Source organism: Stenotrophomonas acidaminiphila, assembly GCF_014109845.1.
Lineage (GTDB): Bacteria > Pseudomonadota > Gammaproteobacteria > Xanthomonadales > Xanthomonadaceae > Stenotrophomonas > Stenotrophomonas acidaminiphila.
In genome coordinates this window covers 226,380-454,647 of record NZ_CP043567.1, presented here as the reverse complement: position 1 = coordinate 454,647, position 228,268 = coordinate 226,380, and the positions used below count along the sequence as shown (strand labels likewise).

Annotated in this window: 196 protein-coding genes, 1 tRNA gene, 3 pseudogenes and 2 riboswitches (1 of these 202 running past the window's edge); of the genes and pseudogenes, 92 read left to right on the top strand and 108 right to left on the bottom strand. The window is 68.6% G+C overall.

Translation table 11 applies throughout. The features are described from left to right. Nucleotides 1–80 precede the first annotated feature (80 nt). Nucleotides 81–1,049 carry a LysR family transcriptional regulator gene (locus tag F0P95_RS02270; RefSeq protein ID WP_182335534.1) on the bottom strand — a complete coding sequence of 323 codons (969 nt, stop codon included), beginning with the start codon at nt 1,047–1,049 and terminating at the stop codon, nt 81–83. Between the two features lie 108 nt (nt 1,050–1,157). Here F0P95_RS02270 and aceB point away from each other — a divergent pair, with 108 nt between their 5' ends. The 4 genes from aceB to F0P95_RS02250 all read left to right on the top strand — a co-directional run bounded on the left by aceB (nt 1,158) and on the right by F0P95_RS02250 (nt 8,078). After that, nucleotides 1,158–2,798 (top strand): malate synthase A, encoded by a 1,641-nt coding sequence (gene aceB, locus F0P95_RS02265; protein ID WP_182335533.1) that lies wholly within the window; start codon nt 1,158–1,160, stop codon nt 2,796–2,798. A 54-nt stretch (nt 2,799–2,852) separates the two neighbouring features. Next, entirely contained in the window at nt 2,853–4,184 is a 1,332-nt protein-coding gene (gene aceA / locus F0P95_RS02260; RefSeq protein ID WP_182335532.1) for an isocitrate lyase, read from the top strand. A 182-nt stretch (nt 4,185–4,366) separates the two neighbouring features. Further along, nucleotides 4,367–5,413, top strand: a complete 1,047-nt coding sequence (locus F0P95_RS02255) for a GGDEF domain-containing protein (RefSeq protein ID WP_182335531.1) — start codon at nt 4,367–4,369, stop codon at nt 5,411–5,413. A 28-nt stretch (nt 5,414–5,441) separates the two neighbouring features. Then, complete coding sequence (locus F0P95_RS02250; RefSeq protein WP_182336688.1) at nt 5,442–8,078, top strand: putative peptide modification system cyclase; 2,637 nt, start codon at nt 5,442–5,444, stop codon at nt 8,076–8,078. Here the strand turns inward: F0P95_RS02250 and F0P95_RS02245 are convergent. Beyond that, nucleotides 8,018–8,374, bottom strand: coding sequence for an NHLP-related RiPP peptide (locus F0P95_RS02245; protein WP_232528738.1), 357 nt, complete (start codon nt 8,372–8,374; stop codon nt 8,018–8,020). The two genes, F0P95_RS02250 and F0P95_RS02245, sit on opposite strands and share 61 nt — an antisense overlap. A 105-nt stretch (nt 8,375–8,479) precedes the next feature. On the opposite strand from F0P95_RS02245, the gene F0P95_RS02240 reads away from it, so the two are divergent. Beyond that, nucleotides 8,480–9,652: a putative peptide maturation dehydrogenase gene (locus F0P95_RS02240; RefSeq protein WP_182335530.1), complete on the top strand. Its 1,173-nt coding sequence runs from the start codon at nt 8,480–8,482 to the stop codon at nt 9,650–9,652. A gap of 120 nt (nt 9,653–9,772) precedes the next feature. On the opposite strand, the gene F0P95_RS02235 is transcribed toward F0P95_RS02240, so the two are convergent. The 3 genes from F0P95_RS02235 to F0P95_RS02225 all read right to left on the bottom strand — a co-directional run bounded on the left by F0P95_RS02235 (nt 9,773) and on the right by F0P95_RS02225 (nt 15,040). Further along, complete coding sequence (locus F0P95_RS02235) at nt 9,773–11,752, bottom strand: acetyl/propionyl/methylcrotonyl-CoA carboxylase subunit alpha (RefSeq protein ID WP_182335529.1); 1,980 nt, start codon at nt 11,750–11,752, stop codon at nt 9,773–9,775. A 354-nt stretch (nt 11,753–12,106) separates the two neighbouring features. Further along, nucleotides 12,107–13,717, bottom strand: a complete 1,611-nt coding sequence (locus F0P95_RS02230) for a carboxyl transferase domain-containing protein (protein WP_182335528.1) — start codon at nt 13,715–13,717, stop codon at nt 12,107–12,109. Between the two features lie 159 nt (nt 13,718–13,876). Further along, the gene (locus F0P95_RS02225) at nt 13,877–15,040 is read right to left on the bottom strand and encodes an isovaleryl-CoA dehydrogenase (RefSeq protein WP_182335527.1); all 1,164 of its coding nucleotides are present in this window, start codon (nt 15,038–15,040) and stop codon (nt 13,877–13,879) included. A gap of 145 nt (nt 15,041–15,185) precedes the next feature. On the opposite strand from F0P95_RS02225, the gene F0P95_RS02220 reads away from it, so the two are divergent. The 3 genes from F0P95_RS02220 (at nt 15,186) to F0P95_RS02210 (ending at nt 18,238) form a co-directional block, all read left to right on the top strand. Then, nucleotides 15,186–15,812: a TetR/AcrR family transcriptional regulator gene (locus F0P95_RS02220; protein ID WP_054668152.1), complete on the top strand. Its 627-nt coding sequence runs from the start codon at nt 15,186–15,188 to the stop codon at nt 15,810–15,812. A 101-nt stretch (nt 15,813–15,913) separates the two neighbouring features. Next, nucleotides 15,914–16,435, top strand: coding sequence for a c-type cytochrome (locus tag F0P95_RS02215; RefSeq protein ID WP_054668150.1), 522 nt, complete (start codon nt 15,914–15,916; stop codon nt 16,433–16,435). A 75-nt stretch (nt 16,436–16,510) separates the two neighbouring features. Beyond that, nucleotides 16,511–18,238 (top strand): ExeM/NucH family extracellular endonuclease, encoded by a 1,728-nt coding sequence (locus F0P95_RS02210; RefSeq protein WP_182335526.1) that lies wholly within the window; start codon nt 16,511–16,513, stop codon nt 18,236–18,238. Nucleotides 18,239–18,285: 47 nt separating this feature from the next. Here F0P95_RS02210 and F0P95_RS02205 read toward each other — a convergent pair whose 3' ends face one another. Both F0P95_RS02205 and F0P95_RS02200 read right to left on the bottom strand, forming a co-directional pair. Continuing rightward, nucleotides 18,286–18,657: a MerC family mercury resistance protein gene (locus tag F0P95_RS02205; protein WP_182335525.1), complete on the bottom strand. Its 372-nt coding sequence runs from the start codon at nt 18,655–18,657 to the stop codon at nt 18,286–18,288. A gap of 81 nt (nt 18,658–18,738) precedes the next feature. Then, entirely contained in the window at nt 18,739–19,602 is an 864-nt protein-coding gene (locus F0P95_RS02200) for an EamA family transporter (RefSeq protein WP_182335524.1), read from the bottom strand. Between the two features lie 62 nt (nt 19,603–19,664). Between F0P95_RS02200 and F0P95_RS02195 the strand changes: the two genes are divergently transcribed. From F0P95_RS02195 to F0P95_RS02185, 3 genes are all read left to right on the top strand, one after another. After that, nucleotides 19,665–20,336, top strand: a complete 672-nt coding sequence (locus F0P95_RS02195; protein ID WP_182335523.1) for an alpha/beta hydrolase — start codon at nt 19,665–19,667, stop codon at nt 20,334–20,336. Between the two features lie 2 nt (nt 20,337–20,338). Next, nucleotides 20,339–21,433 (top strand): cell division protein ZapE, encoded by a 1,095-nt coding sequence (gene zapE, locus F0P95_RS02190; RefSeq protein ID WP_182335522.1) that lies wholly within the window; start codon nt 20,339–20,341, stop codon nt 21,431–21,433. A 129-nt stretch (nt 21,434–21,562) separates the two neighbouring features. After that, nucleotides 21,563–23,041 (top strand): VWA domain-containing protein, encoded by a 1,479-nt coding sequence (locus F0P95_RS02185; RefSeq protein WP_182335521.1) that lies wholly within the window; start codon nt 21,563–21,565, stop codon nt 23,039–23,041. Nucleotides 23,042–23,096: 55 nt separating this feature from the next. On the opposite strand, the gene F0P95_RS02180 is transcribed toward F0P95_RS02185, so the two are convergent. Continuing rightward, on the bottom strand, nt 23,097–23,924 hold the full coding sequence (locus tag F0P95_RS02180; RefSeq protein WP_182335520.1) for a DUF2884 family protein: 828 nt from the start codon (nt 23,922–23,924) through the stop codon (nt 23,097–23,099). Between the two features lie 281 nt (nt 23,925–24,205). Beyond that, a riboswitch (cobalamin riboswitch) is annotated at nt 24,206–24,430 on the top strand. A 263-nt stretch (nt 24,431–24,693) separates the two neighbouring features. Between F0P95_RS02180 and F0P95_RS02175 the strand changes: the two genes are divergently transcribed. From F0P95_RS02175 to purU, 6 genes are all read left to right on the top strand, one after another. Further along, entirely contained in the window at nt 24,694–27,003 is a 2,310-nt protein-coding gene (locus tag F0P95_RS02175) for a ribonucleoside-diphosphate reductase subunit alpha (protein WP_425515924.1), read from the top strand. A 146-nt stretch (nt 27,004–27,149) separates the two neighbouring features. Continuing rightward, nucleotides 27,150–28,169 carry a ribonucleotide-diphosphate reductase subunit beta gene (locus F0P95_RS02170; protein ID WP_054668133.1) on the top strand — a complete coding sequence of 340 codons (1,020 nt, stop codon included), beginning with the start codon at nt 27,150–27,152 and terminating at the stop codon, nt 28,167–28,169. Between the two features lie 101 nt (nt 28,170–28,270). Beyond that, nucleotides 28,271–28,675 (top strand): acyl-CoA thioesterase, encoded by a 405-nt coding sequence (locus tag F0P95_RS02165; protein WP_054668132.1) that lies wholly within the window; start codon nt 28,271–28,273, stop codon nt 28,673–28,675. A 15-nt stretch (nt 28,676–28,690) separates the two neighbouring features. After that, the gene (locus F0P95_RS02160; RefSeq protein WP_182335518.1) at nt 28,691–29,566 is read left to right on the top strand and encodes an NAD-dependent protein deacetylase; all 876 of its coding nucleotides are present in this window, start codon (nt 28,691–28,693) and stop codon (nt 29,564–29,566) included. A gap of 74 nt (nt 29,567–29,640) precedes the next feature. Next, nucleotides 29,641–30,735: an NADH:flavin oxidoreductase/NADH oxidase gene (locus F0P95_RS02155; RefSeq protein WP_232528737.1), complete on the top strand. Its 1,095-nt coding sequence runs from the start codon at nt 29,641–29,643 to the stop codon at nt 30,733–30,735. 125 nt (nt 30,736–30,860) lie between these two features. After that, nucleotides 30,861–31,712, top strand: coding sequence for a formyltetrahydrofolate deformylase (purU, locus tag F0P95_RS02150; protein ID WP_182335516.1), 852 nt, complete (start codon nt 30,861–30,863; stop codon nt 31,710–31,712). 9 nt (nt 31,713–31,721) lie between these two features. On the opposite strand, the gene pncA is transcribed toward purU, so the two are convergent. Continuing rightward, nucleotides 31,722–32,345 (bottom strand): bifunctional nicotinamidase/pyrazinamidase, encoded by a 624-nt coding sequence (pncA, locus tag F0P95_RS02145; RefSeq protein WP_182335515.1) that lies wholly within the window; start codon nt 32,343–32,345, stop codon nt 31,722–31,724. 137 nt (nt 32,346–32,482) lie between these two features. On the opposite strand from pncA, the gene F0P95_RS02140 reads away from it, so the two are divergent. From F0P95_RS02140 to F0P95_RS02130, 3 genes are all read left to right on the top strand, one after another. Beyond that, complete coding sequence (locus F0P95_RS02140; RefSeq protein WP_182335514.1) at nt 32,483–33,175, top strand: MgtC/SapB family protein; 693 nt, start codon at nt 32,483–32,485, stop codon at nt 33,173–33,175. A gap of 262 nt (nt 33,176–33,437) precedes the next feature. Further along, the gene (locus tag F0P95_RS02135) at nt 33,438–34,697 is read left to right on the top strand and encodes a CsgG/HfaB family protein (protein ID WP_182335513.1); all 1,260 of its coding nucleotides are present in this window, start codon (nt 33,438–33,440) and stop codon (nt 34,695–34,697) included. A gap of 488 nt (nt 34,698–35,185) precedes the next feature. Next, nucleotides 35,186–35,476, top strand: a complete 291-nt coding sequence (locus F0P95_RS02130; RefSeq protein WP_182335512.1) for a DUF6916 family protein — start codon at nt 35,186–35,188, stop codon at nt 35,474–35,476. Nucleotides 35,477–35,536: 60 nt separating this feature from the next. Here the strand turns inward: F0P95_RS02130 and F0P95_RS02125 are convergent, their stop codons facing one another. The 4 genes from F0P95_RS02125 to F0P95_RS02110 all read right to left on the bottom strand — a co-directional run bounded on the left by F0P95_RS02125 (nt 35,537) and on the right by F0P95_RS02110 (nt 37,886). After that, the gene (locus F0P95_RS02125) at nt 35,537–36,043 is read right to left on the bottom strand and encodes a GNAT family N-acetyltransferase (RefSeq protein ID WP_182335511.1); all 507 of its coding nucleotides are present in this window, start codon (nt 36,041–36,043) and stop codon (nt 35,537–35,539) included. 58 nt (nt 36,044–36,101) lie between these two features. Continuing rightward, nucleotides 36,102–36,641: a phage tail protein gene (locus tag F0P95_RS02120; protein WP_182335510.1), complete on the bottom strand. Its 540-nt coding sequence runs from the start codon at nt 36,639–36,641 to the stop codon at nt 36,102–36,104. Nucleotides 36,642–36,725: 84 nt separating this feature from the next. Further along, nucleotides 36,726–37,262, bottom strand: a complete 537-nt coding sequence (locus tag F0P95_RS02115) for a phage tail protein (RefSeq protein ID WP_182335509.1) — start codon at nt 37,260–37,262, stop codon at nt 36,726–36,728. Between the two features lie 78 nt (nt 37,263–37,340). Continuing rightward, the gene (locus F0P95_RS02110) at nt 37,341–37,886 is read right to left on the bottom strand and encodes a phage tail protein (RefSeq protein ID WP_182335508.1); all 546 of its coding nucleotides are present in this window, start codon (nt 37,884–37,886) and stop codon (nt 37,341–37,343) included. A gap of 316 nt (nt 37,887–38,202) precedes the next feature. Here F0P95_RS02110 and F0P95_RS02105 point away from each other — a divergent pair, with 316 nt between their 5' ends. After that, entirely contained in the window at nt 38,203–44,607 is a 6,405-nt protein-coding gene (locus F0P95_RS02105) for a putative Ig domain-containing protein (protein WP_182335507.1), read from the top strand. 289 nt (nt 44,608–44,896) lie between these two features. Further along, entirely contained in the window at nt 44,897–45,640 is a 744-nt protein-coding gene (locus tag F0P95_RS02100; protein ID WP_182335506.1) for a hypothetical protein, read from the top strand. Nucleotides 45,641–46,399: 759 nt separating this feature from the next. On the opposite strand, the gene metE is transcribed toward F0P95_RS02100, so the two are convergent. Next, the gene (gene metE, locus F0P95_RS02095; RefSeq protein ID WP_182335505.1) at nt 46,400–48,688 is read right to left on the bottom strand and encodes a 5-methyltetrahydropteroyltriglutamate--homocysteine S-methyltransferase; all 2,289 of its coding nucleotides are present in this window, start codon (nt 48,686–48,688) and stop codon (nt 46,400–46,402) included. Between the two features lie 207 nt (nt 48,689–48,895). Further along, nucleotides 48,896–49,134: riboswitch (cobalamin riboswitch) on the bottom strand. Nucleotides 49,135–49,201: 67 nt separating this feature from the next. Beyond that, complete coding sequence (locus F0P95_RS02090; protein ID WP_182335504.1) at nt 49,202–49,534, bottom strand: SMR family transporter; 333 nt, start codon at nt 49,532–49,534, stop codon at nt 49,202–49,204. A gap of 160 nt (nt 49,535–49,694) precedes the next feature. Between F0P95_RS02090 and dusA the strand changes: the two genes are divergently transcribed. The 4 genes from dusA (at nt 49,695) to F0P95_RS02070 (ending at nt 53,462) form a co-directional block, all read left to right on the top strand. Continuing rightward, a complete protein-coding gene (dusA, locus tag F0P95_RS02085) occupies nt 49,695–50,699 on the top strand; it encodes a tRNA dihydrouridine(20/20a) synthase DusA (RefSeq protein ID WP_269150861.1) in 1,005 nt (334 codons plus the stop codon). A 187-nt stretch (nt 50,700–50,886) separates the two neighbouring features. Beyond that, on the top strand, nt 50,887–51,258 hold the full coding sequence (locus F0P95_RS17720; protein WP_331252900.1) for a PepSY domain-containing protein: 372 nt from the start codon (nt 50,887–50,889) through the stop codon (nt 51,256–51,258). 71 nt (nt 51,259–51,329) lie between these two features. After that, the gene (locus tag F0P95_RS02075) at nt 51,330–52,013 is read left to right on the top strand and encodes a response regulator transcription factor (RefSeq protein ID WP_004136763.1); all 684 of its coding nucleotides are present in this window, start codon (nt 51,330–51,332) and stop codon (nt 52,011–52,013) included. A gap of 21 nt (nt 52,014–52,034) precedes the next feature. Next, a complete protein-coding gene (locus F0P95_RS02070; RefSeq protein WP_056932586.1) occupies nt 52,035–53,462 on the top strand; it encodes an ATP-binding protein in 1,428 nt (475 codons plus the stop codon). A gap of 88 nt (nt 53,463–53,550) precedes the next feature. Here the strand turns inward: F0P95_RS02070 and F0P95_RS02065 are convergent, their stop codons facing one another. After that, nucleotides 53,551–54,354 carry a M90 family metallopeptidase gene (locus F0P95_RS02065; RefSeq protein WP_054668100.1) on the bottom strand — a complete coding sequence of 268 codons (804 nt, stop codon included), beginning with the start codon at nt 54,352–54,354 and terminating at the stop codon, nt 53,551–53,553. Then, the gene (locus F0P95_RS02060) at nt 54,321–54,608 is read right to left on the bottom strand and encodes a hypothetical protein (protein WP_225546648.1); all 288 of its coding nucleotides are present in this window, start codon (nt 54,606–54,608) and stop codon (nt 54,321–54,323) included. The genes F0P95_RS02065 and F0P95_RS02060 overlap by 34 nt, the downstream gene beginning before the upstream one ends. A gap of 128 nt (nt 54,609–54,736) precedes the next feature. Between F0P95_RS02060 and birA the strand changes: the two genes are divergently transcribed. From birA to F0P95_RS02040, 4 genes are all read left to right on the top strand, one after another. Further along, entirely contained in the window at nt 54,737–55,702 is a 966-nt protein-coding gene (gene birA / locus F0P95_RS02055) for a bifunctional biotin--[acetyl-CoA-carboxylase] ligase/biotin operon repressor BirA (RefSeq protein WP_182335503.1), read from the top strand. Further along, nucleotides 55,699–56,436, top strand: a complete 738-nt coding sequence (locus tag F0P95_RS02050; RefSeq protein WP_182335502.1) for a type III pantothenate kinase — start codon at nt 55,699–55,701, stop codon at nt 56,434–56,436. Before birA ends, F0P95_RS02050 begins: the two co-directional genes overlap by 4 nt. A 9-nt stretch (nt 56,437–56,445) precedes the next feature. Next, on the top strand, nt 56,446–57,210 hold the full coding sequence (locus tag F0P95_RS02045; protein WP_182335501.1) for an SPOR domain-containing protein: 765 nt from the start codon (nt 56,446–56,448) through the stop codon (nt 57,208–57,210). 42 nt (nt 57,211–57,252) lie between these two features. Further along, a tRNA-Thr gene (locus F0P95_RS02040) sits at nt 57,253–57,328 on the top strand. Nucleotides 57,329–58,135: 807 nt separating this feature from the next. Here F0P95_RS02040 and F0P95_RS02035 read toward each other — a convergent pair. The 13 genes and pseudogenes from F0P95_RS02035 to F0P95_RS01975 all read right to left on the bottom strand — a co-directional run bounded on the left by F0P95_RS02035 (nt 58,136) and on the right by F0P95_RS01975 (nt 78,378). Beyond that, a complete protein-coding gene (locus F0P95_RS02035; protein ID WP_182335500.1) occupies nt 58,136–58,675 on the bottom strand; it encodes a hypothetical protein in 540 nt (179 codons plus the stop codon). A 144-nt stretch (nt 58,676–58,819) separates the two neighbouring features. Beyond that, on the bottom strand, nt 58,820–59,317 hold the full coding sequence (locus F0P95_RS02030) for an ATP-grasp domain-containing protein (protein ID WP_182335499.1): 498 nt from the start codon (nt 59,315–59,317) through the stop codon (nt 58,820–58,822). Next, nucleotides 59,314–60,210 (bottom strand): annotated as a pseudogene (locus F0P95_RS02025) (IS3 family transposase); the annotation flags it as partial. The gene F0P95_RS02030 and the pseudogene F0P95_RS02025, both read right to left, overlap by 4 nt. 287 nt (nt 60,211–60,497) lie before the next feature. Next, entirely contained in the window at nt 60,498–64,151 is a 3,654-nt protein-coding gene (locus tag F0P95_RS02020) for an autotransporter family protein (RefSeq protein ID WP_182335498.1), read from the bottom strand. Between the two features lie 258 nt (nt 64,152–64,409). Then, nucleotides 64,410–65,051, bottom strand: coding sequence for a response regulator (locus tag F0P95_RS02015; protein ID WP_182335497.1), 642 nt, complete (start codon nt 65,049–65,051; stop codon nt 64,410–64,412). After that, nucleotides 65,048–68,278: a hybrid sensor histidine kinase/response regulator gene (locus F0P95_RS02010; RefSeq protein WP_182335496.1), complete on the bottom strand. Its 3,231-nt coding sequence runs from the start codon at nt 68,276–68,278 to the stop codon at nt 65,048–65,050. Before F0P95_RS02010 ends, F0P95_RS02015 begins: the two co-directional genes overlap by 4 nt. Nucleotides 68,279–68,397: 119 nt before the next feature. Then, nucleotides 68,398–69,618: an EAL domain-containing response regulator gene (locus F0P95_RS02005; protein ID WP_182335495.1), complete on the bottom strand. Its 1,221-nt coding sequence runs from the start codon at nt 69,616–69,618 to the stop codon at nt 68,398–68,400. Then, complete coding sequence (locus tag F0P95_RS02000; RefSeq protein ID WP_232528736.1) at nt 69,615–72,119, bottom strand: response regulator; 2,505 nt, start codon at nt 72,117–72,119, stop codon at nt 69,615–69,617. Before F0P95_RS02000 ends, F0P95_RS02005 begins: the two co-directional genes overlap by 4 nt. Before the next feature lie 621 nt (nt 72,120–72,740). Next, nucleotides 72,741–73,739 carry an alpha/beta hydrolase family protein gene (locus F0P95_RS01995; RefSeq protein WP_182335493.1) on the bottom strand — a complete coding sequence of 333 codons (999 nt, stop codon included), beginning with the start codon at nt 73,737–73,739 and terminating at the stop codon, nt 72,741–72,743. 58 nt (nt 73,740–73,797) lie between these two features. Continuing rightward, nucleotides 73,798–74,019: a helix-turn-helix domain-containing protein gene (locus F0P95_RS01990; protein WP_056932395.1), complete on the bottom strand. Its 222-nt coding sequence runs from the start codon at nt 74,017–74,019 to the stop codon at nt 73,798–73,800. Nucleotide 74,020: 1 nt separating this feature from the next. Then, complete coding sequence (locus tag F0P95_RS01985; RefSeq protein WP_182335492.1) at nt 74,021–74,533, bottom strand: DUF2975 domain-containing protein; 513 nt, start codon at nt 74,531–74,533, stop codon at nt 74,021–74,023. 531 nt (nt 74,534–75,064) lie between these two features. Then, nucleotides 75,065–76,183: a PepSY-associated TM helix domain-containing protein gene (locus F0P95_RS01980; RefSeq protein ID WP_182335491.1), complete on the bottom strand. Its 1,119-nt coding sequence runs from the start codon at nt 76,181–76,183 to the stop codon at nt 75,065–75,067. 41 nt (nt 76,184–76,224) lie between these two features. Further along, the gene (locus F0P95_RS01975) at nt 76,225–78,378 is read right to left on the bottom strand and encodes a TonB-dependent siderophore receptor (RefSeq protein WP_182335490.1); all 2,154 of its coding nucleotides are present in this window, start codon (nt 78,376–78,378) and stop codon (nt 76,225–76,227) included. Nucleotides 78,379–79,476: 1,098 nt separating this feature from the next. Between F0P95_RS01975 and F0P95_RS01970 the strand changes: the two genes are divergently transcribed. From F0P95_RS01970 to F0P95_RS01960, 3 genes are all read left to right on the top strand, one after another. Beyond that, nucleotides 79,477–80,850: a putative bifunctional diguanylate cyclase/phosphodiesterase gene (locus tag F0P95_RS01970; RefSeq protein WP_198422015.1), complete on the top strand. Its 1,374-nt coding sequence runs from the start codon at nt 79,477–79,479 to the stop codon at nt 80,848–80,850. Nucleotides 80,851–81,151: 301 nt separating this feature from the next. Continuing rightward, a complete protein-coding gene (locus F0P95_RS01965) occupies nt 81,152–82,318 on the top strand; it encodes a hypothetical protein (RefSeq protein ID WP_182335489.1) in 1,167 nt (388 codons plus the stop codon). 560 nt (nt 82,319–82,878) lie between these two features. Continuing rightward, on the top strand, nt 82,879–83,439 hold the full coding sequence (locus F0P95_RS01960) for a cytochrome b (RefSeq protein ID WP_182335488.1): 561 nt from the start codon (nt 82,879–82,881) through the stop codon (nt 83,437–83,439). A 246-nt stretch (nt 83,440–83,685) separates the two neighbouring features. On the opposite strand, the gene F0P95_RS01955 is transcribed toward F0P95_RS01960, so the two are convergent. From F0P95_RS01955 to hemN, 10 genes are all read right to left on the bottom strand, one after another. Beyond that, nucleotides 83,686–84,282 carry an SCO family protein gene (locus tag F0P95_RS01955; protein ID WP_182335487.1) on the bottom strand — a complete coding sequence of 199 codons (597 nt, stop codon included), beginning with the start codon at nt 84,280–84,282 and terminating at the stop codon, nt 83,686–83,688. Beyond that, a complete protein-coding gene (locus F0P95_RS01950) occupies nt 84,279–85,046 on the bottom strand; it encodes a formylglycine-generating enzyme family protein (RefSeq protein WP_182335486.1) in 768 nt (255 codons plus the stop codon). The genes F0P95_RS01955 and F0P95_RS01950 overlap by 4 nt, the downstream gene beginning before the upstream one ends. A 14-nt stretch (nt 85,047–85,060) precedes the next feature. Next, nucleotides 85,061–86,134, bottom strand: a complete 1,074-nt coding sequence (gene nirK, locus F0P95_RS01945) for a copper-containing nitrite reductase (protein WP_182335485.1) — start codon at nt 86,132–86,134, stop codon at nt 85,061–85,063. Nucleotides 86,135–86,319: 185 nt separating this feature from the next. Further along, entirely contained in the window at nt 86,320–87,546 is a 1,227-nt protein-coding gene (locus F0P95_RS01940; protein WP_182335484.1) for a hypothetical protein, read from the bottom strand. After that, a complete protein-coding gene (locus F0P95_RS01935; RefSeq protein WP_182335483.1) occupies nt 87,543–87,794 on the bottom strand; it encodes a DUF2249 domain-containing protein in 252 nt (83 codons plus the stop codon). The genes F0P95_RS01940 and F0P95_RS01935 overlap by 4 nt, the downstream gene beginning before the upstream one ends. Nucleotides 87,795–87,799: 5 nt before the next feature. Beyond that, a complete protein-coding gene (locus F0P95_RS01930) occupies nt 87,800–88,201 on the bottom strand; it encodes a SirB2 family protein (RefSeq protein WP_182335482.1) in 402 nt (133 codons plus the stop codon). Nucleotides 88,202–88,206: 5 nt separating this feature from the next. After that, a complete protein-coding gene (locus tag F0P95_RS01925; protein ID WP_182335481.1) occupies nt 88,207–89,436 on the bottom strand; it encodes an NnrS family protein in 1,230 nt (409 codons plus the stop codon). Nucleotides 89,437–89,761: 325 nt separating this feature from the next. Beyond that, nucleotides 89,762–92,038: a nitric-oxide reductase large subunit gene (locus F0P95_RS01920; protein WP_182335480.1), complete on the bottom strand. Its 2,277-nt coding sequence runs from the start codon at nt 92,036–92,038 to the stop codon at nt 89,762–89,764. 988 nt (nt 92,039–93,026) lie between these two features. Then, nucleotides 93,027–93,782 (bottom strand): helix-turn-helix domain-containing protein, encoded by a 756-nt coding sequence (locus tag F0P95_RS01915; RefSeq protein ID WP_056932454.1) that lies wholly within the window; start codon nt 93,780–93,782, stop codon nt 93,027–93,029. A 19-nt stretch (nt 93,783–93,801) separates the two neighbouring features. Next, nucleotides 93,802–95,199 (bottom strand): oxygen-independent coproporphyrinogen III oxidase, encoded by a 1,398-nt coding sequence (gene hemN, locus F0P95_RS01910; RefSeq protein WP_182335479.1) that lies wholly within the window; start codon nt 95,197–95,199, stop codon nt 93,802–93,804. Between the two features lie 215 nt (nt 95,200–95,414). Here hemN and rocF point away from each other — a divergent pair, with 215 nt between their 5' ends. The 4 genes from rocF (at nt 95,415) to F0P95_RS01890 (ending at nt 97,231) form a co-directional block, all read left to right on the top strand. Beyond that, the gene (gene rocF, locus F0P95_RS01905; RefSeq protein WP_182335478.1) at nt 95,415–96,335 is read left to right on the top strand and encodes an arginase; all 921 of its coding nucleotides are present in this window, start codon (nt 95,415–95,417) and stop codon (nt 96,333–96,335) included. Nucleotides 96,336–96,462: 127 nt separating this feature from the next. After that, nucleotides 96,463–96,615: an entericidin A/B family lipoprotein gene (locus F0P95_RS01900; RefSeq protein WP_182335477.1), complete on the top strand. Its 153-nt coding sequence runs from the start codon at nt 96,463–96,465 to the stop codon at nt 96,613–96,615. A 67-nt stretch (nt 96,616–96,682) separates the two neighbouring features. Continuing rightward, nucleotides 96,683–96,817: an entericidin A/B family lipoprotein gene (locus F0P95_RS01895; RefSeq protein ID WP_056932450.1), complete on the top strand. Its 135-nt coding sequence runs from the start codon at nt 96,683–96,685 to the stop codon at nt 96,815–96,817. 192 nt (nt 96,818–97,009) lie between these two features. Then, a complete protein-coding gene (locus F0P95_RS01890; protein WP_182335476.1) occupies nt 97,010–97,231 on the top strand; it encodes a CsbD family protein in 222 nt (73 codons plus the stop codon). 72 nt (nt 97,232–97,303) lie between these two features. Here F0P95_RS01890 and F0P95_RS01885 read toward each other — a convergent pair whose 3' ends face one another. Continuing rightward, the gene (locus tag F0P95_RS01885; RefSeq protein WP_182335475.1) at nt 97,304–98,086 is read right to left on the bottom strand and encodes a hypothetical protein; all 783 of its coding nucleotides are present in this window, start codon (nt 98,084–98,086) and stop codon (nt 97,304–97,306) included. A gap of 109 nt (nt 98,087–98,195) precedes the next feature. On the opposite strand from F0P95_RS01885, the gene F0P95_RS01880 reads away from it, so the two are divergent. The 6 genes from F0P95_RS01880 to rarD all read left to right on the top strand — a co-directional run bounded on the left by F0P95_RS01880 (nt 98,196) and on the right by rarD (nt 104,874). Next, nucleotides 98,196–99,488: a tryptophan--tRNA ligase gene (locus F0P95_RS01880; protein ID WP_182335474.1), complete on the top strand. Its 1,293-nt coding sequence runs from the start codon at nt 98,196–98,198 to the stop codon at nt 99,486–99,488. Nucleotides 99,489–99,555: 67 nt separating this feature from the next. Beyond that, nucleotides 99,556–99,855, top strand: coding sequence for a hypothetical protein (locus F0P95_RS01875; protein ID WP_182335473.1), 300 nt, complete (start codon nt 99,556–99,558; stop codon nt 99,853–99,855). Nucleotides 99,856–99,975: 120 nt separating this feature from the next. Further along, nucleotides 99,976–100,974 (top strand): MBL fold metallo-hydrolase, encoded by a 999-nt coding sequence (locus F0P95_RS01870; protein WP_182335472.1) that lies wholly within the window; start codon nt 99,976–99,978, stop codon nt 100,972–100,974. 84 nt (nt 100,975–101,058) lie between these two features. Continuing rightward, nucleotides 101,059–102,711, top strand: coding sequence for a M28 family metallopeptidase (locus F0P95_RS01865; protein ID WP_182336681.1), 1,653 nt, complete (start codon nt 101,059–101,061; stop codon nt 102,709–102,711). Nucleotides 102,712–103,066: 355 nt separating this feature from the next. Beyond that, on the top strand, nt 103,067–103,966 hold the full coding sequence (yedA, locus tag F0P95_RS01860; RefSeq protein WP_182335471.1) for a drug/metabolite exporter YedA: 900 nt from the start codon (nt 103,067–103,069) through the stop codon (nt 103,964–103,966). Continuing rightward, complete coding sequence (gene rarD, locus F0P95_RS01855) at nt 103,963–104,874, top strand: EamA family transporter RarD (RefSeq protein WP_182335470.1); 912 nt, start codon at nt 103,963–103,965, stop codon at nt 104,872–104,874. The genes yedA and rarD overlap by 4 nt, the downstream gene beginning before the upstream one ends. Before the next feature lie 44 nt (nt 104,875–104,918). Here the strand turns inward: rarD and F0P95_RS01850 are convergent, their stop codons facing one another. The 6 genes from F0P95_RS01850 to F0P95_RS01825 form a co-directional block, all read right to left on the bottom strand. Next, complete coding sequence (locus F0P95_RS01850) at nt 104,919–106,040, bottom strand: alpha/beta fold hydrolase (RefSeq protein ID WP_182335469.1); 1,122 nt, start codon at nt 106,038–106,040, stop codon at nt 104,919–104,921. Between the two features lie 176 nt (nt 106,041–106,216). Then, nucleotides 106,217–109,072, bottom strand: coding sequence for a TonB-dependent receptor (locus tag F0P95_RS01845; protein WP_182335468.1), 2,856 nt, complete (start codon nt 109,070–109,072; stop codon nt 106,217–106,219). Nucleotides 109,073–109,309: 237 nt separating this feature from the next. Next, the gene (locus tag F0P95_RS01840) at nt 109,310–110,791 is read right to left on the bottom strand and encodes an ABC transporter permease (protein WP_232528735.1); all 1,482 of its coding nucleotides are present in this window, start codon (nt 110,789–110,791) and stop codon (nt 109,310–109,312) included. A gap of 10 nt (nt 110,792–110,801) precedes the next feature. Next, on the bottom strand, nt 110,802–111,962 hold the full coding sequence (locus tag F0P95_RS01835; RefSeq protein WP_182335467.1) for an ABC transporter permease: 1,161 nt from the start codon (nt 111,960–111,962) through the stop codon (nt 110,802–110,804). 82 nt (nt 111,963–112,044) lie between these two features. Next, nucleotides 112,045–112,731, bottom strand: coding sequence for an ABC transporter ATP-binding protein (locus F0P95_RS01830; RefSeq protein ID WP_104939792.1), 687 nt, complete (start codon nt 112,729–112,731; stop codon nt 112,045–112,047). 989 nt (nt 112,732–113,720) lie between these two features. Then, entirely contained in the window at nt 113,721–114,971 is a 1,251-nt protein-coding gene (locus tag F0P95_RS01825) for an efflux RND transporter periplasmic adaptor subunit (RefSeq protein WP_182335466.1), read from the bottom strand. Nucleotides 114,972–115,174: 203 nt separating this feature from the next. Here F0P95_RS01825 and F0P95_RS01820 point away from each other — a divergent pair, with 203 nt between their 5' ends. From F0P95_RS01820 to F0P95_RS01805, 4 genes are read left to right on the top strand one after another with little or no spacing between them, the layout of a single operon-like run. Next, on the top strand, nt 115,175–116,101 hold the full coding sequence (locus F0P95_RS01820; protein WP_182335465.1) for an ABC transporter ATP-binding protein: 927 nt from the start codon (nt 115,175–115,177) through the stop codon (nt 116,099–116,101). After that, on the top strand, nt 116,101–116,889 hold the full coding sequence (locus F0P95_RS01815) for an ABC transporter permease (RefSeq protein ID WP_232528734.1): 789 nt from the start codon (nt 116,101–116,103) through the stop codon (nt 116,887–116,889). Before F0P95_RS01820 ends, F0P95_RS01815 begins: the two co-directional genes overlap by 1 nt. 36 nt (nt 116,890–116,925) lie before the next feature. After that, nucleotides 116,926–118,116: a sensor histidine kinase gene (locus tag F0P95_RS01810; protein ID WP_232528733.1), complete on the top strand. Its 1,191-nt coding sequence runs from the start codon at nt 116,926–116,928 to the stop codon at nt 118,114–118,116. Then, nucleotides 118,113–118,715 carry a response regulator transcription factor gene (locus tag F0P95_RS01805; protein ID WP_054667956.1) on the top strand — a complete coding sequence of 201 codons (603 nt, stop codon included), beginning with the start codon at nt 118,113–118,115 and terminating at the stop codon, nt 118,713–118,715. The genes F0P95_RS01810 and F0P95_RS01805 overlap by 4 nt, the downstream gene beginning before the upstream one ends. Nucleotides 118,716–118,731: 16 nt before the next feature. Here F0P95_RS01805 and F0P95_RS01800 read toward each other — a convergent pair whose 3' ends face one another. The 9 genes from F0P95_RS01800 to F0P95_RS01760 all read right to left on the bottom strand — a co-directional run bounded on the left by F0P95_RS01800 (nt 118,732) and on the right by F0P95_RS01760 (nt 126,622). Further along, nucleotides 118,732–119,268, bottom strand: coding sequence for a cytochrome b (locus F0P95_RS01800; protein ID WP_182335464.1), 537 nt, complete (start codon nt 119,266–119,268; stop codon nt 118,732–118,734). After that, nucleotides 119,265–120,371: a catalase family peroxidase gene (locus tag F0P95_RS01795; RefSeq protein ID WP_182335463.1), complete on the bottom strand. Its 1,107-nt coding sequence runs from the start codon at nt 120,369–120,371 to the stop codon at nt 119,265–119,267. Before F0P95_RS01795 ends, F0P95_RS01800 begins: the two co-directional genes overlap by 4 nt. A 141-nt stretch (nt 120,372–120,512) precedes the next feature. Beyond that, nucleotides 120,513–121,880, bottom strand: coding sequence for a leucyl aminopeptidase family protein (locus tag F0P95_RS01790; RefSeq protein WP_182335462.1), 1,368 nt, complete (start codon nt 121,878–121,880; stop codon nt 120,513–120,515). 13 nt (nt 121,881–121,893) lie between these two features. Next, nucleotides 121,894–122,622 (bottom strand): HAD family hydrolase, encoded by a 729-nt coding sequence (locus F0P95_RS01785; protein ID WP_182335461.1) that lies wholly within the window; start codon nt 122,620–122,622, stop codon nt 121,894–121,896. A 38-nt stretch (nt 122,623–122,660) separates the two neighbouring features. Beyond that, nucleotides 122,661–123,755: an AI-2E family transporter gene (locus F0P95_RS01780; RefSeq protein WP_182335460.1), complete on the bottom strand. Its 1,095-nt coding sequence runs from the start codon at nt 123,753–123,755 to the stop codon at nt 122,661–122,663. 46 nt (nt 123,756–123,801) lie between these two features. Then, nucleotides 123,802–124,239: a protein sip-5 gene (locus F0P95_RS01775; protein WP_182335459.1), complete on the bottom strand. Its 438-nt coding sequence runs from the start codon at nt 124,237–124,239 to the stop codon at nt 123,802–123,804. Then, nucleotides 124,236–124,733 (bottom strand): phage holin family protein, encoded by a 498-nt coding sequence (locus tag F0P95_RS01770; protein WP_182335458.1) that lies wholly within the window; start codon nt 124,731–124,733, stop codon nt 124,236–124,238. The genes F0P95_RS01775 and F0P95_RS01770 overlap by 4 nt, the downstream gene beginning before the upstream one ends. 7 nt (nt 124,734–124,740) lie before the next feature. Next, nucleotides 124,741–125,100: a hypothetical protein gene (locus F0P95_RS01765; protein WP_054667940.1), complete on the bottom strand. Its 360-nt coding sequence runs from the start codon at nt 125,098–125,100 to the stop codon at nt 124,741–124,743. 97 nt (nt 125,101–125,197) lie between these two features. After that, nucleotides 125,198–126,622 (bottom strand): Do family serine endopeptidase, encoded by a 1,425-nt coding sequence (locus tag F0P95_RS01760; protein ID WP_182335457.1) that lies wholly within the window; start codon nt 126,620–126,622, stop codon nt 125,198–125,200. A 462-nt stretch (nt 126,623–127,084) separates the two neighbouring features. Between F0P95_RS01760 and F0P95_RS01755 the strand changes: the two genes are divergently transcribed. The 12 genes and pseudogenes from F0P95_RS01755 to F0P95_RS17645 all read left to right on the top strand — a co-directional run bounded on the left by F0P95_RS01755 (nt 127,085) and on the right by F0P95_RS17645 (nt 137,828). After that, the gene (locus tag F0P95_RS01755) at nt 127,085–129,238 is read left to right on the top strand and encodes an adenosylcobalamin-dependent ribonucleoside-diphosphate reductase (protein ID WP_054667936.1); all 2,154 of its coding nucleotides are present in this window, start codon (nt 127,085–127,087) and stop codon (nt 129,236–129,238) included. A 141-nt stretch (nt 129,239–129,379) separates the two neighbouring features. Beyond that, nucleotides 129,380–130,099, top strand: a complete 720-nt coding sequence (locus F0P95_RS01750; protein WP_182335456.1) for a hypothetical protein — start codon at nt 129,380–129,382, stop codon at nt 130,097–130,099. Nucleotides 130,100–130,175: 76 nt separating this feature from the next. Continuing rightward, nucleotides 130,176–130,941, top strand: a pseudogene (locus F0P95_RS01745) (TSCPD domain-containing protein). Nucleotides 130,942–131,105: 164 nt separating this feature from the next. After that, nucleotides 131,106–131,822 (top strand): DUF429 domain-containing protein, encoded by a 717-nt coding sequence (locus tag F0P95_RS01740; RefSeq protein ID WP_182335455.1) that lies wholly within the window; start codon nt 131,106–131,108, stop codon nt 131,820–131,822. Between the two features lie 179 nt (nt 131,823–132,001). After that, entirely contained in the window at nt 132,002–132,712 is a 711-nt protein-coding gene (locus F0P95_RS01735; RefSeq protein WP_182335454.1) for a hypothetical protein, read from the top strand. Between the two features lie 83 nt (nt 132,713–132,795). Beyond that, nucleotides 132,796–133,920 carry an alpha/beta fold hydrolase gene (locus F0P95_RS01730; RefSeq protein WP_232528732.1) on the top strand — a complete coding sequence of 375 codons (1,125 nt, stop codon included), beginning with the start codon at nt 132,796–132,798 and terminating at the stop codon, nt 133,918–133,920. Between the two features lie 81 nt (nt 133,921–134,001). Next, nucleotides 134,002–134,475: a hypothetical protein gene (locus tag F0P95_RS01725; protein ID WP_182335453.1), complete on the top strand. Its 474-nt coding sequence runs from the start codon at nt 134,002–134,004 to the stop codon at nt 134,473–134,475. A 239-nt stretch (nt 134,476–134,714) separates the two neighbouring features. Beyond that, nucleotides 134,715–134,987, top strand: a complete 273-nt coding sequence (locus F0P95_RS01720; protein ID WP_054667926.1) for a hypothetical protein — start codon at nt 134,715–134,717, stop codon at nt 134,985–134,987. A gap of 34 nt (nt 134,988–135,021) precedes the next feature. Next, nucleotides 135,022–135,591 carry a DinB family protein gene (locus tag F0P95_RS01715; protein WP_182335452.1) on the top strand — a complete coding sequence of 190 codons (570 nt, stop codon included), beginning with the start codon at nt 135,022–135,024 and terminating at the stop codon, nt 135,589–135,591. 45 nt (nt 135,592–135,636) lie between these two features. Beyond that, nucleotides 135,637–136,929 carry an adenosylmethionine--8-amino-7-oxononanoate transaminase gene (gene bioA / locus F0P95_RS01710; protein ID WP_182335451.1) on the top strand — a complete coding sequence of 431 codons (1,293 nt, stop codon included), beginning with the start codon at nt 135,637–135,639 and terminating at the stop codon, nt 136,927–136,929. Then, complete coding sequence (gene bioD / locus F0P95_RS01705; protein WP_182335450.1) at nt 136,926–137,576, top strand: dethiobiotin synthase; 651 nt, start codon at nt 136,926–136,928, stop codon at nt 137,574–137,576. Before bioA ends, bioD begins: the two co-directional genes overlap by 4 nt. A gap of 123 nt (nt 137,577–137,699) precedes the next feature. After that, nucleotides 137,700–137,828 (top strand): hypothetical protein, encoded by a 129-nt coding sequence (locus tag F0P95_RS17645; protein WP_256363880.1) that lies wholly within the window; start codon nt 137,700–137,702, stop codon nt 137,826–137,828. 76 nt (nt 137,829–137,904) lie between these two features. Here F0P95_RS17645 and F0P95_RS01700 read toward each other — a convergent pair whose 3' ends face one another. Continuing rightward, nucleotides 137,905–138,294, bottom strand: coding sequence for a DUF6165 family protein (locus F0P95_RS01700; protein ID WP_182336671.1), 390 nt, complete (start codon nt 138,292–138,294; stop codon nt 137,905–137,907). A gap of 146 nt (nt 138,295–138,440) precedes the next feature. Between F0P95_RS01700 and F0P95_RS01695 the strand changes: the two genes are divergently transcribed. Beyond that, the gene (locus F0P95_RS01695; protein ID WP_182335449.1) at nt 138,441–138,872 is read left to right on the top strand and encodes a hypothetical protein; all 432 of its coding nucleotides are present in this window, start codon (nt 138,441–138,443) and stop codon (nt 138,870–138,872) included. Nucleotides 138,873–138,896: 24 nt separating this feature from the next. Here F0P95_RS01695 and F0P95_RS01690 read toward each other — a convergent pair whose 3' ends face one another. Continuing rightward, a complete protein-coding gene (locus F0P95_RS01690) occupies nt 138,897–139,097 on the bottom strand; it encodes a heavy-metal-associated domain-containing protein (RefSeq protein ID WP_182335448.1) in 201 nt (66 codons plus the stop codon). A gap of 145 nt (nt 139,098–139,242) precedes the next feature. Here F0P95_RS01690 and F0P95_RS01685 point away from each other — a divergent pair, with 145 nt between their 5' ends. The 3 genes from F0P95_RS01685 (at nt 139,243) to F0P95_RS01675 (ending at nt 142,942) form a co-directional block, all read left to right on the top strand. Beyond that, the gene (locus F0P95_RS01685) at nt 139,243–141,717 is read left to right on the top strand and encodes a heavy metal translocating P-type ATPase (protein WP_182335447.1); all 2,475 of its coding nucleotides are present in this window, start codon (nt 139,243–139,245) and stop codon (nt 141,715–141,717) included. A gap of 40 nt (nt 141,718–141,757) precedes the next feature. After that, a complete protein-coding gene (gene cueR, locus F0P95_RS01680; RefSeq protein ID WP_182335446.1) occupies nt 141,758–142,228 on the top strand; it encodes a Cu(I)-responsive transcriptional regulator in 471 nt (156 codons plus the stop codon). 138 nt (nt 142,229–142,366) lie between these two features. After that, the gene (locus F0P95_RS01675; protein ID WP_182335445.1) at nt 142,367–142,942 is read left to right on the top strand and encodes an OmpO family porin; all 576 of its coding nucleotides are present in this window, start codon (nt 142,367–142,369) and stop codon (nt 142,940–142,942) included. Nucleotides 142,943–143,030: 88 nt separating this feature from the next. Here F0P95_RS01675 and F0P95_RS01670 read toward each other — a convergent pair whose 3' ends face one another. Next, nucleotides 143,031–143,501 carry a YehS family protein gene (locus F0P95_RS01670; RefSeq protein ID WP_054667913.1) on the bottom strand — a complete coding sequence of 157 codons (471 nt, stop codon included), beginning with the start codon at nt 143,499–143,501 and terminating at the stop codon, nt 143,031–143,033. A gap of 238 nt (nt 143,502–143,739) precedes the next feature. Between F0P95_RS01670 and F0P95_RS01665 the strand changes: the two genes are divergently transcribed. Beyond that, a complete protein-coding gene (locus F0P95_RS01665; RefSeq protein ID WP_054667911.1) occupies nt 143,740–144,063 on the top strand; it encodes a DUF6122 family protein in 324 nt (107 codons plus the stop codon). Between the two features lie 34 nt (nt 144,064–144,097). Here F0P95_RS01665 and F0P95_RS01660 read toward each other — a convergent pair whose 3' ends face one another. From F0P95_RS01660 to F0P95_RS01650, 3 genes are all read right to left on the bottom strand, one after another. Then, nucleotides 144,098–144,532 (bottom strand): hypothetical protein, encoded by a 435-nt coding sequence (locus tag F0P95_RS01660; protein ID WP_182335444.1) that lies wholly within the window; start codon nt 144,530–144,532, stop codon nt 144,098–144,100. Between the two features lie 98 nt (nt 144,533–144,630). Next, nucleotides 144,631–145,842, bottom strand: a complete 1,212-nt coding sequence (locus tag F0P95_RS01655) for an NAD(P)/FAD-dependent oxidoreductase (protein ID WP_182335443.1) — start codon at nt 145,840–145,842, stop codon at nt 144,631–144,633. Nucleotides 145,843–145,866: 24 nt separating this feature from the next. After that, complete coding sequence (locus F0P95_RS01650) at nt 145,867–146,358, bottom strand: lipocalin family protein (RefSeq protein WP_182335442.1); 492 nt, start codon at nt 146,356–146,358, stop codon at nt 145,867–145,869. 131 nt (nt 146,359–146,489) lie between these two features. Here F0P95_RS01650 and F0P95_RS01645 point away from each other — a divergent pair, with 131 nt between their 5' ends. Next, entirely contained in the window at nt 146,490–146,738 is a 249-nt protein-coding gene (locus F0P95_RS01645; RefSeq protein ID WP_182335441.1) for a hypothetical protein, read from the top strand. Nucleotides 146,739–146,844: 106 nt separating this feature from the next. Beyond that, the gene (locus F0P95_RS01640) at nt 146,845–149,292 is read left to right on the top strand and encodes a DUF3772 domain-containing protein (protein WP_232528731.1); all 2,448 of its coding nucleotides are present in this window, start codon (nt 146,845–146,847) and stop codon (nt 149,290–149,292) included. Nucleotides 149,293–149,365: 73 nt separating this feature from the next. On the opposite strand, the gene F0P95_RS01635 is transcribed toward F0P95_RS01640, so the two are convergent. After that, complete coding sequence (locus F0P95_RS01635; RefSeq protein ID WP_182336667.1) at nt 149,366–151,468, bottom strand: phosphoglycerol transferase I; 2,103 nt, start codon at nt 151,466–151,468, stop codon at nt 149,366–149,368. Between the two features lie 327 nt (nt 151,469–151,795). Next, nucleotides 151,796–153,692, bottom strand: a pseudogene (locus F0P95_RS01630) (ABC1 kinase family protein). Between F0P95_RS01630 and F0P95_RS01625 the strand changes: the two are divergent. Further along, on the top strand, nt 153,628–154,536 hold the full coding sequence (locus F0P95_RS01625) for a DUF808 domain-containing protein (protein ID WP_182335440.1): 909 nt from the start codon (nt 153,628–153,630) through the stop codon (nt 154,534–154,536). The pseudogene F0P95_RS01630 and the gene F0P95_RS01625 overlap by 65 nt on opposite strands. Nucleotides 154,537–154,592: 56 nt before the next feature. On the opposite strand, the gene F0P95_RS01620 is transcribed toward F0P95_RS01625, so the two are convergent. Then, nucleotides 154,593–154,991 carry a helix-turn-helix transcriptional regulator gene (locus tag F0P95_RS01620; RefSeq protein WP_232528730.1) on the bottom strand — a complete coding sequence of 133 codons (399 nt, stop codon included), beginning with the start codon at nt 154,989–154,991 and terminating at the stop codon, nt 154,593–154,595. A 59-nt stretch (nt 154,992–155,050) separates the two neighbouring features. On the opposite strand from F0P95_RS01620, the gene F0P95_RS01615 reads away from it, so the two are divergent. The 6 genes from F0P95_RS01615 to F0P95_RS01590 all read left to right on the top strand — a co-directional run bounded on the left by F0P95_RS01615 (nt 155,051) and on the right by F0P95_RS01590 (nt 163,402). Next, nucleotides 155,051–155,191 carry a hypothetical protein gene (locus F0P95_RS01615; RefSeq protein WP_182335439.1) on the top strand — a complete coding sequence of 47 codons (141 nt, stop codon included), beginning with the start codon at nt 155,051–155,053 and terminating at the stop codon, nt 155,189–155,191. Nucleotides 155,192–155,244: 53 nt separating this feature from the next. Next, entirely contained in the window at nt 155,245–156,510 is a 1,266-nt protein-coding gene (locus tag F0P95_RS01610) for an HlyD family secretion protein (RefSeq protein WP_182335438.1), read from the top strand. Nucleotides 156,511–156,727: 217 nt separating this feature from the next. Beyond that, the gene (locus F0P95_RS01605; protein ID WP_182335437.1) at nt 156,728–157,084 is read left to right on the top strand and encodes a hypothetical protein; all 357 of its coding nucleotides are present in this window, start codon (nt 156,728–156,730) and stop codon (nt 157,082–157,084) included. A gap of 52 nt (nt 157,085–157,136) precedes the next feature. Continuing rightward, on the top strand, nt 157,137–158,264 hold the full coding sequence (locus F0P95_RS01600; protein WP_182335436.1) for a hypothetical protein: 1,128 nt from the start codon (nt 157,137–157,139) through the stop codon (nt 158,262–158,264). Nucleotides 158,265–158,284: 20 nt separating this feature from the next. Further along, complete coding sequence (locus F0P95_RS01595) at nt 158,285–160,390, top strand: peptidase domain-containing ABC transporter (RefSeq protein WP_182335435.1); 2,106 nt, start codon at nt 158,285–158,287, stop codon at nt 160,388–160,390. A 294-nt stretch (nt 160,391–160,684) separates the two neighbouring features. Next, on the top strand, nt 160,685–163,402 hold the full coding sequence (locus F0P95_RS01590) for a M16 family metallopeptidase (RefSeq protein ID WP_232528728.1): 2,718 nt from the start codon (nt 160,685–160,687) through the stop codon (nt 163,400–163,402). Nucleotides 163,403–163,487: 85 nt separating this feature from the next. Here F0P95_RS01590 and F0P95_RS01585 read toward each other — a convergent pair whose 3' ends face one another. After that, the gene (locus F0P95_RS01585) at nt 163,488–165,044 is read right to left on the bottom strand and encodes a GGDEF domain-containing protein (RefSeq protein WP_182335433.1); all 1,557 of its coding nucleotides are present in this window, start codon (nt 165,042–165,044) and stop codon (nt 163,488–163,490) included. 112 nt (nt 165,045–165,156) lie between these two features. Between F0P95_RS01585 and F0P95_RS01580 the strand changes: the two genes are divergently transcribed. Further along, nucleotides 165,157–165,789 (top strand): Rossmann-fold NAD(P)-binding domain-containing protein, encoded by a 633-nt coding sequence (locus F0P95_RS01580; protein ID WP_182335432.1) that lies wholly within the window; start codon nt 165,157–165,159, stop codon nt 165,787–165,789. 26 nt (nt 165,790–165,815) lie between these two features. On the opposite strand, the gene F0P95_RS01575 is transcribed toward F0P95_RS01580, so the two are convergent. The 8 genes from F0P95_RS01575 to pdhA form a co-directional block, all read right to left on the bottom strand. Then, the gene (locus F0P95_RS01575; protein WP_182335431.1) at nt 165,816–166,574 is read right to left on the bottom strand and encodes an SDR family NAD(P)-dependent oxidoreductase; all 759 of its coding nucleotides are present in this window, start codon (nt 166,572–166,574) and stop codon (nt 165,816–165,818) included. A gap of 52 nt (nt 166,575–166,626) precedes the next feature. After that, nucleotides 166,627–167,013, bottom strand: coding sequence for a VOC family protein (locus tag F0P95_RS01570; RefSeq protein WP_182335430.1), 387 nt, complete (start codon nt 167,011–167,013; stop codon nt 166,627–166,629). A 30-nt stretch (nt 167,014–167,043) separates the two neighbouring features. After that, nucleotides 167,044–167,676 (bottom strand): DUF998 domain-containing protein, encoded by a 633-nt coding sequence (locus F0P95_RS01565; protein WP_182335429.1) that lies wholly within the window; start codon nt 167,674–167,676, stop codon nt 167,044–167,046. Nucleotides 167,677–167,707: 31 nt separating this feature from the next. Beyond that, on the bottom strand, nt 167,708–168,046 hold the full coding sequence (locus F0P95_RS01560) for a hypothetical protein (RefSeq protein ID WP_182335428.1): 339 nt from the start codon (nt 168,044–168,046) through the stop codon (nt 167,708–167,710). 131 nt (nt 168,047–168,177) lie between these two features. Then, nucleotides 168,178–169,530, bottom strand: coding sequence for a dihydrolipoamide acetyltransferase family protein (locus tag F0P95_RS01555; RefSeq protein ID WP_182335427.1), 1,353 nt, complete (start codon nt 169,528–169,530; stop codon nt 168,178–168,180). A gap of 1 nt (nt 169,531) precedes the next feature. Further along, nucleotides 169,532–169,882 (bottom strand): SH3 domain-containing protein, encoded by a 351-nt coding sequence (locus F0P95_RS01550; RefSeq protein WP_182335426.1) that lies wholly within the window; start codon nt 169,880–169,882, stop codon nt 169,532–169,534. 1 nt (nt 169,883) lies between these two features. Next, a complete protein-coding gene (locus F0P95_RS01545) occupies nt 169,884–170,870 on the bottom strand; it encodes an alpha-ketoacid dehydrogenase subunit beta (protein WP_152985139.1) in 987 nt (328 codons plus the stop codon). An 82-nt stretch (nt 170,871–170,952) separates the two neighbouring features. Continuing rightward, nucleotides 170,953–172,041 carry a pyruvate dehydrogenase (acetyl-transferring) E1 component subunit alpha gene (gene pdhA, locus F0P95_RS01540; RefSeq protein ID WP_054667881.1) on the bottom strand — a complete coding sequence of 363 codons (1,089 nt, stop codon included), beginning with the start codon at nt 172,039–172,041 and terminating at the stop codon, nt 170,953–170,955. A gap of 277 nt (nt 172,042–172,318) precedes the next feature. Here pdhA and F0P95_RS01535 point away from each other — a divergent pair, with 277 nt between their 5' ends. The 4 genes from F0P95_RS01535 (at nt 172,319) to F0P95_RS01520 (ending at nt 176,738) form a co-directional block, all read left to right on the top strand. After that, a complete protein-coding gene (locus F0P95_RS01535) occupies nt 172,319–173,200 on the top strand; it encodes a tryptophan 2,3-dioxygenase (protein ID WP_182335424.1) in 882 nt (293 codons plus the stop codon). A gap of 199 nt (nt 173,201–173,399) precedes the next feature. Then, a complete protein-coding gene (locus F0P95_RS01530; protein WP_056932828.1) occupies nt 173,400–174,890 on the top strand; it encodes a peptide MFS transporter in 1,491 nt (496 codons plus the stop codon). 10 nt (nt 174,891–174,900) lie between these two features. Then, a complete protein-coding gene (locus F0P95_RS01525) occupies nt 174,901–175,497 on the top strand; it encodes a thioredoxin family protein (RefSeq protein ID WP_182335423.1) in 597 nt (198 codons plus the stop codon). Between the two features lie 119 nt (nt 175,498–175,616). Then, nucleotides 175,617–176,738: a hypothetical protein gene (locus tag F0P95_RS01520; protein ID WP_182335422.1), complete on the top strand. Its 1,122-nt coding sequence runs from the start codon at nt 175,617–175,619 to the stop codon at nt 176,736–176,738. Between the two features lie 22 nt (nt 176,739–176,760). Here the strand turns inward: F0P95_RS01520 and F0P95_RS01515 are convergent, their stop codons facing one another. Further along, nucleotides 176,761–177,255, bottom strand: coding sequence for a MarR family winged helix-turn-helix transcriptional regulator (locus F0P95_RS01515; protein ID WP_182335421.1), 495 nt, complete (start codon nt 177,253–177,255; stop codon nt 176,761–176,763). A 126-nt stretch (nt 177,256–177,381) separates the two neighbouring features. Between F0P95_RS01515 and hppD the strand changes: the two genes are divergently transcribed. Both hppD and hmgA read left to right on the top strand, forming a co-directional pair. Beyond that, complete coding sequence (gene hppD, locus F0P95_RS01510) at nt 177,382–178,497, top strand: 4-hydroxyphenylpyruvate dioxygenase (protein WP_182335420.1); 1,116 nt, start codon at nt 177,382–177,384, stop codon at nt 178,495–178,497. A gap of 68 nt (nt 178,498–178,565) precedes the next feature. Then, nucleotides 178,566–179,864, top strand: a complete 1,299-nt coding sequence (gene hmgA / locus F0P95_RS01505; protein WP_182335419.1) for a homogentisate 1,2-dioxygenase — start codon at nt 178,566–178,568, stop codon at nt 179,862–179,864. Nucleotide 179,865: 1 nt separating this feature from the next. Here hmgA and F0P95_RS01500 read toward each other — a convergent pair whose 3' ends face one another. The 7 genes from F0P95_RS01500 to F0P95_RS01470 form a co-directional block, all read right to left on the bottom strand. Next, nucleotides 179,866–180,384, bottom strand: coding sequence for a hypothetical protein (locus F0P95_RS01500; RefSeq protein WP_182335418.1), 519 nt, complete (start codon nt 180,382–180,384; stop codon nt 179,866–179,868). A gap of 101 nt (nt 180,385–180,485) precedes the next feature. Further along, on the bottom strand, nt 180,486–180,857 hold the full coding sequence (locus F0P95_RS01495) for a Na+/H+ antiporter subunit G (RefSeq protein WP_182335417.1): 372 nt from the start codon (nt 180,855–180,857) through the stop codon (nt 180,486–180,488). After that, on the bottom strand, nt 180,854–181,096 hold the full coding sequence (locus F0P95_RS01490; protein WP_267914007.1) for a K+/H+ antiporter subunit F: 243 nt from the start codon (nt 181,094–181,096) through the stop codon (nt 180,854–180,856). Before F0P95_RS01490 ends, F0P95_RS01495 begins: the two co-directional genes overlap by 4 nt. Before the next feature lie 38 nt (nt 181,097–181,134). Then, a complete protein-coding gene (locus tag F0P95_RS01485; protein ID WP_054667862.1) occupies nt 181,135–181,641 on the bottom strand; it encodes a Na+/H+ antiporter subunit E in 507 nt (168 codons plus the stop codon). Next, a complete protein-coding gene (locus tag F0P95_RS01480; protein WP_182335416.1) occupies nt 181,638–183,182 on the bottom strand; it encodes a monovalent cation/H+ antiporter subunit D in 1,545 nt (514 codons plus the stop codon). The genes F0P95_RS01485 and F0P95_RS01480 overlap by 4 nt, the downstream gene beginning before the upstream one ends. Further along, a complete protein-coding gene (locus F0P95_RS01475) occupies nt 183,179–183,553 on the bottom strand; it encodes a Na+/H+ antiporter subunit C (protein ID WP_182335415.1) in 375 nt (124 codons plus the stop codon). Before F0P95_RS01475 ends, F0P95_RS01480 begins: the two co-directional genes overlap by 4 nt. Next, nucleotides 183,553–186,381, bottom strand: coding sequence for a monovalent cation/H+ antiporter subunit A (locus tag F0P95_RS01470; protein WP_182335414.1), 2,829 nt, complete (start codon nt 186,379–186,381; stop codon nt 183,553–183,555). Before F0P95_RS01470 ends, F0P95_RS01475 begins: the two co-directional genes overlap by 1 nt. A 245-nt stretch (nt 186,382–186,626) precedes the next feature. Between F0P95_RS01470 and F0P95_RS01465 the strand changes: the two genes are divergently transcribed. Continuing rightward, nucleotides 186,627–187,514, top strand: coding sequence for an NAD-dependent epimerase/dehydratase family protein (locus F0P95_RS01465; protein WP_182335413.1), 888 nt, complete (start codon nt 186,627–186,629; stop codon nt 187,512–187,514). Between the two features lie 48 nt (nt 187,515–187,562). Here F0P95_RS01465 and F0P95_RS01460 read toward each other — a convergent pair whose 3' ends face one another. Together F0P95_RS01460 and F0P95_RS01455 are read right to left on the bottom strand one after the other, a co-directional pair. Continuing rightward, nucleotides 187,563–188,042, bottom strand: coding sequence for an Mpo1 family 2-hydroxy fatty acid dioxygenase (locus F0P95_RS01460; protein ID WP_182335412.1), 480 nt, complete (start codon nt 188,040–188,042; stop codon nt 187,563–187,565). 56 nt (nt 188,043–188,098) lie between these two features. Beyond that, entirely contained in the window at nt 188,099–189,025 is a 927-nt protein-coding gene (locus F0P95_RS01455) for a phosphoribosylaminoimidazolesuccinocarboxamide synthase (protein WP_182335411.1), read from the bottom strand. A gap of 144 nt (nt 189,026–189,169) precedes the next feature. Here F0P95_RS01455 and F0P95_RS01450 point away from each other — a divergent pair, with 144 nt between their 5' ends. From F0P95_RS01450 to F0P95_RS01400, 11 genes are all read left to right on the top strand, one after another. Next, entirely contained in the window at nt 189,170–189,499 is a 330-nt protein-coding gene (locus F0P95_RS01450) for a J domain-containing protein (RefSeq protein ID WP_182335410.1), read from the top strand. An 11-nt stretch (nt 189,500–189,510) separates the two neighbouring features. After that, nucleotides 189,511–190,185, top strand: coding sequence for a ribulose-phosphate 3-epimerase (rpe, locus tag F0P95_RS01445; protein WP_054667849.1), 675 nt, complete (start codon nt 189,511–189,513; stop codon nt 190,183–190,185). A gap of 2 nt (nt 190,186–190,187) precedes the next feature. Continuing rightward, nucleotides 190,188–190,673 carry a GNAT family N-acetyltransferase gene (locus tag F0P95_RS01440; RefSeq protein WP_054667848.1) on the top strand — a complete coding sequence of 162 codons (486 nt, stop codon included), beginning with the start codon at nt 190,188–190,190 and terminating at the stop codon, nt 190,671–190,673. A 327-nt stretch (nt 190,674–191,000) separates the two neighbouring features. Further along, complete coding sequence (locus F0P95_RS01435; RefSeq protein ID WP_182335409.1) at nt 191,001–191,240, top strand: hypothetical protein; 240 nt, start codon at nt 191,001–191,003, stop codon at nt 191,238–191,240. 87 nt (nt 191,241–191,327) lie between these two features. Further along, complete coding sequence (locus tag F0P95_RS01430; protein ID WP_182335408.1) at nt 191,328–191,603, top strand: hypothetical protein; 276 nt, start codon at nt 191,328–191,330, stop codon at nt 191,601–191,603. Nucleotides 191,604–191,660: 57 nt separating this feature from the next. After that, a complete protein-coding gene (locus F0P95_RS01425) occupies nt 191,661–192,341 on the top strand; it encodes a winged helix-turn-helix domain-containing protein (protein WP_182335407.1) in 681 nt (226 codons plus the stop codon). Next, entirely contained in the window at nt 192,341–193,732 is a 1,392-nt protein-coding gene (locus F0P95_RS01420; RefSeq protein ID WP_182335406.1) for a sensor histidine kinase, read from the top strand. The genes F0P95_RS01425 and F0P95_RS01420 overlap by 1 nt, the downstream gene beginning before the upstream one ends. A 227-nt stretch (nt 193,733–193,959) precedes the next feature. Continuing rightward, on the top strand, nt 193,960–195,450 hold the full coding sequence (trpE, locus tag F0P95_RS01415) for an anthranilate synthase component I (RefSeq protein WP_182335405.1): 1,491 nt from the start codon (nt 193,960–193,962) through the stop codon (nt 195,448–195,450). 64 nt (nt 195,451–195,514) lie between these two features. Beyond that, the gene (locus F0P95_RS01410; RefSeq protein ID WP_182335404.1) at nt 195,515–196,309 is read left to right on the top strand and encodes an SIMPL domain-containing protein; all 795 of its coding nucleotides are present in this window, start codon (nt 195,515–195,517) and stop codon (nt 196,307–196,309) included. A gap of 180 nt (nt 196,310–196,489) precedes the next feature. Continuing rightward, nucleotides 196,490–197,761, top strand: coding sequence for a tyrosine-type recombinase/integrase (locus tag F0P95_RS01405; RefSeq protein ID WP_182335403.1), 1,272 nt, complete (start codon nt 196,490–196,492; stop codon nt 197,759–197,761). Between the two features lie 399 nt (nt 197,762–198,160). Further along, the gene (locus F0P95_RS01400; RefSeq protein WP_232528727.1) at nt 198,161–199,348 is read left to right on the top strand and encodes a hypothetical protein; all 1,188 of its coding nucleotides are present in this window, start codon (nt 198,161–198,163) and stop codon (nt 199,346–199,348) included. A 35-nt stretch (nt 199,349–199,383) separates the two neighbouring features. Here the strand turns inward: F0P95_RS01400 and F0P95_RS01395 are convergent, their stop codons facing one another. From F0P95_RS01395 to F0P95_RS17775, 24 genes are all read right to left on the bottom strand, one after another. After that, a complete protein-coding gene (locus F0P95_RS01395; protein WP_162797638.1) occupies nt 199,384–200,487 on the bottom strand; it encodes an acetate/propionate family kinase in 1,104 nt (367 codons plus the stop codon). Nucleotides 200,488–200,506: 19 nt separating this feature from the next. Then, complete coding sequence (locus F0P95_RS01390; protein WP_182335402.1) at nt 200,507–202,582, bottom strand: heavy metal translocating P-type ATPase; 2,076 nt, start codon at nt 202,580–202,582, stop codon at nt 200,507–200,509. 115 nt (nt 202,583–202,697) lie between these two features. Beyond that, entirely contained in the window at nt 202,698–204,308 is a 1,611-nt protein-coding gene (locus F0P95_RS01385) for an ABC1 kinase family protein (RefSeq protein WP_232528726.1), read from the bottom strand. Beyond that, on the bottom strand, nt 204,305–206,767 hold the full coding sequence (locus tag F0P95_RS01380) for a phosphoketolase family protein (protein ID WP_232528725.1): 2,463 nt from the start codon (nt 206,765–206,767) through the stop codon (nt 204,305–204,307). The genes F0P95_RS01385 and F0P95_RS01380 overlap by 4 nt, the downstream gene beginning before the upstream one ends. Further along, nucleotides 206,764–207,678 (bottom strand): ribose-phosphate diphosphokinase, encoded by a 915-nt coding sequence (locus F0P95_RS01375; protein WP_182335401.1) that lies wholly within the window; start codon nt 207,676–207,678, stop codon nt 206,764–206,766. Before F0P95_RS01375 ends, F0P95_RS01380 begins: the two co-directional genes overlap by 4 nt. After that, nucleotides 207,675–209,192, bottom strand: coding sequence for a thymidine phosphorylase family protein (locus F0P95_RS01370; protein ID WP_182335400.1), 1,518 nt, complete (start codon nt 209,190–209,192; stop codon nt 207,675–207,677). Before F0P95_RS01370 ends, F0P95_RS01375 begins: the two co-directional genes overlap by 4 nt. Then, the gene (locus tag F0P95_RS01365) at nt 209,189–210,574 is read right to left on the bottom strand and encodes an MBL fold metallo-hydrolase RNA specificity domain-containing protein (protein WP_162375437.1); all 1,386 of its coding nucleotides are present in this window, start codon (nt 210,572–210,574) and stop codon (nt 209,189–209,191) included. Before F0P95_RS01365 ends, F0P95_RS01370 begins: the two co-directional genes overlap by 4 nt. Before the next feature lie 81 nt (nt 210,575–210,655). Beyond that, the gene (locus F0P95_RS01360; protein WP_024867875.1) at nt 210,656–211,075 is read right to left on the bottom strand and encodes a hypothetical protein; all 420 of its coding nucleotides are present in this window, start codon (nt 211,073–211,075) and stop codon (nt 210,656–210,658) included. A gap of 80 nt (nt 211,076–211,155) precedes the next feature. Further along, a complete protein-coding gene (locus tag F0P95_RS01355) occupies nt 211,156–211,821 on the bottom strand; it encodes a methyltransferase family protein (RefSeq protein ID WP_024889943.1) in 666 nt (221 codons plus the stop codon). Next, nucleotides 211,808–212,137, bottom strand: coding sequence for a DUF2933 domain-containing protein (locus F0P95_RS17640; protein ID WP_081759952.1), 330 nt, complete (start codon nt 212,135–212,137; stop codon nt 211,808–211,810). Before F0P95_RS17640 ends, F0P95_RS01355 begins: the two co-directional genes overlap by 14 nt. Beyond that, on the bottom strand, nt 212,134–212,646 hold the full coding sequence (locus F0P95_RS01345) for a MerR family transcriptional regulator (RefSeq protein ID WP_198422014.1): 513 nt from the start codon (nt 212,644–212,646) through the stop codon (nt 212,134–212,136). Before F0P95_RS01345 ends, F0P95_RS17640 begins: the two co-directional genes overlap by 4 nt. A 172-nt stretch (nt 212,647–212,818) precedes the next feature. Beyond that, nucleotides 212,819–215,968, bottom strand: a complete 3,150-nt coding sequence (locus tag F0P95_RS01340; RefSeq protein ID WP_182335399.1) for an efflux RND transporter permease subunit — start codon at nt 215,966–215,968, stop codon at nt 212,819–212,821. A gap of 1 nt (nt 215,969) precedes the next feature. Further along, nucleotides 215,970–217,463, bottom strand: a complete 1,494-nt coding sequence (locus F0P95_RS01335) for an efflux RND transporter periplasmic adaptor subunit (RefSeq protein WP_055765270.1) — start codon at nt 217,461–217,463, stop codon at nt 215,970–215,972. Further along, on the bottom strand, nt 217,460–218,782 hold the full coding sequence (locus tag F0P95_RS01330; RefSeq protein ID WP_232528724.1) for a TolC family protein: 1,323 nt from the start codon (nt 218,780–218,782) through the stop codon (nt 217,460–217,462). The genes F0P95_RS01335 and F0P95_RS01330 overlap by 4 nt, the downstream gene beginning before the upstream one ends. 127 nt (nt 218,783–218,909) lie before the next feature. Continuing rightward, nucleotides 218,910–219,332 (bottom strand): hypothetical protein, encoded by a 423-nt coding sequence (locus F0P95_RS01325; protein WP_182335398.1) that lies wholly within the window; start codon nt 219,330–219,332, stop codon nt 218,910–218,912. Between the two features lie 44 nt (nt 219,333–219,376). Continuing rightward, nucleotides 219,377–221,710 carry a heavy metal translocating P-type ATPase gene (locus F0P95_RS01320; RefSeq protein WP_198422035.1) on the bottom strand — a complete coding sequence of 778 codons (2,334 nt, stop codon included), beginning with the start codon at nt 221,708–221,710 and terminating at the stop codon, nt 219,377–219,379. Between the two features lie 470 nt (nt 221,711–222,180). After that, the gene (gene tatA, locus F0P95_RS01315) at nt 222,181–222,405 is read right to left on the bottom strand and encodes a Sec-independent protein translocase subunit TatA (RefSeq protein ID WP_046272500.1); all 225 of its coding nucleotides are present in this window, start codon (nt 222,403–222,405) and stop codon (nt 222,181–222,183) included. Between the two features lie 108 nt (nt 222,406–222,513). After that, complete coding sequence (gene copD, locus F0P95_RS01310; RefSeq protein ID WP_099475655.1) at nt 222,514–223,443, bottom strand: copper homeostasis membrane protein CopD; 930 nt, start codon at nt 223,441–223,443, stop codon at nt 222,514–222,516. Between the two features lie 10 nt (nt 223,444–223,453). Further along, entirely contained in the window at nt 223,454–223,837 is a 384-nt protein-coding gene (gene copC, locus F0P95_RS01305) for a copper homeostasis periplasmic binding protein CopC (protein WP_099475654.1), read from the bottom strand. A 153-nt stretch (nt 223,838–223,990) separates the two neighbouring features. Beyond that, the gene (locus F0P95_RS01300; protein ID WP_232528986.1) at nt 223,991–224,515 is read right to left on the bottom strand and encodes a DUF411 domain-containing protein; all 525 of its coding nucleotides are present in this window, start codon (nt 224,513–224,515) and stop codon (nt 223,991–223,993) included. Between the two features lie 12 nt (nt 224,516–224,527). Next, nucleotides 224,528–225,037 (bottom strand): YybH family protein, encoded by a 510-nt coding sequence (locus F0P95_RS01295; RefSeq protein WP_182335396.1) that lies wholly within the window; start codon nt 225,035–225,037, stop codon nt 224,528–224,530. Between the two features lie 84 nt (nt 225,038–225,121). After that, nucleotides 225,122–226,294 (bottom strand): copper resistance protein B, encoded by a 1,173-nt coding sequence (locus tag F0P95_RS01290; RefSeq protein WP_232528723.1) that lies wholly within the window; start codon nt 226,292–226,294, stop codon nt 225,122–225,124. Next, nucleotides 226,291–228,144 carry a copper resistance system multicopper oxidase gene (locus tag F0P95_RS01285; RefSeq protein ID WP_182335395.1) on the bottom strand — a complete coding sequence of 618 codons (1,854 nt, stop codon included), beginning with the start codon at nt 228,142–228,144 and terminating at the stop codon, nt 226,291–226,293. The genes F0P95_RS01290 and F0P95_RS01285 overlap by 4 nt, the downstream gene beginning before the upstream one ends. A 102-nt stretch (nt 228,145–228,246) precedes the next feature. Next, nucleotides 228,247–228,268 carry the final stretch of a CopL family metal-binding regulatory protein gene (locus F0P95_RS17775; RefSeq protein ID WP_182335394.1) on the bottom strand. The gene runs 383 nt beyond the window's last position, so the window shows 22 of its 405 coding nt (coding positions 384–405); its start codon lies beyond the right edge, outside the window; its stop codon occupies nt 228,247–228,249.

Here is a 228,268-nt window from a genome sequence, read left to right as displayed (position 1 = left end):
CCGCGCTGGCGGGTGCGGCAACGCTAGCGCGGAACCGGGCGCGCTGCGTTAAGCCCGGCGCCGCGGGCCCGGCGCCGCCTTCACCGCTCCGAATGCCCGGTGTCGTCGTACTGCCGGGGAGCGAACAGGTCGGGCCGGATCAGCGCGATGAAGGCGCGCGCCTGCGGCGACAGCACCTTGCCGCGGCGCACCGTCACCCCGTAGCTGCGGGTGGGGAAGTAGCGCGCCATCGGGCGGATCGCCAGCCGCTCGCGGTCGGCATCGTTGAGGCACAGCGCGGTCACGATGGAGATGCCCATGCCCATTGCCACGTACTGCTTGATCACCTCCCAGCCGCCGACTTCCAGCGCCACGGTGTAGGGCACGCGGTGGCGCTGGAACACCAGGTCGACCAGTCGCCAGGTGATCTGCCGCTTCGGCGGCAGGATCAGCGGGAAGGCGGAGAGGTCGTCCAGGGTGAGTTCGCGCTTGCCGGCCAGCGGGTGCCCGCGCGGGGTGATCAGCACCTGCTCGAAATCGTAGACCGGCGCGTAGCTCAGGTCGCCCGGTACATCCAGCATCGAGCCCACGGCAAGGTCGGCGGCGTCGCCACGCAGCAGTTCGGTGCCGTCGGCGCTGATCGCGTCCTGCAATACCAGCCGCACGTCGGGGTGGCGCTGGCGGAACGCTTCGACGATCTTCGGCAGCAGGTACAGGATCGTCGAGGTATTGGCGGCCACGGTCAGCTCGCCTGCGTCCAGTCCGCGGACCTTGTCGCGGAAGCTGGCTTCCAGCCCGTCCAGGCTCTCCACCAGCGGCTGCGCCATCTCGTACAGCAACTGGCCCTCGCGGCTGGGCACCAGGCGCCTGCCGCTGCGTTCGAACAGCACCACCCCCAGCTCCCGTTCCAGCGCCTGCAGCTGCAGGCTCACCGCCGGCTGGCTGACGAACAGCGCCTCCGAGGCACGCGACACCGAGCCCAGGCGGACCGTCTGGCAGAACGCGCGCAGCGGCTTGAGCCGGTCGGACTTGTAGGAAAAACGCGGATTTACGGGCTTCTTCGTCGCCATCCAGCCTGATTATTAGCACAACTTATGTTGGGTATTGCAAAAACTGTTTTGATAAATAAGTGAACCCGGCGGCACGGTGGAGTCCCCCGACACACGCAGGGTTCCGCCATGTCCGCCGTCGCCTCCTCCGTTCCGTCCACGCCCACCCGCCCGACCCCGGGCATCACCGTGGCCGCCCGGCTCGCCGGCCAGGCGGAGCTGCTGCCGGCCGGCGCGCTGGCGCTGCTGGTGTCGCTGCACCGGGCGGTGGAGCCGGAGCGGCAGGCGCGGCTGGCCGCGCGGGGCGGGCGCCAGGCCTTCTTCGACCAGGGGGGGCTGCCGGACTTCCGCACCGACACCGCGCACATCCGCCAGGGCGACTGGACGGTGGCGCCGATCCCGGCCGCCCTGCAGGACCGCCGCGTCGAGATCACCGGCCCGACCGACCCGAAGATGGTCATCAACGCGCTGAACTCCGGTGCGCGGGTGTTCATGGCCGATTTCGAGGATTCGACCTCGCCGACCTGGCGCAACCTGCTGGCCGGCCAGCAGGCGCTGATCGGTGCGGTGCGCGGCGATCTGGAGTACACCTCGCCGGCGGCGGCCGATGGCGCGCCCGGCAAGCACTACACGCTGCGGCCGTTCGCCGAGCAGGCGGTGCTGATCGTGCGCCCGCGTGGCTGGCACCTGGACGAGAAGCACGTGCTGGTCGACGGCCAGCCGATCGCCGGCGGCCTGTTCGACGCGGCGCTGTTCGCCTTCCACAACGCCCGCGCGCTGATGCGCCGGGACCGCGGCCCGTATTTCTACCTGCCCAAGCTGCAGTCGATGGAAGAGGCGGCACTGTGGGAAACCGCGCTGGCGCACATCGAGGGCATGCTCGGCCTGCCGCACGGGCAGATCAAGGTCACCGTGCTGATCGAGACGCTGCCGGCGGTGTTCGAGATGGACGAGATCCTGCATGCGCTGCGCGGGCGCATCGTCGGCCTGAACTGCGGCCGCTGGGACTACATCTTCTCCTACCTGAAGACCTTCCGCCGGCATGCCGACAAGGTGCTGCCCGAGCGTGGCCAGGTGACCATGACCCAGCCGTTCCTGAAGGCGTATTCGGAGCTGCTGATCCAGACCTGCCACCGCCGCGGCGCGCATGCGATGGGCGGCATGGCCGCGCAGATCCCGATCAACCACGACCCGGCCGCCAACGAGCAGGCCATGGCGCGGGTGCGTGCGGACAAGCTGCGCGAGGTCAGCGCCGGCCACGACGGCACCTGGGTGGCGCACCCGGCGTTGATCCCGGTGGCGCGCGCGATCTTCGACGAGCACATGCCGGGCCCCAACCAGCACCACGTGCTGCGCCGCGACGTGCACGTCACCCGCGATGACCTGGTGGCCCCCTGCGCCGGCACCATCACCCGCGCCGGCTTCGACAACAGCGTGGAGGTGTGCGTGCGCTACATGGCCGCGTGGCTGGACGGCAACGGCTGCGTCCCGATCCACAACCTGATGGAGGACGCGGCCACCGCCGAGATCAGCCGCAGCCAGATCTGGCAGTGGCTGCATGCCGGCAACCAGCACCTGGACGACGGCACCGCCATCGACGGCGCGCTGCTCGACGCCACCCTGCGCGCGCTGCCGGCACGCCTGGGCGACACCGCCGCACTGCCCGGCGGCGACCGCATCGCCCAGGCCATCGAACTGCTCGGCGCGCTCAGCCACGCCGACGAACTGGCCGAGTTCCTGACCCTGCCGGCGTACCGGCAGATCGACTGAGCCCTGCCACCGGCCACCCCCTTACTGCACGCCCCGCCCCCAAGGAGTTCCACCATGAGCACCTACACGCAACAGATCGACGCCCTGCAGCACGACTGGGACAGCAACCCGCGCTGGGCCGGCATCCGCCGCCCGTACAGCGCCGCCGACGTGGTGCGCCTGCGCGGCACCGTGCAGCCCGAGCACACCCTGGCCCGGCGCGGCGCCGAGCGGCTGTGGAAGCTGCTCAACGGCGAGGCCAGGAAGGGCTACGTCAACGCCTTCGGCGCGATCAGCGCCGGCCAGGCGATGCAGCAGGCCAAGGCCGGGCTGGAGGCGGTGTACCTGTCCGGCTGGCAGGTGGCCGCCGACGGCAATACCTCCGAGACCATGTACCCGGACCAGTCGCTGTACGCCTACGACTCGGTGCCGACCATGGTCCGCCGCATCAACAACACCTTCCAGCGCGCCGACGAGATCCAGTGGAAGAACATCGTCGACGGCAAGCTGAAGGCCGAGGAGGCCATCGACTTCTTCCTGCCGGTCGTGGCCGACGGCGAGGCCGGCTTCGGCGGCGTGCTCAACGCCTACGAGTTGATGAAGAACATGATCGTCGCCGGTGCCGCGGGCGTGCACTTCGAGGACCAGCTGGCGGCGGTGAAGAAGTGCGGCCACATGGGCGGCAAGGTGCTGGTGCCGACCCAGGAGGCGATCCAGAAGCTGGTGGCCGCGCGCCTGGCCGCCGACGTGCTGGGGGTGCCGACGATCATCCTGGCGCGGACCGACGCCGAGGCCGCCAACCTGCTGACCAGCGACTTCGACCCCAATGACGCGCCCTTCGTCACCGGCGAGCGCACCGCCGAGGGCTTCTACCGGGTGCGCAACGGGCTGGAGCAGTCGATCAGCCGCGGCGTGGCCTACGCACCCTATGCCGACCTGGTGTGGTGCGAAACTGGTACCCCGGACCTGGGATTCGCCCGCGAGTTCGCCCAGGCGGTGCACGCGGCCAGCCCGGGCAAGCTGCTGTCCTACAACTGCTCGCCGTCGTTCAACTGGAAGAAGAACCTGGACGACCGCACCATCGCCCGCTTCCAGGACGAGTTGTCCGCACTGGGCTACAAGTACCAGTTCATCACCCTGGCCGGCATCCACATCAACTGGTTCAACACCTTCAAGTTCGCCCACGACTACGCCCGTGGCGAGGGCATGCGCCACTACGTGGAGCAGGTCCAGGAGCCGGAGTTCGCCGCGCGCGGGCAGGGCTACACCTTCGTTTCCCACCAGCAGGAGGTGGGGGCGGGCTACTTCGACGATGTGACCACGGTGATCCAGGGCGGCGCCTCCAGCGTCACCGCGCTGACCGGCTCCACCGAGGAGGCGCAGTTCGAGGCCGGCAAGGCCGCCTGAAGCCCGCGTTTCGATACTTTTCCCATCGCATGGGTATGGTGCAGAAGGGCGGCCGCGACGGCCGCCCTTCCTTATACATGGCTGAATGCGGCTGTCGCCGGATGCGGCATGCTCCGCGCTTTGCGCCAGTGCTATTCTTCCGCGCTAGCCCCCGGGGACGAAGGGGCGGTGGGGCTGAGGGAATGACCAGCGAAAGTGCTGCAATCATGGCCGAAGAGCGCGAACCGGGTGTCGCCCACATGGCGATGGCCGAGATCGTGCATCCTGTCCTGTCGCCCGACGAATTCGCGCTGTTCTCGCGGTTCGCGCGGCAGCGCCAGGTCGCGGCCGGCGAGGTGCTGTTCCGCCGGGGGGATTCGGGCGACGCCATGTTCGTCATCGTCAGCGGCATCGTCGATCTCAACTTCGGCGAGGACCTGGTGGTCAAGTACCTGGGCCCGGGGGAGTTCTTCGGCGAACTCGGCCTGCTGATCGGCGACCACCGCCGCGGCGCCGATGCCCGTGCCTCGACCGAACTGTCCCTGCTCGAACTCGGGCACCCCGATTTCCAGAAGCTGGTGGACCACGATCCGGGCCGGGTCGCCTTTTTCCTGCGCCGCACGATCATGCGCGTGGTCTCCAACGAACAGATGCTGATCCGGCAGCTGCGGCGCCGCAACCACGACCTGGAAGCGGCGCTGGACAATCTCTACACCACCACGCACCAGCTCAGCCATACCGAGGAACTGGTGCGGACCGACGAATTGACCGGCCTGCACAACCGCCGCGGCCTGACCCTCTACCTGCAGGAATGCCGGCAGCCGTCGCGGAACCCGCCGCAGGGACTGCTGCTGATCGACTGCGACCGCTTCAAGCGCATCAACGACGAGCACGGCCACCTGGTCGGCGACCGCGTGCTGCAGGCGGTCGCCAACATCCTGCGTTCGGTGGTGCAGCCGGGCGGGCTGGCCTGCCGGCTGGGCGGCGACGAGTTCTGCCTGCTGGTGCAGGAGGCCGATACCGAGATGCTCGAGCACGTGGCCGGCTTCATCCTGCATGCCGTGCATGGCCTGCTGGAACGCTCGCAGCCGGTGCCGCGTGTCTGCCCGGTGAGCATCGGCGTCTGCCTGCTCGACCCGTCGCGCGACTGGAACGACTGGTACGCCCATGCCGACAGCGCCCTGTACGAGGCCAAGCGGCGTGGCGGCAACCGGCTGCAATGGCCGGTGGACTGGTTGGGCACCGGCTGACATGCAGCAGGTGCCCACCACGCCGGACATGGATGCAACGGCGGGTGCCCCGGCCCCCCGCCTGCATACGCTGCTGCTGACCGACCTGTGCGACTCGGTCGCGCTGGTGGAGCGGCTGGGCGACACCGCGGCCGCGGAACTGTTCCAGGAACACGACCGGCTGGTACTGCGCCTGCAGCAGCAGTGGAAGGGGCGCATGATCGACCGTTCCGACGGCCTGCTGCTGCTGTTCGAGCGGCCGGTCAACGGGCTGGGGTTCGCCCTGGACTACCGGCAGGGCCTGGAGCAGCTGGGCCAGTTGCGCGGCATCGGCCTGCAGGCGCGTACCGGCATGCATGTCGGCGAGGTGCTGACCTGGCACAACAGCGCCGAGGCGGTGCAGGCCGGCGCCAAGCCGCTGGAGGTCGAGGGCCTGGCCAAGCCGCTGGCCGCGCGGTTGATGGCGCTGGCCCGGCCCGGGCAGATCCTGCTGTCGGCGGTGGCCGAGTCGCTGGCGCACCGTTCCGCCCGCGAGCTGGGTGCGCGCAGCGAGCACCTGCTGTGGAGATCGCACGGGCGCTGGCACTTCAAGGGCGTGCCGACCACGCAGGAAGTGTTCGAGGTCGGCGAGCCTGGGTTCGCCCCGCTGCGCATGCCACGCAGCACGCCCAAGGCCTGGCGCGACCTGCCGCTGTGGCGGCGCCCGATGGCGCTGGTTGCCGAAGCGACATTGCTGGTGGCGCTGGGGCTCGGGGCCTGGTTCATCGCGCGGCCGGAGCCGGCCATCGCCTTCGCCGAGCGCGACTGGGTGGTGATGGGCGACCTGCGCAACCTGACCGGCAATGCACTGCTGGACGATTCGGTGATGCAGGCCCTGCGTGTCAGCCTGGAGCAGTCGCGGCATGTCAACGTGCTGAGCGACATGAAGACGCGCGACACGCTGTCGCGCATGCGCCGTGATCCCGCGGTATCCCGCCTGGACCGCACCTTGGCATCGGAAGTGGCGCTGCGCGACGGCGCACGCCTGGTCATACTGCCTGCGGTCTCCGAGGTGGGGGGCAAGCTGCGCCTGAGCATGGAGATCGTCGACCCGCATACCCAGATCACGATCCGTTCGGATTTCGTCGATGGCCGCGGCCTGGAATCCCTGCTGGCCTCGGTCGACGCCATCGCCTTGCGCCTGCGCGGCCATCTGGGTGAAACCAGTGCGTCGGTCAAGGCCGCGTCCCAGCCATTGCCATCGGTTACGACCTCCAACCTCCACGCCCTGCGCGCCTATGCGCTTGGATTGCAGGCCACTCGTCAGGGAAAGTGGCAGCAGGCGATGCAGATGTATGGCGAGGCAACAACGCTGGATCCCGAATTCGCGCTTGGCTACCTTGGCGCGGCGCGTGTCATGGTGGCGCGTTCGGAGCGACCGGCGGCCATGCCTTTCCTCGACCGCGCATTGGCACTGAGGCACCGCCTGCCCGATCGCGAGCGCCTTTACCTGGACGCCTGGGAGGCCGAGCTGCGGGCGCCGGCGCAGGCATTGGAGAAATGGCAGCTCATGGCAGGCCTCTATCCCGACGACTTTGCCGGCCAGGCCAACTCTGCCTGGCACCTGTTTTCGGCCAATCGGATGGATGAGGCATTGCCCTACGCGCAGGCCGCCGACGTACCGCAGGATCCGTTGCGACCGCTGGCGGCTGATTTCCTGGCGCGAATCCTGCTGGCCAAGGGAGCGACGGAGCCAGCGTTGAAGCGGCTGCGCGAAATCGGGAATGAGACCCAGGCAGGCCAGGGGCGGCGGATCGCCAACGTGCTGGCGGTGCTTGAGCGGCCGGCAGAAGCCATGGCCGCGCTGGAAGCCATCAAACCCAGCGGCTACGCGGGCACCGACCTGGTGCCGATGATCGATCGGGTGTCGCTGGCGCTTGACCAGGGTAAATGGGCGCAGGCCAGGGCGGCGGCGGATGGTGCACTGGAGACCAGCGCCACGCAGGAAGCGTTCTTGAACCTGCAGTTCCGCTTCATCTCGGGCGTGGTGGCGCAGATGACCGGTGTGTCCTTGCCGAGATCACGCCGTGCGGCCACCGCCCAGGCCTTGGTGGGCGCGATAGCCGATCCTGCCTGGGACCCTTCCAATCGCATGGACCTGACGTCGATGCTGTTGGCCAATGCCTGGCTGGCACAGCGTGATGGTGATTCCAGCCTGGCGGCCGATGTCCTGAGGCAGGTCGATGCATTGCCGGACAAGGGGAGGCTCGGGGCAACCACGGCCGCGTTGCAGCGAATCGTGCAGGCCGGTCAACTGGCTGCCAACGGGCGTCACGACGAGGCCAGCAGGTTGCTATCGCCCCGTGCCGACGATCTCTACCAGTCGCGGGTCGCACTGTACCGCGTGCTGGCCGCCTCGGGCCGCCATGCCGAAGCCGAAACGCAGGCGCGCTGGCTGTTGCAGCGGCGCGGTCTGGCCTATGTCGAAGCCAATGCGTCGCAGGCGCTGCAGCCCTTGAACGTCGCTGACTCACGGCTAGCGCGGCTGTGGCTTGCCGAGTCGTTGGCGGCACAGGGAAAGAACAGCCAGGCCACTGCCGAAATCCAGGTTTTCCTGCGGCAGTGGCCTGCCTCGGTACTGTCTCCTCAGTTGCTGTCCAGGGCCGAAGCGATCCTTTCGGCTTCGAAGCAGAAGATCACAGCGTGATTGCCCGCGCGCGTGAGGTGGGCCTGCAATTCGGTGCGGGCAGCGGCAATCTCTTCCTTGCTGGCCAGCTGGGTAGTGGTCATGCAATAGAACGGATCGCCCACGGCAGGCGCCACGGGCGCCAGTGCCTGCGCCGCGTCCACGCCAAGATCGGCCAGTGCCTGGATGGGATTGGCGTGGAAAAGCGCGCGGAATCCATCGTCGCTGGACAGCTTCTCCAGCAGCGTGTCCGCCATCACCTCATCGAGGCCTGGATGGCCAGCCGCAGCGTCGTCATTGTTGGAGCCGTTGCTCATTGTTCCCCCTGTCCGGTTGGGGGGCGCCAGAGGCGCTTGACCGGCTTCTCGAGATTGTATGGATATGCAGCGCCCCCCCCCCCGCGCGGCATGAGGATCATACCCATGAACGTGCGTCGCTGTGCATGTGTTTTCTTTGAATCACGGGAGACCGCGAGCTTTGATCTGGCCGGGCTGCTCGCTGGCGGCGTGGGGGTTGCACGTACCCGTCGCTGGCTCGCACTGGCACCGCACCTTGAGCAGGAAATCGAGGTGTCGGAGGCAGAGATGGCATGGCTGGGGCGTTTCAGTCCGCAGCTGTGGAGCGTGGCCGATGCCATGCCGGAGGACATCCTGTCGCGCCTGCTGGAAACGGGGCTGCTGGTTTCCGATGACCCCCGCTTTGCATCGCAATGCGCGGCCGATGAACGCCACCGCGCATTGAACTGGTGGCCACTGGCCGCGGTCGTGCACAAGGCCAGTTGCTGGAGTGGCGTGGACAGCGTGGCCTCGATGCAGCGACTGGGCATGGATACGGTCGCCGGCCTGCTGCGCACCTGCGGCACACCGCCGCCTGCGGTGGCCGAGCGCGACGGCTGTGGCCCGGACATTCCGCTGCAGCGGGCTCCCGCCGATAGCCTGGACACGCTGCTCGAGAGGCGTACCACCTGCCGCAACTTCGATCCTGAGCGGGGGCTGGAGCAGGCGCTGTTCGCGCGGATGCTGGACCGGGTCTTCGCCGCGCAGGGAAGCGTGATTGCGGGAGAGGGCATCGAATTTCTGAAAAAACACACCCCTTCGGGAGGTGGGTTGCATGCAACCGAGGCCTATCTACTGGTGCAACGGGTCCAGGGGGTGCCCCCGGGCCTGTACCACTACCGCCCACACGAGCATGCCCTGCGTCCGCTGCCCGCCCCGGCCATGCCGCTGGATGACCTGGCACGCAGGGCACTGGCCGGGCAGTGGTGGTTTGCCCAGGCTCCGGTGCTGGTGATCTACGCGCCTCGCGTGGCGCGCAGTTACTGGAAGTACCGCGACCATCCCAAGGCTTATCGCGCGCTGCTGATGGATGTTGGCCATCTCTCGCAGACGCTGTGCTTGAGCGCCACTGACCTGGGCCTGGGAGCGTTCGTGACCGCGGCGATCAACGAAGGTGAGTTGGAACGCGCCTTCGGCCTGGCCCCCCTGTGCGACGGACCGGTCGCGGTGGGGGGATTCGGTTGGCGTGCCGCGCGACAGGAAATCGCCGAGTTCGATCCCGTGGGCAAGGTGTGGGGATGCGCGGGTTTGGAGCCGTGAGGCGCAATTGGAATGGATCAGCTACGCACCGGGCATGAGGTGCGTGGTCGCAACGGTCATGGGGGCGTTCCCGGTTTCAATGGCGTCGCAGTCTCATCGTCCCCGGGGTTGCGGGATGGATCAATCTCCCGCGCCCGCCTCGAAATCCACCAGCACCGCGCCGTCGCCCACCTGGTCGCCACCGCGCACGCGGTAGCCGTTGACCACGCCGTCGGCCGGTGCCTGCAGGGTGTGCTCCATCTTCATCGCTTCCATCACCAGCAGCGGGGTACCGCGGGCGACCCTGCTGCCCGGCTCGACCAGCAGGGCGATGACCCGGCCGGGCATCGGCGCCAGCAGGCTGCCGCCATGGTCGCTGCCGCCGTCGGCCTCGGCGACGGGGTCGTGCAGGGTGAAGCGGTGCTGGCTCCCGTCGGCGAAGACATGCAGCACATTGCCATCGCGCACCACGTCGCCACGGTATAGCCGGTCGTCGATCTGCACGGCATAGCCGTCCGCGTGCACCCGCCCGCGCAGCCGCAGCGGGTCGCCGTCGCCATCCACCTGCCAGCCGTCCGCGTGGCGCCGTACCCGCAGCGTGCGTTGTTGCTGCTGGTGTTCCAGTGTCACCGCGCGCGTGGCGGGACCAGCCGCGCGCCAGCCATCGGCGATGGCCCAGGGCGAGGCGTCGGCCGGCACTGTGGCGCCATCGTCGATGGCGAGCACCGCGGCCAGCGCCCAGTCGGCCGCGCTCGCGGGATGGTGGCGCACGTCCAGTGCGTCGTGCTCGCGCTCGATCAGCGCGGTGTCGAGATCGGCCTGGCGGAACGAACCGGTCGCCACCAGCCGGTGCAGGAAGCCGGCATTGGTGGTGACGCCGACCGCCCGGCACTGCGCCAGCGCCTGCCGCATGCGCCGCAGCGCGCTGTCGCGGTCCACGTCATGCACGATCAGCTTGGCGATCATCGGGTCGTAATACGGGGTGATGGCATCGCCCTGTTCGACGCCGGCATCCACCCGCACGTGGGCATCGGGCCGCGGCAGGCGCAGGTGGCGCAGGGTGCCGGTGGAGGGCAGGAACCCACGGTCGGCATCCTCGGCGTACAGCCGCGCCTCGATGGCGTGGCCGTGGATGGCCAGCTGCGCCTGGGTCTTCGGCAACGGCTGCCCGGCGGCGACGCGCAGCTGCCACTCCACCAGGTCGGTACCGGTGATCAGCTCGGTCACCGGGTGCTCGACCTGCAGGCGGGTGTTCATTTCCATGAACCAGAATTCGCCCGAAGGCGAGGCGATGAATTCCACCGTGCCGGCGCCGACGTAGCCGACCGCGCGCGCCGCGTCGGTGGCGGCCTTGCCCATCGCCGCGCGGCGTTCGGGCGTCATGCCCGGCGCCGGGGCTTCTTCCAGCACCTTCTGGTGGCGGCGCTGCACCGAGCAGTCGCGCTCGAACAGATGCACCACGTTGCCGTGGCCGTCGCCGAACACCTGGATCTCGATATGCCGCGGCCGCTCGATGTACTTCTCCACCAGCACGTGCGCATTGCCGAACGCCGACTGCGCCTCGCGCTGGCAACTGGCCAGGGCGGCGTCGAAATCCGCGCTGGCCTCGACCCTGCGCATGCCCTTGCCGCCGCCGCCGGCGCTGGCCTTGATCAGCACCGGATAGCCGATCGCGTCGGCCTGCGCGCGCAGGAAGGCCGGCTCCTGGCGCTCGCCGTGGTAGCCGGGAGTCAGCGGCACGCCGGCCTGCTGCATCAGCGCCTTGGCCGCGCTCTTGTCGCCCATCGCGTCGATGGCGCTGGCCGGCGGGCCGATGAACACCACGCCGGCGTCGGCGCAGGCGCGGGCGAAACCGGCGTTCTCGGACAGGAAGCCGTAGCCGGGGTGGATCGCCTGCGCGCCGCTGCGGCGCGCGGCATCGAGGATGGCCGCACCGCGCAGGTAGCTGTCCGCCGCCGGCGCCGGGCCGATGTGGATGGCCTCGTCGGCCAGCCGTACATGCCGTGCGTCGCGGTCGGCGTCCGAGTACACCGCCACGGTGGCGATGCCCAGTCGGCGACAGGTGGCGATGACGCGGCAGGCGATTTCGCCGCGGTTGGCGATCAGGATCTTGTCGAACATGGCGTATTCCATGACGTGCTGCGCGGTGGCAGCTTGAAGTATTGAAGAGCTTTCACTCCCCTGCCGGGGAGCGAGCTACTTTTCTTTGCCCGTGCAAAGAAAAGGTAGCCAAAAGAAAGCACGCCCTGCCTCCGCGCCCAACGCGCTGCGCGCGCCGGGTCCACTCCGCCGCCGGGATTTTTCGACACGACATCCGTGTCGTGTCGAAAAACGACGTGCATCCATGCACGTCGCCCTCCGGGTCCTCTCCGTCGGCTGCGTCGCTGCGGAAGGGAACCCGGGAAAGCGAAGGCAACCGCAAGAGCCAGGGCACAAGCGCAGGCTTCCGGCTCGATGCGTGTCATGCCGACGGCCTCACATCCGGAACACGCCGAAGCGCGTGTCCTGCGCCGGCGCATTGAGGCTCGCGGCCAGCGCCAGGCCCAGGACGCGGCGGGTGTCGGCGGGGTCGATCACGCCGTCGTCCCACAGTCGCGCGCTAGCGTAGTAGGGGTGGCCCTGGCGCTCGAACTGCTCGCGGATCGGCGCCTTGAACGCCTCCTCCTCGTCGGCCGGCCACTGCCCGCCTTTGCCCTCGATGCCGTCGCGCTTGACCGTGGCCAGCACGCTGGCGGCCTGTTCGCCGCCCATCACCCCGATGCGTGCATTCGGCCACATCCACAGGAAATGCGGCGAATAGGCGCGGCCGCACATGCCGTAGTTGCCGGCGCCGAACGAGCCGCCGATCACCACCGTGTACTTGGGCACGCGCGCGTTGGCCACCGCCATCACCAGCTTGGCGCCGTCCTTGGCGATGCCGCCGTGTTCGTACTTGCGGCCGACCATGAAGCCGGTGATGTTCTGCAGGAACAGCAGCGGGATGCCGCGCTGGCAGCACAGTTCGATGAAGTGCGCGCCCTTGAGCGCCGATTCGGAGAACAGGATGCCGTTGTTGGCGATGATGCCGACGGGATGGCCATGCACATGGGCGAAGCCGGTGACCAGGGTGTTGCCGTAGCGCGGCTTGAACTCGTCGAAGCGCGAGCCGTCGACGATGCGCATGATCACTTCGCGCACGTCGTAGGGCTTGCGCGTGTCGCCGGGGATCACGCCATACAGTTCGTACGCATCGAACAGCGGCGCCTCGCCGGGCTGCAGCGCGACGCGCGGCTCCGGCCTGCGCCAGTTGAGGCTGGCGATGATGGCGCGCACCCGCGCCAGCGCCTGCAGGTCGTTGTCGGCCATGTGGTCGGCGACGCCGGAAATGCGCGTGTGCACGTCGGCACCGCCCAGTTCCTCGGCGCTGACCACTTCGCCGGTCGCGGCCTTCACCAGCGGCGGGCCCCCGAGGAAGATGGTGCCCTGTTCGCGGACGATGACCGTCTCGTCGCTCATCGCCGGCACGTAGGCGCCGCCGGCGGTGCAGCTGCCCATCACGCAGGCGATCTGCGGAATGCCCTGCGCGGACAGGTTGGCCTGGTTGTAGAAGATGCGGCCGAAATGGTCGCGGTCGGGGAATACCTCGTCCTGCAGCGGCAGGAACGCACCGCCCGAGTCGACCAGGTAGATGCACGGCAGGCGGTTTTGCTGTGCGATCTCCTGCGCGCGCAGGTGTTTCTTGACCGTCACCGGGTAGTAGGTGCCGCCCTTGACCGTGGCGTCGTTGGCGACGATCAGGCATTCCACGCCGGAGACGCGGCCGATGCCGGCGACCATGCCGGCGCCCGGCACCGGGTCGTCGTACATGCCGTGCGCGGCCAGCGGTGCGATCTCGAGGAACGCGCTGCCGGGATCGAGCAGCGCGTCGATGCGCTCGCGCACCAGCAGCTTGCCGCGCGCGGTGTGCTTGGCCCGCGCCGCATCGCTGCCGCCGCGCGCGGTGCGCTCCAGGGTCGCGCGCAGGTCGTCGACCAGCGCCTGCATCGCCGCGCGGTTGGCCTCGAATGTCTCGCTGCCGGGCTGCAGCTGGGTTTTCAGTACGCTCATGGCGGTGGTTCCTGCGGTTGCCTGGGTGCCGTCGGTGGAGGGGGGCCGAAGGGCGGACGCGGGGCGCGTGGGGTCCATGATGCGGGAACCCCGCCGATGCCGGTGCCCTTCACCTGCCGGCGCCCTCCAAGGAGAGGCCCGGCGGTTGCCGGGCCTGGATCACGCGGTGCGCTGGAACAGCTCGCGCCCGATCAGCATGCGCCGGATCTCCGACGTGCCGGCGCCGATCTCGTACAGCTTGGCGTCGCGCCACAGGCGGCCCGCCGGGTACTCGTTGATGTAGCCGTTGCCGCCGAGGATCTGGATCGCCTCGCCGGCGGCCCAGGTGGCCTTCTCGGCCGAATACAGGATCGCGCCGGCCGCGTCCTGGCGGGTGGTGCGGCCCTGGTCGCAGGCCCTGGCCACCGCATACACATACGCGCGGCACGCGTTGAGGCCCACGTACATGTCCGCGAGCTTGGCCTGGATCAGCTGGAAGGTGCCGATCGCTTCGCCGAACTGCTTGCGCTCGTGCACGTACGGCAGCACCACGTCCAGCGCCGCGGCCATCAACCCGAGCGGACCGCCGGACAGCACCACGCGCTCGTAGTCCAGGCCGGACATCAGCACCTTGACGCCACCGCCGACCTCGCCGAGCACGTTCTCCACCGGCACCTCGCAGTCCTGGAACACCAGTTCGCAGGTGTTGGAGGCGCGCATGCCCAGCTTGTCCAGCTTCTGCGCGGTGGAAAACCCCTGCATGCCCTTCTCGACGATGAAGGCGGTGATGCCGCGCGAGCCGGCGTCCGGGTCGGTCTTGGCGTAGACCACCAGCACGTCGGCGTCCGGGCCGTTGGTGATCCACATCTTGTTGCCGTTGAGCAGGTAGTGGTCGCCGCGCCGCTCCGCGCGCAGCTTCATCGACACCACGTCCGAGCCGGCGCCCGGTTCGCTCATCGCCAGCGCGCCGACGTGTTCGCCGCTGCACAGCCTGGGCAGGTACTTGCGCTTCTGCGCCTCGCTGGCGTTCTTGCGCAGTTGGTTCAGGCACAGGTTCGAATGCGCGCCGTAGGACAGGCCGATGCCGCCGGAGGCGCGCGAGATTTCCTCCATCGCCACCACGTGGGCGAGATACCCCATGCCGCTGCCGCCGTATTCTTCCTCCACGGTCATGCCGAGCAGGCCCTGTTCGCCCAGCTGGCGCCAGAGCGCGTTGGGGAACTGGTTGCCGGCGTCGGCACCGGCGGCCAGCGGCGCGATGTGCGCGGCCGCGAACTGGGCCACGCTCCCGCGCAGCATGTCGATCTCTTCGCCGAGATCGAAGGAAAGGGTGGGGACGTGCATGGGGGCGGCTCCGGTACGGCAGGACGGGTGGGCGCTCCGGGAGGGGGATGACGGACTGGCCGTCAGCACGGGCGTTCGCGCGCAGCCTAGCGGGTCTCCATGAAAAAGTGAATACAAATTCAAAAATTGAATCTAGAATCAATCCATGGCCTACAAACGTTCGGAACTGATGGAAAAGCGCCTCGCCGGCAACCGCGAGGCGATCCTGGCCGCGGCCCGCCGGCTGGTCGCCGCGGGCGGGTACCGCAACGCGCCGATCACCGCGGTGGCGGCCGAGGCCGGGGTATCCACCGGCCTGATCTACCGCCATTTCCCGTCCAAGGCCGACCTGTTCGTGGAAGTGCTCACCGCCGCGGTCGAGCATGAGCTGGACATCCTCTCGGCGATCGCCGACGGGCCGCAGCCGGCGGCCGTGCGCCTGCAGCAGGCGGTGGCCTCCTTCGTGCGCCGCGCGCTGGCCGGGCCGGCACTGGCCTATGCCTTCATCGCCGAACCGGTGGATCCGGAGGTCGAGGCCGAGCGCATCCGCTGCCGCCGCCTGTTCGGCGACGTGTTCAAGCGCATCCTCGGCGACGGCGTCCGCAGCGGCGAGTTCCCGGCGCAGGACCTGGACGTGGGCGCGGCCTGCATCGTCGGTGCGTTCACCGAGGCGCTGGTCGGCCCGACCGCGCCCAGCCGCGACGGCCTGCGCGGCGGCGAGCCGCTGGTCGAGGCGATCGGCGCACTGTGCCTGCGCGCGGCCGGCGCCGGCATGGCCGCGCACGGGGGATGAGGCCGCCGCCCGGCCGCTGCCCGTTGCCGGTGGGTGGGGGCGCTGGTCTATACTCCGCCGGTAGCTGTGGTCCACCGACTACTTGCCAGGGGTGTTGATACGTGCGGAATTACGACCTGCAGTTCCTGAAACGCTTCTCCATCGTGATCGCCATCTTGGCTGTCGTCACGGTCGGGCTGATCATCTTCGCGTCGTTCCTGCAGCGCGCGATTCCCACCGAAGCCTCCCCGCAGGCGGTCGCGCGCGTCGAGCAGCGCATCGCCCCGGCCGGTGCGGTCTACGCGGGCAGCACCGGCGCCGCGGCGCAGGCTGCGGCGGCGGAAGCCGCGGCTGCCCAGGCTGCGGCCGCAGGCGGCGCCTACGGCGGCACCCTGGACGGCAAGGTGATCTTCGACAAGCTGTGCACCGCTTGCCACCTGACCGGCGTGGGCATGGCACCGACCCTGGACCACGCGCATTGGGACAAGCGCATCGCCCAGGGCACCGAGACGCTCTACAAGCACGCCATCGAGGGCTACACCGGCCCGGACGGCGGGGTGATGCCGCCCAAGGGCGGCAATGCCGGCCTGAGCGACGAGCAGATCCACGCCACCGTCGACTGGATGCTGGCAAACCTGAAATAAAACGTGCCCATCATGGACACGCGGCGCCGCCCTCCCGGGCGGCGCTTTGCTTTCCGCCGTTCTGGAGTCCACCCCATGCGCCACCTACCCTCGCTGCTTGCCCTCTCGCTGTCCGTCGCCCTTGCGCCGCAGGCGGTCGCCAGGCCGCCGGCCGTCCTCGCCATCGGCCAGGTGCAGGGCAGTGGCCCGCGCAGCCCGCTGGAAGGGCGCCAGGTCACCATCGAGGGATTCGTCAGCGCCGACCTGCGCGCCGGCCTCGGCGGTGTCTTCCTGCAGGATGCGGGAGATCGCGATGCGGCCACGTCCGATGCGCTGTTCGTGCAGCTGGACCCGGCGCGCGCGCTGCCCGCGGGGCAGTGGCTGCGCGTCACCGGCACGGTGCAGGAACTGGCGGCCGGCAAGGGCGGCCAGACCCTGACCGCGCTGCAGGCCGAAACGGTGGCAGCGGCCCGCGCCCGCCCCGCCCCCGGGATCACCATGCTGGAGGCCGTGCCCGCCAGCTGGGAAGCGCTGGAAGGGATGAAGGTGCGCATCGCCGCACCGCTGACGCTGGCCGGGCAGGACCAGCTGGCGCGTCACGGCGAGCTGACCGTCTCCTTCGACGGGCGGCTGTGGCAGCCGACCGAGCTGGCCGCTGCCGGCACCGCGGAGAACGCGGCGCTGGTGGCCGACAACGCGCGCCGCCGCCTGCGCCTGGACGATGGCAGCAGCCAGCGCGACCCGGGCCACGTGTCCTACCTGCCCGAGGCCGCGCAGCTGCGCACCGGCATGGTGTTCCGCGGCGTCGAGGGCGTGGTCGACCAGCGCTACGACGGCGACTACCGGCTGCAGCTGACCGCCGCGCTGCCGGTACCGGCGATCGAGCGGCCGCAGCCGCCGGCGGTGGCCGGGGCGCTGCGCATCGCCGCGTTCAACCTGGAGAACTATTTCAACGGCGATGGCCACGGTGGTGGCTTCCCGACCCTGCGTGGCGCCAAGACGTTCGCGCAGTTCCAGGCGCAGCAGGCCAAGCTGGTCGCCACCATCCGCGGCCTCGACGCCGACGTGGCCGCGCTGATGGAGCTGGAGAACGACGGCTACGGCCCGGACTCGGCGATCGCCGGGCTGGTGCGCGCGCTCAACGAAGGGCAGGGCAGGGACCGCCAGTGGGCGTTCGTCGACGCCGGCAAGGGGCCGGGCGACAACCCCATCCGGGTTGGCATCATCTACCGCGCCGCACGGGTGGCGCCGGTGGGCAGGCCGGCGGTGCTGGAGCGCGAGCCGTTCGGCGAGCGCAGCCGGGTACCGCTGGCGCAGGCCTTCCGCATGGGCCGCACGGGCCGGCCGTTCGTGGTGGTGGCCAACCACTTCAAGTCCAAGGGCTGCAGCGAGGCCAGCGGCGCCGACGCCGACCAGAACGACGGCCAGGGCTGCTGGACCGCCACCCGGGTGGCATCGGCGCGGCTGCTGCACCAGTGGCTGCAGCGCGACCCGACCGGCAGTGGCAGTGCCGATGCGGTGCTGCTGGGCGACTTCAACGCCTATGCGATGGAAGACCCGATCCGCCAGCTGCAGGCAGATGGCTGGCGCGACGCGTTCAAGGTGGCCGGCGTGTCCCGGCCCTACAGCTACGTCTACAACGGCTTGACCGGGCGCCTGGACCACGCGCTGCTCAACCCGGGCATGGCGGCGCGGTTGAAGGGCGCGGCCGAATGGCACATCAATGCCGATGAAGCCGACGACGCCGGCTACCAGGGGCGCAACGAGCCCGGCCCGTGGCGCAGCTCGGACCACGACCCGTTGCTGCTGGGTTTCGATCCCTGAGCCCGGGCGAAGAGGTGCCGGCGCCGTGCTCCTGACGCCGGCGACCCCTAGTGCGCGTGCCGCCGCGCCGCGTTCCACAGATGGGTGCTGGCCAGTGCCAGGCTGCCGGCGACGGTAAGCGGCGTTTCGGCCCGCTCGCCCAGGCCGCCGGACGCACCGGCCAGCAGCAGCGCCAGCCCGGTGCCCGCCAGCAGCCACAGCGCGGCGGGCAGCGGGCGATGCCGATGCGCGCGCCACAGCGCGTAGCTGGTCAGTGGCACGGCGATCAGCACGAACACCCCGTGTACCCATTCGGCCTCGCTCCAGGTGCCGAACAGCGGCAGCAGTGCGGCCAGCAGTGGCAGCGCCAGGCAGTGCAGCAGGCACAGGCCGGACAGGGCGATGGCGGAGACATCGAACAGGGCAGCTGCATTTTTCATCGGGTCGGCTCCATTTTGTTATAAAGTAACATTAAAGGAGGTGTAGATCACCCCGTTGGGCAAGGAAGCCGTGCTGGAACTTCAGCCCTGCGCGCCGCGCGCGATCAGGGCGATCGCCACCACCGCCAGGCCCAGGCCCACGCGGTTCCAGGCGCTGGTCTTCTCGCCGAAGGCCAGCACGCCGACCAGCGCGCCCAGGCACACCACGCCGATGTTCATGCCGGCGAAGATGGTGGCCGGGCTGTGCGGCAACGCCTGGTGCGCGCGCACGTAGAACAGGATGTTGCCGAAGTTGATGGCGCCCAGCAGCAGGCCGAAGCCAAGGTTGCGCGCCTGCAGCCGCTGGCGGCCGCGGTAGTGGCGCAGCAGCTGCCAGGCCAGCATCAGCACGAAGGCGATGGCGAAGCTGGCCAGCAGCGCGGCGGTGGCCGGGGTGCCGGCCAGCGCCACCTGCTTGAGCAGGATGTCGATCAGCGCGAAGCCGGCCCACACCGCCAGCAGCCAGCGCCAGCTCGACGCCGTGCCGGCGCCGCGCGCGCCGCTGCGCGCACTGACGCCGACGATGGCCAGCAGGCCCAGCCCCAGCCCGGCCAGTTTCCAGCCATTGGCGTGCTCGCCGAACAGCACGAACGCCGCGCCCAGCGACAGCAGCAGCGACAGCCGCTGCGCCACGTCGCTGCGCACGATGCCGGCTTCGCGCACGGCGCGCGCCAGTACCAGGAAGATGCCCGGCAGGGCCAGCGCCAGGCCGAGCAGTGCCGGCCACGGCGCATGTCCGTCGCGCAGCGACTGCAGCGAGGGCCTGAGCAGCAGCAGCGACAGCACGCTGGCGGCCAGGTAGTTCCAGGTCACGGCCTGGGCGATGTCGATGCCGCGCCGCGGCGCCAGCTTCAGCAGGACCGAGACCAGCACGCTGCAGATCACGCTCAGGATCAGGAAGTGCATCGCATTCGTTGCCGTGCGGAGGTGGCGGTGAAGCCGGTGGATGGGGCCGCTATTATGGCGGCATGAGCAATCCTTCCTTTCCCCGCGAACCGGCGGTGCTGATGCTCGATGGCCCCTGCGGGCCGCTCGAGGTCGCGGTCGATCCGCCCGAGGCCGATGTCGCCGCGCGGCCGGTCGTCGCCGTCATCTGCCATCCGCTGTCCACCGAAGGCGGCAGCATGCACAACAAGGTGGTGACGATGGCCGCGCGCGCGCTGCGCGAGCTGGGCGTCACCACCGTGCGCTTCAATTTCCGCAGTGTCGGCGCTTCCGCCGGCAGCTACGACAACGGCGAGGGCGAGCAGGACGACCTGCGCGCGGTGGTGGCATGGGTGCGCGCCCAGCGCCCGGACTGCGCGCTGTGGCTGGCCGGTTTCAGCTTCGGCGCCTACGTATCGCTGCGCGCCAGTGGCGCGCTGGCGCCGCAGGCGCTGATCTCGATCGCGCCGCCGGTCGGCCGCCGCACCTGGGACTTCGACGCGCTGCAGCCGCCGGCGCAGTGGCTGGTGGTGCAGGGCGACGCCGACGAAGTGGTCGACGCGCAGGCCGTCTATGCGTGGCTGGAGACGCTGGCCGACCCGCCGCAGCTGGTGCGCATGCCCGACACCAGCCATTTCTTCCATCGCAAGCTGATCGACCTGCGCGGCGCGATCCAGCACGAAGTGCGGCGCTGGCTGCCCGACGGCAGTTGCTGAGCATGGATGCGACGACCCCCTCGCAGCGCTACGCCGCCGGCGTGGCCCGTGGCGACTGGCGCGACGATCCGGCCCAGCATGCGGCGCTGGCCGAGCTCGACCGCATCCACGAGGCCATCGTCGATTCGGCGCAGGACGGCTGGCTCGACCGGCTGTCGGCCTTCTGGAAGAAGCCCGGGCCGGTCAAGGGCCTGTATTTCTGGGGCGGCGTCGGCCGCGGCAAGACGTTCCTGGTCGACCTGTTCTACGACGGCCTGCCGATCGAGCAGAAATACCGCACCCACTTCCACCGCTTCATGCGCGGCATCCACGAGCGGCTGCGCGAACACCAGGGCCAGAGCGACCCGCTGGCGAAGATCGCCCAGGAATGGCGCAGCAGGCTGCGGGTGCTGGTGCTGGACGAGTTCTTCGTCACCGACATCGGCGACGCGATGCTGCTGGCGCGCCTGCTCGAACGGCTGTTCGCCGAAGGCGTGACCCTGGTGACCACCTCCAACACCGCGGTGGAGAACCTGTACCTCAACGGCCTGCAGCGCGACAGCTTCCTGCCGGCCATCGCCCTGCTGCAGAAGTACTGCGTGGAGCTGTACGCCGAAGGCACCGAGGACTACCGCATGCGCGCGCTGACCCGCTCGCCGGTGTACCGGGCGCCGCTGGAAGGCGACAGCGACGCCTGGCTGGAGCGGCGCTGGAAGGAGCTGAGCGGCGGCCAGGACGCGCGCGCCGGCAACATCCAGATCGAGGGCCGCAAGATTCCGGTGCGCGGGCGTGGCAAGAGCATCGTCTGGTTCGATTTCGCAGCGCTGTGCGAAGGCCCGCGCGGTCCCTCGGACTACATCGAGATTGCGCGCGAGTTCAATACCGTGCTGCTGGGCGGCATCCCGCACTTCGACCGCCTGAACGAGGATGCCGCGCGGCGCTTCGTCAACCTGATCGACGAGCTCTACGACCGCCAGGTCAACCTGGTGTGCACCGCGCAGGACCCGCCGCCGCTGCTCTACTCCGGCACCCGCCTGGCCGGCGCGTTCGAGCGCACCGCCAGCCGCCTGATCGAGATGCAGAGCGCCGAGTACCTGGGAACCGCCCACCGCCTGTAGCCCGCTGGTCGCGTGCCGGGGCCGCCCCCCGGCCGCGGCGTGCGCCGCCAACCCCGTTCTTTGCCACCATCCGTTCTGTTCCGTGCCTGCCGCCGCGGCGGCCCACCCCGCAAGCAACGGAGTACGCAGATGAAGCACGCAAGCATGGCCTTCCGGCGCCCGCCGGTACGTTCGATGGCGTTCGCGTTGACGCTGCTGGCCGGCCTGCCGGCGCTCGCCGGCGAGCCGCGGTGGCCGCAACCGGCGCCCGCACCCGCCGTGCAGACGGACATGCAGGCGCCCGTGCCCACGCGCCGGCGCCAGACCACCGCGGATTTCCGCGCGCCGGCAGCCAGCGTGTGCAGCGACATGCCGCGGATGCGCGAGGTGCCGGACCCGGACCCGCAGCCACCGGAGCGGGTGCGCGAGATCCCCACCCTGGTCGGCAAGGTTCCGCATCGCAGGGAGTTGCGCGAGATGGCGCCACCGCCGCCTCCACCGGCACCGATGATCACTGGTGGCGCGGTGGCGGCGAGGGCATCGGAGGTGCGGGACGCGCCCGCTGCGTCGCCGCCGCCGGCGGTGCGGCGCCCGGCCACGCCGGTGACCGCCGGCGTGGTCGATGACAACGCCGATTTCGGCGGCTTCCGGCAGTTCCTGCAGCGCCACCCCGAGGCGGCGCGGCTGGGGCGCGACGTGTCGGTGCGCCAGCGGCTGCGGGTGGTCGATGCGCAGGGCAGGCCGGTACCCGATGCCGAAGTCGCGGTCTCCGCGGCCAATGGCGCGCGCATGTGGGCGCGCACCGATGCCGGCGGCCAGGCCTGGCTGCACCTGAATGCCTTCGACGACCGCGATTCGGCCAGCTACCGGGTCGACGTGCGCAGTGCCGGGCAGCAGGCGCAGACGCAGTTGCGGCGCGGGCAGAAGGACGCGCTGGAAGTCCGCCTGCCCGCCGCCGCGGCGAGCCCGCGCGCGCGCCTGGACCTGGTGTTCATGGTTGATGCCACCGGCTCGATGGGCGACGAGATCGACAAGCTGCGCGCCTCGCTGCGCGACATCGTGCGCGGCATCGAGCAGCTGCCGTCGCGCCCGGACGTCTGCCTCGGCCTGGTCACCTATCGCGACCGCGGCGACGCGTATTTCGTGCGCAGCTGGGACCTCACCGGCAATGTTGCCGCGTTCCAGCAGGTGCTCGACGGGGTGCGTGCCGGCGGTGGCGGCGACATGCCCGAGGCGATGAACGAAGCCTTCGCGCATGCGGTGCAGGCGCTGGACTGGCGCGGACCGGCCACCACGCGGCTGCTGGTGTCGCTGGCCGACGCGCCGCCGCACATGGACTATCCGCCGCCGCACTACGACCAGACCATGCTCGCGGCGCTGGGCAAGGGCATCAAGGTGTTCAGCGTGGCCGCGTCGGGACAGGACACCACCGGCGAGATCGTGCAGCGGCAGATCGCCCAGTACACCGGCGGGCGCTTCATCTTCCTCACCTACAAGGATGCGTCCGATCCGGGTAGCGGGCCGGGGCGCGAGACCGTGCACGACGTCGCCGGCTATTCGGTGGATACGCTGGACGCGCTGGTGCTGCGGCTGGTGCGCGAGGAACTGGCGCAGCTGCCCGGGGGATGAGCACCGGTTCCGGCGAGCGGCCCGTCGCCGCCCCGGGCCCGGCGCGGCGCGTGGATCAGGGGTGTCCGGGCAGGGCGATGCGGTTGTCCGGGCCCTGTTCCTTCGCCACCGGCGTCGCTGGCGGCGCCTGGCCGTTGTCGCCGCTGACGCTCATCATCCGCAGCGGCTGGCCGTCGTAGCGGAACTCCAGCGCCGACTGCAGCCGGTCCAGCGCCAGGACCTGGGTGCACAGGGACTGCGCATGCTGTTCCAGGGCGCGTGCACGCGCTTCGATCTTCGGCTCGAGTTCGGCTTCGATCTTCTCGGTGCGTTTCTCGAAGCGTTCCTCGCCGCCGGTGAGCAGGGTCCACAGCAGGCCGCGGGCGATGGAGCCCTTGAGCGATTCGGCCGCGTCCTGCACGCGCTGGTCGAAGCCCTCGCCGAACAGGTCCTGCTCCCAGCGTCCGCGGCCGATGGTCGAGGCGACGAAGCGCTCGGCGTCCCTGCGCAGCGCGCGCACCTTGCGCGAATCGAAATTGCCGGTCAGCGAGCCGTAGACGACGTCCAGCACATCGAAGCTGATCCCCACCGATTCATTGGCGATCCCGGTGACCGCCGGCATCAGCTGGCGCACCCCGGCCTCGAGCACGCGCAGGCGCTGCGCGTCGTCGGCGCTGACCGCCTGCATGCGCCCGTCGATGCTCAGCTGGCCGTCGTGGAACACGATCTCGCGCGGCGTGGCGTCGTGCTGGCGCAGCCAGATGCCGCCGCCATCGACCAGCACGTCGTAGTCGGTGCTGACCCCGCACTGGGTGGAGGACAGCGTTGGTGACTTCATCGTGCCGGCCTGCGCGGCCAGGGGCGGCAGGGCGAGCAGGGCGGCAGTGAGGGCCAGGCGGCGCATGCGCGGAATCCATTCGGAGGACCCACAGGATCGCCGGCCGTGCCGGATCGGGCCTCCGCCGGAAGTCATGGCGACGCATCGGGCATTGGATCGCATCGGGCATTGGATTATGAATGCGTGCGGCGTTTTCCTACCCGCCAACCAGTCTCCCAAGGCTTGACTGCGCAGCCTCGATAGGCTGGTCGCGGTGGCCCCGCCGGGCACCGGCGACGGGATCGCTTGTGCCGCAAGGGAAATGCGATCACCCACAAGATTTGGCGTTGACCGGGCCGTTTACCCCCACTATCTTGTGCCCCGTCGGTTCTGGCGGGTTGCTCCCCGCCGGATTGAAAGGGAAGCCGGTGACGCCTTCGATGGCCAGTCCGGCACTGCCCCGCAGCGGTAATTGGGAACGAACCCGCCACCAAGCACTGAGGCCCGATGCCTTGGGAAGCGGCGGAAGTAGGAGGAGGCCCCCGCCTCCGCGCCCATGAGTCCGAAGACCTGCCGACAGCCGCGCGAAGCACAGCGCGCGGTGCCGGCTGCGGAGTCTTCGAGGGGAAGACGGCTGGCGACGCGGCAGCGCCGGTGGCGACCTCGGGTCGTGCCCGTCGCGGATGCTGCGACGCCGTCCTTCCATGCTTGTCGCCCGCCACCGGCCCTGGTTCCTGCGAGGGCAGGCGCCGCGTGCACCACGCCATGAGGACGCATTGCCGTGACCGCCACCGATACCGCCGTTGTCCCGACCGAGACCGGCTTCGAACTGACCCCGCCGCCGACCGCCACCGCCATGAGCGTGACCAAGCGCAATGGCGGCACCGAGCCGGTGGACCTGAACAAGATCGTCCGCGCCATCCAGCGTTGCTGCGACGGCCTGCATGCGGTCGATCCGATGCGCGTGGCCACCCGCACCATCTCCGGGCTGTACAACGGCGCCACCACCCAGGAGCTGGACGAACTGTCGATCCGGACCGCAGCGCTGCTGATCGGCGAGGAGCCCGAGTACGGCCGCCTGGCCGCGCGCCTGCTGGCCAATTTCATCGGCAAGGAAGTGTCCGGCCAGGAGATCCACGCGTTCTCGCAGTCGGTCGGCCGCGGCCACGAAGTGGGCCTGATCAACGAGCGCCTGCTCAACTTCGTCCAGGTCAACGCGCGCAAGCTCAACGATGCGGTCAACCCCGACTACGACCTCAACTTCGACTACTTCGGCCTGCGCACGCTGTACGACCGCTACCTGCTGCGCCACCCGCACACCCGCAAGGTGATCGAAACCCCGCAGCAGTTCTTCCTGCGCATCGCCAGCGCGCTGTCCGAGGACGTACCCGAGGCGCTGGCGCTGTACCAGCGGCTGGGCAACCTGGACTACCTGCCGTCCAGCCCGACCCTGTTCAACGCCGGCACCAGCCACGAGCAGCTGTCGTCGTGCTTCCTGCTGGATTCGCCGCAGGATTCGCTCGAGTCGATCTACGCCCGTTACGGCGACATCGCGCAGCTGTCCAAGTTCAGCGGTGGCATCGGCGTGAGCTACACCCGGGTGCGTTCGCGCGGCTCGCTGATCCGATCCACCAACGGCCACTCCAACGGCATCGTGCCGTGGCTGAAGACGCTCGACTCCTCGGTCGCGGCGGTCAACCAGGGCGGCAAGCGCAAGGGTGCGGCCTGCGTCTACCTGGAGACCTGGCATGCCGACATCGAGGACTTCCTGGAACTGCGCGACAACGCCGGCGACGATGCCCGCCGTACCCACAACCTCAACCTCGCCAACTGGGTGCCGGACCTGTTCATGCAGCGGGTGGAGGCCGACCAGCCATGGTCGCTGTTCGATCCGCGCGTGGTGCCGGAGTTCACCGACCTGTACGGCGAGGCGTTCGAGCGCGCCTACCTGCAGGCCGAGGCCCAGGGCAAGGCGGTCAAGGCGGTGCCGGCGCGCAAGCTGTACGCGCGCATGATGCGCACCCTGGCCGAGACCGGCAACGGCTGGATGACGTTCAAGGACAAGTGCAACAAGGCCAGCAACCAGACCCTGCGCGCCGGCAACGTCATCCACCTGTCCAACCTGTGCACCGAGATCCTCGAGATCACCTCGGCCGAGGAGACGGCGGTGTGCAACCTGGGCTCGATCAACCTCGGCAACCACCTGGATGCGCACGGCGATTTCGATTTCGACAAGCTCGCCGAGACCGTGCGCCTGGCCGTGCGCCAGCTCGACCGGGTGATCGACCTGAACTTCTACCCGATCGAGACCGCGCGCCGCGGCAACCTGCGCTGGCGCCCGGTCGGCCTGGGCTGCATGGGCCTGCAGGACGTGTTCTTCCGCAAGCGCCTGCCGTTCGACTCGGACGCCGCGCGCGCGCTGTCTGCGAAGATCGCCGAGGCGATCTACTACCACGCGCTGGAAACCTCGTGCGAGCTGGCGCAGGAACGCGGCCGGCATCCCTCGTTCGCCGATACCCGCGCCGCCAGCGGCGAACTGCAGTTCGACGCGTGGGGCGTGGTGCCGGCCGATGGCGCGCGCTGGGAAGCGCTGCGCGGGCGCATCGTCCAGCACGGCCTGCGCAACTCGCTGATGATCGCCATCGCCCCGACCGCGACCATCGCCTCGATCGCCGGCTGCTACGAATGCGTGGAACCGCAGGTGTCCAACCTGTTCAAGCGCGAGACCCTGTCCGGCGACTTCCTGCAGGTCAACCGCTACCTGGTCGGCGAGCTCAAGCAGCTGGGGCTGTGGACGCCGGAGATGCGCGACGCGATCAAGCTCGCCGACGGCTCGATCCAGAACCTGCCGCAGATTCCCGAGGCGCTGCGCACCGTGTACCGCACCGCGTGGGAACTGCCGATGCGCTCGCTGATCGACATGGCCGCCGACCGCGGCGCGTTCATCGACCAGTCCGCCTCGCTCAACCTGTTCATGGAGAGCCCGAACATCGGCGCGATGTCGTCCATGTACATGTACGCCTGGAAGAAGGGCGTCAAGACCACCTACTACCTGCGCTCGCGCCCGGCCACCCGGATCGCCAAGACCACGGTCAGCAGCTACACCCCGGCCGAGGCCGTCGCCTGCTCGCTGGAGAACCCGGAAGCCTGCGAGGCCTGCCAGTAACCGCCCGCGCCCCGCCCCCGCCAGGGCAGGGGCCGCGACGGGGCAGGGCGAAGTCGGCTTCGCCACCCCGCCCAATTCCCGCCCGGCGCCATGCGCCGCCACCTCCCGGGGCATCTGTTCCCCGGGGGCCAGAAATGGAGTCAACCATGTCCGCACAACCCCGCCAGATGCTGCTCGACCCGGGCTTCGAACTGACCCTGCGCCCGATGCGCTACCCGCAGTTCTATGACATGTACCGCGACGCGATCAAGAACAGCTGGACGGTGGACGAGATCAACTTCCAGATCGACATCACCGACCTGCACCACAAGATGACGCCGGCCGACCGTCACCTGATCCACCGCCTGGTCGCCTTTTTCGCCACCGGCGATTCCATCGTTTCCAACAACCTGGTGCTGAACCTGTACCAGCACCTCAACGCGCCGGAAGCGCGCATGTACCTGTCGCGCCAGCTGTATGAGGAAGCGCTGCACGTGCAGTTCTACCTGACCCTGCTGGACAACTACCTGCCCGACCCGGAGGAGCGCTTCAGGGCCTTCGCCGCGGTGGAGAACATCGCCTCGATCAAGAAGAAGGCCGATTTCTGCTTCAAGTGGATCGACTCGATCCAGGGGCTCAAGCGCATCGAGAGCCGCGAGCAGCGGCGCCAGTTCCTGCTCAACCAGATCTGCTTCGCCGCCTGCATCGAGGGCCTGTTCTTCTTCGCCGCCTTCGCCTACGTGTACTACTTCCGTTCGCGCGGACTGCTGCCGGGCCTGGCCTCGGGCACCAACTGGGTGTTCCGCGACGAGAGCTGCCACATGGAGTTCGCCTTCGAGTGCGTGCGCACCATCCGCGCCGAGGAGCCGGAGCTGTTCGATGCGGCGATGGAGCGGCAGGTCTACGAGATGCTGGCCGAGGCCATCGAGTGCGAGGTGCAGTTCGCCGAGGACGTGCTGTCCGGCGGCGTGGCCGGCATCTCCACCCGCGACATGCGCCAGTACCTGCAGCACTGCGCCGACAACCACTTCGTCAAGCTGGGCATGGCCAGGCAGTACAACGTGCGCAACCCGCTGCCGTTCATGGAGCTGCAGGACGTGCAGGAGCTGACCAATTTCTTCGAGCGCCGGGTCTCGGCCTACCAGGTCGGCGTGCAGGGCGAGGTCGCCTTCGACATGAACTTCTGAGCCCGTCCGCCGGCGCGGGGATGGCGTGGCGCAGGCGTCACGCCGCCCGCGCCCGGCGCTGCGTATCATCCGCTCCTGCCCCCACTGCCGCGACCGTCGCCATGAATGCCCTGCCCCCCGTCGTCCCGCCCACCGAAGTACGCATGGTGGAAATCGTCTTCCCCAACCACACCAACCACCTGGGCACCCTGTTCGGTGGCCAGGCGATGGCGTGGATGGACAAGGCGGCGTTCCTGGCCGCCGCGCGCTACTCGCGGCGCACCGTGGTCACCGCGCATTCGGACCAGGTGGACTTCAAGCTGCCGATCCGCATCGGCGAGATGGTCGAGACCGTCGGCCGCGTGGTCGAGGTCGGGCGCAGCTCGATGACGGTGCAGGTCGAACTGATCGCCGAGGACCTGCACAGCGGCGAGCGCAAGCTGTGCACACGCGGCCACTTCGTGATGGTGGCGCTGGATGCCGACGGCCGCCCGACCTCGGTGCCGCCGCTGCCGCCGCAGGCCTGAGCCGGGGCGCGGGCCATGGCGGTACGACCGGACGACGCGGGCCTCCACGCCCATGCGGCACCGGACGCGCGGCTGGCGGCGTTCATCGCCGGCCACCGCCGCCTGCTGCTGCTGACCGGCGCCGGCTGCAGCACCGATTCGGGCATCCCCGATTACCGCGACGCCGACGGCCAGTGGAAACGCACCCCGCCGGTGGACTACCGCGCGTTCATGGCCGATGCCGCGGTGCGCCGGCGCTACTGGGCGCGCAGCCTGGTCGGCTGGGCGCACATCGGCCGTGCCCGGCCCAACGCCACCCATCATGCGCTGGCCGCGCTGGAGGCGGCCGGCCGGGTCGAGCTGCTGTTGACCCAGAACGTGGATGGCCTGCACCAGCGCGCCGGCAGCCGCCAGGTGATCGACCTGCATGGCCGCCTGGACGCGGTGCGCTGCATGGACTGTGGCGCGCACTCCCCGCGCGAGGCGCTGCAGCAGCGCATGTTCGACGCCAACCCGGGGTGGGCGGCGCTGCAGGCGGTCCAGGCCCCCGATGGCGATGCCGACCTGGAGCGCGACTTCAGCCGGTTCGTGGTGCCCGGCTGCACGGCCTGCGGTGGCCTGCTCAAGCCGGACGTGGTGTTCTTCGGCGAGAACGTGCCGCGCGAACGCGTGGCCAGCGTGCATGCACATCTCGAGCGCGCCGACGCGGTGCTGGTGGTGGGCTCGTCGCTGATGGTCTATTCCGGCTTCCGTTTCGTCGATGCCGCGGCCCGGGCCGGCCTGCCGGTGGCGGCGGTCAACCTTGGCCGTACCCGTGCCGATGCCCTGTTGTCGCTGAAGATCGAACAGCCCTGCGCGCAGGCGCTGGGGTTCCTGCTCGACGACGCATGGGCGGCGGCCAAGACGCAGTGATCCACCACGCCGGTTGAATCGCCCCGCCGCGCGGGAGTGCAATGGGCACCCCCCACAAAGCGGATCACCCCCCCGTGAGCCATCTGTTCTCGCCGCTGTCGCTCGGCCCGTTGTCCCTGTCCAACCGCATCGTCATCGCGCCGATGTGCCAGTACTCGGCCGATGACGGCCGTGCGTCCGACTGGCATGCCCAGCACCTGGGCACGCTGTCGCAGTCCGGCGCCGGCCTGCTGATCCTGGAGGCCACCGCGGTGGAACCCCGGGGCCGCATCAGCTGGGCCGACCTAGGGCTGTGGGACGACGCCACCGAAGCGGCGCTGGGCGGGGTGCTGGCCTCGGTACGGCGCTGGTCGAAGATGCCCATCGGCATCCAGCTGGCGCACGCCGGGCGCAAGGCGTCCACCGCGCGGCCCTGGGACGGTGGTGGCGCCATCGCGCCCGGCCAGGCGCATGGCTGGCAGGTGCTGGCGCCGTCGGCGCTGCCGTTCAACGCCGGCGATCCGGTCCCGCAGGCGCTGGACGCGGCCGGCATCGACGCGGTGGTGGAGGCGTTCGCCGCGGCCGCGCGGCGCGCGGCACGGCTGGGCCTGGAGCTGATCGAAATCCATGCCGCGCATGGCTACCTGCTGCATCAGTTCCTGTCGCCGCTGAGCAACCGCCGCGACGACGACTACGGCGGCTCGCTGGACAACCGCATGCGCCTGCTGCTGCGGGTGTTCGATGCGGTACGTGCCGCGGCACCGGCCCATGTCGCGGTGGGCGTGCGGATCTCCGCGACCGACTGGGTGGAGGGCGGCTGGGACGTGGCGCAGAGCATCGCGCTGGCCGGCGTGCTGGAGGCGCGCGGCAGCGATTTCATCCACGTTTCCAGCGGTGGACTGGACCCGCGCCAGCAGATTCCGGTGGGGCCGGGCTACCAGGTGCCGCTGGCCAGCGCGATCAAGGCGCAGGTCGCCACGCCGGTGATCGCGGTGGGGCTGATCACCGAGCCGCGGCAGGCCGAAGCGATCCTGGCCGCGGGCCAGGCCGATGCCATCGGCATCGCCCGCGGCATCCTCTACGACCCGCGCTGGCCCTGGCATGCGGCCGCCGAACTCGGCGCACGGGTGCAGGCCGCGCCGCAGTACCTGCGCTGCCAGCCGCACGGGCTGCGCGACCTGTTCGGCTGATCGCGGCACCGGCGGCGCTCGCGTCGCCGGTGACTGCAGGGCAGGCGTCGCCGCGGCCGCCGCAGCGACCTGCGAGGGCAGTAAAGGTTTCCCCGGAAAATGTCGTCCGTCGCTAGACTCCGTCGATGCGACCCGATTACATCCTCACCCTTTCCTGCCCGGACCGTACCGGCATCGTCTACCGCGTTTCCGGCCTGTTGTTCGAGGCCGGCTGCAACATCCTCGACGCCCAGCAGTTCGGCGACGAGGAAAGCGGCCGCTTCTTCCTGCGGGTGCACTTCGACATGGCCGCGGCCGGCGAGGCGGCGGGGCTGCGCGCGCGCCTGGGGCAACTGGGCGCGGAATACGCGATGGACTGGCAACTGCACGACGCGCGCCGCCGCGCGCGGCTGCTGGTGCTGGTCAGCAAGCAGGGGCATTGCCTGAACGACCTGCTGTTCCGCGCGCACAGCGGCCACCTGCGGGTGGACATCGCCGCGGTGGCTTCCAACCACCCGGACTTCGCCACGCTGGCCGGTTCCTACGGCGTGCCGTTCCACCACCTGCCGGTGGATGCGGCCAACCGCGCGCAGCAGGAACGGCAACTGCTCGACCTGGTCGAGCGCGAGCGCATCGACCTGGTGGTGCTGGCGCGCTACATGCAGATCCTCTCGCCGCAGCTGTGCCAGGCCCTGGCCGGCCGCGCGATCAACATCCACCACAGCTTCCTGCCCAGCTTCAAGGGCGCCCAGCCGTACCACCAGGCGCACGCGCGCGGGGTCAAGATCATCGGCGCCACCGCGCACTACGTCACCAGCGACCTGGACGAAGGCCCGATCATCGAGCAGGACGTGGCCCGCGTGGACCATGCCATGACGCCACGCGACCTGGTGCGGCTGGGCAGCGACACCGAATCGCTGGTGCTGGCCCGCGCCGTGCGCCGCCACGTCGAGCACCGCATCGTGCTCAACGGCCACCGCACCGTGGTGTTCCGCTGAGCGGCGGCATCACGCCGCGATGTCGATCCCGCCTTCGATCAGCGCGATGCGGGTGGCTTCGTCGCCATCGGGCGATACCGGCCGCGTCAGCTCCCACAGCACGCGCACGTGGAATCCGCTGATCGCCGCGTCCTGCGCGCTCCACAGCACGCAGTAGTCGCGTGCCAGCCCGCATACGTGCACCTCGGTGATGCCGCGTTCGTGCAGCCAGCCGGCCAGGCCGGTGGCCGGGCGGTCGCCCCGGGGGCCATGGTTCTCGCGGAACGCGCTGTACGAATCGACCTGGCGATCGGTGCCCTTGCGCAGGATCAGGTCGGCGTTGTTCCAGTCCACCTGCGGGTGCAGCGCCGCGCCCGCGGAACCCTGCACACAGTGGTCGGGCCACAGCGTCTGCGCATGCCCGTGCAGCCGGATCGACTCGAACGGCCTGCGGCCGCCATGCTGGCTTGCGAACGAGGCATGGTCGGCCGGGTGCCAGTCCTGGGTGGCCACGACGGTGGCGTAGTGGCGCCGCGCCAGCAGCGCGGCGATGCCCGGCACGATGGCGTCGCCCTGGTGGCAGGGCAGCGCACCGCCGGGCATGAAGTCGGGTTGCAGGTCGATCACCAGCAGGGCGGTGTCATTGCCGTACATCGCAGGTTCCGGTGCGGGGAACCCTGGAGTGTAACGCCGCAATGGGCGGTGCCGGTCCGCGGCGTCCACCGCGCGGCGTGCGCACCGGCCTACACTGCGGCGTCGGCAGGTGGCCGGCAGGCGATCGGGAGGCGGCGATGATCCAGTGGTGGGAACTCGGCCTGCGGCTGTTGCTGGCCGCTCTGCTCGGCGCGGTGATCGGCATCAACCGCGGGCGCCTGGAATGGGCGGCGGGGTTGCGCACGCACATGCTCGTCTGCGTGGGTTCGGCGCTGGCGGTGATCGTGTCCACGTTCGGCTTCTTCGACGTACTGGGGCGACCGGGCATCCAGCTCGATCCGTCGCGCATCGCCGCGCAGGTGGTCAGTGGCGTGGGTTTCCTCGGCGCCGGCACCATCCTGTTCCTGCAGCGCGAGCAGGTGATCCGCGGGCTGACCACCGCGGCCGGGCTGTGGGCGGTGGCGTCGGTCGGCCTGGCCGCGGGCGCCGGCCTGTACGCGGCGGCGCTCATGGCGACGCTGCTGATGTGGGCGATCCTGGCGCTGCTCAAGCCGCTGGAACAACGCTACCTGCACCGTCGCGCGCACAGTGGCCGGCTGCGCCTGCGCGTTGCCCTGGGTACGCCACTGGCACGTGTCGAGAATGCCGCCAACGATGCGGGCCTGCCGGTCAGGCGCATCACCCTGCGTCCGCGCGAGCAGGACGACGACATCGTCGACATCGATTGCGACCCGCCCCTGCCGCGCGCGCAGATGCTGGCCAAGGCCGAGCAGCTGGGCCGCGTCGAAGGCGTGGTGTCGGTGGAACTGCCCGGGCTGGCCGAGGGCTGACCAGCAGGGCGGGTGGCGGGCCTTCGCGGGCCGTTGTCCCGGCCGATGGTGGAGTCGTGCGGCAACCGGCCGCAGCTTCGATCGTGACCCCGCGTGGGCTTCCGGTCATGGCCCGGGGTAGGGGAAATCCCTTCTTCACACAATCATCACAAACATATATGGTGCGCGGTCGCCCGGCCACGGGCATGGGCGTGCGGCGTGCGCCGCGCAGGCCGGATGGTGTGCATCTATGCCCCAGGAAAGGGGCGATCTGGAGATGGTGATGATTGAAGTTCCTGTCCGGTCCCGCGCTCTGCTCGCGGCCATCCTTGGCATCGTTCTGGGCGCGACCAGCTTTGCCAGCCAGGCGGCGATCTCGAAGATCATTCCCGGGGCGCGCCTGATCTCCGCCGCCCTGGGTTCGAAGAAGTGTCCGGAAAGTGCCGGCTCCCTGCGCATCGTCGAGCCCGACGATGGCATGGGTGCATGGGCATCGTATGGCCTGCCCGCACCGACGCGCATGCTGCGCGTGCTGGTGAACGACTCCCGCTGCTTTTCCGTCCTGGACCGGGGCGTCGGTTTTGCCGCCGCGCAGGCCGAACGCGCGCTGGCCCAGGCCGGTCACCTGCAGGACGACCAGAACATCGGGGCAGGGCAGATGCTGGGCGCCGACTTCGTACTGATTCCCGACATCGTGTCGCAGAACCCGAACGCGGGCGGGAGCAATGTCGGCGTGCAGGCGGCATCCGGACAGAAGCGTGGCCTGATGGCCGGCATGCTCAACGTCGCCACGCTGGGCATCTCGGGCAAGATGTCCAGCAACAAACAGACGGCGCAGGTGGTGTTGACGCTCGTGGACGTACGTACGTCCGAACAGCTGCTCAGCGTGACCGGCGAAGCGAAGATCACCGATCGCGCGTGGTCGGCGATGGTCAATGCATCGAACGTGCAGGGCAACGCGGGCGTGCGCCTGGGCAGCTGGGAGAACACCGAGATCGGCAAGGTCATCCAGGAGGCCTACGAGGAAGCCTTCGAGCAGATGGTTGCGGATATCCAGAAGCCGCGCAGCCGGGTGTTCGCGCGGCAGCAACCGAAAGCGGCCCCGCAGCCCCCGGCGATGATGGCCGCAGTCGAACCGCTGGCCCGCCTGGACGCGCCGGCGATCGCGGAGCAGGCCACCGCCGTGATGCCCGTGCTCGCCGCCGCGTCGCTGCCGGCACCAGCGCCGGTGCCGGTGCCGATGCCCGGTGAAGTCGGGGCAGTGCGCGGGATGCCGCTGGAGGCCGCCGCCGTGCCGCCCGTCGCCGACGTGGCGCCCGACGCGCAACTGGCGCTGAGGCAACTGGCAGCGTCGGGCACGCTCGAACTCCGCCGCACCGCGCGCCTGCTCAGTGGCGCGAGCAGCCAGGCGGGCACGGTGGCCGAACTGGCTACCGGCATGCTGGTGTTCCCCACCGGCAACATCCAGGGGAACATGCTCGAAGTCGAGGACGAGATGGGCAACAAGGGCTGGGTACCATCGGCGGTGGTGTCGGCGCCCTGAGTCGCGTCGCTTCTGTCGCGATGCGCGCCCGCCGCTCGTCTTTCCGGGCCTCGGCATGACATATCGCCACGCCCGGCGTTGAACGGATGCGTGGCGCGCGGCCGGTCCGGTGGCTGGGCGCCGGGTGTCCTTGCCACAGCCTGTGCGCCGCCACCGGTCGGGCCTGCAGCCGCGGCGGGCCACGATCGCGTTGGCGCCAGGCATGGGTCTGGACGCGTGCGCTGCCACGGCAATATCGGCTGCCAGCCGCCATCCCTCACCATGAAGACGCGGGTGCCGACGCCCGACCGCCGGACGGCAGACTCGAAGGTGCGGCTGTGCGCAGGGACATGGCGCCGGCACCCGGAACGGTCCTGCCGCCGCGTGCATTGCCCCGTATCCGGCCGGCGCACCTTCGTGCGGCGGGACCTTGTGCGCCGCCGGCGCAGCGGCGACGATGTCCGCGGCTGCCGACCCGCGCAGCGCCATGAACCGGGAAGCGGATACCGATGGAGCTGCTGACGCTGGAACACTTTGCCGGCTGCGTGAACGAACCGTTTGCCGCCGCGATGACCGGCATGGACGTGGAGTTCATGCTGGTCGAGGCGCGGCCGTTGCAATCCACGCAGCCGAATCCGGCGCGCGCGCCTTTTTCGCTGCTGTTCCGCAATACCTCGCCGGTGCTGTTTCCCCAGCAGATCTATCCCATGCGCCATCCACGGGTGGGCGAGGTCGGCATCTTCCTGGTGCCGATCGCCCAGGAACGCGCCGGCTTTCTCTACCAGGCCGTCTTCAACTGACTGCAGCGCGCCGGGTGGGCATCGCCCGGACGCCGCACCGCATCGGCCCGCGTGGCCGCCTCAGCCAGGCACCGGTGACCAGCGCATCGCCAGGTGCGCGCCGCTCCCGCCTTCCGCCATGAAGCCCAGCCGTTCGTAGAGCCGGCGCGCGCCCGGATTGGCCTGCAGCACATGCAGCCGCATGCCGCACCCCAGCGCGCCCGCCTCCCGCTGGCTGTGGCCGATCAGCGCATGGCCCAGCCCGTTGCCGCGCAGCGCCGGGAACAGGCTGATATCCACGAGCACGTGGTCCGGGGCCGCGCGCAGCAGGTAGTAGCGGCCGACCGGGCCGTGCCCGTCGCGTTCCAGCGCCATGAAATCGGCATCGCCGTAGTGGCCAAGATAATGGCGATGCTGCAGCGCGAACTGCTGGTCGAGGAACGCCCGCTTGGTGGCATCCGGCCAGGGCACCGGCGCCATTTCCTCGGCACGGGTGCTGGCATACAGGTCGCGCAGCCAGGGCAGGTCGCCGTCGTGCAGCGCACGCAGCGAAAACCCCCGGTCGGCCAGTGCTTCGGGAATCCGCATGCGGCCGGGCCGTTCCGGGGGGAACGGCTCCAGCCGGGCGGGAGACGCGACGGTCATGTCACGGGAATGAGGGATAGATACCCTGCAGCGCGATGCAGAAGTTCACCCCGAGGTACGGTTGCTGGTTCTGGTGAGGCAGGCCCCCGCCTACGTTCGGGCCGATCATGTTCGGAGCGAACGTGGTGTTGGGATTGGCGGAATTGAACGGCTTGTTGACCGTTGTGCCGGGTTGCGACAGGCCGCCGTTCGCAACCGGAGCCCCGCTTTTCCGGGTCGCATCGGTGGACAGGTACCCATTGATGCCGTGGTTGTGCTGCGGAATCTGGTTGGCGTCCAGGGTGACGCTGTTCACGCCGAAGGTCTCGCCGAGAGTGCGCGTCGAGGTTGTTGGCCCGGTGCCCTGCTGGCAGCCGGCCCGGCCCGCGAAGTTGGGCAGCTGGAACGTGGTCTGGCCATTGCCGCCGTAGATGGTGCCGAGGAGCGAGAACAGCGCGGTGTTCTGCGAGATCGGCACCGTGGTGCCGTTGCAGAGCGCCCAGCCTCTCGGGTTGAAGTTGAAGCCGAACAGCTGGATTTCGCCGACGAAGGGTTCGGTCATGTGCTGGTTCCTCCAATGAAGTGCCGCAGGGGTGTCGCGACAGCGTCTGCCTGACGCCAGGGATGTCGAAGCGCGCGCAGGCGGTCAGCCCTGCGACGGGAAGATGCCTTGGGTCGCCATGCAGAACTGCACCGTCAGCGTGGGCATGCAGTTCTCGTGTGGCTGGCTGCCCCCTGCGATACCGGTCGATTGCGTGGACATCGGCAATGCCGTCGCACCGGTGATGTCGGTCACATAGAACGACTCGCCGCTGACCGCGCCGGGCAGCAGGGCGTTGCCCGGGGTCGGGGCGCTGGCCGCGCCGGCCGTTGCGATCAGCGGATGGGTGTGCGCGGGCATCTGCGTCGGCATCACGGTCACCGTCTCGGTACCTGCGCTCTGGCCGATGACGTAGTTGCTCAGGCCCGGGCCCTGGCCCTGGTGGATCGGCAGGCGTCCGCGCAGGTCGGGAACGGCAAACGTCGTCTGGCCGTCACCGCCATAGGTCGTGCCGATCAGCGCAAACAACGGGTCGTACAGGGAGATCGGCAGCAGGCTGCCGTCGCAGGCCTGCCAGCCGTTGGGCGCACCGCGATTGCCGAAACCGAACATGCGGATCTCGCCGAGGTAGGGAGTACTCATTGGGGTCTTGCTCCGGAAGTGGGTTGGACGTGTGCGCGACCAGGCGGTACGCGACTGCGTTGTCCTTGGAACTCGACGTCATTCGCGGGACGGGAAGATGCCGCTCAGCGCGATGCAGAAGTTGATGGTCGTGTAGGGCTGGATGTTCGAATGCGGCTGGCTGCCGCCGGCCGGGGCCACCGTCTGCGGGTTCTGTGGCACGGCCTGCCCGGTGCTGCTGGCATACAGGTTGGGCGGCGAGGCACTGCTGGTGCTGGTCGCGAAGAGCCGTCCGCTGGCGTTGCGGTTGTCACCGTTCGCGGACGACGCGTTCATCGCGTGCGTGTGCGCCGGCAGGTTGGTGCTCAGCAGGGTGACATTCTCCACACCCGACGCCTCGCCGATCTGCACCGACGGAGGTTGCCAGCCGGGGTCGACCGACGACGCGTAGCCGATCGGCGTGCGGCCGCGCAGGTCAGGCAGCGCGAAATTGTTGACGCCGTTGCCCCCGTACTGCGTCCCCAGCAGCGAGAACAGGGCTTGGTTCTGGTTGATCGGCAGTAGCTGTCCATTGCTCAACGCCCAGAATTTGGGCGCGAAACTGAACCCGGCCATCATGATCTGGCCGATGAAGAATTCGCTCATCGTGATCCTTCCCCTCAGGTGGTGGGCGCTGCACGTCATGTACCGCGCCGCTGCACTCTGAACCGCCGCCGGCTGCCCCACAAGTCCCGACGGGGGCGTATGGTCCACCCCGTCATCACGGGATCTTGTCCCGGTTATGCGATGCTGTTCTCATATCGGCTCGCCCGGCTTGCAGGCCGGGCGTGCCGGGCGGCCGGGGGCAGGGCCGTATCGGGGTGGAAAGCACGACGTGCGCATCGAATGGTCGGCACGACCCTTCGTCGTTGGGTAATGGACTTCCGGGGAAACTTAAATGCACATGCTTTCGAGGCTTCTGATGCGTCGCCGCGGCGATCGCCCGTTCCCGTTCGGTCTCCACCTGCTGCTGTGCAGCCTGGCATTGCTGTGGCCCGCGCTGGCCAGCGCCCAGCACACCTCCGTTGAATGCCCGGCCCAGACGGCGACGGTTGCCAGCGGCGGATCGGTCACGATCAACGTCTCCGACTGCGAAGTCTCCAGCGGCTTCGGCGGCGACGGCCCCATCGATGGCGGCAGTTACGGCCCCGCCGATTTCGAGGACTACGGCACCGCTACGCTCCGGCATACCGGTGGCCAGTGGTTCCTGGACTACAGCAACAATGGCTCGGGCGTCGGTTCGACCGATGTCTTCGAGTTCGCCGATGGCTCGCTGACCGGTGCCGGCGACGTCCAGGTGAGCATCACCATCACCCCGGCCGCCTCGTCGATCGTCGTCTCCCCCAGCGCGCTGCCGACGGTGACCGCCGGCACCCCGTTCTCGCAGACGCTGACCTCCACCGGCGGCCTGGCACCCTACACCTACGCCCTGCAGAGCGGCACCCTGCCGGTTGGCATGAGCCTGAGCAGCGCCGGTGTCCTGAGCGGCACGCCCACCCAGCGCGGTGCCTACAGTTTCAGCGTGCGCTCGACGGATTCGACCTCGCCCACCGCCCAGTACGTCGACAAGGGCTACACCGGCACCGTCCAGAATCCGAGCCTGAGCCTTGGCAGCGGCAGCGGTACCGCCATCCAGGGCGTGGCGTTCACCCAGACCCTGACCACCAATGGTGGCGTCGCCCCCTATACCTACCAGCTCGAAACCGGCAGTCTCCCGGCCGGCATCACCGTTTCGAGCGGTGGCGTCGTCAGCGGGACCACCAGCGCGGCCCCCGGCAACTACCCGGTCACGCTGCGCGTCACCGATTCGAGCACCGGCCCGGGCAGCTATTTCGAGGTCGAGAACTACACCCTCACCGTCAGCCCGCCGCCGAGCGTCAGCATCGCGGTGTCGCCGGCGTCGGTGAGCGAGGATGGCGCGACCAACCTCACCTACACGGTCACCCGCAGCCTGAACCTGACATCGCCGACGGTGGTCAACATCACCACCACCGGCAGCGCCACCGCAGGCACCGACTACACCGGCAGCGTCGCCTCCGTGACCATCCCGGCCGGCGCGACCACCGCGACCATCGTGATCGACCCGACCGTCGACGGCACCGTCGAACCGGATGAAACGGTCACCCTGACCGTCGCCGCCGGCGCCGGCTATACCGTCGGCGTGCCGGCCTCGGCCACCGGCACCATCCTCAACGACGACGTGCCGAGCGTGACCGTTTCGGTGTCCCCGGCGGCGGTCGCCGAGGATGGCGCACCCAACCTGATCTACACCTTCACCCTGAACCAGGCGGCGTTCTCGGCGCTCTCGATCAACTACACCATCGGCGGCACCGCCACCAACGGCACCGACTACGCGACCATCGCATCGCCGCTGGTCATCGCGGCCGGCAACACCACCGGCACGGTCACGGTCAACCCGACCGCGGACGCGACCATCGAGGCCGACGAGACCGTCATCCTGACCCTGGCCGCCGGCACCGGTTACACGGTCGGCGTGCCCAACAGCGCGACCGGCACCATCCTCAACGACGACCTGCCGAACCTGACGATCAACGACGTCACCGTCACCGAAGGCAACAGCGGCATCACCAATGCCGTGTTCACGGTCAGCCTTAGCGCGCCGGCCGGCCCGGGCGGTGTCACCTTCAACATCGCCACCGCCAACGGCAGCGCCACCGCGGGCGTGGACTACGTCGCCCAGTCGCTCACCGGCCAGACCATCCCGGCCGGCAGCAGCACCTACACCTTCACCGTGCAGGTCAACGGCGATACGCTCAACGAGCCGACCGAGACCTTCTTCGTCAACGTCACCGGCGTGAGCGGCGCGGTCGTGGTCGATGGCCAGGGTGTCGGCACGATCACCAACGATGACCCGCTGCCGAGCCTGTCGATCGACGATGTCACCGTGGTCGAAGGCAACAGCGGCACGACCAACGCGGTGTTCACCGTGACCCTCAGCGACCCCAGCGGCCAGACGGTCACCGTCAACTACGCCACCGCCGACGGCACCGCGACCCAGCCTGCCGACTACACCAGCACGTCGGGCACGCTGACCTTCACCCCGGGCCAGACCACCCGCACCATCAGCGTGCCGGTGATCGGCGAGACCATCCCCGAGGCGAACGAGACCTTCTTCGTCAACCTCAGCGGCGCGACCAACGCGACGATCAGCGACAACCAGGGCGTCGGCACGATCACCAACGACGACGTGCCGGTGACCGTGAGTCCGGCCTCGCTGCCGAACGGCACGGTCACGGCAGCCTACAGCCAGGCGCTGGGTGCCAGTGGCGGCGCCGGTCCATACAGCTACGCCGTCACCGCCGGCGCGCTGCCGGCCGGTCTGACCCTGTCCCCGGCGGGTGTCCTCAGCGGCACGCCGACTGCCGGTGGCACGTTCAACGTCACCATCACCGCCACCGACAGCAGCCCGTTCCCGGGTCCGTTCACGGGCTCGCAGGCCTACACCCTGACCATCGCGCCGCCGACGATCTCGCTGCCGGCGACCACGCTGGCGGACGGCACGCTGGGCGCGGCGTACTCGGCCACCATCACCGCCGCCTCGGGGGGTACCGCGCCGTACAGCTACGCGGTTACCGCCGGCGCGCTGCCGGGCGGGTTGACGCTCAACGCCGCGACTCGCGCCATCAGCGGCACGCCGACGGCGCATGGCACGTTCAGCTTCACCGTCACCGCCACCGACAGCAGCACCGGCACCGGCCCGTACGGCACGACGCAGAGCTATTCGATCGAGGTGATCGACACGCCGCCGGTCGCCGCGAGCTCGTCGCTGACCGTCGCCTACAACGCGGCGGCCACCAACGTGCCGCTGAGCCTGTCCGGCGGCGCACCGACCTCGCTCGCGATCGCGACCGCGCCGGCCCACGGCACGGCACTGGTCAGCGGTACCACGATCACCTACCAGCCGGCCACCGGCTACGCCGGCCCCGACAGCTTCACCTACACCGCGACCAACGGCGGCGGCACCTCGGCACCGGCCACGGTGAGCGTGACCGTGCAGGATCCGGTGATCACGATCACCGCGGGCGGTGGCTTCGCCGCCACGGTGGGTGCGCCGTACACCCAGACGTTCACCTTCAGCGGCGGCGCGACGCCGTGGTCCGCCTTCCAGGTCAGCAACCTGCCGGCCGGCCTGTCGGTGACCGGTACCACCGCCAACACGGTGACGGTGTCGGGCATGCCGACCCAGGTGGGCAGCTTCAATCTGAATGTCTCGGCCACCGACAGCAGTACCGGCAACGGTCCATACACGGTGGGCCAGGCGTTCACGCTGGCGGTCGCCGCGCCGACACTGGCGCTGGCACCGGCCTCGACCACCTTCAACCCGACCTACGGCGTCGCCTACAGCCAGGCCTTCAGCGCCAGCGGCGGTGCCGGTCCGTACACCTACGCGGTGAGCGGCTCCCTGCCGCCGGGGCTGACGCTCAACGCCGGCACCGTGTCGGGCACACCGTCGCAGCCGGGTAGTTACACCGTGCAGATCACTGCGACCGATGCCGGCACGACGGGAACCGGCGCGCCGTTCACCGTGCAGCAGAGCTACATCTTCAATGTGCCGGCGCCGACCGTCATCGTGAACCCGGCGACCCTGCCCAACCCCGTCGCCGGCACTGCCTACGCCCAGACGCTTGCCGCCAGCGGCGGCGCCGCGCCCTACGGCTTCGCCGTGACCGCCGGTGGCCTGCCTGCGGGCATCACGTTGTCGGGCAGTGGCGTGCTGTCGGGGACCAGCAACCAGGTCGGTACCTACAACTTCACCGTCACCGCGACCGACCACTTCGGCCAGAGCGGCAACCGGGCGTATTCCGTGACCATCGCGGCACCGGTGCTGGCCCTGACCCCGGCGTCCGGCACGCTGGTCGCCACCTATGGCGCCCCGTTCTCGCAGGTCTTCGCCACCGTCGGCGGCTCGGGCAGCTCCAGCCTCGTGGTCACCGGCACGCTGCCGGCGGGCCTGAGCTTCAGTGGCGGCACCCTGTCGGGCACGCCCACGGCCCCGGGCAGCTACCCGATCACCGTCACCGCCACCGACACCCTGCTCACCGGTGTGGGTGCGCCGTTCACGGTCTCCAACAGCTACAACATCGACGTGCCGGCACCGACCGTCACGCTCGCCCCGGCGACGCTGCCCGATACCACCGCCGGCCTCGCCTACAGCCAGGCGCTGGGCGCGACCGGTGGTGTCGCCCCCTACGCCTTCGCGGTCACCGCCGGCAGCCTGCCCACGGGTACGGCACTGTCCGCGGCCGGCGCGCTGTCGGGCACGCCCACGGTGTCGGGCACGTTCAATTTCACCGTCACCGCAACCGACGCGTTCGGCCAGAGCGGCGCCCAGGCGTACACGGTCGTGGTAGCGGTGCCGACCCTGACCCTGACCCCGGCGACGCTGCCGGGCGCCATCGCCGGCACGCCGTACGCGCAGGCGTTGACCGTCAGCGGCGGCATCGCGCCGTACACCACGACGTTGACCGGCACGCTGCCGGCCGGCATCACCTTCAATGCCGCGACCGGCACCTTCGCCGGCACGCCGACACAGGCGGGTACGTTCAACCTGGGCGTGACCGTCACCGACAGCACCGGTGGCACCGCGGCCACCGTCGGCAACGCCTATGTGTTGACCGTCGCCACGCCCAACCTGGCCCTGACGCCGGCGGCCGGCGCACTGGCGGGTGGTATCGCTGGCAGCGGCTACAGCCAGACCTTCGCCGCGAGCAACGGCATCGCGCCGTACACCTATGCGGTGAGCGCCGGCGTGTTGCCGGCGGGCCTGGCGCTCAACGCCAGCACCGGCACGCTGAGCGGCACGCCGACGGTCGCCGGCAGTTTCGGCTTCAGCATCACTGCCACCGACAGCACCACCGGCAGCGCCGGCACCGTCACCCATGCCTACACGCTCACGCTGTCGGCACCGACGATCGTCGTCGATCCGGCGACGCTGCCCAATGGCCTGTTGTTCGTGCCCTACCAGCAGGCCATGGCCGGTGCCGGCGGTACCGCACCCTATACCTATGCGGTCGGCACGGGCGCGCTGCCCACGGGCATGAGCCTGGCTGCCAACGGTGTCCTCAGCGGCACGCCGAACGTGGCGGGCGCCTACGCGTTCACCGTGCAGGTGACCGACGCGCTGGGCTTCAGTGGTACCCGTGCCTACACGGTCAACATCAATGCGCGTCCCGATCCCAGCCAGGACCCGGAGATCCGTGGACTGATCGAAGCCCAGCAGGCCACCAGCCGCCGGTTCGCCGAGGCGCAGACGATGAACGTCCTGCGTCGCATGGAAAGCCTGCACCGGGAAACGGGCGGTGGTGGCTTTACCAATCAGTTGAGCCTGTCCTTCACCCGGGCCTGCGTCCCCGACCTGCAGAACCCGGACGAGCGCGGCTGCGCGGCGATGCCGGTTGGCGGGCCCTCGGGCACGTACGATCCGTCGGGTGCGGCGATGCAGGGAACCGCGAACGCCCGCGAACGCGGAGGCAAGGGCGGGCTGGCGCTGGGAGCCTGGGTCGGTGGCAGCGTGCGTTCGGGCAACGTGGATGCGCGCGCCGGACGCGATGCGCTGGATTTCGAAACCGATGGCCTCAGCGCAGGCGTGGATTACCGGTTCTGGCCGTCGCTCGCGGCGGGTGCCGGCGTGGGCTACGGCCGCGACCGTACCGACGTCGGCAATGACGGGGCGCGGCTGGATGCCAAGGCCAAGGTGGCGTTCCTGTATGCCAGCTACCACCCGGGGCAGGTGTACTACCTGGATGGCATGGTCGGCTTCCAGCAGCTGGATTACCGGATGGCGCGTGCGGCCGTCAGCGGCGCCAACCTGCATGGCCAGCGCGATGGCAGCCAGTGGTTCGGGTCGCTGACCTTCAGTGGCGAATTCGGTGGCGATGCCCTGCTGTTCTCCCCGTATGGACGACTCGACCTGGCCCGTACCGCACTGGATGCCTATGCCGAGCAGGGCGATGCGGTCTATGCGCTGCGCTACGACCGCATGGACTTCGACAGCAACACCGGCACGCTCGGCCTGAGGGTGGAGTTCCGCAGGCCGACCACCTGGGGCGTGCTGCAGCCGCAGCTGCGGGTGGAGTACCAGCACGACTTCAGCGCCGACAGTTACGCCCTGCTGCAGTACGCAGACGGCTTCGGGCCGGTGTACCGGGCCGATTTCACCGGGTTCGACCGCAATCGCCTGGTGATCAACCTGGGGAGCGTGTTCCGCACCGATCATGGCTGGAGCACCCGCCTGGAGTACCGCGGGATGTATGGCAGCGACGGCAAGGACCACGGGGTGTCGATGAACGTCGAGAAGGCGTTCTGACGCCAGCGCGGGCGGCATCCAGGTGCCGCCCGCCTTGCCCGCATCGTCGTTGCCGCAATCCCGCCGGGCAGGGGCCTGCCGGTGCATTGATGGCCGGGTGGCACCGCCGCCGCGCGCTGGTCCGGCATGGGCGCGGAACCGCGCGCCACGCACGGGGGTTGGCAGATGCTCGTCGTCGAGGGTGCAACGGCTGTCGCACCCGGACCGGGTGGTCAGCGCCTTGAAACCGCCGTGCGCCTGGATCCGCAGCCGGCGTCGCCGGGCGCGATGCGCTTGCCGGGCCGCGAACATGGATGCACGGACGCTGTTCGCGTCGCGGGGCAGTCGGCGACCTAGGTACGGCCTGCCCGGCCATGGCGGAAAACGGCAGCGTGCGGATTTTCTGGATTGCCGCCTGCGGACGGGTGCCGGTGAAATACAATCGATGCACCTCAGGTGGCGAGAGATTCAAATGCGGCATGTCGGACAGGGATTGGTCGCACTGGTTGTCGCTGGAGTGCTGTTGACCGCATGCGGCGAGGCGCCCAGGCCAGAACCCGGCTCCGTTGAAGTGGCCGGTGCCTCGGAGGATGTCCAGCCGACTGCCCGGGAGTGGGCGGATGCGAAAAGTGCGTCGAGCCTGGTTCCAGGGTTCGGCGACGAGGATGCGTCGAGATTCTTCACCGAGGCGTTCGGGCTTCACGCCTGCGGTGACAGGGTTTTTCTGCTCGACGGCGAGGGAGCTGTTGCCAAAGAGGTGAATGGCGCTGATTTTGAGATTGTGCCGGCATCTCTTTCTACCGCCGACGGCTTGAATGGCATTTCGTGGCGGGGACTTGTCAAGCTGAACGTCCGCGCGGAAAGGGAGTTCCGCAAGCGATATGTCCACGATGGCGGCGGAACGTCTGCCGGATGGGACAAATGGCTTCCGAAGGAAGGGCACGCATCGGGTGCTGGCTATGTGATCGTGAAGGACAAGGAACTCATGCTGGAAGAAGCCTATTTCCGGAAGCCCTACGTCGCATTGGACTGCTCGACGGTTCCAGCAGGTTGACATGCACGGCCCCGGCATCTCCGGGGCTTTTCCGTTCCAGGGCGTCCATGCCGATTGCCGGACCGTGGCAGCTCTGCCGATGGAGGCCCTCTCCTGGAGAGGAACGGTCCTGTTGTCTTAATGGCGCAGGGCAGGCCCCGGCCCTGCAGTGGGCATGGGTGTGCTGGCGCTGCGCCTGGGGCATGGATTCCTGCGCAGGACCGCTGTCAGCCTTGCCTCGCACATCGAAGGCGGCGGTGCCTGCGCGGTGGCGACGCCGCAAGCAGCAATCAGCAGGAATGGCACGGTCTTGAAGGTTCCTTGGTCCCCAGGCCAGTCCCTTGTCTGCGGCCTGCCATGAAGCGGGCACGCCAGACCCTGCTCATGGGCATCCATCCGATCGGTTCGTGGTGTCGCGATGGTGGGGTGCCCGCGCGCCTGGAAGGCGTGAAAAATGGAAATGGACGGAGCGGTGGCGAGAGCGGGTGGGTACACGATTCCTGCCATGCCGGTGCATTTGCGGCGTGCCCGGAGGATTGTCCTTGGCCTGCCGGGCAGGAATGCCGGGTGATCCTCCGCGCCACGACCCTATGCACATGCCCGCGCTGTCGCCGCGGACACGCTGGCCGGCCAGCTTCGCCTCACAGCACGTCGTCCATTCTCTGGCAGGAGCATTGGAGGGGAATGTCGTCGGCTCCCGGCCCCCCTTCAGCCGTGGGCCGAAGGGGCGCCGTGCAAGATCTCGCGGCCCGGCACGGCGCCGGGCCGCCACGGCGTCCGTCAGGCTGCGGAGAGTTCAGCGCGCAGCACCTGCGCCGCTTCCACCATCGCCTCCAGCGCTGCGCGGGTCTCCGGCCAGGCGCGGGTCTTCAGGCCACAGTCCGGATTCACCCACAGCTTTTCCGCCGGCAGCACCTCGCTGGCTCTGCGCAGCAGCTCGACCATCTCGGCGCGGTCGGGCACGCGCGGGGAATGGATGTCGTACACGCCCGGGCCGACCTGGTTGGGGTAGTCGAAGCGCGCGAACGCATCCAGCAGTTCCATGCGCGAGCGCGAGGTCTCGATCGAAATCACGTCGGCGTCCAGCGCCGCCACCGAATCGATGATGTCGTTGAACTGGGCATAGCACATGTGGGTATGGATCTGGGTGGCGTCGGCCACGCCGCTGGCGGCGATGCGGAAGGCTTCCACCGCCCATTCCAGATACCGCCGCCGCTGCGCATTGCGCAACGGCAGGCCCTCGCGCAGCGCCGGCTCGTCGATCTGGATGGCGGCGATGCCGGCCGCTTCCAGGTCGGTTACTTCATCGCGCAGCGCCAGCGCGATCTGCCGGCAGGTCTGCGCACGCTCCTGGTCGTCGCGCACGAACGACCATTGCAGCATCGTTACCGGGCCGGTGAGCATGCCCTTCATCGGCCGGCGGGTCAGCGACTGCGCGTACCGCGACCAGCGCACGGTCATCGGCGCGGGACGGCTGATGTCGCCGTAGATCACCGGCGGCTTCACGCAGCGCGAGCCGTAGCTCTGCACCCAGCCGTTGCCGGTGAAGGCGAAGCCGTCGAGCTGTTCGCCGAAGTACTCGACCATGTCGTTGCGCTCGAACTCGCCGTGCACCAGCACATCCAGCCCGATCTGCTCCTGTACGCGCACGCACTGCTCGGTCTGCACGGCGAGGAAGGCCTCGTAGTCGGCGTCGGAGAGCCTGCCCGACTTGTTGCGGGCGCGGGCCTCGCGCACGTCCCGAGTCTGCGGGAAAGACCCGATGGTGGTGGTGGGGAAGGGGGGCAGGCGCAGCGCCGCGGTCTGCAGCGGCAGGCGCCGTGCATGCGGCGTCGCGCGGACGGTGTCGGCGGCGGTGAGTGCGGCCACGCGCGCCTTGACCGCGGCATTGTGCACGCGCGACGAGCGCCGCCGCGCGTCGGCCGCTTCGCGCGCTGGCGCCAGTGCCGCTTCGGCGCCGGCGCGCCCATCGAGCGCGTCGGCCAGCAGCTTCAGCTCGCCCAGCTTCTGCCGCGAGAACGCCAGCCAGCCACGCAGTTCGGCATCAAGCTTCTTCTCCAGCGCCAGGTCGACCGGGCAATGCAGCAGCGAGCACGACGGCGCCAGCCAAAGTGGATCGTCGCCGCGATGGCCGCGCGCGTAGCGGGCGAGGATCAGCGCGTTGTCCAGCGGGTTGCGCCAGATGTTGCGGCCGTCCACCAGCCCCAGCGACAGCACGCGCCCGGCCGGCAGCGCGCGCAGCACGGCGTCGAGCTGTTCGGGGGCGCGCACCAGGTCCACGTGCAGGCCCTGCACCGGCAGCGACGCGGCCAGGGCGAGGTTGTCGTCGAGCGCGCCGAAGTAGGTGGCCAGCAGGATGTCCGGATGTGGGCCATCGGCCAGGCGGGCATAGGCCTGCCTGAAGGCGACGCGGGCGGCATCGTCCAGATCCTGCACCAGTACGGGCTCGTCCAGCTGCACCCACCGCGCACCTTCGGCCTGCAGGGCTTCGAGCAACTGCGCATACACCGGCAGCAGGGTGTCGAGCAGGTCCAGCGGGTCGCTGCCGTCGGTGGTCTTGGACAGCCGCAGGAAGCTCACCGGCCCCAGCAGGACCGGCCGTGTCTCGATGCCCAGCGCCTTCGCCTCGCGGTATTCGGCCAGGGGCTTGTCGCCGCGCAGCGTGAAGCGCTGGCCGGCCTGCAGTTCCGGCACCAGGTAGTGGTAGTTGGTATCGAACCACTTGGTCATTTCCAGCGCATGCAGGTCGATGCCGGGACGCTGCAGGCCGCGTGCCATCGCGAAGTAGGCCGCCAGCGGGGCGCATACGGCCAGCGCGCGGTAGCGTTCGGGTATCGCGTCGAACAGGAACGCGGTGTCGAGCACGTGGTCGTACAGCGAAAAGTCGTTGCTTGGCGGCAGCTCAACGCCGGCCTCGCATTGCAGCTTCCAGTGGCGCACGCGCAGCTCGGCGGCGGTGGCCTGCAACTGCGCGGCATCGCTCTCGCCGTGCCAGTAGCTTTCCAGCGCGCGCTTGAGTTCGCGGCGCGCGCCGATGCGGGGAAACCCCAGGTTGGTAACGATCGTCATGAAACTTTCCTCATTGCGTGGGCATTGAGGAACGAAGGAACCGCACGGTGCCGCGCTGGCCCTCCGGGCAGGCCTCCACCATGCCAGCGACCTCCGCCCCCGCGGGCGAACCGGGTTCCTTGACGGAGGCAGGCGGCACCGCCACGCGCGATGCGCGGACGGTTCCGGCCGCCTCCCCGCGGAGACGCCAGGTCGAAACAGGAGGCGACGCGCCTCCCGGCCCAGGCCGGTATTCGGGCTGATGGACATGGACGCGGTTGCGTCCGCCTAGTGGCCGTCGCTTCCCGGGCGTTGGGCCCAGTGCTCGATGACGGCGGTCGTTTCCATTCACCGCTGCGGGGCAGCTCCGGAATGACGGGCCTTGCAGGCGCGCTTCACCGGATTCCCGTTTAATTCCATCCCTTCATGCGAATGAAGCGATGAATACCTTCGGCGCGCACACGATAGGCGGGTGCGCGGCGCCGGTCAAGCGGCGGCCGGGCATGGGCCCGGAAAGCGGACGGGGGCCGCGGATCAGTGCGCGGTCGAACGCGAGAACACGTTGATCACCACCACGCCGGCGCAGATCAGCGCGATGCCGATCAGCGCGGGCAGGTCGAGTTTCTGCCGGAACACGAACAGGCCGATCAGCGAGATCAGCACGATGCCCACCCCGGACCAGATCGCATAGGCGATCCCGGTGGGTATCGATTTCATCACCATCGACAGCAGCCAGAAGCACAGGCCGTAGCCGACCAGCGAACCCAGCGTCGGCCACAGCCGGCTCATCCCGTCGGAGGCCTTGAGCAGCGAGGTGGCGATGACTTCCAGGACGACGGCGCAGGCGAGCAGGAGATAGGCGTTCATCGGCCCATTCTCGCCCGGCGTGGCGGCGCGTGTTGCCGCGTGCGCCCGCATCCCTGGCTGCGGGGAACGGCCCCGTTCAGGCGCTTCGTTTACCCTTGGCATCCCCTGCACCGCCCCCTGGCCGCAGGTGGAGCCGATCCAACGTCCGGAAGAGTCCGTTTTGCAGCCGAACCACGACCCGCGCCATGCCGCCTCCCTGCGCCTGTCCGTCGCCCCGATGATGGACTGGACGGACACCCATTGCCGGGTGTTCCACCGCATCCTCGCGCCCGGTGCGCGGCTGTATACCGAGATGGTCCACGCCAATGCGGTGATCCACGGCGACCGCCAGCGGCTGCTCGGTTTCGACGCCAGCGAGCATCCTCTGGCACTGCAGCTGGGCGGCAGTGACCCGGCGCTGCTGGCGCAGGCCGCGCACATCGCCGCGGACTGGGGTTACGACGAGGTCAACCTCAATTGCGGCTGCCCGTCCGACCGGGTGCAGGCCGGGCGCTTCGGCGCCTGCCTGATGCGCGAGCCGGAACTGGTGGGCGAGTGCGTGGCGGCGATGGTCGCCGCGGTGGACATCCCGGTCACGGTGAAATGCCGGCTGGGCGTGGACCAGGACAACGATTACGCGGCGTTCGCCGGGTTCGTCGACCGCCAGGTGCAGGCCGGCGCAGCGATGGTCGTCGTGCATGCGCGCAATGCCTGGCTGCAGGGGCTGTCGCCCAAGGAAAACCGCGAGGTCCCGCCACTGCGCTATGACTGGGCCTACCGGCTCAAGGCCGAGCGCCCGGCATTGCCGGTGGTGCTCAACGGTGGCCTGGCCACGGTCGAGGCGGCGCAGGCGCAGTTGGCGCATGTGGATGGGGTCATGCTGGGCCGGGCGGCCTACCACGACCCCTATGTCCTGCACCTGCTCGAAGCGGCGCAGACCGGCGCGCCGCTGCGCAGCCGCGAGGAGTTGCTGCAGCAGATGCGTCCCTATGTCGAGTCGCAACTGCAGGCAGGGCTGGCGCTCAAGCACATCACCCGCCACCTGCTCGGCCTGTACCACGGCCAGCCCGGTGGCCGCGGCTTCCGCAAGGTGCTCAGCGAGGGTGCGCACCTGCCCGGTGCCGACTGGGCGCTGGTCGAGCAGGCGGTGCAGGTCACCCGCGACCAGGCGGCACGCGCGGCCTGAGGCATCGGCACGCATTCATTTTGCTCATGTAGCTGAACGGGGCCGCTGGGGAGCGGGGAGGGTTCAGACCGGATTCACCCCTAAAAATCAAGAATTTGCCTCGATTTCGTGAGTCTCGTGAAAAATTCCGTGGGCCTTTGTTTTCACGGATTTTGAACGATCCGCCGCAGTCCGATAGGATCACGCCATGCTTCCGGTTCCGCGTCATATTCTTGCCTTCGCTGCCGCGGCCGCCTTCGCGGCCGGCACGCCGACGGCGCAGGCCTGGGCGCAGGACGGGCGGCCGCAGCAGATGCAGGGCGGCGAACGCGACATTCCACGTCCGCGCATGCGCGACAACGCCGGCTCGCTTTCCGATGCGGTGCGGCGCGTCCAGCGCGAGACCGGCGGCCGCATCCTCGGTGCCGAGCGCGTGCCTTACGACGGCCGCGACATCAACCGGGTGAAGTACATGGACGAGCGCGGCCGGGTGCGCTACATGGACGACGCGCCGCCGTCGCCCCGGGCCCCCCGGGGGCCGCGCCAGGCCGAGCAGCCACCACGCGGCGATAACCCCTGAACAGCGATAGTTGTCCCGCAATCCGCTTACCCATGCCGGTGAATGGCCGGCCAAGCAACTAGGGAGAGTTCATGCGTATCCTTCTGGTCGAAGACGAAGCCCCGCTGCGCGAGACCCTGGCAGCCCGGCTCAAGCGCGAAGGCTTTGCCGTCGATGCCGCGCAGGACGGAGAGGAAGGGCTGTACATGGGACGCGAGGTGCCGTTCGATGTCGGCATCATCGATCTGGGCCTGCCCAAGATGTCGGGCATGGAGCTGATCAAGGCGCTGCGCGACGAGGGCAAGAAGTTCCCGGTGCTGATCCTGACCGCCCGTTCCAGCTGGCAGGACAAGGTCGAGGGCCTGAAGCAGGGCGCCGACGACTATCTGGTCAAGCCGTTCCACGTCGAAGAGCTGCTGGCCCGCGTCAACGCGCTGCTGCGCCGCGCCGCCGGCTGGTCCAAGCCGACGCTGGAGTGCGGCCCGGTGGCGCTGGACCTGGCCGCGCAGACGGTCAGCGTGGCCGGCAGCAACGTCGACCTGACCAGCTACGAATACAAGGTGCTCGAGTACCTGATGATGCATGCCGGTGAGCTGGTCTCGAAGGCCGACCTCACCGAGCACATCTACCAGCAGGACTTCGACCGCGATTCGAACGTGCTGGAAGTGTTCATCGGCCGCCTGCGCAAGAAGCTGGACCCGGACGGCGAGCTGAAGCCGATCGAAACCGTGCGCGGCCGTGGTTACCGCTTCGCCATTCCGCGCAACGAGGGCTGATCCGCCGCGCGCGGTACGGGCATGATCTACGGCCGTCTGTGGTTCTTCCGGCGCTGGCGGCCGCGTTCATTGCAGGCGCGCCAGCTGCTGGCCGCCTCGATAGGCCTGGTGGCCTTTCTGGCGCTGGCCGGCTATGCGCTGGATGCCGCCTTCGCCGGCACCGCCCGCGCCAATCTTTCCGAGCGGCTGAAGAACTACGCCACCTCCTACGCGGCCGGCATCGACTTCACCCGCGACCGCTCGCTCTACATCCGCGAACAACCGCCGGACCCGCGGTTCGACGTGCCCGGCAGCGGCCTGTACCTGCAGGTGGTGATGCCGGGCCACTCCGGCAACTCCATGTCCGCCGAGGGGCCGATCCTGCCCGACGTCAGCGCGCGCATGCTCGAGCCGCGCGAGGAGACGTTCGAGGGCCCGCTGCCGATCACCCAGATCGACGGCACGCCCGGCGAGGTCTACCGCTACGGCATGGGCCTGGTCTGGGGCGGTGACGGCAGCCCGGAGAGCGAGTTTCCCTACACCATCTACGTGCTCGAGGATTCGCGCGCGCTGGGCAAGCAGCTGCGCGTGTTCCGCAGTGCGGTGTGGTTCTGGCTCGGCGTGACCGGCCTGATCCTGCTGCTGCTGCAGACCCTGGTGCTGCAGTGGAGCCTGCGCCCGCTCAAGCGCGTGATCAACGAACTGACCCGGGTGCAGCGCGGCGAGCGCGAGCGCATGAGCGAGATGCACCCGCGCGAGCTGGAACCGCTGACCGACAGCATCAACGCCTTCATCGAGAGCGAACGCGAGAACCTCGAGCGCCAGCGCAATACCCTGGCCGACCTCGCGCACAGCCTGAAGACGCCGATCGCGGTGCTGCGCACGCAACTGGACAGCGGTGCCGGCGACGGCGCGCTGCGCGAGGAGCTGGACGTACAGCTGCAGCGCATGAACAACCTGGTGTCCTACCAGCTGGCGCGGGCGGCCTCGTCCGGGCACAAGCTGTTCTCCGCGCCGGTGCCGATCGAGGCCAGCGCCGAGGAGATCGTGCGCGGGCTGGAGAAGGTCTACGCCAGCAAGGGCGTGCTGTGCGAGTTCGAGATCGAGCCGGGCGTCAATTTCTACGGCGAGCCCGGCGACCTGCAGGAACTGCTCGGCAACCTGCTGGAGAACGCGTTCAAGTGGGCCCGGCGCAGGGTGCTGCTCACGGTCCGCTCCATTCCCTCCGCGCCCGGGCGGCGCGCGGGCCTGGAAATGGCGGTGGACGACGACGGCCCCGGCATCGCCGAGGACAACATCGCCAAGGTCCTGCAGCGTGGCGTGCGCGGCGACGAACGCGTGCAGGGCCACGGCATCGGCCTGTCGATCGTGCAGGACCTGATCAAGGACTACCGCGGCGAACTGCAGGTCAAGCGCTCGCCCGAACTGGGTGGCGCGCGTTTCGAAGTGACCCTGCCGCCGGGGCTGTGACCCGGCCCGGCCGGCAGCCCGCGGGCGCGGCATCGTGGCGGTCCGCGGCGTTGGCGAGCCCGGCCATGCCGGCGTCGCGCCGCACTGCCTATGGCTGTTGCAGCGCCTGGCCGGCGAACGGCGAGGGCCCGTAGAAGCGGCGTAGGTGCGCGGCCACCTCCGGCATGTCCCGCTCCAGCAGGTGCGGGGCGGAGAAGTGGTACTCGGTGGCGACCGCGAAGAACTCTTCCGGCGCTTCGGCCGCGTACGGGTCGATCGCGGTATCGCGGCCGGCATCCACCCGTGCGCAGAAGGCGTCGTAGCTGCGCTGGAAATCGCGTGCCCATTGCCGCTGCCAGTCGCGCGGCAGCGGCGGCGTGCCGTCCAGCGCGCCATCGAGCACGTCGATCTTGTGCGCCATCTCGTGCACCGCCACGCAGAAGCCCGCCTGCGGGTCGGCGATGTCGGCCTGCACATCGGCCCATGACAGCAGCAGCGGGCCACTGTCCCAGGCTTCGCCGATCAGTTCATCGTCCCATTCGTGCAGCACGCCGGCGGCGTCCACGTGGTTGCGGCGCACCCGGAACGCGTCCGGATACACCACCAGTTCCGACCACCCAAGCAGGCCCTGCTCACCGAACTCCAGCAGCGGCAGGCAGCACAGTGCGGCCAGCAGCAGGCGCTGGCCTTCGTCCAGCACCAGGCCGGCTACCGGGGTGATGGCCTTGCGGTGCAGGAAATGCGCCGCAAGCCCGCGCAACCGTTCCTGGCGCGTGGCATCCAGGGCATGCAGCCACGGGCATGCCTGGCACGTGCTGCGCCAGAGGGTTTCGTCAATGGAAGGCGGCGGGCGCCGCCAGCGGCGCAGAAACGACTGGATCAGCGGAACATACCGGGCAGCAGGCGGTGCCATTTCGGTGCGCGCAGCCGCGGGATGATCTCCTCGTCGCTGCCGCCGCCGGCCTGTTGCGGTGCCGGCACCGTGTGCTTGGGTTGCGACGGCGGAACGGCGTTGGCCAGGCTCACCGATGCGGCCGGTGCCGCCACGCGCTCCACTTCGCCCGGGGCATAGGTGCAGCCGCTGCGGGCCGGGGTGTCGATCGCCTCCGCGGCATGCGCGGCCACGGGGGCCAGCAGCAGGATCAGGCAATGGGCGGTACGGCGCATCGTCGACATCCGGGGGCGGTTGAGCTCCCGATTCTAGCCTGCTTTCCCGGCGGGATTGGAAGCCCCCATGGGCGGTCCGGGTGCCTTCACGCATAATCGGCCGATCTGTTGCGATCAGAAGATCCATCGTGGACGACCGAGAATTGCTGGCCAAGCTGGGCGAGGGCGCCTTTTCCGGCGACGCCCTGGCCCGTGAACTCGGCCAGACCCGCGCCGCCGTGTGGAAGCGTATCCAGGGGTTGCGGGCAGCCGGCGTGGCGATCGACGGCCGTGCCGGCGACGGCTACCGGCTGGCCCAGCCGCTGGAGCTGCTGGATCGCGCGCGCATCCTGGAGCAGCTGGCGCCCGGGGTGGCGGATTCCGTCGCGGCGCTGGAAATCGGCTGGACGGTAGGGTCCACCAACAGCGAATTGCTGCGGCGCAGCGCGCCTTTGCGCGGCGTCGAGGTGCTGCTGGCCGAGCGCCAGACCGGCGGTCGCGGCCGTCGCGGCCGGCACTGGGCCTCGCCGCTGGCGGCCAATATCTATCTGTCGGTGTCGCGGTCCTTTGCCGGTGGCCTGTCGCGCATGGGCGGGCTGAGCCTGGCCGCCGGGGTGGCGGTGGGTGAAGCGCTGCATGCACTCGGCTTTGCCGCGGCCGGCCTGAAATGGCCCAACGACGTGCTGGTCGATGGCCGCAAGCTCGGTGGCCTGCTGGTGGAGGGTGGCGGCGAGTTCGCCGGGCCGGCGCGTGCGGTGATCGGGCTCGGCCTGAACGTGCGCATGCCCGCCGGCATCGCCGCGGACATCACCCAGCCCTGGGCCGACCTGGACACGCTCGCCGGAGCGCCGGTATCGCGCAACCGGGTGGTTGCGGCCGTGCTGTCGCAACTGCTGCCGGCGCTGGACCTGTTCGAGCAGCAGGGGCTGGGCCCGTTCCTGCCGCGGTATGCGGCGATGGACGTGCTGGCCGGGCGGCCGGTACGCGTGGAGGAGGCGGGTACCCTGTACGAGGGCGTCGCCCGCGGCCTGGCCGAGGACGGTGCCCTGCGCCTGTCCATCGGTGGCGGCGAGCGTCATTTCCATGCCGGCGAAGTCAGCGTGAGGGCGCAATGAGCGACTGGCTGTTCGACCTGGGCAATTCGCGTTTCAAGTTCGCACCGCTCGACGATGCCACCGCCGGCAGTGTGCAGGCGTGGGCACACGGTGCCGAGGCCATGACCGCGGCCGCGCTGGATGCCCTGCCACGCGGGGACACCGCCTGGGTGGCCAGCGTCGCGGCGCCGGCATTGACCGCGACGGTGATGGAACTGCTGCATGCGCGCTTCGCACGCGTGCAGGTGGCGCGGACGCTGCCTGCATGCGCCGGCGTCACCATCGCCTATGCACGCCCGGAGAAGCTTGGCGTCGATCGTTTCCTGGCCCTGCTCGCCGCGGCCACCGGCCAGCGGCCGGTGCTGGTGGTGGGGGTGGGCACGGCGCTGACCATCGACCTGATGGATGCCGGTGGCCGCCACCTGGGCGGCCGCATCGGCGCCTCGCCCACGGTCATGCGCGAGGCCCTGCACGCGCGCGCGGGGCAGTTGCCGGCCAGCGGTGGCGACTATGCGGAGTTCGCCAATGACACCGCCGACGCGCTGGCGTCCGGGTGCGACGGCGCCGCGGTGGCGCTGGTCGAACGCAGCCTGCGGCATGGCGCCGACCTGCTCGGGACCGCGCCGTCCCTGCTGGTGCACGGCGGCGGCGCGGTCCCGCTGCTGCCGCTGCTGCCCGACGCCGAGTACCGGCCAGCCCTGGTGCTGGACGGGCTGGCCCGCTGGGCCGTGCACGCGCAGGCGCCGGGGCGCTAGGATCGCGCCATGCTGATTCGTTTCCTGATCGTCGCACTGGCCATCCTCAACCTTGGCGTGGCGCTGTGGTGGATGACGCCGCGGCCGGCACCGGCCGCCGCGCCCGAAGTCCGCGAAACCGGCGTTGCGACGCTGGAACTCGTGCCCATGGATGCGGTGGATGCAGGCGCGCCGGCCGTACCGGCGCCAGCCGCCGTTGCCGCGGCGCCGGCACCGGCCGCGTTGCAGGACGCAGCCAAGGCCACCGCCACGAGCGCGGTGGCCACGCCGGCCCCCGCCACCCCGGAGCCCATTGCGTCCGCGCCGTCGCGTCCATTGCAGTGTTCGAGTTTCGGGCCGTTCCAGAGCCGCGAGCAGGCGCAGGCCGCCGCGGCCGCGCTGGGAGCGGATCTGTCCCGCTCGCAGCTGCGCGAGGTGCAGCCCAAGGCGGCCAGCTACCGCGTGCTGACATCGCAGGCCGCGAGCCGCGAGGAGGCGCAGGCCCTGGCCAAGCGCATCGTGGAGGCGGGCTTCAGCGACTACTTCATCATCGCCCAGGGCGACGACGCCAACGCGGTGGCGCTGGGCCAGTACCGCAACCGCGAGGGCGCCGAGCGGCGAATGGCCGCACTGGCGGCAGCGGGCTTCCCGGTACGGATTGTCGGCACCGGCGTGGAAGCCGGCGCCAGCTGGTGGCTGGACGCGGCCCATGCCGCTACCGCCGCCGCGGACGATCTGCACAGGCGCAGTGGTGCCGCGCAGCGGCAAGCGCTGGAGTGCGCGCGCCTGCGCTAGAATGCCGCTCGGGCGCATCGCGAGTGCGCCGCGTGAACCCTTGCCGCTTTAGCTCAGTCGGTAGAGCAACTGTCTTGTAAACAGTAGGTCATCCGTTCGATTCGGATAAGCGGCACCAATAGCCAATTGAATTTAATGGATTTTTCTTGCGGATCGATGCCGCAAGGTAGTCGGATTGCTGGGAAAACTCCGGGAAATTCTGGGAAAATTCATTCCAGAGTCCATGTTTCACGAAGCGCCGAACGCTAGTCGTGCCAAGGCTCCTGGGGAGGCTGAGGATTGGAAGGGCAACTGTCTTTTCATTTCGACTGTTGCGCAGGAGAGCATCCTGGCACTCTGGATATGCTCAGAACCTGCCAAGAGCGGGCCTTAGAGAACAGCCGGGGAAGATGAGCGCGTGGCCTTTCCAGTCGCATTGAATCACAGACATTGGTAGTGACCGGTGGCAATGCAACTATCAGTGTGTGCTGGAAGCGATTCAGATAGCGGCACAAGGCGAACGGCACTATTCAGATAATTCTGGAATCGTCGGACCGTCTCGAAGCAGCGAATCGCTCCTGTTTCGGGAGTTATGTAATCGAACACGCCGAGTCACGGTCTCGACCCGGTGGGGCCGACGAGCCCTTCGAATTGCGGGCGAAAGACCTTGGTCATCGCAATCACCGCACCTTTCGCCATATAGGCAGCCCCCGTGCGTTTGCCCATCCGGACCACCATCTTCCATAGGTGTCGCGGATGCACAACCTGCCGAGAGATAACTCCTAGTCGTCAAATTGGTAGTTGTCACGCAAATGTTCAAGAATCAATCTTGATCTCGCGCTGTAATAGCATTGGCGCGGTGTCTCCGAGGTCTCTCTGGCCAACGGAGCCAAGCTAGATCTATCCGATGCGCTGCTCGAATCGCTCAGCTGCGGGCGAATAGACTTCAAGACCGAAGGAATGTACTGAGGAAGCCCCCCCTGCTAACCTTGGCATTTATGATCTCCAGCATTTCACCTTGAAACTCACGATCTGCATCGGCGTGTGCAATCAATAATAGCAGCGCATTGATACCATTGTTGCCAATTTCGTCGACTCCAGGAAACTCGTTGGTAGCAAAATATTGTTTCATGATGGACAGATTCGTAGCATTTACCTCTCGCAATCTAGTTGCCGCTTTGTCAGTCTGCGCACTATCGTAAAAAGCGTTATGGATTGCCAATGCATTCTGGTCCTGTCTAATCATTCTTGAAACCGTGGCGAAAAGATCAGGCGCAAGAATGTGTTCACCAGCCTCAATGTCGTCGGCGAATGTTATTTCGGATTCGGGTCTCCACTTGCAGGTCTCGGCAGCTTTTAGGTCGGCAAAATTGGCCGCCATCTGGCGCGCCCGCCAAATTGCCTCGCTTTCCTTTTCTGAATATCCGCAAGCAATTGCGCCGCCACAGAAGAGCAAAGTAAAAAATGCCACCTTGGAAATATGCATAGCTCACCTAAGATGTCGCCGAGATATGTATTGTTCTTTCCTGTCATATTATTTCGACTGAAGGCTTCGAATTCCTCCGTCCATCTAGCATGGTCTGCTGATCCAACAAAATCACCAGGTGAATGGAATTCCTCATCGTATCGGTCAACGACGCCGCCGTAGCAGGGCAAAGAGGCGGTTGTCGTAGAGAGTCTTGATGTCGGGACATCTATTCTCTAATAATGGATTGGCCTCGATAAATATCCACTCACCATCACTCCCTATCACAAAATCGGTGCTGGCCACGTCGACATCAAGCTCACGCATTGTTCTCTTGAGCTCAATTTCTATATCACCTGGAACCGAGCGCATTTCATATGAGAGTTCACTCTCCTCCATCGTTCGAAAATTGATTTTTCCTGCAAACTTATGGCGCATGGAAAGCGCAAAGATCTTCTCTCCTGTGACGCCAGCCCAAATATCTGCAACAGTAGGCAGATATTCCTGGAAAATGCAGGGCGCCGTGCTTATCTCCTGATCGGTGCACTGGTCGAATTGCTCAGCATCCACGAGATTAGCAAATGTTGTCCACTTCTTGGCGATGGATTTGTCTGGCCAACTATAAGGGTTGAATGGACCGGCCAGCGTTCTGTAGAAACTCAATTGCCGCCCTGTGCGTATTTCCTTTCAAACTCTACCGTTGACACACCGCGAGCGGAACCATGCCGGCGGATCGGCTTGTAGAACATATCGATGTAATCGAACACGTCCGGGGAAGCCATGGCGCGTGTTGGGTAGATCCGCCGCTTGATCCGCTCCTTCTTCAATACGCTGAAGAAGCTCTCGGCCACGGCATTGTCGTGGCAGTTCCCGCGGCGGCTCATACTCGGCACCATCCGGTGCGCTTTCAGGAACGACTGCCAGTCGCTGCTGGTGAATTGACAGCCCTGATCCGAATGCGCCAGCACACCTGGGCCCGGCTTGCGCCGCCAAGCGACCACCAGCGCCTGCAGCACCAGATCACGGGTCATCGCCGGCGCCGTCGCCCAGCCGACGATCTGCCGCGAGTACAGATCCATCACCGCCGCCAGGAACAGCCAGCCCTCGCAGGTCCGGATATAGGTGATGTCCGTGCCCCAGACCGTGTTCGGTGCCTCTGGTGCGAAACGCCGGTTGAGCACGTTGGTCGCTACGCCCACGGAGCCTCCGCGACAACGCGGCTTGCGGCCATAGCCGACTTGGGCACGCATACCTTCTGCCTTCATCAACCGCAAGACGCGGTGCCGGCCGCAGTGCTCGCCGGCCTCACGCAGGTCCAGGGTGATCTTGCGATAGCCATACACCGTGCCGCTGGCCAGCCAGTGGTGCTTGATCAGCCCCAGCAGGCGCTGATCTTCGCGCTCACGAGCGCTGGCGCCATGGCGCAGCCAGGCGTAGTAGCCGCTGTGTTGCACGCCCAGCACCCGGCACATCGCCACCAGCCGGAACTCACGGGCGTGCGCACGCATGAACGCGTACTTCGCCCTTACCCCTTGGCAAAGTACGCGGCGGCTTTCTGGAACCGATCTTTCAGGAAGCGCCGGGCGCGCCAAGGTCCCCGGGGTTCCTGCTGGTGCCTGGGCCGTGCCAGTCAGGCGTCATGGACAGCGGCATCGCCTGGATGCTTCTCCTTGAATCGGTCCGCTGCTGCAACCTCCGTCGATCATCCTTGCTCCTCTGCGCACGCCCGGGCGATCTCCCCACGTGAGGTGAGTTGGCTGCTGCAAAAGCTGCACTGCGACGGGCATGCAGAGCTGCGCTGGGCTCGCGCAGCTCCCAGCGGGTTTCCGGCATGGGCTCGCATTTACCATCTGTACTGGACGCCCATCTGTGCGTTGACGTCGCGGAAGCCCATGCCACCGCTCTGTCGGCTCAGTTCACCCCAACCGCGCCAGCCGGCGGACAGTCCCATCTGCACGCCCGCCTTGGCTTCGTAGATGTCGTGCGGCAGCTGTCGCCGCAACCGCTCGCCGTCCATCGCCAGGCCTGCGCCATTGCCGCCGGACCACCAGTTCACCGCCACATAGGGATGTACCTGGCCCTGCGCCGGGCTCAACCCACGGCTGTACAGGCGCAGGCCGAGACGGGTGCTGGTTTCGCCATTGCCGCGATCTTCGACCACCGTGCCGTTGGCCTCGACCACCCGCTCGCTGTCATAGCGGCTGTGCACCACCTGCAGTTGGGGTTCCAGGTAGATGCCACGCTGCACGCTGCGCCGCAGCGGCAGCACGTAGCCGGCCTCGGTCGATGCACTCCAGCTGCGGGCGCCATAGCGTTCCTTCTGCAGGCCTTCGCCCTGCACGCTGTTGCGGAAGCGGCCGTACTGCAGCCAGCCATCCACATAGGCGCCGCCTTCCATGCGTGCGTCCTGCAGCCAGGTCGCGTACGCGCCAACGCTCGTGCCGGTGACCACGCCACGTGCGGTGTAGCCGGTCACCTTCGAGCGGCTGTCATTGCGTGCACGGCCATGGCCGACCATCGCGCCGGCCTGCAGTTCGCCGCCGCCCGCCTCGAATCGACGTCCCACGCCCAGGAGCATGCTGCTGATCTGCCCATCGACCTGGACCTGCCGTCCTTGGTCATGGCTGTCGGGCTGCGCGTTGCGAAGATGCAGCCAGCCCACGACTTCACTGCTGCTGTCGATTCCGGTGGCGGGGTCACCGGCACGGTCGTGCAGGCTATGCCGGAACATGTCCAACGCAGCGGCACGGTTGGCCAGGTAGACCGCCGGCTCGGGACGTTCCACTTTGGGACGCGGCGGATCCACCGGGTCCACGGGATCCACAGGGTCCACAGGGTCCACGGGATCTACCGGGTCCACGGGATCCACAGGGTCTACCGGATCCACGGGATCCACAGGGTCTACCGGATCCACAGGATCCACAGGATCCACAGGATCCACAGGGTCTACCGGGTCCACGGGATCCACAGGATCCACAGGATCCACAGGATCCACAGGGTCCACGGGGTCTACCGGATCCACTGGGTCCACGGGATCCACAGGGTCTACCGGATCCACAGGGTCCACAGGGTCCACGGGGTCCACGGGATCCACGGGATCCACCGGATCCACGGGATCCACTGGGTCAACCGGATCCACAGGGTCCACCGGGTCAACCGGATCCACAGGGTCCACCGGGTCCACGGGATCCACAGGGTCTACCGGATCCACAGGGTCCACGGGATCCACGGGGTCCACGGGATCCACCGGATCCACCGGATCCACGGGATCCACAGGGTCCACCGGGTCCACGGGATCCACCGGGTCTACGGGATCTACCGGATCCACAGGATCCACTGGAGGCACATACTCCGAGCGTAGGTACCAGTTGCCGTCGTCCGGGCTCGACACGCCTCCCTTGAACAGGAAGTAGTCGTACGCACCGGCCACGGCGCGGCCCTGCAGAACAAACTGCGCATCCGACTGGCCACCGACGGTGATCAGGCGGATACCCTCCTGGGTCAGGGCGCCGGCACCGCCGGCATTGCGCACGCTCACGCTGGCGGTGCCGCTGCTGTTGCCGTTGATCACCAGCCGGTCGCCCGGGGATGTGTCATCGCCCAGCGCGCGGTTGAAGATCCACGCGCCGCCATTGCCCACGTAGTCGCCACTGACAGTGACGGTCTTGAAGTCGCCCGCCGCCCCCGTATCGAAGGCGATGGTGCCGGCATGTTCGAGCGTGCCCACGCTGGAGTCGGCACGCACGTTCCACTGACTGCTGCCATCCATGGCCAACCGTGCGACCTGGTAGCCGGAGTCGTCGCGCAGCGCGCCACTGAAGGTGGTGCCGTTGCGCAGCATCATGTGTACGTCAGCCGTCGCGCTGTCGACCACCACGTCACCGTGCAGCGTGCTGGCGTCGGCGGTGAATTCGATGCGGCTGGTCGCCACGCTGCTGCCATCGGAAAACACGGTATCGCTGACCCGCAGCAGGCGGCCGCTACCGTCGCCTGCGGTCACGTTGCCGCCATTGACGGTCAGCGCGTGGTTGCTGCCCTGCAGCCAGAACGCGGTACCGTTGGCGGTCTCGATGTGGCTGTCGTTGAAGGTGGCGCGGTTCCAGTACGCGCCAAACGCGGTCAGGTAGGAGCGGTAGCCGACGCTGTTGCTGCCGGTCATGCGGATGTCCAGGCGGTCGGCCTGGGCCAGCCGTGCCGTGTTCATCTGCACGATTCCGAACACGTTCTCGCCGTCACCGCGGATCGTGACGGTGTCGAGCAGTGCGCTTGCGGTGGAACCACCGAGAAACACGCCGCCACCGCCGTTGCCACGTACTTCGATCACATTGCCGGTGGCTTCGATGCGGCTGGCGGTGCTGCCGGTGGAGCCGGTCACGCGTATGCCATACGTCGCATCGCCGTGCGTGGTGATCCGGCCGCCCTGCACGATGGCGACGCCACCGGAAATCTCCACGCCGTAGCCGTAGATGTCCGTCCAGGTGTCGACGGTGCTGTCGATCAGCTGCAGGCGCGACTCATCGCTGGACAGCCAGAACCCGGAGTTGCCTGCGCGGACATCGAATGCCGCGTCGCGGGCGGTCAGCTTGCCCCAGCTGTTGATGTTCACACCGTAGCCGCCGACGGTATGGAAGCTGCCGCCGTTGATCACCGCGCTGGAATAGGTCTTGTCGAGGCTGCTGCCCAGCAGGCGCATGCTGCCGCCCACCGAATGCGCCTCCACGTTCTCCAGAAGGATGCTGCCGCCGCTGTCGATGTCGAACCAGCCGCCTTCCAGATAGGTGTCGTAGAGTTCGGCACGACTGCCCACCCCATCGACGGCGATGCCGGCGAGGATGCCACCGGGGGCTATGCTGATCCGGCTGTTTCGGATTGTCAGGACGCCGGCGCGGTCGGCGCGCAGGCTGCCCCCCTTGCCGGCACTCATCACAAGATCGGACATATGCAGCTCGCTGCCATTGCCCGCTGCACCGGCCAGCGTTCCGCCACCGGTCGTCGCCAGGCGGCCCCCGGTGTAGCGGACGATGCCGCCGTTGTACGCCTGGACGCTGCCGTATCCACTGCCGTTGCGCGTGGCATCGATCTCGACGTCGTACGCTTCGATCACGCTGCCAGCGCCGTTGGCGTACAACGCATAGAAGCCCGTGCCGGTGGCTGGCGCTATCGACAGCGTCGCACCGCGCAGCTGTACATGGCCGCCATTGGCAGCGGAGATGGCGCTGCCATTGCCGGTCACGTTGATGCGGCTGCCATCGATCAGTGCATTGCTGCCGGCACCGGTGACGGTCAGCGCGAAGCTTCCCGCGGCATGGTTCAGCACGTCATCCTCACCGAGCTGAAGGCTGTTGCCGTCGCTGACATGCACGGGACCGGTGAGTTCGGCAGCGTGGACCGGCAGTACCGCCCACAGGGAGGTGGCCAGCATGCTCGGAAGGAGCGGGGCAGGCGCGAGGCGCGCGCGTCCGGGCGCACGGCGGCGCCGTGTGGGGGAGGCGTACATGCTGATGGGCTTCCTGTGGCTGTGCGCAGCACGGCTGCGCGAACGGGTGCGGCTGGGCCGGGTTACTGCGCAAGCCCTCGGTGGTGGCAGCGCGCAGGCACCCCCGGCACCCCGCCCTCCGGCGGCAGGGCGACGGAGGGCAGGCGCAGCGTGGCGGGATACGGCCAGACTAGGAACCGGCACCGCCGGCTGGAATCAGGCGTTTCCTAAAGCCTGCGCAGGGCCGCCAGCGGAGGCAGGTTCAACCCGTAGTGGGGCTCAGGCGAACAGCGACGCCTGCAGGCAGTACTCGATCAGCGCCTGGTCGCTTTCCACGCCAAGCTTGCGCATGGCGCTGATTTTCTGCGTGCTGACCGTCTTGGCACTGCGCTGCAGCCGGCGCGCGATGTCGCCCACGCTCATGCCGCCGGTGAACAGCCGGATCACTTCCAGCTCGCGGGGCGACAGGCGCGCGCGGACCGCATCGGCATCAGCCGGCTTGCCTGCAGCCAGCGGCAGCAGCCCAGGGGGTCGATAGGCGCGGTCGGCCAGCACCACGCGCAGGGCCTGCACCAGCTTGCCCAGGCCATGACTCTTGAGTACCACGCCACCGGCACCGGCGGCATACATCGCGGCCACCAGCGATGGGTTGGACACCATGGTCAGCACCAGCAGGCGGGTGTCGGGGAAACTGCGGCGCAGGAACGAGATCAGCTTGATGCCATCGCCGAAATGGTCGCCACCGGGCATGCTGTAGTCGGTGATCACCGCCTGTGGCCGGGTCCGCGTCATCAGCTCGATCAACGTGGCCGGATCGGCGGCCTCGCCCACGATTTCCAGATCCAGTTCCCCGGCCAGCACATCGCGGATGCCGGCGAGCACGATCGGGTGGTCGTCGGCGATGAGGATCCGTGTGGTCATGGCGGGGTCGTGTCGTCAGGAAGGGATGGCGTCGCGTCGTCGAGCAGGGGAGCCAGCAGCCGCAGCAGCCCGTGCTGGAATCCATCCAGGGGACCGGCCAGCGCAGCCAGTCCGTCACCCTGTGCGATGCGCTGCTCGATATGCAGGCCGCTGTCCACCAGCGCGGGTGCACCGACGATGACCAATGCACCGCGGATGCGGTGCAGCACCTGCGCCACGCGGCCTGGATCAGCCGCGTTGATGGTGTCCCGCAGGCTGTCCAGATCGGCCTGCATGGTCTGCACGAACAGCGCCTGCATCTTCGGATTTACCTGGAGCGGAGGATTGGCGCCGTTCGCGATGACATGCGCGGGCTGTGCCTGATGGTCTGGAACCGCTGACTGGCCGTTGGTGATCCGGGTCAGCAGGCGCTGCAGCGCGTCCAGGGTGATCGGTTTGACCAGCACGCCCTGCATGCCCGCCTCCTCGCAGCGCTGCCGTTCGGCCGGATCGGCATTGGCGGTAGCGCCGTGGATCGGCACGCTGACGCCGCGCGCGCGCAGTGCCCGGGCCAGGCCGTAGCCGTCCAGGCCGGGCATGTTGAGGTCAGTCAGCACCAGCGCGAACGCGCCCTGCTGCCAGTAGCCCAGCGCTTCGTTGCCATCGCAGGCGACCACCGCATGGCAGCCAAGCTGTTCCAGCTGGTCACGCAGGATCGCCTGGTTGATCGGATTGTCCTCGGCCACCAGTACCTGCAGGCCGAAGTGCCGCGTCGGTGGCAGCCGGCCCGCGGCGTCGGTCGTCGACGGTTGCCCGCTGGCTGCGGCCAAGGCCATCACGATGGCATCGAGCCGATGCAGGCCGACCTGCCAGGTACCGTCGATCAGCTGCGGTTGCGTGCCGCCCTCGCGGCAGGCCGCCACGCGCGGGCTGCTTCCCTCCCACGCCGGCAGTGGGCCGTCCAGCACGAGATCGAGCAGCACCGCCGTCGGTGCCATGCCGGCCGCGGTGTCCTCCCGGTAGATGCCGGCATGCGCGCCGCGTTGCTGCAGACGCTCGCACAGCGATTGCACCATTTCGCGCACGGCACCGCGTACCTGCACCTGCAGCTGCGGCGGCAGCCGCGGCGGCGGTGATTGCTGTGGATCGGGCTGCGCGGGTGGCAGCGGCAGGTCGACGCTGAAGCTGCTGCCCAGGCCGCTCTCGCTGACCACGCGCAGGTGGCCATCCATCAGTGCCACGAGGTGGGCGCAGATGGCCAGGCCCAGGCCCGTGCCACGCATGGCATCGGTCCCCGGGTTGGCCTGGAAAAATGGCTCGAACAGGTGCGCCTGGTGCTCGCTGGCGATGCCGATGCCGGTATCGGCCACCTGCCACTGCAGCCAGCAGCGTTCGTCCTGCCAGCGTGCGGATAGGCGTACCACCACGCGGCCGCTGTCGGTGAACTTCAGCGCATTGCTGAGCAGATTGTTGAGCACCTGGCGGATCCGAGCCGCATCGCCGCACACCGCATCCGGCACATCGGCGTCGATGCAGGCGTAGAACTGCAACCCGCTGTTGGCGGCTACGGCGGCGTACGAGTCCAGTGCCTCCTCGGTCAGCCGCACCGGATCGAACGGGCTGGGCTCCAGGCTCAACTGGCCGGCCTCGGCCTTGCTCACATCCAGGATGTCGCTGATCAGCTGCATCAGGGTCGAAGACGAGCGCTGGATCGTGGCCAGGTAGTCCTGCTGCTTCGCGTCCAGTGGCGTCAGGCCCAGCAGTTCAAGCGTGCCGAGCACGCCGTACAGCGGGGTGCGGATCTCGTGGCTCATCGTTGCCAGGAACTGGCTCTTGGCGCGGTTGGCCTGGTCAGCGGCACGCCGCGCCTGCTGCAGCACCTGCTCGGCTTCGTACTGGCTGCTGAGGTCGATGAACAGGCACAGCACCGCGGGCTCGCTGCGATACCGTGCCTGCGTCGCGGTCACCAGCAGGTGGCGGCCTTCCGGCGTGGTATAGGCCAGTCCATCGCCCGCCGTGGTGCCACCGGCGGCCAGCACGCTGCGGCGCCATGGGCCGTGCCAGCCGCCGGCGTGATGGTCTTCGCCCAGCCAGCGGCGGGCGAGGGTGTTGTCCAGCAGGACAGTGCCATCGGCACGTCGCAGCAGGCACAGCCCGATCGGTGCGTTGTCCAGGACGGTACGGCTGAAGGCTTCGCTTTCCAGCAGCCGTTCGTGGTTGCGGCGCAGCGGTTCGATGACCGAGTGCCGATACGCGCGAAGGACCAGCATGCCGCCCAGCGCCAGCAGCAGCGCGACAAGCGTCGCGCCCAGCAGCGGTCCTTGCGGATGCTGGAAGATCTGTTGCCAACCGACGTGATAGACCGCCAGCCAGCCGCGCTCGCTGCGCATGCGGAAGCGCAGGCCGTGCGCGTTGGCCTGCCATGACGTGCCGGCATCGCTGGCATCGGCGGCATCGCCCAGAAGGCGCTGGCCGGCGGGGTCGAACAGCGACAGCCGCTGGAAAACCGGAACGCCCAGTACCTGCTGGTAGTCATCGACACGGGAGGGATCGAGCAGGCACGCCAGTGCCGCCAGCGAGCCGTCGTCGTCGTCGCTCCACAGGCGTGCATCCTGCGGCGCATGGGCGACGGCCAGCAGGCGGGTCTGGCCATCGCGCCAGGGCACGGGCATCCAGGCGATGCCGCCGCGCTGCAGGGCGGGTTGGTCGATCAGCGCCCGGTGGATGTCGCCGATCTGCGGGCGCAGGTGGTGCGGACTGTTCGGGCTGAGATCGGTATCGGTCATCTGCATCGGCGCCAGCAGGCCACGCGTGCCCTGACCATCGACCAGCAGGCATTGCGGCGGCGGAAAGTGCGAGGCCGACCAGAACGTGCCGTAGAAGCGCACGAAGCGATCCCCGAGTTCGGTCTGGGACGGGGTGATGTTCCTGTTGTTCCCGATCAGCACGAAGTTGGCGAACAGCGGGCCGCGTTGCTGCCCCATGCTGCCATCCGCCACCGGCTGCCCCTGGGTGCCGACATCGTGCAGGCGCCATTGCTGCAGGAAGCGTTCCTGCTCGCGTAGCGTGCCGTCCAGGCGGCGGAAGTGGAACTCGATCTTGCTGCGCTCGTCATTGAACAACCGTGCGCCCACCGACAGCAGCAGCCCGGCCTGCAGCGTGGCCAGTACCACCACCGCGATCAGCAGGGCATGGACGCGCAGTGAGCGGCGCGCGAGTCGGCGTACGGGAGCGGCCTCGGCCGGCATGGCAGGTCTCGGAGCTGGTGGGCGGTCAGTGGCAATCGACAGCGCCCGGCGGGCGCGGCAGCGCATACAGGATCGTCAATGCCGCTTGACGGCTCCGTGAAGCCGGCATGCAGCGCAGCTCAACGCAGCGCCGCCTGCACCGCTTCGTCCGCGCACGGCGCTTCATCGTCCAGCAGGCGGGTGAACTCGTCCGGGGGCAACGCCTGGGAGATCAGGAACCCCTGCACCTGGCTGCAGCCGAGCTGGCGCAGCACCGCCAGGTCGGCATCGCTTTCCACGCCTTCGGCCACGATGATCAGGCCCAGCTGGTTGGCCAGCGCGATGATGGTCGCCAGGGTCAGATGCAGGGCCGGATCACGGGCACAGCCGCTGACCAGCGCACGGTCGATCTTGACCTCGGTGAAGGGTGTATTGACCAGGTTGTGGACCGAACTCAGGCCCTGCCCGAAATCATCCTGTGCCAGGCCGAAGCCCTTCATGCGCAGGCGGCAGGCGCCGGCGTAGAAGTCGCTGACGTGCCGCGTGGTGCTGTTCTCCATCAGTTCGAAACACAGCTCGCCCGGCGTGCCACCCAGTGCCAGGGTCATCGCCAACAGCTCGTCGGGCAGGTCGGACTGCTCCAGCAGATGCGGTGGAAGGTTGATCGAAACCGGTACCCGGAAGCCCTGACTGCGCCAGCGTGCCTGCGCCTTGATGCTGGCCTTGAGCATCATCCGCAACAGCTCACCCTCCAGCCCGTGGCGGCACATTGCCGGCAGGAAGCTGCCCGCCGTCAGCGTACCCAGCTGTGGATGGCGCCAGCGCACCAGGGCTTCGGCAGCTACCACGCGGCCTGACTGCAGCGACTTTTTGGGCTGGAACCAGGCCGTAAGGCTGCCGTCGACCATGGCCTGGCGCAGTTGCCGGGCGTCGGGTTCGGGCAGTGTTGCGGCCTGCGCCGGCGTGGCATCCATCGACGGTCGTGCCTGTGCCAGCGCGTCAAACAGGGTTTCGACGTCGGTCGCCGTGACCGGCTTGGATACCACGCCGAGCACCTCCAGCCCCAGCGACTCGGCCATCAGGCGTGCCGAAGCCATCATCCGCCGGGATGCCATGCTGGCCACTGCAAGGCGTGGGGGGCGCGGTTGCGCGGCCAGCGCCTGGATGAACTGGATGCCGTCCTGGCCAGGCATCAGCAGGTCGCTCACCACCAGGTCATAGGAATGGCAGGCGCACAACGCGATCGCCGCCTCGACGTCTTCGCAGGCGTCGACCTGTACCCCGCCGCGGCTGCCGAACAGGTTGGCGAGGTAGCCGCGCTGGAAGGGTTGGTCTTCCAGGATCAGGACACGCTGGGTCATGCGGGGTTTCCTAGGCATAGGGCGGTGATCGCCTTGCGCAGGCGGGCGATGTCGATGGGTTTGCTCAGGTAGCCCTGCATGCCACTGGACAGGTAGCGCTCGCGTTCTTCGGCGGTGGCATTGGCGGAGGCACCGATCACCGGCACCGGATTGCCCTCATCGCGCAGCTGCCGGGTGAGCGCGTGGCCATCCATGTGCGGCATGTTGATGTCGGTCACCACCAGGTCGAAGGCCTGCTCACGGCATCGCTGCAGGGCTTCCACGCCGTCCTGGGCCAGCTCCACCTCGCAGCCCAGCGCCTGCAGCTGTTCGGCCAGGATGACCCGGTTGATCGGGTTGTCCTCGACCGCCAGCACCCGCAGGTGCAGCGGCATGAGCGGTGCGGCGCCGCTGCCTTCCGGCAACTCGGCACGTCGTTGCTGGAGGCTGGCCAGGGCGTTGCCGACCGCCCTCATGCAATGCAGGGACACCACCAGGCTGCCATCGGCCGCCACCGTCGGCTGGTCGCCGCCGTCGATCGATGCCATCACCCGCGGGCCCGCCCATGCCAGCGGCGGAGCCGCTTCGTCGTCCACCAGGATCGCGCCGTCGTGGTCGAGCAGGGCCGGATCGCCCAGCAGCGGCTGTGCGCTGGCGCCCCAGCGCTGCAGCCAGCCGCATGCACTGTCGACCAGTTCGCGATCACGGCCACGTACCAGGATCGGCGGCTCCGGCTGCAGGGCGGGGCCATCGTCGGCCACCGGCAGCACCGGCAGTGGCAGGCGCACGCTGAAGCTGCTGCCCAGCCCGGGTTCGCTGACCACCTGCAGTTCGCCACCCATCAGTCGTACCAGGTGATCGCTGATGGACAGGCCCAGGCCGGTGCCCTGCGCGCTGGCCGCGCCGCGTACCTGGCGAAACGGTTCGAACAACCGCGCCTGCTCCTCGGCGGGAATGCCCACGCCGGTGTCGGTCACCTGCCAGACCAGGACGCTGGATTCGGCTTCACGCTGTACCTGGCGCACGCGCAGCATCACCCGGCCATACTCGGTGAACTTGATCGCGTTGCTGAGCAGGTTGCCCAGTACCTGGCGGATCCGATCGGCATCGCCGAGCACGCGCGTGGGTACGCGCGGATCAGTGCATACCAGGACCTGCAGCCCCTTGCAGGTCGCAGAGCCCGCGAAGCTGCGCAGCACGCTTTCGGTCAGCTCGCGTGGCGAGAAGGAGGTTGGCTCCAGGCTGAGCTGGCCCGATTCGATCTTGGTGACATCCAGCACATCGCTGATCAGCTGCAGCAGCACCGAAGAGGAACTCTCGATGGTGCGCAGGTACTGCGACTGTCGCGCATCCAGCGTGGTGTGGCCGAGCAGTTCGAGCGTTCCCAGTACGCCGTACAGCGGCGTGCGGATCTCATGGCTCATGGTGGCCAGGAACGCGCTCTTGGCCTGGTTGGCGGCGTCGGCGGCCTGCCGCGCCGACGACAGTGCCGCCTGCGCCTGGCGATGCCGCGAGACGTCGTGGAAGGCACACAGCAGCACATCGTCGCCCTGGTAGCGGCAGGCGGCATGCAGTACATGCAGCTGCCGGCCGTCACGCGTGGTGAATTCCAGGCCGCGGCCACGCTCGCCGGCATGGCTGCGCCATGGTGCCTGCCAGTCGCCGTCCTGGTCATCCTCGCCAAGCCAGTCGCGCAGCAACTGGTTGGAGAGCAGCAGGTGGCGGTCACTGCGGTGCAGCACGCAGATGCCGACCGGTGCCAGGTCGATCACCGTCGAGCCGAAGTCAAGGTTCTCCAGCAGCCGGTGATGCTGCTGCAATGCCGGCTGGATCAGCGTGCGGTCGACGTGGTGGCGCAGCAGTCGCAGCGCGACGCAGGCGGGCAGCAGCAGAAACGCGCAGACCAGCAGGGGTAGTGCGAGGTCGCGCAGCAGCTGCGCTGGCGGCAGGTAATGGACCAGCCGCCAGCCATCATTGCCGACACTGTTGACCAGCGCCACGCCACGCGGCAGCCCGCCGTCCCACACCGTGCCGACGCTGGCGTCCTGGCGCTCGCGGAGTTGCTTCCAGCCCGCGCTGTCCAGGCGGGGCGCCTGGCTCGACAGCGCGGGCCGCCCGCCCTCGTCCAGCAGCGTGTAGCCGCCGATGCCCTGGCCTTCGAGCACGTCGGCCGTAGCTTCGCCATCGAGCAGCAGCATCAGCCATTGCATCGGATGGGGGCCAGCCTGTATCGGCTGGGCCAGTGCGATGCCACTGTCACCTGCGCGCAGCCAGTACACCGGGTCGACACCCCCAAGGCTGCCGCTGCGCGCCTGCAGCGCGCGCAGTGATGGCAGGCGCGCCAGGTCGATCTCGATATCGCCCCCGGCCAGCCAATGTGCGCCCATTGCATCGACCAGCAGCAGGCGCGTCTGCAGCGCCTGCAGCCTGTGCTCCGTGCGGGCTGACAGCGCAAGTCGCTGGCCGGGCTGGCCGCCGGCAGCGTCGAGCGGCAGCGGACGCATGCCATCGCTGTCCGCCATGGGTGCGTCCGGGTTGCCCACCCGCACCGAATCGGCCAGGTGCCGCAGCAGGGCTTCGCGCTGGTCGAAGTAGCTCGTTGCCTTGTGGGCGGCTGCACCCGCTTCCTGGAGCCGCGTTGAGAGGCTGGCCGTTCCCCTTATGAGGACATAGGACGAACATGCCAGGATGAATAGAAGGAATGCCAGAATGGTCAGCAGGCGCGTGCACTTTGCCGCAAGCGTCAGCACTTCGGCACGTCTATGACTCTGGCAACAGCCCTTCAGCATCGTTGCAGCCTAGAGCGCAGCTGCTCACGCCCACATCAGACGTTTCCTAAAGTTGGTTCTGCCGCTGCGCGCCAGCCAGAGAAATGCGGTGCAGTGATCGAAACCGCGTATACGCATCGGGCAGAGCGGTCCACCGGACGAAGTTCCGCACCGGTGAATCCGAGATCGAGGCGATCGCGCAGACTGGTTCGGGCATGTTCCGACAGCCGTTTGAGCAGGACTGAACTTGCGTCACTCGATATGGCGGGAGCGGCTGTCCGCGGAAAAGCGCTGGCCGCCATGGCGGTCCACGTCATTGGACGGACCGCAGTGTTTCCGCCAGTGTTTCCGTGGTGGGCAGCAAGGACGACTGTATCAGTGCGTCCCGCGCGCATGGGTTCCAGCGCTCTTGAACCACTCCAGAATCTCCCTGTGGGCACTGCGCCAGTTGCGTTGGAGTCCATGATCATCACCCGGGTAGACGACCAGCCTGTGAGGACGGCCAAGTTGCTGCAGCCGGGCAGCCATTGCGATCGGGTCCTGGACGCTGACGCGATCATCGGCTTCGCCGTGCAGCAGCAGCACCGGCATGCCGGCGGGTAGCTGCTCCGCCCAGTGAAACGCGGAGCGGGCTACCAGCGCGGACTGCCGATCGTGTTCGTAGCCCGGAATCCGGGCGCTGTACACGCGCTCCATCTCCGGACGGGACGCCAGTCCGGCGACCAGGTCCGAGACCCCGCCTATCGTTGCCATGGCGGTGATGTCGTCCCGTCGGCGCGCGACCAGGTAACTCATCATCGCGCCGCGGCTTTGCCCAAGAAGGAAGATGCGCTCTGCATCCACCTCCGGCATCTCCAGTGAAAGATCGATCAGGCGCATGACATCGTCGACGTCATTCCCACCGAATTCGTCCGCATCCCGGTACTGGCTCGCCACCACCATGAAGCCCGACTTCGCAAGAGGCAGGAGTTTCATGAACACCTGGAGAGGATCGAGCTTGCCGTAATTGCCGTTTCCGCCGCGGTTGTAGACCAGCAGCGGCAGCTTCCCGGAGGCGTCCATCATGCGTGGCCGGATGACGTAGGCCAGGACGACCTGGCCATCGCTCGAGTACGAAACAATGTGGCAGTCGAACGCGGAACGCGCGAACGAGAATGCACTGGCCGGGACCAGGGACTGCAGCAGCGCCTTGGGTATCGGCCTGTCCACAGTCCGCTTGTGGATCGAATCCAGCCAGCTGTCATAGTCCGGCGTGGATGCAAAGCAGTCGGTTTGCGACAGGAAGGTGGGCGAGGTCGCGACAGGACTTCCGGCAGCCGTGGGCACGGCAAGGACCAGCGTCGCCGCGAGCGCGGCAATCAGGATGCGAAACATGCGGGGTTCCCCGTTGGAAATGGAAGCGACGGAAACCGGCGGCGGGTGGCGCGCCGTATCAGTCGTCAGTGGTGAGCGAGGGGTCGTGGACGAGAAGATCGCCAGGCTGGCAGTCCAATGCCGTGCAGATCGCTTCCAGGGTGGAGAATCGAATGGCCTTGGCCTTGCCCGTCTTCAGGATCGACAGGTTCGCCAGCGTGATGTCGACGCGTGCGGCAAGCTCGGTGAGGGTCATTCGACGGGCGTGCAGGAGTTCGTCGAGGCGCACGACTATGGCCATGTCAGATGGTCCCTTCGAGATCCGTGCGCATGCGTGCTCCGTGCGTGAACACGCCGGACAGCACGAACAGGAGCAGCACGGCAAGCCAGGGTGTCGGCGAGAGACCGTCCATCTTCCCCGGTATCGAAGCAAACTTGGTGATGGCAAGCACTGCCAGTCGAAGCAGTTCGATGGCCAGCACGCTCCAGGCGATGGCACTGAGCCGCTGCGCGTTGGGCAGTATGAAGGCTTCGCCGCCGCGTACGCTGTCGACGATCGCAAGCAGGCGCCGCAGGATCGTATGCACTATTGCAGCGCCGACGATGCCCACGAGCATGATCGCGCGCATGCCGAGCGGTACCCGGGGGTCCATCGTGGCGAGGTCGAAGCCCAGTGGCTTCCACGGCCAGCCGTCAATGAAGAAGCTCGCGCAGAGCAGGCAGAGAATGGAGACGGCATAGAGCAGGTTGAGGACGGTGAGCCCGAGGATGATGGGGCGGGTCACGGCCAGGGCTCTGGCGGGCATGCGATTCATGGAGGGCTCCGTGCGATGTGTTGTTAAACGATATGTGACATATCGTATATCAATAAATATGCAGGAAGTCATGCCTGTGCACAATGGCCAGGATCGCTGTTCCACGGAGGACCGGCGGCACGCCGGTACCCGGAGCTCGAAGGTCGCAGGTGGACCCGGCTCCAGCGGTTCCATCCAGCGGCGGACGCCGCCTGCCCGGCAGTGCCTGTTCTGTCTTTGGCAACAGCCGGAGCATTACGGGGAACGGACGGCACGGGCCGTTGCGGTTCGCGCATGGACACAACGGACGCCGTGCAAGGGCATGGCCGCAGCGCCCGGCGACGTGGGGCACCGCGTGTCGCAAGCGTCACCTGAGCGGTCGAGAGCCATTTCCTGGCGCACCGGTCGTTCCGCGCACTGCGGGACCCGCCGGCGGACGGTGACTATTTCATCACTTCGAGCGGAATCAGCGCGAGCCAGGCCAATGCAAGTGCGAGCCACAGCCATCGCCATGCACCCATGCCGCGCCAGGCAAGCCGCCAGGGACCGTGCTCAGGTTTCATGACTTCTCCGCTTGCGTGCCGAACGGAACGCGTCCGCCACCCGCAGCCCGTACAGATAGACCCCCGTAAAGCTGAGCGCGGTGAGCGCCGTTCCCGCCAAGAACCAGAGGAGGCGCACCGGCCACCCGCCGAATGAGCCGAAATGCAGCGGGTCGGCCATCTCGGCGATACGCTGGTGGAGGTCCAGGGTGCGGCCGTCCTGGATCCCGAGCAGGCGGCCATCGCGCAGATCGAAGCCGGCCACGTTGGCGCGATCGCGCACGAGCCAGGCCTGTGCCTGTCCATCGATGAGCAGGCCGGTCCCTGCCGTGCCGGGCTGCATGCCGGCCACGCGCAGTTCAGGCCAGTGTTGCCGCAGCAGGGCCACGGCGCGGTCGATGGCTGCCGGGTCGGCCGATGCGGATACCGCGCTCCCGTCGTTGCCAGGCAGGGATATCTTCGGGGGCGGTGTGGCCTTGCCGCCCAGCGATTCGACGAGATACCACCCGCCCGTCAGCGCGATCAGGGCCACGAACCAGAGGCTCCACACGCCACACAGGCGGTGGATGTCGCCCCACAGGCGGCGTGGCCGTTCCGCGCGCGGCCAGCTGAAGAAGCCACGCCACCAGCGCTTGTAGATGAAAAGACTGCTGACCAGCGAAAGCAGCAACGGGATCGCCAATGCCGCAACCAGGGGCACGCCGTACCTGACGGGCAGCATGAGGTGGCGGTGGGTGTTGCGCAGCAGGCGGTGGACGTTGAACCAGTGCGTATCGCCGGTCACCTTGCCGCTGTATGGATCGACCCAGACGAAGCGCAGCCGGCCCTCATCGGTACGCATCTGCGCGCGGGCGGCGAAGCGTGAGGCATGCGGCGCGCTGAGTCCCTGCAGTGTCCAGGTGGGATGGGCGCGCTGCACGGCGTCCACCATCGTGCCCCAGCTCGCACGCTGCGCGCCCGGCGTGACGCGCATTTCCGCGTGCAGCAGCCAGTCCAGTTCCTGGGCGAACACGGCCAGCGTGCCGGTGAAGCAGACAAAGCCCATGAACAGGCACAGTTTGAGTCCGATCCAGCTGTGCAGATCAAACCAACGGCGCCTGCCGGCCGCTTTGCGGGGCGGCTCGGGCATGGACGGAAACGCGCTTGCTGGCGATGGCTGGCGCATGCGGTTCAGAACGCGTACGCCGCCTGCAGGTAGAGCCGTCGCGGCTCGCCCGGGAAGTGGCCATTGCGCTTGATGAAGCCACTGGCCGCATAGACCTTGTCGAACAGGTTCTTGACGTTGGCCTGGAACTTCCAGTCGCGCCATTGCGTCTGCCAGCTCAGGTCGAAGACCGCGTAGGACTTGACCCGCTGCCCGTCCAGGCTGACGCGCTCGCCGGTGTAGTCGGCGCCGAAGCCCAGGGCCGATGCGAGCGCGGGAAAGTCATAGCGCGTCCACAGCCCCAGCTTGTTGCGCGGCGCGTTGGCGAAGCGGTCGCCCGATGCATTGGTGATGCCATTGCTGCCCGCATCGACCACGCGCGCGTCGTTGTAGGCATAGGCCAGGTTGACGACCCAGCGATCGGTCACGTCCGCCAGCAGGTCGACCTCCAGTCCTTCGCTGCGTACCAGGCCCAGCGTCGCCAGCTGGTTGACGCCGCCCACCACCTCGCCGGTGGCCTGGACGATGTTGCTGCGCTCGATCCGGTACAGCGCCGTGTTGAGCGTCAGCCGTCCCCCGGCCAGCAGCGTCTTCAGGCCGACTTCCCACTGCCGGCTCTGTTCGGCATCGAACGGTCCGCCCGCGGCCGGGTCCTGGTTGCCGGTGGCCTGCGGCACGAAACCGCTGGCCACGCTGGCGTAGGCGTTCAGGCCTTCGCGCAGGACGAAAGTGCTGCCCAGGCGCCAGCTGAGATCGTGGCCATCCACGCGGGTGCCGGCGATCAGGTCTTCGTCGCGGAAGCCGTCCCAGCGCAGCCCGGCCAGCACGTACCAGCGCGGCGTCAGCGTCACCTCGTCCTGCAGGTAGCCGCCGTAGCGCAGGCCGCGGGCACGCGTCTGGCGCCAGGGCAGGGCGTCCAGGCCGTAGTCGTTGTGGGAGGTGACACCGTAGGCCGGGTCGAACAGGCCGATGCCCGGCACCGGGCCGGCATTGCGCGGCAGATCCGCGCTGTTGGCCGTCTGTGCGCGGAAGTCGGCGTCGGCGCGATAGCAGTCGGCACCGAACAGCAGTTTGTGCTCGACGCCACCGGCGGAAAAGCGCCAGACCGCATTGCCGTTGGCGGCATAGGCGTCATTGTCGCGGTACTGGTTGCGCAACTGGCGCGTCATCCACTCGGCCGTGCCGTCGCCGTCGCGGTCAATCAGTCCCATCGGTTCGTGGTAGATCTGGTGCTCGCTGTTCTCGAACCAGCGGGCGGCGAAGTCCACATCCCACGCCGGCGCTGGCGAGAACCGGTACTGCGCGAGCACGACCTTGGCCTGCATGTCGAGGAAGTCGGTCGCCTCGTTGTGGTTCCAGCGGCGGCTGGCAAGGAAATCGCCGCTGTCGTTCACCGGCACGCCGCGCAGCCGGTTGCCGCCCAGGGTCTGCGTGATGTCGGTGTACTGCAGCGTCAGCTCGCCCGTCCCGCCGACCTCGAACGCGACCGCGGCGTCGCCGATCACGCTCTGGCTGTCCGCATTCCAGCGCACGCCTTCTTCACCGTCGGCATAGGCGCCGAGACGGTAGCGCACGCTGCCGGATGCGGTGATCGGACCGGTAGCCTCCAGCGACCCGGCGACGAAGTTCTCGTTGCCGACCTGGATCTCCGCCCGCCGCTGTGCCTGGGCCTGCGGCTTGCGGGTGACGTAGTTGATCACGCCGCCCGCATCGCCGCCGCCATACAGGGCGCCGGCCGGGCCCTTGAGCACTTCCACGCGTTCGATGTTGAACAGCTGGGGCACCGAGAAGCCGGCATAGGGATCGCCCCGCAGGCCGTCATAGAGCACGTTCTCCTGGCGGAAGCCACGCAGGGTGACGCCGGCATAGCTGAAGAAACTGATGCCGCTGATGCTGCGGTAGAGGTCGGTGACCTGGCGGGCTGCCTGGTCGTCGATCAGGTCCCGCGGCATGACCTGCACCGACTGCGGTACCAGCGCAAGAGGCGTGTCGGTCCGGGTACCGACCACCGCATCATCCGTCTTGTACAGGGTCAGCGCCCGACCCAGCACCCGGACCGAATCCAGCTCCGTCACATCGGGGGCCGCCGCATCCACGGGGGCCGACTGGGCATGCGCCTGGAAAAGGGCCAGGGAAAGCGACGCGGCCAACAAGGCGCGCGGAAAGGGGCAGTGCTGCATTGTATGGAATAATAATGCGAATGATTATCAAGAACATCAGTCTAGCACCTGTCCCTGCCGATGGCAGCAAGGACAGCCGAAAGAGGGTGTCGGCCAGATGTGATCCGCTCGAGGGGGAGCCCAGTGCAGCCGTCCCCCGCCAGCCAGATCCGGGGGATCGGCATGTCTGCCGGCGGCCAGGAGCACCCACCCGCCAACGCGTGCGCCAAGGCGCACGGCGACGCAGCGTCTACTCCGGTGGGGATGAGCCAGGCCATCGAGCGCCTGCGGAAGACGCCGGCGGTCTGCCGTCGGCGGGCATTGAGCGTGCCCATGGGGGAGCGGCCATGCATCGGTGGAACGTGACCAAGCCATCACCGCTGGCGATACAGCCCGGTTGGTTGTTGGCACCGGCACCAGGCCGCGATGAAAAACTGTGCGGTGCGGGCCGCAGATTGCCGTGGCCGGCCACGCGCCTGACCAGGCATGACTGCGGCCTGCACCCCGTCTGCGGGGGGGCGGTAGTTCGGTACGCCGGACCACAGCCGCAACTGCCGGCAGCCTGGAGCAGGGAAACGGTTCTTTGCGCGCTTGGCCCCCATGCTGCTGTGAAGTGCCTGCAGGCGCGGCGTCCTGCCCGCGCGACGACCGCCCGCACCCTGTTGTCCGGCAACGCCCCGGCCCTCTGTTCCCGGGCGCGACATTGCCAGCGTGTGATGGCGTCGCGTGCCTGGCGCCGGCCCCATCCAGCCCGCCGGAATCCACGTCGCGCCGACACCGCTGATGCAGGACCGCGGAACGGTACCTGCATCGAAGTGCCAGCTGCGATCTTTCCCGGTACAGCGATGGCCTGTCCGCCGCAGGAACGCTTCTTCGTATCCATCCCGGATCTCGGTGCGGACCCTGCCCAGGCCGGATCGACCATGAGGGCCGTGGCGACCCGGCGCGTCGGATGCAGGCAGCACTTCGACCGTGGCTGGGCGCGGCTCTCGCTGTGCCATTCCGGCGTGTCCTGGCCTGTCGCCGCGTGTCGCGTGGGGACATCCATCGAGCGCGAAAACAGACTGTCCGCCCGCGACGCGGACGTAAAATGGAAGGCGATTCCAGAAGGATTTGGTTGTGCTCCAGATACCGCCATCCCGCACCAGCTCACGTCGATCAATGCGGCAGGAGAGGACCAGGACCATCCTGTCCATTGCGGGGGGAACCTGCATCAGCCTGGGACTGGCGTGGACGTTCTGCTATCTCCACTTCGGCCGTGGCGACCTGTCGCTGGTGTTCGTCGGATTGATCGCAGTCGGGATATTCGCCCTCCATCGCGTTCCGCGCAGTGACACGACATCGCTGCTGATCGTCGCCAACGGCATATTCCTGGTGGTCTGCGTGATCTCGTTGATCGATGCCCCGGTCGCATGGGTACCGCGCTCGGCCCACTTGTTCCTCCTGCCGCTTGCCGCCGGGGCGGCGTCCACGTTTGACGCGCGCGAAAGGTATGGCTCGCTCTTCTTTCCGCTGGCATGCCTGGGCATGTTCTCGGCATTCGCGATCGGGGCACTCGACCCGCTTGCACCTGGCGTGTCTCCTCCGCTGGAAGTGCGCGCCTGGGGCGCCAGGCTCAACACGGCGTTCTCGATGGCGCTGCTGGTGGTGGTCTTTGCCATCTATCGGAACGACATAGGCAGGCGGTTGCGCCTGGAGCGTGAACTTGCGCGTGCCGTCCGGAAAGGGGAGTTCGAAGTCCACTATCAGCCGCAGTTGCTCAGTAACGGTGCCATTACCGGCGCGGAAGCACTGGTACGCTGGCGCCATCCCTCCGGCACCCTGCTTGCACCCGATTCCTTCATCCCGGTGGCGGAGGACAGTGCCCTGATCTGTGATCTTGGGCTGGAAGTCCTGCGCCAGGGATGCGAGACCTTGAATGACTGGTCGCGCGACCCGGCAACCCGCGGACTGAAGCTGGCGGTGAATGTCAGCCCCATGCAACTGCTGGACGATGAGTTCCTGGCCGCGGGCTCCGCGCTCATACGCTCTTCCGGCATCAACCCCGGGCTGCTGGAGCTTGAGCTGACCGAGTCGGCGCTGTCGGCGGATGCCGCGTTGGTGGCCAGCAGGATGATTGCATTCGAAAAGATGGGCGTTACCTGGGCCCTGGACGATTTCGGGACGGGATATTCCTCCTTGTCCACGTTGCGCGCGCTGCCGGTCCGGAAGCTCAAGATCGACAGGCGGTTCGTCGATGAAGCGGTCAAGCAGGAGGGCGCCCGGCGATTGTTGGGCAAGATAGTCGAGATATCGCAGGTGATGGGCATGGATGCGCTGGCCGAGGGCGTGGAGACCATCGAGCAGCGTGACCTGCTGGTCAGTCTCGGCTGTACGCACTTCCAGGGCTATCTCTTTGCCCGCCCCATGCCGGGTTCCGCTTTCAAGCAGTGGCTGGTCGAGCACCAGTCCCCACATCGAACAGCGGGCGCGAAGGATGCGGCAACGGAGTGACCCGGCAGCGCCGCACCGTCCCTGATCGCCGCGCGCGTGGAGCACCGGGGTGCGCGTGAAAGCCGCCAGAGGGCATGTATCCAGGCGATCGGACGACATGGCCGGCAGGCCTGCGGACGCACGGTGCAGCAGCGTCGCCAGGACACGGGGAGCCGCCCTGTTCCATCGGTCCAGACGTCAGCGCCATCAGGGGTGACTACAACCAATGGCACGGTTGGGTGACACGCCTGTCTTCTAGACTGCTGATGCTTGCAGAATGGAAGGACAGGCCATGGGTCAATCACGATGGATATCCGCAGCGATGCTGTGCACGGCGTTCGTCGCTGCGGCCGCTGCCAACGACGCGAAAACGAAGGTCATCGTTCTCGGGGTCGATCATGCAGCCCAGCTTGTGGCCCCGGCCGACAGCCCGGCGCACCTGGCCGCGTTCCTCGCACGTGCCGATCCTGACGCGATCTGCATCGAGCGGTCTCCCGACGAGTTTGCCCGGAACAGCTATTACGAGTTCACCTATGAGGTGCAGGACGTGGCGGTCCCGTTCGCCAGGGAGCATGGGGTGGCGCTGTGTCCGGTTGACTGGCAGCCATCGGCGGAGGATGCCCGGCTGGGGTTCGACCTGGATCTGTCATCGATCCCCGAAATACGGCCGAGCTCCGGCTACCAGCAGTTCCTTTCCTTCCCCCAGCCCGCTCAGCTGAAACGCACCCTGTTCCACGCCGACGATCCCGGCAACACGCAGCGGATCGCAGACTGGGCCGCCACGCCCGCGGCAAAGGCCGAGCACGACATGCCTCGGCGGATGTACCTGTACCGGACGTTCCTGCAGGCCAGGCGCCTGGCGAGTGCGGCCAGGGCACACCCCGGATCGACCGTGGTGCTCATCGTCGGTGAGTTCCACAAACGCGACATAGAGAACGTCCTGTCCGCCGATGCGGGGATCGAGATCGTCCAGCCATCAACCGTTGGAAATCCGACCGCGGACGAACTGGCGGCTGCGGCCCGGCGTGAGTTCCACGCCGCGATCGCCACGTTCAACCTGCTCGGTGTGCAGGCGGATACGGGGAACATGGACCATGCCTATGTGGCCAGTGCCCTGAAGTCACTGGCAGAGCACGGGCAGACGTACGAGACGCGGTTGCTGGAGACGCGCTTTGCCCTCCTGGCCGGACGCATGAGTGCGCGCGAAGCGATCGACGCGTATCAGCGGGTGGCGGACCAGGCGGGCGCCGAGGCCTTTACCTGGACAGGGGTCCAGGATCATGCCCGGTTGGATTCCTACTTCGACCCGTTTGGAAACCTGACCGTTCGGCAACGTGCCCTGCTGGAGATCGCACGTGAGCGGGCCAGGCTGAGGATGCCGGACCAGGGCAAGGCGATGAGGCAGCTGGGCAGCGAACTCAGTGCGCGCAAGGCCGTCCAGCTGGCTGCCTACTGGGATCGGCATATCGCTCAGCCCGCGCGGAACTGAGGCGAGGGCGTTCGATCCTGGTGCCGGTCACCCGCGTGTACGGGCAGCCTGCATGAGCAGGCCGGGGCGTGGGTCGCAGGCAACCGAGGGGCCGGGGATGCATCCCCGATGACGGGAATATCGCGGTGACCGGGCCGGCCGTGCCCGCGTCCACTGGTATCGGCTTGCCCCGACGGCACGGTGCATGCGGCGGGCCAGGTGACCCTCGCGGTCGGACGGCTGCCCACGTGCGTGGACAGGGCCGGCTGCATGCAGCGGCGGGCCGCTGCCGTCGTCCAGCGGAGCGGGCACGATGGGCGTATCGTGTCCGGGTAGATGCGCGGTCGTGCGTGTGCAACCGCTGGCTGTCAGTGCCAGCGGCGTGCCGTGCGCGTTCGGCTGTGAGGGGGTCAACGGCGGGGAGGGCCGCATGACCATGAAGGCGGTGTCCGGCGCGGATGGCCGGCATCGTGACGCATGCAGCACGGGGAGAGCCCTGCGTGGCGCCGGTCTGGCGCCGGGCGACGCTTCCCGGGGCGATGGTCTTGGCAGAACCGCAACAGGCACAGGAGCCGGAATCCATGAAACACGAAACCTACAACCGCTGGTCGATCGGGCTGCATTGGCTGATGCTGCTGCTGTTCGTGCTGGCGTATGCCTCCATCGAACTGCGCGGGATCTTCGAGAAGGGCACTGCGCAGCGCGAGCTGATGAAGAGCGCGCATTTCTCGATAGGCCTGGCGATCCTCGCACTGGTGTGGGTGCGGATGATCGCGCGCATGCTGACCACCACGCCGCCCATCGTCCCGGCGCCACCCGCCTGGCAGCGCTGGGCGGCCACGTCGGTCCATCTGCTGCTGTATGTCTTCATGATCGCCCAGCCGCTGCTGGGCTGGCTGGTGCTGAGCGCTGCGGGCAAGCCGGTGCCGTTCTTCGGCCTGGCCCTGCCGCCGCTGGTGGCGACGGATACCACGCTGGCCGGCACGCTCAAGGAGCTGCACGAGACCCTCGGTACCGTCGGCTATTGGCTGATCGGCATCCACGCGCTGGCAGCGCTGCTGCACCACTACGTGATGAAGGACAACACGCTGCGGCGGATGATGCCGTCCGCTGGGCGCCACGCCGGCGCGCACGGCGCCTAGGCCGGTGATCCGGGTGGAGCGGCGGCGTGTCCGGCCCCGCTCCACCGCTTGCCGCCAGGTACGGCCGCAATCCCGGCTGTTCCCCCGGGCGGTCCTGCGGCAGACGCGTGCCGCGAACGACACCCGGTGCCGCCCGTTGCGCCGCAGGCCCTGTCGGCTGCGGGGGGGTCGGTGTGCCCCCGCAAGGGGAGAAATGCACCGGCGCGGCACCGGCAGCATCGAAAAAATGCGACGGGATGACGGGTGTCAGCGCCCGTCGAGTACGGCGCCGATGGCGGCCACCATTTCCGGGTCCGCAGCCACGCCCTGCACTTCGCTGCGCGCGCGTACGCGGCCTTCCGCGTCGAGCAGCACCAGCACGCTGGTGTGGTTGATGCTGCCGTCGTCGCGGAAGCGGTAGCGCACGTCCAGCAGGTTGGCGAGGGCGCGCACGTCGCCTTCGGCCGGGCGCAGGAAGCGCCATTCGCCGGGCGCGCGGTGGCGCTGCGCGATCTCGGCCAGCGCTGCGGGAGTGTCGCGTACCGGATCGAGGGTCAGCATGTCCACGTCCAGGCGCGTGCGCTGGTCGGCCGGCAACTGCTTCTGCACCGCCTTGGCGCTCTCGATGATGAGCGGGCACATCAGGTGGCAGTTGCCGTAGAACATGGATACCAGCTGCGGACGGCCGCGCAGCGACGTCCATGGCACGGACGCCCCGTGCTGGTCGGTGAGCGTGACCTGCAGGTGGTACAGCGACTGGCCGGGCAGGCTGGCCGCCGGCGCAACCGGCGCGTCGGCGGCGTTGAGCACGGGCGACACGCCCAGCGCCAGGCCGAGCAGCAGGAATGCGATGGGTCTGTTCATGGCTGGCTCCTTGCGCAGCGGAAACCGAGATTGCCCAGGGTGGCCCCGGGTTGAAGCGCCGACAGCAACACGAAGCGCTTGACCACGCCGTAGTCGCCCGGATCGTTGAAAGCCATGGCGCTGGCGCCGCAATAGCGCAGCGCATCGCCATCGGCCTGGCCACGGCGGTCGCCGCCGGCCAGCAGCGAGGCGAAATCCTCGCTCCACTCCCAGTGCGCGCCGTGCAGGGCATGGATGCCATGGACGTTGGCCGGTGCGCCGGCGGCGGCATCGGGGGCGCGTGGGGTTCCGTCGTTGACCTGGCGCAGGCGCCAGGCGCGGTCGCCACGCGCGTCAGCGCGGGTGGCGTCGGCGGCCGCCGCGTACTCCCATTCGAGGAAAGTCGGCAGGCGCGCCTGGTCGGCACGGCAATAGGCGTCGGCTGCGTACCAGTTCACGTGGGTGACCGGCGCCTGTGGGTCGAGCGCGTCGCCGGGCGCATCCGGGTGCGCCCAGTGGCCGAGGTAGCCGGGACTGGAGAACACCGCTGGAACCTGGTCGCGCCGCCACTGCGGGTTGCGCGCCAGGAATGCGGCGAACTGCGCGTTGCTGACCGGGCGTGCCATCAGCGAGAAGTCCACCACGACGCGCGTGGCGGAGGTTTCCTCGAACCGCACGGAGGAACGGAACGGACCGCCGGCAACGTTGCGGTAGCCGTCATCGGCCTCCACGGCAGCGGCGGTGGCCGATGCCAGGAGCAACACCAGGAAGAGCGTCCGTTCCATGTGCGTGGCCCTGCTTACTTGTGCTGGCTGCCCTGCGGCACGCCTTCCTTGTAGTCGATGTCGTGCTGCTGGCCGGTGTAGATCTCCGGGTTCTTCTCGCCCTCGACCTTGAGGATGCCCAGCGAGCCCTTGTGGAAGGTGCGGAAGATGCTGTGGTCGACCAGCACGAAGTTGCCGGGCACGTCGGCCTTGAACTCGACGATAGCCGAACCACCGGCCGGGACCAGCGTGGTCTGCACGTTCTCCTGGTACTTCGAGCCGCCCTCGGTGTAGACCTTGTCGAAGATCTCGCCGATGACGTGGAAGCTCGACACCAGGTTCGGGCCGCCGTTGCCGACGAAGATGCGGATCTTCTCGCCGGCCTTGGCGGTCAGCGCCTTGTCGCCCTGCAGCGAATCGACCGAACCGTTGAACACCACGTAGGTCGGGTGTTCCTCGATGGCCTTCTCCAGGCTGAAGGGCTGCAGGCCCGGCTCACCGTGCGCGCCTTCGGTGTAGAAGTCGCCCTGCACCACGTAGAACTCCTTGTCCACCGGCTCCATGCCTTCCTCCGGCTCGACCAGGATCAGGCCGTACATGCCGTTGGCGATGTGCATGCCCACCGGCGCCATCGCGCAGTGGTAGATGTACAGGCCCGGATTGAGCGCCTTGAAGGTGAACTGCGTCTCCTTGCCCGGCAGCGTGAACGTGGCCTCGGCACCACCGCCCTGGCCGGTGACCGCATGCAGGTCGATGTTGTGCGAGAAGTGCGAGCTGTGGTGGTTCTTCAGCTTGAACTCCACCGTATCGCCCTTGCGTACGCGGATGAAGCTGCCCGGCACCGTGCCACCGAAGGTCCAGTAGTTGTAGGTCACGCCATCGGCCATGCGCATGTCCTTCTCGACCATTTCCAGGTCGACGACGACATGGGCCGGCGTCTTGCGGGTGATCGGTGGCGGTGCGAACGGCGGCGCGGTCAGCACGGCCTGGATCGTTTCCAGCGGTGCGTCGGCGACGTCTTTCTTTGCTGCGAAGGCATTGCCGGCGAAGGCGGCGGCGATGGCGCCGGCGAGTGCGCAGGCGGCGAATGGGTGGTGCAGGCGCTTCATGTTGTTACCCCGTGAATGGCCTCAGGCCGATGGGTCCATGTTCCCGGCGCGGACTGCCCCGCAGCGTTGATCCGGATCAATCCAGCCCCGTCGGAAAGCCGCGAAATCGGCCCAATCACACGCGACTTGACCAAGGTCAAAAGCCCGGCCGATCGCGCCTCCATGCAGTCCCGCCAACGCGGCGCTCAGGCCTGCCAGGTCGATGCCGAACGCCAGCAGCGCCATAGCGCATGGGCGGCGCCCAGCCATGCCATCACCAGCAGGGCGCCGGCGACACGCGCCAGTCCCGGCAGCACGCAGGCCACGGCCAGCGACAGCGACGCGGCCGCATGCAGCCACCACACCCGCCGCTTGTGCCGCTCGTCGAACAGGCTGCCGACGCCGGGGACGCGGGTACCACGCGGCATGCGCCGGCGCAGCTCGATCCAGGCGAGGAACCCGGCGATTTCCATCGCCATGCCCAGCACCAGTGCGGGAAAGCCCACCGCCACCACCAGCGCGCCGGCAAGCACGCCCCGGCCCGGCAGCCACATCGCCAATGCGCCGCAGCCGAGCGCCACGCCACCCAGCGCCCAGAACCGCCGCAGCACGGTACCGCGGCGATGCGGCGCGCGCAGTTGCAGCACGATCACCGTGGTGGCGAACAGCAGCAACGGCAATGTGGCCAGGGTGCGCGCCGCTGCCGCGGGCAGCGTGGCGCCGAGGCCATCGGCCGCCGCAGCCAGCATCACCCCGGCCAGCAGGACCAGCCACGCCCACAGCCATGCCGGCGCGATGCAACGCACGCCCTGCAGCATCGGCATGACCATGCTGCCCACCGCGGCCAGCAGTCCCAGCACCCAGCCCAGCAGGCCGAATCCGGCGTGCGCAGCGGTCAGCGGCCTGGCCGGAGCCAGCCACCCCAGCCGCATCGACAGCAGCGCGGCGCCCAGCACGAGCGCCGCCAGCAGGGACGCCGCGGCCAGGCCGATGCCGATACGCACCGCGCGTGCACCGCTGCCGCGCACCACCGCGACCAGTACCGCGCCTGCTGACAGTGCCAGCGTGCTCAGCAGCAGGGGCGCCGCGAGCATGCCGCACAGGATCGAATGCATGGCGATCGCCGGCAGCAGCAACATCACGCCCAGGTTGAACGTGGCATGCAGCGGTGCGATGCCGCGCGCCAGCGGCAGCGGACTGGCTGCGGCCACCGGCAGGAACTGCACCAGGCTGCCGAGCATCGCGTTGCCCAGCAGGCCCAGGGTGAACACGTGCACCAGCGCGATGGTGGCCGGTGCATGCACGGACAGCAGCAGGGCGTCGCCCCCGGCCAGCAGCCAGGCGCCGGCCAGTGCGCCCCAGAGCAGCGAGCTGGCGAGGAAGCGCAGCGGGTGCGACGGCGGCGGCGCCTGGGCGAATGCCAGGCCGCTCATGGTGCCGGCGGCGCGTCCAGAAGGTGCCGGTCGGCTGCGTGGCAGACCACCAGGCAGGCGCCGTCCGCGGTGGTCTGCGCATTCCAGGCGAAGCCCATCTGCTCGAGCATCGGCAGCAGTGGCGCGGGATACATCGGCGTCAGCGCCACCAGCCGTTGTCCCGGCGGCAGCGTGTGCAGGCAGGCGATGATGTGCTCCATCGGCTGCGGAGCCGGCAGGCCGCGCAGGTCCAGGCGCGGTGCCGTCACCGGGTTCAACCGCCCAGCCACAGCAGCCAGCCCAGCGGGTGATGCGTCCGCGCGATGCCGTAGATCTGCAGGAAGCACAGTGCCGCCGCGGTCACCAGCACGGCGCGCGCGCGCGCGTTGCGTCCACGCCGGAACGCGGCCATGCCCAGCCCGACATAGGCCACCAGGAAGACGAGCTTGGTCCACAGCCAGCCGTTGGCGAACAGGGCCGAAGGCAGCAGGGTCAGCAGCATCATCGCCGCGGTCAGCAGCACGGTGTCGATGGTGTAGCTCAGGTAGCGCACCGCGGCCAGCCGCGGCCAGCGCATGCCGGCCATCAGCGCCAGTGCGCGCAGCGCGAACAGGGTGCCGCTGCTCATCGCGGCGCTGATATGGACAAGCTTGATGTCCGGGTAGAAGACCAGCATCGCGCTCATCCGGGGCGCCCGTCCGCACGCGGTGCCAGGTAGATCCGGCCGATGCGCGTGACCCACGGCGCCAGCGCCAGCAGCCAGCCGAAGGCGGCCGCGGCCTGCCACGCCAGCGCGTCGGGCGCGATGTCGGCGACGATGCGCATCACCGCCACCACCTGAAGCAGGCCGAACGCGAACCATGCCACCTTCGGCATCACCAGCGGCCGCCCGGAGTGGCCCTGGGTCACCCGCGTCACCATCGCCACCAGCAGGCTGCCGAAGAAGCCGATGAACAGCGCATGCATCGGTGCGCGGCCGAGGATGAAATCGCCGCTCGCCAGGTACGTCACGCTCTGCACCAGGTACAGCGCGAAGGTCACCGGCAGCCATGCGGTGCCGACGAACAGCACCGCCAGCAGGCCGGGCATGCGCCGCCGCGGCCACCAGCGCCAAACCGCCCAGCCGGTCAGCAGCAGCAGCGGCGCATCGGCCAGCCACAGCCAGGCATAGCCGTGCACCAGCTCCAGCCCGAGGTGCACCAGCAGCAGCGCCCATACCGCACCCAGCCACGGCAGCGGCCGCCACGGCTGATAGCCCGGCACGATGTTGCTGGCGAAGAACGGGAACATGCGGTGCGCCACGGTCACGTACACCGGCAACAGCAGGCCCATGCCGCCGATCTTGATGCTGGCGAAGGCCCAGGCGGGCGAGGCGCCGAGCACGAAGGCGATGAACATCGCCAGCCCCAGCCAGCCCAGCACCAGCCCGGCGAAGCATGAGCGTGCGTGCCAGGTGCGGCCCTTCTCGTCGGCCAGCAGGCGGCCCAGGGTGAACAGCGCCGAGGTCCAGCCGGCCAGCGCCATCCACAGGCCCACGGTCAGCCCCGCCTGCCATCCCGCCGCGCCGAGCAGGATGGCCAGCTGCCCGCCCATCAGGCCCAGGCCTACCGGCACATAGCGCCAGCGTTCCAGCTCGCGCAGGCCCATCCAGCGCGGGAACACGGTCAGCAGGAAGCCGAAGATGAAGCTGGGCAGCACCAGGTACTGCATCACGAAGGCATGCAGCCAGCCGGCGGGTATCGCCATCTCGGGCATCGTCCAGCCGCCCCAGCGCGCCGCCGCCAGCCACAATGCCCACCACGCCATCGCCAGCAGGACGTTGCCGGCGCCGACGAAGAACATCAGCCGGTGCGGTGCATGGCCGAGCCAGGCGGGAGACAGGCGGGGCGGCGGCGGGGCGTGGTTTTCCATGGGCGCAGCTTGCTACCGGGGGGCGGATGGTGCCTTGACGTGGGTCAGGTTTGGGGGTGGTCGCGGGCCGGGAGGCGGCTGTCGTTGCCGTTGCCGGGGGAGGCCCGGCTTCTGCTCCTGGCGTTGACTTCCGCGCCCTTCCGCAGCGACGGAGCCGAAAGTCGAAAGCGAAAAGCGAAAAGCGAAAAGCGAAAAGCGGAAAGCGGAAAGCGGAAAGCGGAAAGGAAGGATCACGGCGGCAACGACAGACTTCCGGATCGCCGTGCACAAAAAGGAAGAGCCGCTTGCGCGGCTCTTCCCCGGTTACATCACGTGGTGCGTCGGCTCAGGCCTGGTCGGCCTCGCCCACCGGCAGTGCCGCCGCCTTGCGCGGCGCCACCCACAGGCGGAACACGAACCAGGCCAGCGCCAGCGCGCCGACGCTGAACAGCGTATCGGCCGGGACGCGCATCCACACCAGCATGTCCACGATCGGCTGCTGCATGAACTCGGCCGAGCGCGCATACCAGTAGCCGTGCTTGAGCGCGGCGCTGAGCTGCAGGATGCCCAGCGGCAGCAGCGTGAACGCGGCCATGCCGGCCAGGCCCAGGTTCAGTGCCCAGAAGCTGGCCTTGAGCAGCTTCTCGTTCCACACCACGTCCGGCTTGAGCCCACGCAGGCAGAACAGCATCAGGCCGATGCCGAGCATGCCGTACACGCCGAACAGCGCGGTGTGGCCGTGGGTCGGGGTCAGGTTCAGGCCCTGCATGTAGTACAGCGACAGCGGCGGGTTGATCAGGAAGCCGAACAGGCCGGCACCGACCAGGTTCCAGAACGAGACCGCGATGAAGAACAGGATCGGCCACTTGTACTTGGCCATCCACGGCGTGGCCTTGCCCATGCGGTAGTTGTGGTACGCCTCGAAGCCCACGTAGGCCAGCGGCACCACTTCCAGCGCGCTGAAGCTGGCGCCCAGCGCGATCACCGCGGTCGGTGTGCCGGTGAAGTACAGGTGGTGCAGGGTGCCGAGCACGCCGCCGGCCATGAACACGATGGTGGCGAACAGCACGGCCACGGTGGCCGACTTCACCTGCAGCATGCCCAGGCGGGTGAACAGGAAGGCGATGACCGCCACCGCGAAGACCTCGAAGAAGCCTTCCACCCACAGGTGCACCACCCACCAGCGCCAGTACTCGACCATCGACAGGTGCGTATGCTCGCCCCACATCAGGCCGGCCGCATAGAACAGGCCGATGGCGACCACCGACAGGAACAGCAGGCTGACGATCGACCTGGACTCGCCGCCGTTCCTGATCGCCGGCCACAGCGCACGGCCGACCAGGGTCAGCCACAGCACCAGGCCGATGAACAGGAACCACTGCCAGAAGCGGCCCAGGTCCACGTATTCCCAGCCCTGGTGGCCGAACCAGAAGTTGTGCTTCAGGCCCAGCTTCTGCATGACCGCGAACCACTGCCCGGCGAACGAGCCGACCACGATCACGATCAGGCAGATCCACAGGAAGTTCACCCCCAGCCGCTGGAACTTCGGCTCGTGGCCGGAGATGGCCGGTGCGATGTACAGGCCCATGCCCAGCCACGCGGTGGCGATCCACAACACCGCCAGCTGCGTGTGCCAGGTGCGGGTGAGCGAGTACGGCAGCACATCGGCGATGGCGAAGCCGTAGGCCTGCTGGCCTTCGACCTGGTAGTGCGCGGTGATGGCGCCGAGCAGGATCTGGGTGAGGAACAGTGCGATCACCACCCAGAAATACTTGGCGGTGGCGCGCATCGACGGGGTTACCTTGATCGCGGCCAGCGGGTCGGTCTTCGGCAGCACCGGGGCCATTTCATCGCCGTGGTTGACCGCGTAGTGCCAGCCGAGCAGGGCGATGCCGGCGATCAGGAACAGCACGCTGAACACCGTCCAGATGAAGGCGCTCGGCGGCGCGGTGTTGCCGACCAGGCTGTCGGCCGGCCAGTTGGCGGTGTAGGTGATATCCGAGCCGGGACGTTCGGTCACCGACGCCCATGCCGCCCACCAGTAGAAGGCGGTCAGCTGGCGGCGATGCCCGGCGTCGGACACCGTGTCGTTGCGCATGGCATAGGCTTCGCGCAGCTCGCCGGTGGCCGGATCGGCCGAGAACAGGCTCTCGTAGTGCGCTGCCACCGTGGCGATCGCCGCGGCGCGGTCGTTGTCGACGATGATCGCGCCGTCCACGGCGTCGTAGGTGTTGGGCCGCAGCAGGGTCTGCACGCGCTTGGCGTAGGCGGCCTGGGTGGCGGCGTCGAGCTGCTTGTAGCTCTCGGCGCCGGCCTCGCGCCGGGCCCAGATGTCCAGCACGGCCTCGGCTTCGCGGTGCAGCCAGTCCGCGCCCCAGTCCGGGGCGACGTAGCCGCCGTGGCCCCAGATCGAGCCCAGCTGCTGGCCACCGATCGATTGCCAGACCTGGCGGCCGGTCTCGATGTCCTTGCGGGTGAAGATGACCCGGCCGTCCTCGGTCACGACCTTTTCGGGCAGAGGGGGCGCCTGGCGATGGACCTCGCTGCCGACCCATAGCAGGACGGCGAACGAGGCGATGAGCAGGGCCGCCAACCCTACCCATAGCTTGCGTGTGGAATTCATGTTGCGGCTCTCCTGAGGATACCGGCGCATCATCGGCGTGGCCGCCAGGGGGCTCCATGACGCAGGTCAAGCACCGCGGCGATTGCATCGGGGCGCCCCGGACAGGGCTTCATGCGGGTGCCGTGAGCGCGCATTTCCCGGCGTGTTTCCGGCGTCCCGCGGCGTCCCGCGACGGCGCATCGAGCCGGGCAGCGCAGCCGCCGAAGGGCGACGTGGAGCACGCGTCCGGGTGACGCGGGGTGTACGCCGTGCACGCGCCGCGCGACCCGCGCAGGGAGCCGGCGCACGCAGCCCGACCGTTCGCGTGCGGGTCCGTGCCTGTCCGTGTCCAATGCACTCCGCACGCGTACGGACACGTCTTTCGAAACCGTATGGCGGATCAGGGTGATCCGTCACCTGCCCAATGATGGAATTCCTGATCCTGCTTCTGCTGTCGTCCGGGCTGTACAGGCAAACCCACGCCGCCGCGATGACCGCTCACGCGAACAGGGGATTTGGTGCTGTCGGCTGGAACGGAATGCCTGTTCCTTCGCGTGCACGGGGAGCCGCCGGGCGCGCGATGCCCCCGTTCGCAGCACAATGCGGGGTCACGCGCGACTCCGCAGCCACGGTACGACGTGCCGCCAGCCGCCAGCCGCCAGCCGCCAGCCGCCAGCCGCCACCTACTACGGGTGCCGACGGCGAGGCAGAGCGGCACGCGGCAGTTGCCTGGTGGCACCCGCCCGCTCACCGCGGCGAAGCCGCGCGTCTGCGCCTTCCGGTTCGTTGTTGTTGCATGGAAGAGCGGCGTGCATCGTCCCGCGCTGTCTTCGGGTTCATTGCTCCGGCACCGGCACCGGCACCTGCGCGGCGCGGCGCAAGCAGGCCCGCGCGGCGAATGCCGGGCAGGATCACCGTTGTCGCACCCGCGATGGCGTAGACAGGCGAGCGCCCGCGCGGCGGCGGGCTCCGGGGAGCGGGGTTTTACTGAAACGCGCCGCCAGCGGACTCAGTCGCGCAGGACCGTCAGCGCCATTGCCTCCAGGCGCGGCAGGTCGAGGATCTCCACGTCGCGCTGCTTGATGTGCAGCAGCCCTTCCTGCTCGAAGCGGCGCAGCACCCGGCTCACCGTCTCCGGCGCCTGCCGCAGGTAGTTGGCGATATCGGTGCGGGCCATGGTCAGCTGGAACCGGCGCGGCGAGAAGCCGCGCGCGGCCAGGCGCCGCGACAGGCCGATCAGGAACGCCGCCATGCGCTCGTCGGCGCTGTTGTCGCGCGCGAACAGCGACGCCACGCCGATGTCGCGGCTCATCAGCTTGAACAGGTGCTGCTGCAGGTTGGGCAGGCGCGTGGCCAGCAGGGCGATGCGCGGGAACGAGAAGCGGCACAGCATCACCGTATCCAGCGCTACCGCGTTGCACGGGTAGCGGTCGCCGTGGATCGCATTCAGGCCGATCACCTCGCCCGGCAGGTGGAAACCCAGTACCTGCTCGTGGCCATTGCGGTCGGTCTGGTAGGTCTTGACCGTGCCGGCGCGGACCGCGGCGATCGCGCTGAACGAGTCGCCCTCGCGGAACACGTGCTCGCCGGCACGCAGCGGACCGACGTGTTCGACCAGCACGTGCAGGTCGGCCAGCGCGCCCTTGTCCATGCCTTCGGACAGGCATGCCTGCGAAAACGCGCAGGTGGAACAGAACGTCAGGGCGTCGCCGTCGTCGGCGACGATGCGCGCATCGGTGCGCGGGAAGACCAGCGGGGAACTCATTCGGGCACTCCCGTCGGGGTTACACCGTACGCGAGAAGCACGGTGTCGCTGCGGCGGCGGTGGGCAGGTGGCGGTCGAAGCACATGGCGATGATACGCAACAGCAGCCGTCCCCGCGAGGTGGCCGCCAGACCGTCGGCGGAAAGCTCCACCAGCCCGTCCTCCTGCAGTGCCTGCAGGCGCTCCAGCGCCGTGGCGAAGTAAGTTGGGAAGTCGATCACATGCCGCTGCTCGATGTCGCGGAAATCCAGGGTGCCATGGCACATCAGGCGCTGGATCACATCGGCGCGGATCACGTCGTCCTCCTCCAGGCGCAGGCCGCGCCATACCGGCAGGTGGCCGCGGTCGATGGCCTGCTCCCAGCTGCCGAGGTCGCGCGGGTTCTGGCTGAAGCTGGGGCCGATATGGCTGATGGCGCTAACGCCCAGGCCGATCAGGTCGCTCTCGGCGTGGGTGGTGTAGCCCATGAAGTTGCGGTGCAGGCTGCCGTTGCGCTGGGCCACGGCCAGGCTGTCGTCGGGCAGGGCGAAGTGGTCCATGCCGATGTAGACGTAGCCGGCCTGGCCGAGCTTGTCGATCGCGCACTGCAGCAGCGCGAGCTTGGCTTCCGGCGCGGGCAGTTCGCTGGCGTCGATGCGCTGCTGCGGGCGGAACATCGACGGCAGGTGCGCATAGCCGTAGATCGCCAGCCGCTCCGGGCGCGCCTGCAGGGTGATGTCCAGGGTGCGCGAGAAGCCTTCCAGGGTCTGCCGTGGCAGGCCGTAGATCAGGTCCACGTTGACCGAGCGCAGGCCATGCTGGCGGCAGGCGTCGATGATCGCCAGGGTCTGCTCCACGCTCTGGATGCGGTTGACCGCGCGCTGCACCTCGGGGTCGAAGTCCTGCACGCCGAGGCTGGCGCGGTTGAAGCCGGCCGCGGCCAGTTCGCCGATCTGCCCGGGGCTGATGAAGCGCGGGTCCAGCTCGATGGAGCAGTCCAGGCGCGCGGCCGGGGCGAAGGAGAAATGCCGGCGCAGCACGTCCATGGCCTCGGCGATCTGCGCCGGGGTGAGGAAGTTGGGGGTGCCGCCACCGAAGTGGACCTGCTCGACGTCGCGGTCGCGGTCGAACAGCGCGGACATCATCGCCATCTCGCGGTACAGCCGGGTCAGGTAGGCGGCGCCGCGCGCGGTGTCGCGGGTGATGATGCGGTTGCAGCCGCAATAGAAGCAGGGGCTGGCGCAGAACGGGATGTGCAGGTACAGCGACAGGGGGCGCGGGATCGGGTCGCCGTTGCTGGTTGCCGCCATCTCGACAAGGTCGGCCTCCTGGAACCCGGGGGTGAACTGCGGGGCGGTCGGATAGGAGGTATAGCGCGGCCCAGGTGCGTCGTAGCGCCGCAGCAGCTCGGGGTCGAACAGGGGGGACGGAGTGGCCATTGCGGCAGCCTAGCAGGCGCCGTCGGCTTGTCCTTGACGTGCGTCAACCGTCGCCCTGCGCCTTGCCTGGAGTGGGTTGCGGTGCCCGGGCCCGCCGCGTGCACGGGGCTGCCAAGCGGGGGTGTTTGCCCGGCGTGAGGAAGCGCGCTGCTGCGTTGCCGCGGGCGGCTGTAACCTGCGCTCGCTAGACTGCACCGCTTTGCTCCGGAGGAATCATGGCCACTCATCGTCCCGTTTCGCTGATCGGCGTGCCCACCGACGTCGGTGCCGGCCACCGCGGCGCGCGCCTGGGACCGGAGGCGCTGCGCATCGCCGGCCTGCCCGAGGCGCTGGCCGGCCGTGGCGTGGACGTGCGCGACATCGGCAACCTGCAGGGGCCGCGCAACCCGTGGACCGGGCCGGTGGACGGCTACCGGCACCTGGATGAAGTGGTCGCGTGGAACCATGCGCTGATGGAGGCGACCCTGGTCGAGCTGGGCGATGGCCGCCTGCCGATCATGCTGGGCGGCGACCACTGCCTGGGCATCGGCTCGATCACCGCGGTGGCGCGCTGGTGCCGCGAGCAGGGCAAGCAGCTGCGGGTGCTGTGGCTGGACGCACATTCGGATTTCAACACCTCCGAAGTCACCCCTTCGGGCAACATCCACGGCATGCCGGTGGCGTGCCTGTGCGGGCTCGGCCCGGACGCGCTGACCCGGCTCGGCGGCGACGCGCCGGCGATCTCGCCGCAGCAGGTGCGGCAGATCGGCATCCGCTCGGTGGACCAGGACGAGAAGCGCCTGATCAAGCAGCACCAGGTGGATGTGTACGACATGCGCTACATCGACGAGAGCGGCATGAAGCGGGCCATGGAGGCCGCGCTCGAAGGCATCGACGCCAATACCCACCTGCACGTCAGTTTCGACGTGGACTTCCTCGACCCGAGCATCGCCCCGGGCGTGGGCACCACGGTGCCGGGCGGGGTCAACTACCGCGAGGCGCAGCTGGTGATGGAGATGATCGCCGACACCGGGCTGATGGGCTCGCTGGACATCGTCGAGCTCAATCCGCTGCTGGATCGCCGCAACCGCACCGCCAAGCTGGCGGTGGACCTGGTCGAAAGCCTGTTCGGCAAATCCACCCTGATGCGCGATTGACGGCCGCAGCACGTCGCTGAACCTGCGCCGGCGGCGTTCACGCCCGCTGCACGTGAATGCCGCCAGATTCCTCTCCACACGCGGCCTCGCCACCCGGCGGCCGCCAGTCGAGCAGAGGAGAAACCTGATGAAGCGAGTACTGATGCTGGCCCTGCTGGGGGTGTTTTCGGCGGGGATGCTCAGCGCCTGCAACACCGTGGCCGGCGCCGGCAAGGACATGCAGAAGGCCGGCGAGAAGGTCGAACACAAGGCCCACGACTGCAGCGACGGCAAGTGTTGATCCCCGCCGCGGCCCGCCGCGGGCCGCGCCATTGAAGCGCCATCCAAGAGCCACACAGGAGATAGACATGAAGCGCACGGTTGCCCTGATGATGCTGTCGTTGTTCTCGATCGCGGTGCTGTCCGGCTGCAACACCGTCGCCGGTGCCGGCAAGGACGTGCAGAAGGCCGGCGAGAAGGTGGAGGACGCAGCCAAGCGCTGATGCGCGGCGACTGGCAGACGCGGAAGAGGCCGGCGAGATGCCGGCCTTTTTCGTTGTCGCGACCGGTGCAAGCTGAAGCGCCGTTCAAGAACGTCGTCGCCTGCACACAAATCGTCGATGTCCTGCCAACATCCGCACCGGCATGCTGTTCGTGCGGCGGAGCTGCCGCCATTCCCCCGAAAGGAGACACGCATGAACAAAGACATCATTTCCGGCAAGTGGAGCCAGCTCAAGGGCAAGGCGCAGGCCAAGTGGGGCGACCTGACCGACGACGATTTCAAGGTGGCCGAAGGCAATGCGCAGTACCTCGCCGGGCGCCTGCAGGAGCGCTATGGCTGGGCTAAGGATCGCGCCGAGAAGGAAGTGCGCGATTTCCAGGACGCGCTGCACCGGGATCATCCGGACTGGCACTGAGCCAGCAGGCTCCCTCCCCCTGTGCTGTATCCGGACGGGCCGCATCATGCGGCCCGTCTGGTGTCTGCGCCATCAGCGCCAACGCGGCGGCGGATCGGGTACGAAGCCGCCCGGGAACGCGCGCGGCGCGGGGTCGCTGCGCTGGCCCGGCATGATGCCCATCGCCGCCAGGCGCGAACGGGTGTCGTAGCGGATCCGGCTGACCTGTACCGGCGCGCGGCTGGCGCGCTCGAAGCCGGTGGCGCGGCTGGCCGATGCCTCGCGCCCGCCATGGCCGGTGCCCAGTTGCTGGCGCTCGGCGCCCGCGGCCCGCGCTGCCGATGCGTCCATCGCGCGGTCGGCGCCTGCCTCCTGCGCGCGCAGTGGCGCCGGCCGCGGCGCCAGTGCCTGGGCGATCGACAGCGGCCGCGCCTCGCCGAACACGGCGATGCCGACCACGCCCACGTTGGCCGGGCGGCCGGTGCGGCTGGCATAGCTGTCGCCCGGGTCGGTGAACACGAACTGCGCCACCTCCGCGGACGACTTGCGCCAGCCGGTGATGTCGCTCTCCTGCCAAGGTTCGAGCACGTAGCCGGCCTGGTCCGGCGCCGCGGTCTGGCCGCTGATGGCGTTGATCCCGTCCACCGACAGCACCACCAGCACGCGCTCGCCACTGAGATTGCGCAGGCGCACGGCATAGCGGTGGCCCGGGGTGCCGGCGACCCACTGCTGGCCGCGATGCAGGTACGGCGTGGCTTCATCGCCGCTGTCGCGGTCGACCAGCGACAACGCCACCGGCGTGGGCGGAACGGGCGGCGCCGGGCGGAAGCCGCACAGGGCCGGGAGGGTCAGCAGGCAGGCGAGGAGGCGGTACATGGCGGGCTCCGTGGCGGGGGACGGGGCCATGAACGGATGGATGCGGGCGGCGGGGTTGGCGCGCGGCGGTTACACTGGGCCGGTTAATCCGTCCGTCACGTCTGCGTTCATGACTACCCGCGTCCTTACCGGCATCACCCCCTCCGGCACTCCCCACCTGGGCAACTACGTCGGCGCCATCCGCCCGGCCGTCGCGGCCAGCCGCGCGCCCGGGATCGAGAGCTTCTTCTTCCTGGCCGACCTGCACAGCCTGATCAAGTCGCAGGAGCCCGGGCGCACCCAGCGCTCGACCCTGGAGATCGCCGCCAGCTGGCTTGCCTGCGGCCTGGACCCGGACACGGTGTGGTTCTACCGGCAGAGCGACATCCCGGAAACCACCGAGCTGATGTGGTTCCTGACCGTGGTCGCCGGCAAGGGCATCCTCAACCGCGCCCACGCCTACAAGGCGGCGGTGGACAAGAACCGCGAGGAACAGCTGGACGACGATGCCGGCATCACCGCCGGGCTGTTCATGTACCCGGTGCTGATGGCCGCCGACATCCTGATCTTCAATGCCGACAAGGTGCCGGTCGGCCGCGACCAGATCCAGCACATCGAGATGGCGCGCGATTTCGCCCAGCGCTTCAACCACATCTACGGCAAGGAGTATTTCACCCTGCCGGAAGTGATCATCGACGAGCAGGTGGCGACCCTGGCCGGCCTGGACGGCCGCAAGATGAGCAAGAGCTACCACAACACCATCCCGCTGTTCGCCCCGCGCGAGGAGCTGAAGAAGCTGGTGTTCTCCATCGTCACCGACTCGCGCGCGCCCGGCGAGCCGAAGGACACCGAGGGCTCGGCGCTGTTCCAGATGTACCAGGCCTTCGCGACCGCGGAGCAGACCGCCGCGTTCGCCGCGGCGTTTGCCGCCGGCATCGGCTGGGGCGATGCCAAGCAGCAGCTGTTCGAGCGCATCGACAGCGAGCTGGCGCCGCTGCGCGAGCGCTACAACGCGCTGATGGCCGAGCCGGAGAAGATCGAGGCGATCCTGCGCAGGCGCGGGCAGCAGCTGCGCGAGCAGTTCGCCATCCCGCTGCTGAAGGAGCTGCGCCACGCCGTGGGCCTGCGCGACCTGTCCAGCGCCGGCGACGCGCCGAAGGCCGTGGCCGCGGCCAAGGCCGCGCTGCCGCTGTTCAAGCAGTACCGCGAGAAGGATGGCCGTTTCTACTTCAAGCTGCTCGACGGCGAGGGCACGCTGCTGGTGCAGAGCGAAGGCTTCGATTCGCCGCGCGACGCCGGCCAGTTGATCGCCGTGCTCAAGCAGGCCGAGCAGGGCGACGCGCTGCAGAGCGGGTTGTTCCGCCTGGAGGCCGATGTCGACGCGGTGCTGGCGGCATTGCGCCAGCTGCGCGAAGCGGACTGATACGGCGCAGCTGCGCTGTCTGCCACGGCGCGCGCCATGCCGGTGCGCGCCCAACATGGAGCTGACGATGGCCTGGTTGTCGTTGTTGCTGTTCCTGCCCTGGTTCGCGGTGGTGGCCGCGCTGTACTGGTGGTTCCCGCGGCAACCGCGGCACCGCGCGCGCACCGTGTACGACGCCGCGATGCTGCTGCTGGCGCTGCTGGTCAGCATCGGCTTCATGCATTGGGGGTACCGCATCGGCGCGGCCGAGGTCGACGCGGACAGCCTGTGGCGGCAGATCCTGGCGGTGCTCTACGCCTATGGCGGATTCCTGGCGATGATGGTGCTGGCGCTGCTGCTGCGGCCGCGCGTGCTGTACCGCGCCTGACATGACGTGGCCGCGGGCGCGACGACGGTCGCGATCCGCGGGTTCCGGCGCGACGAAAGCCGTATTGCCGTGCAGGCCATGCCGGTGACAGCATCGGGTGTGCATCCCGGGAGCCAGCGCATGCGTGCCGAACACGATATCCATGTCATCGACACCGCCTTCCAGCGCGATCATTTCGATGCCGCCTACCTGTTGGTCGGCAATGGTCGCGGGGCCTTCATCGACTGCGGTACCAGCCACGCGCTGCCGCGCCTGCTGGGCGCCATCGCCGATGCCGGGCTCGGCGTGGACGCCATCGACTGGGTGATCCTGACCCACGTCCACCTGGACCACGCCGGCGGCGCCGGTGCGCTGATGCGGCAACTGCCCAACGCACGGCTGCTGGTCCACCCGCGCGGCGCGCCGCACATGATCGACCCGGCACGGCTGGTGGCCGGCGCCACCGCGGTCTATGGCGAGCAGGAAATGGCGCGCAGCTACGGGCAGATCGTGCCGGTGGCGGCCGCGCGCGTGGTGGTGGCCGCCGATGGCCACCGCCTTTCCCTGGGCGGGCGCGAGCTGTCATGCATCGATACGCCGGGTCATGCCCGCCACCACCTGTGCGTCTGGGACGCGGCCAGCTGCAGCTGGTTCACCGGCGATACGTTCGGTCTGTCCTACCGCGAGCTGGACAGCGCCCGCGGGGCGTTCATCATTCCCACCACCTCGCCGGTGCAGTTCGAGCCCGATGCCCTGCATGCCTCGATCGAGCGGCTGATGGCACGGGCCCCGCAGGCGATGTACCTGACCCATTATGGCCGCGTGCAGGACGCCACGCGGCTGGCGGCCGACCTGCACGTGCAGATCGACGCGATGACCGCCATCGCCCGTGCCTGCGATGGTCGCGGCGACCGCCACGATGCGCTGGTGGCGGCGCTGGGCGCGCTGTACCTGGAGCGCGCCCGCGCGCATGGCTGCCGGCTCGACGACGCCGGCGTGCTGCGCGTGCTCGACATGGACATCGAGCTCAACGCACAGGGGCTGGCGTGCTGGCTGGACCGCGGGCGCAGCCCGGCACGCGGCGAGGGCGGGCAGGCGGCGCCTTCGATGACGCCGGGCCCCGGGGTGGGCGGCGCGTGAACCGCAGCGCACGCCTGCGCGCCACGCTGTGCTGCTGCGGGTAAAATCGCGGCTTTCCCCGTTGTTGGTACCGCCGTGAACCCGATGCGCATGCTGTTGTTGTCGTCCTGCCTGTTCGTCGGCGGCATCGCCAGTGCGGCCAACGACCTGCCTGGCGGCGGCATCGATCCGGAGGCGCTGTCGCGGCACGTGCGGGTGCTGGCGTCGGACGAATTCGAGGGCCGCGCGCCGGCCACCGCCGGCGAGCAGCGCACCGTCGACTACCTGGTCGAGCAGTTCCGCAAGGCCGGGCTGCAGCCCGGCGGCAAGGACGGCAGCTGGGTGCAGGAAGTGCCGCTGGTGCGCGCGCAGGTGGACGGCGAGGTCGAGGCCTGGCTGCAGCTGGGCACGCAGCGCACGCGGCTGGTCAACGGGCAGGACGTGACCCTGCAGAGCCTGAGTCCGCAGGACGTGGTCGACAGGCAGGACCTGCCGCTGGTGTTCGTCGGCTACGGCATCCACGCGCCGGAACGGCACTGGGACGACTACAAGGACGTGGACCTGGCCGGAAAGATCGCCGTGGTGCTGATCAACGACGCCGACTTCGAGGCCGACGCGCCCGGCGCGTTCGACGGCAAGGCGGTGACCTACTACGGCCGCTGGACCTACAAGTTCGAGGAAGCCGCGCGGCGCGGCGCCGATGGCGTGCTGATCGTGCACGAGACCGCGCCGGCCGCCTACCCGTGGGCGACGGTGAAGGCCTCCGGCACCTCGCCGCTGTTCGACATCCAGCGCAGCGAGGCCGACGCGCGCGCGCTGCACACCCCGCTGCGCGGCTGGATGCAGCGTACGCTGGCCGAGCGGATCTTCGCCGCCGCCGGGCTGGATTTCGAGACGGAGAAGCGCAAGGCGATGCGCGCGGACTTCCGCCCGGTGCCGCTGGGCGATGCCCGCCTGTCGGCCAGTTTCTGGATCAAGCGCGAGCCGGTGGTGACCCGCAACGTGGTGGCGAAGCTGGAAGGGGCCGCGCACCCGGACGAGTCGGTGATCTTCTCCGCGCACTGGGATGCGTTCGGCATCGGCCAGCCCGACGCCAACGGCGAGCGCGTGCGCCACGGCGCCATCGACAACGCCACCGGCGTGGCTTCGGTGCTGGAACTGGCGCGGGTGTTCGCCGCCGGCCCGCGCCCGCAGCGCACGCTGTACTTCATCGCCCTGACCGCCGAGGAGAAGGGACTGCTGGGCGCCAGCTATTACGCCGAGCACCCGCTGGCGCCGCTGGAGACCACGGCCGCGGTGCTGAACATCGAGATGTTCAGTCCCGATGGCGAGACCGCCGATATCGCCACCTGGGGCAAGGGCCGCGTTTCGCTGGAAGCGGACGTGGACCGCGTCGCCCGCGCACGTGGCCGCCGCTGGTCGCCGGACCCGAACCTGGAGGCGGGCTTCTTCTACCGCGCCGACCACTTCGCCTTCGCCCGCAAGGGCGTGCCGGCGATCACCCTCGGCGCCGGCCTGGACAAGCGCGACGGCGGCATCGCCGCCGGCCGCGCGCTGCGCGATGCCTATTTCGCCCGCTGCTACCACCAGGCCTGCGATGCGTGGTCGCCGCAGTGGGATGCGCGCGGCCTGGCCGCCGACACGCTGCTGGTCTACGACCTGGGCCTGGAGCTGGCCAACAGCCGGTACTGGCCGGCCTGGGACACGGGCGCGGAGTTCGAGGCCGCGCGCGAGGCGAGCGACACCGCCAGGCGTTGACCGCAGGCACGCCCGGCGCGTGCCATCGCGTGCTTCGCGGTTCCGTCCGCGAGGCGGAACGCGCGGTCGGCCGGCATGCACCGCGCATGCGTGCGGGCGGGGCGGTTGCGTCTCGATCCGCAGGCCGGCATGCCGCCGGGCGGCGTTGCCGGTGGAGCGTGGCAACGTGCAGTGCCGCGGCGCGGCCGTGCGCGGGTACGGGTGCGGAGGCGGAAATGCGCATGCCGGAAGGTGGCCGCTGGGGTGACGCATGCGCGGGGCCGGCCACGGCGGATACAGCATGCCGTTTTTCGGGCTGATCGCCGGCGCCGCGGTGCCCTAGAATCCGCATTCCCCGGATGGCGGTACCTGTCCCATGTCTGCGCCCCCCACCACGTCGGCTGCTCCACGGAGCGGCCTTGTCGTACTGGCCCTGCTCCTCGTGTACGTGGTCTGGGGCTCGACCTATCTCGGCATCCACCTGGCGCTGGAAGGCGGCATGCCACCGCTGTCGGTGATTTCCGGTACCCGCTTCGTGATCGCCGGCGGCGTGCTGTACGCGCTGCTGCGCTGGCGCGGCGTGCCCGCGCCGACCCGCGCGCAGTGGCCGACCCTGGCGGTGATGGGCTTCAGCCTGTTGTTCCTGGGCAACGGCATGGTGGTGATGGCCGAGCGCGACGTGTCGTCCGGGCTGGCCGCGGTGGCGGTGGCCTCGGTGCCGTTGTGGATGGCGCTGTTCTCGGCATTCCGCGGACAGAAAGTGGCCGGTGGCGAATGGCTGGGCATCGCGGTCGGTTTCGCCGGCGTGCTGTGGCTCAACGCCGGCAGCAGCCTGACCGCGACGCCGGCCGGGCTGGTGTTCCTGCTGGTGGCGCCGCTGGGCTGGGCCGCCGGTTCGATCTGGTCGCGCGGGCGCGACCTGCCGTCGCCGTTCATGACCGCCGCGGCACAGATGCTGTGCGGCGGCGCGATCCTGGTGGTGGCCGGCCTGCTGCGCGGTGAGCGCGTGGACGGGCCGCCATCGCTGCAGGGCATGCTGGCGGTGGGCTACCTGACCGTGTTCGGTTCGATCGTCGCCTTCACCGCCTACGTGTGGCTGCTGCACAACGTGCGCCCGGTGCTGGCCAGCAGCTACGCCTACGTCAACCCGGTGATCGCGGTGGCGCTGGGCGCGTGGATCGCGCACGAGCGCTTCAGCGCCGCCGACATCGGCGCCATGGCGGTGATCCTGGCCGGCGTCGTGGTCATCACCCTGGCCCGGCTGCGCCGCGCATGACGCCCGCCCGCGAGCACCGCAACGGCCTGCTGGCCACCACCCTGGCGTTCGTCATCTGGGGCCTGTTCCCGCTGTACTGGCGCTTGCTGATCGAGGTGCCGTCGTTCCTGATCATCGCCCACCGGGTGATCTGGAGCGCGGTGCTGCTGATCGGCGGCCTGGCCCTCGTGCGCGGCTGGGGCTGGCTGCGCGAGGTGTGGGCCACGCCGCGGCGGTTCTGGCTGCTGGGCCTGTCGAGCCTGCTGATCGGCGCCAACTGGAGCCTGTACATCTGGGCGGTGAATGCCGGCCACGTGGTCGAGACCAGCCTGGGCTATTTCATCAACCCGCTGCTGAGCGTGGTGCTGGGCGTGGTGGTGCTGCGCGAGCGCCTGGGCCGCCTGCAATGGCTGGCGGTGGCGCTGGCGGCGCTGGGCGTGGCCTGGCTGACCTGGCAGAGCGGGCGCGCGCCGTGGATCGCGATCGGCCTGTCCATCACCTTCGGCCTGTACGGACTGCTGCGCAAGCTGGTGGTGGTCGAGGCGGTGACCGGGCTGGGCGTGGAAAGCCTGTTCATGGTGGCACCGGCGCTGGCCTATGCGCTGTGGGCCGAGAACGGCCATGGCGGCGGCTTCATTTCCGGCTGGGGCTGGCGCAACGATGCGCTGCTGGTGATGGCGGGCGTGGTCAGCGCAGTGCCGCTGATCGCCTTCGCCTACGGCGTGCGCCGCATCCCGCTGTCGGTGGTCGGGCTGCTGCAGTACATCGGCCCGACGTTGCAGTTCCTGATCGGCGTGCTGGTCCTGCACGAACCGTTCGCATCCTCGCAGCTGGTCGGCTTCGGCCTGATCTGGGCCGGGCTGGCGGTGTTCGCCGTCGCCGGCGTGCGCGCGGCCGCGCGCTCACGCCAGCGGGCGGCCGCGGCCTAGGCGCCCCCCCGGTCGCGACGCGCCGGCCACGCGACCGGCCGCGATCATCGATGCCGCTCCGGCGGAGTCGTTGCCGCCATGCGCGTTGGCCCGGGCGCGGCGGGCAGCGGGCAGGGCGCGTCATCGTTGCCGGCGCGTGCGAACCAGTCCTGGACCACGCCGCCAAGGCGATCCAGCCGCAGCGGCAGGGTCAGGTGGTCCTCGCCCTGCAGTTCCAGGTAACGCGCCCGCGGTGCGGCGGCGGCCAGGGCGCGGCCCTGCGCCACCGGGATGTGGGCATCGTCGCGGCCGTGCACCAGCAGCACGCATGCCGGCACCTGCGCCAGCGCCTGGCCCACGTCCACGCGGTCCAGGTCGAGGCCGAGCCGGCGGTCGGCGGCGGCGATGGCCGCGTCCAGTCCGCTGCCGCCGTACTGCCAGCGGGCCAGTGGCAGCGCGAGGTAGTCGCCCAGGCGCTCGGGCGGCCGCGACAGCATGTGCGGCACCATCGCGCGGATCGCCTGGCCGGCGTTGTCGAAGGATTCCATCGCCACCACGCTGCGCAGCCGCGGGCCGAGCTCGCGCGCGGCGAAGATGGCGGTGGCCGCGCCGTAGGACACGCCGAGCAGGTGCACCGGGCCGCTGATCTCGCCGCGGGCATCGAGCGCACGCAGCGCGGCGGCCACATCCTCGCCCTCGCGCGTGCCGTAGCCGGACGGCGCCTGCCCGGAGCGGCCATGGTTGCGCAGGTCCAGGGCGATGGTGCGGTAGCCGCCCTGCGCCAGCTGCAGCGCCCATGGCAGCAGCGAGCCGCCGTCCATCATCCAGCCGTGCAGCAGGATCACCGTGCCGCGCGGTGCGGCCGGCGCCGCGTCGGCCGCTGGCGCGCTGGCCTGCATCGAGAACTCGGGGAAGCGCTCGCCCTGGCCGAGATAGCGGTAGCGCAGGCGGTAGTCGCCGGGATCGAAGGCGAGCCAGTGCAGGGCCACGCCACCGCTGCCGGCGACCCTGCCCTGGCGGTGCGGCAGGCGCGCGAGCAGGGCGTCGATGCGCGCGCTGGGCACCATCGGCGAGGTGCCGCCGGGGGCGGCCAGGCGCGCGCTGAGCGACAGCGGTGGCATCGGCGAAGACAGGGCGAAGCCGGCCAGCATCACGCAGACGCCGGCCAGCGCCAGCGAACGCAGCATGGCGGAGATCCGGAAAGGGGAGGACGCCACGGTAGCGGCTGCGCCGCGGCGGCTCTACCGCGCGTCGATGACAGGCGCATGACCGTTGTGTGGTGTTTGGTTTCGCGCCGCGCGCCGGAAAAAGCAAAGGCACCTTGCGGTGCCTTTGCCGGATGCAACGGGTCGGGATCCGGGGATCAGAAGCGCTGCTGGTACTTCATGTACATGAAGCGGCCGATGTCGAAGCCGCCGTAGTAGGTGAAGCTGCTGTTGGGCTGGCTGTACATCACCGGGCCGACGTGCTTGAAGACGTTGTTCACGCCCAGCGACACGGTGCCGTTCCACGGCAGGCTGTAGCGCACCTGCAGGTCATGGAAGGTGTTGGCGCCGACCTTGCGGCTGGGCTGCACGTCGGTGTACGGGGAACGGAAGTCCGGCAGGTTGCACTCCGGGCCGCCATCCAGGTCGTACGAGCACTTCTCCTTCATGCCCGAGTAGTAGCGCGTGGTCCAGCCGATGCCCAGGTCGCCGTATTGCCAGTCGAGGTTGAGGTTGGAGCGCACGCGGAAGTTGCCGCCCCAGCCGGTGAATTCCTCGACCGGGGTGCTGTCCACGTTGTCGCTCTTGCGCGACAGGTAGTCGACGTAGGTCGTGTTCCAGCTGACCGCGAAGCGGCCGATGGCCAGTTCCGGCAGGCGGTAGCGCACGCCGAGGTCGTAGCCGGCGGTTTCCTGGTAGCCGGCGTTGTTGAGCGAGCGGTTCATGCCGCTGACCTGGCCCTTGTTGCTGCCGGAGGTGTAGCGGGTGAAGCGCGAGCATGCCGAGGCGATGCCCTGCACATAGCACTGGTTGAGGATGTCGGTGGCCGACTCGCCGACGATGACGTTGTCGATGCGGATCTTCCACCAGTCCAGGCTCAGGTCCAGGCCGGCGACGAAGTCCGGGCTGTAGACCACGCCCACCGTCCAGGTCTTGGCGGTCTCGGGCTTCAGTTCCGGGTTGGAGCCGGAGGTGAAGTCGGTCACCGCCTGCACGCCGGAGGTGCTGGCCAGTTCGCCGTCGCCGGTCTTCTGGCGGAAGCCGGCGCCCAGGCCGGCGGCGGTGCAGCGTGCGGCCACTTCGGCATTGCGCGCGGCGGCGCCGAACGAGCGGTCGCACGGGTCGGTGATGCGGTCGCGGGTGGTCACGGTGCCGCCGTACAGGTCATCCACGGTGGGCGCGCGGAAGCCGGTGCCGTAGGTGGCGCGGACCAGCAGGTCGTCGACCGGCTTCCACTTCAGGCCGAACTTGCCGTTGGTGGTGCCGCCGAAGTTGTCGTAGTCCGAATAGCGCCCGGCCACGTCCAGCGACAGCTCGCGTGCGAACGGCAGGTCGGCCAGCAGCGGCACCTGCAGTTCCAGGTAGACCTCGTCCAGCGTGTAGTCGCCGCGGGTCGGCTGGCCGCTGGTGCCGGCGATCTCGCCGTTCTGCACCATCAGGTCCGGGGTATAGCTGGCTTCCTCGCTGCGGTGCTCCACGCCCATCGCGGCCATGATGTCGCCGGCCGGCAGGCTGAACAGCGAGCCGGAGATGTTGGCGCTGACCACCTTGGTGGTGCTCTGGATGTCATCGACGAAGCTGCGGAACAGGTAATCGCGCACGGCCGGGTCGCCGCTGAGCGAGCCGGGGCTGTTGCTGCCCATCGGCGCCAGCGGGTTCCACGGCACGCAGCCCTGGATCACGTTGTCCGGGGTGCCGCAGCGGGCCACGCCGTTGGCATCGATGAAGGAGGCGCCCACCGCCTTGTTGACGTTGGGCTGGTACATGCTCTGCAGCGTGCGGCGCTCGCCCTCGTTGCGGTTGAACATGTAGCCCACGTTCCAGTCCCAGAAGCGCGAGCCGGTCTCGAAGCTGCCTTCCAGGCCCACGCTGGCGCGCTTGGTGGTCAGGCTGTTGTTGGTCGCGCGCGGGAATTCCTCGGTGCGGTGCGAGAACAGCACGTCCTTGCCCCAGTGGTTGAACGCGCTGTCCTTGGACAGCATCGCACGGGTGCCGCTGGCCGCCTGCGCCGAAGACACCGAGTAGGGGTAGCCCGCCAGCTGCTTGACCGATTCGCGCTCGCTGTACAGCACGTCGGCGACCACGCGCAGGTCGTCGGTGATCTGGAAGCCGCCGTTGGCGAAGGCCGAGCGGCGCTCCAGGCCCGACAGCAACGTCATGTTGGTCTTGGTGTTGGCGTAGGCCGAACGGTCGAGCGGCTTGAAGTCCTCCACCTTCGACGGGTCGCCGCCGGGGCCGACGCTGAGCACCTTGCCATCGACCGTGACCGAGCCCCATGCAGTGGTGCCGTTGAGGCCATCGGTGGGATGGTAGGGGCCGTTCGGATAGGCGGTGAACTCGCGTGCGCCGCCCAGCACCGGGTCTTCCTTCACCTTCTCGGCGCCGAGCGTGACCCAGCCGCGCTCGAAGGTCTTGCCCCAGGTGGCGCTGTAGGCGCGCTTCTGGCCGTCGCCTTCGCCGTACTGGCCGACGTAGGCATTGGCCTGGCCGCCGTCGAAGTTCTTGCGGGTGATGATGTTGACCACGCCGGCGATGGCGTCCGAGCCGTACAGCGCCGATGCACCGTCGGTCAGCACTTCCACGCGCTCGACGATCGCCGACGGGATCGAGCCCACGTCGGAGTAGCCGCCGGCGCTCACGCCCATGCGGCGGCCGTCGACCAGCACCAGGCTGCGCTCGGGGCCCAGGTTGCGCAGGCTGACGAACATGCCGCCGTAGTCGCGCGCCGAGGACAGTGCCGATGCGCGGCTCAGCGCCGGCGCGCCGGCGGCGGTGACATCCTGCAGGATGTCGGCGACGTTGACGTAGCCCTTCTTCTCGATCTCGGCGCGGCTCAGCGCGATGACCGGCTTGGCGCTCTCGACGCTGGCCTGGCGGATGCGCGAGCCGGTGATCTCGACGCGGTCCAGGGTGGTGGTGCCGTCATTGCCGGACTGCGCCAAGGCGGGGACGCTGCATGCGGTGGCCAGGGCCAGCGCGATGGCGGAACGAAGCGGGGTCGACTTCAGGTACATCGGTTTTCCTTTACTGACTACGAAAAAAAAGCGCCCGTGAAGGGCGCCCTGAACAGATGCGATCACCGTTGGGGGAGGGACGCGGCATCCGTGCCATGCAGCTGCGCTGCCCACCGGCTTCCCGGCGGGCGCGCATCATGGACCAAACGGATCGATGCGTGAAGGGGGAAATTCCGCCATTGCCGGCCGCTCGTCGTCACCCGGGTGGGCGGCGCGCGCGCACCGCCCCCCTGGCCGTCAGGTCTCGCGCAACGCGGTGGTGATCGGCAGCCGCGCCGCGCGCAGTGCCGGGAACAGGCCGCCGACCAGGCCGATGCCAAGCGCCCACTTCAGGCCGCTCCACAGCAGCTCGGGCGAGACGTGGAACTTGAACACCACCGCGCTGAAGTTGCTGCCGATGGTGGACACGCTGTAGCCGTTGAACACCAGCCACGCCACCGCGCAGCCGAGCAGGCCGCCGACCAGCGCCAGCAGCATGGTCTCGAGCATCACCGCGGTCACCACCGGCAGCCCTCGGAAGCCGATCGCGCGCATGGTGGCGATCTCGCGGGCCCGGGTGGCCACGGCCGCGTACATGGTGTTGAGCGCGCCGAACACCGCACCGATGGCCATGATCGCGCCGATCACCGTGCCGAGGATGCTGATCAGCGTGTTCAACCCGCCGCCCTGCTTGCGGTAGTAGGCGCGGGTGGTCTCCACGTCCAGCTTCAGCCGCGGGTCGGCCGCCACCGCCGCCTTGAACTGCTCGAAGCCCGGCTTGCCCTCGGTACGCACGCTGATCGACTGGTAGGCGCCGCGCTGGTAGGTGGTGGCCAGCGTCTGCACGTCGGTCCACAACTCCGAATCGTGCGCGTCGCCGGAGGCGAACACGCCCACCACCGTCCACGTCTGGTTGCCCAGGGTGAGGGTCTTGCCCACCTCCATGTCGCGGAACTGGCCCTGCGCGCCTTCGCCGACCACGATCTCGCGCAGGCCCGGCTTGAACTGCCGGCCCTTCACGATCCTGACCTTGTCGTGCACCGCCCAGCCCATGTCGCCGACGCCGCGGAACTGCGCGTTGACGTCGGTGCCGTCGGCGCGCGACACCAGGTTGACCACCTGCGACAGCTCGGCCGACAGCAGCGGCCGGCCCTGCGCGTCGCGCGCCACGCCCGGCAGCGTGCCCAGCAGCGGCACCTGGTCGCGGGTGATGACCGAGTTGGTCTCGGCCTGCGAGCCGCCGCGCAGCACGATGGCGGTGGTGTCGTCGCCGGTGCTGTTGAGCGTGGCCTGGAAGCCTTCGCCCATCGCCAGCATCGCCACCAGCACGCCGACCACGCCGGCGATGCCAACCACGATCACCGACGACGCGCCCCAGCGCTGCGGCAGGCTGGAAATACCGATGCGGGTGGCGGCCAGCGCCAGCCGCCCGCTGCGGGTGAGCGGCAGCCACAGCGCGATGAGCACGGCCACGGCGGCGACGCCGAACCAGGGCAGGGCGATCCAGGCGCCCAGGCCGATGGCGAGCAGCAGGATGGTCAGCAGGTTCCAAAGCCAGTTCCGCGAACGTTGCCGCGGCTGCCGCGGCCTGGGCTTGCGCAGCAGCTTCCATGCGCCGAGGGCAGAGGTGACCAGCAGGGCGATGCCGAGCAGGTGCAGCGATCTGTGCGTGCCGAACTGCAGCAGCGCGAAACCGAGCAACGCGATCAGGCCAGGGACCCACTTCAGTTTGTTCTTCATGGTCTGCTCCTCAGCGCCCGGCCAGCGCGTCGACGATCTTCAGCCGCTTGGCGCGCAGCGCCGGCAGCACGCCCACCACCAGGCCGATCAGCACGATCAGTCCCAGCCCCATGAACCAGGTCTGCAGTGGTACCTGCGGCGGCAGCATGCCCATGGTCTTGGGGGCCATCAGCGGCAGTGCCAGCGCCGCCAGGCCCAGGCCGAGGGCGCCGCCCAGGCCGACCAGCAGCACCGATTCGACCATCACCAGCATCAGCACCGTGCCGTCCTTGAAGCCCAGCGTCTTGAGCGTGGCCAGCTCCGGGATGCGCTCGCGCACCGCCTGCGCCATGGTGTTGCCGGTCAGCAGCAGCAGGGTGAAGAACACCGCGCCCATGATCGAGGTGACGATCATGCCGATGTCGGCGAACTGCTTGATGAAGGCCTGCTGGAACGCCGACTCGGTCTGGCTCTTGGTCTCGTGGTCGGAGTTGGCCGAGATCGCGTCGATCGCCTGGGCCACGCGCGAGGCGTGGTCGGCGTTGTCCAGCGTCACCGTGTACCAGCTCACCTGGTTCTTGATGTAGTCGTTGGATTCGTCGAAGTACTTCCAGTTCATCATCAACTGGCGCTCGTCGTTGGCCGCGGTGGCGGTGTTCTTCGAGTGGAATACGCCCACCAGCTGCAACGGCCAGTCGTTGCTGCCGCCACGCGGGAAGATCGTGGCCTGCAGCGGGATGGTGTCGCCGATCTTCCAGCCGAACTGGTTGGCCAGGCTGGCGCCGACGATGGCGCCGGTGCGTGTGTTGTGGAACGCGTCCAGCTGCTCCTTCGGGAGCTCGAACTCGCGATAGACGTCGAAATAGTTCGGCGCCACCGAGAAGTTGGGGAAGAAGTTCTTCGGGTCCTGGTAGATGCCGCCGAACCACATGCCGTAGGTGACATCGCGCACGCCCTGTACCTGGCGGATCTGCGATTCCAGGCGGATCGGCAGCGACTGGGTGATCGACAGCCGCGAGGCGACGACCAGGCGGTTGGCGCCGGCCACGCTGCTGCCGCCGCTGCTGAAGGCCACGCGGACCGAATCGAGCATGCCGAACAGCAGGAATGCGGTGACCACCGACAGCAGCGTGAACAGGGTGCGGGTGCGGCTGCGGAACAACTGCGCCCATATCAGCGAGAAGTACTTCATGACGCACCTCCCTGTGCGCCGCCCTGCGGGCGGCTTTGCGGTGAAGGGCCGCGATCGTGTTGTCTGTTCATGGCCGCGCTCCTCAGTGCACCGGGGCGTCGACCAGCTCGCCCTTGTCCAGATGCACGGTATGGGTGGCGTACTCGGCCGCCTTCGGGTCGTGGGTGACCATGATGATGGTCTTGCCGTGCTCGCGGTTGAGCAGCTGCAGCAGGCCGAGCACCTCCTCGGCGCTCTGCCGGTCGAGGTCGCCGGTCGGTTCGTCGCAGATCAGGAACATCGGGTCGGAGACGATGGCGCGGGCGATGGCCACGCGCTGCTGCTGGCCGCCGGACAGCTCGTTGGGGCGATGGTCGCGGCGGTCGGCCAGGCCGACCAGGGCCAGCGCGATCTGCGCACGGCGCCTGCGTTCGCCGGCCGACAGGTTGGTCAGCAGCAGCGGCAGCTCCACGTTCTTCTGCGCGGTGAGCATCGGCATCAGGTTGTAGAACTGGAACACGAAGCCGACGTGGTGGCTGCGCCAGGTCGAAAGCTGGCCGGCGCCGAGCTGGTCGATGCGCTGCCCTTCGATGGCGATCTCGCCGCCGCTGGGCGTGTCCAGTCCGCCGATCAGGTTGAGCAGGGTGGTCTTGCCGGAACCGGACGGGCCCATCAGCGCGACGAAATCGCCGCGGTCGATGTCCAGGTCGATGCCGTGCAGCACCTGCACCTTCTCGGGGCCGCGCTGGTAGGTCTTGGTGATGTTGCGGAGGGTGACGAGGGCGGTCATGGGTGGTCCTCTGCGCTGGTGCGGTGGGTGGCGCTGCCGCGCCGTTCTACTTTTTTCTCCCGCCTGGGGCGGGAGCGGGTGAATGGGGGCGATGCTGCGGCGGTTGCGGTTGCGGTTGCGGTTGCGGTTGCGGTTGCATTTGCAGTTGCAGTTGCAGTTCTCTTTTGACTTCTTCAGGCCGTAGAGCGGGCCGAGCACCGCAGCGGGACAGGGGGCGAAGAGGCGCACGTGTCTGAGCGAAGCGAGTTGTGCGCCGCCCCCCTGGCCCGCGAGGAGCGCAGGGAACCGGCGGGCGCAGCCCGACGGATCGCGTCCCGGCCCGTGTTTCTCTTGGTTACTTCTCTTTGCACGGGCAAAGAGAAGTAACTCGCGCCCCGCAGGGGAGCGAAAGCTCTTGATCCTGCCCTTGCCGTTGCTTCAGCTTTCCAGAACTACACGACAACAGCCAAGACGCAGAGCCAAAGCGGGAGCCTGAAAGCAGAGCTTTCACTCCTGCTACGCAGGAGCGAGCCACGTTTCTTTGCTCGTGCAAAGAAACGTGGCCCAAAGAAAGCACGCCCTGCCTCCGCGCCCGACGTGCTACGCGCGCCGGGTCCACTTCGCCGCCGGGATTTTTCGACGAGACATCCCTGTCTCGTCGAAAAACGACGTGCATCCATGCACGTCGCCCTTCGGGTTTTTCCCGCCGGCTCCGTCGCTGCGGAAGGGAACCGGAAATCAAAAGCGGGAGCAAAGTCACGAGCAACAGCAACAACAACAGCAACAGCAGAAATCAGTTTTCAAGCCCCTCTCCCCTCCGGGGGGAGAAGGCACGGCCTGCGCGCCACTGGCGCGCGTGCCTTGGAGCGCCCACGCCGCCAGCGTGGGCCGGGGCGCGGAGCGGGGGTGCGGTGAGGAACGATGGAGCTGGGACGGATCAGCCATCCCCGGCGCCGTGCGTCCTCATCCGCTATCCGGGCACCTTCTCCGTCAGGGCGAAGGGCCTCCGGTTATTGCGCCGCGTCGCCGGCCAGCGCCACCTTGTCGCCGTCCTTCAGTGTCGGCGGCGGGTTCACCACCACCGTCTGTCCCGCCGACAGGCCCGACAGCACCTGCCGGTCCTTGCCCATTTCCATGCCGGTCTTCAGCGCCTGCGCCTGCACCGTGTCGTCGCCGCCGACCACGAACGCCACCGCGTCCTGCCCGCGCTGCACGATCGCCGTCGCCGGCACGCGTACGCCTTCGGGCTTCTTCTCGCCGGCGGCCGCCGGCTTTTCCAGGAAGCTCACCCGCACGCCCATCTCCGGCACGATGCGCGGGTCCTTCACCTTCAGCGCCACGCGTACCTTGACCGTGGCCTTGCCGCGGTCGGCGGTGGGGATGATGGCGATCACCTCGGCCGGGATCTTCCAGTCCGGATAGGCGTTGAGCACCGCTTCCACCGGCATCTTCGGCTGCACCCGGCCGATGTAGGCCTCGCCGACCTCGACTTCGATCTCCAGCGAGTCCATGTCGACGATGGTGCCGATGCCGGTGCGGGTGAAGCCGCCGCCGGCCGACAGCGGCGAGACGATCTCGCCCGGCTGCGCCGCCTTGGCGGTGACCACGCCGGCGAACGGCGCGCGCACCACGTTGTTGTCCACGCCCAGGTCGGCGATGGCCAGCGCGTCGCGGGCGACGCTGGTGTTGTGGCGGGCGGTGGCCAGCTGCGCGCGCAGGCTGTCGCGCTGGGCCACGGACTGGTCGTACTGCGAGCGCGACACCAGCTGCCGGCCGACCAGCTGCTGCAGGCGCTGGGTGTCGGCCTCGGCCTGGCGCAACTGCGCCTGCAGGCCTTCGACCTGGCTGCGCGCGGCGTCGAGCTGGGCAGCGTTGAGCGCGCGCTGCGCGTTGGCGTCGATCGGGTCGAGGGTGGCCATGACCTGGCCCTCCTCCACGCGCATGCCCTCCTCGATCATCACCTCGCGCACCTTGCCGGTGATCTTGGCCGACACGGTGGCCATGCGCCGCGCCACCACGTAGCCGCTGGCGTCGAGCACCGAGGTGCCGGCACTGTCCTGGCCGATGGCGACCACCGGTGCGGTCTCCACCACCACCGGCTTGCCGCGGCTGAAGAAGATGCCGGCGACGATCGCGAGCACCAGCAGCGCCAGCAGTCCAAGCACCCACCACAGCCAGCGGCGCGGGGCGGATGGGCCGGTCGGCGGCGGGGCCGAGCGGTCGATGCGGAGTTCCTTGAGCAGGTCGGCGGAGGTGTTCATCGGTACCGGAACGGGAGGCGGGAAGAAGTGACGGAAGGTAACCCAAACCGGCCCTGGCGGGCTGCCGGTGGCGGGGACCGATTCTAGGTGGCGCGCTTCCACCGCGCAGGTGACGGGTGTCACCCGCCTGGCCTGACCGTCGCCACTGCGGAACCGCGACGCGGCTGGATACCGTGGCGCCATCGATCACGGGAGGCGAGTGGATGGACGCGAGCGGTGAAGTACTGGCGAGCCTGCGCGGGGTGCGCAAGCGCTATGGCGCGCTGCAGGCGCTGGACGGCGTGGATCTGGACCTGCATGCCGGGCAGGTGCTGGCCCTGCTTGGGCCCAACGGCGCCGGCAAGACCACCATCATCGGCCTGTTGCTCGGCCTGCTGCGCGCCGACGCCGGCCAGGTGCGCCTGTTCGGGCAGGATCCGCAGCAGGTGGCGCCACGTCGCGGCATCGGCGTGATGCTGCAGGACGCGGCGCTGCCGCCGACGCTGAAGGTCGGCGAGCTGCTGCGGCTGACCGCCAGCTACTACCCGGCGCCGCGTCCGCTGGCCGAGAGCGCGGCGTTGGCGGGGATCGAGGATCTGCTCGGGCGGCCTTACGGCAAGCTGTCCGGCGGGCAGCAGCGGCGCGTGCAGTTCGCCATCGCCCTGTGTGGACGCCCGCGCCTGCTGTTCCTGGACGAACCCACGGTGGGCCTGGACCTGCCGGCGCGGCAGCGGCTGTGGGCCGCCGTGCGCACGTTGGCCGGCGAGGGCGTGGCGGTGGTGCTGACCACCCACTACCTCGAAGAGGCCGGCCAGCTGGCCGGCCGCGTCTGCGTGCTGGTGCGCGGGCGCATCGTCAGCGACGGCAGTGTCGATGCGCTGCGCGCACGGGTGGAAACCCGGCGGGTGCGCTGTCGTTCCGCCCTGGAGCCCGCGGCGGTGGCCGCCTGGCCGGGGGTGCGCCAGGTACACCGCGACGGCGCCTGGCTGCAGCTCGCCAGCGACCAGGTGGAGATGGTGGTGCGGCGACTGCTCGAGGCCGATCCGGCACTGGCCGGCCTGGAAGTGCAGGCCGCCGGCCTGGACGAGGCATTCTGCGACCTGACCCGCGACCAAGCCGTCGCTTCCTTCGACCCGCGTGAGGCAGCCTGATGGATACCCTGCAATCCTCCTTCACCGGCGCGCTGGCGCCCATGCCGCGCGGCCGGGTGTTCACCGCCTACCTGCAGGAAACACGCGCCGAATGCCTGCGCTACCTGCGCAGCCCGTCGTTCCTGCTGCCGACGCTGCTGTTCCCGGCGGTGTTCTTCGTGATGTTCGGGGTGGTGCTGGGCGGGCACGGCCCGGCGGAGGCGCCGCGCTACCTGCTGGCGTCGTACTCCACCTTCGGGGTGATGGCGCCGGGCCTGTTCGGCTTCGGCATGTCGCTGGCGCTGGAACGCGACAACGGCCTGCTCACCCTCAAGCGCGCGCTGCCGATGCCGCCGGCCGCGTACCTGGCCGGCAAGATGGTGATGGCGATGCTGATGGCCGCGCTGATCAGTGCCGTGCTGCAGGCGCTGGGGCTGGCCCTGGCGCACGTGCAGCTGCAGGTCGCGCAGATGCTCCAGCTGGGCCTGGTCTGCGTCCTGGGCGCGATCCCGTTCTGCGCACTGGGGCTGCTGCTGGGCACCCTGGTCAAGGGCCATGGCGCGCCGGCCATGGTCAACCTGCTGTACCTGCCGATGGCGTTCCTGTCCGGGTTGTGGTTCCCGCTGCAGATACTGCCGCCGCTGGTGCGCGCGCAGGCCCCGCTGTGGCCCAGCTACCACCTCAATGCGCTGGCGCAGTCGGCGCTCGGCTTCGATACCGGCAGCGCCTGGCCGCACGTGCTGTGGCTGGCCGTGTTCACCGCAGGGGTCCTGGCCATCGCCGTGCGCCGCCTGCGCCGCCATGGCTGATGGCATGATCGACGCCTGCGCGACAGGAACCGCCCCGTGAACCACCGCCATATCCCCGCCTGGCTGAAGCCCGCCCCCGATTCGGTGGTGGCCGACAACCTCAAGCTCGGCAAATGGCCCTGGATCGACGCCGTGCACCTGCTGTGGACGGTGTGGGTGTTCATTACCCCGATGTTCGGCGCGGGCTTCACCCTGCACTGGGCGCTGATCACGTTGTGGTCGTATCCGCTGTTCATCGTTCTGTTCGTGATGACCCTGGTGGCGTCGCGGCGCAACGCACCGCTGTTCGCGCTGGCGATGATCGTGCTGTCGATGGCACTGCTGCGCAGCTATCCATCGGGCATGAACTACTTCGTGTTCGGGTGCGTGATGCTGCGCTCCAACCGCTGCATCAGCGTGCGCCGGTACCTGCTGGAGCTGGCGCTGCTCAATACCGGCTTCGTCGCGCTGGCCGCGTGGATCGGCTATCCATGGCAGGTCGTGGCCTGGATCCCGGCGCTGACGGTGATCATCGGCCTGATCGTCAACGTCGAGCGCGCCAGCAGCGAGAAGGACGCCGCGCTGCGCTTGTCGCACGAGGAGGTGCGGCGGCTGGCGGCCACGGCCGAACGCGAGCGCATCGGCCGCGACCTGCACGACCTGCTCGGGCACACGCTGTCGCTGATCACGCTGAAGATGGAGCTGTCGCGCAAGCTGTTCGAGCGCGACCCGGCGCGTTCGCGCCGTGAGCTGGCCGAAGCCGAGCAGATCGCACGCGATGCGCTGGCCCAGGTGCGCAGCGCGGTGACCGGCTTCCGCGCCGCCGACATGGCCGCCGAGCTGGCGTCGGCGCACCTGCTGCTGGAGTCCTCGCACGTGCACCTGCGGCATGCGCCGCCGCCACCGATGCCGGCCTGGATCGAATGCGGGCTGGCGATGGTGCTGCGCGAGGCGGTCACCAACATCGCCCGCCACGCGCAGGCCAGCGAGGCGATGATCGCGCTGCGGGTCGAGGCCGGCACGGTGCTGCTGGACGTGACCGACAATGGCCGTGGCGGCGTATCGGCCAACGGCAATGGCCTGGCCGGCATGCGCGAGCGGGTGGCGGCGCTGGGCGGCACCCTGCGCATCGATTCGCCGCGCGGTGGCGGCACCCGCCTGATGGTGGCCGTACCGATCGGGGATGCCGTGGCCGTGCCGGCCGTCAGCGACATGCCGGGACCGCCGGCGATGGAGGCGCGCGCATGATCCGCATCCTGCTGGCGGAGGACCAGGCGATGGTGCGCGGCGCGTTGTCGGCGCTGCTGGGCCTGGAGCCCGACCTCGAGGTGGTGGGCACCGCCGCCGATGGCGAGGCGGCGTGGCGCGAGCTGCAGCGGCTGGGCCCGGACGTGCTGGTGACCGACATCGAGATGCCGGGGCTGACCGGGTTGGAGCTGGCCCAGCGCGTGCAGCGCCACGGGCTGGCGGTGAAGGTGGTGATCGTCACCACCTTCGCCCGCGGCGGCTTCCTGCGCCGTGCCCTGGATGCCGGCGTGCAGGGCTACCTGCTCAAGGACGCACCGGCGGAAAAGCTGGCCGATGCGCTGCGCCAGGTGCATCGCGGCGGCCGCGCCATCGATCCGCAGCTGGCGGTGGAGGCCTGGTCGGAGGCCGATCCGCTCAACGACCGCGAGCGCCAGGTGCTGCGGCTGGCCGGCGAGGGCCGTTCGGCCAACGAGATCGCCGAACAGCTGGGCCTGTCGCACGGCACCGTGCGCAATTACCTGTCCGAGTGCATCGGCAAGCTGGGCGTGGCCAACCGCATCGAGGCACACCGGCTGGCACGGCAGAAAGGCTGGCTGTAGCCGCGGCCGCGTGCGTTCAGTCGCGGCCGCGCGCCATCGCCTGGAACACGCCGTCGCGGCGCACCCACAGGTGGAACAGCGCCGCGCCGACGTGCGCCAGCACGGTGGCGAACAGCACGTAGGCCAGCAGGCCATGCGCGCCACGCAGCGCCGCGTACAGCGCCGGGGTATGCGGCACGATCGCCGGCAGGTGCACGCCGCCCCACAGCACGATGGGATAGCCGCCGGCCGAGAGCATGGCCCAGCCGAGCAGCGGCATCGCCAGCATCAGCGCGTACAGCATCGCGTGCGAGGCCCGTGCCGCCAGTGCCTGCCACGCCGGCAGGTCGGCCGGCAGCGGTGGCGGGCGGTGGCGCAGCCGGTTGTACAGGCGCAGCAGCGCCAGCACGCCGATGGCGATGCCCAGCGGGCGGTGCAGGTCGATCAGCAGCGGCCGCAGGTGCAGCGAGGCGACCATGGTCACGCCGATGAACAGCATGGCGACGATCATCACCGCCATGGACCAGTGCAGCACCCGCGCCAGCAGGTTGAAGTGGCCGTTGCCGGTGCTCATCGCGTGGCCTCCTGCGGCTGCGCCGGGGCGCCGGCGGCGCGTTCGCGCTCGCGCCGGTTGAACGACTGCGAATAGATCGCCGAGCGCGCCGCCAGCACCGGGTCATCGCTGCCGCGCATGCCGTCGGGCAGGATCAGCGGATCGAAGTTCAGTTCGCCACAGGCGCCCTGTTCCTGCGACTGCATGCGGTCCAGGCTGAGCACGCCGGCCATCACTTCCGGGCGCGATGCCGGCCAGGGAACCGAGGGATCGTCGATCGCATCGCCGGGGCCGGCGAGGCTGACCACCAGGTTCCAGCGCAACGGGCCGGCAGCCAGCCGGCGCTGCAGGTCCTGGCTGAGGAAATCCGCGTCGACGCGCCCGCGTGCCGCGGCGTCGAGCTCGACCACCGGTACCTGCGGCTGCCAGCGCCAGCGCACCGCGCGCTTCTGGCCCTGCGCATTGGTGAACCAGAAGCTGTTGATGCCGTTGAACGTGGTGTTGGCCCAGCTGTCGGTCCACGGCGCGGTCCGCGCCCACTGTTGGAACGCCTGCGCGCTGGGGTACTTCGCCAGCACCGCGGCCATCTTCGCCGGGTCGGGCTTGCCGGTGGCCGGATCCGGCACCTGCGCGCGGGTCTGCTCGAAGAAGGCCTCGGGCGTGGGTACCGCGAAGAACGGGAAGCTGTTCATCGCCATCCGCCATTCCTGGCCATCGTCGCTGGCCAGGCGCAGGGCGATGCTGCGCACCCGCGCATTGCCGTCGGCGCCATGCGGGTCGCCGCCACCGATCGACAGGCGGCCGAGCACCGGCACCCGCGGCTGCGCGAACACGCGCGCACGCGACAGCGACGGCGCCTGCGCGCTGGGTTCGAACCAGCCGCTCACGCACACGCCCTTGCTGTGCGCGCGGCGGAAGCCGGGATGGGCCGCGCCGGTCGCCTCGATGGTGTCGGTGAAGCGTTGCGCGGTCAGCCGCTCGCGGCCGATCCAGCCGGCCAGCCAGGCAAAGGCCAGGGCGATGGCGCCCAGGATCAGCGCGATCAGCGCGATCCAGGGCAACGGCGTGTGCCGGCGCGGGGCCGGCGGCGGGCGGCCGGCGCGGGTGTAGGGGAACAGTGGCATGTCGCGGTCCTGCCTGGGTCGAGCATGGGAAGGGCCCGCACATCGTCGCAGAACAGGGCTGCCGGAAAAATTCAATTTTTCGTCAGATCTTCCCCGCCCCGGGCAGCAGCGGCCGGACCGTGCCGGCCGGCAATGCCGGCCTCAGCCGTAACGCGCCTTGAGCATCGCCCACGCCGAGCGCAGCGCCAGCGCTTCGCCACCGGCCGGGCGGCCCGGGCGGTCGCTGTCGTTCCAGGCGTAGACGTCCAGGTGCGCCCAGGTCCGGCCTTCGTCGACGAAGCGTTCCAGGTACAGCGCGGCGGTGACGCTGCCGGCCATGCGCGAACCGGCATTGGCCATGTCGGCGATGCCACTGTTGAGGTAGCGCTGGTAGGGGCGCCACAACGGCATGCGCCACACCGGGTCGCGGGTCTGTTCGCCGGCGTCCAGCCACTGCCGGGCGAGCGTGTCGTCGTTGGCGAACAGCGCCGGCAGGTCCGGCCCCAGGGCGATGCGCGCGGCACCGGTGAGGGTGGCGAAATCGATGATCGCGTCGGGTTGCATCTCGCTGGCGTATGCCAGTGCGTCGCACAGGATCAGGCGGCCCTCGGCATCGGTGTTGTCGATCTCCACCGTAAGGCCCTTGCGCGTGGTGATGACCTCGCCCGGACGGAACGCATCGGGGCCGACCGCGTTCTCCACCGCAGGCACCACCAGGGTCAGCCGCACCGGCAGCTGCCGGGCCATGACCAGCCCGGCCAGCGCCAGCGCGTGCGCGGCGCCGCCCATGTCCTTCTTCATGTTGCGCATGCCGTCGGCCGGCTTCAGGTCCAGTCCGCCGGTGTCGAAGCACACGCCCTTGCCGACCAGCGCCAGGTGCGGGGCGGTTTCCTCGCCCCAGCGCAGCACGATCAGCCGCGGTGCGCGGTGCGAGGCGCGGCCGACGGCATGGATGGTGGGGAAATTCATCTCCAGCAGCTCGTCGCCGGCGATCACTTCCAGCGTGCCGCCGTGGGCTTCGGCCAGTGCGCGCGCGGCGTCTTCCAGCTGCTGCGGGCCCATGTCCTCGGTCGGGGTGTTGACCCAGTCGCGCACGCGCAGGCAGGCGGCGAGCACGTCCAGCACTTCCGGCGACGGCGTGGCGGCCAGCTGCGCCGGCAGCCGCGCCGGCTTGCGGTAGCGGGCGAAGCGGTAGCTGCCCAGGCCCCAGCCCAGGTGCAGGTTGGCGAGCTCGGCGGCATCGAGCGTGTTGGCCAGCTGCCAGCGGCTGCGGGCCGGCAGCGCGAACGGGGCGTGCGCGTAGGCATGGGCATCGGCGCGGTCGCCGACGCCCAGCACCGCGCCGGCCAGTCCGTCGCTCCCGGGCAGCAGCGCCACGCTGCCGGGCGCGGCGGCGAACTGCTGGCTCCTCAGCCACGCCTGCGTGGCGGCCGGCTGGGCGTCAAGCCATGCAGCGAAGGTCGCCTTGTCGAGCACGTGCAGCGGCAGGGCACCGGCGGAATCGGAGGTGAAGGCGTTGATGGGGGTCATGGCAGGTCTCGTATCAGGCGCCGGGGCCGGCGGCGAGCGGCGGCAGCGGTGCGTTGCCGTCCAGCCAGTCGGCCAGTCCGGTGAGGGTGTCGAACTGCAGGTCCGGCTGCAGGCCGGCGTGGGTCCAGGGGTGGGAGTCGCGGTTGATCCAGCAGCCGCGCAGGCCGGCGCGCATGGCCCCGGCCACGTCCATCTCGGCGTGGTCGCCGACGTGCAGGACATGGGCATGGTCCACGCCCAGCCGCGCGCAGGCGGCGTGGAAGATGCCGGGGTCCGGCTTGGCCGCGCCGAATTCGCGCGAGCCCAGCTGGAAGGCGAACAAGCCGCCGATGCCGATGCGCTGCAGGTCGGCGTTGCCGTTGCTGACCGCCGCAACCGGCACGCGCGCGGCGATGCGGCGCAGGGCGTCCAGGGCGTCGGGGTAGAACTCCACCTGGTTGCGCGCGGCGTAGAACGCCTCGTAGGCCGGCTCCAGCAGATCCAGGCCGGCGCCGCTGTTTTCCAGCGCCTCGGCCAGGGTCAGCCGGCGCAGCGCGCTCAGGTCATGGTGCAGGTGCGGGTTGTCGTCGAAGGTGCGCACGCGCAGCTCGCGCATGGCTTCCACCGGGTACATCGCCGCCGTGGCCGGGCTGTGGACGCGCATCCAGTCGTGCAGCACCTGGTCGATGCGGGCGCCGATGGGAGCGAACGGCCACAGCGTGTCGTCCAGGTCGAGGGTGATGGCTAGGACAGGAAAGTTCACCGGCCCATTTTACGGCAGCGCGGCGGGCGGCGCCTTGCCTATTCCAGCAGCCGGGCCCAGCCCTGCATACCGTCCAGCCGGGCCAGTACCAGCTTGGCGCAGACCAGCAGCGGCACCGCCAGCAACAGCCCGACGATGCCCCACAGCCAGCCGAACAGCATCAGCGCCAGCACCAGCATCAACGGCGAGATCGCCATGCGCCGGCCCAGCACGATCGGCGTGACCAGCTGCCCCTCCAGCGTGTGCAGGGCCAGGTAGGCCAGCGCCGGCGCCGCCACCGCCAGCGGCTCGCGGAACTGGGTCAGGCCGACCAGCAGCATCAGCCCGATGCCGATCAGCGGGCCCACGTACGGCGCGAAGTTCAGCAGCATGGCGACCGTGCCCCACAGCAGCGCCTCGGGCGCGGCGATGCCCAGCAGCACCAGCACCCCGGCCAGGGCCAGCCCGACCAGCGCATTGATGATGGTGATGGTCAGCACGTAGCGCGAGATCTCGCGTTCCATCGCGCGCAGGATGTCGGTGGTGAAGCGCTTCTGCTGGCGGTTGGGCAGCAGTGCGATCACGTGCCGCTGCAGGGTTTCGCCGTAGATCATGAAGAACAGGGTCAGCAGCACCACCGCCAGTGCCGAGGCGGCCAGCCGCGGCGTGCGCACCAGCACCTTGTACGGGTCGTCGAGGCGGGTGCGGATCACTTCCACCTTGCGGTTGTCCTCGCCGCCGGCGGCGCGGGCGAAGCTCTCGGCGGCCTGGTTGGCCTGCTGCACCGGGCGCACCAGGTCGCGGACCTTGCGCGAGACCTCGCGCAGCTGCTGCGGCGTCTCGGCGAACCAGTCGGCGGCCGGTCCGGCCAACTGCACCGCCAGCGCGCCGGCGCTGGCCAGGCCCAGTGCCAGTACCAGCAGCGCGGCCAGGAAGCGCGGCAGGCGCAGTTTCTGCAGCAGGCGGATGATCGGGTTGCCGACCAGGGCGAAGAACATCGCCAGCAGCACCGGCAGGATCACGTCCTGCGCCGCCCACAGCGTCGCACCCACCGCCAGCGTGGCCAGCACCAGCAGGGCGGTGGACGCGCGCGGGCGCGGCGCGGGTGGGGCCGGGTCGGGGGCCGTGGACGTGTCGGGCGACAGGGCGGACATCGGGCGGCACTCCGGGCGGTAGGGGCGCGGCCGCTGGCCGCGCGGATCAGGGTTCGGACAGTTCGGTGGCGGCCGCGGCCGCCTGCGGCGGCATGCCGGGCGCCGGTTGCGGATGCCCCGGCTGCGCCGCGGGTGCCGGGTCGTCCGGGTGCGTGGCGTCATCGCTGGCCGCCTCGGCGGTTGCCGCGGCAGCCGCGGCCAGCCCGGCTTCCTGCAGGGTGGCGATCGAGGCCTGTGCCGACGCCACCAGCCCGGAGACCGAGCCGATCATCTGCAGCCAGCGAGCGCCGCTGAAGGCGCCGCCGGGTTCCAGCTTGCCGGCGACGAAACCGCCGGCCAGCCCGGCGATGACGATGCGGCCGGGCGTCCAGCTGCGGCGCCAGGTCGCCTGCAGCATGTCCCATTGCCGCACGGTTTCGTCCATGCGCACCTGCACGACGGCTTCGGTGCGGCGTACGCGGCGCTGCAGGGCTTCGAAGTTCATGGTGTCCGCTCCCCGGGTACCTCGACGTCGGCGTCCGGGTCGTCCTCGGCCGGTTCGTCGAACAGGCCCAGCCGCGACAGCTGCCGGCGGGTGGCGTGCATGCCGGTGTGGTGGAAGAAATAGGTGACCCGCCAGATCGCGTAGCCGGTGACCGCCAGGCTGGTCAGCGAGGTGACCAGCAGCGACACGAACCAGGACAACCCCAGGGAATGCAGCAGGGCGATCAGCGTGGCCGCCAGCAGCAGCCACGCCGAGGCGCCGAACACGATGGCCACGCCGCTCCAGGCCAGGCCGCGGCCGAAGGCGCTGCGGGCCAGGGCGAAATCGGCCGAGGCCAGTCGCCGCAGCGAGCGCAGCGTGTGGGTCGCCGAGTCCAGCGTCTGCCGGCCGGCGCTGCCGACCTGGCGGATGCTCTCCTCCAGCCCCGGCGCCGTGTTGGCGGCCTCGTCGTTGCCGTTTCCGGTGGCGCCGGGTGGTGGCGCGTTGTCGCCCACGCCCGCGTCAGTCGTTGCTGCGGGCGAGCTTGGCGATGATCCAGCCGGCGGCGAAGGCCACGCCGAACGAGGCCAGCGGGCGCTCGCGGATCAGGTCGGCGGCGCTGTCGATCAGGTCCTTGCCCTTGTCCATCAGCGCGTCCATCTGCTCCTTGGCGGCGGCGCCGGACAGCTCGGCGGCGGCCAGCCCGGACAGGGCGCTGTCGGACAGCTCGGCCTTGACGTTGGCCTTGCCCAGGCGCAGTTCGTCGCCGGCCAGGCCGGCCGCGTCCTTGACCGCCGAGCCGGCGGCGCGCGCGGCCGACTTCAGGTGCGATCCGGCGTCGCCCAGGTGGTCCTTCATGGTGTCGGTGTTGGTGGGGCTCATTGACTTCGTCTCCTTCGGTTCGGGGGGACGCCAGCGTGGGGCGCAGGCAAAGCAATACCAGCGACGGGGTGTAAGGAACGTTACGGGCGCCGGCCGATCATCGCATCACCAGCTGTCCCGGGGTGGTGCCGCGCACGATGCGCAGCACCAGTTGCGGCGGGCGCGGGCTGAAGCTCGCACGCCAGCTGGCCAGGTCGACGAACTCGCCGCTGCTCGCGGCCAGCACGATATCGCCACCGGCCAGGCCGGACTGCGCGGCGCGGCTGCCACGCGCCACCTCGCTGACCAGGACGCCGTTGAGGCCGGACTGGCGCGCCGATTCGGGCAGGTCGACGAACGTGGCGCCGGACAGGCGCGGGTCCAGCGTATCACCGGTCACCGCGCGCGGCTGCTCCTTGAGCGTGGCCTTGAGCTGCAGCGGCTTGCCGTCGCGGCGCACGTCGAGCTCGACGACCCGGCCCACCGGCTGCAGGCCCTCGAAGTTGTGCAGCGCCTGGGCGTTGTCCACGCGCTGGCCGTTGATCGCGGTGACCACGTCGCCGGCGCGCAGCCCGGCGGCCGCCGCGGCCGAGCCGGCCAGCACCCGCGTGACCAGCGCGCCGCGCGCTTCGGCCAGGCCCAGCCCCTGCGCGATCTGCGGGCTCAGGTTCTGGGTTTCCACGCCCAGCGTGCCGCGCACCACCACGCCCTTGGTGATCAGCTGCTCGACCACGTCGCGGGCGAGGTTGGAGGGAATGGCCAGGCCCAGGCCGATGTTGCCGGCCATGCTGCCCTGCGGGTTGAAGCTCGCGGTGTTGATGCCGACCAGCTGGCCGGCCAGGTTGACCAGCGCGCCGCCGGAATTGCCCGGGTTGATCGAGGCGTCGGTCTGGATGAAGTTCTGGTAGCCCAGCCCGCGGATGCCGCTGCGGCCCACCGCCGAGACGATGCCCGAGGTCACCGTCTGGCTGAAGCCGAACGGGTTGCCGATGGCCACCACGAAGTCGCCGGTGCGCAGCTGGTCGCTGTCGCCCAGCGGCAGCGCGGTGAGCTTCTCGGCGGGGATGCGGATCAGCGCGATGTCGGTGTCGCGGTCCGAACCCAGGAACTCGGCCTTGACCGTGCGCCCGTCGGCCAGCGTCACCTGCACGTCGTCGGCGTTCTCGATCACGTGGTGGTTGGTCAGCACGTAGCCCCTGGCCGCGTCGATGATCACGCCCGAGCCCAGCGATTCGTTGATGCGCTCCTGCGGTACCTGCGGGAACAGGCGGCGGAAGAACGGGTCGTCGAAGAACGGGTTGCGCACCCGCACCACCTGCTTGGTGTTGACGCTGACCACCGCCGGCATCACCCGTTCCAGCATCGGCGCCAGCGACGGCACCGGCTGGCCGGCGACGGAGGCCGGCAACGCCGCGGTGGCGGGCAGCATGGCACCGGTGGACGCCTGGGCGCGGTTGTCCAGGTGGGCGTTGATGGCGCTGGCGGTGAAGCCACCGAAGGCGGCGGCCAGGGCGAGGGTCAGCAGGGTCGGGAGCGGTCGCATAAGGGCCGGGGTTCCATGCGGGGACGCCGCGCGGGGCGTCCGGGTGGGGCGGGAGTGGCTGAATGGAGTGTGGCGGCAGCGACCTAAATCGACAATGAAACATTCCGCAGCGCCGCAATCGCAGGGACGCCAAGCCCTGCGCGGATTGCAAGATCCCGGGGGCAGATTTTTCGTTTGACATCACCCATGCGGTGGGTAAGCTTGGCATCGCCATCAGCCACTAGATGTTGGGTTGATGTGAAATGCGTCCCCAAGAAGTAGGGTTGAGGCCCGGGGTGCAGGCACCCCATAGGAAGGCGTGCAATGACGACGGAAGCGATGCAGACCCCCGGCCCTCGCCGGACCAATCCCCGCCCGCCCGCAGGCGCGTGACCACGCGCCGGCATCGTCGTCGTTGCAGCCCCGCCCGACCGGGGAAACGGTAAACGCACCGCAAGGTGCACAAGGAGAGTTCCCACCATCATGAGCACGGTGCGTCTGGAAGTGGTCAGCAACCCAACCCGATCGGACCTTATCCCCCTGCAGCCCGCCTCGCAGGATATCTGGGACAAGAAGTACCGCCTCAAGACCAAGGCCGGGCAGGCGCTGGATGCCGATATCGACGGCACCTACCAGCGCGTGGCCCGTGCCCTGGCCGACGCCGAGGGCAGCGACGAGAAGCGTGCCTACTGGTACGAGCGCTTCGTCTGGGCGCTGCGCCGCGGCGCGATCCCGGCCGGCCGCATCACCTCCAACGCCGGCGCGCAGGAACACAAGCCGGCCACCAGCACCATCAACTGCACCGTGTCGGGCACCATCACCGACTCGATGGATGGCATCCTGGAGAAGGTCCACGAAGCCGGCCTGACCCTGAAGGCTGGCTGCGGCATCGGCTACGAGTTCAGCACCCTGCGCCCGCGCGGTGCGTTCGTCGCCGGCGCCGGCGCCTACACCTCCGGGCCGATGTCCTTCATGGATATCTACGACAAGATGTGCTTCACCGTGTCCTCGGCCGGTGGCCGCCGCGGCGCGCAGATGGGCACCTTCGACGTGTCGCACCCGGACGTGAAGGACTTCATCCGCGCCAAGCGCGAGGACGGCCGCCTGCGCCAGTTCAACCTGTCGCTGCTGATCACCGACGGCTTCATGGAGGCGGTGGACAAGGACGCCGACTGGCCGCTGGTGTTCCCGATCAACACCAAGGAGCAGGCCGAGCTGGATCCGGCCAGCGGCGAGGAAGTGGTCTGGCGCGAATGGCCGACCCACGAGAACTACATCGTCCGCGACGACGGCCTGGTGGCCTGCAAGGTGTACGGCCACATCCGTGCCCGCCACCTGTGGGACATGATCATGGTCTCGACGTACGACTACGCCGAGCCGGGCTTCATCCTGATCGACCGCGTCAACGAGATGAACAACAACTGGTGGTGCGAGAGCATCCGCGCCACCAACCCCTGCGGCGAGCAGCCGCTGCCGCCCTACGGCGCCTGCCTGCTGGGCTCGGTCAACCTGACCAAGTTCGTGCGCGACCCGTTCACCGACAAGGCCTCGTTCGACTGGGACGAGTACAAGGAAGTCGTGCGCGTGTTCACCCGCATGCTCGACAACGTGGTCGAGGTCAACGGCCTGCCGCTGGAACAGCAGCGCAACGAGATCATGCGCAAGCGCCGCCACGGCATGGGCTTCCTCGGCCTGGGCAGCACGCTGACCATGCTGCGCATGAAGTACGGTTCGCCGGAGTCGTGCGAGTTCACCGAGGCCATCGCCCGCGACATGGCCGTGGCCGGCTGGGAAACCGGCCTGGAACTGGCCCGCGAGAAGGGCCCGGCGCCGATCATGGAGGAGGCCTTCGAGGTCACCGCGGCGATGCTGCGGCAGCGTCCGGAGATGCGCAAGGACGGCTGGAAGGTCGGCCAGAAGATCCAGGGCAAGGTGCTGCACGCGCGCTACAGCCGCTACATGCAGCGCATCGCCTCGGTCGCCCCGGAACTGGTGGACGAACTGGCCGAGACCGGCGCGCGCTTCACCCACCACAGCTCCATCGCGCCGACCGGCACCATCAGCCTGTCGCTGGCCAACAACGCCTCCAACGGCATCGAGCCCTCGTTCGCGCACCACTACAGCCGCAACGTGATCCGCGAAGGCAAGAAGAGCAAGGAGAAGGTGGACGTGTTCTCCTTCGAACTGCTGGCCTACCGCGAACTGGTCAACGCAAAGGCCATGCCGTTCGCCGAGGACGCCGAATCGCGCCTGCCGGACTACTTCATCGCCGCCGATGACATCTCGCCGAAGGAGCACGTCGACGTGCAGGCCGCCGCGCAGAAGTGGGTGGACAGCTCGATCTCCAAGACCGCCAACGTCCCCACCGACTATCCGTACGAGCAGTTCAAGGACATCTACCGCTACGCCCACCAGCAGGGCCTGAAGGGCTGCACCACGTTCCGCTTCAACCCGGCCGCCTTCCAGGGCGTGCTGGTCAAGGAAGCGGACCTGGAGAACACCACCTACCGCTTCGAACTGGAAGACGGCCAGGTGGTGGAGGTCAAGGGCAACGAGCAGATCGAATACGACGGCGAAATGCACACCGCCGCCAACCTGTTCGACGCCCTCAAGGAAGGCTACTACGGCAAGTTCTGAAGTCGCCTTCGCACGCCGTCCCGTCGCAGCGCGGGGCGGCGACGGTGGCCGCCGCCACCGGGCTGTCGCGCTGCTCCGTGTTGCACCGGCTTCAACCCAGCATCGCCAACGTTACCGATCCAATGCCCTTAGGAGGGCTTTATGAGCAATGGCAATGGTGTGACGGCGACCGTGTCCCAGGTTGCCGAGAACGTGAAGGAGACCGCAGCCAGCCTGGGTGACGCCATGGCCGCCACCGCCGGCGATGCCGTTGCCGCGGTCAAGACCCGCGCGCGCAAGGTCGAGGCCGGTGCCACCCGGCAGGTCGCCAAGGTGAAGAAGGCGGTCAAGAAGGCCGAGAAGGTCGTCGCCAAGAAGGCCGCCGCTGCGAAGAAGGAAGTCGGCAAGACCGTTTCCCGCGTGCGCCGCAAGCTGGAAGCCGCCAAGGCCAGCGCCAAGGCCGAGGCTGCGGCCCTGAAGAAGAAGGGCGCCGGCAAGAAGGCTGCCGCCAAGAAGGCCGTCGCCGCTGCCGAGAAGAAGGCGGTCAAGAAGGTCGCCTCGGCCAGGAAGACGGTGAAGGCCGCCGAAAAGAAGGTGGCCAAGGCCGTCGCCAAGAAGACCGCCGCGGTGAAGAAGGCCGTCGACAAGGCCGGCAAGAAGGTCGCCAAGAAAGTCGCCAGCCGCACCGCCGCTGCCAGGAAGGCGGTGAAGAAGGTCGAGAAGAAGGTGGCCGGCAAGGCGGCCTCGGCCAGCAGGACGGTGGCCAGGAAGACCGCTTCCGCAAAGAAGACGGTGGCGAAGAAAGCCGCTTCGGCGCGCAAGACGGCCGTGAAGAAGACCGCCACCGTGAAGAAGGCGGTCAAGAAGGCCGCCCGCAAGTAAGCCGCACCCGCGTCCCCGCCCGCAGCGGGCGGGGACGCTGCAACCCGCATCACAACGCATAACCAGGACCCGCACCATGGCCGTCAAGATCGACAAGAAAATCAAGGGTTATTCCGTCATCACCCCGGACGACAAGGCCCGGGAAGCGACGGCCAAGGCTCCGGTCGCACAGGCGCAGGACGATGCCCAGGACAGCAACATCGTGCACATGCACGAGCGCATCGAGCGCCCCGACGTGCTGATCGGCAGCACCTACAAGATCAAGTCGCCGCTGGTGGAGCACGCCTTCTACGTGACCATCAACGACATCGTGCTCAACGCCGGTACCGAGCACGAACTGCGCCGTCCGTTCGAGATCTTCATCAACTCCAAGTCGATGGAGCACTTCCAGTGGATCGTGGCGCTGACCCGCATCATGTCCGCGGTGTTCCGCAAGGGCGGCGACGTCACCTTCATCGTCGACGAGATGAAGGCCGTGTTCGACCCCAAGGGCGGCTATTTCAAGGCCGGCGGCGTGTACATGCCCTCGCTGGTCGCCGAACTGGGCTCCATCGTCGAGGACCACATGAAGTCGATCGGCCTGCTGCACGATCCGGAAATGAGCGCCCACCAGCGCGCGCTGATCGCCGAGAAGCGCAAGCAGTTCGAGGACCGCTCAAAAAAAAAACACTGACGCCGTAGTCGCCGCCCCGGCCGCGCGCGATGAGGACGTCCAGGTCACCGGCGAAGGCACCAGCTTCCCGCCCAGCGCCACCATGTGCCACAAGTGCAGCACCAAGGCGCTGGTGGTGATGGACGGATGCGCCACCTGCCTGAATTGCGGGTACAGCAAGTGCGGTTGAGCGGCGGCAACGCCGGATGAGACCGGGGCCGGTGTGCGCGAGCACCCGGCCCTTGTCTTTTCCGCCGGCGGGGAGCAGTCGATGGGGCTGCTTTGCGAGTGGGTGTGGACGCAGGCGTGCGTAGGCGGCTGCGTCGTCCTGTGACCAGTGCCCGGGGGGGAAGCATGGAGCAGTTCAAGGGATGCGTCGGCGTGGATGGCGCCGGCAGCGGATGGATCGCCGTATGGTGGGGTGGGGGCGGGCTGGTGCATGCGCTGTACCCCGACGCCCAGCGACTTTTCCACACGCACCGGACGGCCCGGGTGATCGCGGTGGATATTCCGATAGGACTCTGCGAGCAGGGCGGCCGCCCGGCCGATCGCGAGGCGCGCTCCTTCGTTGGCGGCAAGCGGGCCAGTAGTGTTTTCTCCACGCCCGTGCGCGGCATTCTCGATGCGGGCTCGCAGCCCGAGGCATCCCGCCGCCACCGGGAGATCGACGGCCGCGGCTTCGGTGCGCATTCGTTCGCGATCCTGCCCAAGATCCGCCAGTGGGACCAACTGCTCCAGGGGGACGTGGATGCACGGCAACGGGTGCGCGAAATACACCCCGAAGTATCGTTTGCTGCGCTCAATGGCGGGGCGGGGCGTGGGTTGGTGGATGGCAAGCGCACCTTTGCCGGTGCGGAGGTGCGTGTCAGCCTGCTGGCGGGCATCTTTGGCCGGGACGCGGTGATGGAACTGGTGCGTGCCGTTCCAGCGCGTCAGGCCGCAACCGACGACATACTGGATGCATTGGCGGCGCTCTGGAGTGCCGAGCGTATCGCTGGCGGCCGTGCGCGATCGCTGCCTGCGCAAGTGGAGCCGGACACGACGGGGTTGCCCGCTGCCATCTGGTACTGATCCGTCGCGGCGTGGGCGCATTGGCCGCTGGCCCCGTCGCGCAAGAAGGGGGGCGCGCCCCGGCGACCGGCCGATCCGGCAACACCGGCTGAATGTCCGCAGGCCGGCAAACCAATGGCAGGGGTGGCGCCTGGCGCGCCGGCCCTAGCATCCGCCCATCGCCCCTGCTGGATACCGTCATGCGCATCACTGCTCCGGTTGCGGTCTGCCTGCTGCTGCTCCCGCTGTTGCCGGCCTGCACCCCCGCGCAGATGCGCATGCCCGACGGCTTCGCCGCCGATGCGGTGGCCTACGAGGTCAGTGGCCACTCGCCGCGGCGGTTCAACCAGCCGGTGCGGTTCGGCCCGTACAGCGCCCTGCGGATGCGCGAGGGCTCGACGTTCTCCTGGCGCGTGCCGCTGCCGGCATTCGACGTGGGGCGTACGTCCAGGCCCTACGACTACACGATGGTGGCGCGCGACCAGCCGCCGGTGGAGGTGCAGTGCCGCACGCAGGCATGGACCGTGGGCAGGGGCGACGCGTCGGGCCGGCTGACGGTCGACGTGACGGCACTGGCGGGGCCGCTGCTGGCCTGTGGGCTGCGCATGGACGGCCGCCCGCCGCAGGCGCTGGAGGTGATGCACGAAGGCGATGGCCTGCGTGGCCACCTGCGGTCGCCGTGGGGCAGCGACTACACGGTGCGCGCGGTGTATGGCTACCAGGGCACGCCGGTCAGCGGCATGACGCCCACCGGTTACGCGATTGCCGACGGTGGCAGCACGCTTGCCGTGGTCGACGTGGTCAACGGCGGCCGCGTGCACCTGGATCGCCGGCTCGACGACGAACAGCGCGTCTATGTCGCGGCCGCTGCCGCCGCGCTGCTGTTGCTGGATCCGGAACTGGGCGAATGAGCCGGCGCCGCCGAGGCGGCGATGGTGTTGTGGGCCCGTCGCTTCCCGGTGACGCCATCGACCCTGTATGGAGGGCGATTACGATGATCGAATACAGCCGCCGCACGCTGGCCGCGCTGATGTTGGCCGTGGCGCCCCTGGCGGCTGCCGCGCAGGAGGCCTGCCCGGACCGCTCCAGCTACGCGCCGGCGCGCGGGATCATCGCCGACCTGGGGCGCATCGTCGCGCCCAGCGGCGTGCAGGAGGATTACGCGGCGCAGATCGGCGGCATCGCGCAATGGGTGAACGTGCGCGGCCAGGACCGCGACAACCCGCTGCTGCTGTTCGTGCACGGCGGGCCGGCGTCGCCGCTGATCCCGACGCTGTGGCAGTTCCAGCGGCCGCTGGAGGAGTACTTCACGGTGGTCAATTACGACCAGCGCGGCGCTGGCCGGACGCTGCTGCTGAATCCACGGGAGGAGGTGGCCGGCACGCTGCGCATCCAGCGCTACGTGGACGATGCCATCGAGCTGGCCGACTACCTGCGCAGGCGCTATCACAAGCGCAAGGTCGTGCTGGTCGGCCACAGCTGGGGCACGGTGGTGGCGATGCAGGCGGCATTGCAGCGCCCGGACCTGTTCCATGCCTATGTCGGCATCGGCCAGGTGATCGACGTACGCACCAACGAGCGGGTCAGTTTCGATTACGGCCTGCGCACCGCGCGCGAGCGCGGCAATGCCGAAGCGGTACGCGAGATGGAGGCCATCGCGCCCTATCCGGGCGACGCGCCGATCACCCGCGAGCGGATTGTCATGGCCCGCAGATGGCCGCAGTACTACGGCGGCCTGAGCGCGTTCCGCAGCGAGTCGGATTACTTCTTCCAGGGGCCGCGGTTGTCGCCCGACTACGACGATGCGGCGCGCTGCGCGATCAATGCCGGCAGCGAATTCACCCTCGGGCGGCTGCTGGATGAGTTCCTGCAGGTGGACTACCGCGGGGTGAAGCGGTTCCCCATCCCGGTGCTGATGTTCATGGGGCGCCACGACTACACCACGCCTTCGGAACCGACCGCGGCCTGGCTGGCGCAGGTGCACGCGCCGTACAAGCGCGGCGTCTGGTTCGAGCATTCCGCGCACATGATCCCGTGGGAGGAACCGGGCAGGACCCTGGTCAGCCTGCTGGAGCAGGTGCGGCCACTGGCGCTGCGGGGCGAAGCCGACGGACGCTGACGGCCCGCACCCCGGTGCCCGCGCCATCGAGGGACACGCGCGCACGCTATGATCGGCCTTCACCGGATGAAGGAGCATTGCATGGCATCGGCATGGCGACAGGGAAGGGCATTGGCGTTGACCGGCGCGATGATCGTGCTGGCGGCCTGTGGCGCGCCGGACGCGCCTGCGCCGGCGACACCGACGGATGCGCCGGTGGAGACCGCGGCCGGGGCGGGGTCGCAGGGCGGTGCCACGCACGCCTGCATGATTGCCGGTGAGTTCCAGCTTTTCGGCCAGGTCATCCGCTCCCGCGACTGCGTGCAGACGGCGGGGGCCGCCACCGAGGCCCAGCTCAAGCGCGTGTGCGAGGGGCTGGCGCAGACCTCGGCGCAGATGGGGGGCAAGGCGGGCGAGATCACCTACATGGACGCCTGCCCATCGCCGTCGCAGGGCAGCTGCCGGCGCCTGTTCGGTCAGGATTTCGACGGTTACTACTACGAACGCTCGGCCGACGACCTGGCGGGCCTGCCGGCCAGCTGCGCGCAGGGCGGCGGCACCTGGGCGGCGGACTGAGCGCCGCCACGGCGCGGCCTTCCCAAGGCCGTCCGCTGTCCGCCTGACATTGCCCGATCCGTGCGGCCGATGTGCGCGGCAGGGCGCGCTGGCGCGGGCCCTGCCGTGACAGCGCGGGCCAGGCCGCCTGCGCCTGCGCCGGCCTGGGGGCGGAAAGCGGGATGAACCGGTGCGCCGCGATTGCGTTGGTCATGCGCTTCGCGCAAGCTCTGGGGCTCAGTCAATCCTGGTGACCGTCCATGCAAGACAACATCATCCAGATCATGCCCGCGGCCGGCTGGGTGGCCGTGTTCGATGAAGACGGCGAGGAAAGCGCGCAGGGCGTGGTGTGCTTCGCACTGGTGGAAAGCGCGATGAAGCGCGAGGTACGGGCGATGATCGCCGACGGCGCGCAGATCGGCTTCGCCGACGCACTGCCCAACTTCGTGCGCGTGCAGGAGCTGGACGCGTTCGAGGAGGAAGACGACGAGGACGAGGAAGGCGAGGAAGACGAGGACGAAGACGAGGCATGATGCCCGCTTCGCGCCGCGTCCCCGACCTGCCGCGATGACGTCGTCGGTGGCGGGCGTGCACGGCGGCCTGTTCGACGAAGCCTTCGCCTACAAGCGCTGGGCGATGCAACGCACGCTGGAGGCGATACGCGCCGTGGACGCACGGACGTTCCCCGCCAGCGTCGCCTTCGCGCGGCAGCAGTTGAACCACATCGTGATCGTGGAGGAACTGTTCCGCGCGCGGCTGCTGGGCGAGGCGCCGCCGCATGCGACCACCAATACCGCCGAAGTACCGGCCCTGGAGGCGCTGGCCATGCGGCTGGAAGCGTCCGACCAGTGGTATGCCGCCCATCTGGCCGCGCTGGCGCCGGTGCAATGGGAACAGGCGCTGCGCTTCCGCTTCGCCGACGGTCGCGACGGCTGCATGACGCGGCGTGAAATCCTGTTCCACGTGCTCAACCATGCCACCTACCACCGCGGCGCCATCGGCCACGCGCTGGACCTGGCCCGGGTGCCGCACCCGGCCGACACCTATACCGTGTTCATCCACCAGCACCAGCCCGGGCGGCGTGAAGGCGCCCTGCCCACGGCGGATCCGGATGCGGGCCCGCGGATGAAGCGGTAAGGTACGCGCCCGCACGCCGCCGCGCCGGTGGCAGTCCATACGTACATGCTGACCGATCCATTCGACAGGGAGCACCTCTGGCATCCCTACAGCGCACTCGGCCACGCGCCGCCGGCGCTGAAAGTGGCGCGCGCCGATGGCGTGCTGCTGGAGCTGGCCGACGGCACCCGCCTGATCGACGGCATGGCCTCGTGGTGGTGCGCGATCCACGGCTACAACCATCCGCAGCTGAACCAGGCGGCGATCGAGCAGCTCGGGCGCATGGCGCACGTGATGTTCGGCGGGCTCACCCACGAACCGGCCATCGCCCTGGGCAAGCAGCTGCTGGCGATGGTGCCGCAGCCGCTGGATGCGGTGTTCTACGCCGACTCCGGCTCGGTGTCGGTGGAAGTGGCGCTGAAGATGGCGATCCAGTACCAGGCCGCGCGCGGTCGTCCGCGCCGCCACGACATCGCCACCACCCGCTCGGGCTACCACGGCGATACCTGGAACGCGATGTCGGTATGCGACCCGGTCACCGGCATGCACGGGCTGTTCGGCGCGTCGCTGCCGTCGCGCCGCTTCGTGCCGGCGCCGGCCACGCCGTTCGACGGGGCATGGGACCCGGCCGAGATCGTGCCGCTCGAGCGCCTGTTCGCCGACCACGGCGACGAACTGGCCGCCTTCATCATCGAGCCGGTGGTGCAGGGCGCCGGCGGCATGCGCTTCTACCACCCGCAGTACCTGCGCGAACTGGCACGGCTGTGCCGCGCGCACGACGTGCTGCTGATCTGCGACGAGATCGCCACCGGCTTCGGCCGCAGCGGTCGCCTGTTCGCCTGCGAGCACGCCGGCATCGCACCGGACATCCTGTGCATCGGCAAGGCGCTGACTGGTGGCTACATGACCCTGGCCGCGACCATCACCCGCCGCGACATCGCCGACACGATCGCCTCCGGCGAGGCCGGCGTGTTCATGCACGGGCCGACGTTCATGGCCAACCCGCTGGCCTGCGCGGTGGCGCTGGCCTCGACCCGGCTGCTGCTGGCGCAGGACTGGCAGGGCAACGTGCAGCGCATCGAACAGGCCCTGCGCGAACGGCTGGCGCCGGCGCGCGCGCTGCCGCGGGTGGCCGACGTGCGCGTGCTCGGCGCCATCGGCGTGATCGAGCTGACCGCGCCGCTGCGGCTCGAACGCATCCAGCAGCGCATGCTCGAGCAGGGCATCTGGATCCGCCCGTTCGGGCGGCTGGTGTACGCGATGCCGCCCTACGTGATCGACGACGCGCAGCTGCGGCAGCTGTGCGATGGCATGCTCGCGCTGGTGGAAGGACTGCAGGACGAGGACATGCGGGCATGAACGGCGAGGTGATCTTCGTCGGTGGCATCGACACCGAGATCGGCAAGACCGTGGTGACCGGCTGGCTGGCGCGGCAGTGGCTCGAACAGGGCAGCGAGGTGATCACCCAGAAACTGGTGCAGACCGGCTGCGCCGGCGCGTCGGACGACATCCTGCTGCACCGCCGGCTGATGGGCTGCGGCCTGTTCGAGGAGGATCGCGACGGCACCACCATGCCGGCGCTGTACGCCTACCCGGCCTCGCCGCACCTGGCGGCGCGGCTGGAGGGTCGCACGCTGGACCTGGACGCCATCGGTGCCGCCACCGCGCGCCTGCGCGCCCGCTACGCCACGGTGCTGGTGGAAGGCGCCGGCGGGCTGCTGGTGCCGCTGACCCCGGAACTGCTGATCCTAGACTACGTGGCGCGGCAGGGCTGGCCGGTGATCCTGGTCACGTCGGGGCGCCTGGGCAGCATCAACCACACCCTGTTGTCGCTGGAAGCCATCGCCGCGCGCGGCGTCGCCCTGCACGGCATCGCCTGGAACAGCCGCGACGATGGCGGCGACGAGGTCATCGCCGCCGAAAGCCGCCGCTACCTGCGTGGCTGGATGCAGGCGCGCTTCCCGCAGGCGCGCTGGTACGACGTGCCGGTACTGGCCCTGGAGTGAGCCGGCGGCGGGCGGGCGATGCCCACCCCCTTGAAAAGGCTGCCTGCCGCCCCGATATTGCTGGATCGAACAACGACAAAGAGAGGGCTTATGGAAGCCATCACGACTGGAATGGTCCAGTGCATGAAGTGCAATACGGTGTATCAACCCGCGATCAAGGTGCTGGAGAGCGTGTGCCCCATGTGCCTGTCGATCAAGACCGCACCGGTACCGGCCGAACAGGCGCGCGGCACCCCGGCCGCCCTGCACTGAACCGCATCTGCGCTGTATCCCGCGGGCCAGGTCATCGACCTGGCCTTTTCATTTCCATCGCGCCGGGCCGGGCGGCTTATTCGCCCTGGTACTGCTTTTCCTCGACCAGCGCCGAGCCGGCGATGCGGTTGATCTCGTTCTTGACCGCCACGCGCTCGCCATTGGTGCCGTAGACGCCACGCGCCAGGGCGATGAACGCCTCGCCGAAGTCCTGCGCGGTTTCCTTTGCGCGCAGCTGGTCCTGGATGTCCCACATGCGCTCGTTGATCGCCTTGAGCTGCTGCTTGAGCGCGGCCAGTTCCGGGCGCGCGGACTGCTGCTGCAGCCACAGCGGCCACAGCCCGTCCAGCTCGGTACGCACGTTGCCCAGCTTGCCCGCGTCGGCAATGCGCTCGGCCTTGATTTCGAGGATGGTGATCTTGTCGATCAGTTCGCCGATCGATACCGGGGTGAGGATGGTCTGCACGTGCATGCCGCCAAGGAAGATTCGGGCGCCATGATACCGCCCCCCGCCAGTGCCGATGGCCGAGCGCGGAAGTTGCCGGCGGACCGATGCCGGCGGGCAACGCCGGTGCCGTGCACAATGCCGCTCTGTCCTGTGCCGAGAGCGCGATGCCGATGCCCCCGATCCTGCGCCTGATGACCATGACGCTGCTGTGTGCGGCGGCCACCGCCACTGCCAGCGCCGCCACCGGCCTGGCGCGGCTGCAGGGCGCCTGGCGGCTGCAGTCGGGTGAATCCGTCGACGGCGACGGCGTGCGCACGGACTATGCCCGGCACGGCCTGGCCGGCACCAAGGTGCTGGCCGACGGCCGCTTCGCCTTCACCAGCACCCGCAACGGCGCGTTCTGGGCCGCGGGCTCGGGCACCTACGAGGGCGACGCCACGCGTTACCTGGAGTGGCCGCTGATGGCGTCCTATCCGCTGGAGAACGGCGGCAGCTACGAATTCCGCTACACGCTGGAGGGCGACACCTGGACCCTGGAGCGCTGGGACGGCGGGCGCCGCGTCGAGCGCGAGGTGTGGACGCGCGTGGGCCGATAGCGCGGCCACGCGCGTCCGGGAACCTCAGGCGGGCTCCACCTGCGGCGGAAAGCCGGCGTCGTCCAGCGCCGCGGTGAAGCGTTCGGCCGGCTGTGCCGATTCGATGTGCACGCGTTTGCCGGCCAGGTCGATCGCGACCGTGGCGGCCGGGTCCACGTCCTTGATGGCGGCGGTGACGCTGCGCGCGCAGCCGCCGCAGGTCATGTTCTCGATATGCAGGTTCATGGCGGTTCTCCTTGGGGGAGGGCAGTCTGGAGCTTGCCATGGTGGCAAGGTCAAGCGCCGCGGCACGGCAGCCCGGGGTGTTGACCTTCCCATGATGGGAAGCTTTAAGGTGCCGCCATCATGGACAACCCCAGGTGAGCCGGTGATGACCCCGAACAGCCACAATCCCGCCGCTGCGGGCGCGCAGGTGCACGAGCTTGCCGTCGAGGGCATGACCTGCGCTTCGTGCGTGGGCCGGGTGGAGCGCGCGCTGGCCGCCGTGCCCGGGGTGGCCAGCGCCGCGGTCAACCTGGCCACCGGCCGCGCCACCGTGCGCGGCACCGGCGTGGACCGGCAGGCGCTGGTGCGGGCGGTGCACAAGGCCGGCTACGAGGTGCCCGCGCCCGCGCCGCTGGAGCTGGACATCGAGGGCATGACCTGCGCCTCGTGCGTGGGCCGGGTCGAGCGGGTGCTGGCCAAGGTGCCCGGGGTGCGCTCGGCCAGCGTCAACCTGGCCACCGGCCGCGCGCAGGTGCAGGGCGAGGCCGGGCTGGATCCGGCCGCGCTGACCGCCGCCGTCGCCAGGGCCGGCTACCAGGCGCGGGTCCTGGCCTCGGCACTGGACGAGGAACGCCAGGCGCAGCGCCGCGACGAGGAGCTGCGCGTGCTCAGGCGCGACCTGCTGCTGGCCGCGGCGTTGACCCTGCCGGTATTCGTGCTGGAGATGGGCGCGCACCTGGTGCCGGCCTTCCACCACGCCATCGCCGCCACGCTGGGCACGCGCAACAGCTGGCTGCTGCAGTTCGCGCTGACCACCCTGGTGCTGGCGATCCCGGGCCGCCGCTTCTACCTGGCCGGCATTCCCGCGCTGCTGCGCGCCGCGCCGGACATGAATTCGCTGGTCGCGGTCGGCACGCTGGCCGCCTATGGCTTCTCGCTGGTGGCGACCTTCCTGCCGCGGCTGCTGCCGGCCGGTACGGTCAACGTGTACTACGAGGCGGCGGCGGTGATCGTCACCCTGATCCTGCTCGGGCGCATGCTCGAGGCGCGCGCCAAGGGGCGTACCTCCGAGGCGATCCGGCGCCTGCTCAAGCTGCAGCCCCGCACCGCGCGGGTGCGCCGCGAGGGCGGTGCGGTGGACGTGCCGCTGGCGCAGGTGATGGCCGGCGAGGTGGTCGACGTGCGCCCCGGCGAGCGCATCGCCGTCGATGGCGAGGTGGTCGACGGCAACAGCTACGTGGACGAATCGATGATCACCGGCGAGCCGGTGCCGGTAGCCAAGGCCCCCGGCGCCCGCGTGGTCGGCGGCACCGTCAACCAGACCGGCGCACTCGGCGTGCGCGCCACCGCCGTCGGTGGCGCCACCGTGCTGGCGCAGATCATCCGTCTGGTGGAGCAGGCGCAGGGTGCCAAGTTGCCGATCCAGGCGCGGGTGGACCGCATCACCCTCTGGTTCGTGCCGGTGGTGATGGCGCTGGCGTTGCTGACCTTCGCCGCGTGGTGGGCGTTCGGCCCGTCGCCGGCGCTGACCTTCGCCCTGGTCAATGCGGTGGCGGTGCTGATCATCGCCTGCCCGTGCGCGATGGGCCTGGCCACGCCGACCTCGATCATGGTCGCTACCGGCCGTGGCGCCGAGCTGGGCGTGCTGTTCCGCAAGGGCCAGGCGCTGCAGTTGTTGAAGGAGGCGCGGGTGGTGGCGGTGGACAAGACCGGCACCCTGACCGAGGGCCGGCCGCTGCTGACCGACCTGCACGTGGCCGCCGGCTTTACCCGCGCGCAGGTGCTGGCGCGGGTGGCGGCGGTGGAGGACCGCTCCGAGCACCCGATCGCCCGCGCGATCGTCGCCGCCGCGCACGGGGAGGGCCTGCTGCTGCCGCCGGTGCAGGCGTTCGAATCGGTCACCGGCCACGGCGTGCGCGCACAGGTGGACGGGGTGCGGGTGGACGTGGGCGCGGACCGCTTCATGCGCGCGCTCGGGCTGGAGGTGACGGCGTTCGCCGATGTCGCCGCACGGCTGGGCGGCGAGGGCAAGACCCCGTTGTACGCCGCCATCGACGGCACCCTGGCGGCGATCATCGCCGTTTCCGATCCGATCAAGGCCGACACCGCCGCGGCCATCGCCCACCTGCACGCGCTGGGGCTGAAGGTGGCGATGATCACCGGCGACAACCGTCGTACCGCCGAGGCCATCGCGCGCCAGCTGGGCATCGATGAGGTGGTGGCCGAAGTGCTGCCCGAGGGCAAGGTCGAGGCGGTGAACCGGCTGAAGGCCGCGTATGGCCGCCTGGCCTACGTCGGCGACGGCATCAACGACGCCCCGGCGCTGGCCGCGGCCGATGTCGGCATGGCCATCGGCACCGGCACCGACGTGGCGATCGAGGCGGCCGACGTGGTGCTGATGTCCGGCAGCCTGCAGGGCGTGCCCAACGCCATCGCGCTGAGCCAGGCGGCGATGCGCAACATCGGCCAGAACCTGTTCTGGGCATTCGCCTACAACACCGCGTTGATCCCGGTGGCGGCCGGCGTACTGTATCCGCTGTGGGGCGTGCTGCTGTCGCCGGTGTTCGCCGCCGGCGCGATGGCGCTGTCCTCGGTGTTCGTACTGGGCAACGCGCTGCGGCTGCGGCGCTTCGCGCCCTGATCCCGCCCGCGCGCAACCGGAGACGACGATGGAAGGCGCCATGAACATCGGCCAGGCGGCGAAGGCCACCGGCATCTCGGCCAAGATGATCCGCTACTACGAGGACAACGGGCTGATCGGCCCGGTGGCGCGCACCGGCTCGGGCTACCGCGTCTATGGCCCCCGCGACATCCACACGCTGGGCTTCATCAAGCGCTCGCGCGACATGGGCTTCAGCGTCGAGCGCATCGCCGGACTGCTGCAGCTGTGGCGCGACCGTTCGCGCCATAGCGCCGACGTCAAGCGCCTGGCGCTGGAGCACGTGGAAGTGCTGCAGCAGCGCATCGCCGAACTGCAGGAGATGGTCGCCACCGTCCGCACCCTGGCCGACTGCTGCGCCGGCGACGAGCGCCCGGACTGCCCGATCCTGAGCGATATCGCCACCGGCGCGCCCTTGCACCCCGCGCCGCTGACAGACACTCCGCCGGCAAGGCGCGGCGCATTGCGCGCGTGCCAGAAAACGCCTGAATAAAGGCCAAAAAACGCCGGACTGGCGGGACGGCGACTTCAGCGATCGTTGAGCTGGATAACGGAAAAATTACATCCGGACGCAGGTGGCAGAACGTGCCGCCGCGCCACCAGACAGTAATTCCTGAAGGTGTACCCCCCCATGAAGACGTCCCTGATTGCCCTGGCCCTGGCGGCCGCCCTCCCGTTCGCCGCTTCCGCTGCCGACACCCTTTCCTACAACTATGTCGAAGGCGACTACGTCAAGACCGACATCTCCGGTCCCGATGCCGACGGCTGGGCGCTGAAGGGCTCCTGGGCCTTCCATCCGAATTTCCACGTGTTCGGCGATTTCACCCAGCAGGAAATCGACCACAGCAACGCCAGGTTCGACCAGTGGCGCATCGGCGCCGGCTACAACCGCGCCATCGCGCCGGGCACCGACCTGGTCGCACGCGTGGCCTACCAGAAGTTCGATCCGCACCACAGCCGCCTGGACCTGGACGGTTACAACGCCGAAGTGGGCCTGCGCAACGCGTTCGGCGAGCACGTCGAGGTGTATGCCTTCGCCGGCTACCAGGACTACACCCGCACCCACGGCGTCAACCCGGACGGTGCCTTCTATGGTCGCCTCGGCGGCCAGGTGAAGTTGAACCGCAACTGGGGCATCAACGGCGACCTGAAGATGGACCGCCACGGCGACAAGGAGTGGTCGGTCGGCCCGCGTTTCAGCTGGTAACCCACCTGGCAGACGCGGAACAGCACAAAGCCCGGCATTGCCGGGCTTTGTGCCGTGTGCCCGCGCTGCGCACGGGCGTGTCGCGGTTTCAGGCCGCGCGCACGCGTGCGGTCAGGCCCTTGAGGAAATTGCGCAGCAACTGGTCGCCACAGGCGCGGTAGTTCTTGTGGTCCGGCTGCCGGAACAGCGCCGACAGTTCCGGCTTGGACAGTGGAAAGCCGGCCGCGGCGAAGATCTCGTGCATGTCCACGTCCTTGAGCTGGAAGGCGACGCGCAGCTTCTTCAGCACCAGGTTGTTGGTGATGCGCGCTTCCGGCGCGCGCTGCGGCTGCGAGTCGTCGCGGCCGCGGAAGTGGTAGATCAGCCCGTCGAGGAAACGCGACAGCGCCGCATCCGGGCAGGCCTCGAACAGCGGCTCGTCGTCGCGGCGCAGGAAATCGTGCACCTGCGCCGGGTCCACGTCGAACGCCGGGTCGGCCAGGTGGATCAGGTCCACCACGTGCTTGTCGCCCAGGTCGAGCATGTAGCGGATGCTGCGCAGTACGTCGTTGTTGATCATCACCACTCCGGAACGGCCGTGGCGCGACTGCCCGGCAAGGTGCACAGTGTAACGCTGGCGCCAGCGGCGGCCGGTACACTGGGGGGCGATTCCCCTGGCCGCGCCCTCATGCCTGTTCCCGCTTCCGCCGCTCCTTCCGCCGACGCCCCGCGGCCGCTGGCCACCCGCCGCGCGCCGCGCGCGGGCACGGCGCGTGGCGCCGGCGTCGACCGGGCCTGGCCGGCGGGCGCCTGAGCGCATGGGACTGCGCGCGATCCTGCACCTGTGCCTGCATGCGGCGGTGCCCGCCCTGCTGGCGTGGATGTTCTGGCGGCCCCGGTTCGGCCGCGCCTGGTTGCTGCTGTTGCTGGGCTGGGTGATCGACCTGGACCACCTGCTGGCCGATCCGATCTACGCGCCGGACCGCTGCAGCATCGGCTTCCATCCGCTGCACACCGCCCCGGCGGCCGCCGTCTACGCGGGATTGCTGCTGCCGCGCCGCACGCGGCTGTTCGGCATCGGCCTGCTGCTGCACCTGGCGCTGGACGCCATCGACTGCGTCTGGATGCGCTGCGGCGGTTGATGCCGGCGCTGCCGGTGGCCGTGGTGGCCCGGGCTTACCAGCCGTACCAGGGGCCCGGGCCGTAGCCGAACGGACCGACGCCCTTGCCCTGGCTGACGTGGATGTTCACGTCCACCCGGCGGGTCTTGCCCTCGTCGGTCGTGTAGTTCTTGCCGAGGTTGATGTCGGCCGCGCTCCAGTGGCTGTTGCCGAACGCCTTGGAATAGCCGATGCCGGTGCTGAGCGTACCGTGCACCTGCAGCTTGTCGTCGGTGACGGTCGCCGTGCCCGCATCACGGCGCGGCAGCGGGCCGCTGTGGTCGCCGTAATAGGTTCCCGGGGCATCGGCCTGGTAGGACGGGTCGTTGAGGTAGCGCAGCGGCGCCTGCGGCACGCTCAGGTCCAGCGAACCCGGCGTGGTGCCCGCGGTCTGCGCCGCGGCCAGGGGCGATGCCAGCAGGCAGGCAAGGATCATGAGGGACCGGTTCATCGCGCTGGCGCTCCTGGCTGGGGCCGTCATCGTGGCAGGTGGGACACGCCGACGCTACCGCGGCGGCGGTGAACCGGGGCTGTCATGGCGGTGGCGGTTCACCCCGGGCGGGTGAATCCGAACAACGCGGCCAGCCGGTGCCGGCGCCGCTCGATGGCCGCGCGCAGCAGGCCGGCGCCGATCATCGAATAGGTGATGCCATTGCCGCCATAGGCCATGGCGAACAGCACGCGGGGGCCCCACTGCGGGTGCGCGCCGAAGAACGGCAGGCCGTCCCGGGTCTCGGCGAAGGTCCCGGCCCAGGCGAAGGCAGGAGTCACGGGCAGCTGCGGGAACAGCCGCTGCACCTTGGCCGCGAGCCGGCGCGCCTTGCGCTCGACGCGCGCGTCGCGGCGCGCCGGTATGTCGATGGCATCGTCCTCGCCGCCGACCAGCAGCCGCAGGTCGGCGGTACTGCGCAGGTACAGGTAGGGCCGGGCCGACTCCCACAGCATGGTCCTGCGCAGTGGGCCGAGCATCGCGGCCGGCAGCGGATCGGTGACGAACGCATAGCTGCTGCGGTTGCGCGCCACGCGCTGGTCGAGCCAGTGCGCATTGGCGTAGCCGGCAGCCAGCACCACGTGGCCGCAGCGCACCTGCATGCCGTCGGCGGTGGTCGCCAGCACCCCCCGCGACGTCGGCCGCAGGCCGGTGATGGTGGTGCGGTCGAACACCTGCGCGCCGCGCCGCTGCAGTCGCGCCAGCAGCCGGTGCGCCATGCGGTAGGGGTCGATGCTGGCGGCCAGGTCGCTGAGGATCGCCGCCGGCGCCTGGAACCCGTAGCCATCGCCGATCTCGCCCGGCTCGAGCCAGTACACGCCGAAGCCGTGCTTCCTGCGCAGTTCGTACTCGGCGCGCAGGGCGCCGCGGTGGCGGGTGCGGCTGGCGTAGTAGAGGCTGTCGCCGCGGCGGAAGTCGACGCCGCGCAGTCCCGCGGACAGCGCCTGCAGCTGGCCGATGGCGTCGGCGCAGGCGCGATAGGCCAGTACCGCGGCGTCCTCGCCGTAGCGCGTGGCCAGGTCGACCATGTGGGTGTCGATCTCGTACTGCAGCAGCGCGGTGCTGGCGGCACTGGAGCCCCAGCCGATGTCGCGCTGCTCGACCACCGCCACATCGTGCCCGTGCCGCGCCAGTTCGTCGGCGATCAACGCACCGGTGATGCCGCCGCCGACCACCAGCACGTCGCAGCGCAACGCCCGCGCCAGCGGCGGATAGGCGTGCATCAGGCCGTTCCTGATCGCCCAGAAGGGATAGCCGCTCTTCAGGTCCATGTGCCGGCTCCGCCGCGGTGCCGGTCAGGCAGTGGGGTGGCCGGTATGCGGCGTGTGGATCATGCGGTCCACGTCGAACCCCTGCTGGCGCGCGTAGGCGATGTAGTGCTGGCGGGTGATCTCGTCCATCCGCGGTTCGCGCGACAGCAGCCACAGGTACCTGCGGTCGGGGCTGCCGACCAGCGCCGCGGTGTAGCCGCCATCGACCAGGATCACCCAGTAGTCGCCCTTGGTGAAGGGAATCCAGCGCAGCCCTTCGGGCAGGAAGCTCACTTCCAGGCGGCTGTTGGAGGCATCCACCGGCTTGGCCTGGCCGATCGCTTCCACCAGTTCGCCGCCGCGCAGGCAGCGGTTGCGCACGCGGATGCTGCCGTCCTCCGCGAGCGTGTAGTGCGCGCTGACGTCGGTGGCGTCCTCCGGCTCGTGGCGTATCGGCAGGCGGTCGATCTCGTACCAGGTGCCGAGATAGCGCGGCAGGTCGAGGGCGGGAACGGTGGGCAGTGGCGGCTCATCCATGGCGGCTCCTGGTCGGGGTTGGCGGTGCAGCTATAGGACAGCGGCGGTGAATGCGGCGTGCGTGCCGCCCGTGGCACTCCCCCGGCCGCGCGCTTGCGCTAGGCTTGCCGTTCCGAAAACGGGAGAGGCCCATGTACGCGGTGATCCTTCTCAAGGACCTGGAGCGCTACGCGCGCGAAAGCTGGGAGCAGGTGCCGGACCTGGTCGAGTACGAGGGCGCGAGCTACTCGCTGCGCGCCGGACCGCGGCAGCCGCTGGCGACCGACCGGCAGTGGGACCCGGTGGCGGTGTATGCCCCCGATGAGTTCACCGAAGAGGAATTCCAGGACCTGTACGCGGCGCATCGCCCGCACGTCGCCGAGCTTGGCCTGAAGTACTGAGGGCCGCCCTGGCGCGGGCCGGCGCGCCGTTGGCGGAGCGTGGACGCGGGCTGTCTTATAGTCCGCACACGCGCGGTGGTCCGCGCATGCCTGCCGGTCCACCGCCTTGTCCTTCCGCTACCGTTTCCCGTTGCTGCGTGCGTTGTTGCTGGTGTTCCTGCTGGTCGGCAGCGGGGTATCGAGCGGGGTGGCCGCGGCGGTCGATACCGCCACCGGGGCGCCATCGCCGCAGGCCCGCATCACCCAGGCCGAGCGCGCGCTGCAGGCGGTACGCCGCTCGCTCGACGACGCCGATGCGCCGGAAACGCTGCGGACGCTGTCCGAGCAGGCGCTGCAGGCCAGGCGCGATGCCGATGCGGCGGTGGCTGCGCTGGCGCCGCAGCTGGAGCAGATCGACGCCCGCATCGCCCAGCTCGGGCCGCTTGACGACGGCGCCACCGAGGAACGCAGCATCAGCCGCCAGCGCGGTGCGCTGGACCAGCAGCGCAGCCAGCTCGATGCGGACATCAAGCGCGGCAAGCTGCTGGCCGAGGATGCGCGGCAGCTGAGCGATTCGATCGAGAAGACGCGCGCCCAGCAGTTCGGCGAGCAGCTCGGGCGCAAGGTCGGCTCGCCGCTGTCGCCGGCGCTGTGGCGGCAGTTCGCCGCCAGCCTGCCCGACGACCTGGCGCGGCTGCAGGGGCTTTACCGGCAGGCCGCCGGCGGCCTGAAGGCGGCGGTGGCGGCGCACGGCTGGACCGCGCCGCTGGTGGGCGCGGGACTGGCATTGCTGATGGTGTTCCCGCTGCGCTTGTGGCTGCGCCGCCTGGGCCGCCGCTACGCCGCCTCCGAGCGGGCCCCGGACGGGCGCCTGCGGCGCTCCGGGCTGGCGGTGTGGCTGCTGCTGGTCGGCACCCTGTTGCCGGGCTTCGCGGCGATGGTCGTGGTCGCCAGCCTGCGCGGCATCTCGGCGATTCCACCGCGGCTGGAATCAGTGGCCGACATCTTCGTCCTGGCCAGCTTCGTGGCCGCCTTCTACGCCGCGCTGGCGGCCAGCCTGCTGGTGCCGCACCGGCCGTCATGGCGGCTGCTGGGCATCGACGACGTCGCCGCGCTGCACCTGCGCCGGTTCGCCTGGGGCGCGGCCGGACTGACCTGGCTGTCCGCGCTGCTGCGCGAGATCAACCGCTCGGCGCGGACCTCCACGGTGAGCACGGTCACGCTCGATGGCCTGGTCGCGTTGAGCTACGTGGCGTTGATCATGGCGGCACTGGTGACGCTGGCGCGGCTGCACCGGCGCCGTGCCGCCGCGGCCGCGCAGGCCGAGCAGGAGGCGGGTGCCGCCGCCGACGGCAGGCCGCCACGCGCCACCCGCAGCGGCTGGCTGGTGCTGGCGCGGCTGGGCGGGCACCTGACCGTGCTGTCGGCGCTGGTGGCCACGCTGCTGGGCTATCTCAACTTCGCGATGTTCCTCGCCCAGCAGATGGTATGGGTCACCGTGGTGGTGATGGCGGTGGCGCTGCTGACCCGCTTCGCCGACGACCTGTCGCTGTGGCTGTTCGCGCCGGACAGCGCTTTCGGCCGTACCCTGCGGCTGTCCACCGGCGTGTCGCCGGCACGCATGGAACAGGCCGGCGTGCTGCTGTCGGCGGTGCTGCGGATCGGCGTGGTGCTGCTGGGCATCGCCGCGGTGGTGGTGTGGTTCGGCAATACCGCGGCGCTGTCGGCCTGGGCGGACACGCTGAACACCGGGCTGACGATCGGCGGGCAGACGCTGCGCCCGTCGGCGCTGCTGTGGGCGCTGCTGGTGCTGCTGCTCGGCCTGGGCCTGATGAAGGTGCTGCAGCAGTGGCTGGTGGACACCTGGCTGCCGCGGACCGGCCTGGACAGCGGCGCGCGCAATTCGATCAGCACCGTCGCCCGTTACCTGGGCATCGCGCTGGCGGTGCTGTGGTCGCTGGCCACGCTGGGCATCGGGTTCGAAAAGCTGGCGCTGCTGGCCAGCGCGCTGTCGGTGGGCATCGGCTTCGGCCTGCAGGCGATCACCCAGAACTTCGTCTCCGGCCTGATCCTGCTCGCCGAGCGCCCGGTGAAGATCGGCGACTGGGTGAAGATCGGCGACCAGGAGGGCGACATCCGCCGCATCTCGGTGCGTTCGACCGAGATCCAGGTGGGCGACAAGTCCACCCTGATCGTGCCCAATTCCGAGCTGATCACCAAGACCATCCGCAACATGACGATGGCCAACGCGCTGGGCCGCGTGCAGATCCAGTTCTCGGTGCCGCTGGGCGCCGACGTGGGACGCGTGCGGCAGTTGCTGCTCGAGCTGTTCGCGGGCCACGAGAAGGTGCTGGACGAGCCGGCGCCGTCGGTGTTCATCGATTCGATCAGTGGCGGCCTGGTGGCGCTGAACTGCTTTGCCTACGTGTCCAGTCCGCGTGCGGTGTATGGCGTGCGCTCGGACCTGCTGTTCGCATTGCTGCAGGCCACCGCCGAGCAGGGCATCGCGCTGGTGACCCCGACCGACGTACGTGTCCTGCACGCCGATCCACAGGCCGACGACCCCGTGCAGTAAACCGCTGCCGGCCCCGGCGCCACCCGCGGCGGGGCTGCGTCGGACGCGTTCGCCGCGGAGGCCGCGCCGCGGCTCAGGAACGCGGGCGGCCGCCGATCGCCGGCACCAGCGCGTAGCGCTCCACCGCCAGCGTCTCGGCGTGGCCCAGCCAGGCGCGGATCTCCAGGTCGTCTATCTGTTCCTCCAGGCCCAGCGGCAGGCTGATGCGGCCGTCGCTGTCCGGCTGCACCCATTGCTGGGCCACCACCACCTTGCGCTGCGCCGACACCGCCTCGACCCAGAACGCGCGCGCGGGGCGCTGGCTGGCGTACAGCTCCAGCACGTACCGGCCGGGGCGGGTGGGTTGCGCGGTGCGGCTGATCATGCGCGACTGGCGCACGCTCGGGCGTGGACCTTGGAACGGCTCCAGCGGGGCGTCCACGGCGATGCCGCGGCGCAGCTGCGCGTCGCGGTACAGGCGCATGCCCTGGTCGCTGTCCACCAGCAACGCGCACCAGTGGCCATCGACGGAGGCGTCCTCGAAAGCGGTGCAGCGATCCACATAGGCGAGGCGATGGCTGGGGTCGGCCTCGTCGAAGCGGCGCGAGGTGTTCTCCAGGTACACCGATTCCAGCGCCCATTGCGCGTCGTACTCCAGCAGCACCGGCGGCTTCACCTTCTGTACGCCGACCAGTACCTGGTCGTCCTCCAGGCGCAGCATGCGGGTCTGTTCGCCCAGCCACAGCGAACGCGCGAACGCGCGGTAGCGTGCGTAGTCCGCCGGATCGGCCTTCAGTGCGGCGACGCTGGCACTGGCCGCGCGCGGGGTGGCCAGCAGCGAGCGGCCGAAGCCGATCGCGTCGATGGCCGGGTCCAGCAACTGCAGCAGGGTGGCGCCCGAGTCCAGGGTGGTGCCGGCGCTGGCGGCCAGCTGGCGCGGGGCGATGTCCTTGCCGAGGAACAGCAGCAGGTTCTCGCGCTGCAGGGTTTCCAGCACGTGGCTCAGGTCGTTGGGCATGGCCAGGTGGTCGGAGGCGACCACCACCAGGGTGTCGTCGCCGAACTCGCTGGCGCGGATGCGGTCCACCAGCCGGGCGATCAGCCGGTCGGTGCATTTGAGCGCATTGAGCAGGCCGATGTCGCCGTGGGCGCTGCGGTAGCGCGTCCCCTTGCACGCGACCGGCAGGTGCCCGGCCGGATGGTGGGTATCCATGGTCAGCGCGGTGAGCATGAACGGCTGGCCGGCACGCGACAGCTCGATGAAACGGTCGAAGGCGCGTTCCAGCAGCACGTCGTCGTGGATGCCCCAGTTGGAGAAGTGCCGGGCGGCGATGCGCTGCTGCCGGAACCACGCCAGGTCGCGGATGTCGTCGTAACCGTGGCTGGCGAGGAAATCGGCCTTGGCCGCGAACTGGCCGTTGGCGCCGCCCATGTAGTGGTTGCTGTAGCCCTGTTTCCTCAGATAGTCGCCCAGGCAGAATGCTTCCGGCAGGAAGCTGCCCATGCGGCCCATGCTGTTCTCGTCGCCCTGCGCGGTGGTCAGCGGCACCCCGCACATGGATGACACCAGCCCGGCGATGGTCCAGCCGCTGCCGTCGGCCGAGGCGATGCCGCGCAGGTCCAGCGCCTGCCCGGCCAGCCGTTGCAGGTTGGGCATCAACCCGGGGAACACGGTCTGGTCCAGGTAGGTGCGCTCCAGGCTCTCGCCGTAGATCCACACGATGTTCCGCGGGCGCGCCAGCGTCCGGGTGGGCACCACGTACTCCGGTGCCACCGCGCTGTAGTCGACCGGCTTCATCTGCTGGTACATGCGCCGCGCATCGCCATACAGCGGGCTGCCGATCACGGCGACCGCCAGCAGCACGGCGAACCCCGTGGTCAGCACGCCGCCATGCCGCGGCAGGTGGAAGCGGCGCACCCGCACCAGCAGCAACGGAACCAGCGAAAGCACGACCAGCACGGTGAACGCGGCGATATACCCGGTGAAGTCGCCGACGCCAGCACCTTCCATGTCGCTGCGCAGGTGGTAGAGCGTGGCCGAGTTGATGCCGTCACCGCTGAGCCGGTCGATCAGCCACCAGGCGCTCAATGCCAACAGTGCCAGCGACAGCAGGCCCGCCTTGAGCCGCGCCAGCATGGGCGTGCACAGCAACAACACGAACAGGGCGGGCAGGTACAGCCAGAAGGTCCAATGCATGCGGTCGCTTGGGTAGTGGAAACGGAAGGCGCCTCGCTGCAGGGGAAGCGAAGGCGCGATCCACAGGCCCATGTCAGGCTCATGAAACGTGGATGACGGAAATCATGCACAGACGAACCTGACTGAAATGTTTGCAGGAAAAGGCACAGTGCACGATGGCGTGCAGCGGATACCCGCGCGAGTGCATTTCCCGCGGAGCGCACGCGCGCGCTGCTCTTCGCGCCCCGTCCTGGTGCGCTGCGTCATGCCGTCATGTCGCTACGATGCGCCGCTGTCCACCGGATACGGCCGGCTTCAGGACGATGGCGCACGTGCCGCGCGTACTGCTCAGCGGTGGCCGCGCTCTTCGCGCGCGCGGGCACGGGTGCGGCGGTCGAACAGCAACGCGCTGACGATCAGGCCCAGGCCGATCACCACGCCCACGAGGAACAGCAGCATCGCGAACGCCGGGTAGCCGAACAGCGAGAAGTGGCTGGGCACGCGCATCAGCAGCGCCGACGACAGCAGCAGCGCGGCCGTGATCAGGCCGGCGGCGATGCGGTTGGCGACCTTCTGGATGTTTTCCATCAGCCGCGATTCCTCCAGCCCGGTGACCTTCATCTGCAGCCGGTTCTCGGCCACCAGGCTGAGGATGTCGGACACCCGCCGCGGTCCGGTGCGCAGCAGTTGCTGCAGCTCCATCGCCTCGCTGGCGACGTTGGCCATCGACAGCGACTTGACCAGGCGCGCGCGCATCACGTGCTGCAGCTGGCGCTCGACCACGGCGCGCGTATCCAGCTCCGGCGCCAGCAGCCGGCACGCCCCTTCCAGGTTAAGCAGCGCCTTGCCCAGCAGGCTCAGCTCCGGCGGCGTGCGCAGGTCGCAGGCGGTGGCGATGCGCACGATCTCCAGGACCACGCGGCCCTCGGACAGGGTGTCGTTGGCGGCATAGCGGGCGATCATCTGCCCGGTCAGGCGCAGGTAGCGCTCCTCGTCGTAGTCCTCCAGGCGGGTGCTGATGCCGATGATTTCGTCGGCCACTTCCTCGCCACGCCCGTCCACCGCCGCGAACAGCACCTTGAGCAGGCGTTCGCGCAGGCGCGGCGGCACATGCGCGACCATGCCCAGGTCGAACACCGCCAGGCGCTGGTCGTCGGTCACCCGCAGGTTGCCCGGATGCGGGTCGGCATGGATCTCGCCATGCACGAAGATCTGGTCCAGGTAGCCGCGCACCAGCGCCGCGGCCAGCGGCTGCATCGACTGCTCGGTGCGGCGTACCGGCGGGATCGCGTCCACGCGCACGCCGTGCACCAGTTCCATGGTCAGCACCCGTCGCCGGCACAGGTCCCACAGCGGCTGCGGCACCCACAGCTCCGGATACGGCGCCAGGTGCTGGCCGAAGCGCGCCAGGTTGGCCGCTTCGGCCTCGTAGTCCAGCTCCATGCGCAGGGTGGTGGCGAACTCGTCCAGCCAGTCGGCGAAGCGCACCCGGCGGCCGACCCGGGTCAGGTGGTCGGCGGCGCTGGCGAAGCTGCGCAGCACCGCGATGTCCGAGCGCAGCTGCGCGGCGACATCGGGCTTCTGCACCTTGATCGCCACTTCGCGGCCATCGTGCAGTACCGCGCGGTGGACCTGGGCGATGGAGGCGCAGCCCAGCGGCTCCGGGTCGAACACGGCGAACAGCTTGCCGACCGGCGCCTCGAGCTCCTCCTCGATCACCGCGCGGATCTGTTCCACCGGGATGGGCGCCACCTGCTCCTGCATCCGCTCCAGCGCGGCCACGTACTCCAGCGGGATCATGTCCGGGCGCGTGGACAGCACCTGGCCGAGTTTGACGAAGGTCGTCCCCAGCGCCTCCAGGTCGGCGACGAACTGCGCCGGGTCGGCGTCCTCGGGCAGCGGGATGCCACGCGGCGGCTCGCCGTCCAGCTGCAGCCCGGAGAACACTTCGGAATTGCGATAGCGCAGCAGCAGCCGCAGGATCTGCTGGCGCCGGCTCATGCTGCCGACCGTGGCGGGCGTGGCCGGGTCGTGTTTCGCTGCGGTCAAGGCGTTCTCCCGTGCGGCATGGCCGGGCAGTGTTACTGGCCGCAGGTGGTCGGCGGGTGAACGCGACCGACCATGTCGCCTGGGCCCGGGATGCGTGACAATCGGCCCCTTCCCACTTTCCACGGTGCCCCATGGCTGGAGCCGGCCTGTTCGCCCTGCTCGACGATATCGCGACCCTGCTCGACGACGTTTCCATCCTCACCAAGGTCGCGGCCAAGAAGACCGCCGGCGTGCTTGGCGACGACCTGGCGCTCAATGCGCAGCAGGTCACCGGGGTCAGTGCCGCGCGCGAACTTCCGGTGGTCTGGGCGGTGGCCAAGGGCTCGCTGCTCAACAAGGCGATCCTGGTGCCGGCGGCGCTGGCGATCAGCGCATGGCTGCCGTGGGCGATCACGCCGCTGATGATGCTCGGTGGTGCCTTCCTCTGTTACGAGGGCGTGGAAAAGCTGGCGCACAAGTTCCTGCACGGCAAGGAAGACGCGCAACGCCACACCGAGCGCATCCAGGCGCTGGCCGATGCCGAGGTGGACATGGTCGCCTGGGAAAAGGACAAGGTGCGCGGCGCGATCCGCACCGATTTCATCCTCTCGGCCGAGATCATCGTGCTGTCGCTGGGCGTGGTGGCGCACGTGCCGTTCCTGCAGCGGGTGCTGGTGCTGGCGGCCATCGCCCTGGCGATGACGGTGTTCGTCTACGGACTGGTCGCAGGCATCGTCAAGCTCGACGACATCGGCCTGTGGCTGCTGCGTCGCGGCCGTGCCGCCGCCGCGCTGGGCCGCGGCATCCTGCGCGCCATGCCGTGGCTGATGCGCGGCCTGTCGATCGCCGGCACCGCGGCGATGTTCCTGGTGGGCGGCGGCATCCTCGTGCACGCGATACCGGCACTGCACCACTTGGTGGTGGGCTGGATTCCGTCACCGTCCTGGGAGATCGCGGCCAACGCGCTGGGCAGCGTGGTGGTCGGCATCCTGGTCGGCGCGCTGGTGTTGGCGGCGGTGAGCGGAGTGCAACGCCTGCGGAGCGGCAAGTCGGCGCATTGAGCCTCACATATCCCGCCAGATGAGGATGCCGCAGGGCGCCGTCTCGATGGCGCTTCTCAGGTGCGTGACGTCGTGCTTGCCTCAAGCATCTGCAACACCATCCTGCGCGTGGCCGAGCGGGCGTGGCGGAATGCATGCAGCAGGCGCCGTTCGACGGGATCGTCGACCAGCTCGGCGTCGGCGGCGGGCGTCCAGTCCTCGCGCAGTGAGGGCTCGCCGCGGCCCGTTGCCAGCCATTCGTACGAGACGTCCGTTGCCAGCGCGATGGCGATCAGGCGCGTACTGCTGGGCGAAATCCCGCTGACGGCCTCCCAGTTCCCGACCGCGCTGCGGCTGACATGCAGTACCGAGGCCAGTTGGCCCTGCGTCATTTCCTTCCGCCGTCGTGCCATGCGGATTCGTATGCCGAGGCTTCCCGCCATTCGGTTTTCTCCCCCTTCCAGCAACGTGGCCATTATAGGCACGGTGGGGAAATGGCCTGCGCATCGCGGTCGATGCCTGATTGCGCCATTGCATGATGGAAGATCAGAAGTGCATGTCAGCAACAATGACGCAATTGGTCATTAATGCTGGCAGCGTTCGCGTGATCGCTTTCGTGCCGGGCGGATGGGGCGGCGGTGTCATTGAATATGGCGCGCATCAGGGCTTGCCGTAGCGCGGCGGATGGAAAAAGGTGATTCCCCGCCGATGACGATGCATGGGGATGCAATGTCGCAACCGTTGTTCCGCGATGAAGTGCTCAAGGCCCGCCGCACCCGCTGGCTGGGCGGCATTTCGTTGGCGCAACCGCTGCGGCTGTGGGTACTGACCGGGCTGGCAGTAGTGGCCGCGTCCGCCATCGTGCTGTTCATCACCTTGGGGACTTATACCCGCCGTTCCACCGTCACGGGTCAACTGGTGCCAACGCAGGGGTTGGCGACAGTAGTGGCGCCTGCCAGTGGCGTCGTAACGCGTATGGAAGTTCCGGAGGGAGGGCAGGTCGCCGCCGGCGGCATGCTGGCCTTGGTCACCGTACCGCGTGCCACCCAAGGCAGCGGCGACACGCAGGCGGCCCTGGAACAACGTCTGCAGCAACGGCAGGACGGTCTGCTCGCTACACAACAGGCCCAGCATGCACAGTTGCAGGCGCAGGCGCAGGGCATCGCCAGTCAACTGGCGAATGCGCAGCGCGAACTGGCGCAGGTGGAGGCAGAAGTAGTCACCCGCCAGCAGCAGATCCGTATCGCCAGCGAAACCCTCGATCGCCTGCGCCGGCTCGAGGGCGGGCAGTACGTCAGCGTGCTGCAGATCAAACAGCAGGAAGCGCTGGTGCTGGACTACACCGGCCAGATGCAGACTCTGCAGCGGCAAGCGATCGGCACCCGCCGGCTGATGGCGCAACTGCAGCAGGCACAGCGCGAACTGCCCGGCCAGCATCAGGCCAGCGACGCCGGCTACCAGCGCGATCTGGCCCAGCTGGAACAGGAACGGGTGCAGACGCAAGCCAGTGGTGCGCTGCTGGTGAAGGCGCCGGTAACCGGTGTGGTCGCCACGCAGATCGTCAAGCCGGGGCAGGCGGTACAGGCCGGACAACCGTTGCTGAGCCTGCTGCCCGGTGACGGAAAGCTGGAAGCCGAACTGCTGGTGCCCAGCCGTGCCATCGGCTTCATCGCCCCCGGCGATACCGTGCTGCTGCGCTACCAGGCGTTTCCGTACCAGAAATTCGGCCACCAGGAGGGGCGGGTGGCGCGCATCAGCCGCAGCGCATTGAGCAGTGGCGAGTTGGGGGCATTGATCGGCAATGCCCAGCAGGGCGAACCGTATTACCGCATTACCGTGGCGCTGGCACAGCAGGCCATCACCGCCTACGGTAAGCCCGAGCCACTCAAGCCCGGCATGCTGCTGGATGCTGATGTGATGGGAGAGAAGCGTCGCCTGATCGAATGGATCTTTGAACCTCTATATTCGCTGGCTGGCAGGCTCGGTAATGGCTGAAAGTCCGTATCCATCTATCGAGTCACGAGAAGGTGCGAGATGTGCGCCAGAAGTCTTCCGCCCGCATGGTGGCGTTTGGAGGTGGCTGGCCCCTGATTTCAGCTGAGGGGAGATGCCGCCTAAGGCCTTGTACTCGCTGACGGGCCTGGGCTTAAGGTTTGCCAGACTGTCTGGCCCTGTTGCGCAGGGGTGCTGCGCTTGTTGAAGGAGAGAGAAGATGAGGGATTTGTCTACTTTCGAGCTGGAAGCGGTGGCCGGAGGCTTTGAGCAACCCGGCCAGCGGGGGGCAGCGTTTGTTGACGAAGCGACGCAACGGGAACTGGAGCAGGCATATTTCAATGCGCGGAATGCCGGGCTTAGTCACTCCGAAGCTATCAATGCTTGCGTAGATCTTGATTCTGCTGCGGGAGTTGGAGGCATGAAGAGGAATCCGTATTCCTTGGCACAGGTAGAGGCGATCTGCGGGAACGCAGTGAATAAATATACCGAGTGGGCCTACATGACCCAGAAGGCGATGTGCGAGGACGTCGAGGGTGGTAAGTGGGATGGGAGTAAAAACACTTGTTTGCCCTGATTGACTGAATATGAGGGGGTCGCCTTGTTGGCGGCTCCTTTTGGAGGGTTGCATGGATTTTCTTGCCCTGATTCTGATTGGTGCGCTGGGCTCGAGTGGTGATGCTGTATCTAGGCGAGCTGAGGGTGCGGGAGAGAGTGCATTTTTTTTGAAATGTATGTCGCGAAATGAAGAGTGCGCCTATACGGTTGTGAAGGTCCTGTCGCCACATGCATATGAGCGTGTGGATAGAGCTCTTCTTAAGATTGATGGCGGGGTGGTGCGGGATGTCGGCGAGGTGTTTTGGGATAATATATATGAATGTGATGCGGTCGGTAATCAGGAGGTTTTAGCTGAGCTGATCGGAGATCATAAGGAGCGTGTGCATGTACAGATGCAGCAAGGGGCGGGGTACTGTCGGGCATATGTGACGAAAGATGCTCTTAAGGGTAAAGGCGGGAGGTACGTCTCCATAAGAAACTGGGTGGTGCGTTACGAGACGCCAACTGGCGCGGTTACCGGGAATATTCCTGTTGTGCCGGGGGTGCGATCGAGAATTGCAATTATTGGGGATGGTGAAACTGTCATCAATCTGGATGGGGTCTCTGTGAAAGCAGGGGGGAGAGGAAGGGTTGTTGATGGAGGGGCTCTGTTCGAAGTTGATCCCGCGGATCAAGACGTACGTGGGACCGTTTTCTACTCGAGCTTAGCGAGCTGGGCAGATTTGGCGGCGAAGTATCGTGAGCGGGAGGATAATCTTGCTGAGGGGCGCCGTTCTCTCTCGGTGATGGCAGAGGGTGGGCATGATCTGGTTGAGAGTATTGTGAGGAAAGTGGCGAATAATCTCTCATACAGATATTCAAGTGTTAATAGTGGTCCATATCCAAGAAGAGTTGTGGGTGATATATATGAATCGGGATTCGCTGATTGCAAGGATTACGCGTTGGTTATGAGGGCTGAGCTTGCCAGGGTGGGAATCAAAGGGGTTTCTGTAATTACGGGGCTTGGCGCATATGCGCCACCTACTTTTATTGCTCCGGATTATTCATGGGCGGATCACGTGGTGACGTGGATACCTTCTCTCGACATTTTTGTTGACATGACGGCTGGTCCTGGCAGAGAGGTTGTCGATGCGCAGTCCACTGCTTATGGAAGAATCGGGTTTTCTGTGGAAGATGGAAGTGTTCTGTTGATAGATTAATAAAGTTCGGCGGAGATAGGATGCTTTTTCAGTCTGAATCTGCGGAGTGTGGCTTGGCCTGTATTGGTATGGTGCTGAATCACTATGGCCGGCATATCGATATGGCTGCATTGCGTGCTCAAAATGGTCTTTCGCTGAAAGGAGTGACTCTCCGTCAATTGATAGAGGTTGCGCGGTGCCATGGGCTCGTGTCGCGCCCGCTGCGATTGGAGTTGAAGGAGCTGAAGCAGCTTCAGCTGCCTTGCATACTTCATTGGCAATTGAATCACTTCGTAGTTATGATTCGCATTAATGGCAATATTCTTACGATCAAGGATCCTGCGGTAGGTCTGTGCAGGATTTCCCTAGAAGAGGTCTCGCGCAAATTCACTGGTGTGGCACTGGAGTTGTCTCCTGGAGTGGATTTCAGGCAAGAGAGGGCGAAGCCTTCAGTTTCATTCAGGCAGTTGGCAGGCTCCATTGGCGGGCTGAAGCGTTCGCTGTTGCAGATTCTCCTGTTGTCCTTGGCTTTGCAGGTATTTTCACTGGTGTCGCCGTTGCTCACGCAGGGCATCATGGATCATGTGTTGGTGAGGGCAGATACGGACCTGTTGACGGTTCTCATCATTGCGTTCGTCATGTTTCTTGTTTTGCAAACCTCTGTCAGTTTGATGCGTACGTGGGCGGGCATCCACCTTTCGATGCAGCTGGGGTTGCAATGGAATGGCAATGTGCTGGCGCATCTGTTGCGCCTGCCTGTGGATTTCTTCCAAAAACGTCATTTGGGCGACATCACTTCAAGGATGGGGTCGGTAGGCGCTATCCAGAATATGATAACCAGCAGCGCGGTGAGCGTGGTGCTCGATGGCTTGATGGCCATCACTACTTTGCTGGTAATGATGAAATACAGCCCGCAGTTGATGCTAGTCAGCGTCGCGGCGTTGTTGCTTTATTTTGGCGTGCGTCTGGCGACTTATCGAATGTTCCGTCAGGCGAATGAGGAGCAGATGGTGCTATCCGCCAGACAGCAGACGCACCTGCTGGAATCGTTACGCGGGGCGACCAGCATCAAGCTGATGGGGCATGAATCCCAGCGCCACGGCGAATGGATGAACCATGCGGTTGCCACGCAGAACCAGTCCGTCCGCATCGCCAAGATGAACATGATCTATGGGACGGTGAATGGGCTGATCTTCGGTGTCGAGAACATTGTCGTGCTGGCGATGGGTGCGCATTTGGTGCTGGGTAACGCCTTCTCCATCGGCATGTTAGTGGCTTACCTGTCTTACAAAGGGCAATTCAGTGGCCGGATCACCGGCCTGATTGATACTTTCGTCGGCTTCAAATTGCTGCGCCTGCACGGCGAGCGCCTGGCCGACATCGTGCTGACGCCGCCGGAGGACGACCAGGCGCTGCCGGAAGCGCTGCCGCCGCAGGACGTGCGCATCGAGGTGCGCAACCTGTCCTTCCGCTATGCCGAGGGCGAGCCCTGGGTGCTGCGCGATTGCAGTTTCAGCATCGCGCCGGGCGAGTCGGTGGCGATCATCGGTGTGTCCGGGTGCGGCAAGACCACGCTGGTCAAGCTGCTGCTGGGCCTGCTCAAGCCCAGCGAGGGCAGCATCCACGTCGGCGGCCACGACCTGCACAAGCTCGGCGCGCGCAACGTGCGCGCCATCGTCGGCGCGGTGATGCAGGACGATCAGCTGTTCGCCGGCAGCATTGCCGACAACATCGGCTTCTTCGACCCAGAGTTCGATCTTGAGCGTGTCGAGCAGGCGGCGCGGCTTGCGGCGGTGCACGAGGATATCGCGGCGATGCCGATGGGCTACCACGGCCTGATCGGCGACATGGGCAGCTCGCTTTCCGGTGGGCAGAAGCAGCGCATCATCCTGGCGCGCGCGCTGTACCGGCAGCCGAAACTTTTGTTCCTGGATGAGGCGACCAGCCATCTGGATGTGGGCAACGAACAGCTGGTCAACACGGCGATCCGGCGCCTGCAGGTTACCCGCGTGATCGTCGCGCATCGCCCGGAAACCATCGCCAGCGCCGATCGCGTGCTGGTGATGGAGCAGGGCCGGATCGTGCAGGAACTGCGCCCGCAGACCGCATGCGATGCGCCGGCCGGGGAAGTCGAGCATGCGATGTAGGCTTGTCCGATGCATGCCTGCTGGAATTGAACGGCGTCGTGACTGTATGCGGGATGGTGATAAGGATGGGTGGATTGCGCCGGACATGACCGTTTCAGGCGGACGCGCGGATGACGTGGCGAAGCGATGCTGTCAGCTCTGACAGTTGCATGCACGCGCGCGTTGCGGATCAAATCGTTGTTTTGCGGTACATGCGTGCCGTGCATTGAGTGCCGGCGGAGTGCATGCCGGCGTGTTTCATTGATCATCAGACAAGGGGAAATGATGCTGAAACTGTCTTCCTGCGCCCTGGGCGTGGCACTTTCGTTTGCGTTGATGCCGGCGGTCTACGCCAAGGGTGAGTCGGCGACGCTGCCGCGGGCAGTGACGGCCGGGCCGTGCATCGAGGGCATCTGCGAATACCGCCTGCCCAATGGCCTGCGGGTGCTGCTGTTCCCCGATGCCAGCAAGCCCACCGTCACCGTCAACCTGGTCTACGGCGTCGGTTCGATGCAGGAGAACTACGGCGAGACCGGCATGGCGCACCTGCTGGAGCATCTGCTGTTCAAGGGTACGCCGAAGCATCCGGACATCCCCGGCGAGATGCAGAAGCGTGGCGTGAACAAGAACGCCACCACGTCGCTGGACCGCACCAATTACTTTGCTTCGTTCCCGGCCAATGACGACACGCTGGACTGGCTGCTGGCGATGGAAGCCGACCGCATGCTCAATTCCAGGGTGGCCAAGGCCGACCTGGACAGCGAGATGACCGTCGTCCGCAACGAGATGGAAGCCGGCGACAACAGTCCCGCCGGCGTGCTGATGAAGCGCATGCGCTCGGTCGCCTACGACTGGCACAACTATGCCAACCTGCCCATCGGCGCGCGCTCGGACGTGGAGAACGTGCCGATCGGCAACCTGCAGGCGTTCTATCGCACCTGGTACCAGCCGGACAATGCGCTGTTGATCGTGGCCGGCCGCATCGACGCCGATACCACGCTGGCGCGTGTCGCCACGCATTTCGGGCCATTGAAGAAGCCGGCGCGGACGTTGCCGGCGTTCCATACCGCCGAACCGACCCAGGACGGCGAGCGCGAGGTGACGGTGCGCCGCAGCGGCGATCTGTCGCTGGTAGCCACCACCTACCACGTGCCGGCGCTGGCGCAGGCCGACAGCGCGGCGCTGGCCGTGCTGGGCAACGTGTTGGGGCACACGCCCAGCGGGCGCCTGCACAAGGCACTGGTGGAGACCAAGTTGGCGGCCGGTGCCGGTGCCGGCAGCATGAGCATGCGCGATCCGGGCTTGTTCAATGTGATCGCGGTGCTGCCCAGGGACGGTGACGCCGCCAAGGCCGAAGCCGAGCTGCTGCGGCAGGCCGAAGCGATCGCCGCCCGCCCGGTGACCGCAGACGAGGTGGAGGCGGCCAAGCAGCGCATCGGCAACGACCAGGAGAACCTGTTCAACAACGTCAACGCGGTGGCGATGGCACTGTCGGAGTACCAGGCAGCCGGCGACTGGCGCCTGTTGTTCGTGCAGCGTGATGCCATTGCCAAGGTCACGGCTGCGGACGTCAACCGGGTGGCGGCGACGTACCTGAAGCCGAGTAACCGCACGCTTGGCCGGTTCGTGCCCACCGACGCGCCGGACCGCGCGGAGATTCCCGCCGCGCCGGCGATCGCCAGCGTGGTCGACGGCTACACCGGCCGGGCGGCGGTGGCGGCGGGCGAGGCCTTCGAGGCGACGCCGCAGAACATCGCCGCGCGCACGCAGACGTTCACCCTGGGCGATGGCCTGAAGGTGTCGCTGCTGCCGCGCCGGACGCGCGGGCAGACGGTCACCGTCAACGCCCGTTTCGAGTTCGGCAGCGAGCAGGCCGTCAGCGGTCGCGATACCGCCGCGCAGTGGGTGGGGTCGATGCTGCTGCGCGGTGCCGCCGGGCAGAGCTACGAGCAGCTGGTTGCCCGCTTCGACGCGCTCAAGACCGAGGCCTCCATCGGCGGCAGCCTGCAGGGTGCGCAGATCCGCCTCAGCGGCAAGCGCGAAACCCTGGCCGAGGCGCTGGCGCTGGCCGCGCAGGTACTGCGCCAGCCGGACTTCCCGCAGGCGCAGTTCGAACAGCTGCGACTGCAGGCGATCACGGGTATCGAAGCGCAGCGCAAGGAGCCGGGCATGCTGGCATCGATGGCGATGGCGACGTACTTCGATCCGTGGCCCGCGGGGCATCCATTGCATGCGGATTCACTGGACGAGTCGCTGGCCAAGCTCAATGCGCTCAAGCTCGAGGACCTGCGTGCCTGGCACCGTGATTTCTATGGCACCGCCAGCGGCCAGATCAGCGTGGTGGGCGACTTCGATCCGGAGGCGGTGAAGACGCAGCTGCAGGCGTTGTTCGCTGGCTGGAAGTCGCCGGCACCCTATGCGCCCATCGCCACCCGCTACCAGCCGCGCGCGGCGCACCGGGAGAGCTTCAGCACTCCCGACAAGCCCAACGCGGTACTGCTGGCGCGGCAGAACCTGTCGCTCAACGTGACCGATGCCGACGCACCGGCGCTGAGCATCGCTGTGGACATCCTGGGCGGCGATCCGCTCAAGTCGCGCCTGGCCGACCGCATCCGCCAGCGCGAAGGACTGAGCTACGGCGTGAGCGCCGGGCTGCGTGCGGACGACAGCCGCAGCGGCCGCGACGACAATGGCAGCCTCACGGTGCAGGCCATCGCCGCGCCGGAGAACATGGGCAAGGTGGAGCGTGCCCTGCGCGAGGAGCTGGCGCGATTGGTGGCCGACGGCGTCACCGAGCAGGAACTGCGCGACGCCGTCGCCGCGCGCATGGTCCAGCGCGAGCAGTCGCGTGCCAGCGATGGTGCGGTGGCCGGGCTGCTGCAGGAGCTGCTCGACTACGATCGCTCCATGGCGTTCGTGATCGAGCGCGACGCGGCCTACCGGTCGCTGACCGTCGACCGGGTCAATGCCGCGATCCGCACGCACCTCAAGCCCGAAAGCCTGAGCGTGTTCGTGGCCGGCGACTTCAAGTAAGTGGAATGCCGGGGCGGCCCTGGTGGCCGCCCCGGTCGCATGGAGGGGGAGGCCGGCATGGCCGCGGTCGGTGCCGGTGGCGGGGTCAGTCGGCGTTGCCGACCCGGTCGCGGCCGGCCTGCTTGGCCGCGTAGAGTGCGCGGTCTGCGCGCTGCAGCAGGGTCTCGGCGGATTCGTCCGGGCGCCATTGCGCGATGCCGGCGCTGAAACGCACGTGCACGCGCTGGCCGTCGTGCAGGAACGGCCGATGGGCCAGCGCTTCCTGCAGCCGGCGCAACTGCGCGTCGGCCTGTTCCTGGGCCATGCCGGGCAGGACCAGCACGAACTCGTCGCCGCCCAGGCGTGCGACCTGGCCATGGCTGCCCAGTCGCGTCTGCGCGGTGGTTACCAGGTGGCGCAGCGCGTGGTCGCCGCCGGCGTGGCCATAGTCGGCGTTGGTCCGGCCGAAATGATCCAGGTCCAGCAGGGCGATGCTGAGCAGCGGCTGCGCGCCGCCCATCGCATCGGCGAGCAGTTCCTGCAGGCCGCGCCGGTTCAGGGCCCCGGTCAGCGGATCGGTACGCAACTGGCTGCCGGCTTCCTCCAGCTCGCGCTCGAGTTGCTGCACGCGTTGTTCGGCCGCCAGCGCCTCGGCGCGGGCGCTGGCCAGGCGGTCTCGCGCGCGCAGCGCCTGCGCCTGCACGCGCGCGGTGTCCTGCAGCACGTTCTGCAGCAACTGGCCGAGGTCGGCCAGGCTGCGCGCCTGGCGTACCGCGACCGCGTAGCTGGCGATGCGGTCGTGGTAGTCGCCGGTCTCCGAGGCCATGCCCTCGACCTGCTCGACGAAATCGACCATCAGCTCCTTCATCGCCTCCTTGGACTCCTCGATGCCCTGCCGCAGCACGCCCTGGCGGTAGATCACCTCACGCAGGTCGTTGCGGGTGCGTTCCAGCGAGGTGCGATCCAGCGGCCCGGCCAGCATCTGCCGCACGTTGCCGATCTGGCCGTGCAGCCAGCTGCCGCCATCGACCAGTTCGGCGATGTTCTGCAGCAGCAGGTCGAACAGGTTGAGCAGCAGGTCGTGCTGCTCGTGGAGCACGTCGTTGCGCACCCCGACCTGGTGGCAGAGTTCGCGCAGGTGCTGCTCCACCGGCTCCAGCGATTGCCCGGATTGCCAGCCGCGCAGTTCGTCGCCCATGCGCCGGGCCTGGGCTTCCAGCTCCGGTGCCTGTTGCAGCAGGCTGGACAGCACCGCGCCGAGGGTGTTGCGCAGCATGTCGCGCAGCCGCTCGGCCTCGCTGTTGCCGGGCTGCGCCGGCCCCAGTTCGATGGTGCGGATGTACTTGTCGATCAGCTGGCGCAGCAGGCGGCCATAGCGTTCCCACTCCTGGCGGTCGTAGGCGCTGTGCAGCAGCCGGCCGAGGTCGCCGAGTTCGCCGGGCAGGGTGGACATGCCCTGGGCGAAGGCATGCAGCAGCGCCTCCGGGGCATGGGCATGGCCGAATACCCGCTGCAGCGGCGCGGTGCCGTGGCCGTGCGCGGCGGCTTTCGGCGCGGGCGCGGCCGGCGCGGGTGCCGGGGTCTCGGCCATGGCCTGGCGGCGTGACAGGATGCGTCCCAGTCCGGCAGGCTTGGAGGGCGGGATGTCGTTGCTGTCGGCCATTGCGAGGCGTTTCCGGACGGGCTGTGCGGGCGGGCCGCGGGCAGGGGATCGATGTCCCCCATTATCGGCGAGGCGGATGCCGGCTTGAACAGCCGGGCGAAGGAGGAGCGGGATGCGTGTACTGCTGGCTGGCGCCACCGGGCTGGTGGGGTCACAGGTGCTGATGCGGTTGCTGGCCGATGCGCGCTGCACGGCCGTCGTCGCGCCGGCGCGGCGGCCATTGCCGCTGCGGCATCCGCGCCTGTTCGGCCCGCTGCTGGATTTCGAGTCGCTGCCGCTGGAGGCGCCCTGGTGGCAGGTGGATGCGGCGATCTGCGCGCTGGGCTCGACCCTGAAGCAGGCCGGCTCGCGGCAGGCGTTCGCGCGCATCGACCGCGGCTACCCGCTGGCCATCGCCCGCGCGGTGAAAGCGCACGGCTGCGCGGTCTTCGCACTGAATTCGGCGATGGGCGCCAACCCGCGTTCGCCGTTCTTCTACAACCGGGTCAAGGGCGGACTGGAGCAGGATCTACGCGCGCTGGAGTTCGCGTCGCTGGCGCTGGTGCGACCGGGGCTGATCGGTGGCGAGCGCAACGAGCCACGCCCCGGCGAGCAGGCGGCCGCGCGGGTGCTGGGTGCGCTGGCACCGGTGTTGCCGCGCGCGTGGCGCATCAATCCGGCCGGGCGGATCGCCGCCGCGCTGGTCGAAGCGGCGCTGGCGCCGCGGCCGGGTGTGCAGGTGATCGGGTCGGCGCAGCTGGCGTAGCCGCCGCGCGCCGGTAGCGGCGGCGCTCAGGCCGGTAGCGACTGGCCGCCATCCACCGCCAGCACCTGCCCGGTGATCCAGCGGGCGGCGGGCGAGCACAGGAACACCGCGGCCGCCGCCACGTCGGCAGGGTCGCCGAAGCCACCGAACGGAATCCGGTCGCGGATGCTTGCGTACAGCGCTGGCTCGAAGGTGCGGCGCTGGTCCCACAGCCCGCCGGGGAAAACGATGGAGCCGGGAGCGATGGCATTGACGCGGATGCGCTCGCGGGCCAGTTCGGTGGCGAGCGTGACGGTGTAATAGTCCAGCGCCGCCTTGGCGGTGGAATAGGCGGTGGCGCGCGGTGTCGGCACGCGCGCGTTGATCGAGCTGAGGTTGAGGATGGCCGGCATCGCACTGCGCCGCAGGTACGGCAGCGCCAGCCGATTGGTGCGCACCGCGGCCATCAGGTCGATGTCGAAGCCGGCCTGCCAGCTGGCGTCGTCGTTGCCGTGGCCGAACCCGGAGGCATTGTTGACCACGATGTCGATGCCGCCCAGCGCGGCGGCGGCCGCTTCGACCCAGGCCTGGATCTGCGCCGGATCGGCCAGGTCGCAGGCCTGCACGTGCACCTGCGCGCCCCCGGCCTGCAGCGTGTCGCGCGCGCGTTGCAGGCCGTCGGCCCCGCGCGCGCACAGCCCCAGGCGTGCGCCGTGCCGGGCGAACGCGGTGGCGATGGCCAGGCCGATGCCACGGCTGCCGCCGGCGATCAGGACGCGGGCGTCGCCCAGCTGGTGAACCGTCATCGTGGCGTCTTCCGCGGGAACCGGTGGGTATTGTCGCCGCAAAGGCCGCGGTTCACGCCCAGGTCGTGGCCGGCTGCCCGCTGTCGGGGTGCTTCATGCGCACCACGCAGAAGCGGTGGCCGGTCGGCGCTTCCATCACCCACCAGCGCTTGACGAAGCCGATGCGGCGCGCGCCCAGCGCTTCGAGCCGGTCGGCTTCGGCGTCGATGTCGTCCGCTTCGATGTCCAGGTGCACGCGCGGGGGATGGCTGACGCGCTGCACCTCCACGTGCAGGCCGCCGGGCGCGCCGGACAGCCCGGCGTACTGCGCGCCGTCGGTGTCGGTCTCCGCGGCGTGGGGCACCAGCCCCAGCGCGGCGCTCCAGAACCGGGCGGCGGTGCCGGCGTCGGTGTCCTGGCAGTCGATGATGAAGCCGGCCAGGCGGCTGCGATGGGCCATGCGCGTGCTCCTGCGGTGGGAGCGGCGAGCTTACGCCCGTGTCGCGGGCGCGGGTGTGGAGGTCGTGGCCCGCGCCGGTCCACCGAGCCGCCACGCAGCGACGCATAGCGCGCCATAGACCAGCCATTCGGCCAACCGCTGCAGCAGCCCGCGCCAGGCCTGCAGTTCGGGTGCGGCCATCAGCACGAACAGCAGCAGCCAGGTGGTCGCCAGCCCGGCCCACAGCAGGCGGATGCCGGCTGGCAGTCGTGGCGCGGTGGCGAGCAGCAGCAGGCCCAGCGCGGTTCCGCCGTAAGTGAGCACGCCCAGCAGGGTATGCAGTTGCTGGCGGATACTGCCGCTTGCCGGGCAGCCGAGATCGCAGGGCGCCAGGGCCGAGCCGATCCAGGCCAGCGGCTCGCACAACAGCAGCCAGTAGCCGACACGACTGGGGCCGCTGACCGGCGCCAGGCGCGCGCAGGCCAGCAGCAGCCAGGCGGCGAGCAGGCCTACCGGAACGAAGCCGGCCAGGCTGATCAGCCGTGCGTGCGGGCTGCCGCTGGCGCCCAGTTCGCTGATGTACCGGGCCATGTGCGAATAGCCGGGCTTGAGCAGCGCGCCGCCGAACAGCATGCCGAGGTAGGCCAGCGCGAACAGCGGCACGATCCGGCGCGGGTGGGACATGGCGGTCGCGGGGCGGGTGCCGGAGGCCGGGTCAGCGCGCTGCGCTGGCCAGGAACAGCTCGACCTTGCCGCAGGACGGGCAGGCGTGCAGGTCGAACGCCTCGCGGTTCACCAGCAGTTCGCCGAGGTTGCCGAGCAGGAACGGCAGCGCCTGGGAGCCCTCGTGGAAGCGCTTGCGGCCAGCGAACACCATCGGCGTGCCGGGGCAGCGCAGGCAATCGATCAGGCGCGGCGGCCAGGCCACCGGATCGGCGTTGTCGGGGCGGAAGCCCGGGTCCGCGCTGCCGTCGACGCGGGTGCCGCATTTCCAGCACTGGTCGAAGGTGTCCTCGTTGCTTTCCCTGCAGTGGCTGCAGATCCAATGGGCCATGGTCACGCCTGTCCTGTGCGATGCGGGCATCGTAGCGTGGCCGCGGGCGTCGTGGCGACCGGGGCGGGCAACAAAAAGAGCCCGCATCGCTGCGGGCTCAGGTCCGGCTGCGGAACCGTCGCCGCGGACGGTCAGTGCGGCCGGGCCAGGTCGTCGATCAACACGCGCAGGAAGCGCGCGGCCTCACCGCCGGTGCAGGCGCGGTGGTCGAACGTGACCGACAGCGGGATCACCTTGTGCGTTTCCACGCCGCCCATTACCGGGGTCACCTGGAAGCGGGCGCGACCGGCGGCGACGATGGCCACGCACGGCGGCACCACCACCGGGGTGGCATAGCGGCCGGCGAACATGCCGAAGTTGGACAGGCTGATGGTGTAGCCGCTCAGTTCCGACGGCGCGATGCTGCGCTCTTCCACCTGCTGGCGCAGGCGGTTGATGCCTTCGCGCACGCCGCGCGCGTCGAGCATGTCGGCGTTGCGCAGTGCCGGCACGAACAGACCGTCGTCGGTGTCCACGGCGATGCCGATGTCCACCTGCGCGTGCAGGGTGCGGGTGAGGGTGTCGCCGTCGAACCAGGCGTTCATCGCCGGCACCGCCTGGCAGGCGGCGACGATGCCGCGCACCAGCCGCGAGGTCATGTCGTTGCCCGGTGCCCAGGCATGGATGTCGGCGTCGTCGGTCAGCGTGGTCGGCACGACCTTGCTGTGCGCGTCGGCCATTACCCGCGCCATGTTGCGGCGCACGCCCTTGAGCGGCTCCGGCTGGCCCTTGGCGGCCACGCCCGGGGGCGCGGTGCGCATCGGCTTGCCGGCGGCCGACAGCGGCGTGCGCGCGGCTTCGGCGCGCACGGCCGGCGCTGCCGTGGCGGCGGCCTGGACCGCCTGCGGTGCGGCTGCTGGCGCGCTGCCGACCTTGGCGGTGCCGGCTTCGGCGGCCTGCTTCACGTCGCTCATCGTCACCGCGCCGTCGGCACCGGTGGCGCGTACCCGGGCCAGGTCCACGCCGAGCTTGCGCGCCATCGCGCGCACCGCCGGCACCGCCTTGACCCCGCCCACGGCCACGGCCTGTTCGGTGTGCACGGCATTGGAGCTGACCATGGCCCCGACCACGGTGCCTTCGTCGGCACGCTCGGCCGCGCCTGCAGCCGGAGCCGGAGTAGGAGCCGGTTCGGGCGCGGGAGCGGCAGGTGCGCCGTGGTGATGGCCGGTGTCCTGGCCTTCGGCGCGCTGCGGCAGGTTCGGATCGATCTCGAACTGGGCCAGCATGTGCCCGGTCACCACGATGTCGCCGGCACCACCGGCCAGCTTCAGCACCTTGCCGGAGACCGGCGAAGGCACTTCCACCACGGCCTTGGCGGTTTCCATCGACACCAGCGGCTCGTCCAGCTTGATCACGTCGCCTTCCTTGACGAACCACTCGACGATGGTCGCGTCCGGCAGGCCTTCGCCCAGGTCGGGCAGGTTGAAATTCTTGGTCTGGCTCATCTCAGGGGGTTTCTTCCAGTAGTTCCAGGTCGCGTGCCGGCAGCCAGCCGAGCGCGCCGTTGGCGCGTTCGGCCCACCACCAGCCACCATGTTCGTGATGCAGTCGCACCATCTCGCCGCTGTCCACGTCCAGTTCCTGCGCGGTGTAATCGCGCAGCGCCTCGGCGCGGCCGTCGCCGAGCACGCGCAGCCATGCCACCGGCGCCCAGCCGGCGCGGTTGTCGGCGGTGCGCACCCAGGCGAAGTCCGGCCATTCCTCGTCGCGCACGCCGAGTTCGACGATCTCCCCGGCGTGGAAACGCAACGGCACCGGGTACTGGCTGCGGTAGGCGTTGAGCAGTCGCGCGCGCATGTCAGCCGGCCGCCACCGCGCGCCTGGCCGCCGCCACGATCCGCTCCACGCTCGGCAGGTACTTCATTTCCAGGCGGAACAGCGGGATGTGGGTGTCGTAGCCGGTGACGCGCTCGACCGGCGCCAGCAGGTCGTACATCGACTCCTCGGCCAGGCGAGCGGCGATCTCGGCACCGAAGCCGGCGGTCTTGGGCGCTTCCTGCACGATCACGCAGCGACCGGTCCGGGCGACCGATTCGGCGATGGTGGCGAAATCCAGCGGGCGCAGCGTGGCGACGTCGATGACCTCGGCGCTGATGCCGTCGGCGGCCAGCTTGTCGGCCGCTTCCAGCGCTTCCTTGACCTGCGCGCCCCAGGCCACCAGGGTCACGTCGGTGCCGTCGCGCAGCACGAAGCACACGTCCAGCGGCAGCGCCTCGCCATCGTTGGCGACCACTTCCTTGTACTGGCGGTAGATGCGCTTGGGCTCCATGTAGATCACCGGATCCGGCTCGCGGATCGCGGCCAGCAGCAGGCCGTAGGCGCGCTGCGGGCTGGACGGCAGCACCACGCGCAGGCCCGGCACGTTGGTGAAGATGGCTTCGTTGGCCTCGCTGTGGTGCTCCGGCGCGCGGATGCCGCCGCCCCACGGCACGCGCAGCACCATCGGGCAGTGCAGGCGGCCGCGGGTGCGGTTACGCATGCGCGCGGCGTGGCAGATGATGTGGTCGACCATCGGGTAGACGAAGCCATCGAACTGCGCTTCGGCCACCGGCTTCATGCCCTGCACGGCCAGGCCGACGGTGAGCCCGGCGATGGTGGTCTCGTCCAGCGGGGTGTCGAGCACGCGCTGCGCGCCGAACTTCTGCTGCAGGCCGGCGGTGGCGCGGAACACGCCGCCGTTGACGCCCACGTCCTCGCCCAGCACCAGCACCGACGGGTCGTGTTCCATCTCCCAGGCCAGTGCCTGGGTCACGGCTTCGATCAGGGTGATGGGGGTGGCGGTCATGGTGTTCTCTCCGCTGGCGCCGGCGGCGCCGTGGTCGCTGACAAGTTCGTGGCCGGCCTGCACGCCGGTGCTGCGCTTGATGTCATCCATGGCGCTGCTCCAGGGCGATGGCGGCCGCGCGCTGGGCCAGCAGGTCCGGCGGCGGGTCGGCATACAGATAGTCGAACATGGCTTCCACCGGCTGCACCGGGCAGTTGAGGTAGGCGTTGACCTCCTCGTCCACGCGGGCGCCGCATTCGGCGATCCAGTTCTTTTCCTCTTCCTCGCTCCATACGCCCTGCGCGGTCAGGTACCTGCGCAGGCGGATCAGCGGTTCCTTGAGCCACGCGGCCTTGACCTCGGCGTCGTCGCGGTAGCGGCGCGCGTCGTCGGCGGTGGTGTGGTCGGACAGGCGGTAGGTGAGGAACTCCAGCACCGTGCCGCCCTGGCCGGACAGGGCGCGCTCGCGCGCCTGCTCCATCGCCGCCAGGACCGCGATCAGGTCGTTGCCGTCCACCTGCAGGCAGAACAGGCCGCCGGCCAGGCCCTTCTGGGCCAGGGTCTGGGCGCCGGTCTGCGCCGAGCGCGGCACCGAGATCGCCCAGCCGTTGTTGACCACGCACAGGATCAGCGGCAGCTGGTAGGCGCCGGCCGAGTTCACCGCGGCGTAGAAATCGGTCTTGGAGCTGCCGCCATCGCCGCAGACGGTCACCGCCACCTGCGGCTTGCCCTGCAGCTTGAACGACAGCGCCGAGCCGGCCGCGTGCAGGCACTGGGTCGAGATCGGCACGCAGATCGGGAAGTCGCGCGCCGCGTCGCTGTCGCGGTCGTAGTCGCTGCCGCGCTCGTCGCCGCCCCAGTACATCAGCACGTCGCGCGGACGCACGCCGCGCATGAACATGGCGCCGTATTCGCGGTAGCTGGGGGCGAACACGTCGCCGGGCTTCATCGCCGCGCCGATGCCGACGTGGGCCGCTTCATGGCCCAGGCAGGAGGCGAAGGTGCCGAGCTTGCCGGTGCGCTGCAGCGCCACGGCCTTGGTGTCGAACACCCGGGTGGCCAGCATCTGCCGGAACAGGGGCAGCAGCGCGCGCGGATCGCGCAACGAGGCCGGCAGGTCGTCGCGTACCAGGGTGCCGTCGGCATCCAGGTACTGCAGGTATTCGATGTGGAACTGGGCGGAAACCGTCATTGCAGCAACACCTTGGACAGATGGTTTCAAATGATAGGAATTGCGCATGGTAAGGAATCGGACCGGAAAAGCCGTCCTGCGCCGCAGCACGAAATCCGTGCGCCGGCCCATGCGCGACCGCCGCGGCACGTGGATCCAACGCATTCAGCCAGCCGCCGCGGCCGCGGACGGATTGTCGCGCCGGTTGCAATCGCAAGTGTTCGCTTTCCGTTTGCGCGGGCAGCGGCCGCCCGCCGCGCCGGGTTACCCTTTGCCACCCACGCAGATGGCAAGGCCGATGACCGTAGAACAGAACCAGCGTGAGCTCGAAGCCGGCATCCACACCGACCTGCACGGCAGGCTCACCTATGGCGGCTATCTGTGCCTGGACCGGCTGCTGTCGGCGCAGCAGCCGTTGTCCAGCCCGGCGCACCACGACGAGATGCTGTTCATCATCCAGCACCAGACCTCGGAGCTGTGGCTGAAGCTGCTCGACCACGAACTGCGCGCGGCCATGGGCTTCCTGCAGCGCGACAAGGTCTGGCAGTGCCGCAAGGTGCTGGCGCGCGGCAAGCAGGTGCTGCGCCAGCTGACCGAGCAGTGGTCGGTGCTGGAGACCCTGACCCCGTCCGAGTACCTGGGCTTCCGCGACGTACTCGGCCCGGCCTCGGGCTTCCAGTCGCTGCAGTACCGCTGCATCGAGTTCCTGCTGGGCAACAAGAACGCGGACATGCTGGCGGTGTTCGACTACGACCCGGAGGGCCAGGGGCGCCTGCGCCGGACGCTGGAGGCGCCGAGCCTGTACGAGGAGTTCCTGCGCTACCTCGCCCGCTTCGGCCATGCGGTCCCGCCGGAGTACGCCGGCCACGACTGGACCCGCCCCCACGTCAGCGACGCCGCGCTGCGGCCGGTGTTCGAGCGCATCTACCAGGACACCGACCGTTACTGGCGCGAGTACTCGCTGTGCGAGGACCTGGTGGACCTGGAGTCAGCGTTCCAGCTGTGGCGCTTCCGCCACATGCGCACGGTCATGCGGATCATCGGCTTCCGCCGTGGCACCGGCGGTTCCAGTGGCGTGGGTTTCCTCAAGCAGGCGCTGGAACTGACCTTCTTCCCGGAGCTGTTCGAGGTGCGCACCAGCATCCGCGGCGATGCCGGGGCGGTACCCGCCGGGACCTGAAACGCCAACGTATTCAGTATTTTGGTCGGGTCCGCGGCTGGTCACGGCCGCCGCCGCCCGGCCGCCGCCCGGGCCGCCGGCGCGGCGCGTGTGGATTTGACGTGAAGCCGGCGCTTCGGTGATCCTCGCGCGTCGTGCCGATTCCGGCCGACTTCATTTGCCTTATCTGCCCAACGAATCACTCAGGGGGAAACCCAGCATGAGCGCTGCCGCGCCGAATTCCGCATCCACCCCGGCGCCCGTGCCGGAGTTCAAGAACCTCCTCGGCCACCCGCGTCCGCTGTGGATGCTGTTCATGACCGAGTTCTGGGAACGCTTCGCGTTCTACGGCATCCGCTGGGCACTGGCGCTGTACATCGTCGCCCAGTTCGCCGAAAGCCAGGCCGGGGCCAGCAAGCTCTATGGCGCCTACCTGGCGCTGGTCTACGCGGCGGCGCTGTTCGGCGGCTTCGTCGCCGACCGCATCATCGGCTACCAGCGCTCGATCCTGATCGGCGCGGCGGTGATGTCGCTGGGCCTGTTCCTGATCGCCATTCCCGATGACCGGGTGTTCCGCATCGGCCTGGCCACGATCATCGCCGGCAACGGCCTGTTCAAGCCCAACATCTCCAGCATGGTCGGGCAGCTGTATGGCATCAACGACTCGCGCCGCGACTCGGGCTTCACCATCTTCTACATGGGCATCAACGCCGGCGCGCTGGTCGCCCCGGTGCTGACCGGCATCCTGGCCGACAAGCTGTTCGGTACCGAGGCCATGCCGGCCTACAAGTACGTGTTCATCGCCTCGGGCATCGGCATGCTGATCAGCCTGGTGTGGTTCTGGATCGGCCGCCGCCAGCTCGGCAGCGTCGGCGCGGCCCCGGCCGGGGCCGGCATCGGCCGCACCATCGCGGTGCTGGTCGGCGCGCTGGTCGCCGTGCCGGTGGCCTATGGCCTGCTGACGATCGACGCCGGCATCCTCGGCTGGATCCTGGGCGCGCTGTTCACCGCGCTGTGCGTGATGATCCTGGTCGAGGGCGTCCGCGAGGGCAAGGTGGCGCGCGACCGCTCCATCGCCATGCTGATCATCTTCGTGTTCAACGTGCTGTTCTTCATGTTCTTCGAACAGGCCGGCAGCTCGTTCAACTTCCTGGCGCAGAACATCGTCAACCGCGACCTGGGGGGCTGGATCTTCCCGATCGGCTGGTTCCAGTCGGTGAACTCGGTGGCCATCCTGGCGCTGGGCCCGATCTTCGTGTGGCTGTGGACCGCGCTGGGCAAGGCCAACCCGTCGATCCCGCGCAAGTTCGGCCTGGGCCTGATCTTCAACGGCCTGGCCTTCCTGCTGCTGATGTACGCGCTGTCCTCGCTGGTCGACGACGCCGGCAAGATCCCGTTCTGGACCCTGTTCATGGTCTACGTGATCCAGACCGTGGGCGAGCTGTGCCTGTCGCCGATCGGGCTGTCGATGACCACCAAGCTGGCCCCGCTCAAGGTCGTCGGCCTGGCGATGGGTGGCTGGTTCCTGTCCACCGCCATCGGCAACAACCTGTCGGGCATCTTCGCCGCGGTGGTCAGCGGTGAAAGCGGCATGACCGTCGAATCGGCCCTGAAGGGGTATACCTTCGGCTTCTGGTCGCTGCTCGGCGCCGGCGTGCTTCTGTTCCTGATCGCGCCGCTGGTGCAGAAGCTGATGCATGGCGTGAAGTGAGGAAACGACGATGAAGCGGATGTCCGGTGGAATATCCCTGCTGCTGGTGGCGATGCTGGGGGGCTGTTCGCAGCCACCGGCTCCGCCGGCGGAGAAGGTGCAGCCGCTGGACACCTCCGAACAGAAGGCGCCGGTGGCCGATACCAGCCAGCCGGTCGCCTCGGGCAATACCCCGGCCGCGGCGGACATCGCCGCCGTGGCCGCGCTCAACGCGCAGTTCGACCCGGCGCGCGACCCGGTCGCCGACCTGGAGACGGCCAAGGTCGAGGCCCAGCGCGGCGGCAAGCGGATCGTGCTGGACGTGGGCGGCGAGTGGTGCTCCTGGTGCCACCTGATGGACGCCTTCATGGAAGGCGACTCGGAGATCCGCCGTTTCCGCGACGCCCACTACGTGTGGATGAAGGTCAACTACAGCGAGGACAACGAGAACGCGGCGTTCCTGTCGCGCTTCCCGGCCATCACCGCCTACCCGCACCTGTTCGTGCTCGATGCCGAGGGGCGGCTGCTGCATTCGCAGTTCACCGGCGAACTGGAGAAGGGCAAGGGCTACGACCGCGCCCGGTTCTTCGCCTTCCTCAAGGAATGGGCGCCGCCGGCCACGCCCTGAGCGGGCCACGGACGCGGGAGGGGACGGCGCCGCAGGGCGCCGTTTTCGATCCGGGCTTCATTTCCGGGGCGCACGGCCGCTAACGGGAGCATTCCCTTGCTCGCCGGGGCCGATTCCCGATGTCGCTTCCTTCCGATGCCACCCCCGACGCCGTCGCCCCGGCCGCCACCGCTGCGACCGCCGGTACCGGCCTGCCCACGGTGGATGCGCTGCTGGACGAGCAGCCCCCGGCCGATGTCGACGGGGGGGCGCCGCGCTACCGGCTGCCGCAGGCGGCGGTACCGCCGACCATCATGCTGCAGGCCGCGGTGGCGCGGCTGGTGGAGCAGAAGGAGCGCATCGACCGGTTGGCCCGCGAAGGCCTGCTCGACGGGCTGTTCCCCGCCGAGTGGAGCGCGGTGCCGGGCAACGAGCTGCGCGCCTTCGTGGGCTCGGTGGTGCCGTTCGCTTCGGACAGCGTGCGTGGCGAGACCATCGCCGCGCGGGTGCCGTTGAAATACCTGCTGGGCCAGTCGCATCGCTGGGGCAGGGACGACGTCGCCGAGCCGCGTTCGCTGAGCGCGTTCCTGGCCAGCGACGAACGCGCCAACGCCGGCGCGGCCGATGCGGCCGAGGTGATGTTGCTGGGGCCGCTCGGGCTGGGCTGGGCGCAGGTGGGCCGCAGCCGGGTGGGCTTCCTGCGCGCGACGGGGGCCGAATCGCTGGCTGCGCGGGTCACCGCGTTGCCCTATCCGGCGCCGGAGCAGCTGGCGCTGTACCAGGTGAGCGTGGCCGGCGCGTCGCAGGTGTGGTGCGTGCTGGACAACCGCCGGCTGCGCGCATTGTCGGCGCCATCGTTGACGGTCCCGTTGTTGACCGCCTATGGCGTGGGCGCGCCACAGGCGTGGCCGGCGCAATGGCCCGATCCGGTGGAAGTGGATGCAGAGATTGGCCTGGCCAGGTCCGGCAAGGGAGCCAACGAGGTTGACCTGGTCAGGCTGGTGGACAAAATCCAGCGCAACCGGGCCGGCGAGGCCTGGAGCAGCGCGAGCCTGATGCAGCTGCATACCTGGGTGCCGCGCTGGCGCTTTTTCCTGGCCTCGTTCATCGGCCTGCCGGCGGCGCTGCTGCTGATCGCGGCGCTGGCCCTGCCCGGGCGCGTCGAGGCCGCTGCGGTGGCTGCGGCGCTCGGCTTCGCCGGTGGCGCCATTGCCGCGCTGGCCGCGCCGTGGATCTACGCGCGCCGCAAGTTCCTGAGCTGAGCCGGCCGCGGCAGGCCCGGCTTCAGTCGGTGCTCATCTGCGCGAGGCCGGCATCGGCCAGCCGGGTGATGAGCCGTTCCAGCACCTGCTCTTCTTCCTCGGTGAGCACCGACATCAGCTTGCGGGTGATCTCCATCACCATCGGCGCGACGGTCTCGTAGACCTCGAAGCCCGCCGCCGACAGCGCCAGCACCGAGCGGCGGCGGTCGTCGCCATGGGTCTCGCGGCGGATGAAGCCGCGTTCCAGCAGGCGCGCGACCGCACGGCTGACCGCCACCTTGTCCATCGCCGTGCGTTCGGAAACCTCGCTTGCCGACGAGCCCGGATACAGCGCCAGGATGGTGATCACGCGCCATTCCGGGATCGACAGGCCATAGCGCTCGCCGTACAGGCGCGCGATGTTGCCGCTGACCCGGTTGGACAGCACGCTGATGCGGTACGGCAGGAATTGTTCGAGATCGAGCAACACGTGCGAGGCACGGATGCTGGTGGACTTGCTGTAGTCGGAAGCGCTCATGCTGCAGTGCACCTTGATGGTGGTTTCATGTGAAACTATAACCTTCGGTCCTGACCCGCGTTCTTCGCGTGTCTTCCTGTATTCCGCCGCCGCCTGCGGCGACGACCCCACGCCCGGAGGCAACCCATGAATACCCAAGTCCACGCCGCATCCAACGCGCCCAACCTGGGCATGCAGGTGACCACCTTCGAGAACCCGATGGGCATCGACGGTTTCGAGTTCGTCGAATTCGCCGCGCCCGCCGGGCAGGCCGCGCAGCTGCACGACTACTTCACGAACATGGGATTCACTGCCGTGCTCCGCCATCGGCAGCGTGCTATTACCGTCTACCGTCAAGGCGGCGTCAACTTCCTCGTGAACGAGGAGCCGGATTCGTTCGCCGCCGACTTCGCCGCCAAGCACGGCCCCTGCGCCTGCGGTTTCGCCATCCGCTTCAAGCGGCCGGCCGGCGAGGTCCTGTCCGCCGCGCTGGGCAACGGTGCCGAGGAAGTCACCCTGCTGGCCGACACCCGCGCGGTGCCGGCGCCGGTGATCAAGGGCATCGGCGACTGCATGCTGTACCTGGTGGACCGCTACGGCGATGCCGGCAGCATCTACGACGCCGATTACGTGCCGGTGGAGGGCGCCGTGCAGGACCCGAAGGGTTTCGGCCTGACCTTCATCGACCACCTGACCCACAACCTGTACCTGGGCAACATGCAGCAGTGGTCGGACTACTACGAGCGCCTGTTCAACTTCCGCGAGATCCGCTACTTCGACATCAAGGGCGCCAAGACCGGCCTGGTGTCCAAGGCGATGACCGCGCCGGACGGCATCGTGCGCATCCCGCTGAACGAGTCGTCCGACCCGAAGAGCCAGATCAACGAGTACCTGGATGCGTACAAGGGCGAGGGCATCCAGCACATCGCCTGCTTCACCGACAACATCTATGACACCGTCGAGGCCATGCGTGCGCGCGGCATCGAGTTCCTGGACACGCCGGACGCCTATTTCGACGTGGTCGACCTGCGCATTCCCGACAACGGCGAGGATGTGCCGCGCCTGCGCCGGAACAAGATCCTGATCGACGCCGATCCGGAAACCAAGCAGCGCAAGCTGCTGCAGATATTCACCCAGAACTGCATCGGCCCGATCTTCTTCGAGATCATCCAGCGCAAGGGCAACGAAGGCTTCGGCGAAGGCAACTTCCAGGCGCTGTTCGAGAGCATCGAGCGCGACCAGATCAAGCGCGGCGTACTGTAAGGCATGTGCTCCAGCCCCCTCTCCCCGGGGAGAGGGGCTTTGAAAACACGAAACGGGCGGGCAAATCCATGGTCAGCAACGCGTATCAAACCGGCTTCGGCAACGAGTTCGCCACCGAGGCAGTGCCCGGTACCCTGCCGCTGGGGCGCAACTCGCCGCAGCGCGTGGCCCATGGCCTGTATGCCGAACAGCTGACCGGCACCGCGTTCACCGCGCCGCGCGGCAGCAACCGCCGCAGCTGGCTGTACCGCATCCGCCCGGCGGCGATGCACGGCGAGTTCACCCCGTTCGCGCAGCCGTGCCTGCACGGTGACTTCAGCCACGCGGCGGTGTCGCCGAACCAGCTGCGCTGGAACCCGCTGCCGCTGCCGCAGGCGTCCACCGATTTCATCGAAGGCCTGTACACCATGGGCGGCAACGGCTCGCCCGAGGCGCATGCCGGCGCCGCCATCCACATGTACGCGGCCAATGCCGACATGCGTGGCCGCTACTTCTACAACGCCGACGGCGAACTGCTGGTCGTACCGCAGCTGGGCCGGCTGCGGCTGCGCACCGAGATGGGCGTGCTGGAGGTCGAACCGCAGCAGATCGCGGTGATCCCGCGCGGCGTGCGCTTCGCGGTGGACCTGCCGGACGGGCAGGCGCGCGGCTATGTCTGCGAGAACTTCGGTGCGCTGCTGAAGCTGCCCGACCTCGGCCCGATCGGCAGCAACGGCCTGGCCAATCCGCGCGATTTCGAAACGCCGGTGGCCGCCTACGAGCAGCTCGAAGGCGATTTCGAGCTGGTCGCCAAGTTCCAGGGCCGGCTGTGGCGCGCCGCCATCGGCCATTCGCCGCTGGACGTGGTCGGCTGGCATGGCAACTACGCGCCGTACCGCTACGACCTGCGCCGCTTCAACACCATCGGCTCGATCAGCTACGACCATCCGGACCCGTCGATCTTTCTGGTGCTGCATTCGGCCAGCGACACGCCCGGCACCAGCAACCTGGACTTCGTGATCTTCCCGCCGCGCTGGCTGGTGGCGCAGGACACGTTCCGCCCGCCGTGGTTCCACCGCAACATCGCCAGCGAGTTCATGGGCCTGGTGCATGGCGCCTACGACGCCAAGGCCGAAGGCTTCGTGCCGGGCGGGGCATCCATCCACAACTGCATGACCGGCCACGGCCCGGATGCGGCCACGTTCGACAAGGCCTCCAGCGCCGACCTGTCGCGGCCGGACGTGATCACCGACACCATGGCCTTCATGTTCGAGACCCGTGGCGTGATCCGCCCGACCGAGCAGGCCATCGCCGCCGCGCACCGGCAGCGCGACTACCAGGCGTGCTGGAGCGGGCTGGGCGACCACTTCGCGCCGCCGCAGGGGTGATTCAGGCCGGCAGCGGCGCGTCCAGCACCGCCGCCAGGTGCGGTTCGGGCAGTACTTCGCGCAGGCGCTCGCGCACGCGCCCCACGTAACCGTCCGAGGCCATCGCCGGCAACTGGGCCAGCGCCAGCCGCAGCGCATGCACGGTGTCCGCGTCGTCGCGCGTGGCCTGCAGCAGCTGGTGCAGGCGCGCAGCGGCCGGATGCCGCTGCAGCGCCAGCATGTCCAGCAGGTAGATGCGCGCGGCCAGCAGCGAGCGGCGCCGCGTCGCGGGCACGGGCGTGGGTTCGGGTGAGGCCGCGGGCGATGGCGCGGGTGCCGGGTCCGGCTGCTCCGCGTGCAGGTAGCCATCGCGCTGCAGCTGGGCGATCAGGGGGGCGGCATCGTCGCCGAGCAGCGCGCCCAGTTCGGCGAGGTCGCGCTTGCCGTCGCACAGGATCAGGGCGCGGCGCTGGCGCAGGTCCAGCGGGGCACGGTGGGCCTGGAGTGCGGCATGCGCGAGGTCGGTCTTGCGCGGTTGCATGGGCGGAAGGGCGATGCGGCGCGGAGCCCCAAGCCTGTCGGCCGCAGGTGAAAGCCTGATGACAGGCGGCGTGCTTGCCGCCGCCGGCACCGGTGCCGGCGTCAGTCGCCGCCGCGGTCGTCCGCGGGCGGCAGCTGCTCCCTGCGCGCGCTGTCATCGCCCGGCACTTCCGGGCGGCTCTCCATCATCAGCGACAGCGCCGCCTTGGCCATCATGTGCGCGCTGACCGGCGCGGTGATGAACAGGAACACGGTGATCAGCAGTTCGCGCGGCTGCGGGTCTTCGCCGAGGAAGATGTGGTACGCCACCGAGCACACCAGCACGCAGCCCACGCCCAGCGTGCTGGCCTTGGTCGGCGCATGCAGGCGCTTGAAGAAGTCGGACAGGCGCACCAGCCCGAGCGCGCCGACCAGGATGAAGAAGCAGCCGGCCAGCAGCAGCAGCGACAGCAGGATCTGGAGGAAGGTCATCATTCGACGATGTCCCGGCGCAGCACGAACTTGCTCAGCACCACGGTACTGCAGAAGCCGAGCATGGCGATCACCAGCGCGGCCTCGAAATAGACCGCCGAGTTGATGTACATGCCGAACAGCATCAGTTCGGCGATGGCGGTGACCGAGAGCGTGTCCAGGGCGAGGATGCGGTCGGGCACGGTGGGGCCGCGCAGCAGCCGCCACAGCGCCAGCAGCATCGCCAGCCCGACCATGTGCATGCACACCACCAGCGTGGTCTGGAAAACCAGGAGTCCGGTCACGGGAAGATCTCCATCAGCGGGGCTTCGTAGCGGGACTTGATCTCGTCGATCAGGGCCTGCGGGTCCTCCAGGTGCAGCACATGCACCAGCAGGTAGCGACGGTCGTCGGACAGCGCCGAGGACACCGTGCCCGGGGTGAGGGTGATCAGGCTGGTCAGCGCGGCGATGCCGTGGATGTTGCCGATGTCCAGCGGCACCCAGATGAACCCCGGGGTGAGCCTGCGTTCCGGACCCAGCACCTGTACGGCGACGCGGAAGTTGGAAAGCAGGATGTCCCACAGCACCACGCATGCCAGCCGCGGCAGCGGCCGCAGCGTGCCGATGCGGGCGAACTCGCGGTCCAGGCGCGCGGCGAACAGCGGCACCACCACGCCCAGCAGCATGCCCAGCAGCAGCTGGCCGAGGTCGAAGCTGGCGGACATCACCAGCCAGAACGCGACCACGGTGATCGACAGCACCGGCGACGGGAACAGCCGTCGCAGCAGGGGCCGGCGCGCGCTCATGGCAGCCTCGACTGCGGCGTGGTGCCGCGTACGTCGTGCAGGTACTGCTGCGGCGCCAGCAGCTGCGCGGCGATGGCGTCGGTCTGCCGCATCAGCGGCGCGGCGAACACGCTCATCGCCAGTGCGCAGACCAGCAGCGCGCCGGTGGCGGCGGTCTCGAACGGCCGCGTCGGCACCTCGCCCTCGGGCGGCGGTGGCGCGTCGTCCTCGCCGGGCACGTGCCAGAACAGGCGGATGCCGCTGCGCACCAGGCCGATGATCACCAGCAGGCTGCTGCCGAGGACCGCCGCCCATACCAGTCCGGTATGCGCGTCCGGCACCGCCGACAGCAGCGCGGCCTTGGCGAGGAAGCCGGCCAGTGGCGGCAACCCGGCCACCGCCACCGCGCCGACCAGGAACAGCAGCCCGGGCACGGTCTTGCCCGGCAGCGCCGCGGCCAGGTCGCGCTCGCCGCGTTCGCCGGCGCGCCAGCGGCGGCGGCGGATGAGGTCGGCGACAAGGAACAGGGCCGCCGCGGTGAACGTGCTGTGCGGCAGGTAGTACAGCCCGGCCGAGATGGTCCCGGCGTTGCCCAGCGCGAAGGCGATGAACAGCGTTGCCGCCGAGACCACCACCAGGTAGGCCACCTGCACCCGCAGCCGGGTGGCCGCCAGCGCGCCCAGCGCGCCCAGCAGCAGCGTGCCGATGCCGGCCCACAGCAGCCAGTCGGCGCCATAACCGGCCAGTGCGCCGGCGCCCTCGCCGAACCACAGCGTGCCCACCCGCAGCACCGCGTACAGGCCGACCTTGGTCATGATCACGAACAGCGCCGCCACCGCCGCCGGTGCGCGCGCATACGACTCGGGCAGCCACAGGTACAGCGGCAACAGCGCGGCCTTGGCGCAGAACACCACCAGCAGCAGGCCCAGCGCGGCCTTGGCCAGCTTCAGGTGCGAGGGCGGCAGCTCGGCGATGCGCTGGCCGATCTCGGCCATGTTGAGCGAGCCCAGGGTGGCGTAGAGCATGCCCAGCGCGACCAGGAACACGGTCGAGGCCGAGACGTTGAACACCACGTAGTGCAGGCCGATGCGCAGGCGCAGGCCGCGGCCACCGGACAGCAGCAGGCCATAGGAGGCGATCAGCAGCACCTCGAAGAACACGAACAGGTTGAAGATGTCGCCGGTCAGGAACGCGCCGTTGAGGCCGACCAGCTGGAACTGGAACAGCGCGTGGAAATGCGGCGCGCGGCGGTCCCAGCCGGTGCAGGCGTGCAGCAGGCAGGCCGCGCCCAGCAGCAGCGTGGTGCCGAGCATCCAGCCGGCGAGGCGGTCGGCGACCAGGGCGATGCCCAGCCGCGCCGGCCAGTCGCCGAGCAGGTACACCATCGTCTCGCCGTGGCTGGTGGCGGCGATCAGCAGCACTTCGACCAGCGCCAGCAGCAGCATGCTGGCCCATGCCACGCTGCGCTGGACCTTCGGCCCGTAGCGCCGGTGCTCGACGAACAGCGACAGCGCCGCGCCCAGCAGCGGCACCAGGATCGGCAGGATCGGCAGGTGGTTCATGCGCCGCCCTCGTTGCCGGCTTCGCGGCCGTCGTCCGGCTCGTGCGCGTCGACGTGGTCGCTGTGGTTGTCGCTGCGGCTGCGTATCGCCAGCACGATGCTGACCGCGGTCATGGCGAACGCGATGACGATGGCGGTCAGCACCAGCGCCTGCGGCAGCGGGTCGGTGTAGTGCGCCAGGTCCGGCGATACGCCGTCCTTGAGCACCGGCGGCTTGCCGCTGGCCAGTCGCCCGCCGCTGAAGATCAGCAGGTTGGTGGCGTAGGACAGGAAGGTCATGCCGAGGATGACGTCGAAGCTGCGCGCGCGCAGCAGCAGGTACACGCCGATCGCGGCAAGTACGCCGATCGCGCTCGCCAGGGCCAGTTCCATCAGTGCATCTCCCCGGTGCGTGCCGAACGGCGGTGGATGTCGATCTCGCCATGGCGCGCGCTGCGCGTGCGCGACGGCTTGACGGTGCCCATCATCGACAGGATCAGCATCACCCCACCGAACACCACCAGGTACACGCCGGTGTCGAAGCCCATGGCGCTGGCCAGCGGCAGCTCGCCGATCAGCGGCAGGTGCAGGTCGAGGTGGCCGCTGGTCAGGAACGGCACGCCGAACAGCATCGACGCCATGCCGCTGAGCACGGCGATCAGCAGGCCCACGCCGATGCAGCGGACATAGTCGAAACCGAAGCGCGACTCGACCGACGCCGTGCCCTGGATCACGTACTGGATCAGCAGCGGCACCGCCAGCACCAGGCCGGCGATGAAGCCGCCGCCCGGCGCGTTGTGGCCGCGCAGGAACAGGAAGATCGACACCGTGAGGGTGAGCGGGAACATGATCTGCGCCAGGTCGGCCGGTACCGGCAGCTTGACCGGCGGGCCGGGCATGATCTGCTCCGGGGCCATGCGCGAGCGGCGCAGCAACGCGTGCACCACCAGCGCGGCGATACCGAACACGGTGATCTCGCCGAAGGTATCGAAGCCACGGAAGTCGACCAGGATCACGTTGACCACGTTGCGGCCATAGGCCTCGGGCAGTGCGCGCTGCAGTATCTCGCCGGCCACGGTGTTGGGCGGCAGGGTCATCATCGCGTAGGCCAGCGCGGCCAGGCCGCCGCCGGCGACCACCGCGATCAGCGCGTCGCGGCGCTTGCGCCACGGCGCGCGCTCGGGCGGTGACTGTGCCGGCAGGTAGTTCATGCCCAGCAGCATCAGCACCAGGGTCACCATCTCCACCATCAGCTGGGTCAGTGCCAGGTCCGGCGCGGACAGGAACACGAAGGCCAGCGCCACCATCAGCCCGCTGCCGCCCACCACGATCACCGCCAGCAGGCGCTGCCGGTACAGGAACAGCCCGCCCAGCGCGCAGGCCAGCATCACCAGCCACAGTACCCAGCCCAGCAGCGGCATCGGCTGCGCCGCCGGCCACGCCGGCCACGCCGGGGCGGCGGCATAGGGTGCGGCGGCGACGATCACCGCCACCAGCACCAGTGCCAGCAGCATCCGCTGCAGGCTGCCGTCCGCCAGCGCGTGGGTGATGCGCTGGGCCAGCCCGAACAGCGCGTCCATGCCGCGCTGGAACAGCTGCTTGCCGACGGCACGGTTGCGGGCCGCGTACAGGTCGGTGTGGCGGCGCAGGCCGAAGTACAGCGCGATGCCACCGGCCACGCCGATCGCACTCATCGCCAGTGGCAGGTTGAAGCCATGCCAGATCGACAGGCTGTAGGCGGGCATGGCGGTGCCGAGGATGGACTGCGCGGCGGCGTGCAGTACCGGCGCCACGGTCAGTGCCGGGGCGATGCCGACCGCCAGGCAGATCAGCACCAGCACCTCGACCGGTACCTTCATCCAGCGCGGCGGCTCGTGCGGCACCCCCTCGATGTCGAGCGGGCCCCTGCCGAAGAAGGTGTCGTGGACGAAGCGCAGGCTGTAGGCGACGCCGAGGATGCCGGCCAGCAGCGCCGCCGAGCTCATCGCCGTGCGCATCCACTGCGGGCCACCGGTGGCCAGCGCCTCGGCGAACAGCATTTCCTTGGACAGGAAGCCGTTGAGCAGCGGGATGCCGGCCATCGCCAGCGAGGCGATGATCGCCAGCGAGCTGGTGATCGGCATCAGCCGGCGCAGGCCGCCGAGGCGGCGCATGTCGCGGGTGCCGGTTTCGTGGTCGATGATGCCCGCGGCCATGAACAGCGAGGCCTTGAACGTGGCGTGGTTGAGGATGTGGAACACGCCGGCGACCACCGCCATCGGCGTGGACAGGCCGAACAGCAGGGTGATCAGGCCCAGGTGCGAGATCGTCGAGTAGGCCAGCAGGCCCTTGAGGTCATGCTGGAAGATCGCGTTCCAGGCGCCGACCAGCAGGGTCAGGGCACCGATGCCGCTGACCAGGTAGAAGAACAGCTCGCTGCCGGCCAGCGCCGGGTGCAGCCGCGCCAGCAGGAACACGCCGGCCTTCACCATGGTCGCCGAGTGCAGGTAGGCCGATACCGGGGTCGGCGCGGCCATCGCGTGCGGCAGCCAGAAGTGGAACGGGAACTGCGCGCTCTTGGTGAAGATGCCGGCCAGCACCAGCAGCAATGCCCATGGGTACAGCGCGCTGCCGCGGATCAGGTCGCCGGAGGCCAGTACCACGTCCAGGTCGAAGCTGCCGACGATGCGCCCGATCAGCAGCACGCCGGCCAGCAGCGCCAGGCCGCCGCCGCCGGTGATGACGAAGGCCATGCGCGCGCCCTCGCGGGCGTCGCGGCGGTGCGACCAGAAACCGATCAGCAGGAACGAGCTGATGCTGGTCAGCTCCCAGAACACCATCAGCAGCAACAGGTTGCCGGACAGCACCATGCCCAGCATCGCGCCCATGAACAGCAGCAGGCTGCTGTAGAAGCGGCGCGTGCTGTCCTGCGCGGAGAGGTAGTAGCGTGCGTACAGCACCACCAGCGCGCCGATGCCCAGTACCAGCCCGGCGAACATCCAGGCCAGCCCGTCCAGCCGCAGGGTGGCCTCCAGCCCGATCTGTGGCAGCCAGGGCCAGCTCTGGCGCAGGACCGCGCCGTCGAGCACCGCCGGCGTCATCGTTCCCAGTAGTACCAGGCCGAGCAGCGGTGCGGCGCCGGCCAGCCATGCCGCGGCCGTGCGCGACAGGCGGCCATGCAGGGCGATGAGCGCGGCCATCAGGAATGGCAGCGCGAGCAGCAGGGGGAGAACGGATGTCATGCAGGGAATGCGGGATTCGCGAGCAGGTTTTGCAGTCTAGCAGGCGCTTTTTTGCCACCGGAACCCCGTAGATGAACGAGCCGTTCGGGTTTGCGCCCGGCGTCGCCTGCCGTCCCGCGTGTCCCGGTCGCTGCCGCCTCGGGGGAGGGATGGCCGCCGTCGTCGCCGGGCCGGCCCGGGCCGGGCAGCCGCTCGCGCGTGCATCGGTCGGGCGCCGGCGCGCTCCCATCGCCTATGCTTCCACGATGGACGCAGGGCAATACGAACGGGACACGCCGCCACGGGCACTGGTATTCGGCGGCAGCGGACAGATCGGCGAACGGCTGCTGGCGGGCCTGCTGGCCCAGGGCTGGCAGGTGAGCGCGGTGTCGCGCATGCCGCGTGCGGCGGCGCCGGGGCTGGTATGGCGACAGGGCGACCTGTCCGGCCACTGGCAGGATGATGGTCCGTTCGATGCGGTGTTCAGCTGCGGCCCGCTCGACCACTTCGCGCGCTGGTACCAGTCCTCGGACATCGCCGCGCCACGGGTGGTCGCGTTCGGCTCCACCAGTGTCGAGGTCAAGGGCGATTCGAGCGAACCGGCCGAGCGCGACGTCGCCCACCGCCTGCGCCAGGCCGAGGCCACCCTGTTCGCCGCCGCGCGCGCGCGCGGCGTGGCGGCCACGGTGCTGCGCCCGACCCTGGTCTATGGCGCCGGCCGCGACGCCACGCTCACCGCGATCGCCCGGCTGGCCACGCGCGCCGGCATGTTCGTGCTGCCCACGGGCGCCGATGGCCTGCGCCAGCCGGTGCACGTGCAGGACCTGGCCGATGCCGCGCTGCAGGTGCTGCTGCACCCGGCCACCGCCGGCCGCGCCTATGCGCTCGGCGGCGGTGAACGCCTGGGCTATGCGGAGATGGTGCGGCGGGTACTGGCTTCGCTGCAGCCGCCGCCGCGCCTGCTGCGGGTGCCGGCGCCGCTGTTCCGCGGGGCCTTGGCGGCAGCCCATGGCATCGGCCGCCTGCGCGGCATGAACGCCGCGGCGCTGGCGCGCATGCGCGAACCGCTGGTGTTCGATATCGCACCGGCGCAGCGCGACTTCGGCTACGCTCCGCGCCCGTTCAACCCGACCCGGGACATGTTCGGGCTGTAATGCCGGGCCTCGCGCCTTGCCGGCGCCGCCTGCGGCGGCTGTGCCGGCTCAGTACTTCCAGCCGAACTGCCGGTACAGCTTGGCCAGTACCCAGATCGGCCCGATCAGCAGGTAGGTCAGGTCGGTGAGGAAACTGGGCCTGCGGCCTTCGACATGGTGGCCGACGAACTGCGCGATCCAGGCCACCACGAACACGCCGATGCCGGAGAAAAGCAGGCCGCGCACGCCGATGCGGTCTTCCAGCAGCCGGCACATGCAGCCGGCGACGAAGAACAGGATCAGCATGCCGATGCCCAGTGGCCGCGACAGGCGGTTGTAGTACGCCCACGCGCCGAACATCGCCAGCGCCGCCCAGATGCCGTTCTGGAACCAGGGCAGCAGCGGCGGGATGCACCACAGCAGGGCGACCACCGACCACAGGATGGCCGGTACCGCGACCACGTGGATGGCCTGGTTGACGGGATTGCGGTGGTCGCCGGAATAGCTGGCGAACCAACGATCGATGGGGCGTGCGGCGCTCATGTCCATGCTGCCTCTTCTCCCGGCAGGGCCTGTGGTGCGCGCCCGGGCGGGCGCGCCGGTGCTCAGTCTAGGTGGATGCCCGCCAGCTTCTGCAGGGCTTCGGCGTACTTGTCGCGGGTGCGCGAGATCACCTCGGCCGGCAGCACCGGCCCGGGGGCGGTCTTGTCCCAGTCCAGCGTTTCCAGGTAGTCGCGCACGAACTGCTTGTCGTAGCTCGGCGGGCTGGTGCCGACCGCGTACTCGTCGGCCGGCCAGTAGCGCGAGGAGTCCGGGGTCAGCATCTCGTCCATGATGTACAGGCGGCCATCGGCGTCGGTGCCGAACTCGAACTTGGTGTCGGCCAGCAGGATGCCGCGCTCGGCCGCGTACTCGGCGGCGAACTTGTAGATGCGCAGGGTCGCGTCGCGTACTTTCTCGGCAAGCTCGGCGCCCACCGACTTGACCATCGCGTCGAAGTCGATGTTCTCGTCATGGTCGCCCACCGCGGCCTTGGTGGACGGGGTGAAGATCGGCTCGGGCAGCTTCTGTGCCTGCTGCAGGCCGTCGGGCAGCTTGATGCCGCTGACCTGGCCGGTGCGCTGGTAGTCCTTCCAGCCGCTGCCGATCAGGTAGCCGCGGGCGATGGCTTCCACCGGTACCGGCTTGAGCCTGCGGGTCACCACCGCACGCCGGGCGTACAGCGCCGGGTCCACGCCTTCCGGCAACACGCTGGCCACGTCGATGCCGGTCAGGTGGTTGGGCATCAGGTGCGCGGTCTTGGCGAACCAGAAATTGGAGACCTGGCACAGCATCTCGCCCTTGCCGGGGATCGGGTCGGGCAGCACCACGTCGAACGCGGACAGGCGGTCGGTGGCCACGATGAGCAGGTAATCGCCGGCAGGCGTGTCGGCCGGCAGGCGTTCGCGCGGGATATCGAATACATCGCGCACCTTGCCGCGGTGGCGCAAGGGCAGGCCGGGAAGATCGGATTGCAGCAGCGTGGTCGGCACGGGCACTCCTGGAACTTGGCGATGAGGCCGTCGGCACAGGACCCGGGGGGCCCGCGGCGGGACGGCGGGCGGCCTAGTGTAAGGCCGTCCGGGGCCGCTGTGGCATAAAATGCGGGTCCGATCTTCGAGGCCACGGCCCTGCCCATGCGCTGGTACGGAAAACTGCTGGGATTCTTCGCCGGCGCCCTGCTGTTCAGGCCCAACCCGCTGTTCGGCGCGGTGGTGGGCGTGCTGCTGGGGCATGCGTTCGACAGCGACTGGTTCAGGCTCGGCAAGGATCTGCCCTACCGCGAGCTGGGCGTCACCCGCGAGGCCAGCGACGCCGAGATCGACCTGGCCTACCGCCGCCTGATGTCCCAGTACCACCCCGACAAACTGTCCGGGGCCGCGCCCGAGCTGCGCGCCCAGGCCGAGAAGAAGGCCCGGCAGATCAACGCCGCCTACGACCGCATCAAAACCCTGCGCAAGCGCTGAAAGGCCCCGTCATGTCCAACTGCATCATCGCCCCGTCCATCCTCTCGGCCGATTTCGCCCGGCTCGGCGAGGAGGTCGACACCGTCCTCGCCGCCGGTGCCGACTGGGTCCATTTCGACGTGATGGACAACCATTACGTGCCCAACCTGACCATCGGCCCGATGGTCTGCCAGGCGCTGCGCAGGCATGGCGTGACCGCACCGATCGACGTGCACCTGATGGTCGAGCCGGTGGACCGCATCGTGCCGGACTTCGCCGAGGCCGGCGCCAGCCTCATCAGCTTCCACCCGGAAGCGTCGCGGCACGTCCACCGCACCATCCAGCTGATCAGGTCGCACGGCTGCAAGGCCGGCCTGGTGCTCAACCCGGCGACCCCGGTGGAAGTGCTGGACTGGGTGCTGGAGGACTTGGACCTGGTGCTGCTGATGTCGGTCAACCCCGGCTTCGGCGGCCAGGCCTTCATTCCCTCGACCCTGGAGAAGCTGCGCGCGGTGCGGGCGATGATCGACAAGCTCGGCAAGCCGGTGATCCTGGAAGTGGACGGTGGCGTGAAGGCCGACAACATCGGGCAGATCGCCGCCGCCGGTGCCGATGCCTTCGTCGCCGGCTCGGCCATCTTCAACGCCCCGGACTACGCGCAGGTGATCGCGCAGATGCGCGCCAACGTCGCCGCGGCGCGGGGCTGAGCATGGCCGCCGGCCTGCATATCCGCCCGGCCACCGCCGATGACGCGGGGCTGATCCTGCACTTCATCCGCGAGCTGGCGATCTACGAACGGGCCGAGTCGTCGGTGCAGACCGACGAGGCCGGGATCCGCGCCAGCCTGTTCGGTGCCGATGCCAAGGCGCAGGCGCTGGTCTGCGAGCGCGACGGGCAGGCCATCGGCTACGCGGTCTACTTCTACAACTATTCCACCTGGCTGGGCCGCAACGGCATCTACCTGGAAGACCTGTACGTCAGCCCGGAGCATCGCGGCTGCGGGGCGGGCAAGGCGCTGCTGCAGCACATCGCGCGGCTGGCGGTGGCGCAGGGCTGCGGCCGCTTCGAGTGGTCGGTGCTGGACTGGAATACGCCGGCGATCGACTTCTACCGCGCCGCCGGCGCGCTGCCACAGGACGAGTGGACCGTGTACCGGCTGCAGGGCGATGCGCTGCGACGCTTCGCCGAAGGCTGAATCCCGGCGCCGGCGGTGCGTGGCGGCCGTCCCGGGCCGGGCCTGCGGCGGCAAAAAAAGGGCCGTGGCGTCGCCGCCACGGCCGGGGGAATTCGTGGGAGGCTGATCCTGCCTCCATCCATCGTCCCTGCTATGGCCTTCCATGTTCCAGGGGATTGATGACGCGGCGATGACGATGGCGTTGCCGTTGCATGGCGGGCGCACATTACACAGCGTTCATGCGTGCGCCACGCTCCCGTTAGCCGGTGCGGCGCAATCTGTCGGCGATGGTTGGAAACGCCATCTTCCCGAACTTCCACGCTGTAGCCCGCCCAAAGGATCACGCACATGAAGACCTCCGCCCTGTTCCTCGCCGTCGGCCTGGCCCTGGGGGCCGGCACCGCGTTCGCCGCCCAGTCGACCCCGGCCACCCCCGCCACGCCTGCCACCCCGGCGGCCCCGGCCATGCAGATGGCGCCGGCTGCCAAGACCGCCGCCGCACCGGCCACCAAGCACCACGCCAAGAAGCACCACCACCACGCCGCCGCCAAGCCGGCCACGCCTGCCACCCCGGCAGACGGCAAGTAAGTCCCCGGCCCGGGAGGGTCACGCCGGTCCGTCGGCCGGCGTGATCCGCCTGCGTCCGGTCGGGCCACCGTGACGGAGGGCAGGGCAATGAACACCGCTACCCATCGCCCGTATCGCGTGATGGTGCTGGTCGTGATGGCCGTGCTTGGCGGCGCAATGCCGCAGGCCGCCGGTCCCGCACCCGCCGTCGCCACTGCCGCCACTGCCCCGGCTGCGGGGCCGCTGCCGGCAGGGGCCAGGCCGCCGCCGCGCTGCCTCAAGCGCAGCGCCCTGGGCAAGTGCGAACGCCGCGTGCCGTCAACGGTCCGCCAGCCCCCGCCGGCCACCCCGGCCCAGCGCACCGAGCGGCAACCGCAGGCATGACGGCCGGCGCCACTGGTGGCGCTATGCTTGCCCCAATCAGGCCACAGCCAAGCCGCCATGCGCATACTGGTCGTCGAGGACGATACCCAGATTTCGGCCTTCATCGCCAAGGGGCTGCGCGAGGACGGACACGTCGTGGACTGCGTGGACAACGGCCGCGACGGCCTGTTCATGGCCACCACCGAAGCCTATGCCGCGGTCGTGCTCGATCGCATGCTTCCCGGCCTGGACGGCCTCACCGTGCTGCGCGCGCTGCGTGGCGCCGGCAATGCGGTGCCGGTGCTGCTGCTGACCGCGCTGGCCGATGTCGACCACCGGGTGGAAGGCCTGCGCGCCGGTGCCGACGACTATCTGGTCAAGCCGTTCGCGTTCGCCGAACTCAGCGCCCGGCTCGACGGCCTGTCGCGGCGCAGCCCGGCCGCGTCGCCGGCCGCGCCATCGACGCGGCTGCAGGTGGCCGACCTGGAGCTGGACCTGCTGCGCCGCACCGCCTCGCGCGCCGGGCGCGCCATCGAGCTGCTGCCGCGCGAGTTCATGCTGCTCGAATACCTGATGCGCAACGCCGGCCGGGTGGTCACCCGCACGATGCTGCTGGAATCGGTGTGGAACTACCACTTCGATCCGCAGACCAACGTGATCGACGTGCACATCAGCCGCCTGCGGCAGAAGATCGACCATGGTTTCGCCAGCACGCTGCTGCATACCGTGCGCGGCGCCGGTTACCGGCTCGACGGGTGATGCGCCTGCTGCGCTCCACCACCTCGCGGCTGGCGCTGGCGGTGTCCGTCGCCTTCCTGCTGGCGTTCATCGTGCTCGGCACCGGCGTCTATGCCGCGGTGTCCACCCTGCTCGAGCGGGACGCGCACGAGGTCGTGCGCACCGATGCGGCCGGGCTGCGCGATCTCTACCGGCACGCCGGCTACGCGCGGCTGCGCGAGGAGCTGGAGGCGCGCATCGGGACTCCGGATGACCCGGACATGCTGTACATGCTGCTGGACAGCCATGGCAACGTCATCGCCGGTACCCTGCTGGACGTGCCCGGCTGGAACGGGCGTGCGCGCTGGCTGCAGTTCATCGACGAGGCATCCGACGACACCCCGCGGGTGATCGCGCAGCAGCAGGTGCTGGACAACGGCCAGTACCTGCTCACCGGGCTGCGCATGCGTTCGGAGGACGGCTTCCTGCGCCTGATCCTGCATTCGGCGCTGGCCGCGCTGCTGGCCGCGGCGGTGATGGGGGCGATGGTCGGCGGCTGGACCTCGCGCTGGGTGGCGCGGCGGCTGGGCAGCCTGGACCGTACCGCCGAGCGTGTGGCGGCCGGCGAGATGGGCCTGCGCGTGCGCAGCGATGGCAGCGGCGATGCGTTCGACCGGGTCGCGCTGCGCTTCAACGGCATGCTCGACCGGATACAGGCGCTGCTCGATGCGGTCCGCCATGCCACCGATCACATCGCCCATGACCTGCGCACCCCGCTGAGCCGCCTGCGCACGCGGCTGGAATCGATGCGCGAGGTGCCGGCGATCGCCGCCTCGCCCGCGGCGATCGCCGAACTGGATGCCGGGCTGGCGGAAGCCGACGGCCTGCTGCAATCCTTCTCCGCGCTGCTGCGGCTGTCGCGGATCGAGGCACAGCCGGCGACTGCCGGCGATGCCAGCGTGGTCGACCTGGAGCAACTGGTCGACGATGTGGTCGAGCTCTACCAGCCGGTCGCCGCCCAGCGCGGCATGCGCCTGCATGTCGTGGGCGCGCCGCTGCAGGTGGCGGGCGACCCCGACCAGCTGTTCCAGGTGCTGGTGAACCTGCTCGACAACGCGCTCAAGTACGGGCCGGCCGGCGGTACCGTCACCCTGGCCATGGCGGCCGCGGGCGGCCAGGTCGAGCTCAGCGTCCGCGATCAGGGGCCCGGCATTCCCGAGGGCGACCGCCAGCGCGTGTTCGACCGTTTCGAGCGCCTGCAGGCCGATCGCGGCCAGGCCGGTACCGGGCTGGGGTTGAGCCTGGTGCGGGCCATCGTCGCCCGCCACCGCGGCAGCGTCGTCCTGTCCGATGGCGACGCCGGCCCCGGCGGCAGCCCGGGGTTGTGCGTGACCGTGCATCTGCCGCGCCGGCCGCCCGCTACCGTGACCTGAGGCCGGTGGTGGGCGCGCGCGCCGCGCTCCGGGGCGGGCCGGACAGTTGCCCCTGCAAGCGCTCCAGCCGGGTGCCACGGTCCCCGCTGGGGCCCATTTGCGGTACAGTTGCGCGGTGCCCATTCTGACGACCAAGCGTTCCCTTTCTTCCGCTCGCCGCTGGTGGCGATGGTGGCCCGTTGCCGTCGTCCGTACCGCCACCGTCGATTCCCGGAAGGAAAGCCGTCTTGATCACGCAAGAGCAGTTCCAGCAGCTGGCCGCTGAAGGCCACAGCGCGCACCCGCATAATTTCGTACCCGTCGTCCGCGAAGTGCTGTCCGACCTGGACACGCCGCTGTCGGTCTACCTCAAGCTCGCCGACGGCCCATATACCTACCTGTTCGAATCGGTCGAGGGCGGCGAGCGCTTCGGGCGCTATTCGATCATCGGCCTGCCGGCGCGGCGCACCTACAGCTTCCGCGGCCACACGCTGGAAGTGAGCGATCTGGGCGAAGTCGTCGAGCGTCGCGAGGTGGCTGACCCGCTGGCCGAGGTGGAAGTGCTGCGCAGGCAGTACTCGGTGCCGCAGCTGGATGGCCTGCCGGGCTTCACCGGCGGCCTGGTCGGCTGGTTCGGCTTCGAGTGCATCCAGTACATCGAGCCGCACCTGGGCGCGGGCGAGAAGCCTGATGAACTCGGTACGCCCGACATCCTGCTGATGCTGTCCGAAGAGCTGGCGGTGTTCGACAACCTCAAGGGCCGCCTGTACCTGATCGTGCATGCCGACCCGGCGCAGCCGCAGGCCTGGGCGCGCGCCAACCGGCGTCTCGATGAGCTGGCGCACCGCCTGCGCCAGGGCGGTGCCGGTTACCCGCAGGCGCAGGTGTCCGACGCCATCGACGAGCAGGATTTCCAGTCCTCGTTCACCCGCGAGGAGTACCACGCGGTGGTGCGCAAGGCGCAGGAATACGTGCGCGCCGGCGACATCTTCCAGGTGGTGCCGAGCCAGCGCCTGCGCGTGCCGTTCCGTGCGCGGCCGATCGATGTGTACCGCGCCCTGCGTGCGTTGAATCCGTCGCCGTACATGTATTTCATCGATGTTGGCGGCACCCAGGTGGTCGGCTCCTCGCCGGAAATCCTGGCGCGCCTGCGCGATGGCATCGTCACCGTGCGTCCAATCGCCGGCACCCGTCCACGCGGCGCCACGCCGGAGCTGGACAAGGCCCTGGAAGTCGAACTGCTGGCCGATCCCAAGGAGCGCGCCGAGCACGTGATGCTGATCGACCTCGGCCGCAACGATGTCGGCCGCGTCGCCGAGCCGGGCACGGTGAGGGTGGGCGAGCAGTTCGTGATCGAGCGCTACAGCCATGTCATGCATATCGTCAGCGAGGTCACCGGCACCTTGAAGGCCGGGTTGAGCTACAGCGACGTGATGCGTGCGACCTTCCCGGCCGGTACCGTCAGCGGCGCGCCGAAGATCCGCGCGCTGGAGATCATCCGCGAGCTGGAGCCGGTCAAGCGCAACGTCTATTCCGGCGCGGTCGGCTACATCGGTTGGAACGGCGATGCCGATACCGCCATTGCCATCCGCACCGCGGTGATCCAGGACGGTTACCTGTACGTGCAGGCCGGTGGTGGCGTGGTCTATGACTCCGATCCGGATGCCGAATGGCAGGAGACCATGAACAAGGGCCGCGCGCTGTTCCGCGCGGTGGCGCAGGCGGCGAAGGGGCTGTAACCGGCCCGCGACTGCACTGTAGTGATCTCACCGTTGTCCCTCTCACCCTGACAAGGAGTGCCGCATGAAGCTGTCGAACATGTTGCTGTGGTCATCGCTGCTGGTTGCCGCTGTTCCGCAGGCGTGGGCGCAGGCCAACTCCATTCCGTCACAGCCGCACCTGCTGGTGAAGGGCGATGCCAGCCGCAAGGTGATGCCGGATCGCTTCGTGGTGAAGATCGCGCTGGAGTCGGTGGATATGCAGACCGACATCGCCCGTCGCAAGGTTCAGGCCAATGCAGAGCGGACGATGGCCTTGTTCGCCAGGCACGGCGCCATCGCCGAGACGGTGCGTATGGACAACCTCAGCATCGAGCCATCCACGCGTTACAAGGACGATGAGGATGTGTTTGTGGGTACCGCCGTCAGCCGTGACCTGGAAGGTGCGTTCGAGAAGCCGGAGCAGTTGCAGGCCTTTCTTGGTGAGTTGAACGCCAGCAAGGAGGTTCAGGTGCGGACCGCCGCTCCGCTGTATTCGGGTGAGTCGCGTCTGCGGGCTGAGCTCAAGGCCGAAGCGGCTGCGCAGACGCGCGCGTCTGCCAAGGGGCTCGCGGATGCCTACGGGGCGAAGATCATCGGCCTCTATACGATTTCCGATGTCGCCCCCAGTTTTGCTTACGGAGTGCAGGCTGGCAGCTGGCAAAATGCAAACAGAGCCGACACCTTTTATGGAGAGGGTGGTTCGCTGGACCGGCTGCACGTCACCGGTAGCCGCAATGTTGGTTATGCGGCGCCACCGCCCGGAGAGCAGCTGATTGCCCGGCCAATCACCTACACCGAAAACGTCTACGCCATCTTCCTGATTAGCGATGGAAACTGAACCATGCTGTTGATGATCGATAACTGTCATCGCAGTCCGCTGTAGTCCGCGTACGTCCGGGATGGCTCCTGAAACGACTTGAAACAACTGCTAATGCGTACATGACTGTCCGTCGATGTCCGTGGCAATCCAAGAAAATTGCGGGTACCGTAGGGGGTATCGAAGGCCCGATACCCGCACATGTCGCTTACGGATGCCAAGATTCGCGCAAGCAAGCCAGGGCCCAAGCCAAGCAAGTTGGCTGACGGTGGAGGGCTCTACCTGGAGGTCCGGCCGAGTGGTGCGAAGTTGTGGCGCTATCGCTATCGGATCGCCAGCAAGGAGAACATCTTTGCGATTGGTGAGTACCCGGAAATCTCGCTTGCCGAGGCGCGGAGTGAGCTCGCAAAAGCCCGGGTACTCGTCAAGCAGGGGCTGCACCCATCCCACAATCGCCAAGCGGAACGGTTGCGCAACGTGTCGGGTAACGCCAATACGTTCGAGGCCGTGGCCAATGAGTGGATATCGAAGAAGGCCAATGGCTGGACGCCGTACTACCAGCGTCAGGTGCAAGGCTTCCTGAAGGCTGATGTACTTCCTCACATCGGAAAGCTGCCGATCCGCAAGGTGACATCGGCTCATCTGTTGGAAATCATCCGACGTATCGAAGATCGAGGAGCTGCGACCGTCGCCTTGCTGGTGCGCCAGTGGTCGTCGGCAATCTTTCGTTACGCCGTCGCTACCCTGCGTGCGGATAGCGACCCCGCTGCCGCACTGCGCGGCGCGATTCACCGGCCGAAGGTCGAGCATCGCAAGGCGCTTTCACCGGACCAGATTGCGGACTTCGTCAAGGCCCTGGAAAGCTATGGCGGCTACCGCACCACCGTAATTGCCTTGCACTTGATGCTGCTGACCTTTGTTCGTACGGTCGAGCTCAGAAAAGCGTTGTGGTCCGAGTTCGATCTAGATCGCGGCAAGTGGCGCATCCCCGCTGATCGAATGAAGATGCGGGAGACGCACATAGTTCCGCTGTCGAGACAAGCTGTGGTCCTCCTGAAGGAATTGAAGACCTATACCGGTGGCCGCGACTTTCTTTTCCCGAACTATCGCAGTCCAAAGGACTGCATGACGGCAACGACCCTCAATCGTGCCTTGGAGCGAATGGGTTTCAATGGCAAGGACAGCATCGGATTCTCCGCCCATGGATTTCGGGCTACCGCATCAACCATTCTTAACGAGAAGGGCTACCGGTCCGAGGTCATAGAGCGACAGCTCGCGCATGCGGAGCGTGACAAGGTGCGGGCGGCCTACAATCACGCAGAATACTTGGGGGAACGCACAGAGATGATGCAGACGTGGGCAGACTACATAGCCACCTTGCTGCCCGAGATCGTAGAGCTAGGGAACGTCAGGGGCTCCGAGGGGGCTGCCGATGCTGCTGTTCCGGGGCATCAGACTGAAAGGCGCCCTTAGCAGTGGAGCGGTGACTCGTTGTGGGCTGCTAATTGAGGGGGCGGTACATCGGTTTCAGATCTCATCGACGCTCTGGCCGAAGGATGAAAGAACGGCTTTGGAGCTAGCATTAGGCCTCACATTACTAGTGAACTGAATCCCTACTCGTGTGCGCATCCGGGCGGCCGCTCAACGAAGGCTTGCGCCCGCATCCCTGTTGGTTAGCCGAGCGCACGGTTCCTCCGCGGGAAAGCATCAACACTCTAAGCTTGGAATGAACGGTGCAACAGTCAGAACGCGTTGAGGCGTAGATCTAAGGAGTCTTCGATAATGACTGGCCAATCAGGCTGCGATATCAACTGTGCCACTTCAGTGGGTGCCTCGCTCAACCAGCGGTGTGCATGCGAAGTAGTCGACGTCTTGCGGCTGCACGAGTCGATCCGGGCCGCCTTCTCGGAGTCCATGTCTGACCCGGCCGTTCACGCACATCTGTTCTCTCGGTACGCCCTGTTCGTCGACCGTGCGGCGTTGGATGCCATGGGGCGAGTCGCGGCGGCGCTCTTCGAAGTTGCAGAGAATCCACGATACCGCGAGCGCGTCCTGCAATGGGCCCCCGACATCGCAACCCATTACCCGGGTTCGGCGGGTGGCGTCCTGGGGCTGGACTTTCACCTGACCGTCGACGGCCCGCGGTTGATCGAGGTCAACACCAATCCAGGCGGGCTGCTCCTCAATGCCGTGCTGCTCGATGCCGTGAGATCTTGCGCGCCGACTGCGTGGACCACCTGGACCACGGCGACGGAGGCCCATAGCGCGGCTGTAGCCGCCTGGCTTGACGATGCCCGGCAGCAGTCGGGCCGCGCGCCGTCCCGTGTGGCCATCGTGGACAGCGCCCCGCGGGAGCAGTTCCTCTACCCCGAGTTCGAGCTGTACGCGGACGCATTCCGGGAGCACGGCGTGGACTGCGTGATACGCGCGCCCGAGGATCTGAGGTTCGGCCCGGAGGGGCTTGCAGATGCCGACGGCCCGATCGACATGGTCTACAACAGGTTGACCGATTTCGCGCTTGAGGAAGCTTCGCATGCGGACCTTCGTCAGGCCTATCTCGCAGGGGACGTCGCACTCACCCCGCATCCGCGTGCGCACGCGCTGTTCGCCGACAAGCGCAACCTGGCGGTGCTTGGAGACGCGGCTTTGCTCGGCGGGTTTGGGGTCGATGCGGGTTTGACAGCCCTGCTGGCCGAGGTGATCCCGACAACGGTTGAAGTCGTCCCCGGAAACCGGGATGCGCTGTGGGCAGCGCGCAACGGCTACTTCTTCAAGCCTGCAGCAGGGTTCGGCAGCCGTGGCAGCTATCGGGGCGACAAGCTCACCCGGCGAACGTGGGAGTCGATGGCGTCGGCGACCTACATCGCACAGGCCTTCGCGCCACCGAGCATGCGGATCGTGCATGGGGGCCAGTCCCTCAAGGCGGACGTGCGCTGCTTCGCGTCCGAGGCGGGTGTGCTGTTGTTCGCGGCCCGGCTTTATCAGGGCCAGACTACGAACATGCGCACCCCAGGTGGTGGATTCGCAGCGGTGCTCACGACGCCACTGATCGGCGAGTAATCCTGGCTGGGGCCGCCCTGGCGGTATGCCGTGGACTACAGCCAGGCCAATGCTGATTCGGCCAGCTCGCGTTCCTCATCGATCGCGACGTTCCAGATGGCCGGCCCGCTCGCGGCATCGATCCGCGTGGCCCCAGCATCGTTGTCGTCAGGTGCCAGCGCCAGGCCAAGCCAGCCCAAGCGCGCGATGATCCGCGCCCGCAGACCCGGCGCGCGGTGGCCGATGCCGCCGGAAAAGACGACATGGTCGAGTCCGCCGATTCCCGTGGCCATGGCCGCGATGGACTGCGCGATCCGGACTGCGAAGAGGTCCACGGCAAGCTGGGCCTGCGGGCCAGGATCGGCAAGCAGCACGCGCATATCGCCGTGCCCGGCGATGCCGGCAAGACCTGCAGTGCGGGACAAACCATCTTCAATCGCTTGCGCGTCCAGCCGTTCGTGCCTGAGCAGGTACAGCAACGCACCGGGATCGAGATCCCCGGAGCGGGTAGGGCTCGGGATTCCCCCCAGCGGAGTGAGCGCCATGGTGGTGTCGCGGCTCCGACCGTCCTCGACGGCGCAGACGCTGCAACCACCCCCCAGATGCGCGAAGACGGCGCGGCTCCGCAGGATTCCGGCGTCCTGGCTGGCCACGACTCGCAGTGCAGAGGCGAAGGCGAGTCCGTGGAAACCGTAGCGGCGGACGCCCAGCGCATCCCATGCTTCGGGGATGGGCAGGCGCTGGCTCCAGGGTGCGAGTGTCACGTGGAAGTCCGTGTCGAAGGCCACGCCCTGGCGGGCTTGCGGCCAACGCAGGCGCGCGGCACGCGCGAACGCGAGGGCGACCGGCTGGTGCAAGGGTGCGAATGGCACCAAGGCATCCAGTTTCGCAAGTACATCTTCGTCGAGCTCGCTGGCGTTGCGCAGGTCGCCGCCATGTACGATTCGGTGGACCACCACGTCGGGGCCGGGCGCCGGTATCGACAATATTTCGAGCAGGGTGGCAAGTCGCTCTTGCGCATCCGCGCCGACGGCAATCTCGGCCCGGGAGCGCTCCACGACGCGTGGCTGCGCGCCTGGCCCCTCAGCGTGCAACAGATAGCACGCGCCCTTGAGGGTGGACGAGCCAACGTTGAGTGCCAGAAGCCGGCGCGTGGTCATAGGTGTCGCCAGTGCATGTTCATGGGGACCGTACCGCCCGGCGCAACAGCTGCGCATTGATCGCCACCACGATGGTGCTCAGCGACATGAGCACTGCACCAAGCGCGGGTTGCAGCATGATCCCCCATGCAGCGAGAACGCCGGCAGCGAGCGGGATGGCGACGATGTTGTACCCGGCGGCCCACCACAGGTTCTGGATCATCTTGCGATAGGTCGCCTTGCTCAATGCAATGATCGCAGGGACGTCGCGCGGGTCGCTGCGCACAAGTACGACGTCGCCAGCCTCGACCGCGACATCCGTCCCTGTGCCGATGGCGATGCCGACGTCGGCTGTGAGCAGCGCCGGCGCGTCATTGACGCCGTCGCCCACCATCGCGACGCGCTTCCCTTGGGCCTGCAGTTCCTCGATCTTTGCCACCTTGTCCTCTGGCAGGACCTCGGCGAAGACGGTGTCGATATTGAGCTCCTTCCCGACCGCATTGCCGACTGCGGTGGAATCACCAGTCAGCAGCACAACCTCCAGTCCGTTGTCGTGCAGACGCTTGACCGCATCGAACGATTCGGGACGGATGGCGTCAGCGATCGCGAACACGGCGAGCACCCGGTCGCCTTCCACCAGGTAGGTTGCAGATTGACCATCGGCTGCCGCTGATTCGGCAGCCCGCCGAAGCGTCTCCGGCGGTTCGACCGCGAGCATTCTCAACAGACCCGGCCCGCCAACGTGGAGCGAGCGCTCCTCGACGACTGCGCGCACGCCGCGTCCCGGCATGGACTCGAAGTCCTGCGACATCGGAACGTCGATGCCATGTTCCTTGGCGCTGGTCATCAGCGCCTGCGCGATCGGATGTTCAGCGTCGCGCTGGACCGACGCGGCCACGCGAAGCACCTCGTCGTCGGTGAGTCCATCGGCGGCAGTGGTCTTTACGACGCGGTGCGAACCGAGCGTGAGCGTGCCTGTCTTGTCGAACACGACCGTGTTCAGCAAACGGGCCTCTTCCAGGCCGCGTCGATCGCGCACGAGCAGGCCGTTCCGTGCGCCAATCGTGGTCGAGATGGCGGTCACCAGCGGGATGGCCAAACCCAGCGCATGGGGACAGGCGATCACGAGCACGGTCACTACGCGCTCGATCGTGAAGCTCCACGGTCGACCGAGGAGTGGCCAGACAATGGCGGTAACCGCGGCGGAGACGATGGCGATGATCGTGAGGTAGAACGCCGCCCGGTCCGCCAGGGCCTGGGCGCGCGAGCGCGACGTCTGGGCCTGCTCGACGAGCCGCATGATACCCGCGAGCGCGGTCTCGTCGCCGGTTCCCGTCACCTCGACACGCAACGAGCCCTGTCCGTTGACGGTGCCGGCGATCACCCGGTCGCCCGTCGACTTGTCCATCGGCTTGGACTCGCCGGTGATCATCGCTTCGTTGACGGCGCTGGTCCCTTCCTTCACGACGCCGTCGGCGGGAATGCTCGCGCCGGGCCTGATGAGCAGCAGGTCGCCGCGCTTCAGTTCCGCGACAGGGACTTCCTTCGCGGTACCGGCCTCATCCAACCGCACCGCCATATCAGGCAGCAGCTTCGCGAGTTCCTTGAGAGCGCCCTGTGCCTGGTTGATCGAACGCATCTCGATCCAGTGGCCGAGCAACATGATCGCCACCAGCGTCGCCAGCTCCCACCACAGATCCAGTCCCTCGACAAGGCCGAGCGTGACCACGGCGCTGTAAACAAAGGCGACGGTGATCGCAAGCGAGATCAGCGTCATCATCCCCGGCAAACGACTGCGCAGTTCCTGGTATCCGCCGCGGAGGAACGGCGAGCCGCCGTAGAAGTACACGACCGTGCCGAACATCGCGGGGATGTACGCCGCGCCCGGGAACTGCGGTGCGGTGTAGTCGAACCAATGCTGGATCATCCCGCTCCAGATCAACGTGGGGATGGTCAGCAGCAGCGTGAGCCAGAACTTGTCGCGGAAGCCCGCCGCGCTGTGGCCGGCATGCTTGTCGTGCCCGGCATGGGCATCGCCATCGCCACGCTTGCGGGAAACAGGCGATTGTTCGCTATGTGCCTGGTGATCTTGATGATGGTGGTTGTGTTGCGTCATGGGTCTGCCTTCCTGGATGCACTGATGCACTGGGCGTCAGCGGGGAGATAGATCAGGGGTTTTGAAACAGACTGTCGGGAAATCGGCCATTCCCGATGTTCGTTGCTCCGGCTGGTCACAGGTGCCCCGATCTGGCGATGGCCATTACCAGCCGCAGGGATAGCAGGCCCGCTGCAGTGAAGGCCAGCACCGCCATGACAGGCAGGTGACCGAACACTTGCGGGCCGTCGGAATGCAGGCTCAACAGCGCACCGCTTACGTACAGGCCCAAGGTGACCAGGGCCAACGCCAGCCGGTTGCCCGTGCGCGCGATTGCCTCCTGCGTGGAACTCAGGCCATGGTGGTGTACGGAGAAGGCGGGTCGTCCGTCGCTCAGTTGCGCCTGCCGCAACAGGTCGGTGGCGATCTGTGGCAATTGGCGCGCAGTGCGGGCCAGCCGCATGGCAAGCGGCCTGTTGCCGCTGGGGCGGCTGGCTTCGGCAATGTCGGCGATCGCGGCCGCCTGCGCGGACAGCGTCCCCAGCAGGTCCAGATCCGGATCCAGCGCCCGCAGCGTGTTCTCGACCAGGAACAGCGTCCGGATCAGGGACAGCAGGTGGGCCGGAAGCCGGAAGCCAGCGCCCTGCCCAATGCGTGCCACGCGCCAGATTGCCTCGGCAATGGACCACTGCGCCAGCGGACGGCTGGCCATCTCGGCCAGGATCAGGTGGATCTCGCGCACATGCGAGCGGCGGTCGACCTGCGGCGGGAAGAAGCCCATGGCGATCGCTGCATCCAGCACGCCCTCGGCGTCGTCGGCCGCAATGGCCTCGACCATGCCGCCGAGCGCGAGCCGGGATGCAGGGTCGAGCACGCCGATCGAGCCAAAGTCATGCAGGCACAGGCGACCGTCGTCAAAGAAGAACAGATTCCCCGGGTGCGGGTCGGCATGGAAGACGCCGGCGCCGAAGAGCTGATGCACGTAGGCACCGAGCAGCGCCCTTGCCAGTGCGGGAGCCGCCGCCGTTCCATAAGCGGCTTCCAGGCGGGTGCCGTGGCTACGATCCTGGATCAGCACGTCGCGTGTGGCGTAGGGCTCAACGACATGTGGCTGTGTGATGCCGGGCAGGGCATCGAGCACCTTCGCCATGCGGCGCATGTTCTGCGCCTCGTGACGCATGTCGATTTCATCGCGCAGGAATGCGCCCAGCTCGTCCACCAGTTCGAGGGGGCGGTGTCGCTTCAGAGGCGGCCAGATCCACTGGGCTACGCGCAGCGTGCGTCGAAGCAGCCGCAGGTCAGCCTGCACTTGAGCGTGGATGCCGGGCCGGGTGACCTTGACGACCACGTCGCGACCGTCATGCATGCGTGCCGGATGGATCTGAGCCACCGACGCGGCGGCCAGCGGATGGTCATCGAAGCTGGCGAAAAGCTCTTCGACGGAGGCGCCGAACGCATGCTCGACCATGTGTCTGGCCTGGTCAGCAGGAAATGCCGGCACGTCGCTGTGCAACCGCGACAATGCCTCGCGATAGGGCGCCGGCAGCAGGTCCCAGCGCAGGCTCAAACCCTGGCCCAGCTTGACGAAGGTGGTACCCAGCCCCACCAGGGTGGCGCTGACGTACGCGGGAAGCCGTTCGGGTCTGCGTCGGCGCAGGCGCAACACCGCGACCCCGAGAGTCAGTCCGGCCCAGGCGATCTGGCCTCCGCGGCGCACCGTGCCCGCCATCAGCGCGAGCCGGCTCACGATGCCGGCCCCGCTTCCGCGCGCAGGATGGCGGTCGGATCGCCGCGACCATCCACGGCCGCCAGCTCCGCTTCGGACAGCAGGTTGTCGCGGGACTCGCCGAGGACGCCCGCAGCCGCGTCAACCACGTGCGCCCAGGTGCTGCGGTTGGCGAACAGCAGGCCCGGCACGTCCAGTGTGCCGCCCCGGTTGACGAAGCCCAGCGCCGCGGTGGTGGTGGGGCCGGTGTCGAGTCGGCGCAGCGCACCGAGGAAGGGCTCCGGACGGGTGTGGGTAACGAATACGCGCGGCCGGCCCACCGGAAACAGCGCTTGGACCGCACTGTCGGAGTGCACGTACCTTGCCTCCTCCGGATCGCGCGGGGCGCGAAATCGGCCGGGTTCGGCGAGATAGACGATCGCGGCCGACATTCCGCGTGCGGCCAGACGCGCCTGTGCGCGGCGCACTTCCTGCAGCTGGTACGCGCCGGTGGCCACCAGCAGGATCGCCGCCGTCTCCGGATCGCCGGCGAGGCATGTTGCGCCGGTCTCGGCCAGTGCCTGGGCCTGCTGCGGGGTCAGCTCATGAGGCACCGGACGCTTGGGAACGACCAGTGTGGTGACCGTGCCCCGTTGCGCGTAGGCGCGGGCGAGGGCGGCGGCAGCGCCATTGGCGTCCGGCGGGAACACCACGCGCGAAATGTCGGCCATTTCGCCCATGAGTGCCTCGGCCATGGTCGGATCCTGGTGGGACTGTTCGTTCTTCGCGTTCTCCCACGTGTGCGAGGTCAGCACCAGGGGCACGCCCAGCCAGCCGGGTGGGCGCCCGGCCTGGGCTTGGTGGCGGGCGAAGATCAGTTCCTGACGTACGGCGCCGAGCATCTTCGGTGCAAACGCCTCGTAGGTGACCACCAGGTTTAGCCCGCCCTTGTTGCCGAGCGCCGCGCAGACCACGGCTTCTTCGTTGAGCGCAGTGATGACCGCGCCGGTTGGCGATTCGGCGACGCCGGGCTCGGGCTCGTGCACCCGGTGCTTCATCGCGTCCAGGGTCCGGTCGAGCTTGTTGCTGCGCAGCTCATCGGGATTGCCCACGCGCACCCGCAGTCCCGGATTCGCCTCGGCGATGGCGACGAACTGCTCGTCGAGTGCGGTCATTGGCGAGCTCTCACCGCCGGCGCCGCGGTCGGCGATCGCCGGGACGCGGGGCGGTTCCACCTGGCGATCGGCCAGCGCATGGTCGCGCTCGCGCACCCGCTGCTGGAGATCGTGGCTGTTGAGTGCGGCAACGGCCTGCTCGAGCTCCGACGCGGCCACGAACAGCGCCGCTGCGGCTTCATTGAAGAGCGTGCGCGCCGCGGCATCCTTCGCCGGATTCCCCGGCAGCGGCAAGTTGTGCGAGGCGTTGGTCCCGGCGCCGGGGAAGCCGAAGCCCTTGACGGTTTCGGCGATGCCATAGGGCAGCCGCACGTCGGCGGGAACAGCGGCGCCCGCTTGCAGGCGCGACTCCATCACGTGGATGCCCCACGCGATGCTGGCCGGATCGCGCCCGTCCAGCGCGATCGGATCAAAGCCGTTCAATCGCAGGTGCCGGTCCAGCCACCGCTCGCCGCCCTGCTGGGTGATCTGGCTGCGCTGTTCGATGCGGCGCCCGTTGAGGATGATGATCGGGCTGACCAGTCCGCTGTCCTCGGCGCGCCACCAGCGTGGCGCCCAGTCGCTGCCACGCTGTTCCTCGAACGCACCGTCGCTGAGGAAGGCGACCAGGCGTTCATCCTTGAGCGGCGCATGCACGTACTGCAGCTCGGCAAAGCCGAGATAGCCGCCTTCCATCACGCCCCCGGCGGTGTGCGCATTGACGTGGGAGCCGAGGGGCGACGCCGGCGTTCCGTCCGGATTGAGGGTGTAGGCATAGAAGTCGCTTACGAACCGGCTCAGCCCTTCGCCGGTGCGGTCGTAACGTTCGGCGTGCCGGTCGGTCATGTTGCCAACCAGCACGTTCAGCGCGTCGATGGCGGCCACGCAGTGCCCCTGGCCCATCATCCACGCGCGGGTGACGCCATCCAGGGAATCCATCAGCAGGTAGCCGGCGTAGGCGGGCACCATGTTGAGGGACCCGCCGGTGTGGCCTTCAGGCGTGGTCTTGAAATCATCGACCTCCAGGGCTGCGCCGTCGGTACGAACGCGCTGGCTGTAGGTCATGTGCGCCACCAGCCACATGCCGGCGCTGGTGACGCGGTCGGCCGCGGCGAGCCGCTGCCATGCGGTGCCGGCATCCGGCGTGCGGCCCAGGGCGACCAGCTCGTGCACCATCTGGCGGACCCGGAGCTGGGTAAGCGGGTCATGTCGGATCACCCCGTAGCCGGCCGCCCAGTGGGCGAACGCGGGATCGGCCTGCCGGTGGGCGTCGGCGAGTTCAAGGATCCGCTGGCGCTCGGCGGCCGACAGCTGGTCGGCGGTGCAGCAGTTGAGATGCAGGTTCATGGGTCCTCCGGGGAATCGGTCGAAGCGGTCATCAGCGTCGATGCCGCGGCGGCGAGGTCCGCACCCAGCGCGATGGCGTTGGAGGGGTGGGAAATGGTGTCAGTGCTGACGATGCGGGCCAGGCCCGCCTCCTGCAGGCGGGCATAGGCGTCGCCTGCGAACACCGGATGGATAGCGACCAGCAACGGCGACGGCAACGACAACCGGCGCAGGTGTGCGAGGGTCTCCAGGATCGTGTGGCCGGACGACACGATGTCGTCGATCAGCACCGGAGTCCGACCAGCCACGGCTGCCGGGTCGGGCAGGCTGACGCGCACGTCGTAGTCGCCGTGCCGCTCCTTGGCCAGCACCTGGTAGGGCATGCTGGACAGGGCGGCGATGTCCGCTACCCACTGCTCGCTCTCGCTGTCAGGGCCGATCAGCACAGCGTCGGGGACGGTCTCAGCGATCCAGCGGGCCACGGCCGGCGTCGCCGATACGTGGACCGTCGGAATGCGGTAGAGCGACTGCAGGCGCTCGACGCGGTGCAGGTGCGGGTCCACGGTCACCAGCCAGTCGAAAGCCTCTTCGAGGAATTGCGCAAACAGCGGTGTACTGACCGCCTCGCCGCGATGGAAGCGGGTGTCCTGGCGCATATACCCCAGGTAGGGTGCGATGAGGCCGACCGAACGAGCCCCGAACTCGCGCGCGGTCCGGGCGGCGAAGCGCAACGGGAGGGCCAAAGCATCGGCGTGGCGCAGGCTGGCCAGGATGGCCACATCCGCGCCAGCCAGCGAGTCCTCCAGGGTCACCAGCGACTCGCCATCGGGAAAGTGCCGCCAAGCCACAGGTGCAATGCGCGCCTGCATAGCCTGGTTCATGGTGCTGGCCAATGCTGCATCGGCCGGGAAAGGCATCAGCACACGGGTCATGGAACCTCTCCAAGGACGAAGGGTTGCAAGGTGGCGGCGTGCTCCAGCGCATAGGCCAGCTCGCCCGGAGACTCCGCATGCAGGGTCAGCAGAGGCTGTCCGCGCTCGACCGCATCGCCGACGCGCAGACTCGTTTCCAGGCCGGCGGTGGGGGATGTGGGTGCGCCGGCCAACTTGGCCAGCTTGGCCAGCCTGCGGTTGTCGATTTCCGTGATGCGGCCCGACGCGGATGCCGGAACGTCGGCGGTGAATGGCGCCCGCGCCGGTTCGCGGAAGCCTCCCTGGGCTTCGCAGATCGCCAGGAACTTGGCCAGCGCCCTCCCGGAATCCAGCACGCTGCGCGCGCGTTCCAGTCCGGTGCCGGCGTTGCTGCCCGGTGCCATGTCCAGCAGCGCCGCGGACAGCGCAAGTGCGCGTTCGCGAAGGTCGGCGGGTGCATCGGCTGCGTTGCGCAGCACCTTGAGCACATCGTGCGCCTCGAGCGCCGGGCCGATGCCCCGGCCCACCGGCTGGGTGCCGTCGGAGCGATGGATGCCCAGCTGCAATCCAAGCGCAGCCGCGGTGTGCGCAAGCCGTGAGCCCAGACTGTGGGCCGCAGCCTCGCTGCGCACCTTGGCGGTTGGACCCACGGGCATGTCGATCAGCACGTGGGTGGAGCCGGCGGCGATCTTCTTCGACAGCACGCTGGCGACCAGTTGGCCGTCGCTGTCGAAGTCCAGCGGCCGCTGCACCCGGATCAGGATGTCGTCGGCCGGGCTCAGGCGCACGTTGCCGCCCCAGACGATGCAGCCGCCCTCGCGCTCCACCACCCGCCGCATCGCCGCCAGGTCGAGCGCCACCGGCGCCATCACTTCCATGGTGTCGGCGGTGCCTGCCGGAGACGTGATCGCGCGCGACGAGGTCTTCGGAATGCGGTAGCCCAGCGCGGCCACGATGGCCACCACGATCGGGGTGGTGCGATTGCCCGGCAGGCCGCCCACGCAGTGCTTGTCCAGCACCGGCCCTTCGCCCCAGTCCAGGCGCTGGCCGACGGCGATCATGGCGCGCGTCAGCGCGGTCGTCTCCGCGTGGTCCAGGCGGTCGCCGGCGCTGGCTGTGACGAACGCGGCAAGCTCCAGGTCCGACAACCTGTTTTCCATCACGTCTTGCACCAGGGCAAGGTACTGCGCGTCGTCCAGCCGCGCGCCGAATACCTTGGCCCGGAGCGCGCCTGCCGACGACGCGGGTTCCGCATGCCCGACCCAGGCCAAGGCATCGGGCATGGGATCCAGCAGCGTCCACGCGGCCTCCGACAGGGCTATCTCATCCAGGCCAAGCCGATCGTCGACAACCACGTTCAGCGTCGCCACCAACGTGCGGGCGTCCACGTCCAGCCTCACGCGTGTCATCGCGGCAAAGCCCTCCGAGCGGCAGACTTCGCAGTCGCGATGCATGTAGACCACCGGCTGCTGGTAGGTGTCGATGCCGGCACGGGTGACGCGCAGGCGGGTATGGCCTGCGGCCTGCCCGGTCATTGCGCATCCTCCAGTCCCACGCGCTCCAGGTGCTCGGGCACGCGCGCCCGCCAGCCCAGCTCGCGCTGCACGCGCCCGCGCAACGTGTCGGCTGCATCGGGCTCGCCATGGGTGAGATAGACGACGCGCGGCGCGGATGGCGCGGTGCGCATCCAGTCCAGCAGCTCCCCGGCGTCGGCGTGGCCGGAAAAGCCTTGCAACTGCACCACCTCGGCGCGCATGGGCACCTCGCGACCGAACATGCGCAAGCTGGGCTTGCCCGCCGCGAGCGCGGCACCGCGTGTTCCACCGGCCTGGTAGCCGGCGAGCAGGATCGCGTTGCGGTCATCGGGGCCGAACGCCTCGATGTGGTGAAGCACGCGTCCACCGGTGATCATGCCGCTGGCGGAGATGATAATCATCGGCCCGCGCTGGCGGTTGAGCGCCTTCGACTCTTCCACCGTGTTGACGAAGGTGGCCACGTCGAACATCCGCTGGCAGTCCTCTTCGGACACGTGGTGTTCGGAATGGTGGGCGTGGTAATGCCGGGTCGCGTTGATCGCCATCGGGCTGTTGAGGTAGACCGGCACGCGGGGAATCTCCTTGCGCTCGCGCAGCCGGGAGATATGCAGCATGAGCGCCTGGGCGCGGCCGATGGCAAAGGCGGGGATGACGATCACGCCCCCGCGGGCCGCAACGCGGCGGATGATGGGCGCCAGTTCCGCTTCCTGGTCGATGGGAATGTGTTCGCGGTCGCCATACGTGGACTCGCAGACCAGCACGTCACAGGCGGGCAGCGGCGTGGGCGGATTCATCAGCGATTCCTGCTGACGCCCCAGATCGCCACTGAAGTGCAGACGCTGGCCCTGGACGTCCAAGCTGAGGTGTGCGGCGCCCAGGATGTGGCCGGCGGGATGGAAGCGGACCTTGAAGCCCGACGCGACCTCGATGTCGCGCTCGTAGTCATGCCCCTTGAGCTGCTTCAGGCTGCGGCGGGCGTCCTCCTCGGTGTAAAGCGGTCGAGGTTCCTTGTGCTTGGAGTACCCCTTGCGGGCTGCGTACTTCGCCTCTTCTTCAAGCAGGTGCCCGCTGTCGGGAAGCAGCAGGCCACACAGGGACACGCTGGCGTGGGTGCAGTGGATCCAGCCGCGGAATCCCTGTTTGACCAGCGCGGGCAGGTAGCCCGAATGATCCAGATGGGCGTGGGTCAGGACCACCGCGTCGATGGACGCCGGATCGACTGGGAACGGTGCCCGGTTGCGGTCGCGCAGCTGCTTGTAGCCCTGGAAGAGACCGCAGTCGACCAGCACGCGCTGGCCATTGGCCTCGACCAGGTAGCGCGATCCGGTGACGGTACCGGCGGCACCGAGGAACTGCAGCGTCGGGCGGGAAGTCGAGGTCATGATGAGCTCCGGTTCTGGCAGGAAGTGATGGCGGACAGCGGGCACACGTCCGACGCAGATCGCGCCGGACGCGTGGCTTGCTCACGGTCGAATCAGCTCGACGATGTCATTGACCTTGGGCTTTCCGGAGATCACTTCAGCCTCTGCGTAGTGGTCGTCGAACAGCCCGGTGATGCGCACCTGACCGACGGCTTCCCGGCGAAAGCGCGGCCCGATATCCCGGGGACCGCGGTTACGGCGCTTGTGCCGGATCACATCCAGCACCTGGTCGACCTGGGCTCCGTCGGCCTTGCCGACGCAGACCACCAGTGTGTCGTCCTGCGTCTCCAGAACCTGGCCGCGCATCAACACGTTGTGGCGGAACCCGCCTTCGCTCGCGGAAGCAGCCCCCGGCAGTGCGAAGGAGAAGGCAAAGGCGCCCGCCAGCGCCAGCGCGGCGAACCAGCGATTGGGATTGGTGCGTGGGCCAGCAAAACAGGCGGCATGTGTGACGTTGTTCATTGTGTGGACTCCTTGAATGGATGTGAGGCGAAACAGCGAGACTGCGAGAGCACAAAGGGATGGAACACGACGGTCGGCCTTCATCGGACTTCCCCCGCCGATCGGACAGGACCGCGCCGGCGTCGCGGTATGAAGGCCGGCACCTCCTGCATGTAGCTCACGTAGTCCTCGCCGAAGCGGCTCAGGCAATCTCTCTCCTCACGACGCGCGAGGCGGGCATAGGCCCACACCAGCACCGGATAGCTGGCGAGCGTGAGCAGCGTGGGCCACTGCAGGAGGAAACCAGTCAGTACGAGTACGAAGGCGACGTACTGCGGGTGACGCATGCGTGCATACACGCCCTCCCGGGCAAGCCGACCCTCACGCTGTGCCCGATACAGCACGGGCCAGGCTGCCGACAGGAGCCAGAACCCGCCGCCGATCAGGATGAAACTCGCCAGGTGGAATGGACCGAAATGCGGATTGGCGCGCCAGCCGAACCACATCTCCAGCAGATGGCCGGCGTCGTGGCTGAGCCAGTTGACCTGCGGATAGTTGGCGCTGAGCCACCCGCCCAAGACGTACAGCGTCAGCGGGAAGCCATACATTTCCGCGAACAGGGCCACGACGAAGGCGGAGAACATACCGAACCCACGCCAGTCCCAACGGGTCAGCGGTTTGTAGAAGCTCCAGGCGAAGAAGATGAAGAACGCGGCGTTGATGGCGGCGAGGAGCCAAAGACCGTAGCCGGAGTCAGGTGCGTGCATGTCGGTGTCCTTCGTTCGAGGTGTCGGACGTTTCGTCGTTCCATGCCCGGTTCCGACGGCTCTGATGGTGGCCATGGGGTGGGTCGTCGGCATTGCCGTCGCGCCCATGACTTCCGTCGCCTCCATGACCGCCATGCCCTTTGTGCATGAACACATGCATCAAGGGACACAGCAGCAAGATGGCCAGCGGCAGCCAGCGGAGCGTCCCCGCAAGGTGGGCGCGGTGCTCGACGCCGAGATAGAACAGGGCCAGCGCCAGGAAGATCCAGAAGACCCAACGTCGGGACCCTGAGGTGGCAGGACCAGGAACAGTCATGGCAAGTTCTCCTGAGTGGGGCGGCGTCCAGGGAGTCGCCCCGGGGTGGACCTGACGAATCCGCCGCCCTCAGCGGCTGCAACGGATTCGATCAATGCGCAGACATCGTCGCCAGTCGGGATGGAGTCCGGCAGCGAAGTCCAGGCGTGGACGGCATGCTCCATCCGCCCGTGCATGGCCAGCAGGTTGTCCAGTTGCTGGCGGGTGTCTTCGAGTCTGCGTCGGATGATGTCGCGCACCAGCGGGCAGGGACTCCTTCGCAGAACACTGTGGCGGACGATTTCCTCGATCTCCGCCAGCGTGAAGCCGAGCTGTTGGGCGGTGCGAATGAAGCGCAGGCGCTGGAGCTCCGAAGCCGAGAACAGCTGGTAGCCGTTCTCGGTGTGCCTCGCCGCCTGCAGCAGGCCGCGCCGCAGGTAGTTGCGCACCACATGCACCGTGACATCGCCCTGCCGTGCCAGCTGGCGGACCGTCATCAGCGGCAGCGTCACTTCTTCCTTGGTCGTCATCGGCTTGCTCCCGGCGAGGTGTTGATCAGGCTAGACCTGTGTCTCGCACACAGGTCAACCGGCCTTGCGGTGGGCGAAGCCAGTAACGCGCGAATTGGCCGTAGACGGACGGATGTTCGCGGCCACAGTTGCATGAACCGTCGGTCCCTGCCTGCGTTGAACGGCCCCATCACTACTTCTCCTTGGGTAGTGCGGAGGAGGGGTGCGGCTTCCTGGCCAGCTGCCGCTGCTTGATCAGCGAGTACAGCGCCGGGATCACGACCAGGGTGAGGATGGTCGAAGACACCATGCCACCTACCATCGGCGCAGCGATTCGGCGCATGACTTCCGAGCCAGTACCGCTGCTCCACATGATGGGCAGCAGGCCCGCCATGATCGCGACCACGGTCATCATCTTCGGGCGCACGCGGTCGACCGCGCCTTCGATGATGGCCTCGCGCAGGTCCCGTGAATCCAGTGCCCGGCCTTCGGCCTGCCTCTGCGCGGCACGCGCTTCAAGTGCGTGGTCGAGGTAGATCAGCATCACCACGCCGGTTTCCGCGGCGACGCCGGCCAGCGCGATGAAGCCCACGATCACCGCGACGCTGGTGTTGTAGTCGAGCATCCACATCAGCCAGATGCCACCGACCAGTGCGAAGGGCACCGACAGCATCACGATCAGCGACTCGGTGACACGGCGGAAGTTGAGGTACAGCAGCAGGAAAATCAGCGCCAGCGTCACCGGAACGACGACACGCATCTTCTCCGCGGCACGTTGCATGTATTCGTACTGTCCACTCCAGGTCACGTAGTAGCCAGGCGGGAACTGCACCTGCTCGGTGACCGCTTCCTGCGCAGCCTTCACGTAGCGGCCGAGATCGCTCTCTCGGGTGTCGACGTAGATGTACGCCGCCAGCATCGCGTTCTCGGTGCGGATGCTCGGCGCACCCTTCCTGACCTCAATCCGCGCCAGTTCGCCCAGCGGCACCTGGGCGCCGCCGGGCACCGGCACCAGGACTTGGCTGCCTATCCGGTGCGGATCGTCGCGGAGTTCGCGGGGATAGCGCACGATCGCGCTGAAGCGCTCACGGCCCTGGAGGATGGTGGTGACGATCTCGCCGCCGAGCGCGGCCGCCACCACGTCCTGCACCTCGCCCAGGGTTACGCCGTACTGCGCCAGGCGGCCCAGGTCGGGGGTGATGTCGAGGTAGTAGGCGCCGGTCAGGCGCTCGGCGAACGCGCTGGTCGTCCCCGGCACTTCGCGCACCACGGCTTCGATCTCGGTGGCCAGCGCGTCGAGTTGCTCAAGGTCCGTGCCGAAGAGTTTGATGCCCACGGGCGTGCGGATGCCGGTGGCCAGCATGTCGGTGCGCGCCTTGATCGGCATCGTCCAGGAGTTGGCGACGCCCGGGAACTTCAGCGCCGCGTCCATCTCGGCGATGAGCTTGTCGGTGGTCATGCCGTCCCGCCATTCGTCCTCGGGCTTGAGGTTGATGACGGTCTCGAACATCTCCAGCGGTGCGGGATCGGTGGCCGTCAGGGCACGGCCCGCCTTGCCGAACACCGACTCCACTTCCGGGAAGCCCTTGATGATCCGGTCCTGCTGCTGCAGCAGCTCCGAGGCCTTGGTCACCGACATGCCCGGAAGCGACGCGGGCATGTACAGCAGCGTGCCTTCGTTGAGGGTTGGCATGAACTCGCTGCCCAGCCGCGATGCAGGCCACAGGCTTGCAAACAGGGCGACCAACGCAAACATGATTGTGGCCATGCGATGCCGCAGAACGACGTTGATCACCGGCCGATAGGCCGCAACCAGGAACCGGTTCACCGGATTCTTGTGCTCGGGCACGATCTTGCCGCGCACGAACAGCAGCATGAGTACCGGTACCAGCGTGATCGACAACAGCGCGCCACCGGCCATCGCGAAGGTCTTGGTGAAGGCCAGCGGCTTGAACAGGCGACCTTCCTGAGCCTCCAGGGCGAACACGGGCAGGAACGAGACGGTGATGATCATCAGGCTGAAGAACAGCGCCGGCCCGACCTCGCGACAGGCATCGATGATCAGCTGGGTCCGGCTGCGGGAGCCGTCGGAGCGCTCGATGTGCTTGTGCGCGTTCTCGATCATCACGATCGCCGCGTCGACCATCACGCCAATCGAGATCGCGATGCCGCCCAGGCTCATGATGTTGGAGTTCATGCCCAGCATGCGCATCGCGATCACCGCGATCAGCACGCCGACGGGCAGCATGACGATCGCGACCAGCGCGCTGCGCGCATGGAACAGGAATACCAGGCACACCAGTGCGACGATCAGGCTCTCCTCGAGCAGCGTCGTGCGTAGCGTCTTGATCGCGCGCACGATGAGATCGGAGCGGTCGTAGACCGCCTGGACGCTGACGCCCTCGGGGAGTCCACTCGCAAGCTGGGCGATCTTTTCCTTCACCCCCCCGATCACGGCCAGGGCGTTTTCGCCGAAGCGCGCAATGGCGATCCCGCCCACGACGTCGCCTTCGCCGTCCAGGTCGGCGATGCCACGGCGCTCATCGGGTACCAGTTCGACCCGGGCGACGTCGCCGATCAGCACCGGTGCGCCCCCTTCGGCGCGCAGAACCAGGCTCTCGATATCCTCGATACCGCGCAGGTAGCCGCGGCCCCGCACCATGTACTCGGTCTCGGCCATCTCGATCACGCGGCCGCCGACGTCGCGGTTGCTCTCGGCGATCACCTCGGACACCCGTGAAATCGGGATGTCGAACTCGCGCAGCCGGAGCGGATCAACGGTGATCGAGTACTGGCGCACGAAACCGCCGACGCTGGCGACCTCGGCCACGCCGGGCGCGGTGGTGAGCTGGTAACGCAGGTACCAGTCCTGCATCGCGCGCAGCTCGTCCAGCGAGTGGCGGTCGCTCTGCAGCACGTACTGGTAGACCCAGCCCACGCCGGACGCGTCGGGTCCCAGTGCCGGTGCCACGCCAGCCGGCAGGTTTTTCGATGCGACGTTGAGGTTCTCGAGCACGCGCGAGCGCGCCCAGTACAGGTCCGTGCCTTCTTCGAAGATGACGTAGATGAAGGAGGCGCCGAAGAACGAGAAGCCGCGGACGTCCTTCGACTTCGGCGTCGCGAGCAGGGCGCTGGTCAGCGGATAGGTGACCTGGTCCTCGACCACCTGGGGCGCCTGCCCCGGGTACTCCGTGAACACGATCACCTGCACGTCCGACAGATCCGGTTGTGCGTCCAGCGGCGTCTTCATCAGTGCGTAGATGCCACCGGCGACAATCGCCAGCGCCATCAGCAGCACCAGGAAGACGTTGCGCACCGACCATTCAACGAGACGGCCAAGCATGTCAGTGCCCCTCGTGGCTGGTGGCGGGAGCAGGTGTGCCGTGGTCGTTCATCGTTCCATGGTCGCCATGGCTGTCATGGCCGTCGGACGCGCCAGGATCGCTGGCGGCAGCCGGTGGATCTCCCGATGTCGCCGGTATGGCATGGCCTGCGTGGGGATCAGCGACCTCGTCAACATGACCTGCGTGCGGATCGACGGCGTCCTCACCGTGCCCGGCGTGTGGATCCTCAGTGGTGCCCGAAGGCGCGCCGTGTCCTGCATGACCCTCAAGCCCCTGGAGTGCCGACTGCAGGTTGCTTTCGGCGTCGATCAGGAAGTTGGCGGAGACCACGACCTGTTCGCCTTCGGCGATCCCGTCGAGCACTTCGATGCGATCGCCGCCACGGCGACCCAGGGTGACGTCGCGCGGTGCGAACCGGCCGGGGCCGGTCTCGACCAGCACCACCTGGCGCGTGCCGCTGTCGAGCACGGCCGAGCGCGGAACGGTCAGGACCGGTCCAGCACCCGGCTCCTCCAGCACCACCGTCCCGTAGAGCCCCGGCCGGAGGTCGCCGTCGGGGTTGGGCAGGGCGATGCGCACATCCACGGTGCGCGTCATCGCATCGATGACGGGCTGCACGAAGGTGACCGCGCCCTCGGCCACCTGGCCCGGCAGGGCCACGGTTTCAAAGCGTGCGGGCTGGCCGGGCTGGATGCCCGCGGCCTGCGCCGCCGGGACCTTCGCGATCACCCACACCGTCGACAGGTCCGCCAGGCGCAGGATGGTTTCGCCGGGCTCGAAGCGTGCGCCCTGGACCACCGGCTTCTCGATCACGACCCCGTCCGCGGGCGCGGTGAGCACCAGCCCCGTCTTGCCGAGTTGCGCGTCGCTGATTTCCCAGTTGCGCAGGCGGGTGCGTGCGGCATCGCGCAGGCGGGTCATCGATGCCGCGCTCGCGGGATCGGACCCGGCCAACCTGCGGGCGGTCTCGTCGGCCAGCCGGTATTCCTGCTGCGCCGCCGCCAACTGTGGGCTGTAGACGGAGAGCAGCGGCTGCCCGGCGCGGACGCGCATGCCGGTCTGGTTCGCGTACAGCCGCTCCACCCAGCCTTCAAAGCGGGGCGCGATCGCGTACTGCCGGGTCTCGTCGACCTCGACCGTGCCGCTGGTGCGCACGGTGGCGGACATGGCTCCTCGCTTGACCGCCTCGGTGCGCACGCCCAGCGCCTGCACCTTGTCCGGGGGCAGCACCACCGTACCCGGCGCCGCCGGCGGGGCGTCGTCGGCATAGACCGGGACGTAGTCCATGCCCATCGAATCCTTCTTCGGCACCGGCGACGTGTCCGCCAGGCCCATCGGATTGCGGTAATAGAGCACCTTGCGTTCCGCGGCCGCTGCCTCGGCGGACGTGGCTGCGGTGGGCGAATCGTTCGTGGCGCGGCCCGCCATCCAGCCGACGGCGAGTGCGGCGAGTGCGACGCCGATGGCGAGCGACAGGGTCTGGACACGGGTCATCGGATCTCTCCTTCGATGGCGCGCACGGCGGCGGCGCCCAACAGTTCGTCACGCAGTGCATCGACCCGTGCGAGGTCGGCGCCCTGCCATTCATTGAGTGCTTCCAGCAGCGTCCCGAAGTCGACTTCGCCGACCTGGTAGCTGGCCAGCGCGGACTGCCAGGTGGCGTCGGCCTGCGGCAGCAGCGTGTTCTCGATCAGCGCGCGGCGCTCGCGTGCGCTGGTCCACTGCGACCAGGCGGAGGCGCCGCTTTCCTCGACGGCCCGCAACGTGGCATCTCTGCGGGCCAGCGCCGCGTCTTCGAGCAGGCGCGACTCGCGCTCGCGTTCGCGGCGGGCGCGCTGCTGGAACGGGATCTCGACCTCGAGCATCAGCTCGGTGCTTTCGATGCCGTTGCCGTACTGCATCGCACCCACGCCCACGGTGATGTCGGGAAAGCGGTTGCGACGCTGCAGTACCACGTTCGTGCGCGCGGCCTCGGCGCGGGCCTGCTGCGAGCGCACCGCGGGGTGCGCATTTGCGTCATCCAGTGCCTCGGTGAGCGAGGCGCTGTGGACGACGAGGCGCGGCGCCTCATCGGGAGTCGCCAGCGGTGCATCGGAACGGCGTCCCAGCACCGCGTTCAAGGTGGCGGCCGCCTCCTGCTTGGTCGCGAGGCGTTCGATCCGCTCGCGCTGTAGGCTGGTCTGCTCGACCTGGGCGCGGATGGCATCCTGCTGCGCCGCGCGACCCAAGGCGTAGCGCACGCCGGCTATTTCCTCGACCTGCCGGAGCAGGGCGATGCGGCGGTCGAGCACGGCCACGGCCTGATCGGCATGCCAGTAGCGCACGTACGCCGCTTCAGCCTCTGCCAGCAGGTCGCGCGCCGCGGTGATGCGGTCAAGCCCGACCGCGACCGCGTCCTGGCTGGCCGCGGTCCGCGCCAGACCACGCTTGCCCCAGAGCGGGAAGCGCTGACGCAGCGCGTAGTTCACCTCGCGCTCGGCACCGGCGGTGCGCCAGGGCTTGTCCGGATCGAGGCCGCGGAATCCAACCGAGGCCATCGGATCGGGCAGGGCACCTGCGGGAAGGATCCTCGCTTCGGCGGCCTGGGTTTCGAAGTCCATGGCCCGCAGCTCGGGGTTGTGTTCCAGAACCCAGGTGCGGATCGACTCGAGGCTGTGCCCCGGGATGGGTTCGGTGGCGGTCGCGGGCAGCGCCAGCGTCCACAAGCCGCCGGCGAACACGCAGGCAAGCAGGTGCCGGAGCAGTGGCCGACGGCGGAACAGCGGGTAAGGGTGCAGGCGCCTGGCCTGCATCGGGTCGAACAGGGATGCCATATCAGTGTCCTTGGGCCGACGCGACGCAGGTCGCTCGGACGAGGCAGAACACATGCCGTGACGCGCACGGCACGAACGCACAGCACTGCGCCGCACAGAGGCGTGCGGAGCAGTCAGCGTTCGGGCATCAGATCAGCAGGAGAGCCGCTGGATGGGCGGTGGGGCGGTGCCAGGCGGGCCTGGGGGGCGATTCCACCCAGCTGGGCGTGACCCCTGGGCCGGCATCGGCGACCTCGGCCACGACGAACCAGGAGACCCACGCTCCGACAAACAGCGGCGGGACCGGTGGGATGCGCCCACTGTCGGCCGAAATACCCCCCTCGCTGCAGTGCGCGGCACACACCGCCCTGTCCGCCGAGGGAAGCTCCGCGTCGCAGCCGTGGCCGTGGTCGTGGGGGGTATCCGCGCCGGCCGCGACTGCGGCGGCGGGTGTGCCCGGAAGACCCAGGCAGCCGCCATGGCTGGCCAGCGCGAACTGGGACCAGAGCAATGCCGCCATCGCGAGGAGGACGGTGCGCTGGAACCAGCTACGGTGACGACGGCGGATCATGGCTTGAGGTTACCTTTTGCTCGGTCAGATGCAACTGATCCAGATCAATCCGGGGCCAGACCGGAGGTATGGTCCGGCGCGGTCGCCCTTGGTGGTGTCGGAACTGCCGCCGTCTTGGCCAGGCGAAGCGCGTTGGCGACCACCGACACCGAGCTCAAGCTCATCGCAAGCGCCGCGACCATCGGACTCAGCAGGATCCCGAACGCGGGGTACAGCACCCCGGCCGCGATTGGAACCCCCAGCGCGTTGTAGAGAAACGCGAAAGTGAGGTTCTGCTTCATGTTGGCCACCGTGGCCTGCGAGATCTTGCGGGCGCGCAGGATGCCGCGCAGGTCGCCCTTGACCAGGGTGATCTGGGCGCTGGACATTGCGACATCGGTGCCCGTGCCCATGGCGATGCCGACGTCGGACGCGGCGAGGGCTGGCGCGTCGTTGATGCCGTCGCCCGCCATCGCCACCCGCCGTCCTTCGCGCTTGAGGCGCTGCACCAGCTCGGCCTTGTCCTCGGGACGGACCTCGCCATGCACTTCGTCCAGGCCGAGTTCGGCGGCCACGGCGCGTGCGGTGGTGAGCCCGTCGCCAGTGGCCATGATGATGCGCAGCCCGGCGGCCTGCAGCTCGTTGATGGCAACCGCAGCCGACGCCTTGATCGGGTCGGCGACCGCGACAAGGCCCGCGAGGCGCCCGTCCACGGCGAGGAACATGGCGCTTGAACCCTCGCGACGCATCCGCTCGGCCACGTCGACATGCGCGCCGGGATTGCCGCCTAGATCCTCCATCAATGCGGTATTGCCCAAGGCGAGCGCATGACCGGCTACGGTTCCGCGCACCCCCATGCCGGTGACCGAATCGAAGTCCTCCACGCGGTCGAACTCGAAGTTCCGGCGCCGGGCCTCGGCGACGATGGCGTCGGCCAGCGGATGCTCGCTGCCTTGGTCCAGGCTGGCCGCGAGATGCAGCACCCGGTCGGCGTCGAAGCCGTCGAAGGACACGACTTCCTTGAACGCCGGGCGTCCTTCGGTGAGCGTGCCGGTCTTGTCGACGATCAGGGTGTCGATGCGGCGCATGTGTTCGATCGCCTCGGCATCGCGGAACAGCACTCCGACCTGCGCCGCTTTGCCCGTGGCGACCATGATCGACATCGGCGTCGCCAGGCCCAGCGCGCAGGGGCAGGCGATGATCAGCACCGAGACCGCGTTTAGCACCGCGTAGGTCCAGGACGGGTCCGGGCCGAAGAAGCCCCAGATGAAGAAGGTCGCCACCGAGATCGCCAGCACCGCGAGCACGAACCAGTAGGCGACGGTGTCGGCCATCCGCTGCATCGGTGCGCGCGAGCGCTGCGCCTGCGCGACCAGCTGCACGATCTGCGAGAGCACGGTATCGGAACCCACCTTGGCGGCGCGGATCACCAGCGCACCTGTGCCGTTCTGCGTCGCGCCGATGACCTGGTCGCCCGCGGTCTTCTCGACCGGGATCGGCTCGCCGGTGAGCATCGACTCGTCGACGCTGGAGCGCCCTTCCACCACTTCACCATCCACCGGCACCTTCTCACCGGGCCGCACGCGAAGCTGGTCGCCGACGTGCACGTGGGTCAGCGGGATGTCTTCCTCGGTGCCATCGGCATTGAGCCGTCGGGCTTCCTTCGGCGCCAGCCCAAGCAGGCCCTTGATCGCCGCGGATGTCTTCGAACGCGCCCGCAGCTCCAGCATCTGGCCGAGCAGGGTCAGCGACACGATCACCGCCGCCGCTTCGTAGTACACGCCGACGCGCCCGTGCTCGTTGAACGAGGCCGGGAACAACCCAGGTGCCAGGGTGGCGGCCAAGCTGTAGCCAAAGGCCGCTGCTACGCCGATCCCGATGAGCGTGAACATGTTGGGATGGAGGTTGCGGATCGACTGCACGCAGCGTTCGAAGAACGGCCAGCCGGCCCACAGTACGACTGGGGTGGTCAGCAACAGTTCGACCCAGGTCTGCACGTGGATGGACAGCGGCAGGATCTGCACGCCGCCTAGTTCGAGGCTCGGGAGATGCCGGCCGAACATGGCCAGCACGAGCGTCGCCACCGTCAGCGGAAGCGTCCACCAGAACCGGCGGCTGAAGTCGACGAGCTCCGGGTTCGCCTCGTCGTCAAGCCCGGGCATCTCCGGTTCCAGAGCCATGCCGCAGAGCGGGCAGGTACCGGGATGGTCCTGGCGGACTTCGGGGTGCATCGGGCAGGTGTAGATGGCGCCGGCCGGTGCCACCTCGGGCTCATCCTGGGGCGTCAGGTAGCGATCAGGGTCGGCCACAAACTTCGCGCGGCATCGCTCCGAGCAGAAGTGGAAAGGAGTGCCGGCGTGGATCGCATGATGCGCCGTGCTGGCAGGATCCACCTGCATGCCACAGACCGGATCGGTCACCTGTCCCCCGACGGCATCTGCAGCTGTTGCGTCTTTAGGGGAGGAATGGTGCTGGGAGGACGGTGCGGTCATAACGGTGCTCGTTGAGTTGAATGGGCTGCCAAGGAAGTTTGTCACAGGAGTTTTACAGCTGAATGGGGCTCTGGCGTAGGTCAGTAGGTCAGGGACGAATAAATTCGCACGGTGTCCTCTCGGCCGGTGAGCAACCAAGGTCAAGACCGTCTCTAGCGGCGCCCGTATCTGCCGGAACGGCGCAAGTCTCGCAGTTGCCCTGGCCTGTCCCCAGAGAAAGGGGGCCTGCAACATCCATCGCGAAACTGGCGCCGAACGTAAGGCATCACCGGGAAACTTCAGCCAAGTTTGGTATCGGTGTCGTCAGCCCTCTGACGATCTGGTCTGAGGGAACGTAAACCAGCATGCCGGCTACGTGGCTCAGGCCAGTGGCCTATTTAGTGCGAGGTCGTTTCGGTGCTGCGGCTGCTCTGGGCCTCGAGCCCGGCCTCAGGGCTGGCGTCGCGTAACTGCAGGGGCGGCGCGTCGTCCCTGATGCCCTGTTTGAAACCCTTGACCGCCTCACCGACGTCCTTGCCGGCATTCTTCAGCCGCTTGGTACCGAACACCAGTACCACGATCAACAGCACGACCAGCCAGTGCCAAATACTGAAACTTCCCATGAAAAAATCCCGCCAAAATGAGTGATAACGACGCACGCCTCGACACTAATGCCGCGAGTGGTGCTGAAGAGGCGCTCGATATTTCAACTGCCGCAAAGCAAGCAACTGTTACGCAGGACTGAGCGTCCCGAGCACTGAAACAACAATCAGGATCAAGAGGGCCAAGGCGGACTCAGCCGTAACGCTCTGCCGCAACGCACGCACCTCCTGCGCGGGATCACCGCTGGTCAGCGCCTGTCCCAAGCGCGGCACCAACGTCCATCGGTGCAGCGCGCCCAAGCCCAGCATTCCAGCGAACAGGGCCAGTTTGAACAGCAGCAACTTCCCGTAGGTGGTCAGGAACAGCGCGGAAAACGACCAAGCGGTGAGATCCCCGTAATGCACGATGCCGGACACCATGAGCGCCCCAACGAAAATCGTTCCCAGAGTCGAAAATCCATGCAGCAAGTCATGCGTTGATCGCAGGCGCCCGTTGCCCGAGGCCTGCTTGTCGCGCAGGAGCATCCCCAGAAACATCAGGACCGCTGCGATCCAGCCGCCTGCCGCGAGAAGGTGGACGATGCCTGCACTGAGCCGGGCCACGCCTGCCACGCCCTCACCAGCGGCCGCGTGGCCGTTCCATGCCAGTGAAGCGAGTGCGCCGCCCGCCAGCGTCGCCGCCAGCGGGAAGGCGGACTCCACCTTCCCGTGGCGGCGATGCCATCCGAGCACAAACATCAGGGCGACCAGCAGTGCGCCTCTCGCCATCGCTGCCCGACCCGCGGACGTCTCGAGCAGATACCAGCCAAGCGAATCACGATCAACTTCGGCAATCGCCATTCCCATGATGCCCGCGGTCTTGAAGACGACATCGGCCCCGGTAAGTACGACAGCGACGGCGGCACTCACCAATAGAACGCCCATGAGTGGCCACCCGGCCAAGGCGTCGGCGACTGCCGATCGACGCGAACCGTACCATCCGAACAGTGGGATCCCGAAAAGCACCATGAGAACAAGGTATTCCAGGAATCTCAGTGCATAAGCCGACAAGTCGAACATTCGGATCTCCTCAGCGCACCGTGAAGCTGAAGCTGCCCGTCATGGGGTGGTTGTCGCCTCCAACGGCGCGATACTCCACGCGATACATACCCGCAGCCAGCGGCTTGGGCAGCTTGGCACGCAAGGTCTTGCCATCATTGACGATCTCCGTGGTGAAGTTTTTGATTGGCATCGTGGAATTGCCGTGCACCATCAGCAACTCGAGACGCGACGCCCGCGGCAGCAATGTTTCATTGAACACGAGATCGATTTCGTTTGGAGAAACCACCACGCTATTTGCCGCCGGTGTGGACTGCTGCAGAGCTGCATGGGCGTGGGCGACCTGTAGTGAAAACTGCCCCGCTGCAATGCCGAGGACGAGCGCGAAGGAACGAAAGATATTTGACGACTTCATTTGGATAATCCTCATTGGGAATGTGAAAAAAGCTCGTTTCGTGGAGCCGTGCTGTGGTGCAAGCGTTATGTTTCGGGGTGTGCGCGAGACCAACATTGTTCCGCTTTTGATGTTTCCGGTTTGCTCGTAACGCCGCCCTTTTGCCCTGACGGATCAGTGCTGTGCGAACGGCTCAGTGGTCCCGTCGTGGTGGACCAGCTCGACCGTGTACGGCTGCTGGCGCCCGTCCGGGACCTCCATGCCCGGTGAACCGAGCGGCATTCCCGGCAGCACCAAGCCACGTGCGTCGGGTTTTTCTTCCAGCAGACGCTTGATGTCAGCTGCAGGAACATGGCCTTCGATGACGTATCCCTCGACCTGGGCCGTGTGGCAGGAGCCCTTCGCATACGGGACACCCAGACGTTCCTTGACGGGGCCCAGGTCCTCCATGTCGTGCACATTCACCGCGAACCCGGCTTCGCGCACGTGGTCAATCCACGCGTTGCAGCAGCCGCAGGTCGGGGTCTTGTGGACTGTTATGCGCGGCAATGCCGTAAGCGCTTGGCCTGCTTGCGATCCGGCCTGTCCAGCAGGTGCGGGTGGTGATACTCCAAGGGGTGCAGCGGCTTGGCTGCAGGCGCTTAGGCCTGCCATGGCAAGCGCGGCCCAAGCCAGTCGATTCAATCCGTAAGTGCGCATCTGGAACATTCCTCAGGACCTGGTCTGCGAGGACCAGTGAATGTGGACGATCCGCCAGCCGTCCGCAGTCTGCTTCAGCACCATCGTCTCGGCGCTCTGGACGGTCAGTGGCTTTCCGTTCTTCTGGGCATGCAACTCGCTTTCGGTTCCGACCCATGCGAACTCGCCAGCGGCGCGTGCGCGCCGACGGAGCAACTGTCGATGGGCGTCCTTGAGGAACGCCGCGTCGCTGATGGCGTGGTGGCCCAGATATTCCTCGCGGCTGTGCTCGGCACCACCGGACTCGAGGATGAGGACGTCAGGAGCGAGCAGGGATCCGACCGTTGCCAGGTCTTCGCTGGACAGTGCGGTGTTGAACCGCTCTACCACGGCGACGGCGGCCGTGGCGGCGGCAGGAACATCCACGTTCGCCGCTGCCGCAGTGGTGGGGTGATGTGCATGCGCCTGGGTTGTCTGCGCCATAGCGGGCGACACAACGGCAAATGCCAGTGCGAGGGCAAGGGTGACGGGTGTTACGTTCATGCGTGAACTCCGAAATCAGTGGTGTGTGTGTCGCTGAAGAAACTTCAGCCAGCCTTGCGTACGCTGGCTCAATGCCAGTTCCTGTCAGAACCAGATGCGGACGCCCGCCACAATCCGGGTGTCGTCAACATCGCCTGATGCTGCGCGACGGAGGTCTGCGGTTCCGCCGTAAGCACGCTCCCAGACCACGCCGACATAGGGCGCGAACTGTCGATGGAACTCGTAGCGCAAGCGGAAACCGGCTTCGACCTTGCTCAGCCCACTGCCGATTCCCACCGCCGGATCGTCCTTGCTCCAGGCCTCGCCCTCGACCAGCCACTGGCCGATCAGCCGGTTGGTGAACAGCATTTCGTATTCGGCTTCCGCACCTACCCCGAGCTGACCGGACTCGCCTAGGTAGGCCGTCGCGGAGACTTCGAATTTGTACGGCGCAAGACCGATCACACCGAGCGCGGCATAGGTGCGCGACGGCCCGCCGCCGAAGGCGAAGTCATGGCGGACACCGGCGACTGCGTCCCACCATCGGGCGATCGCTCGGCCGTACAGCACTTCCACATCCGCCGACTCGGTGGATCCACCTGCACGCTCGCCCTCGCTGCGCAGCCAGAGCCGGTTCAAGTCGGAACCCACCCAGCCTTGTGCTTCCCAGGCCATGCCGGTGCCGTCCTCCTCCGCGTCCCACGCCTCTAGCCGGTCAAGCGCCCAGTAGGAATTGATCGATTCACCATGCATCAGGTGCTCGTCGAGGTCCGGGAACGCCGCAGCCCGATCTGTCGGCGTGACAACCGGGATTGGCTCGCGCGGCTCGGCCGTCGGCGGCAGGTCCTCGCTGACACCAGGTTGATGGCCCATGGAAGCGTGATCCATGCCCGAGTGATCCATGCCGGAGTGATCCATTCCGGAGTGATCCATCCCGGAGTGATCCATCCCGGAGTGATCCATCGTGGAGTGGTCCATCGTGGAGTGGTCCATCCCGGTGTGTTCGCTGTCGGCAGGATTCGCAGCTCCGTGCCGCATGTTCCCGTGGTTCATCGTCCCGTGATCGTCGGAACTCTTGTCCGGTGAAGTCGGTAGATGGCCGGCGTGCGGATCCGCGGGCCTTGGCGACGATGGTGACGCAGCCGGCTTGGCTGCCGGATGGTGTGCGGCGTGGTCCGTCTCCTGCGCCCACGCCGGGGCGCAACCAGTTGCAAGAACGAGTACGGACGTCAGGCCGATGGCCAGGGGGTGGCGACTGGAAAGGATCATGGCGTTCATTCCTCCACCCGCACTTCGCGGAACATGCCGGCTTCCATGTGGTAAAGCAGGTGGCAATGGAACGCCCAGCGACCCAGCGCGTCGGCGCGCACGCGAAAGGCCCGCTTCGTACCAGGCGGCATGTCGATGGTGTGCTTGCGCACCATGAAGTTGCCGGACTCGTCCTCGAGGTCGCTCCACATGCCGTGCAGATGGATCGGGTGCGACATCATCGTGTCGTTGACCAAGACGACTCGCATGCGCTCGCCGTACTTCAGACGCAGGGGTTCGGCGTCAGCGAACTTCACTCCATCGAACGACCATGCAAAGCGCTCCATGTGACCGGTCAGGTGCAGCTCGACCGTGCGGCCGGGCGCGCGCCCGTCGGGGTCGGGGAACGTGCTGCGCAGATCGCCGTAGGTCAGTACGCGTCGGCCGTTGTCGCGTAGCCCGATGCCCGGGTCATCCAGCTTGGGCGCGGGCGCCATCGTCTGCATGTCAACGAGCGGATTGCCGGTTTCGCTTGCAGGGTGTTCCTGCATTCCGCCGGCACCGTGATCCATCCCCGCCATGCTCCCGCCGGCTGCCGCGCCTCCGGCCATCGATGACATGTCGTGGCCGCTGTGGTCCATTCCCGCCATGGCACCGCCGGTCATCGCACCGTGTGACATCGAGGACATATCATGACCGCCGCCGCCCATTCCACCGTGTCCCATGTCGTCCATGGTCAGGATCGGCTTGGGATCGAGGTTGGGCACGGGCGCCCGCAAGCCTTCCCTGATGGCGAGTGTTCCGCTGATGTATCCCGTGCGGCCGCTGTCCTGGGCAAAAATGGTGAACGCATCCTGCCCGGTCGGCTCGACAATGACGTCGAACGTTTCAGCGGTGGCGATGCGGAACTCATCGACCGTGACCGGGCGGACGTACTGTCCATCGGCCGCGACCACCGTCATCTTCAGGCCCGGGATGCGCACATCGAAGTACGTCATTGCCGACCCGTTGATGAAACGGAGGCGGACCTTCTCGCCCGACCGGAACAGCCCGGTCCAGTTGCCGAGCGAAGTCGTGCCATTCATCAGGAAGGTGTAGGTGTTGCCATTGACGTCCGACAGGTCAGTTGGCGTCATCCGCATCTGGCCCCACATCTTGCGGTCCTCGACCGTAGCGGCCAGGCCGTGCTGCTTCACGTCGTCGAAGAAGTCGCCGACCGTCTGCTTGGAGAAGTTGTCGAAGTCAGACCGCTTCTTGAGCCTGGCGAACAGGCGCTTCGGATCGAGGTCGGTCCAGTCGCTGAGCATGACCACGTAATCGCGGTCATAGACGAAGGGCTCGGGTTCCAGCGGCTCGATCACCAGTGGCCCGTAGAGACCGGCCTGCTCCTGGAAGCCGGAATGGCTGTGGTACCAGTAGGTGCCGCCCTGCACGACGTTGAAGCGGTACTGGTAGGTCTCGCCACGGTTGATGCCGTTGAAGCTCAGTCCGGGCACGCCGTCCATGTCGGCCGGCAGCAGGATGCCGTGCCAGTGGATCGACGCCTGCTCGCCATGGATCGAGCCGCGGGGCAGGGCATTGCGGACCCGCAGGTTGACGGTGGTGCCTTCCCGCCAGCGCAGCAAGGGTGCGGGAATCGATCCGTTGACTGTGATCGCGGGGCGCGTGGCGCCGGTGAAGTTCATCGGCGTCTCGCCGATGGTCAGGTCGAATTCGGTGCCCGAGAGCACGTTGGGCAGGCCCTCGGCCTTGACGGCCCAGCTGGAACGTGGCCAGAGACCGAGGGCTGCAACGGCGCCGCCGGCGGCAAGGCCTTGCACGAAGAGGCGGCGCGAGGGGGCAGACAGCCCCTCGGCACGGCCGAAAGAACGGGTTGACATGGGAACTCCGGGAAAAGGTCGACGACTCGCGGAGCGAGCCTTACCCTGTCAGGGTTGAGCAGCGGACAGGGTGCATCAGCGCCGGATGGCGCGCAGCGACACTTAGCCGATCGGAGGTCGGAAG

What these genes read in the sequence shown, in the direction of transcription:
- F0P95_RS01530 (WP_056932828.1), top strand. Translation starts at nt 173,400, where the DNA reads ATGAGCGCTGCCGCGCCGAATTCCGCATCCACCCCGGCGCCCGTGCCG.
- hmgA (WP_182335419.1), top strand. Translation starts at nt 178,566, where the DNA reads ATGGTCAGCAACGCGTATCAAACCGGCTTCGGCAACGAGTTCGCCACC.
- F0P95_RS02005 (WP_182335495.1), bottom strand. Translation starts at nt 69,618, where the DNA reads ATGACCCAGCGTGTCCTGATCCTGGAAGACCAACCCTTCCAGCGCGGC.
- F0P95_RS01475 (WP_182335415.1), bottom strand. Translation starts at nt 183,553, where the DNA reads ATGGAACTGGCCCTGGCGAGCGCGATCGGCGTACTTGCCGCGATCGGC.
- cueR (WP_182335446.1), top strand. Translation starts at nt 141,758, where the DNA reads ATGAACATCGGCCAGGCGGCGAAGGCCACCGGCATCTCGGCCAAGATG.
- F0P95_RS01720 (WP_054667926.1), top strand. Translation starts at nt 134,715, where the DNA reads ATGCAAGACAACATCATCCAGATCATGCCCGCGGCCGGCTGGGTGGCC.
- F0P95_RS01300 (WP_232528986.1), bottom strand. Translation starts at nt 224,515, where the DNA reads ATGCGCACTTACGGATTGAATCGACTGGCTTGGGCCGCGCTTGCCATG.
- F0P95_RS01995 (WP_182335493.1), bottom strand. Translation starts at nt 73,739, where the DNA reads ATGTTTCGCATCCTGATTGCCGCGCTCGCGGCGACGCTGGTCCTTGCC.
- F0P95_RS01930 (WP_182335482.1), bottom strand. Translation starts at nt 88,201, where the DNA reads ATGCTGGTCTTCTACCCGGACATCAAGCTTGTCCATATCAGCGCCGCG.
- F0P95_RS02230 (WP_182335528.1), bottom strand. Translation starts at nt 13,717, where the DNA reads ATGAGCGTACTGAAAACCCAGCTGCAGCCCGGCAGCGAGACATTCGAG.
- F0P95_RS01800 (WP_182335464.1), bottom strand. Translation starts at nt 119,268, where the DNA reads ATGAGCACCGGCAACGGCCACTTCAACCTGCTGGCGCGGGTGCTGCAC.
- F0P95_RS01485 (WP_054667862.1), bottom strand. Translation starts at nt 181,641, where the DNA reads ATGAGCGCGCGCCGGCCCCTGCTGCGACGGCTGTTCCCGTCGCCGGTG.
- F0P95_RS01480 (WP_182335416.1), bottom strand. Translation starts at nt 183,182, where the DNA reads ATGAACCACCTGCCGATCCTGCCGATCCTGGTGCCGCTGCTGGGCGCG.
- rarD (WP_182335470.1), top strand. Translation starts at nt 103,963, where the DNA reads ATGACGCCCGCCCGCGAGCACCGCAACGGCCTGCTGGCCACCACCCTG.
- F0P95_RS01515 (WP_182335421.1), bottom strand. Translation starts at nt 177,255, where the DNA reads ATGAGCGCTTCCGACTACAGCAAGTCCACCAGCATCCGTGCCTCGCAC.
- F0P95_RS01665 (WP_054667911.1), top strand. Translation starts at nt 143,740, where the DNA reads ATGGGACTGCGCGCGATCCTGCACCTGTGCCTGCATGCGGCGGTGCCC.
- F0P95_RS01925 (WP_182335481.1), bottom strand. Translation starts at nt 89,436, where the DNA reads ATGGAAAACCACGCCCCGCCGCCGCCCCGCCTGTCTCCCGCCTGGCTC.
- F0P95_RS01815 (WP_232528734.1), top strand. Translation starts at nt 116,101, where the DNA reads ATGGATACCCTGCAATCCTCCTTCACCGGCGCGCTGGCGCCCATGCCG.
- F0P95_RS02070 (WP_056932586.1), top strand. Translation starts at nt 52,035, where the DNA reads ATGATCTACGGCCGTCTGTGGTTCTTCCGGCGCTGGCGGCCGCGTTCA.
- F0P95_RS01620 (WP_232528730.1), bottom strand. Translation starts at nt 154,991, where the DNA reads ATGGCCACGTTGCTGGAAGGGGGAGAAAACCGAATGGCGGGAAGCCTC.
- hemN (WP_182335479.1), bottom strand. Translation starts at nt 95,199, where the DNA reads ATGGCCACTCCGTCCCCCCTGTTCGACCCCGAGCTGCTGCGGCGCTAC.
- F0P95_RS01940 (WP_182335484.1), bottom strand. Translation starts at nt 87,546, where the DNA reads ATGAGCGGCCTGGCATTCGCCCAGGCGCCGCCGCCGTCGCACCCGCTG.
- F0P95_RS17645 (WP_256363880.1), top strand. Translation starts at nt 137,700, where the DNA reads ATGAAGTGCAATACGGTGTATCAACCCGCGATCAAGGTGCTGGAGAGC.
- F0P95_RS01330 (WP_232528724.1), bottom strand. Translation starts at nt 218,782, where the DNA reads ATGGCATCCCTGTTCGACCCGATGCAGGCCAGGCGCCTGCACCCTTAC.
- F0P95_RS02140 (WP_182335514.1), top strand. Translation starts at nt 32,483, where the DNA reads ATGATCCAGTGGTGGGAACTCGGCCTGCGGCTGTTGCTGGCCGCTCTG.
- F0P95_RS01950 (WP_182335486.1), bottom strand. Translation starts at nt 85,046, where the DNA reads ATGGAACGGACGCTCTTCCTGGTGTTGCTCCTGGCATCGGCCACCGCC.
- F0P95_RS01775 (WP_182335459.1), bottom strand. Translation starts at nt 124,239, where the DNA reads ATGAACTTCGAAGCCCTGCAGCGCCGCGTACGCCGCACCGAAGCCGTC.
- purU (WP_182335516.1), top strand. Translation starts at nt 30,861, where the DNA reads ATGCGACCCGATTACATCCTCACCCTTTCCTGCCCGGACCGTACCGGC.
- F0P95_RS17640 (WP_081759952.1), bottom strand. Translation starts at nt 212,137, where the DNA reads ATGACTGTTCCTGGTCCTGCCACCTCAGGGTCCCGACGTTGGGTCTTC.
- F0P95_RS01830 (WP_104939792.1), bottom strand. Translation starts at nt 112,731, where the DNA reads ATGACCGCCCTCGTCACCCTCCGCAACATCACCAAGACCTACCAGCGC.
- F0P95_RS02170 (WP_054668133.1), top strand. Translation starts at nt 27,150, where the DNA reads ATGTCCGCACAACCCCGCCAGATGCTGCTCGACCCGGGCTTCGAACTG.
- F0P95_RS01690 (WP_182335448.1), bottom strand. Translation starts at nt 139,097, where the DNA reads ATGAACCTGCATATCGAGAACATGACCTGCGGCGGCTGCGCGCGCAGC.
- F0P95_RS01600 (WP_182335436.1), top strand. Translation starts at nt 157,137, where the DNA reads ATGGATTTTCTTGCCCTGATTCTGATTGGTGCGCTGGGCTCGAGTGGT.
- F0P95_RS01375 (WP_182335401.1), bottom strand. Translation starts at nt 207,678, where the DNA reads ATGACCCGTGTGCTGATGCCTTTCCCGGCCGATGCAGCATTGGCCAGC.
- aceB (WP_182335533.1), top strand. Translation starts at nt 1,158, where the DNA reads ATGTCCGCCGTCGCCTCCTCCGTTCCGTCCACGCCCACCCGCCCGACC.
- F0P95_RS01730 (WP_232528732.1), top strand. Translation starts at nt 132,796, where the DNA reads ATGATCGAATACAGCCGCCGCACGCTGGCCGCGCTGATGTTGGCCGTG.
- F0P95_RS01550 (WP_182335426.1), bottom strand. Translation starts at nt 169,882, where the DNA reads ATGCGCGCGCGACTGCTCAACGCCTACCGCAGCCAGTACCCGGTGCCG.
- pncA (WP_182335515.1), bottom strand. Translation starts at nt 32,345, where the DNA reads ATGTACGGCAATGACACCGCCCTGCTGGTGATCGACCTGCAACCCGAC.
- F0P95_RS01835 (WP_182335467.1), bottom strand. Translation starts at nt 111,962, where the DNA reads ATGAAGTACTTCTCGCTGATATGGGCGCAGTTGTTCCGCAGCCGCACC.
- F0P95_RS01875 (WP_182335473.1), top strand. Translation starts at nt 99,556, where the DNA reads ATGGCCTGGTTGTCGTTGTTGCTGTTCCTGCCCTGGTTCGCGGTGGTG.
- F0P95_RS01325 (WP_182335398.1), bottom strand. Translation starts at nt 219,332, where the DNA reads ATGATCCGCCGTCGTCACCGTAGCTGGTTCCAGCGCACCGTCCTCCTC.
- bioD (WP_182335450.1), top strand. Translation starts at nt 136,926, where the DNA reads ATGAACGGCGAGGTGATCTTCGTCGGTGGCATCGACACCGAGATCGGC.
- F0P95_RS02065 (WP_054668100.1), bottom strand. Translation starts at nt 54,354, where the DNA reads ATGGCACCGCCTGCTGCCCGGTATGTTCCGCTGATCCAGTCGTTTCTG.
- F0P95_RS01980 (WP_182335491.1), bottom strand. Translation starts at nt 76,183, where the DNA reads ATGCCCGAGCCGCCCCGCAAAGCGGCCGGCAGGCGCCGTTGGTTTGAT.
- F0P95_RS01845 (WP_182335468.1), bottom strand. Translation starts at nt 109,072, where the DNA reads ATGTACCTGAAGTCGACCCCGCTTCGTTCCGCCATCGCGCTGGCCCTG.
- F0P95_RS01975 (WP_182335490.1), bottom strand. Translation starts at nt 78,378, where the DNA reads ATGCAGCACTGCCCCTTTCCGCGCGCCTTGTTGGCCGCGTCGCTTTCC.
- F0P95_RS01790 (WP_182335462.1), bottom strand. Translation starts at nt 121,880, where the DNA reads ATGACCCCCATCAACGCCTTCACCTCCGATTCCGCCGGTGCCCTGCCG.
- F0P95_RS02240 (WP_182335530.1), top strand. Translation starts at nt 8,480, where the DNA reads ATGAACGTGCGTCGCTGTGCATGTGTTTTCTTTGAATCACGGGAGACC.
- F0P95_RS02135 (WP_182335513.1), top strand. Translation starts at nt 33,438, where the DNA reads ATGATTGAAGTTCCTGTCCGGTCCCGCGCTCTGCTCGCGGCCATCCTT.
- yedA (WP_182335471.1), top strand. Translation starts at nt 103,067, where the DNA reads ATGTCTGCGCCCCCCACCACGTCGGCTGCTCCACGGAGCGGCCTTGTC.
- F0P95_RS01960 (WP_182335488.1), top strand. Translation starts at nt 82,879, where the DNA reads ATGAAACACGAAACCTACAACCGCTGGTCGATCGGGCTGCATTGGCTG.
- F0P95_RS02200 (WP_182335524.1), bottom strand. Translation starts at nt 19,602, where the DNA reads ATGCACTTCCTGATCCTGAGCGTGATCTGCAGCGTGCTGGTCTCGGTC.
- F0P95_RS01370 (WP_182335400.1), bottom strand. Translation starts at nt 209,192, where the DNA reads ATGACCGGGCAGGCCGCAGGCCATACCCGCCTGCGCGTCACCCGTGCC.
- F0P95_RS01750 (WP_182335456.1), top strand. Translation starts at nt 129,380, where the DNA reads ATGAGCAATGGCAATGGTGTGACGGCGACCGTGTCCCAGGTTGCCGAG.
- F0P95_RS02130 (WP_182335512.1), top strand. Translation starts at nt 35,186, where the DNA reads ATGGAGCTGCTGACGCTGGAACACTTTGCCGGCTGCGTGAACGAACCG.
- F0P95_RS01560 (WP_182335428.1), bottom strand. Translation starts at nt 168,046, where the DNA reads ATGGCCCATTGGATCTGCAGCCACTGCAGGGAAAGCAACGAGGACACC.
- F0P95_RS01645 (WP_182335441.1), top strand. Translation starts at nt 146,490, where the DNA reads ATGTACGCGGTGATCCTTCTCAAGGACCTGGAGCGCTACGCGCGCGAA.
- F0P95_RS01595 (WP_182335435.1), top strand. Translation starts at nt 158,285, where the DNA reads ATGCTTTTTCAGTCTGAATCTGCGGAGTGTGGCTTGGCCTGTATTGGT.
- F0P95_RS01990 (WP_056932395.1), bottom strand. Translation starts at nt 74,019, where the DNA reads ATGGCCATAGTCGTGCGCCTCGACGAACTCCTGCACGCCCGTCGAATG.
- F0P95_RS01465 (WP_182335413.1), top strand. Translation starts at nt 186,627, where the DNA reads ATGGACGCAGGGCAATACGAACGGGACACGCCGCCACGGGCACTGGTA.
- rocF (WP_182335478.1), top strand. Translation starts at nt 95,415, where the DNA reads ATGGCCACTCATCGTCCCGTTTCGCTGATCGGCGTGCCCACCGACGTC.
- F0P95_RS01410 (WP_182335404.1), top strand. Translation starts at nt 195,515, where the DNA reads ATGAAGCTGTCGAACATGTTGCTGTGGTCATCGCTGCTGGTTGCCGCT.
- F0P95_RS01795 (WP_182335463.1), bottom strand. Translation starts at nt 120,371, where the DNA reads ATGCCACTGTTCCCCTACACCCGCGCCGGCCGCCCGCCGCCGGCCCCG.
- F0P95_RS01365 (WP_162375437.1), bottom strand. Translation starts at nt 210,574, where the DNA reads ATGACCTCGACTTCCCGCCCGACGCTGCAGTTCCTCGGTGCCGCCGGT.
- F0P95_RS01820 (WP_182335465.1), top strand. Translation starts at nt 115,175, where the DNA reads ATGGACGCGAGCGGTGAAGTACTGGCGAGCCTGCGCGGGGTGCGCAAG.
- F0P95_RS02125 (WP_182335511.1), bottom strand. Translation starts at nt 36,043, where the DNA reads ATGCGGATTCCCGAAGCACTGGCCGACCGGGGGTTTTCGCTGCGTGCG.
- F0P95_RS01395 (WP_162797638.1), bottom strand. Translation starts at nt 200,487, where the DNA reads ATGACCACGCGCCGGCTTCTGGCACTCAACGTTGGCTCGTCCACCCTC.
- F0P95_RS01545 (WP_152985139.1), bottom strand. Translation starts at nt 170,870, where the DNA reads ATGACCGCCACCCCCATCACCCTGATCGAAGCCGTGACCCAGGCACTG.
- bioA (WP_182335451.1), top strand. Translation starts at nt 135,637, where the DNA reads ATGCTGACCGATCCATTCGACAGGGAGCACCTCTGGCATCCCTACAGC.
- F0P95_RS01495 (WP_182335417.1), bottom strand. Translation starts at nt 180,857, where the DNA reads ATGATGACCTTCCTCCAGATCCTGCTGTCGCTGCTGCTGCTGGCCGGC.
- F0P95_RS02020 (WP_182335498.1), bottom strand. Translation starts at nt 64,151, where the DNA reads ATGTACGCCTCCCCCACACGGCGCCGCCGTGCGCCCGGACGCGCGCGC.
- F0P95_RS02270 (WP_182335534.1), bottom strand. Translation starts at nt 1,049, where the DNA reads ATGGCGACGAAGAAGCCCGTAAATCCGCGTTTTTCCTACAAGTCCGAC.
- F0P95_RS01450 (WP_182335410.1), top strand. Translation starts at nt 189,170, where the DNA reads ATGCGCTGGTACGGAAAACTGCTGGGATTCTTCGCCGGCGCCCTGCTG.
- F0P95_RS01565 (WP_182335429.1), bottom strand. Translation starts at nt 167,676, where the DNA reads ATGTCCCACCCGCGCCGGATCGTGCCGCTGTTCGCGCTGGCCTACCTC.
- F0P95_RS01405 (WP_182335403.1), top strand. Translation starts at nt 196,490, where the DNA reads ATGTCGCTTACGGATGCCAAGATTCGCGCAAGCAAGCCAGGGCCCAAG.
- F0P95_RS01570 (WP_182335430.1), bottom strand. Translation starts at nt 167,013, where the DNA reads ATGGCCCATCGCAGCCGCCTGGCCGGCTTCATCATCGACTGCCAGGAC.
- F0P95_RS02015 (WP_182335497.1), bottom strand. Translation starts at nt 65,051, where the DNA reads ATGACCACACGGATCCTCATCGCCGACGACCACCCGATCGTGCTCGCC.
- F0P95_RS01885 (WP_182335475.1), bottom strand. Translation starts at nt 98,086, where the DNA reads ATGTACCGCCTCCTCGCCTGCCTGCTGACCCTCCCGGCCCTGTGCGGC.
- F0P95_RS01965 (WP_182335489.1), top strand. Translation starts at nt 81,152, where the DNA reads ATGCTGTGCACGGCGTTCGTCGCTGCGGCCGCTGCCAACGACGCGAAA.
- F0P95_RS01430 (WP_182335408.1), top strand. Translation starts at nt 191,328, where the DNA reads ATGAACACCGCTACCCATCGCCCGTATCGCGTGATGGTGCTGGTCGTG.
- F0P95_RS01685 (WP_182335447.1), top strand. Translation starts at nt 139,243, where the DNA reads ATGACCCCGAACAGCCACAATCCCGCCGCTGCGGGCGCGCAGGTGCAC.
- F0P95_RS01615 (WP_182335439.1), top strand. Translation starts at nt 155,051, where the DNA reads ATGATGGAAGATCAGAAGTGCATGTCAGCAACAATGACGCAATTGGTC.
- F0P95_RS01355 (WP_024889943.1), bottom strand. Translation starts at nt 211,821, where the DNA reads ATGCACGCACCTGACTCCGGCTACGGTCTTTGGCTCCTCGCCGCCATC.
- zapE (WP_182335522.1), top strand. Translation starts at nt 20,339, where the DNA reads ATGGATGCGACGACCCCCTCGCAGCGCTACGCCGCCGGCGTGGCCCGT.
- F0P95_RS02225 (WP_182335527.1), bottom strand. Translation starts at nt 15,040, where the DNA reads ATGCACGTCCCCACCCTTTCCTTCGATCTCGGCGAAGAGATCGACATG.
- F0P95_RS01585 (WP_182335433.1), bottom strand. Translation starts at nt 165,044, where the DNA reads ATGGCCGACAGCAACGACATCCCGCCCTCCAAGCCTGCCGGACTGGGA.
- F0P95_RS01635 (WP_182336667.1), bottom strand. Translation starts at nt 151,468, where the DNA reads ATGCATTGGACCTTCTGGCTGTACCTGCCCGCCCTGTTCGTGTTGTTG.
- F0P95_RS01525 (WP_182335423.1), top strand. Translation starts at nt 174,901, where the DNA reads ATGAAGCGGATGTCCGGTGGAATATCCCTGCTGCTGGTGGCGATGCTG.
- F0P95_RS01805 (WP_054667956.1), top strand. Translation starts at nt 118,113, where the DNA reads ATGATCCGCATCCTGCTGGCGGAGGACCAGGCGATGGTGCGCGGCGCG.
- F0P95_RS01580 (WP_182335432.1), top strand. Translation starts at nt 165,157, where the DNA reads ATGCGTGTACTGCTGGCTGGCGCCACCGGGCTGGTGGGGTCACAGGTG.
- F0P95_RS01760 (WP_182335457.1), bottom strand. Translation starts at nt 126,622, where the DNA reads ATGCGACCGCTCCCGACCCTGCTGACCCTCGCCCTGGCCGCCGCCTTC.
- F0P95_RS01890 (WP_182335476.1), top strand. Translation starts at nt 97,010, where the DNA reads ATGAACAAAGACATCATTTCCGGCAAGTGGAGCCAGCTCAAGGGCAAG.
- F0P95_RS01290 (WP_232528723.1), bottom strand. Translation starts at nt 226,294, where the DNA reads ATGAACGCCATGATCCTTTCCAGTCGCCACCCCCTGGCCATCGGCCTG.
- F0P95_RS02010 (WP_182335496.1), bottom strand. Translation starts at nt 68,278, where the DNA reads ATGCCGGCCGAGGCCGCTCCCGTACGCCGACTCGCGCGCCGCTCACTG.
- F0P95_RS01345 (WP_198422014.1), bottom strand. Translation starts at nt 212,646, where the DNA reads ATGACGACCAAGGAAGAAGTGACGCTGCCGCTGATGACGGTCCGCCAG.
- F0P95_RS01380 (WP_232528725.1), bottom strand. Translation starts at nt 206,767, where the DNA reads ATGAACCTGCATCTCAACTGCTGCACCGCCGACCAGCTGTCGGCCGCC.
- F0P95_RS01915 (WP_056932454.1), bottom strand. Translation starts at nt 93,782, where the DNA reads ATGAGTTCCCCGCTGGTCTTCCCGCGCACCGATGCGCGCATCGTCGCC.
- F0P95_RS01435 (WP_182335409.1), top strand. Translation starts at nt 191,001, where the DNA reads ATGAAGACCTCCGCCCTGTTCCTCGCCGTCGGCCTGGCCCTGGGGGCC.
- F0P95_RS01715 (WP_182335452.1), top strand. Translation starts at nt 135,022, where the DNA reads ATGACGTCGTCGGTGGCGGGCGTGCACGGCGGCCTGTTCGACGAAGCC.
- rpe (WP_054667849.1), top strand. Translation starts at nt 189,511, where the DNA reads ATGTCCAACTGCATCATCGCCCCGTCCATCCTCTCGGCCGATTTCGCC.
- F0P95_RS01360 (WP_024867875.1), bottom strand. Translation starts at nt 211,075, where the DNA reads ATGAACAACGTCACACATGCCGCCTGTTTTGCTGGCCCACGCACCAAT.
- F0P95_RS02210 (WP_182335526.1), top strand. Translation starts at nt 16,511, where the DNA reads ATGCGCCACCTACCCTCGCTGCTTGCCCTCTCGCTGTCCGTCGCCCTT.
- F0P95_RS02045 (WP_182335501.1), top strand. Translation starts at nt 56,446, where the DNA reads ATGCTGATTCGTTTCCTGATCGTCGCACTGGCCATCCTCAACCTTGGC.
- F0P95_RS01320 (WP_198422035.1), bottom strand. Translation starts at nt 221,710, where the DNA reads ATGCAGGTGGATCCTGCCAGCACGGCGCATCATGCGATCCACGCCGGC.
- copD (WP_099475655.1), bottom strand. Translation starts at nt 223,443, where the DNA reads ATGTTCGACTTGTCGGCTTATGCACTGAGATTCCTGGAATACCTTGTT.
- F0P95_RS01900 (WP_182335477.1), top strand. Translation starts at nt 96,463, where the DNA reads ATGAAGCGAGTACTGATGCTGGCCCTGCTGGGGGTGTTTTCGGCGGGG.
- F0P95_RS01610 (WP_182335438.1), top strand. Translation starts at nt 155,245, where the DNA reads ATGTCGCAACCGTTGTTCCGCGATGAAGTGCTCAAGGCCCGCCGCACC.
- F0P95_RS02075 (WP_004136763.1), top strand. Translation starts at nt 51,330, where the DNA reads ATGCGTATCCTTCTGGTCGAAGACGAAGCCCCGCTGCGCGAGACCCTG.
- F0P95_RS02255 (WP_182335531.1), top strand. Translation starts at nt 4,367, where the DNA reads ATGACCAGCGAAAGTGCTGCAATCATGGCCGAAGAGCGCGAACCGGGT.
- F0P95_RS01735 (WP_182335454.1), top strand. Translation starts at nt 132,002, where the DNA reads ATGCGCATCACTGCTCCGGTTGCGGTCTGCCTGCTGCTGCTCCCGCTG.
- F0P95_RS01500 (WP_182335418.1), bottom strand. Translation starts at nt 180,384, where the DNA reads ATGCAACCGCGCAAGACCGACCTCGCGCATGCCGCACTCCAGGCCCAC.
- F0P95_RS02160 (WP_182335518.1), top strand. Translation starts at nt 28,691, where the DNA reads ATGGCGGTACGACCGGACGACGCGGGCCTCCACGCCCATGCGGCACCG.
- F0P95_RS02165 (WP_054668132.1), top strand. Translation starts at nt 28,271, where the DNA reads ATGAATGCCCTGCCCCCCGTCGTCCCGCCCACCGAAGTACGCATGGTG.
- F0P95_RS01880 (WP_182335474.1), top strand. Translation starts at nt 98,196, where the DNA reads ATGACTACCCGCGTCCTTACCGGCATCACCCCCTCCGGCACTCCCCAC.
- F0P95_RS01865 (WP_182336681.1), top strand. Translation starts at nt 101,059, where the DNA reads ATGCGCATGCTGTTGTTGTCGTCCTGCCTGTTCGTCGGCGGCATCGCC.
- aceA (WP_182335532.1), top strand. Translation starts at nt 2,853, where the DNA reads ATGAGCACCTACACGCAACAGATCGACGCCCTGCAGCACGACTGGGAC.
- F0P95_RS01920 (WP_182335480.1), bottom strand. Translation starts at nt 92,038, where the DNA reads ATGAATTCCACACGCAAGCTATGGGTAGGGTTGGCGGCCCTGCTCATC.
- copC (WP_099475654.1), bottom strand. Translation starts at nt 223,837, where the DNA reads ATGAAGTCGTCAAATATCTTTCGTTCCTTCGCGCTCGTCCTCGGCATT.
- F0P95_RS01850 (WP_182335469.1), bottom strand. Translation starts at nt 106,040, where the DNA reads ATGCTGCGTTCGCTGGCGCTGGCCGGCGTCTGCGTGATGCTGGCCGGC.
- F0P95_RS01460 (WP_182335412.1), bottom strand. Translation starts at nt 188,042, where the DNA reads ATGGACATGAGCGCCGCACGCCCCATCGATCGTTGGTTCGCCAGCTAT.
- pdhA (WP_054667881.1), bottom strand. Translation starts at nt 172,041, where the DNA reads ATGACGGTTTCCGCCCAGTTCCACATCGAATACCTGCAGTACCTGGAT.
- F0P95_RS01470 (WP_182335414.1), bottom strand. Translation starts at nt 186,381, where the DNA reads ATGACATCCGTTCTCCCCCTGCTGCTCGCGCTGCCATTCCTGATGGCC.
- F0P95_RS01605 (WP_182335437.1), top strand. Translation starts at nt 156,728, where the DNA reads ATGAGGGATTTGTCTACTTTCGAGCTGGAAGCGGTGGCCGGAGGCTTT.
- F0P95_RS01340 (WP_182335399.1), bottom strand. Translation starts at nt 215,968, where the DNA reads ATGCTTGGCCGTCTCGTTGAATGGTCGGTGCGCAACGTCTTCCTGGTG.
- F0P95_RS01575 (WP_182335431.1), bottom strand. Translation starts at nt 166,574, where the DNA reads ATGACGGTTCACCAGCTGGGCGACGCCCGCGTCCTGATCGCCGGCGGC.
- metE (WP_182335505.1), bottom strand. Translation starts at nt 48,688, where the DNA reads ATGACGATCGTTACCAACCTGGGGTTTCCCCGCATCGGCGCGCGCCGC.
- F0P95_RS01740 (WP_182335455.1), top strand. Translation starts at nt 131,106, where the DNA reads ATGGAGCAGTTCAAGGGATGCGTCGGCGTGGATGGCGCCGGCAGCGGA.
- F0P95_RS01420 (WP_182335406.1), top strand. Translation starts at nt 192,341, where the DNA reads ATGCGCCTGCTGCGCTCCACCACCTCGCGGCTGGCGCTGGCGGTGTCC.
- nirK (WP_182335485.1), bottom strand. Translation starts at nt 86,134, where the DNA reads ATGAAGCGCCTGCACCACCCATTCGCCGCCTGCGCACTCGCCGGCGCC.
- F0P95_RS02180 (WP_182335520.1), bottom strand. Translation starts at nt 23,924, where the DNA reads ATGCGCCGCCTGGCCCTCACTGCCGCCCTGCTCGCCCTGCCGCCCCTG.
- F0P95_RS01985 (WP_182335492.1), bottom strand. Translation starts at nt 74,533, where the DNA reads ATGAATCGCATGCCCGCCAGAGCCCTGGCCGTGACCCGCCCCATCATC.
- F0P95_RS02000 (WP_232528736.1), bottom strand. Translation starts at nt 72,119, where the DNA reads ATGGCGGACAGCGATGGCATGCGTCCGCTGCCGCTCGACGCTGCCGGC.
- F0P95_RS02100 (WP_182335506.1), top strand. Translation starts at nt 44,897, where the DNA reads ATGGATGCACGGACGCTGTTCGCGTCGCGGGGCAGTCGGCGACCTAGG.
- F0P95_RS01755 (WP_054667936.1), top strand. Translation starts at nt 127,085, where the DNA reads ATGAGCACGGTGCGTCTGGAAGTGGTCAGCAACCCAACCCGATCGGAC.
- F0P95_RS01390 (WP_182335402.1), bottom strand. Translation starts at nt 202,582, where the DNA reads ATGACGCAACACAACCACCATCATCAAGATCACCAGGCACATAGCGAA.
- F0P95_RS02195 (WP_182335523.1), top strand. Translation starts at nt 19,665, where the DNA reads ATGAGCAATCCTTCCTTTCCCCGCGAACCGGCGGTGCTGATGCTCGAT.
- F0P95_RS02050 (WP_182335502.1), top strand. Translation starts at nt 55,699, where the DNA reads ATGAGCGACTGGCTGTTCGACCTGGGCAATTCGCGTTTCAAGTTCGCA.
- F0P95_RS01660 (WP_182335444.1), bottom strand. Translation starts at nt 144,532, where the DNA reads ATGAACCGGTCCCTCATGATCCTTGCCTGCCTGCTGGCATCGCCCCTG.
- F0P95_RS01675 (WP_182335445.1), top strand. Translation starts at nt 142,367, where the DNA reads ATGAAGACGTCCCTGATTGCCCTGGCCCTGGCGGCCGCCCTCCCGTTC.
- F0P95_RS01655 (WP_182335443.1), bottom strand. Translation starts at nt 145,842, where the DNA reads ATGGACCTGAAGAGCGGCTATCCCTTCTGGGCGATCAGGAACGGCCTG.
- F0P95_RS17720 (WP_331252900.1), top strand. Translation starts at nt 50,887, where the DNA reads ATGCTTCCGGTTCCGCGTCATATTCTTGCCTTCGCTGCCGCGGCCGCC.
- F0P95_RS01695 (WP_182335449.1), top strand. Translation starts at nt 138,441, where the DNA reads ATGCCGATGCCCCCGATCCTGCGCCTGATGACCATGACGCTGCTGTGT.
- F0P95_RS01895 (WP_056932450.1), top strand. Translation starts at nt 96,683, where the DNA reads ATGAAGCGCACGGTTGCCCTGATGATGCTGTCGTTGTTCTCGATCGCG.
- F0P95_RS01650 (WP_182335442.1), bottom strand. Translation starts at nt 146,358, where the DNA reads ATGGATGAGCCGCCACTGCCCACCGTTCCCGCCCTCGACCTGCCGCGC.
- F0P95_RS02205 (WP_182335525.1), bottom strand. Translation starts at nt 18,657, where the DNA reads ATGAAAAATGCAGCTGCCCTGTTCGATGTCTCCGCCATCGCCCTGTCC.
- F0P95_RS01425 (WP_182335407.1), top strand. Translation starts at nt 191,661, where the DNA reads ATGCGCATACTGGTCGTCGAGGACGATACCCAGATTTCGGCCTTCATC.
- F0P95_RS01725 (WP_182335453.1), top strand. Translation starts at nt 134,002, where the DNA reads ATGGCATCGGCATGGCGACAGGGAAGGGCATTGGCGTTGACCGGCGCG.
- F0P95_RS01840 (WP_232528735.1), bottom strand. Translation starts at nt 110,791, where the DNA reads ATGAAGAACAAACTGAAGTGGGTCCCTGGCCTGATCGCGTTGCTCGGT.
- F0P95_RS02060 (WP_225546648.1), bottom strand. Translation starts at nt 54,608, where the DNA reads ATGCGCCGTACCGCCCATTGCCTGATCCTGCTGCTGGCCCCCGTGGCC.
- F0P95_RS01780 (WP_182335460.1), bottom strand. Translation starts at nt 123,755, where the DNA reads ATGTCCGCCCTGTCGCCCGACACGTCCACGGCCCCCGACCCGGCCCCA.
- F0P95_RS01555 (WP_182335427.1), bottom strand. Translation starts at nt 169,530, where the DNA reads ATGAGCCAGACCAAGAATTTCAACCTGCCCGACCTGGGCGAAGGCCTG.
- F0P95_RS02115 (WP_182335509.1), bottom strand. Translation starts at nt 37,262, where the DNA reads ATGAGTACTCCCTACCTCGGCGAGATCCGCATGTTCGGTTTCGGCAAT.
- F0P95_RS02110 (WP_182335508.1), bottom strand. Translation starts at nt 37,886, where the DNA reads ATGAGCGAATTCTTCATCGGCCAGATCATGATGGCCGGGTTCAGTTTC.
- F0P95_RS01670 (WP_054667913.1), bottom strand. Translation starts at nt 143,501, where the DNA reads ATGATCAACAACGACGTACTGCGCAGCATCCGCTACATGCTCGACCTG.
- F0P95_RS02185 (WP_182335521.1), top strand. Translation starts at nt 21,563, where the DNA reads ATGAAGCACGCAAGCATGGCCTTCCGGCGCCCGCCGGTACGTTCGATG.
- F0P95_RS01285 (WP_182335395.1), bottom strand. Translation starts at nt 228,144, where the DNA reads ATGTCAACCCGTTCTTTCGGCCGTGCCGAGGGGCTGTCTGCCCCCTCG.
- F0P95_RS01535 (WP_182335424.1), top strand. Translation starts at nt 172,319, where the DNA reads ATGACCGTAGAACAGAACCAGCGTGAGCTCGAAGCCGGCATCCACACC.
- F0P95_RS01520 (WP_182335422.1), top strand. Translation starts at nt 175,617, where the DNA reads ATGTCGCTTCCTTCCGATGCCACCCCCGACGCCGTCGCCCCGGCCGCC.
- F0P95_RS02035 (WP_182335500.1), bottom strand. Translation starts at nt 58,675, where the DNA reads ATGCATATTTCCAAGGTGGCATTTTTTACTTTGCTCTTCTGTGGCGGC.
- F0P95_RS02250 (WP_182336688.1), top strand. Translation starts at nt 5,442, where the DNA reads ATGGATGCAACGGCGGGTGCCCCGGCCCCCCGCCTGCATACGCTGCTG.
- F0P95_RS01440 (WP_054667848.1), top strand. Translation starts at nt 190,188, where the DNA reads ATGGCCGCCGGCCTGCATATCCGCCCGGCCACCGCCGATGACGCGGGG.
- F0P95_RS02235 (WP_182335529.1), bottom strand. Translation starts at nt 11,752, where the DNA reads ATGTTCGACAAGATCCTGATCGCCAACCGCGGCGAAATCGCCTGCCGC.
- F0P95_RS01870 (WP_182335472.1), top strand. Translation starts at nt 99,976, where the DNA reads ATGCGTGCCGAACACGATATCCATGTCATCGACACCGCCTTCCAGCGC.
- tatA (WP_046272500.1), bottom strand. Translation starts at nt 222,405, where the DNA reads ATGGGAAGTTTCAGTATTTGGCACTGGCTGGTCGTGCTGTTGATCGTG.
- F0P95_RS01295 (WP_182335396.1), bottom strand. Translation starts at nt 225,037, where the DNA reads ATGAACGTAACACCCGTCACCCTTGCCCTCGCACTGGCATTTGCCGTT.
- F0P95_RS01335 (WP_055765270.1), bottom strand. Translation starts at nt 217,463, where the DNA reads ATGACCCGTGTCCAGACCCTGTCGCTCGCCATCGGCGTCGCACTCGCC.
- F0P95_RS01625 (WP_182335440.1), top strand. Translation starts at nt 153,628, where the DNA reads ATGGCTGGAGCCGGCCTGTTCGCCCTGCTCGACGATATCGCGACCCTG.
- F0P95_RS02090 (WP_182335504.1), bottom strand. Translation starts at nt 49,534, where the DNA reads ATGAACGCCTATCTCCTGCTCGCCTGCGCCGTCGTCCTGGAAGTCATC.
- F0P95_RS01765 (WP_054667940.1), bottom strand. Translation starts at nt 125,100, where the DNA reads ATGAGCCCCACCAACACCGACACCATGAAGGACCACCTGGGCGACGCC.
- F0P95_RS01825 (WP_182335466.1), bottom strand. Translation starts at nt 114,971, where the DNA reads ATGAACACCTCCGCCGACCTGCTCAAGGAACTCCGCATCGACCGCTCG.
- F0P95_RS01490 (WP_267914007.1), bottom strand. Translation starts at nt 181,096, where the DNA reads ATGCACATGGTCGGGCTGGCGATGCTGCTGGCGCTGTGGCGGCTGCTG.
- F0P95_RS02105 (WP_182335507.1), top strand. Translation starts at nt 38,203, where the DNA reads ATGCGTCGCCGCGGCGATCGCCCGTTCCCGTTCGGTCTCCACCTGCTG.
- F0P95_RS02220 (WP_054668152.1), top strand. Translation starts at nt 15,186, where the DNA reads ATGGCCTACAAACGTTCGGAACTGATGGAAAAGCGCCTCGCCGGCAAC.
- F0P95_RS02245 (WP_232528738.1), bottom strand. Translation starts at nt 8,374, where the DNA reads ATGAGCAACGGCTCCAACAATGACGACGCTGCGGCTGGCCATCCAGGC.
- F0P95_RS02120 (WP_182335510.1), bottom strand. Translation starts at nt 36,641, where the DNA reads ATGACCGAACCCTTCGTCGGCGAAATCCAGCTGTTCGGCTTCAACTTC.
- F0P95_RS01955 (WP_182335487.1), bottom strand. Translation starts at nt 84,282, where the DNA reads ATGAACAGACCCATCGCATTCCTGCTGCTCGGCCTGGCGCTGGGCGTG.
- F0P95_RS02175 (WP_425515924.1), top strand. Translation starts at nt 24,694, where the DNA reads ATGAGCGTGACCAAGCGCAATGGCGGCACCGAGCCGGTGGACCTGAAC.
- hppD (WP_182335420.1), top strand. Translation starts at nt 177,382, where the DNA reads ATGAATACCCAAGTCCACGCCGCATCCAACGCGCCCAACCTGGGCATG.